Origin of the sequence: Aquabacterium sp. (assembly GCF_034003525.1) — a bacterium.
Taxonomy (GTDB): domain Bacteria; phylum Pseudomonadota; class Gammaproteobacteria; order Burkholderiales; family Burkholderiaceae_C; genus Aquabacterium.
Genome location: NZ_JAVEYN010000006.1, coordinates 1 through 163,270 on the forward strand (window position 1 = coordinate 1; position 163,270 = coordinate 163,270).

The following is a 163,270-nucleotide window of genomic DNA, read 5'->3' on the forward strand; positions in this document are numbered from 1 at the left end:
CTTGTCGCCGATTTCGCACGGGCCAGTAGCCCATGCCACCGACCCGTGTTGATCCGTCACACGGAACCTAGGCGGGTCGGATGCCTCGGTAGAGTTGTTGGACTCTTTCGACTTCCTGGCGGCAGGCCGCCTCCAGCACCCACAGGCCCAGCTCCCCGATCAGGCCAAAGCGTTCTGCCACCGGGATGAAGGTGGCCGGGCTGACCAGGCCGCGCACCGGGTGCTGCCAGCGCAGCAGGGCTTCGACCCCGGACAGCTCACCGCTGCCCGCGCGCAACTTGGGCTGAAAGTGCAGCGTCAGTTCGTCACGGGCGATGGCGTGGCGCAGGTCGCGCTGCAAGGCCACCTGGTCCACCCCCACCTGGTCTTCGCCACTGCGGTGAAAACAGTACACGCCGCCACCCGCCCGGCGCGCGGTGAGCATGGCGTCGCTGGCGTGGCTCAGCAGCAAGCGGGCATTGAAGCTCTCCGGGTAGCGGGCGATGCCGATGGAGGCGCTGACCGTCAGCTCATGCCCGTCGATCAGGCAGGGCGCGTGCACGGCCGCCGACAGGCGCTGGGCCAGTTGCGCGAGTTCGTGCTCATCGGACCGGCCCGGCGAGAGCAGCAAGAACTCGTCGGATTCGGCCTGCGCCAGCACGTCGCCAGCGCGCAGGGCCGCCTGCAGACGCGGAGCCAGGTGGCGCAGGAGCTGATCGCCATGGGCATGGCCGTAGGTCTCGGTCAGCGTGCGCACCCCATCGACATGCAGGCGCATCACGCACAAGGGCCCGACCGCCGGAGCGCTGGCGTCCTCGAAGCGCTGATGCAGCAGGCGCTCGAAGCCGGCGCGGTTGAGCAGCCCCGTCAGCGGGTCGTGTTGCGCAGCGGCGTCCAGCGCGGCCTGGGCAGCCTGCAGCGAGTCGGCCAGCGCCTGCTGGCGCCGCTGCGCACGGGCATCGAGCCTCATGCTCAGGTGCCCCATGATCAGCAGCAGCATCACAGCGCCGAACAGCACCTGCACCAGGCCCTCGCCCGCGAGGTGCTCGACGCTCAGGCTCTCGGCCCCGGTCGGCACCTGCATGGCCCACGCCATGCACACCTGACCCGCGTTGAACAAGGCGCTGACACCCAGCACCAACAGACAGCGCCGCCACCAGGGCGGCTCGGCGGCCAGGCTGCGGCGCAGGGCCAGCGAGCCCAGCAGGCAGCCCGCCAGGGTCAGGAGCAGGGCCCCGATCAGGCGCCCCACATCCCAGGCAACGCTGGGCTGGAACACGATGGCCGAGGCATGGATGAAAGTCAGCAGGCACAGGCCCACGGCGATCAGCACCCCGCCGATGAAGCGCAGGCGCAGCGGCAGGTGCAGACGACTCTGCATCCCGATGGCGGCCGCACTGATGACGACCGCCGGCATCCAGGCGGCCAGCACCACCGGGGCCACGAAGCCCACCCGGATGGGCAGCTGCAGGGCGGCCAGGTTGAGCAGGGCCTGTGCCCAAAAGCCCGTGCCCACGCACAGCGCGCCGCCCAACCACCAGCCCAGGCCGGCATCACGGTCGTTGCGACGCACACAGCGCACCACCGTTCCTTGCAGGAACAGGGCGTAGAAGCCGAGCGCCCAGCCCAGGAGCAGGGTCGACAGCTGGAAGTGGGCGTCCAGGTAGGGCGGTGACATGCGGGAGAGCCTTAAAGGTTCCGCAGTCTAGGCAGGAGGCGGTGGTACCGTCATGGGCACTCACCCCAGCTGCGAGGGGCGGCGAGCCACCCCGCGCGCATTTTCGTTAATGCATCACGACTGGTTGCTGCGCCATCCCGGCGAAGCGTTCCAGATAAGCGTCGAAGTCTTCGCTGCTGTGCGCGGCCTCGATCAGGGCATCGACCCCTTCCTTGAAGGACTCGGCCAGCGCGCCTTCGATGAACAGCTCCTTGCGTGCGTGCTTGTCGACGATCTCATAGCCGCCGCGCGTCAGGCTGGGGGTGCTCCCCACCGAGGCGGACGCCCCCACTGCCGGCAGCATGTCGATCTGCACCACGGCGTAGCTGTCAGAGTTGTAGAGCATGTGCATGGACGTGACTCCTGTGTGATCCATCTGGGTCATCAGATAGGGCGCAAACCCTCACCTGCAAGACCATCATGGGTCTTTCTTCGACGCTTTCACCCCCTGGCTTGACGATGCGCCCCCAGGAAATCGGCCCGGCCGTGTCCAAGTGCACAGTCTTTGGGGTGGGGGGCCTGCGGCGCACCTCCCCCCTGAGAGGGATGTGGCGCACCGCCCATCCGCACTACAGTTACGCCCAGTGCTGTCACGCGGTTCTGCTCAGCGGAACGTCAGGGAGAGACAAGAAAAACAGACAACACACCACAATGGCCCTGTCGGTCCCCGGCAGGGCCATTTTTTTCATGGTGAACGATCAGGGGCGCGCCGCCAGGGCCTGCTCGATGTCAGCCACCAGACTGCGACTGTCAGGGGCGGTGAGGCTGTTGTAGGCCTCGACCGTGCGCCCATCCCGGGCGATCAGGTACTTGTAGAAGTTCCATTTGGGGGTGGTCCCCGACAGCTTGGCCAACTCGGCGAACAGCGGGTTGGCCTGCGCGCCCTTGACGCTGCTCTTGGCAAACATCGGGAACTTCACGCCAAAGGTGTTGGCGCAAAACTCGGCAATCTGCTGGCCCGAGTCGGGCTCTTGCTGACCGAAGTCATTGGACGGAAAGCCCAGCACCACCAAACCTCGTCCTTTGTACTTCGCGTACAAATCCTCCAGCCCCTTGTACTGCGATGTGAAGCTGCAGTAGCTGGCCGTGTTGACCACCAGGATCACCTGCCCGCTGTACTGGCACAGCGACTGGGGCTTCTCGTCTTGCAGGCGAGGAAAGGTCTTGTTGAGCAGGGCCGGACACGTGCTGGACGCCGGCGCGGCGATGCCTGCCGGTGCGGCCTGGGCCACGCACCCTGCCGCAGCGAAGCCCAGCAGGGTGAAAGACAGCATCCAGGGACGCAAGGACAAGGCAGTGTTGAACATGGCGGGCACTTGGTGAGACGGGAGGTCACAGCTTACCGCGCGCGCAAGGCCCCACACCGAAGTCGGGCTTGCCTGCACCGATGCGAGGCGTCGTCAGGCGAGGCCGCCTGCGCTTGGTGCGTCCCCAGCGAGGAGCGCCCTCACGACGTCGTCGGTCGCTGCGCGACTTGTGCATGGTGCACAAAACCACTTGTGACAGGTGAACGGTGACACGCGCAGCACCGCCGACGTGGGCCATGGCACAGGGTTTGCACTGTGAGCGGTGTCCCACCCAACCGGAGTCACCCCATGGCCCAAGCCCCCGACCTCGATCACGACTACCCTCTCAGTGAAGTTCCACCCGGCGCCCGCAAGGGGCTGCTGTCGACCTCCATCCTCTTGTTTGGCTTCACCTTCTTCACGGCCACCATGTTTGCCGGCGGCAAGATGGGCATGGCCTTCGACTTCAAGACGCTCATCTGGGCGGCCATCGCGGGCAACCTGCTGCTGGGCCTGTATGCCGCGGTGCTCAGCCTGATCGCCTGCCGCAGCGGGCTCAACTCCGTGCTGATGGGGCGCTTCTGCTTTGGCGAAACCGGCAGCAAGCTGTCGGACTTCCTGCTGGGATTCACCCAGATCGGCTGGTACGCCTGGGGCACCGCCACCATCGCGCTGGTGCTGGTCAAGATGCTGTCCCTGCCCAGCAGCTGGACCATCCCGCTGATGGTGCTGTTCGGCTTCGGCTTCAGCCTGACGGCCTTCATCGGCTACAAGGGTCTGGACATGCTGTCGCGCGTGGCCGTGCCCGCCATGCTCGCGCTGCTGGCCTGGTCGCTGTGGATCGCCACACGGGATGCGGGGGGCCTCCAAGGCCTGCTCGCCATCCAGCCCAAGGAAAGCATGAGCTGGCACATGGCCATCACCCTGGTGTTTGGCACCTTCGTCAGCGGCGCCACCCAGGCCACCAACTGGACGCGCTTTGCCCGTGATGGCAAGACCGCCGTGCTCTCCAGCCTGGTCGGCTTTTTCATCGGCAATGGCCTGATGATCGTCGTCGGGGCCTATGGCGCCATGGTCTACCAGCAGCCCGATGTCGTCGAGGTGATGGTGCTGCAAGGCCTGTCGATCGCCGCCGTGGTGATGCTGTTCCTGAACCTGTGGACCACCCAGGACAACACCATCTACAACTTCGCGGCGGCCGGCTGCAACCTGCTGCGCCAGGATCGCCGTGGCACCATCACCCTGGCCGGGGCCGGCATCGGCACCCTGCTGGCAATCGCCGGGATGTCGGACATGCTGATCCCCTTCCTGATCCTGCTGGGCTCGATCATCCCGCCCATCGGCGGCGTGATCATGGCCGACTTCTTCCATGGCCACAAAGGCCGCTACCCGCAACTCAGCACCACCACCCTGCCCCGCTTCAACGGCGTCGGCCTGGGCGCCTATGCCATCGGTGCCGTGTGTGCCTACGTCTCACCCTGGGTGGCGCCGCTGGTGGGCATCGGCGTGGCCGCGCTCAGCTATGTCGTGCTGTTCGAAATCCAGCGCGTGCGCATCGCCCGTCAGCAACTGGGCAGTGTCAGCGCATGAGCCTGAGCATCCGTGATGTGTTGCTCCTGCCCCGGCTCCAGGCCATGCGCCTGCGAGCTGGGCAGGCGGGTGAGCACCACACCGTCCGCTGGCCCTATGTGGCCGAGAACGAATCGATCACCGAATGGGTGCTGGGCGGCGAGCTGGTCTTCGTGACTGGCATCAACCAGCACCGCAGCGAGGCCAACCTGTGCCAACTGGTGCGTGAAGCCCACGGGCGACGCTGTGCCGGCCTGGTGATCCTGACCGGCCCCGACTACATCCGCGAGATCCCCTCCAGCGTGCTGCACGAGGCCGATCGCCTGGGTCTGCCCCTGATCGAGCAGCCGTATGCGCTGCCCATGATCGTGGTCACCGAGGCCATCGGCTCGGCCCTGGTGCAAGCCCAATGGCTGGGCAGCTCGCGCCAGCAGTTCATCGAGCACCTGCTGGAGGGCCACCTGGCCGACGACGCCGTGCGCGCACACCGGGCCGCCAGCCTGGCCATCGACTTGCGTCAGCCCCGTCAGGTGCTGGTGCTGACCTTGGGCGGCAGCGCGGCCCTGTTCCGCTCGTACGCGCCAGAGATGGCAGAGACGCTGCTGCAGGCCTTCCGCCAACAGGTGCTCTCGCGCCTGAACCGCGCCCTGACCGAACTGGGCGAGCCGTGGCCCGTGGTCAGCCAGGCCGAACAGTGGCTGGCCTTGCTGCCGGTGCCCCCGGCCGAATCGGCCGAGCAGGCGGCGCGCAACCGCAGCGTCGTGGAGCAGCTCTTGCACACGCTCAACGACGGCGACACACCCTTGCGGGTGTTCGGCGGCCTGAGCGCCATCTGCCCCCAAGCCCGCGACCTGCCGCGCGGCCTGACCCAAGCCCGCCAGGCCCTGGTGGCGGCCCAGTCCTTTCCGGAACGGCTGGGCCTGTGTTGCTTTGACGAACTCGGCGTGCTGGAATTGCTGGTGGCGATCCGCGACCGCAGCCTGCTGGACCGCTTCGTGCAAACCACCCTGGGCCCGTTGCTGCAGCACGATCAGAGCCACCATGCGGCCCTGACGCCGACGCTGGAAGCCTGGACCCAGGCCAATGGCAACCTGGTGGCGGCCGCACAGCGCCTGAACGTGCACCGCAACACCCTGAACTACCGCATGCAACAGATCCAGAACCTGACCCACCTGGACCTCAACGACGCCCAACACCGCCTGAACATCGCGATGGCCCTGATGATCTGGCGACTGTCGCCCCACCAATCTCACACACGTCCCCTGCCATGAACCACCTCTTCAACGCCCGCCTGCGTGGCCGCACCGGTCTGTTCACCTTGCGCTGGATCGACGGCCGCATCAGCGCCATCGAGGCACAAGCCGACACCCTGGCGCCGTCCGAGGCCGCCCCGGACGGTTTCGACGCCGCCGGCAAGCTGGTGATCCCGCCCCTGGTCGAGCCACACATCCACCTGGACGCCACCCTGACCGCCGGCGAGCCGAACTGGAACCTCAGCGGCACCCTGTTCGAAGGCATCGAACGCTGGGCCGAGCGCAAGGCCCTGGTCACGGCCGAGGACACCAAATCCCGCGCGCACCGCACCATCCGCATGCTGGCCGCCCACGGCATCCAGCACGTGCGCACCCACGTCGACGTGACCGAGCCGGGACTGGGTACGCTCAAGGCCATGCTGGAGGTACGCGACGAGGCCCGCGATCTGGTCGATCTGCAGGTCGTGGCCTTCCCCCAAGAAGGCATCGAATCGTTCGCCAACGGCCGTGCGCTGATGAGCGAGGCCGTGGAGATGGGCGTGGACGTGGTGGGCGGCATCCCCCACTTCGAGAACACCCGCGACCAGGGCGTCTCGTCCCTGCACTTTCTGATGGACCTGGCCGAGCGCCACGACCGCCTGGTGGACGTGCACTGCGACGAGACCGACGACCCGCACTCACGCTTCCTGGAGGTGCTGGCGGAGGTGACGCGCGTGAAAGGCATGGGCGCGCGCGTGACGGCCAGCCACACCACGGCCATGGGCTCGTACGACAACGCTTACTGCTACAAGCTGTTCCGGCTGCTGAAGCAAGCGGGGCTGAGCTTCATTTCCTGCCCCACCGAGAGCATCCACCTGCAAGGCCGCTTTGACAGCTACCCTAAGCGCCGCGGGCTGACGCGCGTGCCCGAGCTGGACCGCGCTGGGTTGAACGTGTGCTTTGCGCAGGACTCCATCGTGGACCCCTGGTATCCGCTGGGCAATGGCAACATCCTGCGCATCCTGGACGCGGGGCTGCACATCTGCCACATGCTGGGCTATGAAGACCTGCAGCGTGCGCTGGACTTCGTGACCGACCACAGCGCGCGTGCGATGGCCTTGGGCGAGGGCTATGGCCTGGAAGTGGGCCGCCCGGCCAACCTGGTGCTGCTGTCAGCGGAGAACGACTACGAGGTGCTGCGCACGCAAGGGCATGCGCTGCTGTCGGTGCGGCATGGGAAGGTGGTGGTGCGCCGGACGGTGGGGGAGGTGGTGTGGGGGTGAGGCAGCGGCAGATCAGCTGACCGGCTCGGCTGCCTTGCTGCCTTCACCGATACTGAGTTGACAGATGCAGGCCAACAACAACCCAAGCAGAGCAAAGCAACTCAGGTCGCAGGCACCTGCGCTTCATCAACCGGCAGTTGCGCGATGTATGAACTGGGGTTGTCCACTGCTCGTACAGGACGATGGTTGGCGTACTTCAACTCGTCATCGCCACCGATGTAGCAACACCGCGGATCAGAAGGCAGCGTCACATCTTTGGCAAAACCGGCGAGCGAATCGTGAACGAAAGCATCAAAGAACTGGATGACCTTGGCGTCTGTCAAGCCCTTGCCATGCAGAAACTCGTCGTCATGAGCCTCAAGGAGCGCTTGGTAATGAGGCCTCACCGGTAGGGCACTGCGTTGCGCCTGCTTCTTCAAGAAGGCCACATCTTTCATCAACTGACGATCATAGGCATCCAGATTCCCCACCAGCTCACCATCATGACTGGGCAAGGTCCGCAATTTGGCGCGTTCGCGCAGATAGGGGTCATTGAGCGTATCAAAACGCTCCTTGGCAGCAAGGTAAGCGTCATATTCAGCTTGGCTTTCATGACCGGGTGCGGCCATGGTGGCCAACTGCCAAGCTGACTGCTTGCTCACCATCTCACGCTCCGCAGCACGGCGCTGTGGATCATTTTCCAGGGTCTGGATGCGAGCTTCGATGCCCTCTTTTTCTTTGCGATAGTTGGTTTCGCTCGAATCAATGCTGGGCGCGTCCTGCGCTCTCAGCTTCAGGCGGATCTTCCGGAAGCGCCACTTCAGATAGAGCTTACTGTGCGCCAGCAGCGACTCACCCAGCATGCCCCCCGTGAGTTCAGCATGCTTGATGGTTTCGTTGAAGTGCTCTTGCAGTTCGGGGTCGAATGCGAAATCAGCCTGGCTGGAGGCCGCATCGAGCGAAAGCAACGGCACACCGACGAGCACCGCTTCGTCATACATCTTGCGCAAAGGGATCTTGCTGAGCATGAACTGGCCAATCATGCTCTTGCCCCCCTCGCCTGGCCGGTATCCACCACCCACATTGGAGTGAGCGCCGGGATAAACGATTTCCTCAGCGTTGTCAGGTAGCTTCCGGCCATCCCAGATGGTGTCCAACGGAAAGGAGTTGCGGATCTCGTTCATCGCAATCAGGTGAACCGTGCGCTTGACCACCGGTGGTACACGCAGGTTGCCTGCCCAACCCTGATGGCCATCCCAGGGGTTAGGCGTGGGGTCAGCACCAGCTGCATGACCGAAAGCCTGCGCCGCCAAGCCACTGCGGCCATCTTTTCGGCGCGAATTGAGCGTGGGCTCCAAGTCGCGCCACTTCTTGGCCAGGAACAAGGAATTCAGACCCGCACTGGCTGGAATACCAACCGAAGCAACCGTGTCAAACAGCCCCAAAAACTCGATGCTGAATGGCTTGCCCACCTCGGGCCAAATATACTGCTTTGGGACTTCTTGGTTTGATTGACAGCGCTCCTGAATGCGGCGCGCAAATGCCCGAGCCAGCGTGGCGCCGCGCGAGAAGCCAAACAGGTAGATCTGAATCGTCTCGATCTTGTCGACCGAATGACGGTCGATGGTTTCATCCAGCCATTTCATGGCCTTGTCCAAGCGGGCGTCACCGTAGCGTGCAAAGGCCGCACCGTCGTCGTCACCGATGTCACCGATGTCGCGGAAGTAGGTGCCTAGGCCTGGAATGTAGTGTTTGTAGATCCCTTGATCTTCTACATCCTTGGGGTAGGCAAGAAACAGCCGCGCCACGTTGCTATGTTCATCAGTGTCGAGATCAGCGTCCAGGTTGTTGCCCGTACCATCGAAAAAGAAGCCGATCTTCAGCTTGAGCCGACAGGTGTAAGCCAGTGGCTGATGGAGCAGGCGGCATTGCATGGCCTTGGCCTGCTCTAACAGGCTGAGGCCACCATCCGGCGCGGCAGGTGCCAGCGCAACCGGTGCATGTAAAGTCTGACTGGCTGATGCGCTGGCCATCAACCCCGTCAGGTTGTACTTGAGTGCGGGGCCTGCTTGGCTTTTTCCTTCACTGGTTACGGTGTTTAAGTTGATCATCGGTGCAGTCTGGGTAGGTGTGTTGTACCCCGGGGCGCAAACCCCGGTGATCATCGGGCAAGACCATCCTGGGACGTGAATGTCCCTGGGTAATGGCCGCCTCGACGTGCCCGTCAGGGAAGATGTGCACTTCCAGAGCGCGTGGCTTGCCTTGCGACAGGTCAACAGCCAGAGCCTCGGCTTCTCTCCACAAGCTAATTCTTTGGTTGTAGAAACGCTGACCGTACGGGTAAGGGTTCGGCTCGTTCCACATGCAATACGCCGCAACCCACCGTATCTTCAACCTGATAGGCAGTGGTGAGCCTTTGCTAAATGATGCGCAACACACTGACCCTCCACCACCTGAGGTAGGCCCGCTGACATACAGGTTCCCCCCGCCCTGTCCATCAACAGTGAAACTATGGATGTAGTCGTCGGTGTAGTTATAGCCCTGAATGAGCAGCGACTTGGCGTCCACGGTCAGGCGAGCCTCAGGCGGCAGAACAACAGGACGGGAAGACGGCACTTGGGCCTGGCTACATCCCATGATCAGCAACAAAGGAGACGCGCAGGTGACCACTCGCAACCATGCGAACCGGTGACATGACACCAGGGATATGTACTTCATGTCTGCGTCTCCACCGTGGCGTTTTCAATCACCTGCAAAAGCCCCATGTGCTGCTGAGCCATCTCCGCCACCCAAGGTGCCCACTCGGGCCTCTGATGAAACCCTTCACCCAGCTTGAGCGTGAGCACCCCGACCATGACCTTGTCAGCCAGTCCATCAAGGTGCCACGAAGCTGCCAGGCTCAAGCACTGTCGCGTCAGCTTCACCCGCTGTTTCGCCGTCAACTGCATGAATTCAATCGGGGCAGCACGCGCCAGTTCCGGCATGACTTGATCGATTTCTGAGGCTGCCAGCAACGTGGCGAACTGTTGGTCATTCAACAACAGAGGTGCGTCGAAAGCATCAACGTCACCGGCATGGGTCAATGCGACACCTTGCAGAGCGTGGTTTCGGTCAAGGTACAGCCACTCGTGCCCCAACGCCAAGAACGCATGACGTTGAGTCTGATTCAAAACCTGCGTCAGTTCGGGCAACACACGGGGGTCGAAGTGCCGCAACAGGACCGGATGGGTGTCAGGCAGTTCAGCTTCAGCGCGGCGACGCAGACGATCAGCCAAGCTGTTCAAAGGCAAGTTGCTGACGAGCCAGGTCACTGCAGGTCCGCGCAAGGCCCACTCGCAGGTGCGAGCCTCCAACCGTGATGAGACATCCTCGGGCAGGGACAGCAGCCACGGCGTGGCGAGCAGGGCATCGGGTCGCTCATCTCGCAACACCGACACGGCGCCAGCCTTGCGGATTTCGCTATGGATGCGAGGCGCCTGGTCAAGGTGAGACAACCCTGCCATGTCGATCAAAGCAAAAACTGAGTGGCCTGGTGGACGCGTATCTATGCGCGCACGCAGCGTAGAAGCCAATGAATCCACCATGCTCAGCCCCGCTTGGCAAAGGGTGAGCCCGATTTGGCGGCGTTCAGCAAGCAGCTCACGCACACCGATTGAGGCATGTCAGGCATCCGCCACCCCATCGTCCCCGGCCCCACCATCGCCTTCTTGCTGGCCTTGACCGTGATCTTCCCCGGACACTGCGCCGTGAACTGGCCACTTTCAATGGTGATGCTCGCGCCGCCCGACACCGCCAGCACGACCTTCTTGGCCGCGGCGATGTTGACCACGCCACTGGCCGTCTTCAACTCCAGCGTCTGCTTGGCCGCCACTTGCGCAGGACCAGCTTGCGCCTGCAGGTCGATGGGACCTTGCGCGGCGATCATCGTCAGGCCTTTGCCCGCCGCCTCACCGCCCGGCTGGATGGCCCCAGCCAGCACGCCAATGGCCTGCCCGGTCTGAATCCGAGCCTGCCCACCCACGGCCCAATGCATGTCTTGCCCGCAGTCGATCTGAGTGGTGTCCTGGCTGCTCAGGTGCAGGTCCTGCCCCGCCGTCAGGCCGATGCCGGCTTTGCCGATGAGGGCAATGTCGGGGTCGGCCATGTGGGGCACCTTGTCGGCGCCACCTTGGGTGAGCTTGTGAGCGGCGTCGGCTTGCGCATTGGAGAGGCTGGTGGTGCTGACCATGCCGCTCAGGCTCTTGGTCAGGGCGGCCGCGGGTGCAGCCTGATTATCGAGGGCGCTCTGGCCGGCTTGCTGGCTACCGGCTGCGGTCGCCAAGCCCACAGTCTGGTGGGTGGTGGCCGCCTGGTGGAAGGTCTGGCTCAGTTGCTGGGCTTGCTTGGCCAGGGCCATGCCGGGGGCGTTGTCACCTGCGGGCTCAGGCGTCTGCCCCTGTCCATCACGCAGGCTGAAGGTGCTGAGCATGATGCCGCGCGCGGCGCGCAAGCCGCCCCAACCGTCGGTGCGCAGCTCGAAGCCCAGACCACGGAAGCTGCCGCGGTGGTTGTCGGCCTGGTGCAGCAGGTGGCCCATTTGCAGCCAGGTCTGGTGCTGGGTGCTATGAAGTTGGGCACGCAGCTGGCCAGGGGTGTCGTCGAGCACAAGCTGGTTGTGACCGCTGCCGCCAAATTCCTTGCTCTTGACACCACTGAGCGCCGCGGCGTTGGCCTGGCCTTCACTGCCTTCGGTGGTGGCGCCCGGTGCGGCGCCGTGCCAGGCCGGACTGTGGCCGCCGCTGCCGCTGTTGACGAGGCTCATCTGGCTGCTGGGGCGGTGGTCGCTGGACGCGGTCAGAGCCGCAGTGTCAGGCTCACCTACTGCGCCACCCGGCGTGGGTGCGATGCCGGACTCGCCTCGTCCGTTGTAGAGGCTGGCGATCACCACCGGGCGGTCGATGTCGTTGCCCAGGAAGCCGACCAGCACCTCCTGCCCGATGCGGGGAGTGAACTGGTGGCCGCCGCCAGCCGTGGCGGCGCGCTGTACGACGCGCACCCAGCAGCTGTGGTCGCTGTTGGCGCGTTGCGACGCAAAGGGGTTGGCCTGCCAGTGAAACTTGACCTTAATGCGGCCCAGCGCATCGGTATGCAGTTCGTCGGCGCCTTGGGCGCTGGTCTGGCCCTGGGGGCCGACGACGATGGCGGTTTGCGGCCCCAAGGCGGTGGGGCGCGGACGGGGGCGTGCGCCGGTGCCGTCCAGTAGCACCGAGCGCCAGGGCACCTTGCGGCGCAGGGCCTGGAACTGGCAGGCGTAACCGGTGCGCTCGGCGCGTTCGCGCAGGGCTTGGGTGTCGGCCGCTGTGTCGGTAGTGGCATCGGGCTCGATGGCCTGCTCGGCGCCCTCCTCCATGCCCAGCGCAGCGGGCAACGCCGCCTCACCCAGGCTGCGCGCAATCGCTTCGCTGAGGTCTTTGGGCAGGTTGTTGATGCCCAGAGCGTGCACGCGGGTGAAGAAGAAGTCCTTGTCACTCTCGGCCTGACCGAACTGCGCCAGCGGGTCGAGGGTGGACTGGGTGACGGCCGCCCAGGTGCCAGCCCGCAAGGTGCGCACCGTGCCACGACCCAGCCAGCGCTTGTAGCGCGCCTCCAGCGCCTCTTGCAGGCGGGTGGCGGCGAACTGGGCTTCGGCGCTGTTGCCCCAGATGAAGTCGCCGCTGGGGTCGTAGCTGCTCAGCCAGCTTTGCAGGCTGCTGGCTTCGGTGCCGCCCCATTGGTGCGCGGTGGGCACCTCGGCGCTGATGACGGCGTGAGCCTTGTAGTCCCAGCCTTGCACCACCGTCGCGGTAGGGCCCAGTTCGCGCAAAGCGGCCAGCGCCTGGATGCTGTCTTGGGCCTCCTGGCTGCTGCTGCCGTGGAAGCGGATGCCACGTCCGCAGAGGCTGCTCTGGCTGGTGGGGTCTTGCGGCTGGCGGCGGCTGTCCACGAAGAAGACGACGCGGTGGCCACCGGGGGCCGCCTCGTCTTCTTCCACCCGCCAGCCAATGCCCTCTTCGGCCAGCAGGCGCTGGACAAAGGCCAGGTCGGTCTCGCGGTACTGAACGCAATAGCTGCGCTGGCCACCGTTGCGGGCAAACAGGCCCTGGGCCACATAGGCCAGCACGTCTTCGTCCCAATGCCAGGCGGCGATGCCTGCGTGGTCGGCGAACACGTCTTCCAGGATCTCGACCACGCTCTTGTCCTGCCAGACGCGGCTTTGCAGGCTGTGGCCGAGCAAGGCAATCCAGGGGCGCAGCAACAAGGCCTTGCGGGCCAGGCCGCCGTCGCTTTGCAGGGACCAGGCTTCGGTGACGTAGCCACTGCGGCGCGCCTGGCTGCCGTCGGCCAGGGTGGTCAGCAGGGTGACGGGACGGGCGTAGAGCTGTTTCAGCTCGACATGGGCGTCGAGCACCAGCGTGTTGATGTACAGGGCAAAGGGTTCGGAGACCGCATCGTGCAGCACGAAGCTCTCGACCATCAGGTCTGCGGGCAGCGCGCGCTCACGGCTGGCCGATTCAAGATGGTAGAGACGGGTGTCGGTGTACCAGGCCGCGACCAGCTCGCGCCACAGCGGCGCAATGGACGATGGCAATGGCGGCAGCTCCGGCATGCCGGTCAGTTGACCGGGTCGGCCCGACAGAATCATGGTATCCCTGGGTGAAATTCGTTTGCCAGGGAGTCTAGGAGGGGGCTGCAGATGGCCATGCCCCCCTGATGGGGTGAATGTGCAACGGGCGGTAACGCAGCGTCAGGCGCCGGGCACCGCCTGCCAGGGCTGGACGCCCGTATCGCCCGCGAACAGCGGATGTGTCTCGGCCTCGGCCAGGGTCAGCACCGGGGTCACGCAGGCATCGGCCTCGGCGAAGCGCTCGGCCCAGACGGCCAGGGGCTGGGAGGCCACCAGCGCTGCTACCTCGTTGCGCAAGGCCAGCGCATCCGGCGTGCCAGGCAAGGCACCGCGCTGCCAGTGACGGTTGATCCAGTCGGGGCGGCCGAACACCTCGCAGGCGGCTCGCCAGAACTTGTGCTCCAGCGCACCCACAGCGAGGTGGCGGTCGTCAGCCGTGCGGTAGAGACGATAGCAAGGCAGGCCGCCGTTGAGCATGTCTTCGTCGGCCCCTGGGCGGTGGCCGAGCATCGGGGCCAGCAAGGCCGCCGTGGAGCGGGGCATGATCAGGTGTGCGTGCAGGCCGTGCGTCATGCTGACGTCGATGTGGCGACCCTGGCCGGTACGCTGCGCCGCGAACACCGCTGCCAGGATGGCGATGGTGGCCATGGCGCTGCCGCCAGCCAGGTCACCCCATTGCACATTGGACTGCGCCAGGCTGCCGTCAGGCGCACGCATCTGATCGAGGGCACCCGACAGGGCCATGAAGTTGAGGTCGTGGCCAGCCTTGTTCGCCCACGGGCCGGTTTGGCCATAACCGGTGATGGAGACCATGACCAGACGCGGGTTGCGGGCGTGCAGCGTGGCGGGATCCAGGCCCATGGAACTCAGGATACCCGGGCGAAAGCTGTCCACCATCACGTCGGCGGTAGCCAGCCAGTCGCGCAACTGCGCCAGGTCGTCGGACTGTCGAAAGTCGATGCGTTGGCAGGTCTTGCCGTGGTTCAGATTGTCGAACAGCGAGCCCAGTGCACGGGCCGGGTCACCCTCCGGCGGCTCGACCTTGAGGATGTCGGCCCCCAGGTCGGCCAGCATGCGGGTGCTGAACGGGCCGGGCAGGTTGCGCGTGAGGTCGATCACGCGCAGGCCGCTCAACAGCCCGTTCAGGCCGGTGCCCACGGGCAGGTTGGGCGCATCGGCGCGGGCACTCGTCACGCCACGTCCTCGAAGCGGCCGCCTTCTTGCGCCATCTTCACCACGATGGCGGCGGGCTCGAAGCGGGCGCCATGGCGCTGTGCCAGTTCACGCGAACGCGTGACGAAGGCCTGCGCGCCCATCGCGTTGATGAACTGCAGCGCACCGCCCTGGTGGGGCGCGAAGCCCCAGCCGAAGATCGAGCCGATGTTGGTGTCGGACACCGAACGCACGACCTTCTCCTCGTAGCAGCGCGCGGCTTCGTTGGCCTGGATGAACATCAGGCGGTCGATGATCTCCTGCTGGCTGGGCTGTTCGGCCTTGGGCGGATAGATCTCCAGCAGGCCGGGCCACAGGGTCTTGTCCTTGCCCTGGTAGTCGTACAGGCCCTGCCCGCTCTTCTTGCCGACGCGGCCCCGCACGCCACACACCTCTTGCAGCACGGCCTCACCGGGATGCGCCGGGTAGGCGATGCCTTCGGCGGCCAGGTCCTTGCGGGTCTGGGCCGAGATGTGCAGCGACAGGCTCAGCGACACCTCGTCTTGCAAGGCCAGCGGCGGCATGGGCATGCCGGCCTTCAGGCCGGCGACCTCGACGGAGCGCGGGTGCACGCCTTCGGCCACCATGGCCAGGCCTTCCATCACATAGGTGGCGAACACGCGCGAGGTGTAGAAGCCGCGCTTGTCGTTGACCACAATGGGGGTCTTGCCGCTCTGGAGCACGTAGTCGAAGCCACGCGCCAGGGTCTCATCGCTCGTTTCAGCGCCGACGATGATCTCGACCAGCGGCATCTTGTCGACCGGCGAGAAGAAGTGCAGACCGATGAAGTTGGCCGGACGCACGCTGGCCTTGGCCAGGCCGGTGATGGGCAGCGTAGAAGTGTTGGAAGCGAACACGGCATCTGCGGCGATGACGGCTTCAGTCTTCTGTGTGCAGGCGGCCTTGATGTCGCGGTCTTCGAACACCGCTTCGATGACCAGGTCGCAGCCCTTGAGGTCGTCGTACGAGGTGGTGGTCTGGATGCGGGCCAGCAGCGCATCGCGCTTCTCGGCGGTGCTGCGGCCGCGCGAGATGGCCTTGTCCAGGATGCCTTGCGAGTAGGCCTTGCCCTTGTCGGCGTTCTCTTGCGTGGTGTCGAGCAGCACAACGTCGATGCCGGCCTTGGCTGAGACGTAGGCGATGCCCGCCCCCATCATGCCGGCGCCCAGGATGCCGACCTTCTTCACTTTGGTCTCGGCGATGCCCTTGGGACGCGACTGGCCTTTCTTGATGGCGTTGAGCTGGTGCCACAGCGTGCCGATCATGTTCTTCGAGACCTGCGAGACAACGCAGGCAGCGAAGTAACGCGACTCGACCTGCGAGGCGGCATCGAAGTCCAGCAGGCAGCCCTCGAACAGGCAGCTCATGATGTGGGTGAGCGCGGGGTAGTTGCCGTGCGCCTTGGCGTTGGCCATGGACGGGGCAATGGCCAGCACCTGCACCACGGCCGGGCTCTTGCTGTCGCCACCGGGGATGCGGAAGCCCTTGGTGTCCCACGGCGCCGCGGCCTTGGGGTTGGCCAGGCACCAGGCCTTGGCTTTGGCAATGAGCTCATCGCGTGAGCTGGCCAGGTCGGTGACCAGGCCCATCTCCTTGGCTTTGGCAGCGGTCAGCTCCTTGCCCTGGGTGATGAGCTCCAGGCTCTTCTGGATGCCGATCAGGCGCGGCACGCGCTGGGTGCCGCCGCCACCGGGCAGCAGGCCCAGCTTGACTTCGGGCAGGCCGAGCTTGAGTTTTGGGTCGTTGAGGGCAATGCGGGCGTGGCAGGCCAGGGCCAGCTCCAGGCCGCCGCCCAGCGCGGTGCCGTTGAGGGCCGCGACGACCGGCTTGCCGCACTTTTCCATGCGGCGCAGCATGCCCTTGAGGCTTTCGCACAGCGCGTAGGCCTCGTCGGCCGAGGTGATCTGCGTGAGCTGGTCGATGTCGGCACCGACGATGAAGGTGGACTTGCCCGAGGTGATGACGAGGCCCTTGAGGGTGGCGTCGGTTTCCAGGCGGTGGACGAGTTCGGCGAAGGGCGCGGTCAGCGTCGGGTTCAGCACGTTCATGGCCCGGCCGGGCATGTCGATGGTGACCAGGCCGATGCCGTCGGCGTCGATGTCCAGGGTGAAGGCTTGCGCGTTGACGGATGTGGTCATGTTGGGTTGCCTCCGAATCAGACGCGTTCGATGATGGTGGCGATGCCCATGCCGGCACCGATGCACAGCGAGGCCAGCGCGGTGGACTTGCCGGTACGCTCCAGCTCGTCCAAGGCGGTGCCGAGGATGATGGCGCCCGTAGCGCCGAGCGGGTGGCCCATGGCGATGGCGCCGCCGTTGACGTTGACGCGGTCGAGCGAGACGCCCAGGTCACGCGCGGTCTTCATCGGCACGGTGGCGAAGGCTTCGTTGATTTCCCACAGGTCGATGTCGCTGGCCTGCATGCGGGCCTTGCCGAGCGCTTTGAGACAGGCGGGCGTGGGACCGGTCAGCATGATGGTGGGCTCGGAGCCGATGACCGCACACATGCGCACCTTGGCGCGCGGCTTGAGGCCGGCCTTGAGGCCTGCTTCCTTGCTGCCCAGCAGCACCAGGGCGGCGCCGTCGACGATGCCCGAAGAGTTACCGGCGTGGTGCACGTGGTGGATCTTTTCGATGGTGGTGTAGCGGTCGAGCGCGGTGGCGTCGAAGCCCATGGTGCCCATCATCTCGAAGGAGGGATTCAGCTTGGACAGCGACTCCACCGAAGTGCCAACGCGGATGGTTTCATCCTTCGCCAGCATCGTCATGCCATTGAGATCGGTGACGGGCACGACCGAGCGGTCGAAGCGGCCATCGGCTTGCGCGGCTGCGGCACGACGGTGCGACTCGGCGGCGAAGGCATCCAGATCCGAACGGCTGAAGCCTTCGAGCGTGGCGATCAGATCGGCGCTGACGCCTTGCGGGATGAAGCCCAGACCGGTGTTGACGCGCGGGTCCATGGCCCAGGCGCCCCCGTCGCTGCCCATGGGCCAGCGGCTCATGGACTCGACGCCGCCGGCGACCACCATGTCTTCCATGCCGGACATGATCTTGGCCGCAGCCAGGTTGACGGCTTCCAGGCCCGAGGCGCAAAAGCGCGACAGCGTGACGCCGGCAACCGATTCGGCCCAGCCGGCGTCGAGCACCGCGGTGCGCGCGATGTCGGCGCCCTGCTCGCCCACCGGCGTGACGCAGCCCAGCACCACGTCATCGACCAGCGAGGTGTCGAGGTGGTGGCGTTGTTGCAGCGCCTGCAGCAGCGTGCGCAGCAGCCACACCGGCGTGGCCTGGTGCAGGCTGCCGTCTTTCTTGCCTTTGCCGCGCGGCGTGCGCACGGTGTCGTAAATGTAGGCTTCGATCATGAACATTCCTTCGCAATGGGATTCGGACTCGGCTCGGTCTTTCGAACGGATGCAGCCGCGTCAGCGAGCGGGAGTGAGCCTGCGTTGAGAAGCGCAGCCGTACATGCCGTACGGCGAGCATCGCCAACGCAGGATCGCCCCGCGCAGCTCGCGGATGCACCGTTCAGAGGAAGCGAGAGGCGAGTTCCTTCATGATTTCGTTGGTGCCGCCGTAGATGCGCTGCACGCGGGCGTCGGCGTACAGGCGGGCGATCACGTATTCCTTCATGTAGCCGTAGCCGCCAAACAGCTGCAAGCATTCGTCGATCAGCTTGCACTGCTGGTCGGTGATCCAGTACTTGAGCAGCGCGGCGCGCTCCACGCCCAGTTCACCCTTGAGGTGAGACACCATGGCCGCGTCCACCATGGCGCGCGAGGCCATCAGGAGGGCCTGGCATTCGGCCAGCGTGAAGCGAGTGTTCTGGAAGTTGAAGATGGGCTTGCCGAAGGCCTGACGGTCCTTGGTGTAGGCCAGGGTTTCCTGCATGGCCAGCTCCATCGCGCCCACGCCACCCACAGCGACGATCAGTCGCTCTTGCGGCAGCTCCTGCATCAGCTGGAAGAAGCCCATGCCTTCTTGCAGGCCAAGCAGGTTTTCCTTGGGCACGACCACGTCGTCGAAGAACAGCTCGGAGGTGTCCTGCGCGTCCATGCCGATCTTGTCGAGGTTGCGGCCGCGGCGGAAACCGGTGACCTCGTCGGTCTCGACCACCAGCAGCGAGATGCCTTGCGCGCCCTTGGTCTTGTCGGTCTTGCAGACGACGACGATGAGGTTGGCAAGCTGGCCGTTGGTGATGAAGGTCTTGCTGCCGTTGATCTTGTAGGTGTCGCCCTCCAGCACCGCGGAGGTGCGCACACCTTGCAGGTCGGAGCCCGTGCCGGGCTCGGTCATGGCGATGGCGCCGATCAGCTCGCCGGTGGCCATCTTGGGCAGCCAGCGCTTTTTCTGCTCTTCGGTGCCGTAGTGCAGGATGTAGGGGGCGACGATGCCCGAGTGCAGCGAGCCGCCAAAGCCGGCCTGACCGGCCGCGGCCTGGGCCAGGATCAGGGCGGCTTCGTGGCCGAAGTCGCCACCGGCGCCGCCGTACTCTTCAGGCATGGAGGCGCACAGGAAGCCGTTGGCGCCGGCTTCGCGCCAGGCTTCGCGGTCCATCATGCCCTGGGCGCGCCAGGCTTCGTCCTTCGGACCCCACTGTTCTTTGAAGAAGCGTGTGGCCGACTCCAGCAGCATCTTGTGCTCGTCGGTCATCCAGGTGGATTCGAAGTTCTGAATGGGCATGAGGTCTCCTCAGGAAAAGCTGCGTGGACCGCTTGACGCGACGCCTTCCCCTCAGACCCTAGACGGTAATTTGAATTACCGTTGGTGGAAACCCGTAGAACAGACATCCTGGACGACAGATTTTGTCGCCTTGTCGCATGGAATGCCTTTGGGCATCGCGTCTGCGGCAGATGACCCATGTTGATCAAGGCGGCGTCGCAAGGCAAGAGGATTGGGCCTGATTCGGCGAACGATCGCTCATTTGGTAAGATGAATTACCAACTTGGAAAGCCGGATTCCCATGCCCGCCAGCACCCCCAGCGCTCCGCCGCCGCGCACCCACGAGGAGCGCCGCGCCATGCTCGCCACCATGCGCACCGACACGCTGCAGCGCATCGAAAAGGCGGTGTTGAGCCTGTTCTCCCAGCGCGACTTCCATGAGGTCAGCCTGATCGACGTGGCGCGCACGGCCCATGTGTCCCTGCAGACGATCTACAAGTACTTCGGCAGCAAGGAGGTGCTGGTGTACGCGATGCTCGACGTGATGCTGGGCCGCCTGGCCGAGCGCATGCTCGACCACCTGCAGGGCATCGACAACGTGCGCGAGCGCCTGCGCAAGACCTGCTGGGTGACGCTGGACTACATGGACAAGCACCCGGCCGTGATCCTGCTGCTGTTCACCGCGGTGCCGGTGTCACGCCACAACCAGATCGGCATTTATGAAAGCCCGGAGCTGATGGGGGCGTTTCGCGGCGTGCTGAAAGACGGGCAGGCGCGGGGGGTGCTCAACAACACCGTGTCCTCCAAGGTGCTGCTGGACGTGTTCATGGGCATCATCGGACGGGTGGTCCTGATGCACATCGTGCGCGGCGAGCGGCGTCCGCTGATCGAGCAGTTCGACGCGTTCTTCAACATCGTGTGGCGGGCGATGTCGGTCGAGTGAGGGCGGCGCACAATCAAGCCCTGCCGGGGCACGCCCCCACCGGCCGAGACCGCTCCCATCCACGAAGGACAGCCCCATGCGACACCTCGAACGACACCGAACCCACCGCGTGGGCTGGCTGCGCGCCGCCGTGCTGGGGGCCAACGACGGTATCGTCTCCACCGCGAGCCTGGTGCTCGGGGTGGCGGCGGCCGGCGCCGACCAGCCAGCCATCCTGGTCGCAGGCGTGGCAGGCCTGGTGGCAGGCGCCATGTCGATGGCGGCCGGGGAGTATGTGTCGGTCAGCTCACAGTCCGACACCGAGCAGGCCGACCTGGCGCGCGAACGGGAGGAGCTGGCCACGGACCCTGAGCACGAACACGCCGAACTGACGACCATTTACGTCCAGCGCGGCCTGGAGCCGGCCCTGGCCACCCAGGTGGCGACGCAGCTGATGCGCCACGACGCCCTGGGCGCGCACGCCCGGGACGAACTGGGCATCTCCGACACGCTGGCCGCGCGCCCGGTGCAAGCCGCCCTGGCCTCGGCCGCCACCTTTGCCATGGGCGCGGTCTTGCCGCTGCTGGTCGTGCTTCTGGCCCCGGCGGCGACCATCCTGTGGGCGGTGGCAGGCAGCTCGCTGCTGTTCCTGGCGCTGCTGGGCGCCTTGGCCGGCCGCGCTGGCGGGGCACCGATGGGAATGGCCGCCTGGCGGGTGACCTTCTGGGGCGCTTTGGCCATGGCCTTGACGGCCGGGGTCGGCGCCCTGTTCGGGGTGGCGGCCTGAGGCTGGCCCACCACACCCCCTGCACGCCTCACAACGCCGGGGCCCCGCTCACCACACGAATGTGAGGTGCCTGGGCCGTGCTGGTCCTTGAAGACACACGCCCGCATCCAGCTGACAACTGGGGCTCAGATTTGCGCCTTCTTCTCCTCAACCGAGGCCGAAGCATCGGGCGTCAGGACCACCGCCCTCACCTGACGCAAGGAAACGCCCAGGTCCAACTTGGCCAGCGCCAAGCCGTAAGCGGACACGGTTTCCGCAGAGATGCCGACGACATCGAGAGGCAGGGCAATGACCAGCGTGCCGTCGGCCAGCAATGACACGCGGATCACCGCACTCTGACCGTTACCCAGCGGCATGCTCGATTGTGTCGCACGCGTCACCGACTGCGTCATACCGGGCCGTGGCGAGGATGCCGCGCCTGTCGATGCCAGCGCCACCCGATCCCCCGCGTCGGTCACCACATACTGACCCAGCGTCTGCAAGGCATTGCCGCGGTCGGCGTCCGCTCGGTAGAGCGGCACCACGGTCGTGACCGCTGGCTGACTGCCTTGGCCCACCAGGAGCAAGCTGGCCGTGCCTTGATGGCTCAGCAAGGAGCCCATTTCCAGCACCGCCGCGGCGTCGATGCCCCCCACGTTCGCAGAGGCCGCGCCGCCGCCAGCGAACGCGGCATCCGAGACGCTGATGCTGACCGGCACAGAAGAACTCAAGGCGGACGAGAGATCCCCGACGGCACCGCCGGTGTTGCCACCGACATCCTGTGCGCCAGACGAGGTGCCATTGCCACCGCCGTCGGTGATCAGCAGTGCCGTAACGCCCGGCGCACTGGGCGCCGGATTGATGTCGGCGCGGCCCTCGGTGGTGGCCGCGGCCAACTGGTAATTGCCAGCGTCCACACCATCGAGCGCGAGGCTGCTCACCTGCACCAGCTTGTCCTTGCCGACACTCAGATCGGTGAACAGACCACTGCCTGTGGCCGACACCGCATCGCCACCGACAATGCCACCCAAGGCGATGCCGGCCACCTGGGCGGACAAGGTACCGTCGAAGGTCTTGTCGAGCACGGTCGCCCCGTCCACCGTCAAGATCTTGGGGGTGATGTTGGCCGCGCCACTCGTCGTCGTGCTCGACACCGTGTAATTGCCCGCATCGCTGCCCGTCAGGCTCACGCCACTGACCGTCACGGTCTTGCCCGTGCCCACGTTCCTGGTATCGAACGCGCCGGTGGCACTGGTGCCCACATCGTCACCGCTGACCACGCCGGTCAGAGCCACCGTACTCACGGTCGCCACCGTGCCGCCGTCGTACACCTTGTCCAGCACCGTGGCCGTGCCCACGGTCAAGGCCTTGGGCGTGATGTCAGCACTGAGGGTGCCCGAAGTTGCCGCCAACTGGTAGTTGCTGGCATCGGCACCTGACAGGCTCAAACCACTGAGCGCGACGTTTTTGGCCGTCCCCACGTTCTTGGTGTCGAACAACCCGGTCCCCGCCAATGACACCACGTCACCCGAAAGAACAGCGCCCCCCAGGCCCAGGCTGGCGGTGGTGTTGCCGTCGTACACCTTGCTGGCCGCAGTCAGATCGCTCACCGCAATGCTGCGCTGCGTGATGGTGCCAATCGCGCCACTGATGCTGGTGCTGGCCAGCTGATAGCCATACACCGCGACCACGCCCTGGGTGGCGCCCGCCAAAGCCAGGCCATCGGCCATGACGGTCTTGCCTGTCCCGACGTTCTTGTTGTTGTAGCTGGCGGTCATGCCCGACAGGTTCAGCCCCACGGTGTCACCGTCAATGGCCCCGCTCAGCGTGAAGTTCCCCGCCGTCAGGCTGGCCGCGGTGCTGGCATCGTAGGTCTTGCTGGCGACGCCCGTCAGGCCCGCCGCCACGCTGGGTGCCACGCTGTACAGGAAGCCGTTGCCGCTGCCCAGCACAGTGCTGGCCGTGGTGGCGTTGTACTGCTTGAAGTCCGGACTCAGCCCACCGCGCGAATCCGCCAAGGGTGACGTGGAGTACACACGCCAATCCCCGGTGGCCACCTGCAAGGCATTGCTGCCTGCGGTGTTGATGAAATTGCGGCTGCTGGCCAACATGATGCCCACTGCGGCGTTGCTGGTGTTGCCCGCCGACACCACCTGATTCAAGGTGAGGTCGCTCGTGGCGCCACTGGTGCGTACATCCACCGTGTCGGAAGCGGTCACGCCAACAAGGCCATCGACACTCCCCACGGTCAAGGCGCGACCATTGCGGAACGTCAAGCTGCCGACATCCGCTGCAAGCGTGGCAACCTGGTGCGCGCTGCTGTCGAGATCGGCCACACCGACTGTGCGCACGGCCAATTGGCTCGCGGTCAAGGTGCCGCTGCCACTGATGCCCGAGCCATCGCCGTCGGTCAGCATCAAGGTGCCAGCAGCCGCGCTGACCGCAGCATCCAGGCTCAGCCCACCCTGGGCCGCGGCCACCTTCATCGAGCCTGCCGTGGCGGTCAGGGTATTGCTACCGCTGATGCCAGCGACCGTCTGCCCCTGCAAGGTCACTTGGTTGCCCACCCCCACGCTGACCGCCCCCACCACGGACAGGTCTCGAGCGGTGTTGCCGATGACCAGATTGCTGACGTTGTTGAAACGCGCCAAGGACGCCTGCTGAATGGCGCCGCCTGTGCCACCCACGGTCAAGGTACCTGCGCCAGATCGGTCCATCGTCACCGTGGCCTGCGCCTGGTTGCTCACCGTGGCAGCGCTGGCGTTGAGCGTCTCGGCCCGCAGATTCAGCGTGGTGGCGGTGTTGTTGAAATTGATCGGCGCGTTCAACAAGAGCGTGTTGCTCGCCGTCAGGGTTGCGGCGCCCGTGGCACCCGCCTGACGCACCAGACCGCTCAGGCCGTCCACGGTGCCCAGCCCCCAGTCCGCGCTGCTGCTGGTGATGCTGCTGTCCGCGCTTCCCCCCAGGCTGGCGGCCAGGGTGGTGAAGTTGAACGCACTGTCACTGACGGTGGCACCACCGCCCGCCGTCACGGCCAGATTGCTGGCGGACACGCCACCGTTGACGCCTTCCACGCGGTTGCCGCTGAGCAGGTGCACGGAAGTGGCCGTGGTGCTGATATCGCTGTCGAATACCAGATTGCCACCGTCGGCGCGCCCCACCGCCAGGATCGCGGCGTTGATCTTCCCCACGGAGCTGTTGCTCAGACCACTGCCCAGGTGCAGCTCGTTGGCCGCCGTTTGCTGACGCAAGGTCACCTTGCCGGCGCCACCGTTGGCGGTCACGATCTGAGCGATGTTGATGTTGTCACTCGTGATCGTCACATTGCCATGGGTGTTGGTCAATGCGGCACCGATGTCGACGGTACGGTTGACCAACTCCAGCGTGCCATTGGCGTCGAACGAAAACCCTCCGGCCGGAACGCTGATGGTGCCCGTGCCGTCTTCGCGCCCGATGGTCAGGTTGCGGATGCCAGGTAGCGCAGCCAAGGTCGATGCCGAGGCAAAGCCACTGGCATCGCCCAGCACCATGTTGACACTGGCGTCGGCCGGCTCCAGGCGCATGGAGGCCGTGCTCAGGTTATTCAAGGTGGCGCCCGTGAAATCAATGGCCGAGCCGCGCAACGTCAACACCCCTGTCCCGGTGTTCAGGTCGACGGTTGACGCTAGGCGGATCACGCCATCGGTGAGGATGCTGGCGCCCGCGTTCATCTGGAAGGCCGTGTTGATGTCCACATCGCCGCTGGCTGACAAGGTGCCGCCCAGCACTTTGGTGCCGGACGTGTAGCTACCATCCGCCTTGAAGAAGATGCGACCGGCGCCCAGCGTCATGTTGCTGTTGAGATTGACAGCACTGGTGCCGGTCGACACGTACAGATTGCCGCCATTGGTGGTGATCGGCGAGGACAAGGTCAGCCCACCGCCACTGGCATCGTCAGAGTCACCCCACAAGCGGACGTAGCCGCCATTGGTGGTGATCGACCCTGCGATCGTCAAGCCATCGGCGGCAAACAGGGTGACCGATCCAGCACCCGGCGCGCCACTGCCCACGGAGCTGACATTGTGCGCGGGCAAGGTCCCCGGATTGCTGCCCGCCCCATGGGCAATCAGATTCCCAATATTGGTCAGATAGCCCGTCCCCGTGGAGCCTGCCACCATCATGATGCTGCCTGACCCAAACACCTCAACGGTGTTGGCAGGGTTGGCAAAACTGATACTGCCGTTGTTACTGGTCCCTGCCTCAACGCGCAGACTGACATTGTTGGCCATGCTCAACTTGCCATCGCCGCCATTGAGCGACAGGTCACCAAAGGTGACATTGCCCGTGGCCTGCAGCAGCACGTTGGCGTTCTGTGCCTCCAGGTCTGCCACCGTCACGGTGTCGCCATCGATGTTCCCGGTCGCACTGCCCACCTGGATGGAGATCGTGGCCGGGTCAAGCAGCAGATCCCCGGTCTTGCCATGCTGGGCGAGCGCATTCGTGCGCCCTTGGTACACCAGGTGCTGCTTGCCCGACACTTCGGCCAAGCCCCCGTCGCCCGCCACATCGCCGCCACGGATGTCGATCTGACCGGCAAAGGCTGTGCGGTCATCTGACCAGAAGATCGCGCGGCCGCCGTCACCGCTTTGCTGCGCACGCGCATTCACGCGCACACCTTCGTCCACTCGCAAGGACGTGGCATTCGCAAAGCGTTCATCCTTGCCCTGATAGCCACCCCCCACATGGATGCGGCCACCGCCGTCACGGCCGGAGACGTCCAGCGAAGTCGCCCCCTGCAGCCGGATGTGCTGCCCGGTGATGCTGATCTCGCCGCCAGGGCCTTGCGCCGCCGAGGCGTCCAGCGTGCCACTGGCCACCACGCTACCGGCTTCATTCCCCCCATCGAGCACGATGCGCCCGCCCTGGGCGCTCAGGCCGCGCGCCTCAATGACGCCGCTGGTGTTGATGACCTCGCTCATCAGCGCATTCGCGCCACGGGCGGTCAAGGTGACCACCCCGCCATCGGCCTGGATGTGCCCCTGGTGCTGAACCAAGGCGCCCACGGCGGCACGGTCCACACGCACGCCCAGCAGATCATCGCTGCCCAGGCTCAAGGTGACGGCCTCGCCCGCCGCCAAGGCCACATGACCCTGTGGCGCCTGCAAGGTGCCGGTATTGCGCACTTGGGGCGCCAACAAGGCGATATAGCCCCCCTGTGACGTGATGCGCCCCTGGTTCAGCACCGCCCCACCCGAGTTCCCCTGGAGGGCGAAGCGCCCGGACAGGAAGTCCGCGTCGCTCAGCGACAAGGAGGACGCCACCAGTCCCCCCACATCCACGCGCGCGCCCTGGCCGAACACGATGCCAGCAGGGTTGAGCAGCCAGACCTGACCATTGGCGGCCACCTGCCCGAAGATGCTCGACACCGATCCGCCGGTGACACGGTTCAGTGCGATGCTGCCACGCCCTGGCTGCAGAAATTGCACCCGGGCATCCGCCCCCACATTGAAGCTGTCCCAGTTGATGACCAGGCGGTTGCTCTGTTGCTGAATGGTGGTCTGGTTCAGCCCCTGCTGGATCTGCCCTTGCCCGGCCGCGATCTGCCCCTGGCTCGGCAAGGCGTTGACCGGTGGAGCCTGTTGCGCGTGAGCGCCCTGCAGCCCCCCAGCGAACACGATCGCCACGGCCGCCAGGTTCCCGGCACGACTGCGCTTGCCGCGGGCACGGGTGTGCTCACAGACGGCGATGAAGGATTGGGTGACCTCGTTCCAGACGAGGCGATAGACGTGGTTCAGGGAAGCGGTTTTCATGTCCAGGCTCGCAAGGGTGACTCAGTCAAAACGGCGGGTGGCTTGCAGCCAGGCGCGCACATCGCTCTCCCGGCCATCGGCATCGCTGCCATCGGCGGCACGACCCGGGTTGCTGCCGATGCGGGCGGCCACGGCGCTTTGCACGGCCCATTTGTCCTTGGCCAGGTTCAAACCCACGCCCCAGCCCTTGAGGGTGTAGCTGTTGCGTTCGGTGGCCGTCGGCACCGAGCCTGCCCAGGGTTGGGCATTGAGCGCCACACGACCCGCATCGATGAACAGCAACAGTTGCGCCTGGTCCACCCAGGGCATCGCCACCTTGCGGCGCAGTTCCAGTGTGGCCAGCAGGCCCCGATCCCCCGCGGCTTCACCGATGGGGTAGGCCCGCACACCATTCGGGCCGCCGAGGATGAACTTCTCGGCGGAGTCCAGGTTGTCACCACTCCACTGCCCCGACAGGCCCAGGAAAGCAATCCAGTCTTCGCTGATGCCCAGGTTCTGGAAGCGGTTGAGGTTGAAGGCCAGCTTGGTGAAACCGCCCTGCGTGCCGGCGCTCTTGGCATCGGCCAGTTTGTTCGCCATGTTGCCGTTGAGGCTGACGTCCCCCGCCGTCGCGTTGAGGCTGGCCGTGGTCACACCGCCGCCGAGCACCGCATCGGTGGCATTACCCGACACCCCCAAGGTGAGGTTGTTCAAGCGTCGCTCGCGGAGGTTGGTGCCCAAGGCATCGTCTGTCAGCCCCTTGTACTCCAGCAGCGCCTGGGCATACAGATTGCGGTCACGCGTGCGGACGATGGGGTAGCTCAAACCCAACGCGGCCGTGGTGGCGCTGCCCTCCAGCTCCAGTGGGGCCAAGGCGCCACCCACTTCGTAAATCAGGTGGGTGGCCGACACGCTGGCCTGCAGACCATTGGGGTGCAGGGGCGTGCTGTAACTCGCCGCCAAAGCCTGGGTGTTCTCGCTGAGCGTCACGGAAAACAGGAGTGCGTCGCCGCGCCCCGTCGGGTCCAGCAGACGCAACTGGCTGGTCAGGCGGGGCACCCCCGTGCTGCGGCTGCCGAAGTTGTCCCCGATCAGCGTCACCTGCTGCAATGGTGCCTGAGTCGCCGACACCGCGAGACGGCTAGTGCCTGGCTCTTCACCCCGTTCGATCATGGCACGGGCACTCACCCCGGGAACATCGTTCATCAACAGGACCGCACGTTCCAGGTCTTTCTGACGCAGGGCCTCGCCGCGGGGCAGCGCCGTCTCCGCCACCGCCTTCAGCCGGGACGGATCGATGCGGGTGTCGGCCTGCAGGACGATGCGCTCGCCGCTGGACTGAAGGCGACCGTCCAGCACCTCGATGGTCAGCACGCCATCGGTAAGGTCCTGGCGCGGCAGGTACGCTCTGGCCACCACATAGCCACGCTCGCGCAGGTACTGGGTGACACGCTCCGCGAGTTGCTGCAACTGGGCATGCGTCAGTTCGCGTCCGAGCGCCGACTGCACCGCAGACTGCAGGTCCGCTTCCGGCACCAGGGTGACCGCGCCCGAAAATCGCACCTGCTGGATGCGGGCACGCAACTCCTGCGACGAGGCCCCGTTCGACGGTGCGGCATCGGCCGGGGCCGTGACCGCCGGGGCTCGTTCCTTGGGCGGCGTGAGCGGCGAGGAGCCGGCACGCTGCTGCTGGTTGAGCAACTGCCCGGCGTCGGGCGTGACAGCATCAGCGTGAACGAGGGGAGTGACGGAAGCCAGCACCAGGCAGGCGAAAGGCAGGCGCCGCGTCAAGAGGCGACTCGGAAAGCGGCAAGACATCGGGGTACGGGTCCATCACAGTCAGGGATGGTCGCAATATAGACAGCGCCTATCGCGCAAATCTCGCAAAGTCTCGCAAGACCGAGTGCGCCACTTCGGGTGCCGCCACAACTGTGCGTTTCACCTCACATCGCCATTCACGCCGACTCGATGGCCACCTTCAACAGCAACTGATAGCCCCGCCCCCAGAGCACCTTGATGCACGGCTCCCCCTGCGTCAAAGGGCTCAGCTTGACACGCAGGCGGCTGATCGAAGACTCCAGGCCACGCTTGCTGCGGATGTCCAGACTCTCGATGTCCGCCGAGTCCAGCACGCGGTCGGGCGCCATGGCCATGGCGCGTAACAGCCCGACCTCCCCTCCGGTCAGGGCAAGACATTGTCCCGAGGGGCTGAGCAGCTGATTGCGCTGCGGCTGCAGACGCCAGACATCTTGCTGACTGCGACGCAAGCGCCGCGCGAGACTCTGGATGGCCGCCGCGAGCTCATCGGGCAAGGCAGGCTTGGCCAGGAAGATGTCCACGCCATCGGCATAAGCCTCGACCCGTTGCTCGCCCCGGATGCGGCCCGACAAGGCAATGATGCCGATGTCCGGTCGGGCGGTACGCAGGCGTCGGGCCACGGACAGCCCATCCTCGAAGGGCAGATTGAGATCGAGCACGATGAGCTCAATCGGTGTCTGCAGGATCAGCCGGTCGATCTCCAGAGGTGAGTCCAGGCCGATCACCTGATGCCCCAGGCTTTGCAGATGGTCCACGAGCTCTTCCAGCAAAGGCGCGTGATCCTCCACCACCAGCACATGCAGGCTGTGTGTCAGGGAGAGGCTGTCAGAGGCAGGCACAGACTGAACTCCACATGGTCCTTGACGGTTCTGACTTCGAGCGAACCGCCCAAATGCTGTGCCAGATTGTGCCCCAGCCACAGGCCCAGCCCGGCGCCGGGCAAGCCCTTGGCTTCCTCCGCGCGGTGGTACTTGCGGAAGACCCGATCCGGATCCGGCGCACCGGTCGGCCCCACCTGATTCCGCACGGTCAGGCGCCACGAACGGGCATCGGACTGCACCGCGACGCTGACCGGGCTCTCAGGCGGCGAGTACTTGCAGGCGTTGTCCAGCAGGTTGCCCACAATCACGCGCAACAGGTCGGGATCGGTCCGCACCTGCAGCATCGTGTCACCGTGGCGGTGCAAGCGATCGGGCTCTGCCATGGCATCGTGCACGGACTCGAGCAGGGCGCCGATGGCGAAGCCCTGCTCACTGATCGGCAGGCTGCTGTCACCCAGCCGGTTGGCCTCCATGACCCGCTCCAGCACCTGGTTCATGGCCTCGACCGAGGCTTCAATGCGAGCGATGCGTTGCAGCACTTTGCCGTCGTCAGACCCTGCCGTACCTCGACGCAAGGCATTGCTGGCCAGGCGGATGGTCATCAGCGGCGTCTTGAGTTCATGGCCCAACATGTCCAGAAACTGCTGCTGGTCCGCACGCTGTTGTTGCTCCAGGGTCAATCGCTGGGTCAGCAGCGACAGCCTGAGCCGGTCCTCGCGTGATGCGGCGCGCGCGCGCCGCGAGTGCGTCACCAAAACCGCCAACATCAACATGGCACTGCTCAGGCCGAAGTACAGGGACGTCTGCAGGTTGGCGTCATCGGCACCGCGCCACCCCAGCACAGGCAGCATGGCATAGGCCGTCAAGAGGGCGTAGGCGCCACAGGCCACCCACCACGCCCGCCGCGTGAGCAAACCATCGCGACGCGAAGTGCTCACCATCCAGATCAGCAAGGGCAACGCCAGCAGCAAGGCGGCCAGGGCATTGCTGTATACGGCCCAACGGGTTTCCCCCAACCACATCAGCGCCAACTGAACCGGGAACCAGAGCATCACCAGGGTCACGGCATGCCGTGACGCGGCGGACGGTTGGTTGCCCATCAAGGCCGCGCGATAAAACCCGAGGGAGAGCATGGTCGACAGGCACACGCTGACACTGGTGAACTCGTTGCCCGCCACGGACCATGCATCGGGCAGCAAGGCTGCCATATAGCCTTGCAAGGACAGCGCGAACACCACCGCGTTGAACTGGGCCGCAATGAACCACAGGTTGACCACGTGACGGCTCAAGGTGTAATCAAGCCATGTCCACAAGCCCATGCACAGCATGATGCTGAGGTGAAACATCATCACCCGATCCAGACGCGCGTCCTGGAATTGGGCCGCCCGAGAATCGAGGGCCTGCACATGGAGCATCAACGTGCTGCTGGTGCGGACCCGCATGTACAGCACGTGATCCCCGGACTGCGGGGCCTCCCACACCACCGCCAGCGCTGCAGAAGCCCGATCGCGCGTGGCGAACGGCAGGGTGTCGCCGGTGTCGCGCGTTTGCCAGCGCCCGGGATGCTGGGGATCGGGCAGGTATACCCGAATGTGATCGAGGTAACTGGGGCGGGTGCGCAGCACCAGCGTCTCACCAGGGTGCGTCACACGCACTTTCAAGCGCATCCAGAGGGTATCGGGACGGTATCCCAGCGACAAGATGGCCGGTGCGGCTTGCCAGCGGCCGGACGCCGCCTCCTCCACGGTCAGCTGACCGCTCGGATCCAATTGCCACATGCGCTCGACGATGCGATCCTGGGCCACCGCCAGACCAGGCCAGAACGTCACCAGCCAGACTGCGCACCACCAAGCCGCCCACCTCCGTTTGACACAGAGGTCAACCAAGCTCAACGACACGCCGCCTCGCGCAGCTTGTCCTTCTTGCTCTTGCGCTTGCCCTTGATGCCGCCGTTCGGGTCCAGCCCTTTCGTACCCTGATGGCCGTCCGCGACGCTGCCATCAGCAGACGCCGGGGCCGAGGGCTCGAAGCCCGCCAGGCGCTCACGCGGCACGCGCTGGCCTTGGCGCTTTTCAATCAGGCGGAAATGCGACTCCGCCTCGGGCGTGATGAAGCTGATGGCCAGACCGCTGGCACCCGCCCGGCCGGTTCGGCCGATGCGATGGATGTAGTCGTCGGGCGAGCGGGGCAGGTCGAAGTTGACCACCACCGGCAGGCCAGCAATGTCGATGCCGCGCGCGGCCACGTCGGTGGCCACGACCACCTGCAGCTCGCTGGCCTTGAAGGCGTCGAGCACGGCGCGGCGTGCGCCCTGACTCAGGTCACCATGGAAGGCCGCGGCATGGATGCCCGCGCGGTGCAGCTTGTGCGCAACCAACTCGGTGGCGTACTTGGTGGCAGCGAACACCAGCACGCGCGAGGTGGCGCCCCAGTCACTGGTCTGGATCAGGTGCTTGAGCAGTTGGGCGCGCTGGGGGGCATCGACCTCGATGGCGCGCTGGGTGATGTCCGGACGGGTCTCGGGTTCAGCCGGCACCTCGATGCGCAGCGGGTCGTGCAGCAAAGCCGAGGCCAGGGCCTGCACCTCGTCGGCAAAGGTGGCCGAGAAGAACAGGCTCTGGCGCCGCGGCGGCAGCTGGTTCAGGATCTCGGCCAGTTCATCGGCAAAGCCCAGGTCGAGCAGGCGGTCGGCCTCGTCGAGCACCAGGGCCGCCACGTCGCCCAGATGCAGCGCGTTGTGCTGGACCAGGTCGAGCAAGCGCCCCGGTGTGGCCACGACGATGTCGGCGCCGCCGCGCAGGGCCATCATCTGCGGGTTGATCGAGACGCCGCCAAACGCGGTGACCACCTTGACGGGCGCGCCCAGGCCGTGGGCCAGCTCGCGGGTCACCTCACCGACCTGATCGGCCAACTCGCGCGTGGGCACCAGGATCAGCACCAGCAGGCGGCGCGGCGTGCTGCGACGCGCGCCCAGCACCTGCTGCAGCAGCGGCAGCACAAAGGCCGCGGTCTTGCCCGAGCCGGTCTGCGCCAAGCCGAGTACATCCCGCCCCTGGAGGATGGCCGGGATGGCGGCCGTCTGGATGGGTGTGGGGTGCACGAAGCCCTGATCGGCGGCAACGCGCACCAGGGGAGAGGTCAAACCAAGGGAAGCAAAGGGCATGGCGGCAGTGTAAAGGCGAGCGCCTCGGCATGCCCCTGCGACAATCGGGGTTTTGCACCGCTTTGCGAGAGGAATTCACCATGTCCACCATCCCCGCCTGCCCCCTTTGCGCCATGGAGAACACCTACCAGGACGGTGACAACTACGTCTGCCCCGACTGCGCCCACGAATGGCCGATGGCCGCCCAGGCTGAGGAAGGCGAAGCCGACGCGGTCATCACCGACGCCCACGGCACCCCGCTGGCCGATGGCGACAGCGTCATCCTGATCAAGGACCTCAAGGTCAAGGGCTCCTCGCTGGTGCTCAAGAAGGGCACCAAGGTCAAGAGCATCCGCCTGGTGGGCGGTGACCACGATGTGGACTGCAAGATCGACGGCATCGGCAGCATGTCGCTGAAGTCGGAGTTCCTGAAAAAGGCCTGAGGCCACCCGAATTCAGGGCTTGGGTTGCGCTGCCAAACGCCGATAAGCTGAGGGAACCCCGCTGACGCCGCCCCGGAGGCCCCATGCCGAGCTACCCCATCCCTGACAACGAAGCACAACGCCTGCAGGCCGTGGCCGCGCTGGCGCACTCAGCCGGCACGCCCGACCCGACGCTGGACGCGCTGGTGCGCGTGGCGGCCCAGGCCTTCGGGGTGCCCGCCGCCGTGATCAGCCTGATGCAGGCCGATCACCAGGTCTTCGTGGCCCGCGTGGGGGTGGATGTGTCGGAGCTGGCGCGCCATGAATCGCTGTGCAACCCGCTGCTGGCGGCCCCGCAGGCCCCCTGGGTCATCGAAGACCTGAGCGCCGACCCGCGTTACGCCACGCACCCGCTGGTGCAAGGCGAAGCCGGTCTGCGCCTGTATGCCGGTGCAGCCCTGTGCGACGAACAGGGCCTGGCCCTGGGCACCCTGGTTTTGCTCGACACCCAGGCCTGGCCCAGCTGGACGGATGCGCAGCGCCAGAGCCTGCAGGACCTGGCCCTGATCGCTTCACGCACCTTGCAAAGCGGGCGGCGCCTGCGCGAGCTGGCGCAGCTGGCCGAAGTGGACACGCTCACCGGCCTGCGCCCCGCCGCGCACTTTCAGGCGATCCTGGAGGTAGAGCTGGCCCACGCGATGCGCACCGGCGAGCCCTTCACCTTGCTGGAACTGGAGCTCGACGGGCTGGGTGTCATCCGCGAGGGCTTCGGCGTGGACGCGGCCGACACCGCCTTGCGCGAGACGGCGCAGCGACTGGTTCAGCAGGTGCGCCTGGGCGATGTGCTGGCGCGCCTGGGGCCAGAGCGCTTCGGGGTGCTGATGCGCCACGGCGGGCACGAGGCCGCTGAAGGGCTGGCGCGGCGCATCACCCACGCGGTGGCCGCCCCGCTGCTGCTGCCCAGTGGCGACGAGGTGGGCGTGGACATTTCCGTGGGCATGGCCGCTTACTCGGATGCCACCGAGTCCCTGCGCCAACTGCAGGCCGAAGCCGCCTCGGCCCTGGGCGAAGCCCGGGCGCGCAACGCCCGTCGCTGGCAGATGTTCGCCGTGACGCACTGAGCGCATCGGCGTGTGCAGCCGTGCCGGCGCCGCCGGCCGTCCTATCAGGGCGTGCCGTCCTCGTGCTTCTTCTCGGCCAGGGTCTGGCGGCTGCGGGCATTGATGACCCGCAATTCGGCCAAGGCCGCATCGATCTGCGCGCGCTTGGCTTCCAGCTCGGCAATGGCGGCATCGGTCTTTTCGATCACGTAGCTCAGCTGCTGGATGCGGCCTTCGCCGCGCTGCCCGTACATGTCGAGGTAATGCTTGATCTCGGCCAGCGGTGTGCCCAGCGACTTGGCCCGCAGGATGCGGGTCAGGCGCGCCCGGTCGACCTTGTTGTAGACCCGCGTGCCATTGATGCGCCGGGGCGCCAACAGGCCCTTGGTCTCGTAAAAGCGCAGCGCCCGGGGCGAGACCTTGTAGAGCTCGCACACCTCGGCAATGCCCATCAGGGCATCGGCACTGCTGTCGTCCTCATCGTCAAACGCCCACGACGGCGGCAGGCCTGCTTCGCGCTGCGCGAGCTCGGACGTCGATGCATTTTCAGCTTTGGCTTTCACAGGACCCACCACGACAAGAACACCCCACTTCATTTTTCCGGACGCCATGGTAACGGGCCGGGACGCACACCCTCATCCTGAACGGATGGCCAGGGCCTTGCAAGGGTAGCGACGCCCCTGCGGCCCATGGCTAGGTAGTTTACCTAGTTAGCATTTGATTGACGTTAACGTCAAGCAACTCTACAGTGGACCTGTCTTCTCCTGACTGGTCTCAAGATGCCCGCCCTGCGATCTGCCCTCAACACCAAGTCCCCCTCTTACCAGGCCAACGTCAACCGCATGACGGAGCGCCTGGATCAGGTCCGCGCCCTGGAAGCCCAGGTGCGTGACGGCTCGGCCGACAAGCGCGCCAAGTTCGACAAGCGCGGGCAGTTGCTGCCGCGTGAACGCGTGGCCCGCCTGCTCGACCGCGGCTCGCCCTTCCTCGAATTCAGCACCCTGGCCGGCCTGGGCATGCACGACGACGACGGCAAGAAGTCCGTCCTCGGCGGCGGCACCATCATCGGCGTGGGCATCGTGGCGGGCAAGCGCTGCCTGATCACCGCCAGCGATTCGGCCCTCAAAGGCGGCACCGTCTCGCCGATGGGCCTCAAGAAGGGCCTGCGCGCGCAGGAAATCGCCCGCGAAAACAAGCTGCCCCTGATCTGCCTGGTCGAGAGCGGCGGCGCCAACCTGATGTACCAGGCCGAGATCTTCGTGGAAGGCGGGCGCAGCTTCGCCAACCAGGCCCGCATGTCGGCCATGGGCATCCCGCAGATCGCGGTCGTGCACGGCTCGTCCACCGCCGGTGGCGCCTACCTGCCCGGCCTGTCCGACTATGTCGTGCTGGTCAAAGGTCGCTCCAGCATCTACCTGGCCGGCCCGCCGCTGGTCAAGGCCGCCATCGGGGAAGACGCCACCGACGAGGAACTGGGCGGCGCCGAAATGCACGCCAGCGTGACCGGCCTGGGTGAGTACCTGACCGACAACGACGCCCACGCCATCGCGCTGACCCGCGACCTGGTCGACAAATTGAAATGGGATGCCGCCACCGCGCCGCGCGCCGACGTGGTCGCCCCGCTGTACGACGAGCAGGAGCTGCTCGGCTGCATCCCGGCCGACGACCGCGAGCCCTTCGACACCCGCGAGGTCATCGCCCGCATCGTCGATGGCTCCGACTTCCTCGAATTCAAGGCCGAGTACGGGCACGAAACCCTGTGCGGCCACGCCCGCATCAACGGCCACCTGGTCGGCATCCTGGGCAACAACGGCCCGATCCAGCCCAGCGGCTCGACCAAGGCGGCGCAGTTCATCCAGTTGTGCGACCAGTCGGGCACCCCGCTGCTGTTCCTGCAGAACACCACCGGCTACATGGTCGGCAAGACGGCCGAGCACACCGGCGCCATCAAGCATGGCTCCAAGATGATCCAGGCCGTGGCCAATGCCCGCGTGCCGAAGTTCACCGTGGTGCTCAACGGCTCGTTTGGCGCCGGCAACTACGGCATGTGCGGCCGTGGCTTTGATCCGCGCTTCATCTTCAGCTGGCCTTCGGCGCGCACCGCCGTGATGGGCGGCGCCCAGGCGGCCAAGGTGATGGAGCTGGTCACGCGCGGCAAGATGGAACGCGCCGGCATGCCCGTCAACGACGCGATGCTCGAAGGCATGTCCGGCGAGATCCGCAAGCGCCTGGACGCCGAAGCCAGCGTGCTGTTCGGCACCGCCCGCCTGTGGGACGACGGCGTGATCGACCCACGCGACACCCGCCGCGTGCTGTCCATGTGCCTGGACATGGCCGCCGAAGCCGAGCAGCGCCAGCTGCGCCCCAACACCTTCGGCGTGGCCCGTTTGTAAGCCCCGCTGTTCAGCCTCGCCCTCCCCTCTGCACCGTCTGCCCCACCTGCCGTTCCAAGGACCGCTCATGCAATTCACCGCCGAACACCTCGCCCTCAGCGACACCGTCAAGCGCTTCGTCGAAAACGAGATCAACCCCTATTCCGACGAATGGGAAAAGGCCGGGCACTTCCCCGCCCACGACGTCTTCAAGAAGCTGGGCAACCTGGGCCTGCTGGGCATCAAGTACGACACCGCCTACGGTGGCATGGGCCTGGACTTCTCGTACTCGATGGTGGCCTCGGAAGCGCTGGGCGTGGCCAACTGCGGCGGCGTGCCACTGGCCATCGGCGTGCAGACGGACATGTGCACCCCGGCCCTGCACCGTTTCGGCTCCGATGAACTCAAGCGCGAGTACCTGGCCCCGGCGATCGCCGGTGACATGGTCGGCTGCATCGGCGTGAGTGAAGTGGGCGGCGGCTCGGACGTGGCGGCCCTGAAGACCACGGCCAAGTCGGACGGCGACGACTACGTCATCAACGGCTCCAAGATGTGGATCACCAACGGCATGCAGGCCGACTGGTGCTGCTTGCTGGCCAACACATCCGAAGGCAAGGTCCACGAGAACAAGTCCCTGATCATCGTGCCGATGGACGCCAAGGGCATCGAGCGTCAGAAGATCGACAAGCTGGGCATGCGCTCGTCGGACACCGCCCAGCTCTTCTTCGACAACGTGCGGGTGCCCAAGCGCAACCTGATCGGCATCGAAGGCACGGGCTTCATGATGCAGATGCTGCAGTTCCAGGAAGAGCGCCTGTACGGTGCTGCCAACTCGCTGCTGATGATGGACCGCCTGATCGACCTGACCATTGAATACTGCAAGGAGCGCAGCACCTTCGGCACCCCGCTGATCCACAACCAGGTCATCCACTTCCGCCTGGCAGAGCTGCGCACCGAGGTCGAGCTGCTGCGCTCGCTGACCTACCGCGCGGTCGAAGACTATGTGGCTGGCAAGGACGTGACCCGCCTGGCCTCGATGGCCAAGCTCAAGTGCGGCCGCCTGACCCGCGAAGTGACCGACAGCTGCCTGCAGTACTGGGGCGGCATGGGCTTCACCTGGGACAACCCGCTGGCCCGCGCCTACCGCGACGGCCGCCTGGTGTCGATTGGCGGCGGCGCCGACGAAATCATGCTGGGCATCATCGCCAAGCTCGAAGGCACCCTGCCCAAGAAGGCCCGCTGAGGATCACCCCATGAGCCACACCACCCTTCAGGTCCAGATGGACCAAGGCGTCTGCACCCTCACGCTGAACCGGCCCGAGGTGCGCAACGCGATGTCCATGACCATGGTGCAGGAGCTGCTCTCAGCCCTCACCGAGGCCGAGAGCAACCCACAAGCCCGTGTGGTGGTGCTGCGCGGCGCGGGCGGCCACTTCTGCGCCGGTGGCGACATCGGCGACATGGCCCAGGCCCGCATGAAGCTGGCGCAGCAGCAGGCGGCACTCAGCGCCGGACAGGCGGTCAACGAGCGCAACCCGATCGAAGCTGTCAACGCGGCATTCGGCCGGCTGTGTCTGGCGTTCTCGCGCTCCAGTCTGCCCATCGTCACCGTGCTGGAAGGCACCGTGATGGGTGGCGGCTTCGGCCTGGCCTGCGTGTCCGACGTCACCTTGGCGCGCGACAACGTGAGCTTCCGCCTGCCCGAGACCTCGCTGGGCATCGTGCCGGCGCAGATCGCCCCTTTCCTGGTCGAACGCCTGGGCTATGCCGAGGCCAAGCGCCTCTCGGTGACCGGTGCCAAGGTCGATGCGCAAGAGGCCCTGACCATCCGTCTGGTGCACGAGGTGCATGCCGACGAGGCCAGCCTGGCCGACGCCCTGCAACGCACGCTGAGCCGCATCCTGGCCTGCGGCCCCAAGGCCATCACCGAAACCAAGCTGCTGCTGGCCCGTGCCCGCCACACCTCGGCCGAGTACCTGATCGACGACGCGGCGGCGGTGTTCGCCCGCGCCGTGCTCAGCGAAGAAGGCCAGGAAGGCACCAGCGCCTTCATGCAGAAACGCCAACCCAACTGGGTACCCCCTGCGGCCTGAGGTTCGAAGTCCATGATCCACAAAATCCTGATTGCCAACCGCGGTGAAATCGCCTGCCGTGTCATCCGCACCGCTCGCAAGCTGGGCTACCGCACGGTGGCCGTCTACAGCGAAGCCGATGCCCAGGCCCCTCACGTCAACCTGGCCGACGAGGCCGTCTGCATCGGCCCGGCCCCGGCGGCCGAGTCCTATCTGAAGGCCGACGTGCTGCTGGCGGCCTGCCGCCAGACCGGCGCCAACGCCATCCACCCCGGCTACGGCTTCCTGTCGGAGAACGCTGCCTTCGCTCAGGCCTGTCGTGACGCCGGCGTCATCTTCATCGGCCCCTCGCCTGAAGCCATCCGCGTGATGGGCGACAAGGCCGGCGCCAAGCAGGAAATGATCAAGGCCGGTGTGCCCACCGCCCCTGGCTACCTGGGCGCCGACCAGAACGACGAGACCCTGATCGCCGAAGGCCAGCGCCTGGGCTACCCGCTGCTGGTCAAGGCTGTCAGCGGTGGCGGCGGGCGCGGCATGCGCCTGGTCCACCAGGACAGCGAACTGGCCCAGGCCATCGTCAGCGCGCGCCGCGAAGCGCAGAGCGCCTTTGGCGACGGCACGCTGATGCTGGAGCGCCTGATCCTCGACGGCCGCCACATCGAGATCCAGGTCTTCGCCGACAGCCACGGCAACGCCGTCTACATCGGCGAGCGCGACTGCACGGCCCAACGCCGTCGCCAGAAAGTGATCGAAGAGTCTCCGTCACCCGTGGTGAGCCCCGCCATGCGCGAGGCCATGGGCCGCGACGCGGTGCTGGCCGCCAAGGCGATCCACTACTGCGGCGCTGGCACCATCGAATACATCGTCGACCAGGACCTGAACTACTACTTCCTGGAGATGAACACCCGCCTGCAGGTCGAGCACCCGGTGACCGAGATGATCTCGGGCCTGGACCTGGTGGAGTGGCAACTGCGCGTGGCCTCGGGCCAGCCCCTGCCCCTCACGCAGGAGCAGATCACGCTGAGCGGCCACGCCATCGAGGCGCGTCTGTACACCGAAGACCCCTACGCCAACTTCGCCCCGCAGACCGGCCGCATCGCCTGGTGGCGCCCCGAGCAGGCGCTGTACGACGGCGTGCGCATCGACGACGGCATCCGTGAAGGCGGCGAGGTCAGCCCGCACTACGACCCGATGGTGGCCAAGCTCATCGTGCACGGCCGCGACCGCGACGACGCGATCCGCCGCCTGATCGCCACGCTGGACGACGCACCGCTGCTGGGCCTCAACCACAACGCCCGCTTCCTGCGTGACCTGGTGGACCACCCGCGCTTCCGCGCCGGCACCATGACCACCACGCTGATCGACCAGTGGCAAACCGATGGCGAGCCGCTGCTGCAGCGCCCTGCCGCCCCCGACACCGCCTGGCTGTTGGCTGCGGCCCTGCACGCCGTGCACCGTGAAGGCCATGCCACCGGCCTGCGTGCTGCCAGCGTACTGGCCTACGACGTGCCGCTGGCCTGCGGCAGCGACAAGCGCGCCCTGCGCGTGCAGCACGGCACGGGCCACACCTACCTGGTTCACCCCACGCCCACGGCCCCCGCCACACCGCTGCGCCTGCTCTCCCACGACGAAGCCACCGGCTGGTGCCGCTACGAACTGGACGGCGTGCAAAAGCGCGTCCGCGCCGTGTGGGTCGGGGAAGAACTGCACCTCGTGATCGAGGCGGCCACCCACATGTTCACCGAGGTCTCGGCCTGGCCCAACCAGGGCAGCGGCCAAGACCCCAGCCGCGGCCTCTCGCCCGTGGCCGGCACGGTGGCCCAGGTGCTGGTCAAGCCCGGTGACACCGTCACCGAAGGCCAGCCGCTGCTGAGCATCGAGGCCATGAAGATGGAAATGTGGCTTTCCGCGCAAGCCCCGGGCGTGATCAAGGCCGTGCATGCGGTCCCGGGCGAACAGGTGCAGGCCAAGGCCCTGCTGATCGACATCGAACTCACCAAGGACCAATGATGGACAAGGCCATTCTCACCTGCGCGCTCACCGGCGTGCTGACCGACCCCAAGCAACACCCGGTGCCCGTCACGGCCCAGGAAATGGCCGCCGCCGCGCGCGAGGCCTACAACGCGGGCGCATCCATCATGCACGTGCACCTGCGCCAGCAAGCCCCCGGCATGGGGCGCTTCCCCAGCTGGGACCCGGCTGTGGCCGCCGAGATCGACACTGCCATCCGCGAGGCCTGCCCGGACGTCATCATCAACCTGACGACTGGCGTGGTCGGCACCGACATCTCTGGCCCCGTGGCCTGCATCCGCGCGGTGCGCCCCGAGATCGCCGCCTGCAATGCCGGCAGCCTGAACTACCTGAAGATCAAGGACAACGGCGAATGGGCCTGGCCCCCGATGCTGTTCGACAACCAGGTCGACAAGGTCAAGGCCATGCTCGACGTGATGAACGAGACCGGCACCCGCGCCGAGTTCGAATGCTTTGACGTGGGCATCGTGCGCTCGGTGGGCATGTACAAGAAAGCCGGCATGACCGACCACCTGGAATACAACTTCGTGATGGGCGTGGCCTCTGGCATGCCGGTGGACGCCGACCTGCTCAAGCTGCTGGTCAAGTACCGCGAACCCGACACCATCTGGCAGACCACCCTGATCGGCCGTGAAGAGATCTGGGCCGTGCACCAGGCCACCGCCGACCTCGGCGGCATGCTGCGCACCGGCGTGGAAGACACCTTCTACCTGCCCGGCGGTGCCCGCACCACCGGCAACGGTCAGCTGATCGAGGCCCTGGCCCAGTGCGCGCGCAACGCCGGTCGCGCCATCGCCAGCCCGGCCGAAGCCCGTGCCCTGCTCGGCCTCATGCCGCGCAGCGCCCATGGCGCCTCATCGCCCCTCGTCTCCGCGTAAGGACATACCCCAGAACGGGTGCGACACCCGCATGCACCGGCTGAAACTGGCATCATCGGTACGCGTCCCCACGCTTCGTCAACCGGTTCATGGTGTCCACCCCCCTCCTCCCCTCCACCCCGAGCAAGACCTCACCGTCTTGGGCGCCCCCATCGGCGCCAGGGGGACAGGGCGGTCCGCAACAGGGCTTGGCGCGCCTGCACGTCACGGTGCTCCCGTACACCATCGGCATGCTGGCGGCGTATGCGGGTGCGGCCCTGCAGGCCGTGCCAATGTGGTCCGCTCACGCCTTGGCAACCTGGTGCATCGGGGGGCTGCTGCTCTTCTGGACCTTGCTGCGCAGCGGCCTGACCGCGAACTGGCGCGACCCCACGCTCATCTTCCCGCAGGTGCTGTTTGGCTGCGGCGCGGTGGTGCTGTCCTACGCCCTGATCGACGCCGCACGAGGCCTGGCCCTGCTCTGGCTGTGCCTGCTGATGCTGTTCGACATCCACCGGCTGACCACCCGCCAGCTGCTGCTCGCGTCCCTGGGCTCGCTCACGCTCATGACCCTGGCCACGCTGCTGCACGATCAACTGCACAGCACCCACATCGACCTGATCTCGGAGTGGATCAGCCTGGGCACCGGCGCCATCGTGATGCCCGTGATGTACCAGGTCTCCCTCAAGAGCTACCGCGTGCGCAGCGAGATGCTGGCGCAGCGCGCCACGCTGGCCCGCACGGTGGCCAATCTGGAACGCGCCTCCGCCCACGACGCGCTGACCGGCCTGTTCAATCGCCACCACATGCAGACCCTGCTCGACGAAGAAGTGCGCCGCCTGCGCCGCACCGAGCAGTCCTTCTGCCTGGCCATCCTCGACCTGGACCACTTCAAGCAGATCAACGACCAGCATGGGCATGCGGTGGGCGATGCCGTGCTCAAGGGCTTTGCCGAGGTGGCCCTGGCCGCCTTGCCCGCCACCGACCGGCTGGCCCGCTGGGGCGGCGAAGAGTTCCTGCTGCTGATGCCCGAAACGGGCCTGCCCACCGCGCAACAGCGCCTCGACGCCTTGCAGCAGCAGGTGCGCCAGCACAACTGGGCGGCCTTCGGTGAGGGCCTGACCGTGAGCTTCTCGGCCGGCTTGTGCGAACCCGGTGGACGCGTGCCCCTGCACCGCGACCTGGAACGGGCCGATCGCGCGCTGTACAAAGCCAAAGCCCAGGGCCGTGCGCGCACGGTGCTGGCCGACCGCACATGAGTGCCCCCACCCCGTCCTGGTCCGACCGCCTGCTGGGCACCGAGCCCCGCATGCGCGACCGCACCGTGATGAGCCTGCTGGGCAGCCTCGTCTACCTGGTGTGGTTCCTGGTCATGGTCACTTTCGCCATCCCGCAGCAGCGCATCAGCGCCGACCTCGGCCTGCTGTTTGCCGTGCTGATGGTGCCGGGCATCCTGGTGTTCTACCCGCTGGTGCGCAGCGGCTGGTCGCAGCGTTTTGCCGACCCGGGTCTGATCTCGGTGCAGATCCTGTGGGGCTGCCTGATCGCGGTCGTGGCCTACGCCACCGTCCCCACGGGCCGGGCCGCCCTGCTTCAGACCATGGGCCTGGCGCTGGTGTTCGGCTTCATGAGCCTGTCGCCGCGAGCTGCGCTGCGCACGGGCCTGATCCTCATCGGGATGCTGATGACGGTGCTTGCCATCGGCCACCTGTTCCCCCTGCCCGAGTTCCGCCCCACCGCCCAGACCGTCAAGCTGCTGGCCGCCGTGTTCATCATGGGCATGATCACCTTGCAGTCACGCAAGTTCGCGCTGCTGCGCGAGCGCGTGGCCCACGAGCGGCGCACGCTGGCCGAGGCCCAGCTCGCCCTGGAGCGCGTCACCCGGCACGACGCCCTCACCGGCCTGCTCAGCCGGCTCTATGGACAGGAGCGGCTGGACCAGGAGCACCAGCGTGCCTTGCTCAGCGGCCGCACCTTCGGCGTGGTGCTGATGGACCTGGACCACTTCAAGCAGATCAACGACCGGCACGGGCACCAGGTGGGCGACGAGGTGCTGGTGGCATTTGCCCAGGCCGCCCGCGAAGTCTTGCGCGACACCGACCTGATCGCCCGCTGGGGGGGCGAAGAGTTCCTCATCATCCTGCCGGACACCCACAAGGCTGGCAAGGCGCTGCAGGCCCTGGAGCGGCTGCAGGCCCGCCTGCGCACCACCGTCGTCTCCGAGACCGAGCCGGCACTGCGCATCAGCTTTTCGGCGGGCTATGCCCTGTGGCGCGCCCCCGAAGACGTGGACGTGCTGCTGCAACGGGCCGACCGCGCACTGTATGCGGCCAAGCACGCGGGGCGCAACCGCTGCGTCGAGGCCAACTGAGCCAAGCGGCACGGCGGCCGCGTCAGCCGCCTAACCTGGCTGTGCAGGCTCAGCCTGCCAGCCCCAGGGCGATCTGGGTCGACTGCGCCGCACTCTCGCCCTTGGCGCGCTGCACCTCGTCCACCAGGCGCACGGCCACCTCGCGCAGGTCGACCAGGGAACTGGCTTTCTCGATTTCCAGCGAAAAGTGATAGCCCTTGATCAGGCCCAGGTGGCGCTTGATCTGTGCGTTGAGCTGCTCATACAACTGGCCGTAGCTGAGTTCGCCTGCGGGCCCCGAGACCGGTGCCGACTCCGCGGGCGCGGTGGGTGCAGCGGTCGCAACGACCGCGTTGCTCTGTGCGGCAATGAGGCCGGCGTCCGACAAGGTCTGCAGGTCACCAAGCGTGGCCCCTTGCACCATCCCGAGCCACTCGACGGCGGGTCGGGCCGCATCGATGACAAACAGCAGATTGCGCGCCGTGCGCGAAAGCGGCAAAGACCGGCTCCGCAGCTCCTGTCGCCCCAGATCGGTCTTGGTGAAACACGCTCCCATCGTCCCTCCGTTTTGACTGCATTCACGTCGGCATGAACTGCCCCCAGCGCATGGCTGAATGGCGCAGAGAGGGATATTAGGCGACGACGCTCAGGGGAGGGCTATCGTTAGCCCTGCGTACAGATCGGGGCGGCGTTTGCCACACGCCAACACATGCTCGGCTCGGCGGCGTGGGGCACGCGCCCATGAAAAAGGCCGGTCCACAGACCGGCCTGATGGGGTGGGGGACAAAACGCCCCGCGCACCGTGCTTACTCGATGGCCTTGACCATGTCCTCGACCACCTTCTTGGCGTCGCCGAAGACCATCATGGTCTTGTCCATGTAGAACAGTTCGTTGTCCAGGCCGGCATAACCCGACGCCATCGAACGCTTGTTCACGATCACGGTCTTGGCCTTGTAGGCCTCGAGGATCGGCATGCCGTAGATCGGGCTGCCCTTGACGTGGGCGGCCGGGTTCACCACGTCGTTGGCGCCCAGCACGATGGCCACATCGGCCTGGCCGAATTCGCCATTGATGTCTTCCATTTCGAAGACCTGGTCGTAGGGCACTTCGGCTTCGGCCAGCAGCACGTTCATGTGACCGGGCATGCGGCCCGCCACCGGGTGGATCGCGTACTTGACCGTGATGCCCTTTTCGGTGAGCTTGGCGGCCAGTTCCTTGACGGCGTGCTGCGCACGCGCCACGGCCAGACCGTAACCGGGCACGATGACCACGGTTTCGGCATTGCCGAGCACGAAAGCGGCGTCGTCGGCCGAGCCGCTCTTGACCGGGCGTTGTGGCTGCGCGGCCCCACCGGCACCGGCGGCCGCGGCGTCACCGCCAAAGCCACCGAGGATCACGTTGAAGAACGAGCGGTTCATCGCCTTGCACATGATGTACGAGAGGATGGCACCGGACGAACCCACCAGCGAGCCGGCAATGATCAGCATGGAGTTGTTCAGCGAAAAGCCGATGCCGGCTGCGGCCCAGCCCGAGTAGCTGTTGAGCATCGAGACCACGACGGGCATGTCGGCGCCGCCGATGGGGATGATGATCAGGACACCCAGGATGAAGCTCAGCACCACCAGGGCCAAGAAGACGTCCATGCGCTGCGTGGCCATGAAGACGCCGATCAGGGCGATGGCCAGCAGACCCAGCACCAGGTTCAGCATGTGCTGACCCTTGAAGCTCACCGGCGCGCCCTGGAACAGGCGGAACTTGTACTTGCCGCTCAGCTTGCCGAAGGCAATGACCGAGCCCGAGAAGGTGATGGCACCGATGGCCGCGCCCAGCGCCAGCTCCAGCAGGTTGCCCACCGGGATGGGCGCCAGGGAGCCGTCGACCGGCTTGGCCACGATCTGGAAGGCATAGGGTTCGGCCACCACGGCGATGGCGATGAACACCGCCGCCAGACCGATCATGCTGTGCATGAAGGCGACCAGCTCGGGCATCTTCGTCATCTCGACGCGCTTGGCCATGATGGCGCCGGCGCCGCCGCCCACCACCAGGGCGCCCAGCACCCAGGCCAGACCTTCACCGAAGTTCACGCCCAACGTGGTCGCCTGACCATGGATCAGACCCACCGTGGTGAGCACGGCGATCGTCATGCCGACCATGCCGAACAGGTTGCCCCGGATCGAGGTGGTGGGGTGGCTCAAGCCCTTGAGCGCCTGGATGAAGCAGACCGAGGCGATCAGGTACAACAATGCAATCAGGTTCATGCTCATTTACTTGGCCCCCGCCTTCTTGTCTTTCTTCTTGAACATCTCGAGCATCCGACGTGTGACGAGGAAACCGCCAAACACGTTGACGGCTGCCAGCGCCACGGCCAGCACGCCCATGGACTTGCCCAAGGGGGTGACGGTCAGGGCGGCCGCCAGCATGGCGCCCACGATGACGATGGCCGACACCGCGTTGGTCACGGCCATCAGGGGGGTGTGCAGAGCAGGAGTCACCGTCCAGACCACGTGATAGCCCACATAAATGGCCAGCACGAAGATGCTGAGGTTGATGACGACATTGGAAACTTCCATCTCGGCCTCCGGGGTTGAGGGGGGTCAGGTGAACTTGCGGATTTCTTTGATGCCGTTGCGCTCGTCGAGCAACACGACCTTGGGCTTGTAGCTGGCCACTTCTTCCTCGTTCATCGGCGCATAGGTGCAGATGATGAGCAGGTCGCCGACATGGGCGCGACGGGCGGCCGCGCCATTGAGCGAGATCGTGCCCGTGCCACGCGGTGCCTTGATGATGTAGGTGGCAAAGCGCTCACCGTTGTTGACGTTGTAGAGCTCGATGTACTCGAACTCTTTCATGTCGGCCGCGTCCATCAGGTCTTCGTCGATGCCGCAGGACCCTTCATAGTCCAGGATGGCTTCGGTGACGGTGGCGCGGTGCAGCTTGGCACGCAGCATGTTGCGTTGCATGGTATTTACTCCTCAGGGCACAAAAGCCGCGTGCTCAGGCACGCAGCAACTGGCCATCACGACACATCAGGCAGGCCTTGACGATGTCGTCTTCCAGATCGACATGGAACTGGCCTTCCTTGTTGATGACCAGTTTCAAGAAATCGATCACGTTGCGGGCATACAGCGCAGAGGCGTCAGCGGCCACCAGCGCAGGCAGATTGGTTTCACCGACCAGGGTCACGCCGTGCTTGACCACGGTGCGGTTGGCTTCGGTCAGGGGGCAGTTGCCACCTTGGGCCGCGGCCAGGTCCACGATGACCGAGCCAGGCTTCATGGCCTTGACCATCTCCTCGGTGACCAGCACCGGGGCAGCGCGGCCGGGGATCAGGGCCGTGGTGATGACGATGTCGGCGGCGGCGACGCGCTTGGCGACTTCGGCCTTCTGGCGGTCCAGCCAGGACTGCGGCATTGGGCGGGCGTAACCGCCCACGCCTTCGGCGGCTTCCTTTTCTTCGGCCGTTTCATACGGCACGTCGATGAACTTGGCACCCAGCGACTCGACTTGCTCCTTCACCGAAGGGCGCACGTCGGACGCTTCGATGACCGCGCCCAGGCGCTTGGCCGTGGCAATGGCCTGCAGACCGGCGACGCCCACGCCCAGGATGACCACGCGGGCGGCCTTGACGGTGCCGGCGGCGGTCATCAGCATCGGGAAGATGCGCTGGTACTTGTCGGCGGCGATCATGACGGCCTTGTAGCCCGCCAGGTTGGCCTGCGAGGACAGCACGTCCATGCTTTGCGCACGGGTGGTACGGGGGGCGGCTTCCAGCGCAAAGGCCGTCAGCTTGCTGTCGGTCAGCGCCTGCAGGCCGTCCTTGTCAAAGGGGTTGAGCATGCCCACCAGCACGGCGCCCGGCTTCATCAGGGCGCGTTCGTCGGCATTGGGCGAGCGCACTTTCAGCACCATCTCGGCACCGAAGGCGCCGGCCGCATCGGTGATCTCGGCACCGGCGGCCACATAGGCCTCGTCGGTCACGCTGGCGGCCACGCCGGCTCCGGACTGCACACGAAGCGTATGGCCTTGGGCCTTGAGCTTCTTGACGGTCTCCGGGGTCACGGCCACGCGGCTTTCGCCAGCGGTGGTCTCCAAGGGTATGCCAATGAGCATACGGATCTCCTAGTGGGACAGATGAGGAACAGATGACAGGACGCCGGCCCGCAGGAGCCGTCGCCGCATGACACATGGAACCCGCCAGCATACACAATGTTGCTGACAGGATCGGGTTTGCGCGGGGTCAGGCCACGCACCAACAGGGTGCGTGTGTGCGGATGTCACACCCGAGTTTAAGGGTTAACGCGGATTAGCGCCCCTGGCCGGCCCAGATCAGCCCGTGCGACGGAAGGCGTAGATCGCCTCGGCCAGGCGGCCGGTGCGCTGGTGCAACTGGGCGGCGGCGTTGGCCGACTGCTCGACGAGGGCGGCGTTTTGCTGCGTCATCTGATCGAGCTGCGTCACCGCCTGGTTCATCTGGCCGATGCCGGCCGACTGGTCGTTGGATGCCGAGTGGATCTCGCCCACCAGCGTGTTGACCTGCTGCACCTGGGCGACGAGCTGGCCCATGGTCTGGCCGGCGCCTTCAGTGAGACTGGCCCCGGCTTCGATGCGCCCCACGCTGTCCTGGATCAGGGCCTTGATCTCGCGGGCCGCGCCGGCGCTGCGCTGCGCCAGGGCTCGCACCTCCCCGGCGACCACCGCAAAGCCACGCCCCTGCTCGCCCGCACGGGCGGCTTCCACGGCGGCGTTGAGCGCCAGGATGTTGGTCTGAAACGCAATCGAGTCGATGACGCCGATGATGTCGGCGATCTTGCTGGAGCTGCGCGAGATGTCGCCCATGGTGCTCACCACCTGCGAGACGACTTTCCCGCCGGATTCGGCCAAGGCACTGACCGCGCCCGTGCGTTCGGCCGCCTGACGAGCCGAATCGGCATTGTTCTGCACCGTCGCGCTCAGTTCGTCCATGGCGGCGGCGGTCTGCTCCAAGCTGGCGGCCGCTTCTTCGGTGCGGCTGCTCAGGTCGTGGTTGCCGTCGGCGATCTCGCTGGCGGCGTGCCGCAGGCCTTGCACCTGCACGTTCACGTCGTCGACCAGGGAGCGCAGGTTCAGCCCCGCCTGGTTCACGGCGCGCAACAGCATGGCGAGCTCATCGATGCGGTCGGGCCGGCGGTTCTTGTTGGGCTGGCCCGATGCGACCGCCAGGGCCTGCGTCATGATGATGCGGATGGGGCGCGCGATCTGGTATTCCAGCCAGGCGCTGGCCAGCACGGCCGAGCCCAGGGTGGCCGCCACCATGGCCGCACAGGCCGCCGGAGCGTCTACCACATACAGGGCGCAGGCGATGGCCGGCACCGTCATGAGCGCACAAGCCGAGCGGATGCGCCAGTTCACCGGCAGCACCTGGGGGAGCGAGCGCCAGGCCTGCCAGCCGCTGCGCACGATCAGGCCACGGTGAAAGCGCCAGCCCGACATCTCGCCGCGGCGGAAGCGGGCGTACAGGATCTCGGTGGCGGCCACCTCGTCGCGCGGCGGCTTGGTACGCACCGACATGTAGCCGACGACGCGGTCGCCCTCGCGCACCGGGGTGGCGTTGGCCCGCACCCAGTAGTAGTCGCCGTTCTTGCGGCGGTTTTTCACCAGACCCGACCAGGACAGCCCGGCCTTCAGGGTGGCCCACATGTCGGCAAAGGCCTCGGGCGGCATGTCCGGGTGGCGAACGATGTTGTGAAACGCCCCCAGCAACTCGTCCGGCTCAAAGCCACTGACCTCGATGAAGGCCGCGTTGGCGTAGGTCAGGCGGCTTTCCAGGTCGGTGGTGGACATCAGCGTGACGCCATCGGGCAGCACGTACTCGGTCTGGGTGACGGGCAGATTGGTTCTCATACAGACAGCGTGGAGGTGTTCGGACAGATGAGCGGGGGCTGGGCCAGCAGGTGCAGCACGTCCTGGGCCGGCATGGGCCGCCCCAGGTGGTAGCCCTGCATCAGATCGCAACGGTGGTGAGACAAGAACTGGCGTTGCGCCTCGGTCTCGACACCTTCGGCCACCACTTCCAGACCCAGCGAGTGCGCCATCTGGATGGCCGCCTTGCAGATGGCCTGGTCATCGGGGTTGTGCTCCATGTCCTTGACAAAGGAGCGGTCGAGCTTGATGCGCTGGATGGGCAGGGTCTTGAGGTAGGCCAGCGAGGAGTAGCCGGTGCCGAAGTCATCGACCGCCAGCGAGACCTGCAGCTCGCGCAGCTGCTTCATCAGCTCGATGCTGGCGCCGGGGTCGTGCATGGCCACCGCTTCGGTCAGCTCCAGCTCCAGGGCACCGGGGGGCATGTCGAAGCGCTCGGTGAGCTGGCGGATGCGCGCCAGCAGGCCGCGGTCGCGCAGCTGGATGGCCGAGAGGTTGACGGCCACGCGGATGTTGGCCCCGTACTGCGCCCGCCACTGCTGCCAGTGGCTGCAGGCCTCTTCGAGCACCCAGTCACCGATGGGCTGGATCAGGCCGGACTCTTCGGCCACCGGGATGAACTGGTCAGGCGGGATCCAGCGCCCCTCGGGGGTCTGCCAGCGCAGCAAGGCCTCGAAGCCGATCAAACGAGCCCCGTCGGACTGAAACTGGGGCTGGAAATGCAGGCTCAGCTCGCGGCGCACCAGAGCCAGACGCAGCTGGCTTTCCAGCTCGAAGCGCTCGCTCAGGCGGGCATTGAGCGCCTCGCTGAAGAAGCAGTGCGTGTTGCGCCCCCGGGCCTTGGCCTGGTACATCGCCGCGTCGGCGTGCCGCATCAGCTCGGAGGCGGTGGTGCCGTCCTTGGGATAGACGCTGATGCCCAGGCTGGCCGTGACATGCAGCTCGCGCCCCTGGATCAGCATAGGCGTGGCGATGCGCTCCAGCAGCTTGGTCGCAATGCGCGCGACGATGTCAGACGAGTCGATGCCGCCGAGCACCACCACGAACTCGTCGCCGCCCAGGCGCCCGACCACATCGCTGCTGCGCACGGCGTCGCGCAGGCGCTGCGCGCAGGTCTGCAGCAACTCGTCGCCCACGTGGTGGCCGAGCGAGTCGTTGATGGTCTTGAAGCGGTCCAGGTCGACAAACAGCAAGGCCAGTTGCCGACCCGCCTCGCGGACCCCTGCCAGGCGCTGCAGCAGCACGTCCTGCAGTTGCTCGCGGTTGGCCAGCCCGGTCAGGGTGTCATGCCAGGCGAGGTACTGGATGCGGTCGTGCGCTTCCTTGGTGGCCGAGATGTCGAACACCAGGCCACACAGGCGGCTGGGCAGCGCGCCCTCGGCCGGCAGGTAGTAGCCCCGCTCGCGGATCCAGCGCACCCGCCCTTCGCCGGTCAGCAAGCGGTACTCGACTTCGTAAGGGCGCTGCTCGGACACCAGAGTCCAGTAGGCGTCCTCCAGGGCCTCGCGGTCGTCGGCATGCAGCAGGCTGACATGCCCCCGGAAGGAGCGCGGCAACAGGGCTTCGGGCAGGCCGATGACCTGATCGGCGCCCGGGGTCCAGAGCATCTCGTCCGTGTCGAAATTGCACTCGAAGCTGGCCATGCGCGCCAGGCGCTGCGCTTCGGCGAGGCGGCGCTCGCTGGCCACCAGGGCGTCGCGCGCCCGGCGGCGCTCGGTGATGTCGGTCTGGATCGCGACGAAATGGGTCAACTGACCACACTCGTTGTGCACTGGCCGGATGTGCAGACTCACCCAATAAGGCTCGCCGTCCTTGCGATAGTTGACGAGTTCGACCCCGTTGATGGTCTCCCCGCGAGAGAGCGCCCGCGAGATCTCGCGCGCGCAGGTCACATCGGTGAGTGGCCCATGCAGCAGGCGGCCAGGTTTGAGGCCGCGCACCTCGTCGAGGGTCCACCCGGTCACCCGCGTGTAGGCCGCATTGACATACTCGATGCGGCGCAGCGCGTCGGTGATCACGACCATGTTGCTGGAATGTTCGACCACCAGCCGATATCGCTGGAGCTCGTCGAGCACCCCCTCATTCATTTCGGCAGCGATGGCCGGCCTCAGTCTGTCCACCCTGTACACCCAATATTTGGAGCACCGCTGCGGGCGCATCGCACTTGACTTACTCCGAACCGTTATCGGAACACAACTTATCGCGTACTGTACGCGTACAAGTTGACAATTTGCTGACTCGAAAGACCGGCATATGCCTTATTGCACCGGGTGAGTTTTTCGGATACAGACCGAATCCCCCAGGATGGAAAGACTGTAATAACCCGCATCCCTTCGGGATATTGCGTCACGGACTTGGTGAGCGTGAGGCGCACGACTAAGATGCGCTCGACCTCGTTCGGCGAATGACCCCTGGTCGGTCGCTTTTCCTGCTGCGATCCATGCTGTCCGACCAAGCCTCCCCGCCGTCTTCGCCCAAACGACGCATCACCGTTGCCGCCCGCGAACAGTTTCGCGAGGAACTGGTGGACATCGCGCGCCGGATTTTCCTGAGCGAGGGGTATGCCGCCGTCACGATCCGGCGCATCACGGCCGAAGCCGGCGTCACGCCGATGGCGTTTTACTGGTATTTCGACTGCAAGGACGCCCTGCTGACCGTCATCTGGGACGAGATCATCGGCGAGGTGGCGCAGGCGTGCCAGCGCCAGAGCGAAGCCGCCCCGCCCGCCGAACGCTTGCAGACGTACTTTCACGCCATGCTGGACTACTGGCTGACGCACCCGGATTACTTCCGCTTCATCTTCCTGGGTGAAAGCCCGAATGTGGACATGGTGCACCTGCGTCAGCAGTTGCAGGATTTGCCCGGCACCCAGCAGGTGTACCGCGACCTGCACGCGCTGCTGCGCGCCAACGCGCCGGCCGTCGATAACCTGGACACCGCCTGCATCCGCATCCGCACCTTGCTGATTTACCGCCTGTTCGGCTTTCTGCACAGCGTCATCGGCATGCGCCATCCCGATGCCGCGCAACTGGCCCGTCTGCGTGACTGGGTCCAAACCGACCTGAAACATACCCTGATTCGTTGGCAACAAGGCGCCGAGTTCTGATTGCGTCACAGAAACGTCAAACTCCTCAGAACGAATTGGCGGATAATGCTCGGCTCATGAACACCGCCGATCTGTTGCAGGCCAGTTTGTCGGCCGACCTCACGCCCGCTCCCAAAGTGCGCTGGAAGCCCAACGTCACCGTGGCGGCGCTCATCGAGCATGACGGCCGCTTTTTGCTGGTCGAGGAAGAAACCTCTGACGGCCTGCTGCTCAATAACCCGGCGGGCCACCTCGACCCGGGTGAGTCGCCCATCGAGGGCGTGATCCGTGAGACCCGGGAAGAAACCGCGCGGGCCTTCACACCAGAAGGCTTTGTCGGCGTGTACATGTCGCGCTTCCGGAGCACTCGCACGGGCGAGGACATCACTTACCTGCGCATGGCGTTCTGCGGCTCGGTGAGCGACGTCAACCCGGCGCTGCAACTCGACGAAGGCATTGTGCGCACCGTGTGGCTGACGGCCGATGAGATCCGCGCCTGCCCCGAGCGCCACCGCAGCCCCTTGCTGCTGGAATGCCTGGAAAGCTACCTGGCCGGCCAGCGCTACCCGCTCGACATCTTGACCGTGCACGAGTCGGTGTTTGCCGCGCCGTCGTACCATCGGGCCTCCTGAGCTTTTTTCTGATCTGACATGCAACAGAGGCAACGCGTCGTCGTGGGCCTGAGTGGCGGCGTGGACTCGGCCGTCAGCGCCTGGCTGCTCAAGCAGCAGGGCCACGAGGTCATCGGCATCTTCATGAAGAACTGGGAAGATGACGACGACAGCGAGTACTGCTCCAGCCGTCAGGATTTCCTGGATGCGGCCTCGGTGGCCGACGTGATCGGCATCGAGATCGAGCACGTCAACTTCGCGGCCGACTACAAGGACCGCGTGTTCGCCGAGTTCCTGCGCGAGTACCAGGCCGGGCGCACGCCCAACCCGGATGTGCTCTGTAACGCGGAGATCAAGTTCAAGGCCTTCCTGGACCACGCGATGCGCCTGGGTGCCGAGAAGATCGCCACGGGCCACTACGCCCGGGTGCGCGCGGTGGCCGATGCCTCGTACGAAGGCGGCCAGCGCTATGAACTGCTCAAGGGCCTGGACCCGCTCAAGGACCAGAGCTACTTCCTGCACCGCCTGAACCAGGCGCAGCTGAGCAAGACGATGTTCCCGGTGGGCGAGCTGCCCAAGACCGAGGTGCGCCGCATTGCCGACGAGATCAAGCTGCCCAACGCCAAGAAGAAGGATTCGACCGGGATCTGCTTCATTGGCGAGCGGCCGTTTCGCGAATTCCTCAACCGCTACCTGTCGAACGAGCCCGGCCCGATCAAGGACGACCGCGGCCGCAAGCTGGGCGAACACGTGGGCCTGAGCTTTTACACGCTGGGCCAGCGCAAGGGCATCGGCATTGGCGGCGTGAAAGACAAGGGCGCACCACGCGGTGGTGGCGAGCACGAGCCCTGGTTCGTCGCCCGCAAGGACATGGCCACCAACACCTTGTACGTGGTGCAGGGTCACGACCACCCCTGGCTGTTGCAACACACGCTGGTGGCCGACGACCTGAGCTGGGTCGATGGCCGGGGGCCAGCGGTCGCACAGGCGGGCGTGGGCGCCAAGACCCGCTATCGCCAGGCCGATGCGCCCTGCGAGGTGACGGCGGTCAGCGCCAGCGAGATCGCGCTGCGCTTTCCTGACGCGCAATGGGCGGTCACGCCGGGTCAGTCGGCCGTGCTGTACCAGGGCGAGGTCTGCCTGGGCGGCGGCGTGATCGCGCGGGCCGAATGAGCGAGGCCGACGCGACGACGCCCGCCAGCGACGTCCCCATCGTCATCCTCGACACCAATGCCCTGCTGGACTGGCGGGTGTTCAAGGACCCGACCGCCCATCCCATCGCCGAGGCCATCCTGGCGGGCCGCCTGCGCTGGCTGGCCTGCCCGTCGATGGAAAAGGAATGGCACCAGGTGTGGCCGCGCAGCTACCTCAAACCCTGGCAGCCCGACCCGATGCTGACACTGACAGTGTTCCAGCACGCCACCTTTGTGGACGAGCCCCCGCCCTGCGGCCTGCGCTGCAAGGACCCGGACGACCAGGTCTTCATCGACCTGGCCATGCAGGTGGGCGCACGCTGGCTGTTCAGCAAGGACGCGGCGCTGCTCAAACTGAACAAGCGCGCGGTGCGCCTCAAAGGCGTACAGGTGCTGCGCCTGACGGACTGGGCGGGCCTGAGCGACGTGGACGCCGAACTGTCGGCTTGACGACGATTGTCCGCAATGCCACAGTGACAGCGGCCTGCCCGGCTGAGGCGGGCGACGCACACGGGCCGGCGCGGAGAGACAATCACGCCTTCCGCGCATTTCGACGGGTTGTGACCATGAGCATCTTCAGCAGCGATTCCCGCACCAACTGGGCCCAGGCTTTCATTTCGGGCATTCCGTATGCCGCCTTCTCCGGCATGCACGTGGTGGAGGTCGGTAAGGGCTTTGTCACTCTGCTGCTGCCCGCCCGCGCCACGTGGACGGGTGACACCCAGCGCAACCTGATCCACGCGGGCTGCCTGAGCGTGCTGGCCGACACGGCCTGCGGCCTGGCGGTGGGCAGCGCGATGGACGAGATGGAGCCCTTCGCCACGCTCGACCTGCGCATGGACTACCTGCGTCCGCCCGTGGCCAATGTGAACGTGACCTGCCGCGCCGAATGCCATCGCCTGTCGCGCAGCGTGGCCTTTGTGCGGGGGGAGCTGTTCCAGCTGGGACAGTCCGAGCCCGTGGCCACGGTGAACGCCACCTTCATGCGCGGCACCGCCAGCACCCGCAAGGCCCCACCCGCCCAGCAGCCGACACCGGTCGAGGCGGCCTCCCACCTGGTCTCGCCCACCAGCCTGGACACCAGCCACCACATCCGCAGCACCCCGGCCGAAACGCCCGAGACCCCGGCGCGCACGGGCGCGCGCTCGCCCTATGTGGACTTTCTGGCGATTCACCAGCAGGCCCAGGTGGACGCCGGGCCGGTGTTCCGCCTGCCCTTCAAGCACGAACTGATCGGCAACCCGATGCTGCCGGCCCTGCACGGCGGCGTGCTGGCGGGCTTTGGCGAAACGGCCATGATCCTGCACCTGATGGACACGGTGCCCGGCATCCCGGATGCCCCGCGCAGCGTGGACTTCGCGATCGCCTACCTGCGCTCGGCCAAGCCGGTGGACACCTACGCGCAGTGCACCACGGTGCGCCAGGGCAACCGCGTGGCGCTGGCCCAGGTCTCGATCTGGCAGGACGATCCGCAGCGCCCGGTGGCCAATGCGCGCGGCCACTTCCTGATGCCGCGCGAAGAGGGCTGAAGCGCCGCAGCGGTCGGCTTCAGTAGCCGGCCATGCGAGCGGTCACCAAGCGGTTCATGAAGCCAGGCGACAGCTTGGACAGCAGCGCGAACAGCTTGGTCTGCCAGCCCACGAACGAATGCACAGGCAAACCAGCTGACGGTGCCGTGGCCAGCCGCCAGACGGTGGCCGCGACATCGTCCGGCCCCAGGCGCACGCCCAGGGTGGCCACGGTTTTCATGCGGCTGACCTCGTTGGCGACCATGGCGGTGTTGACGAACAGCGGCAGCACATCGACCACGCGGATGCCGTGGCGACGCCATTCGATGTCCAGCGCCTCGGTGAGGCTGCGCACCGCCGCCTTGCTGGCCGCGTAGGTGCTCAGTTCGGGCTGTCCATAGAGCGCCGAGGCCGAACACATGTTGATGACGCGGCTGCCCGGCGTGCGCTGCAGCAGCGCAAAGGCCAGATGGCAGCCGTTGACCACGCCGGTGAGGTTGATGTCGAGCAGGCGGTGGTGGCGCGTAAGGTCGGCCTCTTCAAAGGGCCGGGTGACGGCGATGCCGGCGTTGTTGAAGAGCACGTCCAGGCGCCCCCCGGTGCATTGCGCAAAGTCGGTGAGTGCGGCCCGCCAGTCGTCGGCCGAGCTGACGTCGAGGCGAGCCGCCATACAGCGCTCGGGCCCCCAATGCTGCTGCAGTGCCGCCAACCCAAGCTCGTCCACGTCGCACAGCCCGACAAACCAGCCCGCCTGCAGGAAGCGCTCCGCCACGGCACGGCCGATGCCTGCGGCAGCGCCGGTGACGAACAAGGTACGCGCAGAAGATGACATGCCAAACTCCGGTAGTGGGTGGGCCTCAGCCCTGGGCCTGAGCCGCCAGCCAGTCGGCCACGGCTTGACGTTGCGCCGGGCTGTAGCGCAGTCCCAGCTTGCTGCGTCGCCACAGCACGTCGTCGGCGGTTTGCGCCCATTCGTGGCGGCGCAGGTAGAACAGCTCGGCCTCGTACAGGTCGGGCGCGATCTCGGCGCCCAGGTCGGCGCGGGTGTGCACGCCATCGAGCAAGAGGCTGACCCGGCTGCCGTAGGCACGGCTCCAGCGGCGCACCAGACCGAGGTCCATCCAAGGATGGCGCTGGCGCAGGCGCGCCTGAAACGCTGTCATCTGCGCCACCGGTGAAGCCGGGATCAGGGCCGTGTCGCTGCCGGACTGCAGCAGCCCCCCAGGCAGCAGGGCCTCGGTGGTCCAGCGCGTGCGCGGGTCACCCAGCAGGGTGCCGAGGCGGTCGGCCGCCTGCTCGGACAGCACGCGGAAGGTGGTGAGCTTGCCGCCCCACACGGTCAGCCAGGGGGCCGGTTGGGTCTGCGCCTCCAGACGGTAGTCGCGCGTGACGGAGGCGGCGGCACCGTGGGCATCGTCGAGCAAGGGGCGCACGCCGGCAAAGCGCCACACCACGTCCTCGGGGGTGACCGGGCGGCGCAGGTAGCGGCCCACGGCGGCGCACAGGTAGCGCACCTCGTCCTCGCTCACGGTCACGTCGCCCGGGTCGCCGGTGTGGTCCACGTCGGTGGTACCGATCAGGGTGAAATCGCGCTCATAGGGGATGGCGAACACGACGCGGCGGTCTTCACCTTGCAGGAGGTAGGCGTGGTCGTGCTCGAACAGACGGGGCACAACGATGTGGCTGCCCTTGACCAGGCGCAGATGCGCAGCCCGGGCCCCTTGTCGGCCCCCGCTCGCTGCCGCGGGCACGCCCATGTCACGGCGCAGCAGCTGCTCGGCCCAGGGGCCAGCGGCGTTGACCACGGCGCGGGCCTGCACGGTCAGGGTGCGGGTGGCTCGGTCGGTGAGGGCATCGCGTCGCACCAGGGTGGCACGCCAGCCACCGCCATAGGCGTGCAGCGCTTCGCAGCGGGTACGCGGCAGGATCTGGGCGCCCTGATCCGCCGCATCCAGGGCGCACAGCAGCACCAGGCGGGCGTCGTCCACCCAGCCATCGGTGTAGACAAAGCCCTGGCGCCACTGGCGCTGCAACGGCTGGCCCAAGGGGCTGTCGCTCAGGTCCACGGCCCGGCTGCCCGAGAGGAAGTCGCGGGGGGCCAGGTGGTCGTAGAACCACAGGCCCAGGCGGACCAGCCAGGCTGGGCGCGTGCGCGGGTCGTGCGGCAGCACGAAGGACAGAGGCCGCATGATGTGCGGGGCCGAACGCAGCAGGCGCTCGCGCTCCATCAGGGCCTTGCGCACCAGGCCGAAGGCGCCATGCTCCAGGTAGCGCAGGCCGCCATGGATCAGCTTGGTCGAGGCCGATGAGGTGTGGCTGCCCAGATCGTCCTGCTCGCACAGCAGCACGCGCCAGCCGCGGCCGGCCAGGTCGCGGGCGATGCCCGCCCCGTTGATGCCACCGCCCACGACCAGCACATCACAGTGATGGTCGGCCTCGGGCAAGGGCGACGGCACGCGCTCGCTCATCGGCTCAGCGATCGGATGGCGGCCACCAGGCGCGGGCCTGCTCCTGCCGGCGCAGGCGCAGCAAGAGGTAGCCGCTGAACAGCAAGGACAGCGCGGCCACGCCCGAGACCGCCAGCAGCCAGACGGGGTGACGCGCATCGCTCAGGGCGAGCGGACGCTGCAGCCCCACCCCGGCCGCCGAAGCCTGGGCCTGTGCGGCATCCAGGCGCAGCTGCGTGATCAGCTTTTCCATCTCGTCCAGGCGCTGACGGTCCTGGGCCATCTGGGCCTGCAGGCGATCCAGATCGGAGCCCGCCTGGGAGGTGACCAGATTGGGCTGCCCCCCGGACGCAGCCTCGCTGACGCCGGCCCCCGGCAAGGGCGCCGCCACGGGGATGACGACCGGGTCGAGCACCAGGCGCGACACCGGTGCCGGCTTGGGCGCAGGTGGCGGCTTGCGCAGCACGACCGACGAGGCCTTGGGGGCCGGTGCAGCAGGGGCAGGCTTGACGGCGGGCGTGGGCACCGATGCGGGCACGGCGGCCGGCGGCGGCGCGGGCACGGGTTCGGCCACTTGCACCGCTTGCGGTGGTGGCGCGGGCGGGGTGGGCTGAGCCTGAGGACGGGGCGCCGGGACCTTGGACGGACGGCGCACCGGCACCGGTCGCGTCGCACGCGGCAGCCCCTCGGGCTCACGCGCCGCCGAGGACCGGGCGTTCGACGACCGGGGCGATGTCGTCGCTGGCAGCGCGCCGGCGTCACCACCAGCGCGCGCACCGTCGCCGTCGCTCGACACCGAGGTGGTGGCCGGACTCAGCACCACGGTGGGCACGAACTCGGGCGGGCTGGCGAACACGGTGAACTTGCGCGACAGGCGGGCGTCGCAGCCATAGCTGATCGTCACATCGATGAGGGGCTCGTTGATCGGCTGGATGGCGCGCACGGTCATCACCCGGTGGCGACCGCTCTGGGGCGAGATACCCAGAATCACCTTGCCCGCATCCAGGCGGCTTTCGCCATAAAACACCTCGGCCTGCGGGCAGCCGTCGTCGACGTCCTCGCCCTGCGCCAACTCCAGCGGGATGCTCATGCGCAAGGACTCACCCAGCACCGCCCGGCTGTTCGGCACGCCCAGGCCCAGTGCGTGCGCACCGCCGGAGGCCAGCGTCATGACCGCAGCGGCCACCGCGGAAACCTGCTTCCACTGCTTCATCTTGTCTCGGACCCTGCTGTAACGAGGTGTGTTTCACTCTAGCACGAAGGGCTGCGCACAGACAGTCGCGCAAATCCGGTGATCGCATGAGCGCGACAGCTGACGCGCTTGGCATCTTTTATGTTGCAATCACTTCGTTGCCACCGTTGCGGTGCACCGCCGTGCCCGCCCTGGAGATCCCACCATGCCCCCCACTTCCCCCTGGAGTCCCAACCCACGTCAGCAAGCCTTGCTCGATGAAGTGCGGGCGCGGGGGGCCGTGTCGGTCGAGCGCCTGGCGCAGCGCCTGGACGTGACGATGCAGACGGTGCGCCGCGATGTGCAGCGCCTGGCCGATGCCGGCCTGCTGCTGCGCTTTCATGGCGGCGTGAGCCTGCCGCGTGAAGCGCCCACCGTGGCCGCCTGGAAAGAGCGCCAGGCCGTGCAGGCCGACGCCAAGGCCCGCATCGCCCGCTCGGTGGCCGCGGCCATTCCCGACGGCAGCAGCCTGATGATGGGCGTGGGCACCACGGTCGAAGCCGTGGCGCGCGAGTTGCTGCACAAGAAAGGCCTGCAGGTCATTACCGACAACCTGCATGTGGCCGGCCTGCTCAGCGAGCACCCCGACTGCAAGGTGCACGTGGCCGGTGGGATGCTGCGCGGTCGCGACAGCGCGCTCGAAGGCGACAGTACCGTGGCCTACCTGCAGCAGTTCAAGGTGGACCTCTGCATCGTGACGGCGCTGGGCATCGACCCCGACGGCACCCTGCGCGACCGCGACCTGCGCGAGCTGCCCGCCGCCCAGGCCATGCTGGCGCAAGCGCGCGAGGCCTGGCTGGTGGCCGACGTCAGCAAGTTCAGCCAACCGGCACTGGCCAAGGTGGGCCACCTCAAGGACATGAAGCGCGTGTTCACCGAAGCCCTGCCCCCTGCCCCCTTCCCTGCTTTGCTGCACGAATGGGATGTGGCCCTGACCATTGCCTCCTGACCATCGCCTCTGACCATGGCCCTCATCCTCGCCCTGGACCAGGGCACCTCCAGCTCCCGCAGCATCGTCTTCGACGAGCACGGCCACATTCTGGCCAGTGCCCAATTGGAGACGCGCCAGCACTACCCGCACCCCGGCTGGGTCGAGCACGACCCGCTGGAGTTGTGGACCTCGCAGCGCGACACGGCCCACGCCGCGCTGGCGCAGTTGCGCACCCTGGGCCATGACCTCAGCGAGGTCTACGCCCTGGGCATCACCAACCAGCGCGAGACCACGGTGCTGTGGCGCCGCGACACGGGGCAGCCCGTGGGCCCAGCCATCGTCTGGCAGGACCGTCGCACCGAGGCGCAGTGCGCGCGTTGGCGCGAACAGGGCCTGGCCGACCTGATCCGGGCCAAGACCGGTCTGGTCATCGACCCCTACTTTTCCGGCAGCAAACTGCAATGGCTGCTTGACCACATCGACGGCGCGCGCGCGGCGGCCCAGCGCGGCGAGCTGGCCTTTGGCACCGTGGACAGCTGGCTGCTGTGGAACCTGACCGGCGGCACCGTGCACGCCACCGACGTGAGCAACGCCTCGCGCACCATGCTCTTCAACATCCACACGCAAGACTGGGATGAGGAGCTGCTGCGCCTGATGGACATCCCCCGCGAGGTGCTGCCACAGGTGCGCCCTTCCAGCCATGTGTACGGCGAAGCGCAACCCGAGATCTGGGGCAGTGGTGACTTCCTGGCCGGCCTGGGCGCCTTGCCCATTGGCGGCATGGCCGGCGACCAGCAGGCCGCGCTGTTTGGCCAGGCAGGGTTTCAGGCCGGCATGGCCAAGAACACCTATGGCACGGGCTGCTTCATGCTGATGCACACCGGTGCACAAACCCAGCCTTCGGCCAACGGCCTGCTGAGCACGGTGGCGGCGCAGTTGCCCGGCCAGCGCGCTTATGCGCTCGAAGGCAGCGTCTTCATTGGCGGGGCCGTGGTGCAGTGGTTGCGCGACGGCCTGCACGCGGTGCGCACCGCCAGCGAGGTGCAAGAGCTGGCAGCCAGCGTGCCCGACAGCGGCGGCGTGATGTTCGTGCCCGCCTTCACCGGCCTGGGCGCCCCGTACTGGGACAGCGAGGCGCGCGGTGCCATCGTGGGGCTGACGCGGGGCAGCACGGTGGCGCACATCGCACGGGCGGCGCTGGAGTCGATCGCGTTCCAGAGCGCCGCGCTGCTGCAGGCCATGAGCCGCGATGCCGTGGCCTCGGGCTGCTGCGCGCTGCGCGAGTTGCGGGTAGACGGGGGCGCCTGCGTCAACGACCTGCTGATGCAGTTCCAGGCCGACCTGCTGGGTATTCCGGTGGTGCGACCGAAGGTGGTGGAGACGACCGCGCTGGGCGCCTCCTACCTGGCGGGGCTGAGCACCGGGGTGTATGCCGACACGGCGGTGATTGGCCGCCAGTGGCGCGCCGAGCGCACCTTCGAGCCGCAGCTTTCGCGTGATGAGGCGGCGGCGCGCATGGCGCACTGGGAACACGCGGTGCGGCAGGCGAGCGCGCGCTGATCAGAATCCAGTTTCCCGGATCAGAACCGACAGCCCCGTTCTGAGCACCGGGGCCAACAAAGGCTCGGCACTGGACGAGACATACACGCGCCCCCGCCACTTGAAACGGTTGAGCTGTTCCGCATGCTGGGCATCGCGTGGCATGAACTCAACGCGGTAGTAGGCCCCTTCCGGGAAGAGCTGTCCTTGGTGCTCACGCACCATCACGCTGCCGCCAAAGTGGGATGCCAGTTCGGGCTCGGCCAGCGCACGCAGCCGGTCGGAATGAATCTTGGCGACCTCCAGCTGGAGCGTCGGCCCCACCCCACTGTCCGGCACGAAAACGGCATCTTGCCCTGCGTGCAAATGCCGCACCTCCACGTCCCGCACATAGGCCACCACCCGGACACCGCCTCGCCCTACGAGCACGCCCAGCTTTTCGCTTTGGAGCAGCCACTGCCCCGGCCTCAGATCCGGGTCGGTGACATGCCACTGCCCCTCAAACGGGGCCGTCACCCGGTAGTTGCTCAGATCCGAACGGATCACCTGGCCCTCCGCGTTGGTCACCGCGCTGTGCGCCGTGAGTGACGCCCACTGCCCCAGCATCTCGGGGTTCATCGTGGCCACGCTCGACTGCCACTGCGCGGAGGCTTGACGCGCTTCATTGGCCTGGCTTTGCGAATGGAGCTGCGGCGCATCGAACACAAAGATCGGATGGTCTGGTGCAAGGGCGCCTTCGCGCCCGCCGGACAGCAGCATCGCGCCCTTGGGCGCGTACACCGCATGCACCTGCTGCGGCACCACCACCGCCGAGACCACGACGCGTCCCGGGATGGGCAACAGACCCATCAGCACCACCAAGCTGGCGCATGCACCCCAAAGACCCGCGCGCCGATGAGGGCGCACGTCGGTCCACCGTGAGCGCCACACCCCCAACTCGGACGCCAGCGGCTTGGCCACGAACCAGACGATCTCCACCACGAACAAGAAGATGCCCACCAGCTTGATGAAGAACTGGTAGACCAGCACCGCGATGCCCAGAAACAGGACCAGCCTGTAGAACCAGGTGGCCCAGGCAAACGCAATCAGGCAGGCCTGCTGGCGGGGCGTGAACGACTCGGGCACCGGATCGTGCAAGCCCAGCAGCACCTTGCGCAGATGCCAGCGGGCGAGGGCAAACGATCGCCCATGCAGGTTGGGAAACTGCAACCAATCCATCAGGATGAAATACCCATCGAACCGCATGAACGGGCTCACGTTGATCAGCACCGTGGACACCCAGGTGGTGGTCGACAGCAGGAACAGCATGCTGCGCAGCGTGCCGTCTGGCACCAGCACCCACAGGAACGTGGCCCACAGGGCCACACCCAACTCCGTCAACACCCCGGCGCTCGACACCGCCAGTCGCTGGCGATGGTTCTTGAGCCGCCACACATCGTTCGTGTCGGTGTAAAGCACCGGCCACATCACCAGAAACGCCAATCCCATGGTCGACACCTGGCAGCCATAACGCTTGGCTGTGTAGGCATGGCCAAACTCATGTAGCACCTTCACGAAGGCCAAGGTCAGCCCGTACGCCACCATGCCCTGCCAGCTGAAAAAGTCCACCAGCGTGTGCGTGAACCCCTCCCACTGCCGGATCACGCCCAGCAGCCCCATCACGCCAGCCAGCAGCGTCAACCATGCAAACCCGCGCGAAAACACGAAGCCTGTCCAACGCTGTGTCCGGGTCAGGAAAGCATCCGGTCGGATCAGAGGGAGTCTGAAGAACAGGTAGTTGTGCAGCAACCAGGCCCACCAGGTCCCGGCCATCTGGGCTCGGCTGCGTGCCATCAGGCCTGCAGTACCCCGGCTCACCTGCAGCAACTGGTGCCGAGACAAAAACTCGATCAGGTGCGTCAGGTCTGGCTCGCTCACATGCACGCGGCCGCGCTGCCGCACTTGCTCCAGCAACGCGGCCGGGGACAGCGGGCCCCAGCAGCGCAGCATCTCGAAGCTCACCCAGTCCACCTTGAAGTACTGATTGCGCACGGGGTCATGGATCAACCAGCTGGGGCTCCCTCCGGCGTCCACCCCGCCCTCGATCAGCTCGAGCTCCTGCCGCAGTTCCGGCAACATGGTTGGCGACGTCATCAGATCAACAGGTACCCACGGATCACGGCCAGAGGCTTGCGCAGCAGCCAGTAGACCAGCGGCACCCGCCCGGCAGACACCCGAGCCACGCCCTTGGCCCCGACCATGAAGGCCGACCGATCGGTCAGGCTCGCACGCAATCGATACGCAAACGTGCCATCAGGCCGCGGCTGAGCCTGGTAACCCAACCAGCGCACCTTCGCCTCCAAGGTATCGAGCGGGCTGGCAGCCAGAAACAGCTTGGCTTCATCGCCTGCCTTCAGGGGCACGGCATCGGCCAGATTCACCCAAACCTCCAGCTCGACATCGGCCGGGTTGGCCATGCGCACCACACGCTCGCCCGTTTGCACCGGCTTGCCGATCCACTCGGACACGTCGTTGAACAACACCACGCCGCTTTGGGGCGCCGTCACGGTGGTGCGACCGACCTGCTCGGTCAGAAAGCGCAACTCGGTCTCCCGCTCCTGCACCTTGCCCACCAAGCTGGCCAGCTGAAACTTGGCCCGTGCATCGGTGAGTGCCGACTGTGCGGCCTGGCGGTATTCGGCCTCGGCCGTGGCCAGGCTCTGCTGCGCCACCAGCAAGCGACTGCGCACCACCTCGTTGTCGTAGCTGAACAAGGCGTCTCCGGCCTTGACCACCTGATTGGGCGAGACATGGAACTCGTGAATCACCCCATCCAAGGGCGCGCGCACCACCATGGGTTCGCGCGGCACCAGCTCACCTTCGCCCACCACGGTCAAGCGAACGGGGCACAGCAGCACCAGCAAGAGCACGACCAGCGCCCACAGGCGGCGCGACTGGCGCCAGCCACCTTGCGGCCTCTGCTGCTGGAACCAGTGACGCACGGCCCCCATGACCGACTGGGATGCCACCCGGCGCTGCCGATCGGCCGCGAGGGACCACATGGCCACCCACTCTTGCCACAAGGGCAGGCGTTGCGCGTCCAGCGCATCGTCGGCCACGAGCAAGCCACCCGGCAAGCCCAGGCCCAAAGGCATCCACCAGGCCTGAGCAGGCATCCAGCGCCCCCATCCCTCGCGCAGGGCTTCAGGCAGATCCTGAACAGACAGCGTCTGAAACGCCACATCGGACTGACTCGACAGGTGCTCGCACAACTGGCCGGCCCACTGGATGAAGGGGCTGTGCCGCTCGGGCATGACCACGCCTGACAGGTGGCTCACCCCTTGAGCCTGCCACCACAGCCAGGCCTGCCGGTAGCCCGACAGGGCCTTGGAATCGTTGACCAGCAAAAAGCCCAACTCGTCCAGGCTGTCGGCCTGGCGCGCTTGCTGCCCCAGCCCAACCAGCGACAGCAAAGGGTTGGTGCTCGTGGCGTCCGTGCTCATGCGCGACCACGCTCAACGTGGTTCGCGGCAAATGCCTGGCTCAGTGCGGCCAGCTCGGCCAACTTGCCGGCCGGCCTGTCAGCCAGACGGAGCTGCTCAGCCAAAGCCGGCTTGGCCAGCTTGATCGGCAGATCCAGTGCGCTCACGTTGCGGGCCTTGTCCTTGAGCTTGATCACCACCGTGATGCTGGCCGACTGCCCGGTTTCATCCACGGCCCTGATGACCACTTTAAGCTGCTGAACGCGATCGCCCGCTTCCTCCTCGATCGTGAAGGTCCCCGTGGCGGGATCGAAGCTCACGTAAGCGGGCAGCGGTCGGCCATCGGCCAGCCGGGCCGACAAGGTCACACGTGCACCCGCATCGCTGTGGCCAAAACTGCCCCCCGGCAGGGTGAAGGTGACCTGCTCACCGCGCTCGATCACCACTTCACGCGTGGGCTGCAAGGCACGCAGCCCCCCACCCGTCGACGCGGAGATACCGTCCATGCCCAAGCGCACCACGGCCGTTGCCGCGCTGGGGGCCGCAAACTCAGGCATCCACGGGGTAGCACCGTTCAATGCGCTCAGGTCCGCCGCCAGCACAGGAATGGCCTGGGCCGTGCCGCCAGACATGAAGCTCAAGCCGGCCGGAGGGACCTCTCCCCCATCCGTGGTCGCAGGGGCCTGCGCCACGGGGCCGATGGCCGTTCCGCCTGCCGCCCCCACGTCGGCCGAGACCACGGGAACCGGCGGCGAGTAAACGGTCACGAGAAAGTCCTGATAACTGACATTGCCAGCCGCATCGGTCGCACTCACGCGGATGTTGTAGGCCCCGGCCGCCAGTTGGGTGCGGCTTTGCAGCAGCCCGCCGGCCAACACAAAACGGGCGTTGTCGGCGTCGTTCGTGCCGTTGCCCGCCACCAGGTCATAGCTGACGGCCTGGCTGTCCAGCGACGACAGGGACGCCACCGTGATGCTGGGACCGGTGGCCACGTCCATCACGCTGGAGGCGCTCAGCGCGATCGCCGTGGGCGCTGCGGTGTCGATGGTGACGACCAATCCTGTGGAGGCTGGGCTCGTGTTGCCGGCGGCGTCCGTCACCTTGGCCGTCAAGGTGTGGGCACCCGCACCGAGCGCGCTGGAGGTGATGCTCCAGTTGCCCGCGCCATCGGCCGTCGCGGTGCCCAACACGGTCGTGCCATCGGTGTCGTACAGCGTGACCGTTGAGCCCGCCTCCGCGCCACTGCCCGTGATGGTCGGCGTGGTGACCTTGGTGAGCTTGTCGGTGTTGCTGAGACCCGAATCCGAGGCCGACGCCAGGTCCAAGGCGGATGGTGCGGCGGGCACCACGGCATCCACCAGCACGCCGGCGGTGCTGCCAACGCTGTTCAGGGCCAAGGTGGCATCGTTGCCGGCAACGTCTCTGAGGCTGCCTCCGTTGGTCGCCAGCGCCCCCACCGTGATGCCGTCGCTGTCCACGTCTCCTGACTGCGTGGTGTAGCGGAAGGTCAGGGCGGTGCTACCGCTGCCGGAGACATAGTTGGCGTATACCGTCGCGCCTCCCACGGTCAGTGCGATGCGGGGCTGGCCGCCGGTGGTGTCCACGATCACCGCCTGGTTGAAGTTGACGGTGAAGTCCAGGTTCTGTCCTGTGCCATAGATTGCGTTGGCGGGTACCGCCACGCTGCTCACCTGAGGTAGCGCGGTGTCGATGGCATAGTTGTTGGAATTGGTGCTACCGGTGCCGGTGTTGCCTGCCAAGTCGCTCATCCCGGTGTTGGCCAGGGTGATGAGGTTGGTGGCCGCGGTCACGCTGGCGCTCGGCGTCAGGGTGGCGGTCCAGGTGATGCCGCCGTCGTTGGAGGTCAGCCCGCTCAGGGTGCCGTTGTCGACCATGAAGTCCGCGATGGTCAGCCCGGTCACCTGCTCGTTGAAGGTGATGGTGACGGTGGCGCTCTCTCCTGCTTTGAGGGCGGTGTCATCCACCACGATGCTCGCGGTCGGGCGCAGGGTGTCGATGGCGTAGTTGACCGAGACGGTGCTGCCCACGCCGGCGTTGCCTGCAAAGTCGATCACCCCGCTGTTGTCGAGGGTGATCAGGTTGCTGGCATGGCTGACGTTGACGCTCGGCGTGAAGGTCGCCGTCCAGGTCAGGCCGCTGTCGCTGCTGCTGAGGCCGCTGAGGCTGCCGTTGGCCACACTGAAGTCGGCGATGTCCAGGCCGGTGACCTGCTCGCTGAAGTTCACGGTGACGGTGGCAGTCTCGCCGATGCGCAGGGCCGTGTCGCTGAGGTTGATGCTGGTGGCCGCCGGGCGCACGCCATCCGCCACCAGGGCCTTGTTGGCGCCCAGGGAGCCGGCCGCACCGGGGGCAGCCAGGGTGAGGATGGCGTTCTGGTTGGCGCCGTCCTTGATGGTGCCGCCATTGAGGCTCAGCGCCGAGGTGGAGGCGTAGTCGAGATCGGCGGAGCTGTCGCCGGCCTGCACGGTGTAGGTGAAGCTCAGGGTGTCGGTACCCGAGCCGGACACGTAGTTGAGCACCCGATCGGTGGCGCCGGTCTCCAGGGTCAGGGTCGGGGTGCCGGTGACGTTCACTGCCGAATCGAAGCGCACGGTGACGGTGATGACATCGCCGATCTTGTAGGTGCCGTTGGCCGTGCTGGACGAAACGCTGGTGACGGTCGGGGCGATGGGCGCGGTCAGGGTCAGGTCGTTGCCGCTGCCACCGATGTAGCTGATGGTCATCTCGGTGCCATTGCCGGCGGCGTTGAACTTGTCGCCCTCGTTGGTACCGGAGAAGGTGCCGATCACTGCATCGGCCGCATCGTTGACGATCACCGTGTAGCTGTCGCCGCTGCCGGCCGCATAGCCGTGGGTCACCACCAGGTTGGCGGCGGAGACGTCGACCGTACCGTTCACCACCACACGGTCGTAGCCGGTGCCAGCGGTGGCTCCGTTGATGTCCAGCGCCAGGGTGCTGCCCGAGGACATGACCAGGTTGCCGTTGATGGTCAGGCTGCCAGCCCCCGAGTTGCCGGGGGACAGGGTGGCACCGCTCTGCACGACGACGTCGCCGCCCAGGGTGCCGCTGCCGGCCAGGGTCGCCCCGTTGGCCACGGTGGTGGCGCTGGCGGTGCTGCCATCGACCACCAGGGTGCCGGCGGAGACGTTGGTGGTGCCGGTGTTGGTGTTGCTGCCGGACAGGGTCAGGTTGCTGGCGCCGGCCTTGGTCAGACTGCCGGTGCCGCTGATGGTACCGGACAGTGTGGTCGCAGCGCCGGCGTTGACGGTCACCAGGCCGGTCAGCGCCAGGGTGTTGTCGAGGGTGGTGTTGCCGGTGATCTGCAGGGTGGTGCCGTTGGCCAGGTTGAGCGCACCGGCGCCCAGGTTGCTGTCACTGGCGATGCTCAAGGTCCCGGCGCTGACGCTGGTGCTGCCGCTGTAGGTGTTGGTGCCGGTCAGGGTCAGGATGCCGGCGCCGGACTTGGTCAGGCTGTTGCTGCCACTGATCACCCCTGACAGGGTAGTGGCGGCGCCAGTGTTCACCGTGGCGCTGCCGCTCAGGGCGATGGCGTTGTCGAGGGTGGTGGCGCTGGTCACCGCCAGGGTTGTGCTGGCGCCCAGGGTCAGCGTGCCGCTGCCGAGGTTGCTGTCGCTGGCAACGCTGAGGGTGCCGGCACTGACAGTGGTGGCGCCGTAGGTGTTACTGCCGGACAGGGTCAGGGTGCTGGCACCGGCCTTGGTCAGGGTGAAGGCGCCGCTGATAACCCCCGACAGGGACGCGGCCGCCGAGCTGCTCACCGTGGCATTGCCGCCGAGCACGATGGCGTTGTCGATGGTGTTGGCACCGGTGAGTGCCAGGGTCGTTCCGGCGGCCAGGTTTACCGCGCCCGACCCCAGGTTGCCGTCGTTTGAGATCGACAGGGTGCCGGCGCTCACGTAGGTGGCGCCGTAGCCATTGCTGCCGGACAGGGTCAGGGTGCCGCTGCCGGTTTTCGTCAGGTCGTAGGCGCCGCTGATGGCGCCGCTGAGGGTGACAGCGTTGCTGTTGCCGATGCTGCTGTTGCCGGACAGGACGATGGCATTGTCGATGGTGGTGGCACCCGTAACGTCGAGCACGGTGCCACCCGCCAGGTTGACGGCCCCGCTGCCCAGGTTGCCGTCGCCAGCGATCGACAGGGTGCCGCCGGAGACGGTGGTGGTGCCACCGTAGGTATTGCTGCCGGACAGGGTCAGGGTGCCGCTGCCCTGCTTGACCAGCGAGCCGGTGCCGGAAATCACCCCGAGCACCGAGGTGCTGGTGTTGTCGCCCCCGGCATTAAGGGTGTAGCTGCCCAGCTGGATGCTGGCGTTGGAGCCCGCGCTGGCCAGGCTGCCGATGGTCTGGTCCGAGAGCAGCGTCAGGACGCTGTTGCCGTTGACCCGCACGGCGTTGCTGTTGGACATGGAGGCGTCGCCGTTGAGCTTCAGCCAGCCGTAGTTGGCGAGCACAGTGTTGCCGGTGTAGGTGTTGGTACCGGAAAGCGTGGTCGAGTAGGTGGCGGCCCCGATCTGGTTGAAGGTCACCCCACCGGTGCCGCTGATGCCGCCGGAGAAGGTGGTGTCCGCCGTCTGGTTGCTGGTGAGATTGAAGCTGCCCAGGGTCACGGAGCCGGCACCGGAGAGGTTGCCGAGCGCTTCGTTCCCGGCCAGGGCCAGGGTGGCACCCGCAGCGACCGACACGCTGGTGTTGGAAGCGAGCGCATCGCCGCCACTGACCGTCAGGGTACCCGCGCTGATCGTGGTGGCGCCGCTGAAGGTGTTGCCGGAACCTGAGAGGGTCAGGTTGCCCCCCCCGGCCTTGGTCAGGGCGCCGCTGCCGGCGATGACGCTGCTGATGGTGGCGGTGTCGCCGGCGCCATGGGTGACGGTCTGTGTGGTACCTCCTCCCAGGGTGAGGGTGCCGCCAGTGAGTCCCAGGCCGCTGGCCTGGTCCATGTCGAAGGTCAGGCTCTCGTTGACCGACCCGGCGTTGAGGTTGAGCGTCTGGCCGGCCAAGTTGCTGGCGAAGACGATGGTCTGGGTACCGGTGCTGTCGGCCGCGGCGATGGCAACGGCCTCGCTGAAACTCGTGCCGTTGCTGGGGTCGATGGTCGCGGTGTCTGAGGCATTGGTGACGTAGATGAAGTCACTGGCCACCGTGACGTTGGCCGTCGCACTGCCGCCGGAACCGTCGTTGACCGTGACCTTCACGTTGGCATCGCCGGCCGGGGTGTCGTTGCGGTAGGTGATGCGCTGCGCCACGTCGTTCACCAGGGCGGTGGTCGCCGTGGTGCCGCTGCTGGTGAAGGTGATGGTCAGCACGCCGCCGGTATTGGTGAAAGTGGCGAAAGTCTGTCCACCGGACTGCAGGTTGCTGCCGCTGACGGTGAACAACGCGCCGACGGTGTCGAAACCCAGCACGTCGCTGCTCACCGCCGTGCCGTTGCGCTGGATGACCAGGCTGGCGCCAGACCAGTTGCCGTTGCCGCTGTTCAGCGCACCCAACTCGGCATCGGCCAAACTGGCGTTGCTGCCCACGTCGAGCCGCACGGTATTGCCCACACCGGCCCAGGCGACGCTGTCACCATTGAGGTTGCCGAGGGTCGGCGCGGCGTTGGAGATCCAGGTCGAGTCGGTCACGCCACCGCTGCCGGTGATGATGGACTCGTTACCGGTGTTCGAACCGGCTCCGGTACTGCCTGGAGCCTGGGAGTTCTGTCCCGCCCCGCCAGAGCCCCCACGGCCATAGTTGCTGGTGCTGGTGACGGTTCCGCTTTCGTAATACAGAGTGCCTCGGTTGAAGATCCCGCCTACCCCCTGGCCCCCATCGGCGCCACGGATGCTGTAGCTGCTGCCGCTGCCGCCACCGCCGGCGCCAAGGTTGTTGGTGATGCTGGTGGACGTCAGGTAGACCGTGGCACCCGAGGCGATGTACATGCCCCCCGCAGCATTACCGCCTCGACCGCCCCCGCTGCCATAAGAGGCACCGGTCCCTGCACCGCCACCACCGATGTAGCCCGTGCTGGCGCTTCCAGCCGTCCCCCCGCTCCCCCCCGCAGCCAAGCCCGGCACGCCTGTGCCGCCCGCGCCACCGGAGGTACTGCCGCCCTTGCCGGCCTGAGCGGGCAAACCACCGTAGCCCCCGATACCGCCGACCCCGTTGCCCCCGGCCCCTCCGTTGATGCTGGGGTTGTAGTTGCCGCCCCTGCCGCCACCGACAGAAGCAAATCCGCCGCCGCCACCGCCGCCATAGCCATAGCCGGCGCCACCGCCGTTACCGCCGCCGCCGGCGGCCTTGTTGGCGGTGATGCTGGCGTTCTTCATGGTGAGCACACCCCCGCTCACATAGATGCCGCCCCCCAGGGCGTCCTTGCCGTTGAGGCTGTTGTAGTCGCCGCCGGCGCCGGAAACCAGGCCCTTGGTGATCACCAGGCCATCCAGTGTCACGGTGCCGGCCATCATGGTGATGACCCGGCTGCTGTGATTGGCATCGAGGGTCACGTCAGCCACACCGTCGTTGTTCAGGTCGCCGTCGATGATCAGGTTCTTGCTGATGACCAGTTCGCCGCTGGTCAGCGAGACCGTCATGTTCGACTGGAAGGTGATGGTGTCGCCTGACAGGGCCGTGAAAATGGCGTTCCTGAGGGTGCCCGCTCCCGAATCGCCGCCGCTGGTGACGGTGATGGTCGCCAGGTCATGGCCATAGGTGGCGGTGCTGGCGCTGCTGAGCGCCGAGGTGGCCTCGATGGTCCCGGTGGTGATTTCCAGGGTCCAGTCGCCGCGGCTGCCGGTGCGGTCATCAGAGGCCGCCACATCACGCCCGGTGAGGGACGCCAGGGACTCAACGAACGCCCTGCCGCTGTCGCCGCCTGCGGTGTTGCAGGCGTAGATGAGGATGTCGCCGCCGGCCTTGATGCCCGCCCCCAACTCGGCGAGAGCGTCACTGTGGTGCGCCAAGGTAACGTCAGAAAGGTAACTGGATCCCAGCCAAAGATTGCCCTGATCGCCATGGGCAATGATCTGAACTGAATCCTGGTTGCCGTGCTGGCTCAGGTAGTCGGCCATCTGCTTGACACCGTCCTTGGTGGCGTCAAGGTGGACAACGGTCGCACCAGGGCCAACACCCTGCAAAAGCAACTCCGCATCGGTAACACGGGAATCAACAAACACCACCACTGCTTGACGGTCGCCCTCGGATGGCCCCCCACCCACCAGCGCGGCGCCATGGATCGAAGTGTCAATGGCATGTGCGTTGGGATCCACCGCGAGGGCAGCATCCAATACAGTCGCCACTGCAGCGCCATCGAACATGAACCGCTGCTCCAGCGCCATCAAACGGATCGGTCGATGAGCGCCTTCAGCCAGAGGCGTCGACGCCCCTTCACGAGAATTGAGCTTGCGGTCCTTGCGCGATTTACTCCACCACATGACGAATACCTCTGAACGGGTGACTTACTGAAATGATTGAGGGCTGACCGCGACTTGCCGCTCGACGACGTCATGGCGACTGGGTCTGATGACATGGGCAGCGCTGTCTTCGAGGTTGCGCCAGAAGTTCAATGTCGTGCAGCGTGTGAAGACATCCGGTGGAAGAACGGTCTTGCGATGGATGAATTCGACCTTGGGCCGAATGCGATGCAAGCCACTCATGCCGAGCTCAGCGTCGAATTCCGGCGCGTCGAACTCCACTCCATCAAAGTGATGCGGGAATGGTGTTTCGCCAATGAATTGGTAGATCAGTTCGAGCACCTTGGCGGGAGCCTGACTCAGCAAGTCGTAATCGACGACCAGCAATCGGTCCGCGTGTTCACCATAGCAGGCCTCCTTGAGGGCCGACCACGCAAACCCGACCAGGCGGTTGCGCTGCAAAAGGGTCTCGACACGGCTTTCCACCGTCAATCGCTCACTCCAGTCGCCAAACAGCTTGGTGTTCTCGTAAGGGTTGGCCCTGTAGCGCCGCTCCAGGCTGTCTAGCACCCAAGCGACGTCCCGTACACAGGCAATCACCTTCGCGTCCGGAAACAAGTCCATGAGCAAAGGCAGCTTGGCACACCAAGCCCGATTGGTGTCAAAAATGACATCCTTGTGCACCTCGTCCGCGTAGTACGAAGAAAAAATGCCCTTCAGCAGATGACGCCGTTGCGCTTGAGTGATGACAGGCGCGAATTCACTGCCCGCACTGAACTCGCCAATCATGTTGCCGACCAGATTGCCAACGGGACTGCTCATGCTGGCGTGAAAGCGGGGGTTTTGCCGAAGGATGGCTGACAAGAGCGTAGACCCCGACCTGGGTAGTCCGGAGATGAAATGGAACTTCTTGTCCATGCTTATGCTGCCTCTTCAAAAATGCGCGAATACAAAATCTGAGCCATCTCTTCAGGCGCCATCACTTGCGTGTCGAAACTGAATTCGGGCGCTTGAGGTGGCTCATAAGGTGCGTCCCATCCGGTCAAGCCGATGAGGTCGCCGCGTTGTGCTTGTGCATACAGGCCCTTTGGATCACGACGCATGCACTCCTGCAGGGACGTGCACAAATGCACTTCGCTGAAGTCGCCCGGCTGAAACAAGCCTCTCACCTGCGCCCGGTCGGCCACAAACGGTGACACGAAAGATCCGATCACAGTCAACCCAGAGCCATGCAACAGACGCGACACCTCACCAGCACGGCGGATATTCTCCTTGCGACTGTCCGCATCGAAACCCAGGTCGGAACACAGTCCTTGGCGCAACTGGTCACCATCCAGACAGATACCCCTCACACCCAGCGATGTCAGATGCGCTACCAACGCGTTGGCGAGCGTCGTCTTGCCCGAAGCAGGAAGGCCAGTGAGCCAGAACACGTGGGGTGCGGTACGCATGTTCGGTCGTCAATTGCCTGTCACATTCGAGACTCGGCCACTCATACCGGCCATGAGTTCGGCGGGGCGACCTTCAATGACCGCCGCCACCTTGATGGACTGGCTGACTGGATCCACCCGGGCGCCCAGGCGGCTCACGCGGGCGTTGTAGGTCTTGCCCGTGTCATCCACCCGCACGCGCACGGCGCCGTTTCCGCGCAAGCTGGGCAGCCAGCTGGACGGGGCAATGAATTCGAGCTCCAGCACGCTGTCGTCGATGATGTCGAGCAGGGCCTGGCCGGTCTGCACGAATTGCTCTTCGCGCACCTTCTGTTCGGCCACGCGGCCGCTGAACGGGGCGATGACCCGGCACTTGCTGACCACCGTCCTGGCCGCCTTGGCCTCGGCCTGGGCTTTCAGCGCTTCCGCTTGCGAGACCTGCAGCTCCACCTTGCCGATGGCCGCATGCTTGATCATTTCCTGGTTGGCCTCCAGCGTGATGTTGGCCGCCTGAATGGCGGCTTGCGCTCTTTCCAGCTGGCTTTGCTGCATGGCGCAGTCAAAGGTGATCAGGGTCTGCCCCGCCTTGAATGCCCCGCCCTCCTTGGGCTGGATCTTGAGCACCTTGGCCGGAATCTCGGCCGCCAAGGTGGTGTAACGACGCGGGCTGAGCTGGCCGCGCACTTCGCGCGCATCCAGCAGGGCAGCCGGGGCCGCAGCAGACTGAGGGGCGACGGTCACCGTCGGTCGGCTTTGTGCGCTGGCTGCCACATGGGTCAGACCGCACAGGGCCAAGACCGTCCAAACGCCTCCCCAGCGCATGCTCGATGAAAACCGACTCACCACGACAGGCCTCCGGGCAGCTTGGACAGTTCGGCCGCGTCCCAGCGCTGCAGGCTTTGCTGCACGGCCTGCACCACCTCGGGCAGAGGCTTGTTTTCTGCAGCCGGCACCACGGGCTCCATCCCCAACGTGGCTTGCAGGCGCGAGGCGGCCGCCTGGGCGTTCGACAGCGCCTGGTAGCGTCGCAGCGACGACAGGATGCTGGCGGTTTGCTGGGCCACGCTGTCTTGCCGGGACTGCGCCTCGGCTTTGGCGCGCGCCGACACCACGTCTGCCATGCGGGCGTCCACGCGGGCGATCTTGTCGGCACGCTGGTACTGCTTGGTGGCGTTGGCGTAGTTCAGGCGTGCAATGTGCAACTGGGAAATCACCGCCATCTGTGTGGCCACTTGCCGCTGGTCGGCCATTGACACACCCATGTCGGCCAAGCGCTTGGCGGTGGGCGCACTGAGGATGCCCAGCAGGTTGAACGAGATCTGAGCGCCCGCCTCGGTCCAACGCTGGTTGACGATGTACTCATCGTCGGTGGTCTTGGTGCCATAGCTGAACGACACGCCGGGAAACATCTTGACGATGACCTTCTTGGCTTCGTCGCGCGCAATGCGGGCGTTGTAGAGGCTCTCGCGCATGTCAGGGTTGTTGACCAGAGCCTGCAACTCCATGTCGGCCGGGTTCATGTGCAGCCAGCGGGTGTTGATCTGGGCCTCGGGCTCCACCACGGTGAAGTGGCTGCCCACGGGCAAGGCAGCCAAAGTGGCCAGCTCGACACGGGCAGACGACAGCTCGTGCTCGACCAACTCAAGCATCCGCAGGTTTTCGAGCAATTGGCGCTGATAGCGCAGCGGCTCCAGTGGCGAGCGCATGGCCGAGGACTCTGCCGCTTCCGAACTCTGGAGGGCAGCCTCGGCCTCTTGCATGGTGTCACGCACCGACTGCCCCAGCTTCTCGGCGGCAACCACGCGCCAGTATGCCGTGCGCACGTCTTGCACCAGGTTGTGCAGCGCCTTGCGGCGGCGCTCACCCGCAATCAGCACGCGGTCGCTGCTTTGTTTGGCAGCGTAGTAGCTCTGCCCGAAGTCGAGCAGGCTCCAGGTGAAGCTCAGGTCAGTGGTGAACGCCTCGCGAGAGCTGGAGAGCGTCGTGCCGGGTGTGATCGGCGAATTGGGCCCCGCGCGCAGATTGGTCAGGAGGTCCGAGTCGCGCGAGCGGTAACCGGCGTTGGCCATGAGCTTGGGCAACAGGTCAAAGTTGGCCAGGTCCAGGGTGCCGTGGGCCATGGCTTCTTCCATGACCCGCACCTGCCGCTCGGCGTTGTATTTGATGGCGCGGGCAATTGCCTCTTCGAGCGACAGTGGCCCGTTCACGGGCGCCACCGCGTTGACCTGTTGGGTTTTGACGGCTTTGGCCTGTTGAACGATGTCAGCCTCTTGCAAAGCCTCTGGTTTGAGGTTGGCACAACCCGCCAAGGTAATGACAGCCAGCGACGTGGACAGCAATTTGAAGTAATGCATGCGATTCATGAAATGCTTGGATCGGCCGGCCCATCTGATGCCACGCACAAAATGGGAGCTCAAACTCGTGACGAAGATAACGTTACAAAACCTTGAGTGAATATATCTTTGAACTTCCTTGGCTGACCGGCAGCCGGCCACAGGCCTGCAATAAAAAACACAAAAAAAGGGCAACCCGAGGGTTGCCCAAAGCGCTCTGAAACCTGAATTCAAAAGGAGGGGGCGCGCTCAACGCCCCCAGGCGATCACATCTTGCACAGCGGCGACGCGGCCGGCACGATCGACGCGGGGAAGGTCTGCTCGATGACCGGACGCAGCACGCCATCGGCGGTCTTCACGCGGGCCACGAAGTTGGGGATCACCATCTGGTTGTCGGCGGCACGCACGGTGGCCTTGCCGTACAGCGTGTCCACGGTGGCACCACGCAGTGCCTTGGTCACGGCTTCGGGTTCGACGCTCTTGGCCAGCTTCACGCCCTGGAACAGCACCAGCGCACCGTTGTAGGCCTGGCCTTCCGTGTCGGTGGGCAGGCGGCCGTTCTTGGCCTTGAAGGCCGCGGCAAAGGCCTTGGAGGCAGGCGAGTTCACGTCAGGCGTGTAGCCCACGTTGCCGGGTGTGCCTTCGAGCAGCTTGCCGGTGGCATTGATGATGAAATTGGACACCAGCGCGTGGCCGATCAGCGGGGTCTTCAGGCCGAAGTCGTTGGCCTGCTTGACGAAGTTGACACCGCCCGAGACGTCGGCAAACCAGATGGCGTCCACACCGGCGGCCTTGAGTTGCTGGATGTAGGGCGCGTAGTCCTTGGTGCCCAGCGGGGCGAACAGCTTGAGGCTGACCTTCTTGCCTTGCGAGGTCACGGCGGCTTCGAAAGACTTGGCCGAGTCCTGACCCCACACATAGTCGGCCGCCAGGATGGCGAAGTTGTTGCCCTTGAGGCCCTTGACCCACTGGTTGATCATCGCCAGGTCCATCGCGTCGGAATGGTTGGTGCGAATGAAACGGGGGTTGCAGGCGTCGGCGGTGAGCTTGTCGGCCTTGGCCATGGTGCCGATGAAGGCGGCGTCCCAACGGGTCAGGTTCTGGCTGATGGCCAGCGAGATCGAGGAGGTGATGGGGCCCAGGATGAACTTGTAGCCGTCGCGGGTCAGCTTCTCTGCGGCACGGCGACCGGCGTCGGGCGTGCTTTCGTCGTCGCCCTCGGCGAGTTCGATCTTGCGGCCATCGACACCGCCCTTGGCATTAGCTTCTTCCACGGCGAACTTGACGCCGTTGATCACGTCAGCCCCCATGGTGGAGAAGCCGCCCGACTTGGACGAGACCAGGGCGATCTTCAGGGGTTCCTTGGCTTGGGCCAGGGCGACGGTCGGCAGGCTGGCGACCAGCACCACACCGGCCAGCAACTGGGTCATCTTCGTGTACTTGTTCATCATGGTCTCCTCGAATCAAACAATGTCTGCCGGATGCGGTCCGGCCGCCGATTCACCACATTCGAAAAAAGGCTCACACCATCACGTGTTCTTCCAGGTCCTTGAGGCACTCGCGCGTGTTCTCGACACGGCCCTCGGCCACCACGGATCCCTTGGCCATCGCCAGGTAGCGGTGCGCCACGCGCACCACCAGGCTCATGTTCTGTTCGATCAACAACAGCGCGGTGCCCTGGTCGGCCACCTGGTTGAAGATGTCGGCGAGCTGGTCCACGATCACCGGAGCCAGACCTTCGGTCGGCTCGTCCAGCAAGATCAGATCGGGGTTGGCCATCAGGGCACGGCCCACGGCCACCATCTGCTGCTGGCCGCCCGACAAGGCGGTGCCCGAAGTGTGGGCGCGCTCTTTCAGGATGGTGAAAAGCTTGTAGATCTCGGCCACGTTCCAGTGGCCCTTGCGGCCGGTGGCCGCGCCTAGCAGCAGGTTCTCTTCCACCGTCAGGTTGGCGATGATGCGGCGGCCCTGCGGCACCACGACGATGCCGTTTTGCGCGGCCATGTAGGCGCGCGGCTTGGTGATGGGCTTGCTGCCAAAGTGGATGTGACCCGACTTCATCTGGGCCAGTCCCAGGATGGTGTTGACCACCGTGGTCTTGCCCACGCCGTTGCGGCCGATCAGGCCCACGCGCTCGCCCTTGTTGACGTGCAGGCTCAGGCTGTGGAGGATGTGCGCCGAGCCGTAGTAGGACTGGACGCCTTGGAGGTTCAACAGAGCGGTCATGCGGTGCTCCCGAGGTAGGCTTCACGGACGCGCGGGTTGGCGCGGACTTCGGCGGGAGCGCCCTGGGCGATCACCCGGCCGAGTTCGAACACGGTGATGACATCGGAGATGCCGAACACCACGTCCATGTCGTGCTCGACCAGCAGCACCGACACGTCCCACTTCGAGGTCAGGGCCTTGAGGTGCTTGGCCAGGTCGTGCGATTCCTTGACCGACAGGCCGGCCATCGGTTCGTCGAGCATCAGCACCTGCGGACGGCCCACGAGGGCCAGGGCCAGGTCCAGGCGGCGTTGCTCGCCGTAGCCCAGGTCCTCGGCCACGATGTTGCCCAGGCGGTCGAGGTCGAGTTCCTTGAGCACGGCCTCGGCGTCTTCGGCCGAATTCGCCATGCCCATCTTGTAGGACGCCAGCTCCACCTGCGCCCGCACGGTCATGCCGTGGAAGATGGAGGTGCGCTGGAAGCTGCGCGACAGGCCACGGGCGCGACGCTCGACCGCCCCGAGGTGGCTCACGTCCTGACCCATCAGGGTCACCTTGCCGCGCGTCAGGGGACGACGGCCGGTGATGGCATCGATCACGGTGGACTTGCCGGCGCCGTTGGGGCCGATCAGGCCACGGATCTGACCTTTCTCCAGCGTCATGTCCACGCCGTCCAGCGCCTTGACGCCGCCGTAGTGGATGGCCACATCCTGGGCCTGCAGTACATATTGGCTCATGGGTGTCTCCTGTGGCAGTCAGTGGCTGATGGGCTGGTGGGCCGCACCGGCGGACTTCTTGCCCTTGAAGGCCCGCTCGATGGCACCGATGATCCCGTCGGGCGAGAACACGATGACCGCGATCAGCGCCGCGCCAAAGATGGCGTTGCTGTGCGTGGCGTACTCACCCAGCAGATCCTTGAACAGGAAGTACACGATGGCGCCGATGATCGGGCCGACCGGGCGCTTGAAGCCCCCCACCACCACCATCAGCAGGGTGATGGCCGACACGCTCCAGTGCAGGTTCTCGGGCGAGACGAAGCCGGTGTTGAACGAGGACAGCAGACCGGCGATGCCGGTGACCACGCCGGAGATGGCGAAGATGAGGGCGCGCGGCACCGTGGTCGTGATGCCGATGAAGCGGGCGCGCTCTTCGTTGTCGCGGATGGCCTCGGTGATGGCACCGAAGCGCGTGCGGATGACCCACAGCAGGATGTAGGTCACGACCACCATCAGCACCCAGGCAATCATGAACAGCACCGTGGGCTTGAGCAGCACCGACTGCGAGAAGCCGAACACCTCGTTGGGCCACGCCACGCTCATGCCATCGGTGCCGCCGGTCATGCCGGTGGCGCGGGTGGCCAGCAGGTAGGCCATCTGGCCAATGGCCAGCGTCAACATGCCGAAGGCGATGCCGGGCACCCGCACAATCACCAGGCCCATCAGGAAGCCCATCACGGCCAGGCCACCGAGCACCGCGAAGATGGCGGCTTCGGCCGACATCCATTCCAGTTGCAGGATGACGCCCATGCCGTAGCCGGCGGCGCCAAAGAACAGCGCGTGGCCAAAGCTGACCAGACCGTTCTGGCGCAGCAGGAAGCCCACGCCCAGGGCCGAGATGGCGTAGACCACGGCCTGCGTGAACATCGCCAGCAAGGAGCTGGAGGTCACGAAGGTCATGATGCCCACGCCCAGGATCAGGGTCAGCACCGACAGGATGCTGACGCGAGACATACTCATGTTCATGTGGTTCTCCCGCTCGATCAGGTGCGGCTGCCCATCAGGCCCGAGGGGCGCCAGATCAGCACGGCAATCATGAAAAGGAAGGGCAGCAGGACGGACACGCTGGGCAGGTAGACGGCACCCAGGGCCTGCATCATCCCCAGCAGGATGGCGGCAATGAAGGCACCGGCCAGCGAACCCAGGCCACCGATCACGACGACGACGAAGGAGTCGATCAGCACGTCCGAGCTCATGTGCGGCGACAGCGACAGGAAAGGACCGGCGACCACACCCGCGAGACCGGCCAGCGCACTGCCCAGGCCCACCACACCAGCGCTCAGCACGTCGGTGTTGACGCCCTGCATCGAGGTGGTGACCGGCTCGGTGGAGGCGGCACGCACGAACAGGCCGATGCGCGAGAAGCGCAGCCACAGCGTCAGCCCCACGGCCACGGCGATGCCCATGAAGAGCACCGCGATGCGGTAGGCCGGCAGGTCATGGCCGAACAGGTTCACCGAGAAGTTGAGCAGCTCGGGCGTGAAGATGGAGTAGTTGCCCTTGCCCCAGATGGCGACCACCAGGTCTTCCAGGATCAGCAGCAAACCGAAGGTGACGAGCATCACGTTGAGGGGCTCGCGGTCTTGCAGCAGGCGAAAGCCATAGCGGTCCAGCAGCACGCCGACCACGGCCATGATGGCCGGTGCGGCCACCAGCGCGACCCAGAAATTGGTTTGCAGGGCCACGGTGTAGCCGAGGTAGGCGCCGAGCATGTAGAGCGCGCCGTGCGCGAAGTTCACGACGCGGCGCAGGCCGTAGATCAAGGCAAGTCCCGAACTCATCACGATGAGCAGGGCGCCATAGACCAGCCCGTTGAACAGGTTGATGGTCAACATAGAGGGTGTCTCCTGTCAGGAGGTGTGGCTGGTGGCCACAGGGGGAGCGGGCCCCGCCAGGCTTGTTCCCTGTCTGGGCACCCGGAAGGACTCACTCAGAGCGGATCACAGCGATTGCGTCAGCTCCGGCACGGCGGCGAACAGATCGGCTTCCAGACCGAAGTCGGCCACCTGGAAGATCGGGGCTTCGGGATCCTTGTTGATCGCGACGATCACCTTGGAGTCCTTCATGCCAGCCAAGTGCTGGATGGCGCCCGAGATGCCGGCTGCGATGTAGAGCTGCGGTGCCACGATCTTGCCGGTCTGGCCGACCTGCAGGTCGTTGGCGGCGTAGCCCGCGTCCACCGCGGCGCGCGAAGCACCGATGGCGGCACCCAGCTTGTCGGCCAGGGGCGTCAGCACCTCGTTGAACTTCTCGGCCGAACCCAGTGCACGACCACCGGAGACGATGATCTTGGCGGCGGTCAGCTCGGGACGGTCGTTCTGGGCGATCTCGCTGCCCTTGAACGTGCTCAGACCCGAGTCGGCCACGGCATCCACGGTGCGCACGGCGGCGCTGCCACCGGTGGCGGCCGCGGCGTCGAAGCCGGTGGTGCGCACGGTCAGCACCTTCACCGTGTCGGCGCTCTGCACGGTGGCGATGGCGTTACCGGCGTAGATGGGGCGCTCGAAGGTGTCGGCCGAGACCACCTTGGTGACGTCGCTGATCTGGGCCACGTCAAGGCGGGCGGCCACACGCGGGGCCACGTTCTTGCCCGCGGCGGTGGCCGGGAACAGGATGTGGCTGTAGCCGGAGGCCAGGCTCACGACCTGCGCCTTGACGTTCTCGGCCAGGCCCTGCGCCAGGCTGGGGCCATCGGCATGGATCACCTGCGTGACGCCAGCGATCTGAGCGGCGGCAGCAGCCGCTGCGCCAGCGTTGTGGCCCGCCACCAGCACGTGCACCTCCGCGCCGCAAGCGGCGGCCGCAGTGACGGTGTTGAGGGTCGCGCCCTTGAGCGTGGTGTTGTCGTGTTCGGCAATGACGAGTGCGGTCATGTGTGTGTCTCCTTGCAGCGGCCTCACAGGACCTTGGCGTCGTTCTTCAGCTTGCTCACCAGGGTGGCCACATCGGGCACCTTGATGCCGGCCGAGCGCGCAGGCGGCTCGCTGACCTTGAGCGTCTTCAGGCGCGGGCTCACGTCCACCCCCAGGTCAGCCGGCTTGAAGGTGTCCAGCGGCTTCTTCTTGGCCTTCATGATGTTGGGCAGGGTGACGTAGCGCGGCTCGTTGAGACGCAGGTCGGTCGTCACCACAGCCGGCAGGCTCAGCGCCAGGGTTTCGGCACCGCCGTCCACCTCACGGGTCACCACCAGCTTGTCACCGTCCTTGGCCACTTTGGACGCGAAGGTGGCTTGCGGCAGGTTGGCCAGCTCGGCCAGCATCTGGCCGGTCTGGTTGCTGTCGTCATCGATGGCTTGCTTGCCGACGATGATCAGGCCGGGCTGTTCCTTGTCCACGAGGGCCTTGAGCAGCTTGGCCACGGCCAGGGGCTGCAGCTCGGCATCGCTTTCGACCAGGATGGCGCGGTCGGCACCGATGGCCATGGCGGTGCGCAGCACCTCCTGGCACTGGGCCACGCCGCAGGACACGGCCACCACCTCGGTGACGATGCCCTGCTCTTTCAGGCGCACGGCCTCTTCGACGGCGATCTCGTCAAAGGGGTTCATGCTCATCTTGACGTTGGCGATGTCCACGCCGCTCTGGTCGGCCTTGACACGGACCTTCACGTTGTAGTCCACCACACGCTTGACGGCGACGAGTGCTTTCATCTTGTTGTGCTCCGTTGCGGTGTGAGGATCAGAAAGCGGCCGAGCCGGTGATCGCACGGCCCAGGATCAGGGCGTGGATGTCGTGCGTGCCTTCGTAGGTGTTGACCACCTCGAGGTTGACCAGGTGACGGGCCACGCCGAACTCGTCGGAGATGCCGTTGCCACCCATCATGTCGCGCGCCATGCGGGCGATGTCCAGGGACTTGCCGCAGTTGTTGCGCTTCATGATCGAGGTCACTTCGACCGGGGCCTTGCCGGCGTCCTTGACGCGACCCAGGGCCAGGCTGCCTTGCAGGCCCAGCGTGATCTCGGTGAGCATGTCGGCCAGCTTCTTCTGGATCAGCTGGTTGGCGGCCAGGGGCTTGCCGAACTGCTTGCGGTCCATCACGTACTGACGGGCGCGGCTGTAGCAGTCTTCGGCGGCACCCAGGGCACCCCAGGAGATGCCGTAGCGGGCGCTGTTCAGGCAGGTGAAGGGCCCCTTGAGGCCGCGCACTTCGGGGAAGGCGTTTTCTTCAGGGCAGAACACTTCGTCCATCACGATTTCGCCGGTGATGGAGGCACGCAGACCCACCTTGCCGTGGATGGCGGGGGCGCTCAGGCCCTTCCAGCCCTTCTCCAGCACGAAGCCACGGATGGCGTCCTTGCCGTTCTCGTTGCACTGCGCCCAGACCACGAACACGTCGGCGATCGGCGAGTTCGAGATCCACATCTTCGAGCCACTGAGCTTGTAGCCGCCTTCCACCTTGGTGGCGCGGGTGATCATGCTGCCGGGGTCGGAGCCGTGGTTGGGTTCGGTCAGGCCGAAGCAGCCGATGTACTCGCCGGTGCACAGCTTGGGCAGGTACTTGCGCTTGGTCGCTTCGGTGCCGAATTCGTTGATGGGCACCATCACCAGCGAGTGCTGCACGCTCATCATCGAGCGGTAGCCCGAGTCCACGCGCTCGACCTCCCGGGCCACCAGGCCGTAGGACACGTAGTTCAGGCCCGAGCCACCGTATTCGGTCGGGATGGTCACGCCCAGCAGGCCCAGCTCGCCCATCTCACGGAAGATGGACGGGTCGGTCTTTTCGTGGCGGAAGGCTTCCAGCACGCGCGGGGCCAGCTTGTCCTGGCAGTAGGCGCGTGCCGCGTCGCGCACGGCGCGCTCGTCTTCGGTCAACTGCTGGTCCAGCAGCAGGGGATCGTCCCATTGGAAAGAGGCTTTGGCGTGTGAAGACATGGTGTGATCCTTGAAAAATATCAACGGTGCTGGAACACCGGTTTACGTTTGGCCAGGAAGGCTTGCATGCCTTCGCGGGCGTCGTCGGTGGCGAAGCGGCCATACAGCTCGCGACGCTCGAAGCCGATGCCTTCGGCCAGGGAGGATTCCCAGGCCCGGTTGACACAGGCCTTGATGCTCATGACGGCCGGCAGCGAGAAGCTCGCCACCGTGGTGGCCACGGCCATCGCTTCGTCCATCAGTTGTTCGTTGGCGACCACGCGCGAGACCAGGCCATCGCGCTCGGCTTCCTGCGCATTGAGCAGGCGGCCGGTCAGGCACAGATCCATGGCCTTGGCCTTGCCGATGGCGCGCGGCAGGCGCTGGGTGCCACCGGCGCCTGGCAGCATCGCCAGCTTCACTTCGGGCAGGCCAAAGCGAGCCGACTCGGCCGCGATGACGATGTCGCACGACAGGGCCAGCTCACAGCCACCACCCAGCGCGAAGCCGGCCACGGCACCGATCACGGGCTTGCGCACCTGGCGGATGGTTTCCCAGTTGCGGGTCACGAACTGGTCGCGCACCACGTCCTGGTAGGTCCAGTCGGCCATGGCCGCGATGTCGGCACCCGCCGCAAAAGCCTTGTCGTTGCCGGTGATCACGATCGCGCCAATGCTCTCGTCACGGTCGAAGGCCAGCAAGGCCTCGCCCAGGTCGGTCATCAGCGCGTCGTTGAGCGCATTCATCTGCGCCGGACGGTTCAGGGTGATGATCCCGACGCGGCCTTGCGTCGAGGTCAGGATCGGCTGTTCTGTAGAGCTCATGGCAGATCGTTTTTCTGAAGGCTCACTCATTGAGCCTGCTTGACCATCTCGGCGATCATTTCGCGGAGCTTGAACTTCTGGATCTTTCCAGAAGCGGTCGAGGGCATGGATTCCTGCACCAGCAGCTTCTCGGGGATGTACTGCATGGCGACCTTCTGCTCCTTCATGTACGCCACCATCTCCTCGAAAGTCAGCGACTGACCTGGCTTGGTCACCACCACGGCGCAGGCACGCTCACCCATGCGCTCATCGGGGTAAGGCACGACCGCGGCCAAGGCCACGGAGGGGTGGCGGTACAGCAGGTTCTCAACTTCCACGACCGGAATGTTCTCGCCGCCACGGATGATCACGTCCTTGGAGCGGCCGGTGATGCGGATGTAACCCTGGTCGTCCATGCGGGCCAGGTCACCGGTGTCGAACCAGCCTTGCTCGTCGGTGCCATTGAGGTGTGGGCGCTTCAGGTAGCCGCCGAAGTTGGAACACGAGCGCACCAGCAGCTTGCCAGCGGTGCCATGCGGCACGTCGTGGCCGTCGAGGTCCACCACCTTCACTTCCACGCCGGGCAGCGGGCAGCCATCGGTGTTGAAGGCGCGCTCGTCCGGATCGTCCAGGCGGGTCGTGGTCACGGCGCCGTTCTCGGACATGCCCCAGGCGGACACGATCTTCACACCCAGCACAGCACGGGCCTGCTCGACCAGGGCGGTGGGGATCGGTGCGCCCGCGCACAGGAAAGTTTGCAGCGTGGGCACGCTGGTGTTGGCCGCCTGCACGTTGTTGGTCAGGTCGGTCAGGAAGGGGGTGGAGGCCATCGTGAAGGCCACCTTCTCGGCATTGATCAGCTCGATGCCCTTCTTGGCGTCCCACACGTCCTGCAGCACCACGTGCGACTTCAGGATGACGGGCATCAGCAGGCCGTACATGAAGCCGGTCTGGTGGGCCATCGGCGAGGCCATCAGGATGGTGTCGTCGGCACCGAGCTTGAGGCGCTTGGCGTAAGGCACGATGTTGGCAAACACCGTGTTGGCCGAGTGCATCACGCCCTTGGGCTCACCGGTGGTGCCCGAGGTGTAGCTCAGCTGGGTGATGTCATCGGCGCTCGGGCGATGCTGCGTCAGGATCGCCTGCGCATCCGCGTCCTTCTCCCACTCAGGGATCGTCAGCAGGGCTTCGAAGCTGTTGGCAGCGGGCTGGCCGTTGGCATCCACCGCGCCCACAACCACCACATGCTGGAGGTCGGGCAGCTGGGGCTTGAGACCGTTGAGCATGGCCTCGAAGTCAAAGCCACGGAAAACCTTGGGCACGATGACGACCTTGGCCTCGCCATGCTTGAGCATGAAGGACAGCTCACGCTCACGGAAGATGTGCATCATGGGGTTGAGCACCGCCCCGATGCGCGAGCAAGCCAGGTAGGTCAGCGTGAACTGCCACCAGTTGGGCAGCTGCAGGCCCACGATGTCGTTCTTGCCCACACCCAGTTTGGTGAGGCCCACGGCGATGCGGTCAGCCAGGCGCGCCATCTCGGCGTAGGTGAAGCGGGTGACCTCACCGCTCTCCACACGCACCGCGGTCAACGCCAGCTTGTCAGGACAGGCGGCCACGGCCGCGTCCAGCTCGTCGTTGATGGTGCGGTCCAACCAGTAACCTTGGGCCACGGCGGCGGCGCGACGGGGCGCCAGCAAAACTGCATCGAATTCCATGGGGTGTCTCCTCAATCTCTTGTGTCTGGGCGGCTGATGAGCTGTCAGCCCGGCCGCCACCGGCTTTAGGCCGGCACGTTCTTGCGACCAGCGCGCACGCGGGCCACGATGGTCTTCATGATCTGGGCGGTACCGTCACCGATCTGGAAGCCCAGCACGTCACGCAGGCGCTGTTCCATCAGACCGCGGTCGTAGCCACCATGGCCGTAGCACAGCAGGCACTGGTGGATCACGTCGTAGGCCAGCTTGGGACCCCACCACTTGGCCATGCCGGCTTCCGCCGTGTGCGGCAGGCCCTGGTCCTTCAACCACAGGCCTTGCAGGCACAGCAGGCGGGCGCCTTCGACTTCGGTGTCGAACTGGGCCAGCGGGTGGGTCACGCCCTGGAAGTTGGACAGGGTCTTGCCGAAGGCTTCACGCTGGGTGATGTATTCCCAGGTTTCTTCGAGCGCGACGCGGGCCACGGCCAGGCACTGCAGACCGATCAGCGAGCGCGAGAAGTCGAAGCCGTGCATCACCTGCACGAAGCCCTTGTTCTCTTCGCCCAGGCGGTGGCTGACGGGCACGCGCACGTTCTCGAAGAAGATCGAACCGCGGCCGATGGCACGCTGGCCATGGCAGTCGAAGCGGTTGGTGGTCAGGCCCGGGGTGTCCATCGGGACCATCACGGCGGTCACGCCATGGGCACCGTCTTCCGGCTTGCCGGTGCGACCGAACACGACCGCGATGTCGGCCTGGTCGGCGGCAGAAATGGAGGTCTTCTCGCCGTTGATGACGTAGAAGTCGCCGTCACGCTCGATGCGCAGGCGCAGGTTGGCCGCGTCCGAGCCGCCACGCGGTTCGGTCAGGGCGATACAGCAGATGGCCTCACCCTTGGTCAGCTTGCGCAACCAGGGGCCGACAACCTCGGGGTTGCCGTACTTGGACAGGATCTGGCCGTTGAGCGAGGCCAGCAGGTTCAGGTAAGAGAAGCTGAGGTCGGCACGGGCGATCTCTTCGTGGATCACACCCGCAGCCAGACAGCCCATGCCCAGCCCGCCGAATTCTTCGGGCAGTTCAGGGCAGATGAACCCGAGTTCACCCATTTCGCGCAGCAGCTCGCGATTGAGGTCGCGGGTCTTGTCGCGCTCCAGAAAACCGGGCGCCACGCGCTCGGTCGCAAAACGGCGGGCCGTCTCGGCCAGCGCCTGCAGGTCTTCGTTGATATACGGGTTCGGGTTCATCTCTCAGTCTCCAAAATACGTGCGTGTCGTCCGTGCGCTTACTTGGCGTACTTGCGGAAGTCCGGCTGACGCTTTTCCTTCAGCGCGTTGACGCCTTCACGCGACTCTTCGGTGTCGTAGTACAACTTCAGCGCGTACATGCCCATGCCGGCGATGCCGCTCTGGTGCGCGGTGTCCATGTTGAAGCTGCGCTTGGCGATGGCGATGGCGGTCGGGCTGCGTTCGCAGATCGTCTCGGCCCATTCCTGCACGGTGGCGTCGAGCTGGTCGTGCGGCACGACGGCGTTGGCCAGCCCCATGGCCACGGCTTCTGCGCCGGAGTAGCGCTTGTTCAGGTACCAGATTTCGCGGGCCTTCTTTTCGCCGACCACGCGGGCCAGGAAAGCGGTGCCGTAGCCAGGGTCGACCGAGCCCATCTTGGGACCGACCTGGCCGAAGATGGCCTTCTCGGAAGCGATGGTCAGGTCACAGATGGTGCACAGCACGTTGCCGCCGCCGATGGCGTAGCCTTGCACGCGGGCGATCACGGGCTTGGGCACGTCACGGATGGCGGTGTGCAGCTCTTCCATCGGCAGGCCGATGGTGCCGCGGCCGTCGTAGTTGCCGTTGTGGGCCGACTGGTCGCCGCCGGTGCAGAAGGCACGGTCGCCCGCGCCGGCCAGCACGATGCAACCAACTTCACGGTCGTAACCGGCCTTGTTCAGGGCCTTGATGATTTCGTCGCAGGTCTGGCCGCGGAACGAGTTCATCTTGTCGGGGCGGTTGATGGTGATCCACGCCACACGGTTACGCACTTCGTACAGGATGTCTTCGAATTCAACAGTCATGGTGTTCTCGCTTGGAATGAGGTTGGATGAGATGCGATCGGCTCAACCGTGCATGGTCAGACCGCCGGAGACGGAGATCACCTGACCGGTGATGAAGCCCGCGTCGTCGCTGCCGAAGAAGGCGATGGCGCTGGCCAGGTCGTCGGGCTGACCCAGACGGCCCAGGGGGATGGCGCTCTTGAACGCTTCGATCAGCTTGGCCGGATCGCGTGCACCTTCGGCCACGCCCGCCAGCAGGGCGGTGTCGGTCGGGCCGGGGCACACGACGTTGACGGTGATGCTTTGACGGGCATGCTCACGCGCCAGGGTCTTGGACAGGGCCACCAAACCGCCCTTGCAGGCGGAATAGACGGCTTCACCGGACGAACCACCGCGGGCGGCGTCCGAGGCGACGTTCACGATGCGGCCGTACTTGCGCTCGGCCATGCCGGGCAGCACCGCGTGCAGCATGTGCAGGGCGCCGGTCAGGTTGATGGCGATCAGCTTGTCCCACTCGGCGGGCACGGTCTTGACGAAGGGCTTGAAGACGTCCCAGCCGGCGTTGTTGACCAGCACGGCGATGGGGCCCAGGGCGGCTTCGGCAGCGGCCACGGCGGCATCGACTTCAGTGCGATCGGTGATGTTGCACTTGAAGGCTTGGGCCACGCCGCCGGCAGCCTTGATCTCGTCGACCACCTTCTGTGCGGCTTCGACGTTCATGTCGAACACCGCGACCTTGGCGCCGTCCTTGGCGAAGCGCTTGCTGGTCGCGCCGCCGATGCCGCCGCCGCCGCCAGTCACGATCACGGTCTTGCCTTCAAAGTTTGCCATGGGGTTCTCCATCCAGGGTGAGGGTTGATATGCTGCGCAGTAGTCACGACTGATCTGCGCCAATTATGTCAATGTGTTGACTAATATTAGTCCTGCGCCTATCTTTCCGCAAGCATCTAATTGAACGGAACTTCTATGGTTTTCCCTAATGATATCGGCGACATTGGTCGGATGGAGCAGGCCAATCGCCTCTTCTTTCGCCTATATCAATGCGCCAACATGTTGCACAAAACAGGCACCAAGGCCGTGGAAAGTGAAGGGCTGACCACCCAGCAGTGGGCCGTGCTGGGGGCCCTGTCGCGCCCCGACACCCAAAACGGCATCAGCATGGGCGACCTGGCCCGCTTCCTGATGGTCAGCCGCCAGAACCTCTCAGGCCTGATCAGCCGCATGGAGCGCGACGGCCATGTGCGCAGCGACCCCGACGGACGGGATCGCCGCTCTCGCCTGGTCACCATGACGGACTCGGGGCGCCGGGTCTGGCTCGAACAGGCGGCCCCCAAGATCCAGCGCTACTACGCGCAGGCGCTGGACGGCTTCTCCAACAGTGACCTCACGCACACGGTGCACTACCTGCTCAAACTGCTGGACAACATGAAGGCCATCGACGCGGAGCAAGGCGGCCACGGCCCGGCCGACGAGGACTGACGGCATGACGCGTGCGTCATCTGCAAACCTCTCGCGTTAACCCCAGGCCCGCCGCCCCCATGACCGCGGGGGCGGGCGCGTGAAATCACCCCTGCTGGGGCCTGCGCCCACACCAACCCCAGCTTAACGAGCCCCGTTCGATCCGTACAGTGAGCGCACGCCACCAAGGTTGTGTTGGGTGGCGACACCCTCGCAACCCAAATCATCCACGGAGCTCTCATGCGCACCCTGAACCAACAAGAAATCGCAGCAGTCAACGGCGGCCTGTCCATCGGCCAAGTGCTTGACGCCCTGAACGGCAAGCCGGCCACCGGCCTGTTCGTGTCGTCCACCGACAAGACCATCACCCAGGTGATCGCTGCCCTGTCGCCCTACCTGAAGCCCCTGATCGAAAGCGCCATCACCAAGCTGATCGCCTCGATCACCAAGCCGAAGGCCGCCTGAGGCGTCTTCACCTGATGTCGCAGGCCACTTTGGCCTGTGCATCGACGGGCCGCCTCGGCGGCCTTTTGTCATTGGTGCGGGAACGTGGACGGCATGTCGCCTTTGCAGTGGTGGGCGCACCGAGTACGTGTGCAGTGTGTGGGATGGATCGGCGGGCTGAGCCTGATGAGCGGGCTCGGCTGCCCTGCGCTCGCCCAAGCTGGGCCGGCCCACAGCCTGAAATGGACGTTCACGCTGAGCCAGTCCCCGGCTGGCGCCCTGTCAACCGAGGCCGCCAGCGAGACCCTGTGGGCCAGCGCCTGGCCCGATCTGCTGCAAGCCGCGCAGCAACAGGCGGCCGCCAACCGCGTGGCCGATGCGAATGTGCAAGCTGCACAAGCCCAGCAGCGTCAGGCCTGGGCCGCCGCCTGGATGCCCCGGGTGGAACTCAACGCCAGCAGCAGCACCCAGCAGCAAACCTACAACGGGCTCGACAGCCGCACCCCGGCCTCGGCCATCACCCTGAGCACCACCTTGCCCCTGTGGCGGGCTGCCGAGCGCGCCAGCGCCCAGGCGCAGGCAGCCGTGACCGAGCAGTCGCGCTGGCAGGCCCGCGCCCAGCGCACCACGGTCGCGCGTGAACTGAGCCTGGCCTACCTGGCTGCCGCCGAGGCCGCTGAACAGCGGCGCCTGGCCGAGGCCCAGCTGGCCCTGCTGCAGGCGCAGTTGCACATCAACGACCGGCGCCTGCAGGCCGGCCTGGGCACGGTGCTCGAACAGCTCGAAACCCGCACCCGCATCGACCAGGTGCGCGCCAGCATCCGCGAGCTCAGCATGCGCGCCGCCACCCAGCGCCTCACCGTGGCGCGCCTGAGCGGCCAGACCGAGGTGCGCACCGCCGCGGGCCTGAGCGCCCAAACCTCGGCCCTGCCCTCCGACCTGCCCCCCCTGAGCGAGGCCCTGGACCAGGCCGTGCAGGCCAACCCGCAGTGGCTCGACGCCCAGGCCGGCCTCACCGCCGCCCGCGCCACCGAATCAGCCCGGCAGGCCGAGGCGTGGCAGCCCACCGTCGATGCCGTGGCCTCGGCCAGCCGCACCCGCCAGACCCAGCGCTTCGAAGGCATCACCGAGCGCCAGAACGTGCGCACCGAAGCCATCGGCGTGCAACTCAACTGGCCCCTGTTCACCGGCGGCTACCAGCAAGGCCGCGTGCAGGAAGCCACCGCCCTGCTCACCCGCGCCCAGGCCCAGCTCGACCAGATCGAAACCGAGGTGCACACCAGCCTGCGCGACGCCTACCAGCGCCGGGCCCAGGCGCAATCGGTCATCGCCGCCCAGCAAGACGTCGAGGCCACCGCGACCGCCACGCATGCCGCCGTCCACAAGGCCTTTGTGGCCGGGCTGCGCACCAACCTCGACCTGCTCAACGCGCAGCAGCAGATCTACAGCGCCCGCCAGAGCCTGGTGACCGCCCGCGTCACCGCCCTGAGCGCCCACATCGACATCCTGGCCCAGCTCGACCGGCTCGACGCCGCGCACGTGGCCCCGCTGAGCGCCCAGCTCGACCCCCAGGCCCTGACGGAGTCCCGCCCATGAGCTCACCCGCTCACGACCTTTTTCGCCAGGAGGCCCTGGCTGCCCGCGCCGACAACAGCGCCGGCCCGGCCTTGCGCATCCGCCCGGTGGGCGCCACCCGCCTGACCCTCTTTTTCGCGGCCCTGGCGCTGGGCGTGCTGCTGCTGCTCATTTTCGGCAGCTACACCAAGAAGGAGCGCGTGCAAGGCGCCATCCAGGCCCGCGATGGTGTGGCCACGGTCGTGCCACCCGAGGCCGGCCTGGTGCAGCGCGTGCTGGTCAAAGACGGCCAGTTGGTGCAAGCCGGCCAGCCCCTGATCGCCCTGAGCCACGACCGCCAGACCGATGCCGGCAGCACCCAGGCCCTGCTCAGCACCAACCTGCAAGGCCGCCGCCAGCAGGTGCAGACCCAGACCGAGGCGCAGCAGCGCGCCATGCTGGCCACCTGGGCCGGACTGGACCAGCGCATCGCCCAGGGCCAGCGCAACGCCGACTCGCTGAGCGAAGAGATCCGCCTGCAAAGCCAGCAGGTGGCCTCGTCCCGCAAGCTGCTCGACCAGTTGCAGCCACTGCTGGCCGAGCGCATCGTCTCCGAGCTGCAGTATGAGCAGCAACGCCAGGCCCTGCTCGACCAGAGCGCCCGCCTGCAGGCCCTGGAGCGCCAGCACAGCGCCGCCCTGGCCGACGTGGCCCTGGCCCGCGAAGAGCGCACACGCGTGGGTGCCGAGCACCGCGTCACCCAGGCCGGCCTCGACCGCGACCTGCTCACCCTGCAGCAGGAAGAGGTGCAGCGCCAAAGCGCCGGCCAGACCGTGCTCACCGCCCCGATCACCGGCACCGTCACCAACCTGCTCGTCACCCCAGGCCAGAGCGTGGCAGCCGGCGCCAGCGTTGTGGCCATCGTGCCCGCCGACTCGCCCATGACCGCCGTGCTCTACGTGCCCAGCACCGCCATCGGCTTCATCCAGGCCGGCCAGCGCGTGCGCGTCAGCTACGACGCCTTCCCCTACCAGCGCTTCGGCCAGTACCACGGCGTGGTGCACAGCGTCTCGCAGACCGATGTGCCCATGGCCGCCAACCCCGACAAGCAAGACCGGCGCGCCTACTTCCTGGTGCGCGTGCGACTCGACGCCTCGACCGTGAAAGCCTATGGCACCGAGATCCCGCTGCGCCCCGGCCTCACCCTCACCGCCGACGTCGAAATCGACCGCCGCAGCCTGATCCGCTGGATGCTCGACCCGCTGTTGGCCTTCACCGGCAAGCTGTGAACGCGAACCCTGACGCGATCCTTCATCCGAGACCCGCATGAACCTGCTTTCTCTGTGGCCCCGCCGTCGTGTGCCGATGATCCTGCAATCGGAGGCGGCCGAGTGCGGCCTGGCCTGCCTGGCCATGATCGCCAGCGCCCACGGTCATGACACCGACCTGTTGACCCTGCGCCGCCGCTTCGAGATGTCCTCGCGCGGTGCCACCCTGGGCCGCCTGATGCAGATCGCCGACCAGATGGGGCTGGCCAACCGCGCCCTGCGTCTGGAGCTTGAAGAGCTGCCCCAGCTGCAGGTGCCCTGCATCCTGCACTGGGACCTCAATCACTTCGTGGTGCTGGTGCGCGCCGATGCCAAGCGCATCACCGTGCTCGACCCGGCGGTAGGTGAGCGCACGCTCACGCTCAAGGAGGCCAGCCCCCATTTCACCGGCGTGGCGCTGGAGCTGGCCCCCACCCAGGGCTTCGAGAAGAAGACCGAGAAGACACCCTTCGACCTGCGCGTGCTGTTTGCCGGCCAGCAGGGCCTGTGGCGCGCCTTCGCGCAGATGGCGGTGCTGTCCATCGTGCTGGAGACCTTCAGCATCCTCATGCCCATGCTCAGCCAGTGGGTGATCGACGACGTGGTCGTGACCCGCGACACGCCGCTGCTCACCGTGCTGTGCATCGCGATGTTCCTGCTGGCCTTCATGGCCTTGTGCACGCGCCTGCTGCGCGGCTGGATCGTGCTGGGCGCGAGCCTGTCGTGGAAGATCTCTTCGAGCACCAATGTCTTTCGCTACCTGCTCAAGCTGCCGCTGTCCTACTTTGACAAGCGCCACACGGGCGACGTGATGTCGCGCTTTGCCTCCGTCGGCCACATCCAGGACACGATCACCACCAACCTGATCGAGACCGTGCTCGACGGTGTCGTCAGCCTGATCACGCTGGGCCTGATGTTCCTGTACAGCCCCATGCTGGCGGGCATCGTGCTGGCGGTGGCGGTGCTGCAGGCGCTGGTGCGCTTTGCCGTCTTCAAGCCCTACCGCCAGGCCACCGAAGAGCTGATCGTGCGCGACGCCACGATCCAGACCTTCCTGCTCGAGAGCCTGCGCGGCATCTCGGCCATCAAGTTCTTTGCCCGCCCCAACTGGCGCGTGGGCGGCTGGATGAACCAGCAGGCTTCGATGGTCAACGCCCAGGTCAAGCAAGAGCGCATCGGCATCTTCTACGAGTTCGTCAACGGCACCATCAGCGCGGTGGAAGGCGGCCTGATCCTGTACCTGGCCGGCACCCTCATCATCGAAGAGAAGTTCACCATCGGCATGCTGGTGGCCTTCCTCGCCTACAAGGGCCAGTTCCTGCAACGCGCCAGCGAACTGCTGGAGCGCGTCATCAACCTGCGCCTGCTCAAGCTCCAGGGTGAGCGCCTGGCCGACATCGTGCTGACCGAAGCCGAGGCGCCCTCACCCGCCCACGCGGCCGCCTCGCTGCAAGCCGATGCGCCGATGACGCTGGAGATGCGCAACGTGACCTTCCGCTACTCAGCCGGTGAGGAGCCCGTGCTGCACGAGCTCAACCTGAGCCTGCACACCGGTCAGGCCGTGGCCATCGTCGGGCCGTCGGGCTGCGGCAAATCAACCCTGCTCAAGGTGCTGTCCGGCCAGGTCATCCCGGAGTCGGGCGAGGTGCTGCTCAACGGCGTGCCCATCCAGCGCCTGGGCGCCGAAGCCTTCCGCTCGGTGCTGGGCACGGTGTTCCAGGACGACCAGCTGTTCTCGTGCTCGATCTACGACAACATCGCCATGAACGACCAGGAGGCCAGCCACGACAAGGTGATGGCCGCCGCCAAGCTGGCCTGCATCCACGACGACATCGAGCGCATGCCCATGGGCTACCAGACCCTGGTGGGCGGCATGGGCGCCACCCTGTCCGGCGGGCAAAAGCAGCGCCTGCTGCTGGCGCGCGCGCTCTACAAGCAGCCGCGCTTCCTGCTGCTCGACGAGTACACCAGCCACCTCGACTTCGACACCGAAGCCCAGGTGCAGCAGGCCATCAACGCCCTGGGCTGCGGCCGCTTCATCATCACGCACCGCGAGCACAGCCTGAGCGCAGGCGACGAAATCTGGCGCCTGCAAGCCGGTCAGTTGGTGCGCGCCGGCTGAGGGCCGCCTCGGCCCCTCAGGCCTCCGCCTGGAACGACGGATTGACGCTCAGCGCTCCGGCGCCGGCAGCCCGCGCTCCAGCCGGTCTTCCAGCTCACCGATGCTCGCGGCCAGCGAATTGCCGGTCTGCTCGGTGAGGGTCTGCGTGGCCTGCTCCAGCTCGGCGATGCGGGCCAGCAGGGCCTGCTGCGCCTCGGCTTGGCGCGCCGCCTGCGTCGCCAGTTCGGCCGCGATGAACTCGCGCAAGGCGGTGAAACGCGACGCCTCGGCCTTGTCGGCCAGCTCGCGGTGGGACTGCAGCTCTTTCGTGTGGCGACGGGTGTCGAGCAAGACCGTGCCCTGCAAATACACCGCGTGCACCAGGAAGACCACCGTCAGCAGCACGAGCAGGCTCAGCAACAGCAGGCCCAGCGGCACGGCCGCCGTCGTGAAGCCCAGCGACAGCTCGGTCGGCGTGACAAAAGCCGGCCAGTTCATGAGCGTGACGGCCGCCAGCATGGCCGCAAGCAGCAAGAGCAGCAGGTACAAGGTTCGCATGGCGGTCTCCCTCTTCAAGTCGTGATCAGGGCTGGGCCCTGTCTCACACCTTACACCGAGCCGGCGCCGCCTCGCCCCCCCATCGCGATGCTGTACACCGCATCGGCCCGTCTGACAAGACTCGACGCCGACTCCGCACAGGCTCACAATGATCGCGTCAGCCGCCTGAACCGGAGATGTGCGATGCCGATGCCCCGCCTGCCCACCGAAGACTTCGCCGAGGCCGATGCCCTCGATGTCAACGATCCCCGCATCGTGCTGCGCCCCGATGGCTACCACTGGTTGAGCGAAGGGGGTCGCATCGAAAACGGCCCCTTCGAGAGCGCCCGCGCCGCCTGGGCCGACATGCATGCGGCCGACGAGGACGCCCCCACCCCGGAAGGCGACATCCAGGAGGTCTCGGCCGAGATCGGCATCGCCGACTGGGTTGACCCCGACACGGGCGACCCGGCCGAAGGCACGATCCCGCACCTGAGCGACGAGTGAGACCGCTCCAGCGTGCGGCACCGCGCACCAAATCCCAGTGCCGTCTGTGGGCAAACCCGCTCGGTCACAATGCGCCGCAAGCCCTTGTGACCCTGCTCACCCACGGAGAACCCTGATGAAACTGTTCCTGAAACCCGGCTCCTGCTCGCTGGCCTCGCACATCGTCCTCGAAGAAATCGGTCGTCCTTACGAGACCGAAGCCGTCGACCTGGCCAAGAAGGTCACCGCCAGTGGCGCCGATTTCTGGGCCATCAACCCCAAGGGCTATGTGCCCGCCCTGCTGCTCGACGACGGTGAACTGCTCACCGAAGGCCCCGCCATCCTGCAATACCTGGCCGACCAGGCCCCCGAGCTGAACCTGGCCCCGGCCAACGGCAGCAAGGCCCGCTACCAGCTGCAAAGCTGGCTGACTTTCATCGGCACCGAAGTCCACAAGAACTTCAGCCCCTTCTTCAACCCGGCCGCCACACCCGAGATGAAGAGCCTGGCCACCGCCAACCTGCAGCGCCGCCTGGGCTACGTCAACGACCAGCTCGCCGGTCGCGACTTCCTGCTGGGCAACACCTTCAGCGTGGCCGACGCCTACCTGTTCACTGTGGTCGGCTGGGCCAAGTTCGTCCAACTCGACCTGAGCGCCTGGCCGAACATCACGGCCTTCCTGGCCCGCGTCGCCGCCCGTCCGGCCGTGCAACGCGCCCTCAAGGCCGAAGGCCTGGCCTGATCGGGACTCACGCGGTCGGCGCCGCGCCCTTCGCGCCGGCCTAACCGCGTCCCAGCACCTGGCTGGACGTCACGCCCATCGACACATAGATGCTGGTCAGCCCGTCCATGCCCACATCGGCAGGCGTCACCCAGTCTTCGCGCACATACAGCAGGCCGCCGCCCACCGGCACCGGCGCCGTGGGCACCAGCACCGCCAGGTGACGCTGCCCGTCGATCTCGACCGGGTCGGGACTGGACAGCAGCGCCAGCACCTTCACGCCACCGCTGTCGCCAAAGCGGCACCAGACCGGGCTCATGGTCTTGAGACCATCCTCTTCGCCCTGGCTGAGCATGTCCACAAAGCGGCGGATCAGGTCATAGACATTGCGCACCAGCGGGATGCGGCGCACCACCGCATTGACCAAGCGCGCCAGACCGCGCTGCAACTCGGCCTCGACCAGCAGCCCGAGCGCGAACACCCCCATCACGATGATGAAGGCGCCCAGCACATAGCCCAGCATCACCGAGCCCGACAGCCCGATCCCCAGGCTCACGAACACCTTGCCCACCAGACTGCTCGGGCCCAGCCACGCGTACAGCAACTGCCCCAGCCAGATGAACACGGCGGCGGTCACAAACAAAGGCAAGGCGGCCAGCAGGCCCGTCACGAAGGTGCGGGTCAGCTGACGCAGGGAACGCTTCATGAGCATGTCATGGCCCAGACATCGGCACGGCAACACTGCCGCCCGGCATTATCGCGAGCGACAGGCCCGCTGCGCCCCGGTGCGTCGCTTGCACACACCCAAATACATTTGTACAATAGTAATTTCCGATGTGTTCCAAGCCCTTGTTGAGCACATCGACCACCAGCAGGGCTGGGCCTCATCAGGCTCACCCGAACTCGTGGTACGCCCGCCCGTGGGCCAAGCGGTCGGGCGCCGTCTGCCTGTCCTTCAGGCGGGCATGACGCCGCATCCCTCCCGATGCCGATGGCGTTGCCGTTCCAGGCTCGCACGAGTCACCTGGCGCAAGCAGAAGGAGCCCCGCATGTGTGGCTTTGTCGGTGTCCGTCGCTTCGATGGCCGCCCTCCTGATATCGCGCTCTTGCAGCGCATGTCCGACGTGATCGCCCCCCGTGGCCCGGACGCCCACGGCATGTTCCAGCAAGGCCCGTTCGCCGTGGCCCACCGCCGCCTGAAAGTGATCGACCTGAGCGAGCACGCCCAGCAACCCATGGTCGACCGGGAACTGGGCCTGACCCTCGTCTTCAACGGCTGCATCTACAACTACCGCGAGCTGCGCCAGGAGCTGGAGGGGCTGGGTTACCGCTTCACCTCCTCGGGCGACACCGAAGTCGTACTCAAGGCCTTCCATGCCTGGCGTCAGGACGCCTGGCAACGTCTGCACGGCATGTTCGCGGTGGTCGTGCATGAGCGCGACACCGGTCGGGTCACCCTGGCACGAGATCGCTTCGGCATCAAGCCGATGTACCTGGCCCAGACCCCTGGCGGCCTGCGCTTTGGCTCCAGCCTGCCCGCCCTGATCTGCGACCCGGAGGTGGACCGCAGCATCGACCCGATGGCGCTGGACCACTACCTGTCCTGGCATGCCGTCGTGCCCCCACCGCTGACGCTCCTCAAGGGCGTGCGCAAGCTGCCGCCCGGCAGCAGCCTGAGCATCGACGGCGAGGGACAAGGCAGCTTGCACACCTGGTGGCAATTGCGCGTGCAGGCCGACCCCGAACTGGCCGCCCTGCCCGTCCGCGAGCGCGAGGACATGGTGGAACAGGCCCTGCGCACCGCCGTGCGGCGCCGCGCCCTGGCCGACGTGCCGGTCGGCGTGCTGCTGTCCGGCGGCGTGGACTCCAGCCTCATCGTCGCCCTGTTGGCGGAAATGGGGCAACCGGGCCTGCAGACCTTCTCCATCGGCTTTGACGGGGCCGGCGGCGAAGCGGGCGACGAGTTCATGTACTCCGATCTGGTCGCCCAACGCTTTGGCACCACGCACCACCGCATCCACATCCCCACCGCGCAGCTGATGGACGCGCTGCCCGGCACCATCGCCGCCATGTCCGAGCCGATGGTGAGCTACGACAACGTCGCCTTCTATCTGCTCTCACGCGAGGTGGCCAAGCACACGAAGGTCGTGCAAAGCGGCCAGGGGGCCGATGAGGTCTTTGCCGGCTATCACTGGTACCCCCACCTGGCCACCATGCCCGTCGACAATGCGGCGGCGGCCTACGAGCAGGTCTTTTTTGACCACACCCCCAAGCAACTCTCGCAGTTGCTGCTGCCGGCCGTTCAGGCTCAGGGCATGAGCCAAGCCTATGTGGCGCAGCACTTCCGCGGGATCGGCGGCAGCAGCGTCGAGAAGGCCCTGCACCTGGACACCACCGTGATGCTGGTCGATGACCCGGTCAAACGGGTCGACAACATGACCATGGCCTGGGGCCTGGAGGCCCGCGTGCCCTTCCTCGACCATGAGCTGGTCGAGCTGGCCGGCCGCCTGCCCGTGGCCGACAAGCTGGGCGATGGCGGCAAAGGCGTGCTCAAGGCCATCGCCCGTCGGCACCTGCCCAACGAGGTGGTCGACCGCCCCAAGGGCTACTTCCCGGTGCCCATCCTCAAGCACATCGAGGGCCCCGTGCTGGACCTCGTGCGCGACACGCTGGCCAGCCAGGCCGCCCGACAGCGGGGCCTGTTCCAGCCAGAGGCGATCGCACGCTTGCTCGCCAACCCCGACGGCGACCTCACCCCACTGCGTGGCTCCCGCCTGTGGCAGGTCGCCTTGCTCGAGATGTGGCTGCAAACCCACCAGCTGTGAGACCACGACATGACCCCGCACACCATCATCGACTGCGGCTGGGGCCGCCTGCTCATGGGCCAGACCTTCGCCAGCCAGCGCGACCTCGTTGACGCCCTGATTGCCGAATCCCCGCAGCAACGCGATGTCGCCCTCTATGCCCACGACCCGCATGTGCTCGTGGCCCTGGCGCCGCAACAGCTGTTTCTGGACCCCTCGCACACCTTCCGGCTGACCCTGAGCGATGCCGCCGCGTGGCCGGATCATGGTCCAGGCCCAGGCTGGCAGGTGCGCCCCGCGCGGCCCGAGGACGAGGGCGCCATCAACCGCATCCTCACCGCCCGCCAAATGGTGCCGGTGCGCGAAGGCTTCCTGGCGCAGGCCGTCACGCACGCCCCGCTGATCCTCCTCGTGGCCGAAGAGACGGACACCGGGCATGTGCTGGGCGTGGTCACCGGCGTGGACCATGTCGCCGCCTGCCAGGACCCCGACCGCGGCAGCAGCCTGTGGTCACTGGCGGTGGACCCACAGTGCGTGCGCCCTGGCATCGGCCCGGCCCTGGTCAGCGAACTGGTCTCGCGCTTTGTCCAGCGCGGCCTGCACCACATGGACCTGTCCGTGATGCACGACAACACCCAGGCCATCGAGCTCTACGAAAAAATGGGCTTCCAGCGCGTGCCCATTTTCTGCGTCAAGAACCGCAACCCCATCAATGAGCTGCTGTACGTGGGGGCGGACAGCGACGAGGGCCTCAACATCTACGCCAAGCTCATCGTCAAGGAGGCCCGCCGCCGCGGCATCCATGCCGAGGTGCTGGACGCCGAGTACGACTATTTCCGACTCAGCCTGGGCGGGCGCAGCATCACCTGCCGCGAGTCGCTGTCCGACCTGACCTCGGCCGTGGCCATGAGCCGCTGCGATGACAAACGCGTCACGCGCCGTGTGCTCGCCCAAGGTGGCGTGAACACCCCCGAGCAACTCACCGTGTCCTGCCCGACCGAGCTGAACGCCTTCCTGCAGCGCCATCCACGCGTCGTGGTCAAGCCCGCCCGGGGCGAGCAAGGCCGGGGCATTTCGGTGGATGTGCGAGGCCTGAGCGCCGTCACCGCTGCCATTGAAGCGGCCCGCAAGCACTGCGACGATGTCATCGTCGAAGAGCTGGTTGCCGGCCAGGACCTGCGCATCGTCGTCATCGACCATCAGGTCGTCGCCGCCGCCACCCGTCAGCCCGCCTGCGTCGTCGGCGATGGGGAAAGCGACCTCCGCACCCTGATCGAGCGCCACAGCCGTCGCCGGCAAGCGGCCACCCACGGCGAAAGCCGCATCCCCCTGGACGAGGAAACCGAACGCTGCGTGCGCCTGGCTGGCCACACCCTCGACAGCATCCTGCCGGCCGGCACCGTGCTGACCGTGCGCAAGACCGCCAACCTGCACACCGGCGGCACCATCCACGATGTCACCGCGCAACTGCACCCCCACCTGCGCGAAGTGGCCGAGAAAGCCTCGCGCCTGCTGGACATCCCCGTGGTCGGCCTGGACTTCATGGTGCCCCGCGTCGACGGGGACACCCACTGGGTGATCGAGGCCAACGAGCGCCCGGGACTGGCCAATCACGAGCCCCAGCCCACCGTGCAGGCCTTTGTCGACCTCTTGTTCCCGCAGACGAAGGCCGTGCCGACATGAGCATGCCTCTGATCAACACGGCCTATCTGCAATCCGTGCTGCGGCGGCTGCTGGAGACCCCCAGCCCTTCGGGCATGACCGATGCAGTGGTGCGTCTGGTCTGCGAGATGCTCGATGAACTGGGCATCCAGTATCAGCTCACGCGTCGCGGCGCCATCCGCGCCAAGCTGCCGGGGCTGCAGCACAGCCCCAAGCGCGCGGTGGCCAGCCACCTGGACACACTGGGCGCCATGGTCAAGGCCCTCAAGCCCAATGGTCGCCTGGCCTTGTCACCCATCGGCTTTTGGTCCTCACGCTTTGCCGAGGGCGAGCGGGTCACCGTCTACGCCGACTTTGGCAACCTGCGCGGCACGGTGCTGCCTCTGAAGGCCTCGGGGCACACGTTCAACAAGGAAATTGACACGCAGCCGGTGGACTGGACACAGGTGGAGGTGCGCCTCGACGAGCGCGTGGCCAGCGTGGCCGACCTGATGACGCTCGGCGTGCGCGTGGGGGACACCGTGTCGTTCGACACCCACACGGAGTTTGCCGCCAACGGCTTCATCAACTCTCGCTACCTGGACGACAAGGCCGGCGTGGCGAGCGTGCTGGCCGCCGCCGAAGCGGTGCTGCGGCATGGCGAACCGCTGCCGCTGGACGTGCTGCTGCTGTTCACCATTTCGGAAGAAGTGGGCGTGGGTGCCTCGCACGTGCTGCATGGCGGCGATGTCTCCGAACTGGTGTCGGTGGACAACGGCACCGTGGCCGAAGGCCAGAACACGTCTGAATATGGCGTCACCATCTCGATGATGGACAGCAGCGGCCCCTTTGACTGGCACCTGACCCGGCACCTGCTGCAACTGTGTCGCCACCACGCCATCGAGCACGCCCGTGACGTGTTTCGCTACTACCGCAGCGATGCTGCCTCGGCGGTGGAAGCCGGCAACGACATCCGCACCGCCCTGCTGTGCTTTGCCTGTGACGCCTCGCACGGCTACGAGCGCACCCACGAGGACTCCCTGACCGCCCTGGGACGGTTGCTGGCCGCCTACATGCTGAGCCCACCCCTGTTCCAGCGCGACGTCAAGGCACTGGGGCCGCTGGCCGACTTCCCGCCTGCCGACAGTCAACTCACGCCCGACTGAGCCGCGCCTTCCTATAATCAGCGATTCCACCTTCACAGGCTGGAGCCCGGCGACGGCTTGCTGTCCATGGGCTGCCAGCCTCTCTTGTCTTTGCGGTGACCCCATGAGCGCTCCTTCCGACAACCAGACCTACGACCCGCGTGCCGTCGAAGCCCGTGCCCAACAGCACTGGGAAGCGAGCGACGCCTACCGCGTCACCGAAAACCCCGACAAGAAATCGTTCTACGCCTGCTCCATGCTGCCCTACCCCTCGGGCAAGCTGCACATGGGCCACGTGCGCAACTACACGATCAACGACATGTTGACCCGTTACCTGCGCATGAACGGCTACAACGTGCTGATGCCCATGGGCTGGGACGCCTTCGGCCTGCCCGCCGAGAACGCCGCGCTCAAGAACAAGGTGCCGCCCGCCGCCTGGACCTACGACAACATCGCTTACATGAAGAAGCAGATGAAGGCGATGGGCCTGGCGATCGACTGGTCGCGCGAAATCGCCACCTGCCAGCCCGAGTACTACAAGTGGAACCAGTGGCTGTTCATCAAGATGCTGGAAGCCGGCATCTGCGAGCGCCGCACGCAAACCGTCAACTGGGACCCGGTCGACCAGACCGTGCTGGCCAACGAACAGGTGATCGACGGCCGCGGCTGGCGCTCGGGCGCCCTGGTGGAAAAGCGCGAGATCCCCGGCTACTACCTGAACATCACCAAGTACGCCGACGAGCTGCTGGGTGCGGTGGCCAACCCCGAGGACAAGAACTACCTGTCTGGCTGGCCCGAGCGCGTGCGCCTGATGCAGGAAAACTGGATCGGCAAGTCCGAAGGCGTGCGCTTCGCCTTCAGCCACGACATCAAGGCAGCCGACGGCAGCCTGATCAACAACGGCCAGCTCTGGGTCTTCACCACCCGCGCCGACACCATCATGGGCGTGACCTTCTGCGCCGTGGCCCCGGAGCACCCGCTGGCCGCCCACGCCGCCACGCTCAAGCCCGAACTGCAGGCCTTCATCGACGAGTGCAAGCACGGTGGCACCACCGAGGCCGAGCTCGCCACGCAAGAAAAGAAGGGCCAGCCCACCGGCCTGTTCGTCACCCACCCGCTCACCGGCGCGCAGGTCGAAGTCTGGATCGGCAACTACGTGCTGATGTCCTACGGCGACGGCGCCGTGATGGGCGTGCCCGCCCACGACGAGCGTGACTTCGCCTTCGCGAAGAAGTACGGCATCGAGATCAAACAGGTGATCCAAGCCGAAGGCAAGACCTTCAGCCTGGACGCCTGGGCCGACTGGTACGGCGACAAACAGCAAGGCGTGTGCGTCAACTCCGGCGTGCTCGACGGCCTGGTCCACAAGGATGCGGTCGCCAAGGTGGCCGAGCTGCTGATCGCCCAAGGCGTGGGCGAGAAGAAGACCACCTGGCGCCTGCGCGACTGGGGCATCAGCCGCCAGCGCTACTGGGGCACCCCCATCCCCATCATCCACTGCGCCGACTGCGGCCCCGTGCCGGTGCCTGAGAAGGACCTGCCGGTCGTGCTTCCCGAAGACGTGGTGCCGGACGGCTCGGGCAACCCGCTCAAGTCGCGCCCCGACTTCCTGAACGTCGGCTGCCCCCACTGCGGCAAGCCCGCCCAGCGCGAAACCGACACGATGGACACCTTCGTGGACTCGAGCTGGTACTTCCTGCGCTACACCTGCGCCGACAACCACGGCCAGATGGTGGACGGTCGCACCGACTACTGGATGCCGATGGACCAGTACATCGGCGGCATCGAACACGCCATCTTGCACCTGCTGTACGCGCGCTTCTGGACCAAGGTCATGCGTGACCTCGGCCTGGTCCAGGCCGACGAGCCCTTCAAGAAGCTGCTCACCCAGGGCATGGTGCTCAACCACATCTACTCGCGCCGCACCGCCAAGGGTGGCAAGGAGTACTTCTGGCCCAAGGACGTCGAGCACGTCATGGACGAGACCGGCAAGGTCACCGGCGCCCGCCTGATCACCGCTGTGGACAGCGCCGACGGCATGCTGCCGGTGGGCACCGCCATCGACTACGAAGGCGTGGGCACCATGTCGAAGTCGAAGAACAACGGCATCGACCCGCAAGAGCTGATCGAGAAGTACGGCGCCGACACCGCCCGCCTGTACACCATGTTCACCGCACCGCCCGAGCTGACGCTGGAGTGGAACGACGCCGCCGTCGAAGGCAGCTTCCGCTTCCTGCGCCGCGTCTGGAACTTCGGCATGAAGCTGAGCGCCCTGCCCAAGGCCGACACGACCGCGCTCACGCAAGGCGCCCGCTCGCTGGCCGACGTCGCCTTCGGCAAGGACGCCAAGGCCCTGCGCCTGGAAGTGCACACCGTGCTCAAGCAGGTGGACTACGACTACCAGCGCATGCAGTACAACACCGTGGTCTCCGGTGCGATGAAGCTGCTCAACGCGCTCGAAGGCTTCAAGGGCACCGACGCCGCTGACGGCCAGATCGCCCTGATCGAAGGCTTCGGCATCCTGCTGCGCACGCTCTACCCCGCCACCCCGCACCTGGCCCACACGCTGTGGAGCGAGCTCGGCTATGCCCAGACGCAGGGTGACCTGCTGGACGCCGCCTGGCCCAAGGTCGACGATTCGGCCCTGGTGCAAGACGAGATCGAGCTGATGCTGCAGGTGAACGGCAAGCTGCGTGGCTCGATCAAGGTCAGCCCGCAAGCCGACAAGGCCACCATCGAGGCTGCCGCCCTGGCCAGCGAAGACTTCGCCAAGTTCGCCGAAGGCAAGGCGCCCAAGAAGGTCGTGGTCGTGCCCGGTCGCCTCGTCAACGTGGTGGTGTGACCATGCAGCGCCGCCACCTCCTCACCGGCCTGAGCGCCTCGCTGGCCCTGGCCACCCTCGGAGGCTGCGGCTTCCAGTTGCGCCGTGGCCCCAAGGTCATGGCCTTTCGCACCATGCAGCTCACCGGTTTTGCCAGCACTTCGCCGCTGGCCCGCGAGCTGGCCCGGGCGCTCGAGGCCAGCGGCGTCGATGTGGTCGACTCCACCTTGCAGGCCACCCAGGCCGCCGGCACCAGCCAGGTGCCCACCAGCCACCTCGTGTTCGAAGCGCTGCGCGACTACCGGGATCTGGTCGTCGTGACCAAGACCGCCTACGGCCAGGTGCGCACGATGAGCGTGCGCACCGGCGTGAGCTTCCGCGTCCTGCGGGGCGATGGCTCCGTGCTGCTTGGCGCCATGCCGGTCGATCTGGCCCGTGACCTGAGCTACAACGAACGCGACGCCCTGGCCAAGCAGGACGAGGCCGACGCGCTGCAACGCAGCATGCAGACCGACATCGTCAACCAGGTGCTGCGCCGCCTCGCGGCCATCCGCCCCGAGCAGCTCAGCAGCGTCCCGATGGCCGCCACCGCAGCCTCGGCGCCAGTGCCTGCCGGCGCCGCCGCGTCCCCAGCGGCGCGCTGAGCCCCCGCCCCCATGCAGCTGCGCCTCGACCAGCTCTCGGCCCACCTGAGCAAGGGCGCCGGTGCGCTCAAGCCCGTCTACACCCTCTACGGCGACGAGCCCTTGCTGTCCCAGGAAGCCGGCGACGCCATCCGCGCCGCTGCGCGTGCGGCCGGCTTCACCGAGCGCCAGGTGCACACCGTCAGCGGCGCGCACTTCGACTGGTCGGGCCTGCTGGGCGCGGCCAGCGAGATGTCCCTGTTCGGCGACAAGCAGATCATCGAGATCCGCATCCCCTCGGGCAAGCCCGGCAAGGAGGGCTCGCAGGCCCTGCAGCAGTACTGCGAAGCCGCCCAGGGCAACGATGGCCTGCTCACGCTGGTCACCCTGCCCCGCCTGGACAAGACGCAGCAAAACAGCGCCTGGTTCACCGCCCTGGATGGCACAGGCCTGACCCTGCGCTGCGACCCGATCGAGCGTGGCCAGTTGCCCCTGTGGATCGCCCAGCGCCTGGCCGCCCAAGGCCAGCAGGTCGAGCCCGGCGAGGCCGGCCAGCGCACCCTGGCCTTCTTTGCAGACCGCGTCGAAGGCAACCTGCTCGCCGCCCACCAGGAAATCGTCAAGCTCGGCCTGCTGCACCCGCCTGGCACCCTCACCATCGAGCAGATCGAAGAGGCCGTGGTCGATGTGGCCCGCTTCAACGTCTTCAAGCTCAGCGAGGCCGTGCTCTCGGGCCAGATCGAGCGCACGCTGCGCATGATCGACGGCCTGCAAGCCGAGGGCGAAGCCGCCGTGCTCGTGCACTGGGCCCTGGCCGAAGACATCCTCGCGCTCTACCGCGCCCGCACCGCGCTGGACGGCGGCAAGCCCCTGCCCATGGTGCTGCGCGAGCAGCGCGTCTGGGGCCCACGCGAGCGCCTGTTCGAGCGCATCCTGCCCCACACACGCGCCACCACCCTGGCCCGCCTCGTGGCCCACGCCAGCACGGTCGATGGCATCGTCAAGGGCCTGCGCCACCCCCAATGGCCGCAAGACGGCTGGGAGGCCCTGCGCCGCCTGGCGCTGGAGCTGGCCCAGACCGCCCAAGGCCAAGCCGCAGGCCGCACCCCGGCGCCGGCCCGCCGCTGAGCCCTACCCGGCCACGGCCTGAGCCGACCGTCCGGCCTCGCATCATCGCCCACCCGCCCCCCGCAGATCGGGGGCCGCCTCACTGGTAAGCCCCCAGCCAGCAGCCCGCGGCGCCCTCCTACAGTCGGTGCACCGTCCCTCGCGAAGCCTGCTGTCCCGTGCGCTCCTCCGACCTGATCCCGCTGAACCGATCCGAGCACCTCTACTGGGCCGGTGAGGGCCACCTCGGCCCCATCAACCAGCCCTATGTGCTGCGCCTGAGCGGTCCGGTCGACGCAGCCCAGGTGCGCCAGGCCTTGCGCGAGCTCACCACCGCCTTCCCCCGCCTGCGCAGCGTGATCGAGCCCGGCCCCTGGCGGGACCGGATGCGCATCCTGCCCGACGACCGCACCGTGGACCAGCTGTTCGACGACGCCTATCGCATCGAGTCCAGCGTCGATCTCGACGACCGCGACGCGCTGCAGGCCTGGCACAGCGCCCGCCTGAACGAGCCCCTGTCACTGGAGCGCGGCCTGCCCTGGCGCGCCCGCTTCCTGCCCCACCCCACGCAGCCCGGGTTGCTCTTCGTGGTGCACCACATCGTGGGCGACGGCCGCTCCATGGTCCAACTGCTGTGCGCCATCCTCGGCCGCCTCAACGGCCAGCCCATCGCCGCCAGCCCACTCGACTCGCCCTCGATGCACGCCGCCGTCACACCTGCGCGCCTGTGGCAATGGCCAGCCGCCATATGGCGGGGCTGGCGTCAGGGGCGGGCCGACCAACGTGCGGCCCGGGGCCAGCAGGTCATCATGCTGGCCAGCCGTCGCAGTCCGCGCTTCACCACCTCGGCCATCCGCTACCACGAGCTGCCCTGCCCGGCCGAGGCCATGAAGCAATTCGCCAAGGCCCATCGCACCACGCAAAACACCCTGCTGACCGCCCTGGTGGCCAACACCTTCCTGGCCCCGCACACCGGCAACGCACAGGCCGTGGCCGCCTTGCGCATCTCGGTCGACCTGCGCCGCTACTACCCCGAGGGCCAGGCCCCCGTCTTTGGCAACTACGTCTCGTCGTTCACCGTGCGCGCGCGCCACCAGCCCACGCTGGCCGCCCAGATCGCCGACATCGAACGCCAGATCCAGCAGCACCTGGCCCGTTACGAACGGCGCGACCACGCCCTGCCGCTGACACTGTACGAATGGCTGCCCTACATCGGGCGCACGCGCTACCGCCAGTTGATCGCGGCCAGCAAGGCCCGCGGCACGCTGCCCGCGCTCAGCTGCCACCTCAGCAACCTGGGCAGCGCCGAATTCATCAACCCGAAAGATGCCCGCGTGCGCCTGCAGGCCCTGTGGCCCGCCACCATCGGCACCGCGCTGCTGCTGGGCGCACTCACCCTCAACGGCCGCCTGTGCCTCACCGTGATCCGCCAATGCGACGAGGTGGACGACGAGGCCGTCGTGGGCTTTCTCAGCCGGCTCGATCAGCAGTTCGCCAGCTTGCAGGGGTCGCCCCCCGCCAGCTGACCCACGACCAGGCGACGAGAACGCGCCAGCGGGGATGGGCGTCAGCCGCGCGCCGCGTGCAGCGCCTGCGCCAGCTGCGTGTAGGCGGTTTGCTGATCCGCCGGCACCCCCAGGCTCACCAGCGACGGCCAGGCCTGCCGCTGCGCCACCTCGGTCTGCACCTCGATCAGCCGCTGGGCATCGCCCAGGCGCGGCAGCACCGGACCGGCAAACAGCACGCGTCCCGCATGGGCCACCAGCAGCGTCGGAAAGGTCTCGATGTCGATGTCGCCCAGCGCATCGGCCTCGTCTTCGATGTCGATCCAGCGGTAGTGGTGCGCCGGCAGCACCTGCTGCAGGGCCTCGAACACCCCCGCGTACTCACGGCAGGTGCCGCACCAGTCGGCGCACAGACAGACGATGTCGAGGACGGGGGAATCAACCATGATGCCCCGATTGTCTCAAACCCGGCGCTGTCACATTGTCCCGCGCATCCACCGCCATAATCGGACACCCTTTTTCAACCCCGTCACACAGGAGTCCCAACCATGCCGGTGATCGTGGTGGCCAACCCCAAGGGCGGCGTCGGCAAGTCCACGCTGTCGAGCAACATCGCGGGCTACTTCGCCCGCCAGGGGCACAGCGTCATGCTGGGCGACATCGATCGCCAGCAATCCTCCCGCCTGTGGCTGCAACTGCGTCCCGACACGTTGCCGGCGGTGCAGAGCTGGGACGTGGACCGCGACGACATCGTGCGCCCGCCCAAGGGCACCACCCACGTCGTGCTCGACACCCCGGCCGGCCTGCACGGCAAGCGCCTGCAAGCGGTCATGAAGCTGGCCGATCACATCATCGTGCCGCTGCAAGCCAGCGTGTTCGACATCTACGCCACGCAGGACTTCCTGAGCGAGTTGCACCGCCACAAGCGCTCCGACAAGGTCAAGCTGGGCGTGGTGGCCAACCGCGTCAAGGACCACACCAAGGCCGCCGAGCACCTGCAGACCTTCCTGCGCTCGCTCGACATCCCCTGGCTGGCCCAACTGCGCGACACGCAGAACTACACCCATCTGGCCGCCCACGGCCTGAGCCTGTGGGACGTGCCCGCACACAAGGTGGACAAGGACCTGGCGCAGTGGCGGCCCATCCTCGACTGGCTGGGCCGCTGAACCGTCGCGACGGACGCAGCGGACACGACAGACACACCAAAGCCCGGGTCCTCACATGAGGCACCGGGCACATTCAGGCGATCACGCCAGACAACAACGGGGGAGGCGAACCGCGTTCGCATCCGGAGCCGGCCTCAGGGCCGCTCCGGGCAGTCACATCAGTGGCGGCGGGGAGGCGGCGTGTAGCCGCTGCGCTCGATGTGACGGAAGGTGATGCGACCCTTGGTCAGGTCGTAAGGCGACAGCTCCAGCGACACCTTGTCACCCGCCAGAATGCGGATGTGGTGTTTCTTCATCTTGCCGGAGGTGTAGGCAATCAGCTGGTGCCCGTTTTCGAGCGTGACGCGGAAACGCGAGTCCGGCAGGACTTCGTCCACGACGCCATTCATTTCAATCAGTTCTTCCTTGGCCATGGGCCGATCTCCAATAGGTCTTGACGGTGATGTGGCGGCGCCCTGCGCGGAGGGTGCGCGCCCGCCCGGGACAAAAGACCATGATCGGTCGCGCTCGGGGGCGCTGCGTCCTGGGTGTGCAAACGTGTGCCATCCGATCGCTGTCACTGCGCAAGGTCTGTCATGGCAAGACCTTGAGGCCGAATAGACAACTGATCATCATAACACGGGGCATCCCAGCCCATCATGACGGTCGGGCCTGCTCGGCACAGGCCCTCTTTCGGGCGGGATCCGAAAATAAAAAAAGACACAGCGCACAAAACCGTGTATCTTCCGTCTTTGTAGGTATACCAAGACCGTCGTTACTGAGGTCTGTTGTTTGTCCCCTGCCGCCCGGCAGGTTGGTTCGAATTTCCACCCAAGTGATCTTCTTGCGTGTCTCTGCAACGTCCCAGCATGTGGCTGTGGGCGTTTATCCATCACTTGTTATTTAAGGAAATTCCATGTCCACCACCAACCAAACCGGCACCGTCAAGTGGTTCAACGAAGGCAAGGGCTTCGGCTTCATCGCCCAAGACAACGGCGGCAATGACCTGTTCGCCCACTTCAGCGAAATCCGCACTTCGGGTTTCAAGACCCTGCAAGAAAACCAGCGCGTTGAATTCGACATCACCCAAGGCCAGAAGGGCCTGCAGGCTTCGAACATCCGCCCGCTGTAATCCAGTCGGCTGAGTTTCACGCTCAGGCAAACGCGGCTTCGGCCGCGTTTTTTTTCGTCCGTGTGGCACAGTGCCCGGATGTCGTCCTTTGCCACCTCCCCTGAGTCCGACCCGGCTTCGGCCCGTCAGGACATCCGCACCATCGGCCTGATCGGCCTCGGTCACTGCACCTCGCACTTCCACCACATGCTGCTGCCGCCGCTGTTCCCGGTGTTCATCCGGGAGTTCGGCCTCAGCTATGCCGAGCTCGGTCTGGTGCTCACCGTGTTCTTCGTGATCTCGGGCGTGGGCCAGGCGCTGGCCGGCTTCGTGGTCGATCGCCACGGCGCCCGCCCGGTGCTGTATGGCGCCATGGTCTGCTACGTGGCGGCCTCGCTGGCCACGGCCACCGCGCAGGGCTACGCCGGGCTGATGCTTGCCGCGGCGCTGGCCGGCCTGGGCAATGCGCCCATGCACCCGGCCAACTTCACCATCCTCAACCGGCGGGTGTCCACGCCGCGCCTGGGGCATGCCTTCTCGGCACACGGGCTCAGCGGCAACCTGGGCTGGGGGCTGGGTCCGGTCTTCCTGATCGGGCTGACCACGCTCACCGGCAGTTGGCGCATCGCCGCCTTGTGTGCCGCCCTGCTGGGTGCAGGCGTGCTGGCCCTGATGCTGTGGCGCCGCGCCGACCTGGACGACCACCACGCGACCCACCGCGCCCAGGTGCAGGCCCAGGCGGCCAGCGGCTCGGCCGAGCACGCGCTGGCTTTCCTGAAGCTGCCCGCCGTCTGGCTGTGCTTCTCCTTCTTCCTGTGGACCGCCGCGGCGCTCGGCGCGATCCAGAGCTTTGCCAGCCCGGCCCTGAACCTGATGTACGGCCTGACCGACACCACCACGGCCTTCGTCGTGACCGGCTACATGCTGTGCGGTGCCGTGGGCATGTTCATCGGCGGCTTTCTGGTCAACCGCGTGGCCCGGCTGGAGCGCACCATCGGTGTGTCCATCGGCGTGTCGGTGGTCATGCTGCTGTTGAGCGCGTCGGGGCAGTTGCCGCCCTGGCTGGCCGCGCTCAGCGTGGTGCTGGCGGGCTTCGGCACCGGCCTGGCCAACCCCTCGCGCGACATGCTGATCAAGCGTGCCGCCCCGCCCGGCGCCACCGGCCGGGTCTATGGTGCGGTCTATGCGGGCCTGGACACGGGACTGGCCCTGGCCGCCCCAGTCTTCGGCCTGCTGATGGACCACCGCATGCCCGCTGCCGTGCTGGCAGGCGCGGCCCTGACACTGGCTTTGGGTGTGGCTTCAGCGGCCATCGTGGGTCAGCGCGTGGCGGCGCGCGCCTGAGCGAGTCGACTCGGCCCTGGCCCATCCAGGGCTGCACGGGCTCCGCCTCGGTGACGGCGCGGGCACGCCGCGCCAACCTCAATGCGGCTTGCGGGGTTTCTGAAACGCCTCGGGTTTGTAGACATTGCCTTCGCGCACCACGTCGGCCACCCGGCTGGCACGCCGGGCGCGCTCGATGGCGGCCGCCGTGGCCTGACGTGCCTGCTCGGCTTGCGCCGCTTCGGCCTGACGGTCGGCCCGGCCGCGAAACAGACGGCGCACCGCCCCGGAAGTGAGCACCCACTGACGCCGGATCAGGCCATCCATCTGGGTGCGACGCGACACCGGCAGCAGCAGTCGCACCAGCATCACGGCGCACACGCTCGCCACCAGCACCGCCAGAACCTGTTCCCCGGACATCACACCCTCGCCTTCTTCACGCCCCGCGCACCCACCGTGGTGCGACCTTCAATATAGTCCAGCCAGCTGGGCTATGCTTGCCACCATGACACTCCTGATACGCTGGCTGCTGCTCGCTTGTGCCCTGGTGCTGCTGACGCAGTGGAACCTGGGCGTGCAGGTCGACAGCTTCGGTGCGGCCATGTGGGCCGCCCTGGTGATCGGCTTGCTCAACGCCTTCGTGCGCCCGCTGCTGATCCTGCTGACCCTGCCGGTCACCATCCTGACGCTGGGCCTGTTCCTGTTCGTGATCAACGCGCTGACCTTTCAGATGGCCTCGGGCCTGCTGGACGGCTTTCACGTGACCGGGTTCTGGCAGGCCCTGCTGGGCTCCATCCTCTACAGCCTGTGGGGCCTGGTCATCGACACGGCGCTGCAGCGCATGATGGTGCGCCCGCCGCGGGGCTGAACCCTTCGTCTCAGGCGCCCCCTGCGGCCACCTCGCCCACGCGACCCGGCGCTGAGCTCAGCGCGCTGGCATCACAAGGGCGTGGCCCGCAGGCGCACGCCGGCCAAGGCATGGGCCACGGTCGACTCGCGCACCGCGGCGCGGTCGCCCGGCAGGTGCAGCAACTCGGTGTGCACGATGCCCCGGCGCAAGGCCCAAGCCAGCCACACCGTGCCCACGGGTTTCTCGGCCGAGCCCCCTGTCGGGCCGGCAATGCCGGTGACGGCCACCGCGATGTCGGCCCGTGAACGCGCCAAGGCCCCTTCGGCCATGGCGCGTGCCACCGGCTCGCTCACCGCGCCATGCGCGGCAATCAGCGCGGCGTCCACCCCCAGCATCTCGGTTTTGGCCTCGTTGCTGTAGGTGACAAAACCGCGCTCGAACCAGTCGCTCGAGCCGCTCAACGCGGTGCAATGCGCCGCGATCAGGCCGCCGGTGCAAGATTCGGCCGTGGCCAGCCGCCAATGGTGGGCCTTGAGGCGCTCGGCCAGGGCCAGCACCTCACTTGACACGTTCAGGCTCTCGCTCATCGCTGCATCCTTTCCAGGCCCACTGGCCGCTCACCACTGCACACACCACGACACACCCACCTCGCCTCACGCGAACAGGGTCGCCAACACCCCGCGGTCTCGCACCGCCACGCCCAGCGCCAGCACGAGCAGGGCGCACACCGCCGCCACCAGGTCATCGAACATGATGCCCAGGCCCTGGCGCCAGCCAATCGGCTGGCCCGGCACGGCCTTGAACAGGGCATCGGCCCAGGCCACCGGGCCCGGCTTGGCCGCATCGAAAAAGCGGAAGGCCACAAACGCCCCCAGCTGCCCCAGCCAGCCCACCGGGCCGATCAGCCACAGCATCAGCCAGAAGGCCCAGATCTCGTCCCACACGATGGCACCGGGATCGCTGACGCGCAAGTGCTGCGCGGTGCGCGTGCAGGCCCAGCAGCCCAGCGGCCAGCCCACCAGCAGGATGACGGCCCAGATCAGATCGGCGTGCGGCAGACCGCCCAAAGCCATCTGCAGCACGACAAAGCTGAGCCAGGCCCACAGCGTGCCGACCGTGCCCGGCGCGATCGGGCTGAGGCCGCTGCCGGCGCCCAGCGCGATGAAGTGAGCCGGACGGCTCAGCAGTATGCCCACCGTGGGCCGACGCGGTGCCTCGCTCATGCGGCCCCCTTGAAGTGGTCAAACGAGGTCCAGCGGTTGGGCACGGGCTGACGGCCCTCCCCGGCACCCGCTGCCGCGCCGCGCCACAGGCGCAAGCCGGACTCGGCTTCGATCTGACCGATGCGGCTGAGCACCAGGCCCAACTCGGCGCCCAGTTGGGCCACGCGTTCACGCTGCCCGGCGGGGGCGGTGAACAGCAGCTCGTAGTCGTCGCCGCCGGCCAGGATGCAGTTCAGCCGCTCATCGGGCGAACGGGCAGCGAGCCAGGGACTCACGGGCAGCTCATCCAGAGACAGCGCCGCGCCCACCCGGCTGCGGCGCAGCACATGGCCCAGATCGCCCAGCAGGCCGTCGGAGACATCGATGGCGGCGGTGGCCAGGCCGCGCAGGCCCACGCCCAGCGCGACACGCGGATCGGGGCGCTCCATGGCCAGACGGGTGGCCTCGAAGGCCTCGGTGCTCAGGCCCGGGTGCAGGCTGCCACGGAAGGCCTCCAGCGCCAGCCGCGCCTCGCCCGGAAAGCCACTGACCCACAGGTCATCACCCACCTGGGCGCCACTGCGCAGCAAGGCCTGACCGGCCGGCACCTCGCCCATCACGGTGATGCCAATCGCCAGAGGCCCGGCCGTGGTGTCGCCACCGATCAGCTCGCAGTCGTGTTCGTCGGCCAGGTCGAGCAGGCCTTGGGCAAAGCCTTTCAGCCAGACCTCGTCCACCCGGGGCAGCGTCAGCGCCAGCGTGAAGGCCATCGGCGCGGCGCCACAGGCGGCCAGATCGGACAGGTTGACGGCCAGCGCCTTGTGACCCAGGCGGGCCGGGCTGACGGTGGACAGGAAGTGGCGCCCCTCCACCAGCGTGTCGGTGGAGACGGCCAGCTGCATCCCCGGCGCCGGCGCGATCACCGCGCAGTCGTCGCCATTGCCCACCACTGCGCGGCGCGGACCCTGGCCCGGTCGGCGCCAGAAGAAGGTTTCGATCAGATCAAATTCACCCAGGCTCATGGGTGCATTGTCGGGGATGGCGGGCCCCTCCGCCAGGCAAGCAGACACGCCTCCCGCCCGAACAAGTCGCCCCCTCTGTCCGACAATTGCAAGCCCCCATCAGACCAAACCAGTCCGATGTTCCTAGAATAGGTGCCTGCCGACACATCCGCCGGCCTTTCAAGGTGAACCAAAACATGACGACCCCTGAGCAAAAACGCGCTGAACTCAAAAAGGCAGCGCTGGAATATCACGAGTTCCCTACCCCCGGAAAACTCGCCATCAGCGCCACCAAGCAACTCACCAACCAGCGTGACCTGGCGCTGGCCTACTCGCCCGGCGTCGCCGCGCCCTGCGAAGAGATCGTCGAGAACCCGGGGGCGGCCTTCAAATACACCTCCCGCGGCAACCTGGTGGCCGTGATCACCAACGGCACCGCGGTGCTGGGCCTGGGCGACATCGGCCCGCTGGCCGCCAAGCCGGTGATGGAAGGCAAGGCCGTCCTGTTCAAGAAGTTCTCCGACATCGATGTGTTCGACATCGAAATCAACGAGAAAGACCCCGAAAAGCTGGTCGAGATCATCGCCTCGCTGGAGCCCACCTTCGGCGGCATCAACCTCGAAGACATCAAGGCGCCGGACTGCTTCTACATCGAGCGCAAGCTGCGCGAGCGCATGAAGATCCCCGTCTTCCACGACGACCAGCACGGCACCGCCATCGTGGTGGGTGCGGCCATCCTCAACGGCCTCAAGGTCGCGGGCAAGGACATCAAGAACGTCAAGCTGGTCGCCTCGGGCGCCGGCGCTGCGGCCCTGGCCTGCCTGGGCCTGCTGGTCAAGCTGGGCTTCCCGCGTGAAAACATCTGGGTCACCGACCTGGCCGGCGTGGTCTACGAAGGCCGCACCGAACTGATGGACGAAGACAAGGCCTTCTTCGCCCAGAAGACCGATCTGCGCAAGCTGTCCGAAGTCATCGACGGCGCCGACGTCTTCCTGGGCCTGTCGGCCGGCGGCGTGCTCAAGCCCGACATGGTCGCCCGCATGGCCGCACGCCCGATCATCTTCGCGCTGGCCAACCCCAACCCCGAAATCCTGCCCGAAGACGTCAAGGCCGTGCGCGACGACGCCATCATGGCCACCGGCCGTTCGGACTACCCGAACCAGGTCAACAACGTCCTGTGCTTCCCCTACATCTTCCGGGGCGCCCTGGACTCGGGCGCGACCACCATCACCACCGAGATGGAGATCGCCGCCGTGCACGCGATCGCCGAGCTGGCGCGTGCCGAGCAAAGCGATGTGATCGCAGCCGCCTACGCCGGTGAGAACCTGAGCTTCGGTCCGGAATACCTGATCCCCAAGCCCTTTGACCCGCGCCTGATGATGAAAATCGCGCCGGCGGTGGCCAAGGCCGCGGCCGAGTCCGGCGTGGCCTCGCGCCCGGTGACCGATTTCGTGGCCTATGGCGAGAAGCTGCAAAGCTTCGTCTACGCCTCGGGCACCACCATGAAGCCGATCTTCAGCGTGGCCAAGCGCGCCAAGAACAAGCGCATTGCCTACGCCGAGGGCGAGAACGAAGGCGTGCTGCGCGCCGCCCAGATCGTGGTGGACGAGAACATCGCCCGCCCCACCCTGGTGGGACGCCCCGAGATCATCGCCCAGCGCATCGAAAAGTTCGGCCTGCGCATGAAGGCCGGCGTGGACTACGACGCCGTCAGCGTCGAGAACGATCCCCGCTACCGCGACTTCTGGCAGACCTACCACCAGCTGACCGAGCGCAAGGGCGTGACCGAGCAAATGGCCAAGATCGAGATGCGCCGCCGCCTGACGCTGATCAGCTCGATGCTGCTGCACAAGGGTGAGGTCGACGGCATGATCTGCGGCACCTGGGGCCAGACCAGCATGCACCTGCACTACCTCGACCAGGTGATCGGCAAGCGCGAGGGTGTCAAGACCTACGCGGCCATGACCGGCCTGATCCTGCCGGGTCGCACGGTCAACATCGTCGACACGCACATCAACTACGACCCCACGGCCGAGCAGCTCGCCGAGATCACCATCATGGCGGCCGAGGAGATGATGCGTTTCGGCCAGCGTCCTAAGGCCGCCCTGCTGTCGCACTCGAACTTCGGCTCGAGCAACGAGCCCTCGGCGGTGAAGATGCGCCAGGCCCTGGCACTGATCCAGCAGCAGGCTCCCTGGCTGGAGATCGACGGCGAGATGCACGGTGACACCGCGCTGGACGAGCCCTATCGCCAAAAGCTCATGCCGCGCAGCACCCTCACCGGCGAGGCCAACCTGCTGGTGTGCCCGAACGTGGATGCGGCCAACATCGCCTACAACCTGCTCAAGGTCGCGGCTGGCAACAACATCGCGCTGGGCCCGGTCCTGCTGGGTGCGGCCAAGCCGGTGTGCATCCTCACGCCCTCGGCCACGGTGCGCCGCATCGTCAACATGACCGCCATGACGGTGGCCGACGCCAACGCCACCCGCTGAACGTGACGCGGTCAGGTGCCGCTGAAAACAGCCCGGGCTTATAGCACAGGCTGTCAACCCCCCGTCAAAAGGCCCCGGTTGCCCGCTTTTCAGGGCCTCGGGGCCTTGAGCTTTCAGGGGGGTTTCTATAACATGAGGTCTTTCACGTAGAGCTGTTGTGCTGAGTGCAAAACCCTTCACGACCCGGCTGTCAGGCCCCGCCCGGCTGACTTCGCGGTCTGCGGCTTTCCTGACTGGACTGGTCCTGGCTGTCGCCGCCCACTGGATGCCCCTGGAGGCCCAGGCGCGACGCGCCACGCCGGCAGACACGGTCGCCGTTGAAGCGGTGGTGCCTTTGTCGGACTTGCCGGTTCAAGCGCAAGTCGTGCATCGACGCATCCTGGCAGGCGGCCCCTTCCGCTACACCCAGGACGGCACGGTGTTCGGCAACCGCGAGCGCCACCTGCCCCGCCAGCCGCGCGGCTTTTACCGTGAATACACCGTGCCCACCCCAGGCGTGCGCCATCGCGGAGCGCGACGCATCGTTTGTGGTGGTAAGGAAATGCGTCAACCTGAAACTTGTTTCTATACCGGGGATCACTACAACAGCTTTCAACGCATCGACCCACGGCACTGACCCCGCCGGTCACCCTCCGCTCTTTTTTCTTTGACCCTCAACTCAGCCCACCAGCCCAGCGAGCCGCCCTCTCTGTGCTGAAGGCCCCAAGCGATCATGTTGTTGCAATCCGTTCGACCCAACATCGTTCAAGCCATCCGCGCCTACCGCCCGGAAGAACTGCAACAGGCAGCCCACGCGGTTGGCCACCACTTCCTGTACACCAACCTGAGCGCCGCGAAGGACAAACAGGACGTGCTGGACATCATTGCTCGCGACTTCCTGTTCCCGGATCACTTCGGCAAGAACCTCGACGCGCTGTACGACTGCATGACCGACCTCGTCCACAAGTCGGGTCCGCAGCCGGGCTTCGTCGTCGTGCTCGAACTCATCCCCGGTGACACCGCCTGCGACCGTGAAACCCGCGAGCAACTGCTCGACGCCTTCCGCGATGCCGCCGATTTCTGGAGCGAGCGCAAGATCCCCTTCCGCGTGTTCTATTCCATGGCCGTCTCGGGCAAGGAATCGGCCAGCAACTGGGACAAGGCCGACGTGGCGCAAAACGACCCCAATGTGAAGCCCGTGAAGGTCTCCAAGAACGCCACGCCCACCATCGTGATGAACCTGCCGCCGATGAGCAGCGTGTTCGACACGGCCGCACTGCTGAACGCCGCCTGATGCCCTGACCGCAGGCCCTGCGCCTGCGGCCATCGCCTCCTGTCAAAGGGCCCCTCCTCACGGACGGGGCCCTTTTGCGTTTCAGGCGAGGTTCAAGGCAGGTCGCCCGCCTCTGCGGGGGCCGACGCCACGCGCGGCCCGATCGTGGCGCCCAGCCTTTGCTGGAGGGTCAGCGGCTGGCGGTGCAGCACATGGCCATAGACCGTGGCATTGGCCAGCACCTTCTTGACGTAGTCGCGGGTTTCGGCAAAGGGCACGTTCTCGGCCCAGGCGGCAGCCTCGACGGTGCTGCCCTCGCGCCAGCGACGGGGGCGACCCGGGCCGGCGTTGTAGGCGGCGGCGGCCATGGCCTGCGTGCCCTCGAAATCATCGAGCACCAGCTTGAGGTAGCCCGCGCCGATGCGCAGGTTGGTCGCACGGTCGGTGAGCAGCTCGGGGCTGTAGGGGATGCCCAGCTTGCGGGCGGTCCAGCTCGCGGTGGCCGGCATCACCTGCATCAGGCCCGAGGCCCCCACCGACGAGCGTGCCGCCACCAGGAAGCGCGACTCCTGGCGGATCAGGCCGTACATGTAGGCCGCATCCAGCCCCACCTCGGCAGCGGCAGCCAGCACCTCGTCGTGGAAGGGGGTGGGGTAGCGCTGCGCCAGGCTCACCACCTGGCGGGTGCGTTCGCTGGTGTTGATGCAGCGGTCCCAGATCTCGCGGCGGCAGGCCACCTCGGCCACCGCCAGCAGTTCGCGGTCGCTCAGCCCGCCCGGTCGGGCACGCGAGAGCGTGAAGTTCCACTCGCGAACCGCCTCGGAACGCCAGCCCAGGGCCAGCAGGCGCAGAGACCGGTCGATGCCCGGCTCGACCTCGGCGGCCGCCAGTTCGGACTCGCTGAGTGGCGCGGGTGCGGGCGGCGGGGCCGGTGGGCGGCCCTGCAGGGCCTCGGCGGCCAGCTGGCCGTAGAAGGTCAGCGGGTCGGCCACCTGGATCAGGCGTTCACGCGCCTGCTGACGCAGCACCGCCGCCTGCGCCGATGGCACGCTGGCCGCACGGGCCTGCAGCGCGCGCGCCTGCCAGTACAGCCAGGTGGGATCGTTGCGCTGGGCCGGCGTCATGGCCGACACCGCCTGCTCGACCTGCAACCAGCGCGAGGCGTCGCCCGCCGTGGCGGCGCGGATGGCGCTGCGCACCATCCAGGCCAGGGTCTCGTCCGACCAGGCGGCCGCCCCGGGGGAGAGCTCGCCCGCACCGGCCGCCAGGCCCAGATCGGTCCAGGCCCGGGCGTAATGGCTGGGTGCTTCGGGCAAGAGGCGCCAGGCCGCCGTGCGGCCCAGTTGGGCCCAGGCCCACGCCGCTTCTTCGGCGCGCCACTGCCATCGCGCACGTGTGGCCTCGTCGGCAATGGCCGCGGTGGCGGCGGCGTGATCCACACTGGCCCAGCGGATGAAGGCCAGCAGGTTCAAGCGCCCTTCGGACTCGGCCGGGATGCTCAGCGGGATGCTGGCCAGCGTGGGCTTGGGTGCCGGCTTCTTGCGCAACAGGCTGGTGGCGGACTTCTTCGACGCCTTCCCGGTGGACGCTTGCGGCCCGATCGATGCCCCGGGTGCACGGTCTCCCTCGCCGTCGGCCAAGGCCATCGAGCCGGACAGCGCACCGGGCTGCAACACGGCCTGGGGCGCGGTCATCAGGCGCGCGGCCACCTGGGCCACAGCATCGCCCAGGTGGCGCGCCGACTGCTGCACGGCCTTGGGCTTGTTGGCCTCGACCGCCAGACGCAGCTTCTGCCAGACATCATCGGCGCTCAGCACCCCGGCCTTCAGCAGGCCGCTGGCCATGCGATCACAGCCCTGGTCGGCGTCCTTCTGATCCCACCAGGCTTGCTGGGCCTGCGTGCGCCAGGCCGCATGCGTCTGCGCCGCCGGGCGGCTCTGGTAACGCGCCCACACGCCCAGGCAATTCACCTCGCGGTCATCGGCCATGCGGAACTGCGGCTGGATGCGCAGGAAGGTCTCCCAGTCCTGGCGGCGTCCCAGCTCCAGCAACCAGTCGTTGCGGCCGCGGTCGGCCACATAGCTGTCGGGCCAGCGCGCGAAAAAGGCGTCCACCTCGGCCACGCTGAGGGTGGGCAGGCGCAACATCAGCGACCAGTAGTCGGCCCAGGGGGCCAGGGGGTGCTGCGTCTGGATGAGCTGGTCGCGTGCGGCCAGCAAGGCCACCGCATCGCGGGTGCGCCAGGCCTCGCGGGCCGCCACGATGGCGGTGTCGTCGGGGCCCGCGCTCACAGGCTGGGCGACGGCCACCGGGGCCAAGGCGCCCCAGGCCAGGGCCATCGCCGCCAGCATCCGGGCGGCCGGGGCCGCATACTTGAGTGTGAATGTCAAAGGAATGTCTCTCTGTGATGCGCTCAACCGACCCCACCCCCGATCGCCCCGCCTTGCGCCGTCGCCTGCTGGCCGCGCATCAAGCCTGGAGCGCCACGCCTGCGGGCGAAGCCGCTCAGGCGCAACTGGCACAACGCCTGCTGGACGTGCTCGCGCAGCTGGAGCCCGATGTCCTGGGGGTGTACTGGCCCATGAAAGGGGAATTTAACCCAAGGACGCTGGCCTTGCGCGCCCAGGCACAGTGGGATTGCCGTCTGGCCCTGCCTTTTGCCCAGCGCGAGCCGGTGGCCATGCACTTTCGGCCCTGGGATGGCGGCGAGCTGAGCAGCGTGGACGAGTGCGGCCTGCCCAGCCCGGTGGGCAAAGCGGTGCTGCCCGACGTGGTGCTGGTGCCCTGCGTGGGCTTCACGCCCGAGGGCTACCGCCTGGGCTATGGCGGCGGCTATTTCGACCGCTACCTGGCCGCCCACCCCGGCGTGACCGTGATTGGCGTGGCTTGGGAGCAGGCCCGCCTGAGCGCTGCCGAACTGGCCCCGCAGGCGCATGACCTGCCGCTGATGGCCGTGGTGACCGAAGCGCAGGTGTGGACGCCGGACTGAGCTCAGTCCACGCGAAACGTGCGGCTCACCCCGGTGTACGGTGTGATGGCCCGCGTCCAGCCGCTCTTCCAGTGCCCGTCATGACGCAGCCGGTAGCTGCCCGCTGGCGTGCCGGCGGGGATGCGCCACACGACGTCCACCACCGAATAGGCCAGTCCCTCGCGGTGCCACTGGTAGCTGGTCTCCCAGTCCCAGTCCTGGGCCACGGCGACCCATTGGCCGTCCTGCCAGCGCTCCACACGCAGGAAGCTGTCCTGGGTCTTCAGGTGGTTCTTGGGGTGCCCGCTGCGGAAACTCGCCTGGACAACCTGCCCCCGCTGGTAAGCCGGTGACACGTCGCGCAGGACCTGGCCAAAACGCTCCTTCAGCGGCTTGTCGTCGAAGACCACACCCGGACGGGTCAGGCGCAACGCCGAACTCCGGTCGCGCGGCGGCACGCCCGGCGCCACCGCTGCCCCGCTGACCATGGCCTGCGTCAACTGGGCCACGGTCTGCTGCACGGCGCCCAGCGCCCAGGGGCCGAACTCGTTGGACGCGCCCTCGTAGTGCTGCAGCCGGAACTCTTCGCGGGTGGTCAAGTAGCCGGCGTAGCTGTTCGACAGGCCCGCCACCACCACCGTGTCCACGCCCTTGGCTGCCAGTTGCTCGCGCACCTGGGCACGCAGGCGCTGGCCCACCATCGTGGTCGGCTCGAAAGGCAGGCCGACGATGGCCAGCGGGCCCACCTGTATCACCTGGAAGGGCAGCACCGACGGCACCCAGTCCAGGGCACCACTGGGCAGCAGCGTCGGCTTGGGGGACTGGCAAGGGTCGCTGGTCACCGAGGCGATCCCGTAGAAGACCGTCTGCACCAGCCCGCCCAAAGGGGAGGACGCAAACGACTGCAAGGCCGCGCCCACCGAGGTGCTGGCCGTGGTCATGCCTTCGGTGATGCCAGGGATGTTGGACGGCCCGTTTTCGCCGCCGGCCGCAAACGAGACGCCACGCGCGGCCGTGCACAGCACCGCACCGCCAGGCTGGCTGTAGGCCGGGGCCACGGCGAGGCCGGGCATCGTCACCCACTGGTGGCGCACGTCCACGATGCCAGGCAGGACGCGGCCGGGCGTGGCGTACAGTTCCAGAGCCTTGTGCAGCTGACGCTGGCCAGCGGCTTCGGCGTTGGCGTACTCGTCGCTCGACCCCTCGTAGCCCGGTGCCGAGTACGCGTTGCCATCGGTGGGAACCACATCGCCCTCATCGGCATTGGCAAAGGCCGCCACAAAGGTTTCGGCCGCGGCGTAGTTCGTACCCTGACGCCGCTCGAAAAACTGAGCGGCATAGCCCTTGTTGTCCCCGCTGATGCGGGTGAACTTCAGGCTGAAGCTGGTCGGGTGGATTGCATACCAGTTCAGCATGCCGACCTCGCGCCCGTTGTCCTTGCGGAACTTGAGCACCGTCATGGTCTTGTTGGTGTCGTGGCTCAACCCGGCCGCGTCGGGATGGGCGCGGAACGCCGCCAAGGAGCGGTTGCGCGTGGCCCCCAGCAGTGTCCCCTCCACCAGTTCGATGCGCCCCGGCGCCAGGTTGCGATGCGCCCGCTCCACCGCCGCCACGATGCCCGCCACCGCCGCCTCGAAGCTCTGGGCATCGTAGCCCGCCCCGCTCTTGTCGGCCGCCGCCAGGATGTAGAGCGTGTGGTGCGCATGCCCGCCACTGCCCACGTGGGTGTGGGTGGCCGAGAGCATCACGTTCTCATGGCCGTAGAGCGCGCCATACCGGGCCTGCAGGCGCTGGATCACCGCCAGCTTCAGCGACTCGTGGGCCGCGCCCAGATCGACGTTGACGAACACCACGCGCGGACCGCCCTGGGCGCCCTGCATGATGAAGGCCCGGGCGCGCAGGCGCTGGTGCAGGCCGTTGACCTCCTGCTGCGCGGCATAGCCGAACATGCCCGTTTCGGCCGCCGGACCGGTGATGTCGTACACCCCTGTGCCGATCAGGAACTCGCCGGCCCAGGCCGGGGTGAACGCCAACCCCAGCAGGGCCATGCACCACGACGATGCCCGGCCGAGCAGGCGACGCACAAGAGGCTGGAAAAGGCGCATGGCATCGGCTCCGGGGGATGGACAGGGCGTCATGTTCGAGCGTTGGCATGCCCCCAACATCAGGGCATACCCCGCAAACCTGGCATGCGCCCTGCCCCTGCCCGCCTTGGCGGATCGATCCAGGGCGAAAGGGCGCCAAACCGCCGCCACACGCCCCCAAGACTGAGGAAGCTGCGCCACCCAGCCAGCTGCAACAGGCGTAAAAAAAGCCCCGCAGGGCGGGGCTTCGGGTCGCTCGCCATCACGCGGCGAGCGCAGGATCGGCCGATCAGGCAGCCAGACGCTGGGCCAGCTTGGCCTTGGTCGCGGGCATTTCGGCCGGCAGGTTGTGGGCCAGTTGGGTGAACAGCTCGTCGTGCAGCTTGAGCTCTTGCGTCCAGGCGGCGGTGTCGATGCCGATGACGGACTGGAACTGTTCCTTCGTGAAGTTCAGGCCATTCCAGTTGATGTCTTCGTAGGTGGGGCTGATGCCGAAGGCGTTTTCCACACCGTGGGCCTTGCCTTGCAGGCGGCCCACCATCCACTCCAGCACACGCATGTTCTCGCTGTAGCCAGGCCAGACGAACTTGCCGTCGGCACCCTTGCGGAACCAGTTCACGCAGTAGATCTGGGGCAGCTTGTGGCCGGCGGCCTGCAGCTTGGCGCCCAGGTTCAGCCAGTGCTGGAAGTAGTCGCTCATGTTGTAGCCCATGAAGGGCAGCATGGCGAACGGGTCGCGACGCACCACGCCTTGCGCGCCAAACGCGGCGGCGGTGGTTTCCGAACCCATGGTGGCGGCCATGTAGACGCCTTCGGTCCAGTCACGGGCCTCGGTCACCAGCGGCACGGTGGTCGAACGACGGCCACCGAAGATGAAGGCGTCGATCGGCACGCCAGCGGGGTTGTCCCACTCGGGGTCCAGCGCCGGGTTGTTGGTGGCGGCCACGGTGAAGCGGGCGTTCGGATGAGCGGCCTTGGCGCCGGTTTCCTTGGCGATGGCCGGCGTCCAGTCCTTGCCTTGCCAGTCGATCAGGTGCGCGGGCAACTCGTCGGTCATCGACTCCCACCACACATCGCCGTCGTCGGTCAGGGCCACGTTCGTGAAGATCACGTCACGGTCCAGCGACTTCATGCAGTTGAAGTTCGTCAGCGTGTTGGTGCCCGGGGCGACGCCGAAGTAGCCGGCTTCAGGGTTGATGGCGTACAGCTTGCCATCAGCACCGGGCTTGATCCAGGCGATGTCGTCACCGATGGTGGTGACCTTCCAGCCCTTGTAACCCTCGGGCGGGATCAGCATGGAGAAGTTGGTCTTGCCGCACGCGGACGGGAAGGCCGCGGCCACGTGGTACTTCTGGCCTTCGGGGTTGGTCACGCCCAAGAGCAGCATGTGCTCGGCCAGCCAGCCTTGGTCGCGGCCCATGGTCGAGGCGATGCGCAGCGCGAAGCACTTCTTGCCCAGCAGCGCGTTGCCGCCGTAGCCCGAACCATACGACCAGATTTCGCGGGTCGTGGGGTAGTGGACGATGTACTTGGTGTCGGGGTTGCAAGGCCAGGCCACGTCTTGCTGACCGGCTTCCAGCGGCGCACCCACGGTGTGCACGCAGGGCACGAACTCGCCGTCGGCACCCAGCACGTCGATCACGCCCTTGCCCATGCGGGTCATGAGCTTCATGTTGACAGCCACGTAGGCCGAGTCAGACAGCTCCACGCCGATGTGGGCGATGTTGGAGCCCAAGGGGCCCATCGAGAAGGGGATCACGTACATCGTGCGGCCCTTCATGGCCCCCTTGAACAGGGCGCCTTCGCCGGTTTGCAGCTTGGCGCGCATCTCGGCAGGCTCACACCAGTTGTTGGTGGGGCCGGCGTCTTCCTTGCGCTCAGCGCAGATGAAGGTGCGGTCTTCCACGCGGGCCACGTCGGACGGGTGGGTCCAGGCCAGGTAGGAGTTGGGGCGCAGCTCGGGGTTGAGCTTCTTGAAGGAGCCGGCGGCCACGAGCTGGGCGCACAGGCGGTCGTACTCTTCGGTCGAACCGTCACACCAGACGATGTCCTTGGGCTGGGTCAGGGCGGCGATCTCGGCCACCCAGGCGATCAGCTTGGTGTTTTTGACGTAAGCAGGTGCATTCACCTGTACTGCAGCAGTCATGACTCACTCCAGAAAATTAAAAAACAGGGTCTCGACAGCACTGCACTGAAAACAACGCGTTTCTCCACACGTTTCTCCACACATTCGCCAATGCTCTCGACACCCCGCCCCGGCGGGAACCTTCCATTTTAATCAAGTCGCCCGTTTTTGACACCCCCCCGACCCCGATGCGAACCAGGGACAGACCCGCCCCCCCCAAGAAAGCGTGCCCGGACGTTCTGCTTTTTTGTATCCTGACGGGCTTGCCCGCCCCGCCGTGGCCCTGTGTCCCCGCCCCTCTGCCATGCCCGCCTCCTCCCGCCGCACCTTCTTTGCCACGACCCTGAGCGGTCTGGGCCTGCTCGCGGCCCCGGCCACCAGCCAGGCGCAGGGGCGCGTGCCCGCGCGGGCCGACAGCCCCCGCATCGGTGCCGACCCGCTGCTGATCAGCACCGGTCTGACCGGCCGCTGGCAGTCGACCATGCGCCAGGACCTGGGCTGGACGGCCCGCTTCGAGGCCATGGGCACGCGCCAGGTGCTCAACGCCCTGGAACAGGGGGGCATCGACGCCGGCCTGTTCCTCTCGCACCCGCGGGCCGAGGCGCTGGAGAAGGACGGCCTGATCTACAACCGCCAGACCGTGGCGCGCACCGACGTGCTGCTGCTGGGTCCGGCCGACGACGTCGCCGGCATCCGCGGCGAGACCGATGCCGCCCGGGCCCTGATGCAGGTGCTGGCCGCCTGTCGGGCCGGCGTGGCCAGCTGGCAGCCGCTCGAAGCCGACTCCCCGCTGGAGGCGCTGGCCCATCGGCTCAGCGGCGGCCAGTTGCGCGCCTTGTTGAGCCTCGCTGCCAGCACGACGACCGGGGCCCGCCTGCCCAGCTACCGGCTCATGACCCGCGCCCAGTGGCAGGCCACGCCGCCGCAGGGCGCGCCGCGCAAGATCTGGCTGGCGGGCGGCCCGAACTTCGTGCTGGACGCACAGGTGGCCTGCGCCTTCCGCTCACGCCACCCGGGTGCCAAGCTGCTGGTGAGCTGGCTGCAGTGGCCACTGGCTCAGCGCGCGGTCCTTGCCAGCCGCCCCGGCTGGCAAGGCCCCAAGGGATGACGATGGACAGCGTGCTGCGCGCCTGGCCCTGGCTGCCCACCCTGCCCGATGGCCAGCTCGACCTGCCCCTGCTGGGCAACATCGTCGCCGCCGGCCTGATGGCGGTGCTGGCCCTGATGATGTGGATGGGACAGCGCAGCCAGGCCCTGGCCCCCATGAGCCGGCCCCTGGCCCACACCCTGGGTGCCTCGCGCTGGCGCAGCTGGTGGACCCTGTCCATGCGCCTGCCCGCCCCCCGGCTTGCCAGGCACCGCCCGGCCTCGCCTGCCGCCCGCGCCCTGAGCGTGGAGCTGCGCCTGCAGCAACCGGGCCTGGACATCCGCGCCCAGTTTCGCGTGCCCCCGGGCCGCGTCTGCGCCCTGGTGGGCCGCGAGCCCGCCACCCAGAGCGCCCTCTTGCAGGCAGCCGCCGGGCTCATCCCGGTCAAAGGCGGGCGCATCGCCCTGGGACAGGACACCCTTTACGACGGCAGCGCCCGCGTCAACCTGCCGGTGCACCAGCGCCGCCTGGTCTGGCTGGACGCCCACGCCCACCTGTTCGCCCACCTGAGCGTGCGCGGCAACCTGCGCTATGGCCTGCCGCGCGGCACCCCACCGGCCGACATCCCCGACTTTGACCAGATCGTGGCGTGGCTGGAGCTGGCCACCCTGCTGCCACGCCGGCCCGCGCAGCTCACGCCCACCCAGCGCATGCGCGTGGCCCTAGGCCGCGCCCTGCTGTCGTGCCCCCAGGCGCTGCTGCTCGACAACCCGCTGGGCGAAGTGCCCGAGCACGAGCGCGAGGAACTGCTGGGCCTGCTGGCCGAAGTTCCGCGGCGTTGGCGCATCCCCATGGTGCTGGTGAGTCCGCGCATGAGCGAGGTCGTGCGCCTGGCCGACGATGTGCTGGTGCTGCACGAGGGCCGCATGGCCAGCGCGGGCCCGGCCGCCCAGGTGCTGTCAGACGTGTCCCTGTCCACCTTTCTGGAAGGCACCGACGCGGGCAGCGTGCTCGAAGGCGTGGTGCGCCGCCATGACCTGAACTGGCTGCTCAGCGAGGTGGACGTCGGTGGCCAGCGCATCACGGTGCCGGCCATGCTGCACCCCGTGGGCCGCCGGGTGCGCCTGAAGCTGCGCGCCCGCGACCTGAGCCTGCACCGCCAACCGCCCAGCGACACCAGCAGCCTCAACTGCGTGCAGGGCCGCATCACCCAGGTGATGCTGGCGGGAGAACATGGCACCTATGGCGCCGTCGGGATCGAGCTGGACCAGGCGCTGGGCCTGCACGGTGATGTGGAACAGGCGGCGCCGGCCGTGTGGGCCCTGCTGACCCGCAAGGCCATCCAGCAGATGGACTGGCAACCGGGCCAGCCCTGTGTCGTGGGCTTCAAGGCCATGGCGACCACGGTGTCGGCCTGGCACTGAGCCCTCCTGGCAGGCTGCAACCCAGGAGAACGGGCGCATACTGCGGCCCTGACACCCTGATTCGCCCCCTCCTGATTGCGCCCCGATCATGTCCACGTTGCTGCCGCGCCAGATCCTGTCGGTCAACACCGCCTTGGCCACCCCGCTTGAGATCGAGGGGCGCCGTGTGCTCAGCGGCATCGGCAAGCGCGCCGTGAGCACCCCAACCGACCCCCAACGCATCGGCGTGCAGCGCCTGGGCCTGGCCGGCGACGAGCAGGCTGACCTGACGGTGCATGGCGGGCTGAACAAGGCCGTGTACGCCTACCCGCATGAGCACTACGCCTTCTGGCAGACGGTGCGCGCCCAGGCCGGGGCCCAGGCCTGGGGCGAGGCCTTGCCGCACGGCATGCTGGGCGAGAACCTGACGCTGACCGGCCTGCTCGAGGGCCAGGCCTATGTGGGGGACCAGTTGAAGTTTGCCGACTGCGTACTGGCCATCAGCGAGCCGCGCCGGCCCTGCTACAAGTTCGACGCCATCATGGGCTTCCGACAGGCGACCAAGATGATGGCGCAGTCGGGCTACTGCGGCTTTTACCTGTCGGTGATCCAGCCCGGCACGGTGGCCGCGGGCGAAAGCTATGAGCTGATCCCGGGCGCGCGCGAGGTCAGCATCCTGGAGCTGTTTCGCGCCAAGATGAACCGACGCCACACCGACTGAGCCTCCGGCGCTGACGGCCCAGGCTGATGTGCCGCTGCGACGGCGGCTGGTTCAGCAGTACGTCAGATCGGGTTCAGGCAGGGCCTCGACCTGCGGGCGCGCCAGCAGATAGCCCTGGAACATCGACACGCCCATCTGGCGCATGGTGTCGAGCTCCTGTGGGGTCTCGATGCCTTCGGCCACGATCTGACAGCCCAACGCCTTGCAGGTGCCGATCACACCGCCGACGATGGCGCGACGCACCGGGTCGCGGTCGATGTCACGCGTCAGCGCCATGTCGAGCTTGACGATGTGCGGCTGGAAGTCGGCCAGCAGGTTCAGGCCCGAGTAGCCCGCCCCGAAGTCGTCGATGGCGGTGAGGAAGCCGCGCTGCTGGTAGTCCTTGATGATGCGCAGCGCGTGGCCCGGGTCGCGGATCTTCTCGCCCTCGGTCAGCTCGAAAATCAGCCGGTCGGAGGGGAAGCCCACCTTGCGCGCGGCCGCCAGCGTCAGACGGATGCAGGTGGCGGGCTCGTAGACCGCGTTGGGCAGAAAGTTGATCGACAGGTGAGTCGTCATGCCCAGGCGCTGGGCGGTGTCGATGGCCAGCACGCGGCAGGTCTGGTCAAAGGAATAGGTCTCGTCCGGTGCGACGGCGGCGAGCACCTCGCCTGCCGAGGCCCCGTTGGCGCCTCGCACCAGCGCCTCGTAGGCGAACACGCTGCGGGTGTCCACGTTCACGATGGGCTGGAAGGCCATTTTCAGCTGCAGGTGCAGCGGCTTGGCGTTGCGGCAACGGATGCAACCGATCAGGTCCTCATCGGCATCGGCAAAAAAATCGTTCAAATACATGCGGCATCCTGGCGGCGGCAAACGGAACGCCCGGTTTTACCACGTCAAAGGCAGGACAGGCGGGCGCCGGGGCGCACGTCCGGGGCCGCTCAGCGCAGGCTCCGAGGCGGCTCAGGGGCCGTTCGTCACGCCCGCGGCGACATGACCTGAGGGCACATGCGGCGCGGCGTTGTCGACGTGACCAGTCTGGTCGTCGAAGAAAAAGTCGGGCTCGAACTCGCGCAGGAACTCGCCCTTGGGCAGGCCGCCCAGGAACAGGGCCTCGTGCACCTCGATGCCCCAGTCCATCAGGGTGCGGATGGCGCGTTCGTGCGCGGGCGCGCCACGGGCCGTGACCAGCGCCGTGCGGATGCGCATGCCGTTGGCGCCGCCGCTGGCCGCGTGCTGCTGCAAGGTGTGCAGGGCCTGCAGCAAGGGCTTGAACGGGCCATCGGGCAGGGGCTGCTGCGCGAGCGCGACCTCGTGGGCCTGGAAGGCGTCCAGGCCGCCACGCTGGTAGACCTGCTCTGCCTCGTCGGAGAACAGCACCGCATCACCATCGAAGGCGATGCGCACCTCATTCGGGTGCGCCTCACCGGCGCGCGCAGCATGGGGCAGCACGCGCGCGGCCGGCACGCCGGCGCCCAGGGCCGAGCGCACATCGGCCTCGTTGGCGGACAGAAACAGGTGGGCCTGCAAGGGGCGCAGGTAGCGCCAGGGGCTCTCGCCACGCGTGAACACGCCGCGCTCGATGGGCAGGCCGTAGTGGCGTGCCGAGCGGAACACGCGCATGCCCGAGACGGGGTCATTGCGCGAGAGGATGACCACCTCGACGCGCGCCTCGTCGGGCGTGTTGAAGGCCAGCAGCTTGCGCACCAGGGAGAAGGCCACGCCGGGGCGCGCGGGCTCGTCGACCTTGGCCAGTTGCTGGGCCATGTAGGCGCGGTCGTCGGCGCCTTCAAACAGGCGGTTCTCTTCTTCGAAGTCGAACAGGGCACGCGAGGAGATCGCCACGACCAGCTTGCCAGACAGGGAGGCCGCCATGTTCACTTGACCCAGGTGTTCATCTGCATGATGGGCAGCATCACCGACATGACGATGAGCATGACCACCAGGCCCATCGCCACGATCAGCAGGGGCTCGAGGATGGTGGCAATGGCCAGCGCCTTGCGCGTGACCTCGGCGCTGAGCTGGTTGGCAGCACGCTGCAGCATCACCGGCAGCTGGCCGGTCTGCTCGCCCAGGCGGGCGAACATGGCCAGCAGGCCGGGAAAGCGCTTCTTGGCGGCCAGGGCCGAGGCCAGTGGCGCGCCTTCGCGCACCTGGTCGAGGCAGTCCATGGCGTCGGCGCGCATGGCGCGGTTGGACAGGGTTTCGGCAGCGGCCTGCAGCGCCTTGAGGATGGGCACGCCCGAGCCAGCCAGCATGGCCAGCGTGCCGGCAAAGCGCGCGGCGTTGTAGCCCTTGGCCAGGCGGCCGATGACGGGCAGCCCCAGCCAGAAGGCGTCGAAGCGCACGCGGAAATCGTCTTGGCGTCGCGCAAACATCAGCCCGGTGCCACCGCCCACGAGCGCCAGCGCCAACAGCCAGCCCCATTGGCGCATGAAGGCGCTCAGGCCCAGCATGAACTGCGTGAGCAGGGGCAGCGCGCGCTTGCTGCTGGAGAACACCTGCGCCACCTGCGGCACCACGAACACCAGCAACGCCACCACGATGACCACGGCAAACACCGAGACGATGGCCGGGTAGAGCGTGGCGCCGACGAGCTTGGAGGTCAGGGCCTGCTGCTCTTCGAGGTCGTTGGCGAGTTTGTCGAGCACATTGCCGAGCTGGCCGCTTTGCTCGCCCGCGGCCACCACGCCGCGGTAGACCTCGTCGAACTCACGGGGGTAGCCGCCCAGCGCACGCGCAAAGGTCGACCCGGCGTTCACCTCGGCACGCAACTGCGCCACCAGCTCACGCTGACGGGGGTCCTCGGCCTCGTCGGCCAAGGCGGTGAGCGCGCGCTCCAGGGGCAGGCCGGCCACGACCAGGCCCGAGAGCTGGCGCGTCCAGATGGCCAGGGCCGTGGCGTTGAACACGCGGCGGGCGAAGAGCGGAGTCGAACCGGCCGACTCGCCATCGCCCGTGGCCACCGGGTCCACCTTGAGGGGCACCAGTTGCTGGCCGCGCAACTGGGTGCGGGCCGCCTTGGGCGTGTCGGCCTCGACCAGACCGTTGACGGTCTTGCCTGCGGCGTTGAGCGCTTCGAAACGGTAAGCCGGCATCGTGCGCCCTTATCCTTGGTCCATCATGAGATCCCTCACTCGCGGGTGACCCGCAAGACCTCTTCGAGCGAGGTCACGCCTTCGGCCACCAGGCGGTCGCCGTCGTCGCGCATGGTCTTCATGCCGGCCTTTTGCGCCACCTCGAAGAGCTGGGCCTCGGCCGCCTGGGCGTGGATCAGGCCCCGGATCTCGTCGTCGGCCACCATCAGTTCGTACACGCCGGTGCGGCCCTTGTAGCCGCTCATGCCGCACTCCTTGCAGCCGACCGGGTGCCAGCGGCCTTGCTCGTCCTGACGCTTGCAGTGCCCGCACAGCTTGCGCACCAGGCGCTGGCCGAGCACACCCAGCAGCGAGGACGACAGCAGGAAGGGCTCGATGCCCATGTCGGTCAGGCGGGTGACGGCGCTGGGCGCGTCGTTGGTGTGCAGGGTGGCCAGCACCAGGTGACCCGTCAGCGAGGCCTGCACGGCGATCTGCGCGGTCTCGAAGTCGCGGATTTCACCGATCATGATGACGTCCGGGTCCTGACGCAGGATGGCGCGCAGGGCCTTGGCGAAGGTCAGGTCGATCTTGGCGTTGACCTGGGTCTGACCGATGCCCGCCAGCTCGTACTCGACCGGGTCTTCCACGGTCAGCACATTGGTGGTGGACGCGTCGACCGTGCTCAGGCCCGCGTACAGCGTGGTGGTCTTGCCCGAGCCGGTGGGGCCGGTGACCAGCACGATGCCGTGGGGCTGGCGCAGCAGGCGCTTGAACTTGTCGAGCGACTCGCCGCTCATGCCCAGCGCTTCGAGGGTGAACTTGTTGGCGTCGCCCTTGTCCAGGATCCGCAGCACGGCACGCTCGCCGTGGGCCGAGGGCAGGGTCGAGACGCGCACGTCGACCGCGCGGCCGCCGATGCGCAAGGAAATGCGCCCGTCTTGCGGCAGGCGCTTTTCGGAAATGTCGAGCTCGGCCATGATCTTCAGGCGCGAGATCAGCGCAGCGTGCAGGGCCTTGTTGGGCTGCACCACCTCGCGCAACGTGCCGTCCACCCGAAAGCGCACGGCCGAGGAGCGCTCGTAGGGCTCGATGTGAATGTCCGACGCCCCGTCCTTGGTCGCCTGCGTCAGCAGCGCATTGAGCATGCGGATGATGGGCGCGTCGTTGCTCGATTCGAGCAGATCTTCGACGGCCGGCAGCTCCTGCAGCATGCGCGACAGGTCGACCGCGCTTTCGACCTCACCGACCACCGCCGCGGCACTGCCCTCGCCGCCCGCATAGGCGGCCGCGATGCGCTGCGCCAGGGTGTCGGGCGGATCGTGCTCGATGCGGTTGACGGCGTACAGGCGCAGCACCTCGGAGAGCGCCGCATGCGAGACGTTCAGGCTGGCCCACAGCGTGGCGCGTTCGCCGTCTTGCTCCAGCAGCAGGTTGTGCGCCTTGGCAAAGGCGTAAGGAAGGGGGTGGCGTGCGCCCATGGTCTGCGTGCTCCCAGGCTCAAGGCGCCGCAGTCGGGGCCGACGGCACCGTGGTGGCGGGCGTGGACTCGGGCACCGGGGCCAGCTTGGCCGCATAGCACGTGCTGCCCGGCATCAGCACGTTCGTCACTGGGGTGTCCGGATCGTCGAGCGGCTGCTGCGGCGAAGGCATGCTCAGGCGGGTGCTGAGCTTGAGCGGATCGAGCACCGGCGCCGCGTTGATCGGCAGCAAGGTGCTTTCCTTGGGCTGGCTCTCGATCTGACGCTGGCGCATGTACTCGTAGCGGTCCAGCGTCAGGGCGTTGGCCGCGTCCTGGTTGCGCATCACGATCGGGCGCAGGAAGACCATCAGGTTGGTCTTCTTACGGCCACGCTCCTGGCTCTTGAACAGGTTGCCCAGGTAGGGGATGTCGCCCAGCAGCGGCACCTTGGACTGCCCATCGGTGTACTCGTCCTTCATCAGACCGCCCAGCACCAGCACCTCGCCATCGTCCACCACCACCGAGGTCTCGATGGAGCTCTTGGACGTGGTCGGGCCGTTGGCGGCCGCGGCCGTGGCGCTCTTGACGCTGGCGTCTTCCTGGAAGATGGTCAGGCGCACCGCGCCGCCCTCGCCCACCTGCGGGCGCACCCGCAAGGTCAGGCCCACGTCCTTGCGCTCCACGGTCTGGAAGGGGTTGACCGAGCCATTGTTCGAGCCGGTGTTGCTGTAGCTGCCGGTCACGAAAGGCACGTTCTCGCCCACGACGATCTTGGCCTCTTCGTTGTCGAGGGTGACCAGGTTGGGCGTGGACAGGATGTTGCCGCCCGCCTCGGTCTGCAAGAAGGTGGCCAGCGCACCCAGGCTGATGCTGCCGTCGCTGAGGCGACGGGCCAGGGCCACGTTGAAGCCGTTGAGCGCCGGCACCGAGTTGGCGGCCGCGCTGGTGATCACATCGGTCAGGGCGGGAATCTTGCCGAAACCCGTGAAGTTGGCACCTGCACCCACCAGCGTCTTGCTGCCGGCACCGCCGGCCCACTGCACGCCCAGGCTGGCGGCCTTCTCGGCGTCGACCTTGACGATCATGGCCTCGATGTAAATCTGGGCGCGGCGGCCGTCGAGCTGATCGATGACCGCGCGCAGCTGGCGGTACTGCGCCTCGGAGGCCGTGATGATCAGCGAGTTGGTGCTGGGGTCGGCCTGGATGAAGCCGCCGGTGGAAGGCTGGGCCGAGGCCGCCACCGGGGCGGTGGACTGTGACGACGCCGCATTGGCATTGCCCAGGTTGGTGGCGCCCAGCGCATTGCCGGCATTGCGCCCGCCGCTGGCCGCGGCCGTGTCCACGCTGCCGCTGGACCCACTGCCGCTGGCCCCGCCCGCGCCCGGATAGGCCGCACGCAGCACCTGGGCCAGCTTCACGGCATCGGCGTTCTTCAGGTACACCACGTGGATGCCACTGCCACCCACGCCGGCCGTGCCGGGACGGTCGAGGCGCTGCACGAGGTTGCGTACCAGGGTCATACGGGCCGGCGAGGGCGCGCGCACCATCAGGGTGTTGGTGCGGGCATCGGCCATCACCAGCGTGCCCGCGGCACCCGCGGCCGCCCCCGGCGCGGCGGGTGCGGCGCCACCGCCATCGGCCAGGCGCTGCACCACCGGCGCGAGGTCCACCGCCACCGCGTGCTGCAACGGAATGGCTTCGAGGTCGGAGGCCGTGGGCACATCGAGGGCAGCGATCATCTGCCCGAGGCGCCGCAGGTTGTCGGCGTAGTCGGTGATGACCAGGGTGTTGCTCGAGGGGTTGGCGTTGATCGTGTTGTTGGGGCTGATCAGGGGGCGCAGCACCGCCACCAGGTTGTTGGCGCTCTCGTTTTGCAGGCGGAAGATCTGTGTGAGCACCTGGTCGCCCGAGCGGCGCACCGCGCCCACATCGACGGTGCCAGTCTGCAGCTTGGCCTCGGCCTCGGGCACGATCTTGAGCAAGCCGGCCACGTCGACCACGCTGAAGCCCTGGCCGCGCAAGGCCGCCAGGAAGTTCTGATAGGCCGAGCGGGTGCTCATGGGCTGGTCGCTGTAGAGCGTGATCGTGCCCTTGACGCGCGGATCGACCAGGATCTGGCGGTCAAGGATGGCCGCCATGGCACGGGCCACCCCTTCGATCTCGGCGTTGACGAAGTTCAGCGTCACCATCGCCTCGCGGGCACCGGCCTGGGGTGCCGCCACGGCCTGGCCCGCGCTCAGGAAGCCACCCGGACCCCAGCCCAAGGCCAGGGCCATGAGCAGCGCCGTGGCGCGGGGACGTGTCAGCAGGGGATGGGTCTTCATGCCTTATCCGATCGAAATGACAGACCGGTCGCCCGAGCGGCGGCCGATGATGTTCAACAAATTGTCCAGGGCGCCACGCTCGGCCTCGCTGGCCCGCGCCTCACCCCGAAAGAAGGTGCCACCGGCACTGACCGTGCCCTGGCCCGACAGCTGCAAGGCGCCGTCGACGGTGCGCAGCGACATCTGCACCAGGCCCTGCTCGTCGGCACGCAGACCGAGGTGATACGAACCCAGGCGGTCCAATGTCGTCAGACGCGACGAGACATTGTCCAGCCACACATCGGTCTGGCCGCTCACCCGCACGCGCCCGCCCACCCACTCGATGGCGAGTTGATCGGCGGACACGCGCAGCACGCCGCCGAGCTGCAAGGTGTTCCAGGGCGTCCCCAGGCCGCTCAGCCAGGCGGCCGGCCAGTGACCCAGCGTGCCGGCGGTCTGCCAGCCACGAGGGTTGCCCACCGGCACCAGGCCGATGTCCAGCCGCGCACGGCCCCAGCCAGGGCGCAGTTGCAGGGCCACGGGCTGAGGCAGGCAGCAGTCGTGCTGTAGCACCACGCGCACGCCGCGGTCCTGCCAGCGCAGCGTCCAGTTCAAGCGGCCCGGCAGGGCGCGCACGTCCCGGCTGCCCGGCCCGCCGGTGAGCACGGCCACCGCCTGGCCTTGCCAGATCGTGCCTTGGGCATCGGCCAGCAGCAGGCGCTCGCCACTCCAGCGCGACACGCCATGGGCCAGCCAGCTCGCTGGCGCGAACGCCACCAGCCCGGCCAAGCCACCCAGCACGGCCCCGGCCCAGGCCCAGCGCTGGCCGGCCTTGCGCACCTTGTCCCAGCGCAGTGCCTCCAGCGTGGACTCGAAGCTGCGGGTGACATAGGCCTCGGGGCCCAACAACCAGCGCGGACGCCGCGCCCAGCGCAGGCGCAACAACTGAAAAGTGCTTTGCACGGTCGTCTGGAATGTCGTCACTGCGCGCCTCCCGCCCCCAAAGACAAGGTGACCGTGCCCTGGTAGAGCGCGTCACTGCCTTGCTGCCAGGCGGCCTCCAGCGGCCGCGCCCGCGCGCCCACGCGCACCTCCTCCAGCCAGGCGGCCAGGGCTTCGCCCGACACGCCCTGGAAGCTCAGCACCGCGCGGTCGCCCTGGCGGCTCAGCCGTGCGCCCGCGCCCAGGCGGGCGGTGGCCGACTGCAGGCTGGCTTCCGCCTGGACGGGCGGCACCGGCGGGCGCTGGCGCAAGATCTGCGCCTCATCGGCCTGTTGACGCATCAGCGCCAGCTCGGCCTCCACCGCCTGCATCTGGGTCGGCACGGTCTGCAGCGTGCGCCAGGCCGGCCGCACGCCCACCATCACCAGCACGGTGAGGCCCGCCAGCCAGGCGGCCACGGTGAGCAGGCGGCGCTCGCTGGGCGACATGCCGGCCCACTGGGACTGCCAGGCCTGGCGCAAGGAGTGAAGACGCTCGGAAGGAGAACTCATTCAGACTGCTTTCAAGGGGCTTCAGCTGCGGGGGCCGCGGCGCACGGTCAGCAGGCCGTCGGCCTCGCTGTCCACCTGCGCGCCGGCCGCGCCCAGCTGCGCACGGAAGGCTTCGATCTCGCCCGGGCCCCAGCCGGCCGGTGGCGCCACGCTCAGGGCCTGACCGTCGTAGCGCAGCGAGGCGGTCGGGGTCTCGAGGGGCCAGGCGGTGGCCACCAGGGCCATCAGCGACTCCAGGTCGTTGGCCCCGGGCTCGCCGGCCTGGGCCCGCAGGGTGTCGGTCTCGCGCTGCATCTGCACGGGGGCATCGAGCACCACGCGCACCTGCGGGTGTGCCTGCTGCAGCAGTTGCACGCGCTGCGCCTGGCGGCTCTTGAGCGTGTGCTGCTGGTGCCAGGCCCACACATTGAGCCCCAGCACCTGCACCCCCAGCAGGGCCAACAGCCCCACGCGCACCGGCCGCCAGGTGGGCGACAGGAAACGCCGCCACTGGTCCGACAGCGCATGCGCGCCCTTGCTGCGCGGCGCCAGCTCGAACTGCAGCAAGTTCCACAGTGAGCGCGAGGCCAGCAGCATGTGCTCGGAGGCGGTCTGCACGGTCACGGCCCGGCCCAACCAGCGTTCGGCCGGCGAAGCCACCGGTGGGGTCGCGAAAAAGCGGGCTTGCGGTGGCAGCGGATCGGGCAGCAGGCCGCGCGACAGGCTACCGCCCAGCGGCCAGGTCGACACGCCCTCGGGGCTGGCCCAGGTCATCAGCACTTCGGGGCCGGATTCGGAACTGCCCTGGCCGGCTTCGAGCGCCTCGTGGAACAGGGCTGTGGCGGGCTCATCGGGCGCCGCACCGGGCACCACCCGGTCGACACGCAGCTGGGCCTTTTCCAGCGCCATCAGCTGCGAGGTCAACCAGGTGTGGTCGCACACCGCCACCCAGGTCGGCTGCCCGACCTTGGCCTGCGGGGCCACGGCGAGGTGCAGCTGCTCGGGCTCGTCGAGCAAGGCGTCTTCCAGCAGGCTGGCCAGCGCGGCGCGCAAGCGCGCCTGCGGTGCCTTGGGCAGGGTCAGGCGGTGCCAGCTGACATCGGTGGGCGCGAGCATGGCCACCACGCTGTCGGCGGCAGGCATCTGGGTCAACTCGCCCCGGCCCTGCCGGCTCAGCGTCTCGCCATCGGCACTGAGCACATAGGCGTAGGACAGGGGCCCGGGCGTGGCCACGGCCGCATCGGGCGCTGACGCACTCGGACGCTGGCGCGCCGGCAGTTGAATGATGAGGATGCTCATGCCTGGACTTCAGATCTCGGGGTTCCCTGCCGCACCCCAGCCGGGTGCTCAGTGATTGTAGGAGGGCGATCCGGCCCATCCCTTAAGGATTCATACCTGCACGAGACAGGCTGCAACACCCTGATCACGGGGGGCCTCCGGACAGGGTGCTGCGATCGAGTCCGGAAAAGCGTGACTGGTTGCGCACCTTGACCTCATTGCCCACCCGCTGCACCAGATGGCGCTGCTCGATCACGTTGTCTTCCAGGCGCAGCCGCCCGCGCACCTCGAAAAAGTCCGAGCCCACGCTCAGCCGCTCGAAGCGCCAATTGCCCGCGCCCAGCACATTGCCCAGTTCATCGAGGTTCTTGAACGGACTGCGCTGGCGCACCTGCACCAGGCGGGCTGCCCGACCCAGGTCCAGCCCGTCGACCACCGCGGCCAGCACCTCGCGCGAGGCCGTGTTGACATTGACCTGGGTGCGCAGCGGCAACACCGTCAGCACCGGGCGCAGGCGCTCGACGGTGGCGGCGTCCAGGCCCAGCCAGGTGAGCTCGTCGAGGCGCTGGGGCTGCAAGGGCGCCTGGCTGCGCGCTTCCTCACCGCCGAGTTTCTCCAGCATGGTCGGGTCGTCGGCCAGGGTGGCCAGGGTCGCGCGCCGCCACGCCGACGCCAGCCCTTCGGCCAGCGCCGGCGACAGACCGGCGTTCTCGCACAGGCGCCGCAGCACCGCCACCTCGTCGGGCACCAGCTCGCCCTCGGCCGACAGCACATTGCGCAGGTTGTAGCGGGCGGTCGCGTCCTCGACCTGACCGGACAAGAAGGCCTCCGGCGTGCCGCCCTCGTCGGACGCGTTGTTGTCGCTGTCCGCGGCCAGGAAAGTGGACAGGCGCGCCTCGGCCAGCGGGATGGCCCAGGGCTCGCCCAGGTGGTCGGGCCCGCCGCTGCGCTGGTCTTCGCGCAAGATCAAGCTCGCCCAGTCGAGCGCCCCGCTGAGCACCCAGGTGGCCTGTGTGCGCACCCGCTCGGCGCTCTCGATCTGCACGGCGCGCCACTGCTGCCAGACCATGGTGGCCGACAAGGTGGCCACCAGCGTGACGATGACCATGGCCATCAACAAGGCCGCGCCTTGTTGGCGATGCGGCCGCGTGCAGGGATGTCGGGTGCTGTGCATCGTCCGCGCCTCAATCCTGGCTGGGCTGGGGGGCCAGCATCAGGTCGCGGCTGAGCGCGCCCTGAAAGCCGCTGCCCTCGCCCAGCACCAGTTGCAGGCGCACGGCCTGCGGCAGCTGTTCACGCAGGCCGCTGAGCGCGTCTGCCCCGGCCGAGCCCCGCACCGTGTCACCGGAAGACTGGCAGTTGCTCATGGCCCCGTTGCGGAAACAGAAAACCTGCCACTGCGACACCCCGCGCAAGGCCACCAGGGTGCCGCGCTCACGCCCCAGCAACTGCTGCGCCTGCTGCCAGGCACGTTGCAAGCCGCCGACCTGGGTGGACTCGGCACTGGCCCAGCGCTGCCAGCGGCCTTCGCGCAGCGACCACACCACCACCTGCACGCCGGCCGGGCTGCGCCGCGTCATGCGCAAGGCGGCACCGTCAAACTGAAAACCCTGCACCACCTGGGTGTCGAGCACCTGGGCCAGATCGGTCTCGAACTGGGTCATCACGGCCTGCAGGCGCAGCGTCTGCTGCAGGTTGTCGTCGGCCACCTGGCGCGCCGTGCTGATCGCGTCCAGCCCCTTCCAGGCCGAGGCCGCCAGCACCGACAGGATCAGCAGCGACACCAGCACCTCGATGAGGGTGAAGCCACGGGCCGGGCGCGGGCCGCGAGGTCCGGACTGGGGGCGGGCAGACGGGGACATCATCGGGCGCGCGGCAAGACGGTGGACAGCTTGACGATGGGCAGCTTGGCCTCATCGAAGACCTGCGCATCCACACGGCGGAAATTGGGGTTGGGCGTCGGGCGCACCGTCATGCGGCCGGGCAGCTGGCGGCCCAGTTGCGCGCAGCTGAAGTCGCTGTCGCCCACCGCCGGGAAGACCTGCCCCAGTTTCAAGGCCGTGATCTGGTTTTCGGCGCAGCCCTGCGCCAGCACCAGATCGCTCATGCGCTGGGCGTTGAGCGTCAGCCCGCCGGCGGCCTTGATGCCGGCCGATAGGGTGATGGCGACGATGGCCAGGGCCACCAGCACCTCGATGAGGGTCATGCCGCGCACAGGCTGAGCATGAGGCTCGCGGACATCACGGCGTGGCAGCACGGCCCATCCCTTCGAGCAGCGGCACATCGTCAAGCGTGGGCTCACCGGTGAGCACCTGGAATGGGCCCAGGCCCTGCGTGCCCACCACCAGCTGACGCTCACCCAGGCGCAAGACCACCTTCTGCGCGCCGATCACCGGCTCCGGGCCCAGCACGATGCTGCGGCCGTCCACCACCTCGGCCTGCACCTCGGGCGTGAGCCACTGCAGCGGCGGCATCAAGGCCGGCGGCAATCCGAGGAACTGGAAGTCGGCGTCAGGCCCTTTGGCCTGCGGCACCCACAGCACCGTCATGGCCCCGGCACGCGCCTGCGTGCGCGCCGACTCCAGCAAGGCGATCAGACGGGCCGCCTCGCGCTCAAGCCGCGTGCTCGACGGATCGGGCAGCGCAAAGGACACCACGGCCGAGGCCACGCCGATCATGGCGACGACCACCATGAGCTCGAGCAAGGTGAAGCCTCGGGCGAGGCGCGACTTACTGCCAGGAACCGATGTCCGCATCCCGGCCTTCACCACCGCTTTGGCCATCGGCACCGAAACTGAAGACATCGACCGCGCCCTTGACGCCCGGGTTCACGTACTGGTACTGCGCGCCCCAGGGGTCGTTGGGCAGCTTCTCGAGATAGGGCTTCCAGTTGGACGGGATCGGGCCGGCCGTGGGCTTGGCCACCAGGGCCTGCAGGCCTTGTTCGGCCGTGGGGTAACGCTGGTTGTCCAGGCGGTAGAGCTTGAGTGCCTGCATCAGGTTGCTGACGTCGGTGCGAGCCGCGGTCACGCGGGCGTCGTCGGCCCGGTCCATCACATTGGGCACGATCAAGGCGGCCAGCAGGCCGATGATCACCAGCACCACCATCAACTCGATCAGGGTGAAACCGCGCTGCACGCCCCGTGCCAGCGCCCGAGCCCCTTGGGGGATACGCGCACTCATCTTCATGACAAATTCCGAAACAGTCCGAGAAAGGTTCCCGCTCACCGCGCGACACCCACGCCGCATGCCCCGAGCATGCATGGCCGCCAGGCCCGACCACCGTGGGATCAACCCCAGGTTTGAAGGCCCGACCCGCCACTCAGGGGAGGGGGAAGACCCATCATAATGGCCCTCTATGTCATCACGTCTGTCCGCCCTCGTCATTTGGGCCGCGGTTGCGGCCAGTCTGGCTTATTGGGGCCTGCGCTGGCTGGCCCAGCCCATCGCGGTGCCGGCCAACGCCACCCCCGTCTCGATGGACAGCGGCAGCAAGGGGGACTTCCGGCGCCTCTTGAGCGGACCGGCCGCGGCCTCGCCTCAGGCGGTCGATGCGGCCACCCAGTCGGCGCTGGCCGGTCGCATCCAGTTGCAAGGTGCCTTCGCCTCGGGTGATGCCAGCGGCACCGGTGGCGTGGCGCTCTTGTCGGTCGATGGGCAACCGGCGCGCGCGGTGCGCGTGGGGCAAACGGTCGAGGGCACGATGGTGCTGCAGCGCGTCGACGCCAGTGGTGCCCAGATCGGACCCACCGAGGGTCCCGCCGCGCTCACCCTGGCCCTGCCCAGCCTGCCGGCGCCGGCCACCGGCGCCCTGCCGCCGCCTACCGGCGTGAGCACCACGGCCATGCTTCCCGCGCAGCCCGCTCTGCCCGGGCTCGCCGCGCCGCGCCAGCCCCCCGAAGAGGCCGCCCGCACCGACGACTGAGCCAGCCGGCTCGGGTTCAGCGCAGGAACAGGCGGTAAACCGGGTTGTTCGTCTCGTCGACGTAGACGTAGCCCAGGCCTGACAGGAAAGGCTTGATGGCCTTGGCCTCGCCCTTGGGCACCTGCAAACCCACCAGGATGCGGCCATAGTCGGCGCCCTGGTTGCGGTAATGGAACAGGCTGATGTTCCAGCCCGGTGGCAGGCTGGTCAGGAAGGTCATCAAGGCACCCGGACGCTCCGGGAAGATGAAGCTGTACAGGCGCTCGCCCTCGGCCAGCGCCGAGCGCCCGCCCACCATGTGGCGGATGTGGGTCTTGGCCAGCTCGTCGCCCGACAGGTCCACGGTGCGGAAGCCCTGGGCCTCGAACTGCTCGGCAATCTGCGCCGATTCGCCCTTGCGCTTGGTGCTCAGGCCCACGAACACATGGGCGACGTTCTCGTCGGAGATGCGGTAGTTGAACTCCGTGACGCTGCGCGGGCCGATCAGCTCGCAGAAACGCTTGAAGGAGCCGCGCTCTTCAGGGATCGTCACGGCCATCAGGGCCTCGCGCTCTTCGCCCACTTCCGAGCGCTCGGCGACAAAGCGCAGGCGGTCGAAGTTCATGTTGGCGCCGCAGTTGATGGCGATGTAGGTCTGGCCCTCGCCACCATGCTGGGCCGCGTACTGCTTGAGCGCGGCCACGCCCATCGCGCCGGCGGGCTCGACGATGGAGCGGGTGTCTTCGTAGATGTCCTTGATGGCCGCGCACACCGCGTCGGTGTTGACAATGACGTAGTCATCGACCAATTCGCGGGCCAGGCGGAAGGTCTCCTCACCCACCAGCTTGACGGCGGTGCCGTCGGAGAACAGGCCCACGTCGTGCAGCGTGACGCGCTTGCCCGCCTGCACCGAACGCACCATGGCGTCCGAATCGTTCATCTGCACGCCGATCACCTTGATCTCAGGGCGCACGGCCTTGATGTAGGCGGCCACGCCGCTGATCAGGCCACCGCCGCCGATGGCAACGAAGACCGCGTCAATGGGACCCGCATGCTGGCGCAGGATCTCCATGGCCACGGTACCCTGGCCGGCAATCACTTCGGGGTCGTCGAAGGGATGGACGAACGTCAGGGCTTCGCTCTTTTCCAGCACCTTGGCGTGCTGGGCGGCATCGGAATAGCTTTCGCCGTGCAGGACGATGCGCACCTGGTCGCCGCCGAAGCGACGCACCGCGTCGATCTTGACCTGCGGTGTGGTGACCGGCATCACGATGGTGGCCTGGCAACCCAGGCGGCGCGCGCCCAGGGCCACACCTTGAGCGTGGTTGCCCGCCGACGCACAGATCACGCCCTTGTCACGGGCAGCCTGGCTGAGCTTGGCCATCTTGTTGTAGGCGCCGCGCAGCTTGAAGCTGAACACGGGCTGCTGGTCTTCGCGCTTGAGATAGACCTGGTGGCCCAGACGGGCCGAGAGGTTACGCGCCAGATCGAGCGAGCTTTCCAGCGCCACGTCGTAGACGCGGCTGGTGAGGATCTTTTGCAGGTAGTCCTGAATCGTCAGCGGTCCGGCCTTGGCCTTGATCGCCGGCTTGGCCTGGGTGGAGGCGGTGCGGCGAGGGGTGGGCGAAGCGGCGGTACGCGCGGTCGACATGGAAACGACTCCGGAAAAAAGGCAGATGCGGGATGCAATCCGCCAGTCTACTCCTGCGGGTTCCGGCTTGCTGGCGTGGGCAACGGTCACAAAAAAGTGGGGCGCCGCAGAGGGCGCCCCCGAAAACCTCACCAAACCACAGGTCTGGCTGGGCCCACGCAGAGAACTGATGTGAATCAGGAAGCGCGACGACGGCGCGCGGCGAAACCGATGCCGACCAGACCCAGGCCCATCAGGGCGTAGGTGGAGGGCTCGGGCACAGGGGTGACCGAAGCGGCAGACAGCACGTCGACTTTCAGGCTGCCAATCTCAAACAAGCCGACCAGACCGATGTAGCTGCCCGCATTGAAGGCGTTCAGCAGCGGGGTGGCGCCAGCCGTGGTCAGCTTCATGGCACCCGTGGTCAGCAGGCCGGTGCCCAAGGTGGCGTTGAAGGTTTCAGAGACGGAAGCGGAGGCCGCCTTGAGGAACTCGCCGCTGTAGGCCTGGGAACCGTTGATCGACACGACCGCGCTCAAGGACTTGGTGGCGTTGTTGTAGCTCAGACCGGTGATGTCGACGATGTCAGCCCCGGAGGCCAGACGGAGGCCGTCGCTGGCGCTCGTCAGAGCGATCAGGTCGGACGCCGAACCGTTGCTGAGGTTCACGGAGGTGAAGGCCGAGGTCAGGGTGCTGGTGGCGGCATCGAAGCTGGCGCCACCGAGGCCGGTGAAGGTGGCCGAGCCCAAGATGCCCGTCAACCCACCGAGCGACAGCACGGCCGAGGTGGGGGCGGTGAAGCTGGCGGCTTGCGCGGCCGAGAGGCTGGTCGCCAGCAAGGCGGCCAAAACAGTGGACTTCAGGATGGCAGAGCGTGCTTGCATGCGATCACCTCTTGATTGGTGTGTGTGGACGACGCGGTTTTCACCGCCGATGTGTCGATCTTGCAAGCAGTGCCTTCATGGCCCTTTAGCGTTCACCCTTAAACACCCCCCATGCGAGGGAGGTTGCGGCCGCGTGCCTGGGGGCATTTGACGCCGAATCGCGCTTTGCCATGCAAAAGGGCTCCCAAGTGGGAGCCCTGCGGGGCGCGGAGCCTGGACAGGCTCACGCGGTGAGCTGCCTCAGAAGCGATAGCCGAGGCCCACGCCGATCAGCAGAGGGTCGACCTTGAGGGTGCCCACGCCGACACCGTTGTGGGTCACGTCAGCGTGGATCTGTACCTTCTTGACGTCCAGGTTGATCGACCATTGCTTGTTCAGCGGAATGTCCATGCCGGCTTGCAGCGCCCAGCCCCAGCTGCCGCGCTTCAGATTGACACCAGGCACCACGGTGTTCACGCTGGAGAAGTTGGTGTAGTTCACACCCGCACCGACGTAGGGACGGATGGCCGTGTCGTTGGGCATGAAGTGGTACTGCACCGTCAGGGTGGGTGGCAGGTGACGCAGGCTACCGATCACGGTGTCACCCGACTTGATGTTGTGCTTTTGCGGGTAGGTCAGGATCAGTTCAGCGGCGATGTTGGGCGTGAAGAAGTAGCTGATGTCCACTTCAGGGATCAGCTTGGCATTCACATTCAGGTCCGCGCCCAGCGTGGTCTGATCCTTGTTGGCCGGATCCAGATTCACCGCACGCACACGCACCTGCCAGGGAGATTCCTGCGCCATCGCAGGGGTCAGAGCGGCGACAGACAGAGCGGCGATGGCCACAGCGCGGAGGGTCTTGTTCATGATGCAGTCCTTTGGATGACAGGGAAGCGTTGCGACACCGACCTTCGGCGCCGCCATGAACACATTGCAACAAGTGGCCCTCGCGCCAGACTTGCGCCACATCAAGTCCGTTCAGCGAAAGCAGGGAGCAACCCTGAGAAGCTCAGGGTGTTTGCGCCAGATCAGGAAAACCCGATGCCGGCGCGCCACACCCTGTTGACACGGCCCTTGCAGCCGTGACTCAGCCTGGCGAACGAGCCCCGATCATCAGGCCGGGATCAAACCCAGACGCTCGCACAGCGCCAGCACCGGCGCCGACTGGTTCATCGTGTAGAAGTGCAGGCCCGGCACGCCGCCGGCACGCAGCTGCTCGCACAGGTCGGTGACCACGTCCAGCCCGAAGGCCTGGATGGAGGCCTTGTCGTCGCCAAAACCTTCCAGGCGGGTGCGGATCCAGCGTGGCACCTCGGCGCCACAGGCATCCGAGAAACGCAGCAACTGGCTGCTGTTGATGATGGGCATGATGCCCGGCACGACCGGGATGGCCGCGCCCAGCGCCTCGGCCTCTTCGACGAAGCGGAAGTAGGCGTCGCTGTTGAAGAAGTACTGGGTGATGGCCACATCGGCCCCGGCCTTGACCTTGGTGGCATAGGCCTGCAGGTCAGCCTGCGGGTTGCGCGCCTGCGGATGCATCTCGGGGTAGGCGCCCACTTCAATCTGGAAGTGGCTGCCGGTTTCCTCGCGGATGAAGGCCACCAGGTCGCTGGCGTAACGGAACTCGCCGAAGCCGCCATAGCCGCTGGGCAGGTCGCCGCGCAAGGCGACGATGCGCTTGATGCCATCGGCCTTGAACTGAGCGAGTTGCTCGCGCACGCTGGCCTTGCTCGCGCCGATGCACGAGAAATGCGGCGCCGCATCGCAGCCTTCACTGAGGATGGCGCGCACCGTCTGGATGGTGCCGTCTTGCGTGCTGCCGCCGGCCCCGTAGGTGACGGAGCAGTACTCGGGACGGATCGCGTACAACTGCTGGCGCACGGCGGCCAGCTTCTCGACCCCTTCCGGAGTCTTGGGCGGGAAGAACTCCACGCTCACCGGCAGGGAGTTCGGGGATGACTGCGTCATGTGTTGTCTTTCAAGGTGGGCGCTTGAGCCCGCCGGGCCGGTCAGGAGGATGATCAGGCCTGCGGCGACTGCGCCCAGATGAAGAATTCGAGGTTGCCGTCGCCACCGGCGATCGAGCTGGCAAAGCCCTTGTGGACCGTCCAGCCCAGGTCGGTACAGGCGCGGCGCACCATGTCACGGGCGCGGGCGTGCTGGGCCGGGTCCTTGACGACACCGCCCTTGCCCACGTGGTCCTTGCCCACTTCGAACTGAGGCTTGATCAGCATCAGCACCTGCCCACCCGGCTTGAGCCACGGCGCCAGGTGGGGCACGATCTTGGACAGGGCGATGAAGGACAGGTCGGCCACGATCAGGTCAAAGCCTTCGGTCGGGGCGTGCTCGCGCAGCGGGCTGTCTTCCAGCTCACGGGCGTTGACGTTCTCCAGCACCACCACGCGCTCGTCGGCCTTGAGCTTCTCGTGGATCTGGCCATGGCCCACTTCCACGCCCACGACGCGCGTGGCGCCCTGCGACAGCAGCACATCGGTGAAGCCACCGGTGCTCTGGCCGATGTCCAGGCAGGTCATGCCCGTCACGTCCAGGTCGATCTGTTGCAGCGCGCCTTCGAGCTTGAGCCCGGCGCGCGACACCCAGCGCAGTTCCTCGTCATTGGTGACGCGGAACTGGGCGTCTTCCGGCAGGTCTTCGCCAGCCTTGCGCAGCACGGTCCAGCCCTTGGGGCCGAGCCACTGCACCGCCCGCGCATCAATCAAACGATGAGCGGCCGAGCGGGTGGGCGCGTGCCCTTGTTGAACGATGAGTTGGTCTGCGCGTGGCATGGTGAATCCTGTGAAACAACCTCGGCGCCAGAGATCCAGCTAACCGCCGCAGAACCGGCTTGGCCGGGCTGCTGGCGGTTGCCCCCTTGAGGGGGCGGCCGAAGGCCGTAGGGGGTGGTTAGTAGCGATACGTGTCGGGCTTGTAAGGGCCCTGCTTCGGCACACCGATGTAGGCGGCCTGCTCGTCGGTCAGCTCGGTGAGCTGGGCGTTGAGCGTGGTCAGCTGCAGGCGGGCCACCTTTTCATCGAGGTGCTTGGGCAGCACATAGACCTTGCCCACGTCGTAGGCGTCGCTGTGGGCGAACAGCTCGATCTGGGCGATGGTCTGGTTGGCGAAGCTCGACGACATCACATAGCTGGGGTGACCCGTACCGCAGCCCAGGTTCACCAGACGGCCCTTGGCCAGCAGGATGATGCGCTTGCCATCGGGGAAGATGACGTGGTCGACCTGGGGCTTGATCTCTTCCCACTGGCACTTCTCTTCCAGCTTGGCAACCTGGATTTCGTTGTCGAAGTGACCGATGTTGCAGACGATGGCGTTGTTCTTCATCGCGGCCATGTGCTCATAGGTGATCACGTCGCGGTTGCCGGTGGTGGTCACAAAGATGTCGGCCTTGTCGGCGGCCCAGTCCATCGTCACCACGCGGTAGCCTTCCATGGCGGCCTGCAGGGCGTTGATCGGGTCGATTTCGGTGACCCACACCTGGGCGCTCAGGGCGCGCAGGGCCTGGGCCGAGCCCTTGCCCACGTCACCGTAGCCGGCCACCACGGCGACCTTGCCGGCGATCATCACGTCGGTGGCGCGCTTGATGCCGTCGACCAGCGATTCGCGGCAGCCGTACAGGTTGTCGAACTTGGACTTGGTCACCGAGTCGTTCACGTTGATGGCGCGGAACATCAGGGTGCCCTTGGCGGACATTTCGTTCAGACGGTGCACACCGGTCGTGGTCTCTTCGGTCACGCCGATGATCTGGGCCGACTTGCGGCTGTACCAGGTGCCGTCTTCGGCCAGCTTGGCCTTGATGGCGGCAAACAGGATGCGCTCTTCTTCGCTGCCGGGGTTGGCCAGCACCGACGGGTCGGTCTCGGCCTTCTTGCCCAGGTGCATCAGCAGCGTGGCGTCACCACCGTCGTCCAGGATCATGTTGGGGCCTTCGCCTTCCGAACCCTTGGGGCCGAAGTCGAAGATGCGGTGGGTGTAGTCCCAGTAGTCTTCCAGCGACTCACCCTTGTAGGCGAACACCGGGGTGCCGGCTTCGACCAGGGCAGCAGCGGCATGGTCCTGGGTCGAAAAGATGTTGCACGAGGCCCAGCGCACGTCGGCGCCCAGGGCTTGCAGGGTCTCGACCAGCACGCCAGTCTGGATGGTCATGTGCAGCGAGCCGGTGATGCGCGCGCCCTTGAGGATCTGCTTGGGGGCGTATTCCTCGCGGATGGCCATCAGCGCGGGCATTTCGCTCTCGGCGATCTTCAGTTCCTTGCGGCCCCAGGCGGCCAGCGACAGGTCGGCAATGGCGCAAGGCACGCCCTTGTGCTCGGTGATCAGTTTGGTGTTTACAGCGGACATGGACAAAGCTCCTCAACGTTCAGAAGCCGCCGTGCGCTACCGGGGGTCAAAAAGACACAGAGAGATACCACTCACCCAGCGGGACACATGCGGGTGAGCGCCGTTGCAGAAGTCAAGTCTTTCGAGCCTGGGATCCGGAGGTGGACCTTGCAACGCTCCTCGAAAGCGGCCGCCAGTATAAAGCGAGCCTCGGCCCGGTGGGGCTGTTTTGAGGGGAAAGTCGGCGGCTTGCAGGGGCTTTGACCCCGCTTGACGCCCACGGAGGCACATTTGGACACGAAACACCCGAGGCATGCGGGCAGACACCGACGGTGGCATTCGACGACAGGGCTAACATGACACGTCATGACAATGTCTGCGCACCGACCCCATGACGCTGCACCCGCGCCACCGGCTTCGGGTACGGGGGCCGTCGTGCCTGACGCGGGCCTCACCGCGCTGGCGGCTCTGGCCTGCACACTGTGTCAGACCCCGATCGCCCTCCTCAGCCGGGTCACACCGCAGCGCCAGCATCTGCTGGCACAAGTGGGCCTGGATCTGGGCCAGCCCGTCGGCCTGGACGCATCCGGCGCCGCCCTGCCCCACCTGGCCTGGACCATCGCCACGCTGAACCACCGGGGCCTGCTCGTGGTGCCCGATGTGGCCGCCACCCCGCCCTGGCAGGACGACTGGCTGGCCAGTGGCCCGGCCGGCATCCGCTTTTACGCCGGCCTGGCCCTACCCGGCCCGGACGGCCAGCCCCTGGGCACCCTGTGCGTGATGGACACCCGGCCCCGCGAGTTGGACGCCGCCACTCAGGCGCAGTTCAGTGCGCTGGCCCAGGTGCTCGGCCCCGCGCTGGCGCCCGCGCCGAGCGAGGCGCTGGCCCCCGGCGGTGCCAAGACCGAACTGGCGTGCTACCGCGCCATCGTCGAGAGCCAGACCGATCTGATCAGCCTGGCCACCCCGCAAGGGCGCCTGACCTTCGTCAACCCGGCCTTTGCCGCGCACGTGGGCCACCCGGCCGAAGACCTGATCGGCACCAGCCTGTACGAGCACCTGCCCGCCGCCGACCGCGAAGCGGTGGTTTCCCAGGTGGCCGCCGTGTGCGCCCACGGCCTGGTGCTGGGCAGCGAGGTGCGCCACCCCAACGATGCGGGCGACGCGCACTGGACCAGCTGGACCCACCACCCCCTGTGCGATGCCCAGGGGCGGGTGTGGGCGGTGCAGTCGGTGGGCCGCGACATCACCGAGCGCAAGCTCACCGAGCGCTCGCTCAAGGACAGCCAGACCCGCCTGCGCTCGCTCTACGAGTCGACACCGGCCATGCTGCACTCGATCGATGCGCAGGGGCGCCTGCTCACCGTCAGCGACACCTGGCTGGCCAAGATGGGCTACCAGCGCAGCGAGGTGATCGGGCGCAATTCGGCCGACTTCCTCACGCCCGAATCACATGCCTACGCCCGCAATGTGGTCCTGCCCCGCTACCTGCGCGATGGGCGCTGCGAGCACATCGAGTACCAGATGGTGCGCAAGGACGGCACCCTGATCGACGTGCTGCTGTCGGCCACCATGGAGCGGGACGAACAGGGGCGCCTGCTGCGTTCGCTGGCCATCCTCGAGGACGTCACCGAGAAGCACGCCGTGGAAGCGGCGCTGCGCACCAACCAGGAGCGCCTGGCCCTGGCCACCCAGGCCAACGGCATCGGCATCTGGGAGCTCGACCTGGTCCACCAGCGCCTGACCTGGAGCGAGATGATGTTCCAGATCTTCGACATGCGCCGCGAGCAGTTTGAGGGACGCGCCGAGGACTGGCGCCGCACCGTGCACCCCGACGATCTGGCGATGTGCGAGCAGGAAATGGCCCGCGCCGTCGCCACCGGGCGGCCCATGAACTTCGACTTCCGGATCGTTCACGGCGATGGCGGCATCCGCGATGTCAACGCCAGCGCCACCGTGTTCTACGACGAAGACGGTCGCCCACTGCGCATGCTGGGCACCAACTACGACATCACCGAGCGCAAGCGCATGGAGCGCGAGCTGGCCGAGAAGCACGAGCTGCTGCGGGTGACCCTGCACTCGATCGGCGACGCGGTCATCACCACCGACGCCCACGGGCGGGTGCAGTGGCTCAACCCCGTGGCCGAGCGCATGACCGGCTGGAACAATGCCGAGGCGGGTGGCCGGCCCTTGAGCGAGGTGTTCCACATCGTCGACGAGGCCACCGGCGAGCCGGAGATGTGCCCGGTCAGTCGCAGCCTGTGCGACGACCTGATCGACCCGCCCACCCGGCTCACGCGGCTGATCTCGCGCGACGGCACGCCTTACGGCATCGAGGATTCGGCCGCCCCCATCCGCGACGCCCAGGGACAGGTCCTGGGCGTGGTGCTGGTGTTCCACGATGTGACCGAGCAGCGTCGCATGGGCCACGAGATGCGTTTTCGGGCCACGCACGACGAGCTCACCGGCCTGGTCAACCGCAGCGAGTTCGAGGCCCGTCTGCAGCGCGCCCTCAACGACAGCCTGCAGCGCGGCAGCGCGCACGCGCTGATGTACATCGACCTGGACCAGTTCAAGCTCGTCAACGACGCCTGTGGCCATGCGGTGGGCGACCAGCTGCTGCGTCAGGTCACCGAACTGCTCAACAACTGCGTGCGCGCACGCGACACCCTGGCGCGCCTGGGCGGCGACGAGTTCGGCGTGATCCTGGAGCACTGCGAGGTCGAACAGGCCGAGCGCGTCGCACAGAAGATCTGCGACCAGATGGAGGAGTTCCGCTTCGTGCACGAAGGCCGGCGATTTCGCATCGGCACCAGCATCGGCCTGGTGCCGCTGGACCGGCGCTGGCGCCACCCCGACGCCATCATGCAGGCCGCCGACACCTCCTGCTACGCGGCCAAGGAAGCGGGCCGCAACCGCGTGCACCTGTGGTTCGACACCGACCAGACCATGCAGACACGCAAGGGCGAGATGCAATGGGCCACACGCCTGGAGCAGGCCCTGGACGAAGACCGCTTCGTGCTGTACGCCCAGCGCATCGCTCCCATCCGCCCCAATGGCGAAGGGCTGCGCTGCGAGGTGCTGATCCGCCTGCAAGACGACGATGGCGCCGTCATTCCGCCAGGCGCCTTCCTGCCCGCCGCCGAACGCTTCCAGCTGGCCTCGCGCATCGACCGCTGGGCGGTGCGCCAGGTGTTCGCCCTGCTGGCCTCGCGCCACCCGGCGCTTGAGGCGGTGCACACCCTGGCGGTCAACCTCTCGGGTCAGTCGATTGCCGACCCGGCTTTCCAGCGCTACCTGCTCGAGCTCATCGAGCGCCAGCCGGTCGACCTGAGCAAGCTGTGCTTCGAGATCACCGAAACCGCCGCGATCACCAAACTGGCCGAAGCCGGCAGCTTCATCCAGGGCATGCGCCGCCTGGGCATGCGCCTGGCGCTCGACGATTTCGGCTCGGGCTCCTCGTCCTTCGGCTACCTCAAGGCCCTGCAGGTCGACTACCTCAAGATCGACGGCCAGTTCATCAAGGACGTGGTGCACGATCCGCTCGACCGCGCCGCCGTGCGCTGCTTCTGCGACGTGGCCCGGGTCATGGGCCTGAAGACCGTGGGCGAGTTCGTCGAGAACGACCCCATCTTGCAGGAGCTGCTGGACCTGGGGGTGGACTATGCCCAGGGCTACCTGATTCACCGCCCGGAACCCCTCGGCCAGTTGCTAGGCATCGCCCCGGGAGGGTGAGCGCCAGGGATGACCGTCGGGAGCGAATCGGCTAGCATGTCGGGCTTCGCCGGAGCCAGCTTGCCGTGACCACCTCAGTTTTTGCCCCAGAAACCAGCCGCCGTCGCACCTTTGCGATCATTTCCCACCCTGACGCCGGTAAAACGACGCTGACGGAAAAGCTGCTGCTGTTCTCGGGCGCCATCCACATCGCCGGGGCCGTCAAGGGTCGCAAGGCCTCGCGCCATGCCACGTCGGACTGGATGGAGATCGAAAAGCAGCGCGGCATCTCGGTGGCCTCCAGCGTGATGCAGATGCTCTACCGCGACCATGTGGTGAACCTGCTTGACACCCCCGGCCACAAGGACTTCTCGGAAGACACCTACCGCGTGCTGACCGCCGTGGACTCGGCGCTGATGGTGATCGATGCGGCCAACGGTGTGGAAACCCAGACCAAGCGCCTGATCGAGGTCTGCCGCCAGCGCGACACGCCCATCATCACGTTTGTGAACAAGATGGACCGCGAAGGCCGCGACCCGCTCGAGTTGCTCGATGAGGTCGAACAGGAGCTGGGCATGCCCTGCGTGCCCATGACCTGGCCCGTGGGTCAGGGCAAGGCTTTTGGCGGCATCGTCAACCTGCGCACGCAAAGCATGCGCCTGTTCGACGCCGGCGCCGACAAGCGTGGCGAAGACGACGAGATCGTGCCCCTGAGTGAGCGCGACAAGCTGCACGCCCGTTTTGGTCACGAATGGGAACTGGCCGAGGCCAATATGGAGTTGATGGCCGAAGCCGCCCCGGCCTTCGACCTGGAGCTGTTCCTGGCGGCCAAACAGACCCCGGTGTTCTTCGGCTCGGCCGTGAACAACTTCGGGGTGCAGGAGGTGCTCGACGCGCTGGTGGACCTGGCGCCCGCGCCGCGCCCGCGTTTCAGCACCGAGAAAGACGGCTCGCACAAGGAGATCGCCCCGGACATGGAGAACTTCTCCGGCGTGGTGTTCAAGGTGCAGGCCAATATGGACCCGTCACACCGCGACCGCATCGCCTTCGTGCGCGTGTGTTCGGGCAAGTACACCCCGGGCATGAAGCTCAAGGTGCAGCGCTCGGGCAAGGAGCTGCGCCCCACCTCGGTGGTGACCTTCCTGTCGCAGCGCCGCGAGGCGGTGGACGAGGCCTTTGCCGGCGACATCATCGGCTTCACCACCCACGGCGGTGTGCAGCTGGGCGACACCATCACCGATGGCATCAACCTGCAGTACACCGGCCTGCCCTTTTTCGCGCCCGAGCTGTTCCAGACGGTTGAGCTGGCCAACCCGATGAAATCGAAGCAGCTGCAGGCGGGCCTGGTGCAACTGGGCGAAGAAGGGGCCATCCAGGTGTTCCGCCCCGAAGTCGGCGGCTCCATGCTGCTGGGCGCCGTGGGTCAGCTGCAGTTCGAAGTGGTGCAGCACCGCCTGAAGGCCGAGTACAGCGTCGACATCCGCCTGATGCCTTGCCGCTTCGTGGGCGCGCGCTGGATCACGGCTGACACCCCGGCGGCCCTGAAAAAGTTCACCGACGAGAATGCCAGCAAGCTGGCGCTGGACGCGGCCGACACCCTGGCCTACATGATGACCTCGGCCTACGACCTGCGGCTGACGGCCGAGCGCCATCCGCAAGTGCACTTCCACCCGCTGCGCGAGCACGCGGGCCTGAGCCTGTCGAACCAGTGAGCCGGAAGGCGGGGCGCCGGGTTCAGCCCGGCTGGTTCCAGAGCTGATCGAGGTTCTGGAAGCCCCATTGGCTCTTGGACTCGCGCGAGACGATCTGGTCCACGGTCTTGCTCAGGTCGAGCAGCTCGACCGGGATGGGCTGGTTGGACTTGGTCGAGAAAAACACGCGCACGATGGGCGAGAGCAGTGAGCCGCTGCCCTGCTCCACCACCACGGCCAAGCGGCCGGACTGCAGCTTGACCAGCGAGCCGGTCGGATAGATGCCGATGCTCTTGACGAAGGCCTGGAACACGCGCTCGTCAAAGTGCCCTTCCTTGGTCCAGGCCGCCATCTTCATGAGCGAATCGGCCGGGTCCCAGCCAGCCTTGTAGGGCCGGTTGGACGTGATGGCGTCGTAGACGTCGCACACGGCGCCCATCTTGGCGTACAGGCTGATCTCGTCGCCCTTGAGTCCCTTGGGGTAGCCTCGGCCGTTGATCTTTTCATGGTGGTGCAGGCACACGTCCAGCGCCACCGGCCCCACCGCGCCGCCTTCCTTGAGGAGCTTGTAGCCCTCTTCGGGGTGGCTCTTCATGATGGCGAACTCTTCCTGCGTGAGGGCGCCGGGCTTGTTGAGCACCTCCAGCGGCATCAGGGCCTTGCCCATGTCGTGCACCAGACCGGCCATGCCGGCTTCACGCGCCTGGGCCTCGCTGAGCTTGAGCTGGCGGGCCAGTGACACCATCAGCGCGCACACCGCCACGGAGTGCATGAAGGTGTAGGCCTCGCTCGTCTTGAGGCGGGCCAGGCTGACCAGGGCGCCGGGGTTGCGCTCGACCGAATCGGCGATCTCCCGCACCAGCGGCAGGCAATGCTCGGTGTCGAGGGCCTTGCCCATGCGGGCGTCCTGGAACATCGTCTGCATGGCCTCGCGCGACTTGGCCAGCACGCGTCCGGCCCGGGCCAGCTCCTCGCGGAAGGTGGCGCGTTCCTGGGGCGTCGGAGGCGGTGGGGCCAGCGGCGCCGGGGCCGTGGGCAGTGGCTCGGGCAGGTCAGCGAAATCGGTGGACGGCACTTCGATGTCGTCCATCACGGCCATGTCCACGTCGCGCCCCTTGTCGGTGTCGATGATCACCTCGCGGATGGCGCCGAGCTGGCCAATCTGGGCTGCATCGGTGACCTTGAAAGAGCCACGCCAGAACGGGTGATCCAGCCATGAGCCGCACACCTCGTGAACGTGCATGCCAACGCGCAGGGAATCGGTGGGGATCTTTCGGAGCATGGTGAGACAAAGATGCAGGCGCCGCTGCGGATCATTCCATCTTAGGTTCGATGAACGTGCACCGTTCAAGGGAGCTGCGCGAAATCACCGCAAAGCGCGGCATTTTACTCAGGGTTACCCCTAGCTCATACTCATTACATCGACGTTCGCGCGCAACATGCGCGTGTCATTTATTCACCCGGGGGCCTGGCCCCCTTTTCTGGTCGTCGGCATGCGTCTTCACAACCTGGGCATCGCCCGCAAACTCTGGCTGGGCGTGATCTTCCTGATCGTCGCCAACGTGTTCATCGTCGGCTTTTCGGGCCTGCGCACGGCCAAGCTCACGGCCCGCTTTGATGCGGCGTTCGCGCAACTGGACACCAAGCTGGCACTCGCCCAGGAGTGGGCCAGCCAGAGTGAAGCCGAGGCGAACCGTGCTGCCGTGCTGAGCCACACACCCGGCGCCATCGATCCGCTGGCCGCGGCCCGCGAGCAGAGCCAGGCCAAGCTGCTGACACTCCGCCAGCAACTGGACGGCCTGTCGCTGGACGAAGCCGACCGAGCCCAGCTCGCGCGCATTGATGCGGCACAGGCGCAGTTCACCCAGGCCCTGGCCCAGCCCGAGCAGATCGAGACGGCGCTGAAGGCCTACACCGAGGCCCTGCGCGAGTTCTCGGCCATGCAGCCGCGGGCCGCCACCGCCTTGCGCCACCAGTTTGGCGAGGCGCGCCGTGGCACGGTGCTGATCGCGGGCGTGATGGCCCTGGCCGTGATGGGCACGATGGTTCTGAGCGCCGCGCTGCTGATCCGCTCCATCCGCCGCCCCCTGAACACCGCGGTGGCCGCCGCCGCCCAGATGGCCGCGGGCGACTTGCGCGTGCACGTGAGCTCGCAAGCCAGCGACGAAATCGGCCAGTTGCTGAACTCGCTGGGCACGCTGAGCAGCTCGCTCAACCGCCTGGTGGGCGATGTGCGACACACCACCGACAGCATCTACACGGCCTCCAACGAGATCGCGGTGGGCAACCAGGACCTGTCCAACCGTACCGAGCAAACGGCGGCCAACCTGGAAGAAACCGCCTCGTCGATGATCGAGCTGACGGGCAACGTCCACGAGTCGGCCAATGCCGCGCAACAGGCGCACGCCCTGGTGGAGCAGGCCTCGGCCACGGCGCGCCGCGGCGGTGAGGTCATGGACCGGGTGGTGAACAACATGGACGGCATCGCCCAGGCCTCGCGCAAGATCGGCGACATCATCGGCGTGATCGACGGCATCGCCTTCCAGACCAACATCCTGGCCTTGAACGCGGCCGTGGAAGCCGCCCGGGCGGGCGAGCAGGGCCGTGGGTTTGCCGTGGTGGCCGGCGAGGTGCGCACGCTGGCGCAGCGCAGCGCCGAAGCCGCACGCGAGATCAAGAGCCTGATCGGCGCCTCGGTGACCCAGGTGGAGTCGGGCTCGCAACTGGTGCAGGACGCCGGCAAGACCATGCAGGAGATCGTCAACGACGTGGTGCGCGTCAGCAGCGTGATCAGCGAGATTTCAGCCTCGGCGGCCGAGCAAAGCAGCAGCATCGGCCAGATCAACCAGGCCGTGAGTCAGCTCGACCAGATGACGCAACAGAACGCGGCCTTGGTGGAAGAGTCCACGGCCGCAGCAGCCAGCCTCACCGAGCAAGCGCACCGGCTGTCGGCAGCGGTCAATGCCTTCCAGACGGACACACAACGGGGCTGACACGGCACCAGTGCGGGGGGCAGCGCGCCCGCATCAGGCCAGCCACTCAGCGCCGGCGCGACGCGTCAACGACCTTTCACCGACGTGCCAGGGGTGCCAATTGGCGGTCGTGCCAGCGCGCCAGCAGCGCCTGGGCCAGCATGGCGCCCAGCGTGGCCATCAGCATGTCGGCCTGGGTGTCGAACGGGTCGCCCTGGGTGGCCAGGAACTCGTCGGCGCCGGCGCCCAGCGCCAGCGCGGCCCACCATTCAATGAACTCGTAGGCGGCGCTGATGGCCAGGCACACACTGGTGACCAGGAAGAACAGCCAACCGCCCGGCTTCAACGGGGTTTGGCGCAGCAAGATTTCGCGTGCCACCATGGCAGGAATGAAGCCCTGCGCCAGGTGACCGATGCGGTCGTAATGGTTGCGGCTGAAATCGAACCACTCCTGCAGCCAGAAGCCCAGCGGCACGCGGGCGTAGGTGTAGTGCCCGCCCACCATCAGGATGATGGCGTGGACCAGGATCAGGGCGTAGACCAGAGGCGTGAGCGGAAAGCGCGACCGCGTGAAGGCCAGCACCGGCACCGCGATGAACACCGGCAGCACCTCCATGACCCAGACACCGGGGTCGTAGGCCCCGATCCAGGACCAGGCGAGCACGGCCGCGACGAGGGCCAGCCAAGTGGCTTCCGACAGGTGGGTGCGTGCGTTCATGCGGGGTCTCCAGACAAGCAAAAGGCCGCACGAGGCGGCCTTGGATTGTGCACGGGGATGATCAGCCCTTCAGGCCAGCCTCTGCGCGCAACACCTGAGCCTTGTCCGTACGCTCCCACGTGAACTCGGGCTCCTCACGGCCGAAGTGGCCGTAAGCCGCGGTCTTCTGGTAGATCGGGCGCAGCAGGTCCAGCATCTGGATGATGCCCTTGGGGCGCAGGTCGAAGTGGGCATTCACCAACTTGGCGATCTGCTCGTCCGGGATCACACCGGTGCCGGCCGTGTTGATGGTCACGTTCATCGGACGGGCCACGCCGATGGCGTAGGCCACCTGCACCTGGCACTTGCGTGCCAAACCGGCGGCCACCACGTTCTTGGCCACATAGCGGGCTGCGTAGGCGGCCGAACGGTCCACCTTGGTGGGATCCTTGCCAGAGAAGGCACCACCGCCGTGCGGGCAGGCGCCGCCGTAGGTGTCGACGATGATCTTGCGACCGGTCAGGCCGCTGTCGCCCTGCGGGCCACCGATGACGAAACGCCCGGTCGGGTTGATCAGATACTTGGTGTCGGCCGTCAGCCATTCCTTGGGCAGCACCGGCTTGATGATCTCCTCGCGCACAGCCTCGTAGAAGCTGTCCTTCATCTTGTGCGACGTCTCGGACTGGTCGGGGCTGTGCTGGGTCGACAGCACCACAGTGTCGATGCCCACGGGCTTGCCGTCCACATAGCGCAGCGTGACCTGGCTCTTGGCGTCCGGACGCAGGAAGGGCAGGCGGCCGTCCTTGCGCAGCTGGGCCTGACGCTCCATCAGACGGTGGGCGTAGTAGATGGCCGCGGGCATCAGCTCGGGCGTCTCGTCGCAGGCGTAGCCGAACATCAGACCCTGGTCGCCAGCGCCAATGTTCAGGTAGTCGTCGCTGGCGCGGTCCACGCCCTGGGCGATATCGTTGGACTGCTTGTCGTAGGCGACCAGCACGGCGCAACCCTTGTAGTCGATGCCGTACTCGGTGTTGTCGTAGCCAATGCGCTTGATGGTGTCGCGCGCGACCTGAATGTAGTCGACGTTGGCCTGGGTCGTGATTTCACCCGCCAGCACCACCAGACCGGTGTTGGTCAGGGTCTCGGCGGCCACGCGGGAGAGGGGATCCTGCGCCAGGATGGCGTCGAGGATGGCATCCGAGATCTGGTCAGCCACCTTGTCGGGGTGGCCTTCAGAGACGGATTCGGAAGTGAAAAGATAGTCGTTCGACACGCTGTGTGCTCCAGTTCAAAAACATAGACCTCGGCGTCGCCAAGGCTGTGAAACTGGGAAGGGTGCACAGCGGCGAACGCTTTAGCGGGATTTGTGAATCGCCCCGCAAGTTGTCCTGTTAACTCGGCGATCTGCATAGTGTAGCCAAACTCGCCGGCGCGTGCAGCTTCGGGATCTGCGAAGATCAGGGTTTTGTGTTCTGGCTCAAGCTCCGTTTCATGGCCCGCCTGTTTTTCATGCTGTCCCGCTGGCCCCTGGCCGTGCTGCACCCCCTGGGTAGCCTGCTGGGCTGGCTGGCTTACCTCCTGTCGCCCTCGTACCGGCAGCGCCTGAACACCCACGCCCGTGCGGCCGGGCTGAGCCGCTGGCAGCGCTGGCAGGCCGTGGCCCATGCCGGCAAGATGGTCAGCGAATCACCCCGCCTGTGGGGCCGCCCGCGCAACCTGCCGCTGGGCAACAGCGTGCGCTGGGTGCGCCCCGAGGTGGTCGATGCGGCCCTGGCCGAAGGCCGCGGTCTGCTGCTGCTCACCCCTCACCTGGGCTGCTTCGAGATCACGGCTCAGGCCTATGCCGACCGCTTTGGCGCACACAAGCCCATCACGGCGCTGTACCGCCCCGCCAAGCAGGCCTGGCTGGCCGAGCTGATGAAAAACGCCCGCAACCGCCCCGGCATGCTCACCAGCCCCGCCACCCTCAGCGGGGTGCGGCAGATGCTGCGCGCGCTCAAGAAAGGCGAGACCGTGGGCCTGCTGCCCGATCAGGTCCCGCCCGAAGGCATGGGCGTGTGGGCCCCCTTCTTCGGCCGCGAGGCCTACACGATGACGATGGCCGCCAAGCTGGTGGCCCAGACCGGCTGCGCCGTCGTGCTGCTGCGCGGCGAGCGCCTGAACTGGCGCGATCGCCGGCGCCACGGCTGCGACTACATCGTGCACGCCGATCGCGTGCCGCCTGACACCGAGCAAGTGCTCGCCGCTGGCGATGCGGCACAATCCGCCGCCGCCGTGAACCGGCTGATGGAAGAGATGATCATGCACGCACCCGAGCAGTACCTGTGGGGATACAACCGCTACAAGGGCCCACGCGCCGAGATCCTGACCTCGGCCAGCGGCGGGGAGGGGCAGGCATGAAGGAGATTGGTCTGCGTCTGGCCCTGGGCCTGCTGTGGCTGCTGCACTGGCTGCCCCTGCCCTGGCTGGCCGCCCTCGCCCACCGCCTGGGATCCATGCTGTACCACGTGGCCGGCTCGCGCCGCAAAGTGGGCCTGCGCAACCTGGAGCTGTGCTTCCCCGACATGCCTGCGGCCGAGCGCGAGGCCCTGCTCAAGCAGCACTTCCAGTGGCTGACGCAAAGCCTGCTCGACCGTGCCGTGCTGTGGTGGGCCTCGCCCGCGCGCATCCGCCGCCTCATCCAGGTCGAGGGCGACATCGAACTGGCCGAACGGGTCTACCAGACCGAAGGCCGTGCCACGATGTGGCTGTGCCCGCACTTCGTGGGGCTGGACGTCGCCGGTGCGGCCATCCTGCTGTGCCAGTCGCGCCCCGGCGCGTCCATCTACCAGGCGCAAAGCCACCCCTTGATGGACAAGCTGATGAAGCGCGGCCGCCTGCGCTTTGGCGACGCCCAGATCTTCCCGCGCAGCGACTCGGTCAAGCCCCTGCTGCGCGCCATCAAGGAAGGCCGCGGCTTTTTCAACCTGCCCGACATGGACTTCGGTCTGCAGGATGCCGCCTTCGTGCCCTTCTTCGGCGTGCCGGCCGCCACGCTGCTCGCGCCGTCACGCATGGCGCGCATGCTCAACATGGTGGTGCAACCGGTGATCGCCGAGCTCCTGCCCGGCGGTCAGGGCTGGCGCGTGCGCTTTCTGCCGGCCCTGCACGACTTCCCCACCGCCGATGCCGAGGCCGATGCCACGCAGATGAACCGCTTCATCGAGCACGAAATTCTCAAGCAACCTGCGCAATATTTGTGGGTTCACCGTCGTTTCAAGACGCGCCCCCCCGGTCAATCGCGCTTTTATTGACCTCAACAGGATGAATCTGCGTCGATACTCAGGGTCCATTGGAAAGCCCACGTCCCGGTCGCGGGAGCGGGGCCCTTGACGAGATTGTGGAGTGTCGGCATATGAATCTGATCA

131 protein-coding genes, 1 pseudogene and 1 riboswitch are annotated in these 163,270 nt (G+C 66.9%); of the genes and pseudogenes, 52 read left to right on the forward strand and 80 right to left on the reverse strand.

Annotated elements, in window-relative coordinates; all coding sequences use genetic code 11:
* Window positions 1-67: 67 nt before the first annotated feature.
* The 3 genes from RBT42_RS05170 to RBT42_RS05180 all read right to left on the reverse strand — a co-directional run bounded on the left by RBT42_RS05170 (window position 68) and on the right by RBT42_RS05180 (window position 3,003).
* Window positions 68-1,657: a diguanylate cyclase domain-containing protein gene (locus RBT42_RS05170; protein WP_320362804.1), complete on the reverse strand. Its 1,590-nt coding sequence runs from the start codon at window positions 1,655-1,657 to the stop codon at window positions 68-70.
* Between the two features lie 106 nt (window positions 1,658-1,763).
* Window positions 1,764-2,048 carry a DUF3567 domain-containing protein gene (locus RBT42_RS05175; RefSeq protein WP_320362805.1) on the reverse strand — a complete coding sequence of 95 codons (285 nt, stop codon included), beginning with the start codon at window positions 2,046-2,048 and terminating at the stop codon, window positions 1,764-1,766.
* Between the two features lie 346 nt (window positions 2,049-2,394).
* The gene (locus RBT42_RS05180; RefSeq protein ID WP_320362806.1) at window positions 2,395-3,003 is read right to left on the reverse strand and encodes a glutathione peroxidase; all 609 of its coding nucleotides are present in this window, start codon (window positions 3,001-3,003) and stop codon (window positions 2,395-2,397) included.
* A gap of 288 nt (window positions 3,004-3,291) precedes the next feature.
* Here RBT42_RS05180 and codB point away from each other — a divergent pair, with 288 nt between their 5' ends.
* From codB to codA, 3 genes are read left to right on the forward strand one after another with little or no spacing between them, the layout of a single operon-like run.
* Window positions 3,292-4,572, forward strand: coding sequence for a cytosine permease (codB, locus tag RBT42_RS05185; RefSeq protein ID WP_320362807.1), 1,281 nt, complete (start codon window positions 3,292-3,294; stop codon window positions 4,570-4,572).
* Window positions 4,569-5,822: a PucR family transcriptional regulator gene (locus RBT42_RS05190; protein ID WP_320362808.1), complete on the forward strand. Its 1,254-nt coding sequence runs from the start codon at window positions 4,569-4,571 to the stop codon at window positions 5,820-5,822. The genes codB and RBT42_RS05190 overlap by 4 nt, the downstream gene beginning before the upstream one ends.
* Window positions 5,819-7,066, forward strand: coding sequence for a cytosine deaminase (gene codA, locus RBT42_RS05195; protein WP_320362809.1), 1,248 nt, complete (start codon window positions 5,819-5,821; stop codon window positions 7,064-7,066). The genes RBT42_RS05190 and codA overlap by 4 nt, the downstream gene beginning before the upstream one ends.
* 101 nt (window positions 7,067-7,167) lie before the next feature.
* Here codA and RBT42_RS05200 read toward each other — a convergent pair whose 3' ends face one another.
* From RBT42_RS05200 to RBT42_RS05230, 8 genes are all read right to left on the reverse strand, one after another.
* Entirely contained in the window at window positions 7,168-9,156 is a 1,989-nt protein-coding gene (locus RBT42_RS05200) for a DUF2235 domain-containing protein (protein ID WP_320362810.1), read from the reverse strand.
* Entirely contained in the window at window positions 9,128-9,763 is a 636-nt protein-coding gene (locus RBT42_RS16490; protein WP_413785856.1) for a DUF3304 domain-containing protein, read from the reverse strand. Before RBT42_RS16490 ends, RBT42_RS05200 begins: the two co-directional genes overlap by 29 nt.
* Window positions 9,760-10,692: a DUF4123 domain-containing protein gene (locus tag RBT42_RS05205; protein WP_320362811.1), complete on the reverse strand. Its 933-nt coding sequence runs from the start codon at window positions 10,690-10,692 to the stop codon at window positions 9,760-9,762. Before RBT42_RS05205 ends, RBT42_RS16490 begins: the two co-directional genes overlap by 4 nt.
* Window positions 10,632-13,706, reverse strand: a complete 3,075-nt coding sequence (locus RBT42_RS05210; protein WP_320362812.1) for a type VI secretion system Vgr family protein — start codon at window positions 13,704-13,706, stop codon at window positions 10,632-10,634. The genes RBT42_RS05205 and RBT42_RS05210 overlap by 61 nt, the downstream gene beginning before the upstream one ends.
* 102 nt (window positions 13,707-13,808) lie before the next feature.
* Complete coding sequence (locus RBT42_RS05215; protein ID WP_320362813.1) at window positions 13,809-14,882, reverse strand: CaiB/BaiF CoA-transferase family protein; 1,074 nt, start codon at window positions 14,880-14,882, stop codon at window positions 13,809-13,811.
* Window positions 14,879-17,038: a 3-hydroxyacyl-CoA dehydrogenase NAD-binding domain-containing protein gene (locus RBT42_RS05220; RefSeq protein WP_320362814.1), complete on the reverse strand. Its 2,160-nt coding sequence runs from the start codon at window positions 17,036-17,038 to the stop codon at window positions 14,879-14,881. Before RBT42_RS05220 ends, RBT42_RS05215 begins: the two co-directional genes overlap by 4 nt.
* A 17-nt stretch (window positions 17,039-17,055) precedes the next feature.
* Window positions 17,056-18,261, reverse strand: a complete 1,206-nt coding sequence (locus RBT42_RS05225; RefSeq protein WP_320362815.1) for an acetyl-CoA C-acetyltransferase — start codon at window positions 18,259-18,261, stop codon at window positions 17,056-17,058.
* A 163-nt stretch (window positions 18,262-18,424) separates the two neighbouring features.
* Complete coding sequence (locus RBT42_RS05230; RefSeq protein ID WP_320362816.1) at window positions 18,425-19,579, reverse strand: acyl-CoA dehydrogenase family protein; 1,155 nt, start codon at window positions 19,577-19,579, stop codon at window positions 18,425-18,427.
* Window positions 19,580-19,859: 280 nt separating this feature from the next.
* Between RBT42_RS05230 and RBT42_RS05235 the strand changes: the two genes are divergently transcribed.
* Window positions 19,860-20,501, forward strand: coding sequence for a TetR/AcrR family transcriptional regulator (locus tag RBT42_RS05235; protein ID WP_320362817.1), 642 nt, complete (start codon window positions 19,860-19,862; stop codon window positions 20,499-20,501).
* 76 nt (window positions 20,502-20,577) lie between these two features.
* Window positions 20,578-21,267 (forward strand): VIT family protein, encoded by a 690-nt coding sequence (locus RBT42_RS05240; protein WP_320362818.1) that lies wholly within the window; start codon window positions 20,578-20,580, stop codon window positions 21,265-21,267.
* Between the two features lie 125 nt (window positions 21,268-21,392).
* Here the strand turns inward: RBT42_RS05240 and RBT42_RS05245 are convergent, their stop codons facing one another.
* From RBT42_RS05245 to RBT42_RS05265, 5 genes are all read right to left on the reverse strand, one after another.
* The gene (locus tag RBT42_RS05245) at window positions 21,393-27,035 is read right to left on the reverse strand and encodes a YDG domain-containing protein (protein WP_320362819.1); all 5,643 of its coding nucleotides are present in this window, start codon (window positions 27,033-27,035) and stop codon (window positions 21,393-21,395) included.
* 21 nt (window positions 27,036-27,056) lie between these two features.
* The gene (locus RBT42_RS05250; protein WP_320362820.1) at window positions 27,057-28,832 is read right to left on the reverse strand and encodes a ShlB/FhaC/HecB family hemolysin secretion/activation protein; all 1,776 of its coding nucleotides are present in this window, start codon (window positions 28,830-28,832) and stop codon (window positions 27,057-27,059) included.
* 137 nt (window positions 28,833-28,969) lie between these two features.
* The gene (locus RBT42_RS05255) at window positions 28,970-29,671 is read right to left on the reverse strand and encodes a response regulator transcription factor (protein ID WP_320362821.1); all 702 of its coding nucleotides are present in this window, start codon (window positions 29,669-29,671) and stop codon (window positions 28,970-28,972) included.
* A complete protein-coding gene (locus RBT42_RS05260; protein WP_320362822.1) occupies window positions 29,644-31,482 on the reverse strand; it encodes a 7TM-DISM domain-containing protein in 1,839 nt (612 codons plus the stop codon). The genes RBT42_RS05255 and RBT42_RS05260 overlap by 28 nt, the downstream gene beginning before the upstream one ends.
* A 59-nt stretch (window positions 31,483-31,541) precedes the next feature.
* A complete protein-coding gene (locus RBT42_RS05265) occupies window positions 31,542-32,816 on the reverse strand; it encodes a DEAD/DEAH box helicase (RefSeq protein ID WP_320362823.1) in 1,275 nt (424 codons plus the stop codon).
* A gap of 80 nt (window positions 32,817-32,896) precedes the next feature.
* Here RBT42_RS05265 and RBT42_RS05270 point away from each other — a divergent pair, with 80 nt between their 5' ends.
* Complete coding sequence (locus tag RBT42_RS05270; protein ID WP_320362824.1) at window positions 32,897-33,238, forward strand: zinc ribbon domain-containing protein YjdM; 342 nt, start codon at window positions 32,897-32,899, stop codon at window positions 33,236-33,238.
* An 83-nt stretch (window positions 33,239-33,321) separates the two neighbouring features.
* Complete coding sequence (locus tag RBT42_RS05275; RefSeq protein WP_320362825.1) at window positions 33,322-34,338, forward strand: sensor domain-containing diguanylate cyclase; 1,017 nt, start codon at window positions 33,322-33,324, stop codon at window positions 34,336-34,338.
* 44 nt (window positions 34,339-34,382) lie between these two features.
* Here the strand turns inward: RBT42_RS05275 and RBT42_RS05280 are convergent, their stop codons facing one another.
* A complete protein-coding gene (locus RBT42_RS05280; RefSeq protein ID WP_320362826.1) occupies window positions 34,383-34,880 on the reverse strand; it encodes a MerR family DNA-binding transcriptional regulator in 498 nt (165 codons plus the stop codon).
* Window positions 34,881-35,096: 216 nt separating this feature from the next.
* Between RBT42_RS05280 and RBT42_RS05285 the strand changes: the two genes are divergently transcribed.
* The 7 genes from RBT42_RS05285 (at window position 35,097) to RBT42_RS05315 (ending at window position 44,020) form a co-directional block, all read left to right on the forward strand.
* Window positions 35,097-36,710, forward strand: coding sequence for an acyl-CoA carboxylase subunit beta (locus tag RBT42_RS05285; protein WP_320362827.1), 1,614 nt, complete (start codon window positions 35,097-35,099; stop codon window positions 36,708-36,710).
* A 67-nt stretch (window positions 36,711-36,777) separates the two neighbouring features.
* Window positions 36,778-37,932 carry an acyl-CoA dehydrogenase family protein gene (locus RBT42_RS05290; RefSeq protein ID WP_320362828.1) on the forward strand — a complete coding sequence of 385 codons (1,155 nt, stop codon included), beginning with the start codon at window positions 36,778-36,780 and terminating at the stop codon, window positions 37,930-37,932.
* Window positions 37,933-37,942: 10 nt separating this feature from the next.
* Window positions 37,943-38,782 (forward strand): enoyl-CoA hydratase/isomerase family protein, encoded by an 840-nt coding sequence (locus RBT42_RS05295; RefSeq protein WP_320362829.1) that lies wholly within the window; start codon window positions 37,943-37,945, stop codon window positions 38,780-38,782.
* 12 nt (window positions 38,783-38,794) lie between these two features.
* Window positions 38,795-40,771 (forward strand): acetyl/propionyl/methylcrotonyl-CoA carboxylase subunit alpha, encoded by a 1,977-nt coding sequence (locus tag RBT42_RS05300; RefSeq protein ID WP_320362830.1) that lies wholly within the window; start codon window positions 38,795-38,797, stop codon window positions 40,769-40,771.
* A complete protein-coding gene (locus tag RBT42_RS05305) occupies window positions 40,768-41,670 on the forward strand; it encodes a 3-keto-5-aminohexanoate cleavage protein (RefSeq protein ID WP_320362831.1) in 903 nt (300 codons plus the stop codon). The genes RBT42_RS05300 and RBT42_RS05305 overlap by 4 nt, the downstream gene beginning before the upstream one ends.
* 89 nt (window positions 41,671-41,759) lie before the next feature.
* Window positions 41,760-42,908: a GGDEF domain-containing protein gene (locus RBT42_RS05310; protein WP_320362832.1), complete on the forward strand. Its 1,149-nt coding sequence runs from the start codon at window positions 41,760-41,762 to the stop codon at window positions 42,906-42,908.
* Window positions 42,905-44,020, forward strand: a complete 1,116-nt coding sequence (locus tag RBT42_RS05315) for a GGDEF domain-containing protein (RefSeq protein WP_320362833.1) — start codon at window positions 42,905-42,907, stop codon at window positions 44,018-44,020. Before RBT42_RS05310 ends, RBT42_RS05315 begins: the two co-directional genes overlap by 4 nt.
* A gap of 49 nt (window positions 44,021-44,069) precedes the next feature.
* On the opposite strand, the gene RBT42_RS05320 is transcribed toward RBT42_RS05315, so the two are convergent.
* From RBT42_RS05320 to RBT42_RS05350, 7 genes are all read right to left on the reverse strand, one after another.
* Complete coding sequence (locus RBT42_RS05320) at window positions 44,070-44,498, reverse strand: hypothetical protein (RefSeq protein WP_320362834.1); 429 nt, start codon at window positions 44,496-44,498, stop codon at window positions 44,070-44,072.
* Between the two features lie 307 nt (window positions 44,499-44,805).
* Entirely contained in the window at window positions 44,806-46,263 is a 1,458-nt protein-coding gene (locus RBT42_RS05325; RefSeq protein WP_320362835.1) for an NAD(P)(+) transhydrogenase (Re/Si-specific) subunit beta, read from the reverse strand.
* Window positions 46,264-46,569, reverse strand: a complete 306-nt coding sequence (locus RBT42_RS05330) for an NAD(P) transhydrogenase subunit alpha (protein WP_320362837.1) — start codon at window positions 46,567-46,569, stop codon at window positions 46,264-46,266. It abuts the gene before it with no gap.
* A 24-nt stretch (window positions 46,570-46,593) separates the two neighbouring features.
* Complete coding sequence (gene panD / locus RBT42_RS05335) at window positions 46,594-46,959, reverse strand: aspartate 1-decarboxylase (RefSeq protein WP_300158781.1); 366 nt, start codon at window positions 46,957-46,959, stop codon at window positions 46,594-46,596.
* Between the two features lie 34 nt (window positions 46,960-46,993).
* Window positions 46,994-48,109 carry a Re/Si-specific NAD(P)(+) transhydrogenase subunit alpha gene (locus RBT42_RS05340; RefSeq protein WP_320362841.1) on the reverse strand — a complete coding sequence of 372 codons (1,116 nt, stop codon included), beginning with the start codon at window positions 48,107-48,109 and terminating at the stop codon, window positions 46,994-46,996.
* Between the two features lie 216 nt (window positions 48,110-48,325).
* A complete protein-coding gene (locus tag RBT42_RS05345) occupies window positions 48,326-49,879 on the reverse strand; it encodes a methyl-accepting chemotaxis protein (protein ID WP_320362843.1) in 1,554 nt (517 codons plus the stop codon).
* On the reverse strand, window positions 49,876-51,972 hold the full coding sequence (locus RBT42_RS05350; RefSeq protein WP_320362847.1) for a putative bifunctional diguanylate cyclase/phosphodiesterase: 2,097 nt from the start codon (window positions 51,970-51,972) through the stop codon (window positions 49,876-49,878). The genes RBT42_RS05345 and RBT42_RS05350 overlap by 4 nt, the downstream gene beginning before the upstream one ends.
* Before the next feature lie 365 nt (window positions 51,973-52,337).
* Between RBT42_RS05350 and RBT42_RS05355 the strand changes: the two genes are divergently transcribed.
* From RBT42_RS05355 to RBT42_RS05375, 5 genes are all read left to right on the forward strand, one after another.
* A complete protein-coding gene (locus RBT42_RS05355) occupies window positions 52,338-53,003 on the forward strand; it encodes a TetR/AcrR family transcriptional regulator (RefSeq protein WP_320362849.1) in 666 nt (221 codons plus the stop codon).
* Between the two features lie 56 nt (window positions 53,004-53,059).
* The gene (locus RBT42_RS05360) at window positions 53,060-53,614 is read left to right on the forward strand and encodes an NUDIX hydrolase (RefSeq protein WP_320362850.1); all 555 of its coding nucleotides are present in this window, start codon (window positions 53,060-53,062) and stop codon (window positions 53,612-53,614) included.
* 18 nt (window positions 53,615-53,632) lie between these two features.
* Window positions 53,633-54,766, forward strand: a complete 1,134-nt coding sequence (mnmA, locus tag RBT42_RS05365; RefSeq protein ID WP_320362852.1) for a tRNA 2-thiouridine(34) synthase MnmA — start codon at window positions 53,633-53,635, stop codon at window positions 54,764-54,766.
* Window positions 54,763-55,236 carry a PIN domain-containing protein gene (locus tag RBT42_RS05370; RefSeq protein ID WP_320362854.1) on the forward strand — a complete coding sequence of 158 codons (474 nt, stop codon included), beginning with the start codon at window positions 54,763-54,765 and terminating at the stop codon, window positions 55,234-55,236. Before mnmA ends, RBT42_RS05370 begins: the two co-directional genes overlap by 4 nt.
* A gap of 116 nt (window positions 55,237-55,352) precedes the next feature.
* Complete coding sequence (locus RBT42_RS05375) at window positions 55,353-56,315, forward strand: PaaI family thioesterase (RefSeq protein WP_320362856.1); 963 nt, start codon at window positions 55,353-55,355, stop codon at window positions 56,313-56,315.
* A gap of 19 nt (window positions 56,316-56,334) precedes the next feature.
* Here the strand turns inward: RBT42_RS05375 and RBT42_RS05380 are convergent, their stop codons facing one another.
* Genes RBT42_RS05380 through RBT42_RS05390 form a run of 3 tightly spaced genes read right to left on the reverse strand, consistent with a single transcriptional unit; the run spans window position 56,335 to window position 59,954 of the window.
* Window positions 56,335-57,126: an SDR family oxidoreductase gene (locus tag RBT42_RS05380; RefSeq protein WP_320362857.1), complete on the reverse strand. Its 792-nt coding sequence runs from the start codon at window positions 57,124-57,126 to the stop codon at window positions 56,335-56,337.
* A 25-nt stretch (window positions 57,127-57,151) separates the two neighbouring features.
* On the reverse strand, window positions 57,152-58,762 hold the full coding sequence (gene glpD / locus RBT42_RS05385) for a glycerol-3-phosphate dehydrogenase (RefSeq protein ID WP_320362859.1): 1,611 nt from the start codon (window positions 58,760-58,762) through the stop codon (window positions 57,152-57,154).
* Between the two features lie 4 nt (window positions 58,763-58,766).
* Window positions 58,767-59,954: a hypothetical protein gene (locus RBT42_RS05390; protein ID WP_320362861.1), complete on the reverse strand. Its 1,188-nt coding sequence runs from the start codon at window positions 59,952-59,954 to the stop codon at window positions 58,767-58,769.
* A 184-nt stretch (window positions 59,955-60,138) separates the two neighbouring features.
* Here RBT42_RS05390 and RBT42_RS05395 point away from each other — a divergent pair, with 184 nt between their 5' ends.
* Together RBT42_RS05395 and glpK are read left to right on the forward strand one after the other, a co-directional pair.
* On the forward strand, window positions 60,139-60,921 hold the full coding sequence (locus tag RBT42_RS05395) for a DeoR/GlpR family DNA-binding transcription regulator (protein ID WP_320362863.1): 783 nt from the start codon (window positions 60,139-60,141) through the stop codon (window positions 60,919-60,921).
* A 15-nt stretch (window positions 60,922-60,936) separates the two neighbouring features.
* Entirely contained in the window at window positions 60,937-62,463 is a 1,527-nt protein-coding gene (gene glpK, locus RBT42_RS05400; protein WP_320362866.1) for a glycerol kinase GlpK, read from the forward strand.
* Here glpK and RBT42_RS05405 read toward each other — a convergent pair whose 3' ends face one another.
* The 20 genes from RBT42_RS05405 to badH form a co-directional block, all read right to left on the reverse strand.
* A complete protein-coding gene (locus RBT42_RS05405; protein ID WP_320362868.1) occupies window positions 62,464-64,575 on the reverse strand; it encodes a site-2 protease family protein in 2,112 nt (703 codons plus the stop codon).
* Window positions 64,575-65,924, reverse strand: coding sequence for an efflux RND transporter periplasmic adaptor subunit (locus tag RBT42_RS05410; protein ID WP_320362870.1), 1,350 nt, complete (start codon window positions 65,922-65,924; stop codon window positions 64,575-64,577). The genes RBT42_RS05405 and RBT42_RS05410 overlap by 1 nt, the downstream gene beginning before the upstream one ends.
* Window positions 65,921-73,351 (reverse strand): Ig-like domain-containing protein, encoded by a 7,431-nt coding sequence (locus RBT42_RS05415; protein ID WP_320362872.1) that lies wholly within the window; start codon window positions 73,349-73,351, stop codon window positions 65,921-65,923. Before RBT42_RS05415 ends, RBT42_RS05410 begins: the two co-directional genes overlap by 4 nt.
* A gap of 24 nt (window positions 73,352-73,375) precedes the next feature.
* The gene (locus RBT42_RS05420; RefSeq protein ID WP_320362874.1) at window positions 73,376-74,248 is read right to left on the reverse strand and encodes a sulfotransferase; all 873 of its coding nucleotides are present in this window, start codon (window positions 74,246-74,248) and stop codon (window positions 73,376-73,378) included.
* 2 nt (window positions 74,249-74,250) lie between these two features.
* Window positions 74,251-74,781 carry an adenylyl-sulfate kinase gene (gene cysC, locus RBT42_RS05425; RefSeq protein ID WP_320362877.1) on the reverse strand — a complete coding sequence of 177 codons (531 nt, stop codon included), beginning with the start codon at window positions 74,779-74,781 and terminating at the stop codon, window positions 74,251-74,253.
* A gap of 9 nt (window positions 74,782-74,790) precedes the next feature.
* Window positions 74,791-75,501, reverse strand: a complete 711-nt coding sequence (locus RBT42_RS05430) for an efflux RND transporter periplasmic adaptor subunit (protein ID WP_320362879.1) — start codon at window positions 75,499-75,501, stop codon at window positions 74,791-74,793.
* Between the two features lie 98 nt (window positions 75,502-75,599).
* Complete coding sequence (locus tag RBT42_RS05435) at window positions 75,600-77,114, reverse strand: TolC family protein (RefSeq protein ID WP_320362881.1); 1,515 nt, start codon at window positions 77,112-77,114, stop codon at window positions 75,600-75,602.
* 245 nt (window positions 77,115-77,359) lie between these two features.
* A complete protein-coding gene (locus RBT42_RS05440; RefSeq protein ID WP_320362883.1) occupies window positions 77,360-78,541 on the reverse strand; it encodes an ABC transporter substrate-binding protein in 1,182 nt (393 codons plus the stop codon).
* A gap of 73 nt (window positions 78,542-78,614) precedes the next feature.
* The gene (locus RBT42_RS05445; protein WP_320362885.1) at window positions 78,615-79,319 is read right to left on the reverse strand and encodes an ABC transporter ATP-binding protein; all 705 of its coding nucleotides are present in this window, start codon (window positions 79,317-79,319) and stop codon (window positions 78,615-78,617) included.
* Window positions 79,316-80,035 (reverse strand): ABC transporter ATP-binding protein, encoded by a 720-nt coding sequence (locus tag RBT42_RS05450; RefSeq protein ID WP_320362888.1) that lies wholly within the window; start codon window positions 80,033-80,035, stop codon window positions 79,316-79,318. The genes RBT42_RS05445 and RBT42_RS05450 overlap by 4 nt, the downstream gene beginning before the upstream one ends.
* 18 nt (window positions 80,036-80,053) lie before the next feature.
* Window positions 80,054-81,040: a branched-chain amino acid ABC transporter permease gene (locus RBT42_RS05455; RefSeq protein WP_320362890.1), complete on the reverse strand. Its 987-nt coding sequence runs from the start codon at window positions 81,038-81,040 to the stop codon at window positions 80,054-80,056.
* A gap of 17 nt (window positions 81,041-81,057) precedes the next feature.
* Entirely contained in the window at window positions 81,058-81,909 is an 852-nt protein-coding gene (locus RBT42_RS05460; protein WP_320362892.1) for a branched-chain amino acid ABC transporter permease, read from the reverse strand.
* A 105-nt stretch (window positions 81,910-82,014) separates the two neighbouring features.
* Window positions 82,015-82,947: an electron transfer flavoprotein subunit alpha/FixB family protein gene (locus tag RBT42_RS05465; RefSeq protein ID WP_320362894.1), complete on the reverse strand. Its 933-nt coding sequence runs from the start codon at window positions 82,945-82,947 to the stop codon at window positions 82,015-82,017.
* A 23-nt stretch (window positions 82,948-82,970) separates the two neighbouring features.
* Complete coding sequence (locus RBT42_RS05470) at window positions 82,971-83,720, reverse strand: electron transfer flavoprotein subunit beta/FixA family protein (RefSeq protein ID WP_320362896.1); 750 nt, start codon at window positions 83,718-83,720, stop codon at window positions 82,971-82,973.
* Window positions 83,721-83,748: 28 nt separating this feature from the next.
* Entirely contained in the window at window positions 83,749-84,942 is a 1,194-nt protein-coding gene (locus tag RBT42_RS05475) for an acyl-CoA dehydrogenase (RefSeq protein ID WP_320362898.1), read from the reverse strand.
* 20 nt (window positions 84,943-84,962) lie between these two features.
* Complete coding sequence (locus RBT42_RS05480; protein WP_413785857.1) at window positions 84,963-85,745, reverse strand: enoyl-CoA hydratase; 783 nt, start codon at window positions 85,743-85,745, stop codon at window positions 84,963-84,965.
* 26 nt (window positions 85,746-85,771) lie between these two features.
* Window positions 85,772-87,442 carry a cyclohexanecarboxylate-CoA ligase gene (gene aliA, locus RBT42_RS05485; RefSeq protein ID WP_320362902.1) on the reverse strand — a complete coding sequence of 557 codons (1,671 nt, stop codon included), beginning with the start codon at window positions 87,440-87,442 and terminating at the stop codon, window positions 85,772-85,774.
* Window positions 87,443-87,507: 65 nt separating this feature from the next.
* Window positions 87,508-88,665, reverse strand: coding sequence for a cyclohexanecarboxyl-CoA dehydrogenase (gene aliB, locus RBT42_RS05490; RefSeq protein WP_320362904.1), 1,158 nt, complete (start codon window positions 88,663-88,665; stop codon window positions 87,508-87,510).
* A gap of 38 nt (window positions 88,666-88,703) precedes the next feature.
* Window positions 88,704-89,492: a 2-ketocyclohexanecarboxyl-CoA hydrolase gene (gene badI / locus RBT42_RS05495; protein WP_320362906.1), complete on the reverse strand. Its 789-nt coding sequence runs from the start codon at window positions 89,490-89,492 to the stop codon at window positions 88,704-88,706.
* A gap of 42 nt (window positions 89,493-89,534) precedes the next feature.
* Window positions 89,535-90,302 (reverse strand): 2-hydroxycyclohexanecarboxyl-CoA dehydrogenase, encoded by a 768-nt coding sequence (gene badH, locus RBT42_RS05500; RefSeq protein WP_320362908.1) that lies wholly within the window; start codon window positions 90,300-90,302, stop codon window positions 89,535-89,537.
* Window positions 90,303-90,437: 135 nt separating this feature from the next.
* On the opposite strand from badH, the gene RBT42_RS05505 reads away from it, so the two are divergent.
* The 5 genes from RBT42_RS05505 (at window position 90,438) to RBT42_RS05525 (ending at window position 96,356) form a co-directional block, all read left to right on the forward strand.
* Window positions 90,438-90,950, forward strand: coding sequence for a MarR family winged helix-turn-helix transcriptional regulator (locus tag RBT42_RS05505; protein ID WP_413785858.1), 513 nt, complete (start codon window positions 90,438-90,440; stop codon window positions 90,948-90,950).
* Window positions 90,951-91,169: 219 nt separating this feature from the next.
* Window positions 91,170-91,394, forward strand: a complete 225-nt coding sequence (locus RBT42_RS05510; RefSeq protein WP_320362910.1) for a hypothetical protein — start codon at window positions 91,170-91,172, stop codon at window positions 91,392-91,394.
* Between the two features lie 93 nt (window positions 91,395-91,487).
* Complete coding sequence (locus RBT42_RS05515; RefSeq protein WP_320362912.1) at window positions 91,488-92,969, forward strand: TolC family protein; 1,482 nt, start codon at window positions 91,488-91,490, stop codon at window positions 92,967-92,969.
* Window positions 92,966-94,216, forward strand: a complete 1,251-nt coding sequence (locus RBT42_RS05520; RefSeq protein WP_320362914.1) for an HlyD family secretion protein — start codon at window positions 92,966-92,968, stop codon at window positions 94,214-94,216. Before RBT42_RS05515 ends, RBT42_RS05520 begins: the two co-directional genes overlap by 4 nt.
* A gap of 37 nt (window positions 94,217-94,253) precedes the next feature.
* Window positions 94,254-96,356, forward strand: a complete 2,103-nt coding sequence (locus tag RBT42_RS05525; protein ID WP_320362916.1) for a peptidase domain-containing ABC transporter — start codon at window positions 94,254-94,256, stop codon at window positions 96,354-96,356.
* Between the two features lie 48 nt (window positions 96,357-96,404).
* Here RBT42_RS05525 and RBT42_RS05530 read toward each other — a convergent pair whose 3' ends face one another.
* Window positions 96,405-96,893, reverse strand: coding sequence for a LapA family protein (locus RBT42_RS05530; protein WP_320362918.1), 489 nt, complete (start codon window positions 96,891-96,893; stop codon window positions 96,405-96,407).
* A gap of 183 nt (window positions 96,894-97,076) precedes the next feature.
* Between RBT42_RS05530 and RBT42_RS05535 the strand changes: the two genes are divergently transcribed.
* Both RBT42_RS05535 and gstA read left to right on the forward strand, forming a co-directional pair.
* Window positions 97,077-97,379 carry a hypothetical protein gene (locus RBT42_RS05535; protein ID WP_320362920.1) on the forward strand — a complete coding sequence of 101 codons (303 nt, stop codon included), beginning with the start codon at window positions 97,077-97,079 and terminating at the stop codon, window positions 97,377-97,379.
* A 115-nt stretch (window positions 97,380-97,494) separates the two neighbouring features.
* Complete coding sequence (gene gstA, locus RBT42_RS05540; protein ID WP_320362922.1) at window positions 97,495-98,100, forward strand: glutathione transferase GstA; 606 nt, start codon at window positions 97,495-97,497, stop codon at window positions 98,098-98,100.
* Window positions 98,101-98,140: 40 nt separating this feature from the next.
* Here the strand turns inward: gstA and RBT42_RS05545 are convergent, their stop codons facing one another.
* The gene (locus tag RBT42_RS05545) at window positions 98,141-98,785 is read right to left on the reverse strand and encodes a DUF502 domain-containing protein (RefSeq protein ID WP_320362924.1); all 645 of its coding nucleotides are present in this window, start codon (window positions 98,783-98,785) and stop codon (window positions 98,141-98,143) included.
* Between the two features lie 343 nt (window positions 98,786-99,128).
* Here RBT42_RS05545 and RBT42_RS05550 point away from each other — a divergent pair, with 343 nt between their 5' ends.
* The 7 genes from RBT42_RS05550 to RBT42_RS05580 all read left to right on the forward strand — a co-directional run bounded on the left by RBT42_RS05550 (window position 99,129) and on the right by RBT42_RS05580 (window position 109,746).
* Window positions 99,129-100,904 (forward strand): N-acetylglutaminylglutamine amidotransferase, encoded by a 1,776-nt coding sequence (locus RBT42_RS05550; RefSeq protein WP_320362926.1) that lies wholly within the window; start codon window positions 99,129-99,131, stop codon window positions 100,902-100,904.
* 9 nt (window positions 100,905-100,913) lie between these two features.
* Window positions 100,914-102,566, forward strand: a complete 1,653-nt coding sequence (gene ngg, locus RBT42_RS05555; protein ID WP_320362928.1) for an N-acetylglutaminylglutamine synthetase — start codon at window positions 100,914-100,916, stop codon at window positions 102,564-102,566.
* On the forward strand, window positions 102,563-103,690 hold the full coding sequence (locus tag RBT42_RS05560) for an osmoprotectant NAGGN system M42 family peptidase (protein ID WP_320362930.1): 1,128 nt from the start codon (window positions 102,563-102,565) through the stop codon (window positions 103,688-103,690). Before ngg ends, RBT42_RS05560 begins: the two co-directional genes overlap by 4 nt.
* A 103-nt stretch (window positions 103,691-103,793) precedes the next feature.
* Window positions 103,794-106,511: a leucine--tRNA ligase gene (gene leuS / locus RBT42_RS05565; protein WP_320362932.1), complete on the forward strand. Its 2,718-nt coding sequence runs from the start codon at window positions 103,794-103,796 to the stop codon at window positions 106,509-106,511.
* A gap of 2 nt (window positions 106,512-106,513) precedes the next feature.
* Complete coding sequence (lptE, locus tag RBT42_RS05570; protein WP_320362934.1) at window positions 106,514-107,134, forward strand: LPS assembly lipoprotein LptE; 621 nt, start codon at window positions 106,514-106,516, stop codon at window positions 107,132-107,134.
* A 12-nt stretch (window positions 107,135-107,146) separates the two neighbouring features.
* On the forward strand, window positions 107,147-108,241 hold the full coding sequence (holA, locus tag RBT42_RS05575; RefSeq protein ID WP_320362936.1) for a DNA polymerase III subunit delta: 1,095 nt from the start codon (window positions 107,147-107,149) through the stop codon (window positions 108,239-108,241).
* A 158-nt stretch (window positions 108,242-108,399) separates the two neighbouring features.
* Window positions 108,400-109,746 (forward strand): condensation domain-containing protein, encoded by a 1,347-nt coding sequence (locus RBT42_RS05580; protein WP_320362938.1) that lies wholly within the window; start codon window positions 108,400-108,402, stop codon window positions 109,744-109,746.
* A gap of 41 nt (window positions 109,747-109,787) precedes the next feature.
* Here the strand turns inward: RBT42_RS05580 and RBT42_RS05585 are convergent, their stop codons facing one another.
* Window positions 109,788-110,171, reverse strand: coding sequence for a thioredoxin family protein (locus RBT42_RS05585; protein ID WP_320362940.1), 384 nt, complete (start codon window positions 110,169-110,171; stop codon window positions 109,788-109,790).
* Window positions 110,172-110,273: 102 nt separating this feature from the next.
* Between RBT42_RS05585 and RBT42_RS05590 the strand changes: the two genes are divergently transcribed.
* The gene (locus RBT42_RS05590; RefSeq protein ID WP_320362942.1) at window positions 110,274-110,891 is read left to right on the forward strand and encodes a ParA family protein; all 618 of its coding nucleotides are present in this window, start codon (window positions 110,274-110,276) and stop codon (window positions 110,889-110,891) included.
* A 158-nt stretch (window positions 110,892-111,049) separates the two neighbouring features.
* On the opposite strand, the gene infA is transcribed toward RBT42_RS05590, so the two are convergent.
* A complete protein-coding gene (infA, locus tag RBT42_RS05595; protein ID WP_320362944.1) occupies window positions 111,050-111,304 on the reverse strand; it encodes a translation initiation factor IF-1 in 255 nt (84 codons plus the stop codon).
* 482 nt (window positions 111,305-111,786) lie between these two features.
* On the opposite strand from infA, the gene RBT42_RS05600 reads away from it, so the two are divergent.
* Window positions 111,787-112,002 (forward strand): cold-shock protein, encoded by a 216-nt coding sequence (locus RBT42_RS05600; protein WP_320362946.1) that lies wholly within the window; start codon window positions 111,787-111,789, stop codon window positions 112,000-112,002.
* A gap of 78 nt (window positions 112,003-112,080) precedes the next feature.
* Window positions 112,081-113,325, forward strand: a complete 1,245-nt coding sequence (locus tag RBT42_RS05605) for an MFS transporter (RefSeq protein WP_320362948.1) — start codon at window positions 112,081-112,083, stop codon at window positions 113,323-113,325.
* A 78-nt stretch (window positions 113,326-113,403) separates the two neighbouring features.
* Here RBT42_RS05605 and RBT42_RS05610 read toward each other — a convergent pair whose 3' ends face one another.
* Window positions 113,404-113,724 (reverse strand): hypothetical protein, encoded by a 321-nt coding sequence (locus RBT42_RS05610; protein WP_320362951.1) that lies wholly within the window; start codon window positions 113,722-113,724, stop codon window positions 113,404-113,406.
* 85 nt (window positions 113,725-113,809) lie between these two features.
* Here RBT42_RS05610 and RBT42_RS05615 point away from each other — a divergent pair, with 85 nt between their 5' ends.
* Entirely contained in the window at window positions 113,810-114,172 is a 363-nt protein-coding gene (locus RBT42_RS05615) for a phage holin family protein (protein WP_320362953.1), read from the forward strand.
* Window positions 114,173-114,243: 71 nt separating this feature from the next.
* Here the strand turns inward: RBT42_RS05615 and RBT42_RS05620 are convergent, their stop codons facing one another.
* The 3 genes from RBT42_RS05620 to thiL all read right to left on the reverse strand — a co-directional run bounded on the left by RBT42_RS05620 (window position 114,244) and on the right by thiL (window position 116,372).
* Window positions 114,244-114,741, reverse strand: coding sequence for a CinA family protein (locus RBT42_RS05620; RefSeq protein WP_320362955.1), 498 nt, complete (start codon window positions 114,739-114,741; stop codon window positions 114,244-114,246).
* A 66-nt stretch (window positions 114,742-114,807) separates the two neighbouring features.
* Window positions 114,808-115,377 (reverse strand): phosphatidylglycerophosphatase A, encoded by a 570-nt coding sequence (locus tag RBT42_RS05625; protein ID WP_320362957.1) that lies wholly within the window; start codon window positions 115,375-115,377, stop codon window positions 114,808-114,810.
* Window positions 115,374-116,372 (reverse strand): thiamine-phosphate kinase, encoded by a 999-nt coding sequence (gene thiL, locus RBT42_RS05630; protein WP_320363033.1) that lies wholly within the window; start codon window positions 116,370-116,372, stop codon window positions 115,374-115,376. The genes RBT42_RS05625 and thiL overlap by 4 nt, the downstream gene beginning before the upstream one ends.
* Before the next feature lie 182 nt (window positions 116,373-116,554).
* Here thiL and RBT42_RS05635 point away from each other — a divergent pair, with 182 nt between their 5' ends.
* The 3 genes and pseudogenes from RBT42_RS05635 to RBT42_RS05645 all read left to right on the forward strand — a co-directional run.
* Entirely contained in the window at window positions 116,555-118,849 is a 2,295-nt protein-coding gene (locus RBT42_RS05635; RefSeq protein ID WP_320362959.1) for an NADP-dependent malic enzyme, read from the forward strand.
* Window positions 118,850-119,114: 265 nt separating this feature from the next.
* Window positions 119,115-119,465, forward strand: coding sequence for a ribonuclease domain-containing protein (locus RBT42_RS05640; protein ID WP_320363035.1), 351 nt, complete (start codon window positions 119,115-119,117; stop codon window positions 119,463-119,465).
* Window positions 119,466-119,561: 96 nt separating this feature from the next.
* Window positions 119,562-119,948 (forward strand): annotated as a pseudogene (locus RBT42_RS05645) (barstar family protein); the annotation flags it as partial.
* 266 nt (window positions 119,949-120,214) lie between these two features.
* Here the strand turns inward: RBT42_RS05645 and RBT42_RS05650 are convergent.
* A complete protein-coding gene (locus RBT42_RS05650; protein ID WP_320362961.1) occupies window positions 120,215-122,491 on the reverse strand; it encodes a lytic transglycosylase domain-containing protein in 2,277 nt (758 codons plus the stop codon).
* 17 nt (window positions 122,492-122,508) lie between these two features.
* On the opposite strand from RBT42_RS05650, the gene RBT42_RS05655 reads away from it, so the two are divergent.
* Complete coding sequence (locus RBT42_RS05655) at window positions 122,509-123,090, forward strand: 5-formyltetrahydrofolate cyclo-ligase (RefSeq protein ID WP_320363037.1); 582 nt, start codon at window positions 122,509-122,511, stop codon at window positions 123,088-123,090.
* A 2-nt stretch (window positions 123,091-123,092) separates the two neighbouring features.
* Here the strand turns inward: RBT42_RS05655 and RBT42_RS05660 are convergent, their stop codons facing one another.
* Entirely contained in the window at window positions 123,093-125,174 is a 2,082-nt protein-coding gene (locus RBT42_RS05660) for a neutral/alkaline non-lysosomal ceramidase N-terminal domain-containing protein (protein ID WP_320362963.1), read from the reverse strand.
* A gap of 268 nt (window positions 125,175-125,442) precedes the next feature.
* A complete protein-coding gene (locus RBT42_RS05665; protein WP_320362965.1) occupies window positions 125,443-127,299 on the reverse strand; it encodes a phosphoenolpyruvate carboxykinase (GTP) in 1,857 nt (618 codons plus the stop codon).
* Between the two features lie 283 nt (window positions 127,300-127,582).
* Here RBT42_RS05665 and RBT42_RS05670 point away from each other — a divergent pair, with 283 nt between their 5' ends.
* From RBT42_RS05670 to RBT42_RS05680, 3 genes are all read left to right on the forward strand, one after another.
* Window positions 127,583-128,386, forward strand: coding sequence for a hypothetical protein (locus tag RBT42_RS05670; RefSeq protein ID WP_320362967.1), 804 nt, complete (start codon window positions 127,583-127,585; stop codon window positions 128,384-128,386).
* Window positions 128,383-129,789: a molybdenum ABC transporter ATP-binding protein gene (locus RBT42_RS05675; protein ID WP_320362970.1), complete on the forward strand. Its 1,407-nt coding sequence runs from the start codon at window positions 128,383-128,385 to the stop codon at window positions 129,787-129,789. The genes RBT42_RS05670 and RBT42_RS05675 overlap by 4 nt, the downstream gene beginning before the upstream one ends.
* A gap of 88 nt (window positions 129,790-129,877) precedes the next feature.
* Entirely contained in the window at window positions 129,878-130,489 is a 612-nt protein-coding gene (locus RBT42_RS05680; protein ID WP_320362972.1) for an MOSC domain-containing protein, read from the forward strand.
* Window positions 130,490-130,540: 51 nt separating this feature from the next.
* Here the strand turns inward: RBT42_RS05680 and RBT42_RS05685 are convergent, their stop codons facing one another.
* The 13 genes from RBT42_RS05685 to gspG all read right to left on the reverse strand — a co-directional run bounded on the left by RBT42_RS05685 (window position 130,541) and on the right by gspG (window position 143,249).
* The gene (locus RBT42_RS05685; protein ID WP_320362974.1) at window positions 130,541-131,320 is read right to left on the reverse strand and encodes an EAL domain-containing protein; all 780 of its coding nucleotides are present in this window, start codon (window positions 131,318-131,320) and stop codon (window positions 130,541-130,543) included.
* Window positions 131,321-131,431: 111 nt separating this feature from the next.
* Entirely contained in the window at window positions 131,432-132,343 is a 912-nt protein-coding gene (locus tag RBT42_RS05690; protein ID WP_320362976.1) for a 5'-nucleotidase, read from the reverse strand.
* A gap of 2 nt (window positions 132,344-132,345) precedes the next feature.
* A complete protein-coding gene (gene gspF, locus RBT42_RS05695; protein ID WP_320362978.1) occupies window positions 132,346-133,566 on the reverse strand; it encodes a type II secretion system inner membrane protein GspF in 1,221 nt (406 codons plus the stop codon).
* Between the two features lie 35 nt (window positions 133,567-133,601).
* Entirely contained in the window at window positions 133,602-135,026 is a 1,425-nt protein-coding gene (gene gspE / locus RBT42_RS05700) for a type II secretion system ATPase GspE (RefSeq protein ID WP_320362980.1), read from the reverse strand.
* A gap of 19 nt (window positions 135,027-135,045) precedes the next feature.
* Complete coding sequence (gene gspD / locus RBT42_RS05705) at window positions 135,046-137,331, reverse strand: type II secretion system secretin GspD (RefSeq protein ID WP_320362982.1); 2,286 nt, start codon at window positions 137,329-137,331, stop codon at window positions 135,046-135,048.
* A 3-nt stretch (window positions 137,332-137,334) separates the two neighbouring features.
* Complete coding sequence (gspN, locus tag RBT42_RS05710; protein ID WP_320362984.1) at window positions 137,335-138,273, reverse strand: type II secretion system protein N; 939 nt, start codon at window positions 138,271-138,273, stop codon at window positions 137,335-137,337.
* A gap of 17 nt (window positions 138,274-138,290) precedes the next feature.
* Window positions 138,291-138,803 carry a type II secretion system protein GspM gene (gene gspM, locus RBT42_RS05715; protein ID WP_320362986.1) on the reverse strand — a complete coding sequence of 171 codons (513 nt, stop codon included), beginning with the start codon at window positions 138,801-138,803 and terminating at the stop codon, window positions 138,291-138,293.
* 21 nt (window positions 138,804-138,824) lie between these two features.
* Window positions 138,825-140,081 (reverse strand): type II secretion system protein GspL, encoded by a 1,257-nt coding sequence (gene gspL / locus RBT42_RS05720; RefSeq protein ID WP_320362988.1) that lies wholly within the window; start codon window positions 140,079-140,081, stop codon window positions 138,825-138,827.
* A 124-nt stretch (window positions 140,082-140,205) separates the two neighbouring features.
* On the reverse strand, window positions 140,206-141,234 hold the full coding sequence (gene gspK / locus RBT42_RS05725) for a type II secretion system minor pseudopilin GspK (RefSeq protein WP_320362990.1): 1,029 nt from the start codon (window positions 141,232-141,234) through the stop codon (window positions 140,206-140,208).
* Window positions 141,235-141,244: 10 nt separating this feature from the next.
* A complete protein-coding gene (locus RBT42_RS05730; protein ID WP_320362993.1) occupies window positions 141,245-141,925 on the reverse strand; it encodes a type II secretion system protein J in 681 nt (226 codons plus the stop codon).
* Window positions 141,922-142,344, reverse strand: coding sequence for a type II secretion system minor pseudopilin GspI (gene gspI / locus RBT42_RS05735; RefSeq protein WP_413785859.1), 423 nt, complete (start codon window positions 142,342-142,344; stop codon window positions 141,922-141,924). The genes RBT42_RS05730 and gspI overlap by 4 nt, the downstream gene beginning before the upstream one ends.
* The gene (locus RBT42_RS05740; protein WP_320362997.1) at window positions 142,301-142,864 is read right to left on the reverse strand and encodes a prepilin-type N-terminal cleavage/methylation domain-containing protein; all 564 of its coding nucleotides are present in this window, start codon (window positions 142,862-142,864) and stop codon (window positions 142,301-142,303) included. The genes gspI and RBT42_RS05740 overlap by 44 nt, the downstream gene beginning before the upstream one ends.
* Window positions 142,791-143,249: a type II secretion system major pseudopilin GspG gene (gspG, locus tag RBT42_RS05745; protein ID WP_320363000.1), complete on the reverse strand. Its 459-nt coding sequence runs from the start codon at window positions 143,247-143,249 to the stop codon at window positions 142,791-142,793. Before gspG ends, RBT42_RS05740 begins: the two co-directional genes overlap by 74 nt.
* A 169-nt stretch (window positions 143,250-143,418) precedes the next feature.
* On the opposite strand from gspG, the gene RBT42_RS05750 reads away from it, so the two are divergent.
* Window positions 143,419-143,985 (forward strand): type II secretion system protein N, encoded by a 567-nt coding sequence (locus tag RBT42_RS05750; RefSeq protein WP_320363002.1) that lies wholly within the window; start codon window positions 143,419-143,421, stop codon window positions 143,983-143,985.
* A gap of 16 nt (window positions 143,986-144,001) precedes the next feature.
* Here the strand turns inward: RBT42_RS05750 and ilvA are convergent, their stop codons facing one another.
* From ilvA to ahcY, 6 genes are all read right to left on the reverse strand, one after another.
* Window positions 144,002-145,615, reverse strand: coding sequence for a threonine ammonia-lyase, biosynthetic (gene ilvA / locus RBT42_RS05755; RefSeq protein ID WP_320363004.1), 1,614 nt, complete (start codon window positions 145,613-145,615; stop codon window positions 144,002-144,004).
* A 176-nt stretch (window positions 145,616-145,791) separates the two neighbouring features.
* Window positions 145,792-146,478 (reverse strand): PEP-CTERM sorting domain-containing protein, encoded by a 687-nt coding sequence (locus RBT42_RS05760; RefSeq protein WP_320363005.1) that lies wholly within the window; start codon window positions 146,476-146,478, stop codon window positions 145,792-145,794.
* 240 nt (window positions 146,479-146,718) lie between these two features.
* Window positions 146,719-147,324, reverse strand: coding sequence for an OmpW/AlkL family protein (locus tag RBT42_RS05765; RefSeq protein WP_320363007.1), 606 nt, complete (start codon window positions 147,322-147,324; stop codon window positions 146,719-146,721).
* A 246-nt stretch (window positions 147,325-147,570) separates the two neighbouring features.
* Entirely contained in the window at window positions 147,571-148,425 is an 855-nt protein-coding gene (gene metF, locus RBT42_RS05770; RefSeq protein ID WP_320363009.1) for a methylenetetrahydrofolate reductase [NAD(P)H], read from the reverse strand.
* Window positions 148,426-148,478: 53 nt separating this feature from the next.
* Complete coding sequence (locus RBT42_RS05775) at window positions 148,479-149,243, reverse strand: TlyA family RNA methyltransferase (RefSeq protein ID WP_320363011.1); 765 nt, start codon at window positions 149,241-149,243, stop codon at window positions 148,479-148,481.
* A gap of 118 nt (window positions 149,244-149,361) precedes the next feature.
* On the reverse strand, window positions 149,362-150,810 hold the full coding sequence (ahcY, locus tag RBT42_RS05780) for an adenosylhomocysteinase (RefSeq protein ID WP_320363013.1): 1,449 nt from the start codon (window positions 150,808-150,810) through the stop codon (window positions 149,362-149,364).
* Between the two features lie 88 nt (window positions 150,811-150,898).
* A riboswitch (S-adenosyl-L-homocysteine riboswitch) is annotated at window positions 150,899-150,977 on the reverse strand.
* 178 nt (window positions 150,978-151,155) lie between these two features.
* On the opposite strand from ahcY, the gene RBT42_RS05785 reads away from it, so the two are divergent.
* A complete protein-coding gene (locus tag RBT42_RS05785; RefSeq protein WP_320363014.1) occupies window positions 151,156-154,524 on the forward strand; it encodes a PAS domain S-box protein in 3,369 nt (1,122 codons plus the stop codon).
* Window positions 154,525-154,589: 65 nt separating this feature from the next.
* A complete protein-coding gene (locus RBT42_RS05790) occupies window positions 154,590-156,215 on the forward strand; it encodes a peptide chain release factor 3 (protein WP_320363016.1) in 1,626 nt (541 codons plus the stop codon).
* A gap of 22 nt (window positions 156,216-156,237) precedes the next feature.
* Here RBT42_RS05790 and RBT42_RS05795 read toward each other — a convergent pair whose 3' ends face one another.
* A complete protein-coding gene (locus tag RBT42_RS05795) occupies window positions 156,238-157,476 on the reverse strand; it encodes an HD-GYP domain-containing protein (protein WP_320363018.1) in 1,239 nt (412 codons plus the stop codon).
* A 211-nt stretch (window positions 157,477-157,687) separates the two neighbouring features.
* On the opposite strand from RBT42_RS05795, the gene RBT42_RS05800 reads away from it, so the two are divergent.
* Window positions 157,688-159,187, forward strand: coding sequence for a methyl-accepting chemotaxis protein (locus RBT42_RS05800; protein ID WP_320363019.1), 1,500 nt, complete (start codon window positions 157,688-157,690; stop codon window positions 159,185-159,187).
* A 76-nt stretch (window positions 159,188-159,263) separates the two neighbouring features.
* On the opposite strand, the gene RBT42_RS05805 is transcribed toward RBT42_RS05800, so the two are convergent.
* Together RBT42_RS05805 and metK are read right to left on the reverse strand one after the other, a co-directional pair.
* Entirely contained in the window at window positions 159,264-159,884 is a 621-nt protein-coding gene (locus RBT42_RS05805; protein ID WP_320363021.1) for a DUF2238 domain-containing protein, read from the reverse strand.
* Window positions 159,885-159,945: 61 nt separating this feature from the next.
* Window positions 159,946-161,136, reverse strand: coding sequence for a methionine adenosyltransferase (metK, locus tag RBT42_RS05810; protein WP_320363023.1), 1,191 nt, complete (start codon window positions 161,134-161,136; stop codon window positions 159,946-159,948).
* Between the two features lie 218 nt (window positions 161,137-161,354).
* Here metK and RBT42_RS05815 point away from each other — a divergent pair, with 218 nt between their 5' ends.
* Window positions 161,355-162,263 (forward strand): lysophospholipid acyltransferase family protein, encoded by a 909-nt coding sequence (locus RBT42_RS05815; protein ID WP_320363026.1) that lies wholly within the window; start codon window positions 161,355-161,357, stop codon window positions 162,261-162,263.
* On the forward strand, window positions 162,260-163,156 hold the full coding sequence (locus RBT42_RS05820; RefSeq protein ID WP_320363028.1) for a lipid A biosynthesis acyltransferase: 897 nt from the start codon (window positions 162,260-162,262) through the stop codon (window positions 163,154-163,156). The genes RBT42_RS05815 and RBT42_RS05820 overlap by 4 nt, the downstream gene beginning before the upstream one ends.
* The last annotated feature ends 114 nt before the right edge of the window (window positions 163,157-163,270 follow it).

What these genes read in the sequence shown, in the direction of transcription:
- RBT42_RS05170 (WP_320362804.1), bottom strand. Translation starts at nt 1,657, where the DNA reads ATGTCACCGCCCTACCTGGACGCCCACTTCCAGCTGTCGACCCTGCTC.
- RBT42_RS05175 (WP_320362805.1), bottom strand. Translation starts at nt 2,048, where the DNA reads ATGCACATGCTCTACAACTCTGACAGCTACGCCGTGGTGCAGATCGAC.
- RBT42_RS05180 (WP_320362806.1), bottom strand. Translation starts at nt 3,003, where the DNA reads ATGTTCAACACTGCCTTGTCCTTGCGTCCCTGGATGCTGTCTTTCACC.
- codB (WP_320362807.1), top strand. Translation starts at nt 3,292, where the DNA reads ATGGCCCAAGCCCCCGACCTCGATCACGACTACCCTCTCAGTGAAGTT.
- RBT42_RS05190 (WP_320362808.1), top strand. Translation starts at nt 4,569, where the DNA reads ATGAGCCTGAGCATCCGTGATGTGTTGCTCCTGCCCCGGCTCCAGGCC.
- codA (WP_320362809.1), top strand. Translation starts at nt 5,819, where the DNA reads ATGAACCACCTCTTCAACGCCCGCCTGCGTGGCCGCACCGGTCTGTTC.
- RBT42_RS05200 (WP_320362810.1), bottom strand. Translation starts at nt 9,156, where the DNA reads ATGATCAACTTAAACACCGTAACCAGTGAAGGAAAAAGCCAAGCAGGC.
- RBT42_RS16490 (WP_413785856.1), bottom strand. Translation starts at nt 9,763, where the DNA reads ATGAAGTACATATCCCTGGTGTCATGTCACCGGTTCGCATGGTTGCGA.
- RBT42_RS05210 (WP_320362812.1), bottom strand. Translation starts at nt 13,706, where the DNA reads ATGATTCTGTCGGGCCGACCCGGTCAACTGACCGGCATGCCGGAGCTG.
- RBT42_RS05220 (WP_320362814.1), bottom strand. Translation starts at nt 17,038, where the DNA reads ATGACCACATCCGTCAACGCGCAAGCCTTCACCCTGGACATCGACGCC.
- RBT42_RS05225 (WP_320362815.1), bottom strand. Translation starts at nt 18,261, where the DNA reads ATGATCGAAGCCTACATTTACGACACCGTGCGCACGCCGCGCGGCAAA.
- RBT42_RS05230 (WP_320362816.1), bottom strand. Translation starts at nt 19,579, where the DNA reads ATGCCCATTCAGAACTTCGAATCCACCTGGATGACCGACGAGCACAAG.
- RBT42_RS05235 (WP_320362817.1), top strand. Translation starts at nt 19,860, where the DNA reads ATGCCCGCCAGCACCCCCAGCGCTCCGCCGCCGCGCACCCACGAGGAG.
- RBT42_RS05240 (WP_320362818.1), top strand. Translation starts at nt 20,578, where the DNA reads ATGCGACACCTCGAACGACACCGAACCCACCGCGTGGGCTGGCTGCGC.
- RBT42_RS05245 (WP_320362819.1), bottom strand. Translation starts at nt 27,035, where the DNA reads ATGAAAACCGCTTCCCTGAACCACGTCTATCGCCTCGTCTGGAACGAG.
- RBT42_RS05250 (WP_320362820.1), bottom strand. Translation starts at nt 28,832, where the DNA reads ATGTCTTGCCGCTTTCCGAGTCGCCTCTTGACGCGGCGCCTGCCTTTC.
- RBT42_RS05265 (WP_320362823.1), bottom strand. Translation starts at nt 32,816, where the DNA reads ATGCCCTTTGCTTCCCTTGGTTTGACCTCTCCCCTGGTGCGCGTTGCC.
- RBT42_RS05270 (WP_320362824.1), top strand. Translation starts at nt 32,897, where the DNA reads ATGTCCACCATCCCCGCCTGCCCCCTTTGCGCCATGGAGAACACCTAC.
- RBT42_RS05275 (WP_320362825.1), top strand. Translation starts at nt 33,322, where the DNA reads ATGCCGAGCTACCCCATCCCTGACAACGAAGCACAACGCCTGCAGGCC.
- RBT42_RS05285 (WP_320362827.1), top strand. Translation starts at nt 35,097, where the DNA reads ATGCCCGCCCTGCGATCTGCCCTCAACACCAAGTCCCCCTCTTACCAG.
- RBT42_RS05290 (WP_320362828.1), top strand. Translation starts at nt 36,778, where the DNA reads ATGCAATTCACCGCCGAACACCTCGCCCTCAGCGACACCGTCAAGCGC.
- RBT42_RS05295 (WP_320362829.1), top strand. Translation starts at nt 37,943, where the DNA reads ATGAGCCACACCACCCTTCAGGTCCAGATGGACCAAGGCGTCTGCACC.
- RBT42_RS05300 (WP_320362830.1), top strand. Translation starts at nt 38,795, where the DNA reads ATGATCCACAAAATCCTGATTGCCAACCGCGGTGAAATCGCCTGCCGT.
- RBT42_RS05305 (WP_320362831.1), top strand. Translation starts at nt 40,768, where the DNA reads ATGATGGACAAGGCCATTCTCACCTGCGCGCTCACCGGCGTGCTGACC.
- RBT42_RS05310 (WP_320362832.1), top strand. Translation starts at nt 41,760, where the DNA reads ATGGTGTCCACCCCCCTCCTCCCCTCCACCCCGAGCAAGACCTCACCG.
- RBT42_RS05315 (WP_320362833.1), top strand. Translation starts at nt 42,905, where the DNA reads ATGAGTGCCCCCACCCCGTCCTGGTCCGACCGCCTGCTGGGCACCGAG.
- RBT42_RS05325 (WP_320362835.1), bottom strand. Translation starts at nt 46,263, where the DNA reads ATGAGCATGAACCTGATTGCATTGTTGTACCTGATCGCCTCGGTCTGC.
- RBT42_RS05330 (WP_320362837.1), bottom strand. Translation starts at nt 46,569, where the DNA reads ATGGAAGTTTCCAATGTCGTCATCAACCTCAGCATCTTCGTGCTGGCC.
- panD (WP_300158781.1), bottom strand. Translation starts at nt 46,959, where the DNA reads ATGCAACGCAACATGCTGCGTGCCAAGCTGCACCGCGCCACCGTCACC.
- RBT42_RS05340 (WP_320362841.1), bottom strand. Translation starts at nt 48,109, where the DNA reads ATGCTCATTGGCATACCCTTGGAGACCACCGCTGGCGAAAGCCGCGTG.
- RBT42_RS05345 (WP_320362843.1), bottom strand. Translation starts at nt 49,879, where the DNA reads ATGAGAACCAATCTGCCCGTCACCCAGACCGAGTACGTGCTGCCCGAT.
- RBT42_RS05355 (WP_320362849.1), top strand. Translation starts at nt 52,338, where the DNA reads ATGCTGTCCGACCAAGCCTCCCCGCCGTCTTCGCCCAAACGACGCATC.
- RBT42_RS05360 (WP_320362850.1), top strand. Translation starts at nt 53,060, where the DNA reads ATGAACACCGCCGATCTGTTGCAGGCCAGTTTGTCGGCCGACCTCACG.
- mnmA (WP_320362852.1), top strand. Translation starts at nt 53,633, where the DNA reads ATGCAACAGAGGCAACGCGTCGTCGTGGGCCTGAGTGGCGGCGTGGAC.
- RBT42_RS05370 (WP_320362854.1), top strand. Translation starts at nt 54,763, where the DNA reads ATGAGCGAGGCCGACGCGACGACGCCCGCCAGCGACGTCCCCATCGTC.
- RBT42_RS05375 (WP_320362856.1), top strand. Translation starts at nt 55,353, where the DNA reads ATGAGCATCTTCAGCAGCGATTCCCGCACCAACTGGGCCCAGGCTTTC.
- RBT42_RS05380 (WP_320362857.1), bottom strand. Translation starts at nt 57,126, where the DNA reads ATGTCATCTTCTGCGCGTACCTTGTTCGTCACCGGCGCTGCCGCAGGC.
- glpD (WP_320362859.1), bottom strand. Translation starts at nt 58,762, where the DNA reads ATGAGCGAGCGCGTGCCGTCGCCCTTGCCCGAGGCCGACCATCACTGT.
- RBT42_RS05390 (WP_320362861.1), bottom strand. Translation starts at nt 59,954, where the DNA reads ATGAAGCAGTGGAAGCAGGTTTCCGCGGTGGCCGCTGCGGTCATGACG.
- RBT42_RS05395 (WP_320362863.1), top strand. Translation starts at nt 60,139, where the DNA reads ATGCCCCCCACTTCCCCCTGGAGTCCCAACCCACGTCAGCAAGCCTTG.
- glpK (WP_320362866.1), top strand. Translation starts at nt 60,937, where the DNA reads ATGGCCCTCATCCTCGCCCTGGACCAGGGCACCTCCAGCTCCCGCAGC.
- RBT42_RS05405 (WP_320362868.1), bottom strand. Translation starts at nt 64,575, where the DNA reads ATGACGTCGCCAACCATGTTGCCGGAACTGCGGCAGGAGCTCGAGCTG.
- RBT42_RS05410 (WP_320362870.1), bottom strand. Translation starts at nt 65,924, where the DNA reads ATGAGCACGGACGCCACGAGCACCAACCCTTTGCTGTCGCTGGTTGGG.
- RBT42_RS05415 (WP_320362872.1), bottom strand. Translation starts at nt 73,351, where the DNA reads ATGTGGTGGAGTAAATCGCGCAAGGACCGCAAGCTCAATTCTCGTGAA.
- RBT42_RS05420 (WP_320362874.1), bottom strand. Translation starts at nt 74,248, where the DNA reads ATGGACAAGAAGTTCCATTTCATCTCCGGACTACCCAGGTCGGGGTCT.
- cysC (WP_320362877.1), bottom strand. Translation starts at nt 74,781, where the DNA reads ATGCGTACCGCACCCCACGTGTTCTGGCTCACTGGCCTTCCTGCTTCG.
- RBT42_RS05435 (WP_320362881.1), bottom strand. Translation starts at nt 77,114, where the DNA reads ATGCATTACTTCAAATTGCTGTCCACGTCGCTGGCTGTCATTACCTTG.
- RBT42_RS05440 (WP_320362883.1), bottom strand. Translation starts at nt 78,541, where the DNA reads ATGAACAAGTACACGAAGATGACCCAGTTGCTGGCCGGTGTGGTGCTG.
- RBT42_RS05445 (WP_320362885.1), bottom strand. Translation starts at nt 79,319, where the DNA reads ATGACCGCTCTGTTGAACCTCCAAGGCGTCCAGTCCTACTACGGCTCG.
- RBT42_RS05450 (WP_320362888.1), bottom strand. Translation starts at nt 80,035, where the DNA reads ATGAGCCAATATGTACTGCAGGCCCAGGATGTGGCCATCCACTACGGC.
- RBT42_RS05455 (WP_320362890.1), bottom strand. Translation starts at nt 81,040, where the DNA reads ATGAACATGAGTATGTCTCGCGTCAGCATCCTGTCGGTGCTGACCCTG.
- RBT42_RS05460 (WP_320362892.1), bottom strand. Translation starts at nt 81,909, where the DNA reads ATGTTGACCATCAACCTGTTCAACGGGCTGGTCTATGGCGCCCTGCTC.
- RBT42_RS05465 (WP_320362894.1), bottom strand. Translation starts at nt 82,947, where the DNA reads ATGACCGCACTCGTCATTGCCGAACACGACAACACCACGCTCAAGGGC.
- RBT42_RS05470 (WP_320362896.1), bottom strand. Translation starts at nt 83,720, where the DNA reads ATGAAAGCACTCGTCGCCGTCAAGCGTGTGGTGGACTACAACGTGAAG.
- RBT42_RS05475 (WP_320362898.1), bottom strand. Translation starts at nt 84,942, where the DNA reads ATGTCTTCACACGCCAAAGCCTCTTTCCAATGGGACGATCCCCTGCTG.
- RBT42_RS05480 (WP_413785857.1), bottom strand. Translation starts at nt 85,745, where the DNA reads ATGAGCTCTACAGAACAGCCGATCCTGACCTCGACGCAAGGCCGCGTC.
- aliA (WP_320362902.1), bottom strand. Translation starts at nt 87,442, where the DNA reads ATGGAATTCGATGCAGTTTTGCTGGCGCCCCGTCGCGCCGCCGCCGTG.
- aliB (WP_320362904.1), bottom strand. Translation starts at nt 88,665, where the DNA reads ATGAACCCGAACCCGTATATCAACGAAGACCTGCAGGCGCTGGCCGAG.
- badI (WP_320362906.1), bottom strand. Translation starts at nt 89,492, where the DNA reads ATGACTGTTGAATTCGAAGACATCCTGTACGAAGTGCGTAACCGTGTG.
- badH (WP_320362908.1), bottom strand. Translation starts at nt 90,302, where the DNA reads ATGGCAAACTTTGAAGGCAAGACCGTGATCGTGACTGGCGGCGGCGGC.
- RBT42_RS05505 (WP_413785858.1), top strand. Translation starts at nt 90,438, where the DNA reads ATGGTTTTCCCTAATGATATCGGCGACATTGGTCGGATGGAGCAGGCC.
- RBT42_RS05510 (WP_320362910.1), top strand. Translation starts at nt 91,170, where the DNA reads ATGCGCACCCTGAACCAACAAGAAATCGCAGCAGTCAACGGCGGCCTG.
- RBT42_RS05515 (WP_320362912.1), top strand. Translation starts at nt 91,488, where the DNA reads ATGTCGCCTTTGCAGTGGTGGGCGCACCGAGTACGTGTGCAGTGTGTG.
- RBT42_RS05520 (WP_320362914.1), top strand. Translation starts at nt 92,966, where the DNA reads ATGAGCTCACCCGCTCACGACCTTTTTCGCCAGGAGGCCCTGGCTGCC.
- RBT42_RS05525 (WP_320362916.1), top strand. Translation starts at nt 94,254, where the DNA reads ATGAACCTGCTTTCTCTGTGGCCCCGCCGTCGTGTGCCGATGATCCTG.
- RBT42_RS05530 (WP_320362918.1), bottom strand. Translation starts at nt 96,893, where the DNA reads ATGCGAACCTTGTACCTGCTGCTCTTGCTGCTTGCGGCCATGCTGGCG.
- RBT42_RS05535 (WP_320362920.1), top strand. Translation starts at nt 97,077, where the DNA reads ATGCCGATGCCCCGCCTGCCCACCGAAGACTTCGCCGAGGCCGATGCC.
- gstA (WP_320362922.1), top strand. Translation starts at nt 97,495, where the DNA reads ATGAAACTGTTCCTGAAACCCGGCTCCTGCTCGCTGGCCTCGCACATC.
- RBT42_RS05545 (WP_320362924.1), bottom strand. Translation starts at nt 98,785, where the DNA reads ATGAAGCGTTCCCTGCGTCAGCTGACCCGCACCTTCGTGACGGGCCTG.
- RBT42_RS05550 (WP_320362926.1), top strand. Translation starts at nt 99,129, where the DNA reads ATGTGTGGCTTTGTCGGTGTCCGTCGCTTCGATGGCCGCCCTCCTGAT.
- ngg (WP_320362928.1), top strand. Translation starts at nt 100,914, where the DNA reads ATGACCCCGCACACCATCATCGACTGCGGCTGGGGCCGCCTGCTCATG.
- RBT42_RS05560 (WP_320362930.1), top strand. Translation starts at nt 102,563, where the DNA reads ATGAGCATGCCTCTGATCAACACGGCCTATCTGCAATCCGTGCTGCGG.
- leuS (WP_320362932.1), top strand. Translation starts at nt 103,794, where the DNA reads ATGAGCGCTCCTTCCGACAACCAGACCTACGACCCGCGTGCCGTCGAA.
- lptE (WP_320362934.1), top strand. Translation starts at nt 106,514, where the DNA reads ATGCAGCGCCGCCACCTCCTCACCGGCCTGAGCGCCTCGCTGGCCCTG.
- holA (WP_320362936.1), top strand. Translation starts at nt 107,147, where the DNA reads ATGCAGCTGCGCCTCGACCAGCTCTCGGCCCACCTGAGCAAGGGCGCC.
- RBT42_RS05585 (WP_320362940.1), bottom strand. Translation starts at nt 110,171, where the DNA reads ATGGTTGATTCCCCCGTCCTCGACATCGTCTGTCTGTGCGCCGACTGG.
- RBT42_RS05590 (WP_320362942.1), top strand. Translation starts at nt 110,274, where the DNA reads ATGCCGGTGATCGTGGTGGCCAACCCCAAGGGCGGCGTCGGCAAGTCC.
- infA (WP_320362944.1), bottom strand. Translation starts at nt 111,304, where the DNA reads ATGGCCAAGGAAGAACTGATTGAAATGAATGGCGTCGTGGACGAAGTC.
- RBT42_RS05600 (WP_320362946.1), top strand. Translation starts at nt 111,787, where the DNA reads ATGTCCACCACCAACCAAACCGGCACCGTCAAGTGGTTCAACGAAGGC.
- RBT42_RS05605 (WP_320362948.1), top strand. Translation starts at nt 112,081, where the DNA reads ATGTCGTCCTTTGCCACCTCCCCTGAGTCCGACCCGGCTTCGGCCCGT.
- RBT42_RS05610 (WP_320362951.1), bottom strand. Translation starts at nt 113,724, where the DNA reads ATGTCCGGGGAACAGGTTCTGGCGGTGCTGGTGGCGAGCGTGTGCGCC.
- RBT42_RS05615 (WP_320362953.1), top strand. Translation starts at nt 113,810, where the DNA reads ATGACACTCCTGATACGCTGGCTGCTGCTCGCTTGTGCCCTGGTGCTG.
- RBT42_RS05620 (WP_320362955.1), bottom strand. Translation starts at nt 114,741, where the DNA reads ATGAGCGAGAGCCTGAACGTGTCAAGTGAGGTGCTGGCCCTGGCCGAG.
- RBT42_RS05625 (WP_320362957.1), bottom strand. Translation starts at nt 115,377, where the DNA reads ATGAGCGAGGCACCGCGTCGGCCCACGGTGGGCATACTGCTGAGCCGT.
- RBT42_RS05635 (WP_320362959.1), top strand. Translation starts at nt 116,555, where the DNA reads ATGACGACCCCTGAGCAAAAACGCGCTGAACTCAAAAAGGCAGCGCTG.
- RBT42_RS05640 (WP_320363035.1), top strand. Translation starts at nt 119,115, where the DNA reads ATGCCCCTGGAGGCCCAGGCGCGACGCGCCACGCCGGCAGACACGGTC.
- RBT42_RS05655 (WP_320363037.1), top strand. Translation starts at nt 122,509, where the DNA reads ATGCGCTCAACCGACCCCACCCCCGATCGCCCCGCCTTGCGCCGTCGC.
- RBT42_RS05660 (WP_320362963.1), bottom strand. Translation starts at nt 125,174, where the DNA reads ATGCGCCTTTTCCAGCCTCTTGTGCGTCGCCTGCTCGGCCGGGCATCG.
- RBT42_RS05665 (WP_320362965.1), bottom strand. Translation starts at nt 127,299, where the DNA reads ATGACTGCTGCAGTACAGGTGAATGCACCTGCTTACGTCAAAAACACC.
- RBT42_RS05670 (WP_320362967.1), top strand. Translation starts at nt 127,583, where the DNA reads ATGCCCGCCTCCTCCCGCCGCACCTTCTTTGCCACGACCCTGAGCGGT.
- RBT42_RS05675 (WP_320362970.1), top strand. Translation starts at nt 128,383, where the DNA reads ATGACGATGGACAGCGTGCTGCGCGCCTGGCCCTGGCTGCCCACCCTG.
- RBT42_RS05680 (WP_320362972.1), top strand. Translation starts at nt 129,878, where the DNA reads ATGTCCACGTTGCTGCCGCGCCAGATCCTGTCGGTCAACACCGCCTTG.
- RBT42_RS05685 (WP_320362974.1), bottom strand. Translation starts at nt 131,320, where the DNA reads ATGTATTTGAACGATTTTTTTGCCGATGCCGATGAGGACCTGATCGGT.
- RBT42_RS05690 (WP_320362976.1), bottom strand. Translation starts at nt 132,343, where the DNA reads ATGGCGGCCTCCCTGTCTGGCAAGCTGGTCGTGGCGATCTCCTCGCGT.
- gspF (WP_320362978.1), bottom strand. Translation starts at nt 133,566, where the DNA reads ATGCCGGCTTACCGTTTCGAAGCGCTCAACGCCGCAGGCAAGACCGTC.
- gspE (WP_320362980.1), bottom strand. Translation starts at nt 135,026, where the DNA reads ATGGGCGCACGCCACCCCCTTCCTTACGCCTTTGCCAAGGCGCACAAC.
- gspD (WP_320362982.1), bottom strand. Translation starts at nt 137,331, where the DNA reads ATGAAGACCCATCCCCTGCTGACACGTCCCCGCGCCACGGCGCTGCTC.
- gspM (WP_320362986.1), bottom strand. Translation starts at nt 138,803, where the DNA reads ATGAGTTCTCCTTCCGAGCGTCTTCACTCCTTGCGCCAGGCCTGGCAG.
- gspL (WP_320362988.1), bottom strand. Translation starts at nt 140,081, where the DNA reads ATGAGCATCCTCATCATTCAACTGCCGGCGCGCCAGCGTCCGAGTGCG.
- gspK (WP_320362990.1), bottom strand. Translation starts at nt 141,234, where the DNA reads ATGCACAGCACCCGACATCCCTGCACGCGGCCGCATCGCCAACAAGGC.
- RBT42_RS05730 (WP_320362993.1), bottom strand. Translation starts at nt 141,925, where the DNA reads ATGATGTCCCCGTCTGCCCGCCCCCAGTCCGGACCTCGCGGCCCGCGC.
- gspI (WP_413785859.1), bottom strand. Translation starts at nt 142,344, where the DNA reads ATGTGCCGCTGCTCGAAGGGATGGGCCGTGCTGCCACGCCGTGATGTC.
- RBT42_RS05740 (WP_320362997.1), bottom strand. Translation starts at nt 142,864, where the DNA reads ATGTCTTCAGTTTCGGTGCCGATGGCCAAAGCGGTGGTGAAGGCCGGG.
- gspG (WP_320363000.1), bottom strand. Translation starts at nt 143,249, where the DNA reads ATGAAGATGAGTGCGCGTATCCCCCAAGGGGCTCGGGCGCTGGCACGG.
- RBT42_RS05750 (WP_320363002.1), top strand. Translation starts at nt 143,419, where the DNA reads ATGTCATCACGTCTGTCCGCCCTCGTCATTTGGGCCGCGGTTGCGGCC.
- ilvA (WP_320363004.1), bottom strand. Translation starts at nt 145,615, where the DNA reads ATGTCGACCGCGCGTACCGCCGCTTCGCCCACCCCTCGCCGCACCGCC.
- RBT42_RS05760 (WP_320363005.1), bottom strand. Translation starts at nt 146,478, where the DNA reads ATGCAAGCACGCTCTGCCATCCTGAAGTCCACTGTTTTGGCCGCCTTG.
- RBT42_RS05765 (WP_320363007.1), bottom strand. Translation starts at nt 147,324, where the DNA reads ATGAACAAGACCCTCCGCGCTGTGGCCATCGCCGCTCTGTCTGTCGCC.
- metF (WP_320363009.1), bottom strand. Translation starts at nt 148,425, where the DNA reads ATGACGCAGTCATCCCCGAACTCCCTGCCGGTGAGCGTGGAGTTCTTC.
- RBT42_RS05775 (WP_320363011.1), bottom strand. Translation starts at nt 149,243, where the DNA reads ATGCCACGCGCAGACCAACTCATCGTTCAACAAGGGCACGCGCCCACC.
- ahcY (WP_320363013.1), bottom strand. Translation starts at nt 150,810, where the DNA reads ATGTCCGCTGTAAACACCAAACTGATCACCGAGCACAAGGGCGTGCCT.
- RBT42_RS05785 (WP_320363014.1), top strand. Translation starts at nt 151,156, where the DNA reads ATGACAATGTCTGCGCACCGACCCCATGACGCTGCACCCGCGCCACCG.
- RBT42_RS05795 (WP_320363018.1), bottom strand. Translation starts at nt 157,476, where the DNA reads ATGCTCCGAAAGATCCCCACCGATTCCCTGCGCGTTGGCATGCACGTT.
- RBT42_RS05800 (WP_320363019.1), top strand. Translation starts at nt 157,688, where the DNA reads ATGCGTCTTCACAACCTGGGCATCGCCCGCAAACTCTGGCTGGGCGTG.
- RBT42_RS05805 (WP_320363021.1), bottom strand. Translation starts at nt 159,884, where the DNA reads ATGAACGCACGCACCCACCTGTCGGAAGCCACTTGGCTGGCCCTCGTC.
- RBT42_RS05815 (WP_320363026.1), top strand. Translation starts at nt 161,355, where the DNA reads ATGGCCCGCCTGTTTTTCATGCTGTCCCGCTGGCCCCTGGCCGTGCTG.
- RBT42_RS05820 (WP_320363028.1), top strand. Translation starts at nt 162,260, where the DNA reads ATGAAGGAGATTGGTCTGCGTCTGGCCCTGGGCCTGCTGTGGCTGCTG.